We start from the raw sequence: 230,686 nt of genomic DNA on the forward strand, positions 1-230,686 counted from the left end.
TTAACTTTTTCTCTGATACCCTCTGATTTTCTCCGATCAACTCTGTGTAATAACCAAGAATGATGGCAACCGTATTATTGATTGAAGATGAACTTTCGCTGGGACTCATTGTCCGGGACAGCCTTGAGGTTCGCGGGTTTGCGGTTTTGTATGCCGCTGACGGCGAGGAAGGTTATGCGTTGTTTGTCGCCCATGTCCCCGACGTGGTGGTGGCCGATGTGATGATGCCCAAACTCGACGGTTTTTCACTGGCTGCGCGCATTCGGCAAACCGACCCGTACGTTCCGATCATCTTCCTGACGGCTCGTTCCCAAACCGTCGATGTGGTCCGGGGTTTTGAGTTGGGTGGCAACGATTACCTCAAAAAACCGTTCAGTATCGACGAATTGATTGTCCGCATTCAGGCCCTGCTGTCCCGGAACCAGACCGTTCGCCCGACCACGCCGGATCGCTTGCCAATTGGCCATTACCAGTTCGATTATCCCAAACAAAAGCTGGCGTTCAACGGAAAAGAGACGCCGATGTCACACCGCGAAGCCGAACTACTGAAGCGACTCTACGAACAGCGGAATCAGGTGCTGGAACGCTCTGCCGTGCTGCTGGATTTGTGGGGCGACGACAGTTTTTTCAACGGCCGAAGTCTGGACGTGTTCATTACACGGCTTCGTCGGTATTTGAAAGATGACCCGCAGGTGCAGATTGTGAATGTAAGGGGAGTGGGGTATAAGTTGATTGTGTGAAGATGGATCACTACTGGTATTTTGAAAGTATCAGATATATCCAGTAGCAGTTAATGACCGGTTGGTATTTTATTCGTTCCTTTTTGTACATACCTTGATACAGTTCAGCCTCGGTGACAGCACTAATGGCAAGTCGGTCAAAACCGATATGGTCAAGTTTTTTACGAATTGTAAGGTCCTCGAGGAAATAATCAACGATGATGTTGATATCGCAGAGAATCAGCGCTTTCTTGTCCATGACTTGCGTCGAATCTCCTGAAAATCACGCTTATCATTCTTCCAGAGGCCTGCGTAATCCGAAGGGTTTTCGCCAGTGCTTGCTCCTGATGGAACAATAAATCTGCCAGTTTCCTCAGATACTTCGACAGAGGGAATCGTTTTCAGCAAGTCACTAACGGTTTTATACTGGCTATCCGGTACTATTACCTGTAGGGTACGCATAGTACGTTGAATTTAGATCGTTTGTAAGTAGCGATGTAACGCTTCTATTTTCAAATTATATACTATTTTCCAAATATAGCAAGATTCCTGATTGTTTGAGCAAACCTTGATTATTCGGCAACCGATGGCAATTGCTCCGGTTTGTCGCCATTTTCGCTCAGCCAGTGACTCACATCGGCCTGCGGATTTTCGCGGAGGTGACGGGCCAGGCGGTGGGCGGTTTCGAACGAAAACTGCGGCACTAGATCGACAATCGGGTACTGATACACCATGCCCGGTTTATTGGACTTCACCTTTTTGACTTTCAGCAAAAACGGCAAATACTGCACGCTGCCGAAGAGTTTCTTGTATTCATCGAACTTATTGCGCAGGTTCGGAATGGTGGTCTGGACGGCGCGGGTGCTGAACTGCCAGTAACCCAGCAGCGGAATGTCGCGAATGACAAACCGCAACGTCAAAACCGGCAACCACTTAATCAGCTTCGCTTTGCCGGGATGCAGGTTTTTCTGCAAAAAAGTGACGGTTTCGTCCCGAATTTGTGGGCGTTTTTCGACGGTCGTGACGGCGTATTTTTTCAGTTCGTCGTTCCAGATGTGGAAAGTGTGGTTGTCTCCGTAGCCGAACAGTTTGCCGTCGGCGGTGCGGATTTCGAGTCGCTCATTGCAGACAATTTCTTCCTGATCGGAATAAAACAGGATGGGCAATTCGGTGATGGTTTCGCCGTAGACTTTGTGGACGGCTTCGGCATGATCCCCGCGAATGCGGAAACTGTCGATGCTGCTCGGAACCACCTGACCCGACCGCTCCACTTTCTCGCCCACGGCGATCCGCCCTAATTCCGTTAGCGCCGAGGACGGCGACGGGGTATTGTCCGATTGAATACGCATGTTGTTGTTTACCTTCGATTCGCTGGACAAATATAGGCATTCGGCAAGATCTATCAGCATGTTTAAGAGGGTCGGTGGGGTGGATAGAACCGTCAATCCGACTTCAAAACCTTAACCGTTTGCTCCTGATCCCCCGCCCTGGCGCGCAGCAACAACATCCCCGTTGGCTGGCGGCTTACGTCAAACATCTGCCGTTCGACGGCTTGGGGCTGGGCAATTTGCCGGTTTTCGATCAGTTCTCCCTTCACATTCATCAATTGAAGCTGGATTGGCTGATGGGCAGCTCCGCGAATATCGACCGTGAGCGCGTTTTGCACCGGATTGGGCAGCAGGGTTAACTGGAGAGCAGTCGGAGCGACTTCCTCTGACGAAGCCGCCACCCGGCCTGCCGGACAAATGTAACATTGAGCGTATTTGTACAATTCCATACCAGACGTTCCGTCGGTGGCCCAGAACAAAACCGTCGTGCTGCTCAACGCCATAAAACCGGTGGAAGCCGAATTGCCAGTCGGGTGGATGTCGTCGAGCATCGCAGTGCCAGCGACGGTCCCCGTTGATTTCCACGGCTCCAGGTAGTGAAAAAACAGTCTGTTGTTGACCGAACTCATGCCGGAAAATGTGGTCGAACCAGCCCCCAATACGAGGTCGACTACCTGAACGGTTCCGGCCGGTGTTCCGTCTGATTTCCAGAGTTCGGTGCCTTTGATTCCGTCGTTGGCCGTGAAATACAGGGTGTTGTTGACGCGTGTCATATAGGAAGGAAACGACGCGCCCCCGGCATTGATGTTTTTGACCAAAACCGTACCGCCCGCAGTGCCGTCCGATTTCCAGAGTTCTGTGTCGCCACCAACTGTTGCCCGGAAAAAAAGCGTTGCGTTCACCACTTCCAAATCCTGCGGCTGACCACTGCTGCTACCGGCTGCCAGATTTTTGACCATTACCGTTCCGGCCAGCGTGCCGTCCGATTTCCAAAGTTCCGTCCCGTTCGTGCCATCGTTGGCGGTCATGTACAGCAGCCCGTTCATCACTACCATTTCGAACAGATTGCTCGAACCGGCGGGATGAATGTTCTTGACCAAAACCGTACCGGCGTCCGTTCCGTCCGACTTCCATAGTTCTTCCCCATTGACGCCGTCATCGGCCACAAAATAGGCAGTACTTCCCAGAACCGCCATTTTACGCATATAATTCGGAACCGAATTGCCCGACGGATTGATGTCTTTTACCAAAACCGTACCGCCCGCGGTTCCGTCCGACTTCCACAGTTCCTCGCCGGTTGTTGCGCCGGTTGCCACGAAAAAAAGTGTTCCGTTCACATTCGTAAGGCCGCGCGGATTGGCGTCTCCGCCCGGAAGAATGTCCTTGACCAAAATCGTTCCGGCCGCCGTCCCGTCCGATTTATACAACTCTCGGCCCGAACTGCCGGTGGCGACAAAATAGATCGTACCGTTGACTTCCGTGAGCCAGTCCGGGTTGGACGATCCGGCGGGGTTGATATTTTTTAGTAAAACCGTGCTGGCTTCCGTGCCGGTTGTTTTCCAGAGTTCAGTTCCATTGGCGGCCGTGTTGGCTGCAAAATATACCGTACCATTCATTTCGACGGCGGTAGTTCCATCACCAGATATGTACGAATTGGCGGAACCGGGATTAATGTCTTTTACCCGGGTTACGTAGTACGACGCCGGCAAGGCCGTAAACTGGGCGATGGCCGACAATCCACATCCGCCCAAGCACGCAACCAGTACCCATTTGAAGAGATTGTAGTGTGGTTTCATGCTGATTATCTTTACGCGTTGATACGATAAACGTAATGATTATCAGCGGGTTTTAAAAGATAAATTGAGCTTGTGGCAATTCGGGTGAAGGATGACTCAAAGGGAATGGAGTAAGCGGAGAAACGCCAGAATTTACTGTTTCGTTTTCCGACCTACTACGCCCGTAGCACAGCCGAAAAAATACGATTTGTACGTCACATCAAGTCCTTCGTTCATCAGGTAAGTTGCGAGTTTTTGACAGTTTTCAAATTTTTGACAATAGACACCCAACATACGGTATTCGTCCGCACTATTCAGAAATAATTTGCCAATTAATGGAATGATTTTTTTCAAGTAGAAGAGGTATAAAGCGTGCAGGATCCAGCCTTTGGGGGCTGATATTTCTACAAATGAAAAGGAACCGCCGGGTTTTAAAAGCCGGTTGACTTCACGGGCAAGCGCCCTTGTTTGGAAATCATTAAAGGTTTTCAGACCGAAGGTAGAGATAACAAAATCAGCGGAGTTCGACTCAAAATGGTTATTGAGGACGTCACACTGGACCATTTCGACCGCCCGGTTTCTGACTTTCTCGCGGTGAAGTGCGGCTTTTTGCATCATAACGGGCGAAATGTCAACGGCAATCAGCTTTCCTTCTGCATTCAGTTTGGGAAGAATATGGCCCCAGGCTTCGCCCATTCCGGTCATTAAATCATAACCAACGGAGTTGGGTGCAATCAAAGGCAGATTGTTAAGACAGGCTGCCCGCCAGCGTTCCGTAAACCCGAATGACGAAATATAATTGGCAAGTCCATACGTTTTGGACATTTTATCGAACAGCGATTTGATATATTCCGGATCATAAATAGTTTCGGGATTGTCAGTCATGGATTATCGATATTTGTTACCCAAATCTACGAAAGAATGCCACCCCAACGCATCATTTCCGTCGTTCCTTCCCAAACCGAACTGCTCTTTGATCTGGGGCTTGATCAGGCAATTGTGGGGATTACCAAATTCTGCATTCATCCGGCGGAAAAGGTGAAAGATAAGTTCAAGGTTGGTGGCACAAAAACACTGCATCTTGACCAAATTCACGATCTGAAACCGGACTTTATTCTGGCCAACAAAGAAGAAAATACCCGCGAACAAATCGAAGAATTGCAACGTCATTATCCCGTTCATGTCACGGACGTCAATACCGTCCCGGATGCACTGGCGATGATTCGGGAGGTTAGTGAGCTTGTCGGAAAAGGCCGAAAAGGGGAGGAATTGGCAAAGCAAATCGAAGATACTTTTTACGATTTCAAATCGGTACAATCTTCCGGACCTTCCGTCGCGTATTTCATCTGGCGAAAACCGTATATGGTCGCGGCCAACCAGACCTTTATTCATTCGATGCTGGAACTGGCCGGTTTTCAGAATGCGTTTGGGGGACGAACGCGCTACCCCGAAGTGACCGAAGCCGATCTGATAACCGCCCAACCCGATCTGATTTTTCTTTCGTCGGAACCGTATCCGTTTTCGGATAAACACAGGACAGAATTGCAGGAAATTTGCCCGGCTGCGCGGGTATTGCTGGTCGATGGGGAGGTTTTTAGCTGGTATGGAAGCCGGTTATTGAAATCGGCTGATTATATTCAACAACTGTGGAAGAATCTCGGTCTACTGTAAAACCGCGTTGATATGAGTGTCGTAAAACCGGGCCGATTTCACCGCGCCAGTTCCTTGGAAATAATACCGTAGTCCGACAATCTTGCCAGCATCTTCCTGAAACCGTCCTTCGTAAGCGAGTTTTTCGTTCACAAAGACCTTTGCCAGTTTGTCCTTTACCTCGCAGCGAACGGTTACCCAATCGGAAAAGTCGACGCCAAAAGCGGAGAGATCGGTGGTCTTTCCCGAAATGTGTGTTCCGTTAAATGACAGATTCAATTCACCAACACAACCTTTCCGGGACAACTGTAGAAAGTGCATACCTTTGGAACACAGTATCATAATGCCCACATGCTGGCAAACGGCATCGAAGCGGTTGAACGTACTTTTTACTTCCGTTTCAAATCCGAACGTACTGCCGGACAACTCACCCAGGGGCTGCACATAATGCAGGCTGGTGTTCGGAACGCTTTTCTGAAAAATGATTCCCTGTTCGGTTAGATCGGTTTCGGTCAGCTCAATGGCGCCATTCCGCCGGATTTGTTTGTCCGGGAAATAAACCGGAATCGAATCGCGGTTGATGGTGCCGAGCCAGCCGTCGGTTTTGATGTACAAATCGTGTTCCTTCACAATGGAGTCGTTCAACACAAGCTTGGCGCGGAAATAACCGGGGTAAAAATAAGTGCTGGCGTACTGATGCCCGTCTTTATCGACCCGAAAGCGCAGTTTCGGATTCCAGCTTTGCTGGATAAAAACACTGTCGGCGTTGGAGTCCGTGGCATCGTATTGGAACAAAACCGTGTTCGGAAGTCCTTTGGCCACCGGGCGACTGCTGAAGGTCACTTCGCCAATGTGCAACGGTTTTGCCCGCTTCTGAAATGCCCAGATTCCGGCCAATCCCAGCGCCACGAACACGCCAACGACCCACGGCCAACGGATCGCGTAAGGGCGGGAAACCGGAACGGGAGCGTTTTGAACCGGAAGGGACGGAGCGGTTTCTTCGGCGATAAGAACCGGCTGCTTCCGGAATTCCCGCCAGTTGTCGTAGCCCACAAACTGCGCGAGCGTATTCAGCGTCGTGGTCGTCGGCGCACTGTCGTAGCGAACCTTGCCCCAGATGCGTTTCAGGGTGCTGACGCTGAGCGAAACGCCGGTTTCGTCGAAAATGCGTTCGCTCAGGGCTTCAAAATCCTGGTTCTGCCACTGGCTGCTGTCGCCCCAACGCACTTTTTCTTCGATCAACAGGCGGCACTGCTGTAAATTATCGTCTTCGGTAGTCATTGGCAATCAGCGTGAATCAACTTGAACAGGCTTGAATAAGGGCCGGACTACCAACTTTCGGAAGATTTTTCCACCTTTGTCCGGTTCATTATTCCAACAACCAAAGTTACATAAACCAATATGAAAAAATTGCTCGTTTTCACAACATTGCTGTTGCTCGCCCAGACGACTTTTGCCCAGGACGACAAGTCGAAACGCCCCAGCCCGCCCGCCCAGGCCAAACAAACGGTGGGTGGCAAAACCATCACCATCGACTACAGCCAGCCATCGGTCAAAGGCCGGAGCGTTTGGGACCCGGCGGGCAAAGTGGCCCCGATCGGAAAAGTGTGGCGGACGGGCGCGAACGAAACTACCACCATCGAGTTTTCGGAGGATGTGAAGCTGGAAGGAAAACCGGTTGCCAAAGGGAAGTACGCACTTTTTACAATTCCCGGTGAAAAAGACTGGACGGTTATCATCAACAAGGGCATCAAATGGGGCGCCTTTACTTACAAGGAAGAGGAGGATGTTGTACGCGTGACGGTTCCGGCGAAAAAGGCCAAAAGCTTTCAGGAAAAATTTATGATCGACATTTCCAAGAAGGGGGATGTCTCGATGGTGTGGGCCGACACGAAGGTTGATTTCAACGTGAAATAGTCCCGCCGACCGAACCGGTAAACAACAAGCATAAGGTGTTGATTGACCGTTTTCTTTTCTTCCCCAATTTTTAATTGAAGCGTATGAGGAGTGGTTATTCAGCCCCGGTTAAAACCGTGGTTCGGATAACCATTGCCTGAATCTTTCGCCGTGCCCGGTTCCAGTCGGGTGTTAAACAACATAAGCAATGAACATGCAACATTTTGCCAATCAATTTGCCTGCGTTACGCTATGCCTGCTGGTCAGCACCCTCACGTATGGCCAGAATACCGTGGATCTGGTCGGGCTGGCGCATCAAAACCGCTACACCCTTGAAAACCGTTCGTTGACGGTTCTGGCGGAGGGAGCGAATCCCGGAGTCCGGCTGGAAGAGAAGCAAAATTCAAAGGAAGGGGTTGCGTGGCTACCCGCCATTTCGTTCCGTGAAGGAACGATTGAGCTGGACATTCGCGGCAAAGATGTGCTCCAGCGCAGTTTTGTCGGAATCGCGTTTCACGGTTCCGGCGAGCGTAATTACGATGCGATCTATTTTCGACCGTTCAATTTTCGGGCCGCTGACCCCGTTCGTCACAGCCACGCCGTTCAGTATATCGCCCTTCCGACGTATGACTGGCCGGTTTTGCGCAAAGACTTCCCGGATCAATACGAACAGCCTATCGAACCGGCTCCCGATCCGAATGCCTGGTTTCATGCCCGGATTGTGGTGGACAAGGAAACTGTCAGCGTTTTTGTGAACGAGAACGCCAAACCAAGCCTGGTCGTCAAGAAGTTGAATGACCGCCGGGATGGGAAAATCGGATTATGGGTGGGAGCCGGTTCCGGGGGTGATTTTGCGAATCTGAAAATTACGCCCCGAACTCCCTGAAGGGGTGAAGAATTTCGTCAGCCGTTGTATCTTCGTAGACATGACTACTGAGGATACCCTTTCTTCCGGTTCTTTCAATCTGATCCTGTATGCTGCCCGGCAGCGGGGCGCTGATTCGTCGGCTTTGTGCCAGGCCGTTGGTATTGATCCGGCGGTTTTGCAAAACCCCGACGGGCGGGTACCGATTCGGGCCGTGCAGGCACTTTGGCAGGAAGCCGTTCAGGCGACCGGCGAACCGGATTTGCCACTGCAGGTGGGCGAGTTGATCAATCCGTTGTCGATGGGTGTGGTGTCGTACGTCATGATGCACTGCCCGACTTTGGGCAAGGCGATCGAGAAACTGTGTCAGTATCAGGATATTGCCTGTGAGGGGGTGCTGACCGCCGGGCGACTGATCGGCGAACGATTTCATCTCACGCTGACATTGACGAGTAAAGCCATTCAATATCCTGACTACACCTTTGGCTCCGAAATTTCCGTTTACCAGTCGGCTTTTCGGGCCATGACGGGGCAAAAGGTGGTGGCCGAAGAAATCCGGTTTGCCTTTCCGGCGCCCCAAAACCGGCAGGACTACGAACGGGTTTTTGCGCCGGCGAAAGTCGAATTTGATGCCGCCGAAACCGCCCTGGTGCTGGATGCTGCCTGGCTGGAAACCCCGATTTTGAACGCCAATCCCAGCCTGTTTGGCTTATTTGAGCAACATGCCGACGAATTGTTAGGAAAACTACGGACAAAACCCGATGTTTCTCCGGCGCTTTCGGTTCGGGTTAAACAGGAAATCTTCGCGCTGTTGAAGGGCGAAGAACCTGCGTTGTCGGCTGTTGCCGATGGGCTGGCGATGGGCGTTCGAACCCTTCAGTTGCATTTGAAAGAAGAGGGCGCAACCTACCAACAATTGCTGGATGAAGTGCGGCATGACCTGGCCGTTCGGCACCTCCGCGAACCCCATTTCAGCACCACCGACATTGCCTACCTCCTCGGATTTTCGGAACCCAGTGTGTTCTACCGCACTTTCAAGAAATGGACAGGCTCGACGCCCGGTGCGTTCCGGACTGCGGTGCTGCGTCCGACGGCTTAGCGGCAGTTTTGCCAATCGGACCCAGGTGCGTATGCTCGAAACTATCCGGGTATTTCAGGCCGTAGCCCATCATCCGATCCATGGCCGCGTGGCCGAACAGCAGAACACCGGTCAATAGCAACGGCTGGCTGTTCAGCAGCAAACCCAATAGGCCAATGGCGATGGCGAAGGCTTTATGATGAACCAGGTTGTAGGCATAAGCCCCGATTTTTGGGTTGACCAGATACCCCAGCATGCTCAGATCCGGCACCAGAATCAGGGCCGGAAACCACCACCAGGCAAACGGCAACTGGCTGAACAGCACGATGGAGAGAGTAAATTGAGCGAATTCTTCGAGTTTTAAAAGCGTTTTCATGGCAGTCTTTGCGTTTTTGTGTATGACAAAGTTCCACCAAAAAAGCCGGGTTGGGGGTGACCGAATGTGAAAACCGGAGTGACGAAAAACGAATTTTTATCTTGAGCTAGACGCAATCAGACACCAAACTGGGTCAGGTGATGGTCCAGGTGTTTATAAAACATATTGTTCCACTCATTGACGTTCAACTTCCCGAACGAATGGGAGGCTTTCTGGTCGAAATGGGTTTCCCCCAGTTGCTGTGTTTTCCGGATATACGTTTTCAAGCGGTTCTTTTCCGTTTCAAAATCCCGCGTGTCCTTTATTAAAAAAGCCGGGCCGGTTGGCAGGTTGCGTTTGTAGGGGCTTGCCCCCACAATCCGCTTTTTGACAAACGCCCTGATGACCAACTGCATCAGAACGTTGTGCTTTTTGTGGATGTTTTCGTAGATTAATTCGTAGGTTACATTGCAATGGGCCAGCATTTGCGCCACATCCATCTTCCCCCAATGGGGCAGGGTGTCGGGTGTCAGCCGATCAATCCGTTGAATGATTTTTTCGGAAACTTCTTGGGTGAAAATGTTGGGTAAATCCATGATCGTAAGGTTCAGGTACCGTTTGCGGCCACTTTCAACCGGGTCGCCGGGCCGAATTTACGACAATCGTTCAATCGCTTCGCTTAGGGTTTGAACAAAATTGATCTGTCGGCGCTGGTTGCTCTCGTAGATAAAGTCCTTGATACTCTTGCTGGTATACGCCGAAAAGTCGCCAATGATCGCCAGCCGGACGCGGTAATTGGAGAATTTCTGGAGAATTTCGCCGGCAAGACCGGTTTTCAAATCGAAGAAATCCGGCGTAATCGTCTTTTCGTGCAGGATCATGCGATCGAAGTCCTGGTAATACAAATCGACGACGAGTTGCAAACCGTCCTCCGGATTGGTAATCAGCACCTTGTCCGAAATTACTTCGGCCATTCGAATCCCGTTAACCTCGTGTGTTTCAATTTTCATACCAGGCTGTTTCGTTCGTTATGCATTCGCCACCGTTCGTTTAACCCCTTCCGCCGGTTTTGTCGGCTCAAAATGAAAGGCTTTTTCAAACTTACTGCTATCAAAAACGTATTCCCGGTCGTATTGGTACGCCATTTCCGGAAATTCGCGCATGGCCGGAACGAAAAGCCCAACCAGGCGAATCATCCAGATGGGTAGAGCGGAGGATTTCGGTTTCACGTTCATCTCCTTGGCAAACAGGTCAATCCACTGCTGACCGGTCAGGCGGGTGGCGTCGGTAGGCAAGTGCCAGACCTGGTTGTAGGCACTGGCGGTATTGCCGAGCAGGGCGGTGGCTTTTGCCGCATCCGGCGTATAGGTAAAGGTGTGAACCTTGTCGAGCCGGGCAAACCAATTGGCGGCTTTTCCCTTCCGAAAGTTTTTTACGACGGTTTCCACCAGCACGCTTTTGTCGTTGTTGGGGCCGTAGAAATCGGCGGCCCGGGCAATGAGTGCGGTTAAAGTACCCTGTTTCACTTCGTCCATCAGCATGGCGGCAATTTCGGCCCGTACTTTTCCTTTTTTGCTGCTGGGATTGATCGTTGATTCTTCGGTCATGTGGCCGATGGCATTCACATCGTAGAGATAGACGTTGTCGAAGAACACCAGTTTGGCGCCCCATTTCTTACAGGCATCGATCGTGTTGCGCATCAGAGCGGGCCACTTTTCGCGCCAGACTTTGTGGCTGTATTCGAAACCTACGGTGAGGTAAACGACCTCCGAACCTTCCACGGTTTTAAAAACATGATCGCGGTTGGTGAGGTCGGCTGGAAACAGTTCGTCGGTCGGATTTACTTTTTTGGGATTCCGGCTCACCAGCCGAATTCGGTCCGTAAAGGCAGGAAGTTCTTTTGCTAAATCGCTGCCGATGGTACCTCCTGAGCCTAGTATCGTTTGCATTTTCTTTTCTGGTTAAATACAGATCAAAGGTCCGGCAAAAAAGGCAGGGAGAAGATGACGAAAAACGAAAATCCGACTGACTAATTGCGCCGATCGTTTTGTTTACTCGCTGGCTCTGGTTCCGTAAACGACACCCCAAGACGTTTCGTAAAGGTGTAAAGTCAGGCTTGCAACGATACCACAGGCAATCAGCAAAATCCAGCTGGCTTGTTTTGCGGTAAATTTGATTTTCATTGGCTGGTTCGGATCTTCAGCAAATCCGCAATGGACGTAAACGGAACCACATCCTTCGTATAGCCGTAGGCATCGCACAGTGGCTGAATTCGGTTGTTGTCGCCCATGGCCAGATCGACGTCCTCCATCGTAAACTGGCAGGGGTGTTCGTAGCCCGCAGCATGCGAAATTTCCAGGATTTCTTTGGTCAGCGTCTTGATGTAGTTGTAAAACCGCTCGCTTTTCAAGGTCGGGTCGATCCCAGACTGCAGCCATTTGCTTTGCGTGGCAACACCTGACGGACAGCGGTTTGTGTGGCAAATCTGGGCCTGAATGCAGCCGATGGACAGCATCGCTTCCCGGCCCACATTCACGAGGTCGGCTCCCATCGCAAACGCCATGATCGCCGACTCAGGCAGCCCCAATTTGCCGGAAGCAATGAAAGTGATGCGACTGGTTAAGCCGCGTTTCTGAAAAATCTGGTAAACTTTTGAAAACCCGTAGACGAAAGGCAGCGAAACGTGGTCGGCAAAGGAGGGAGGTGCCGCGCCGGTGCCGCCTTCACCACCGTCGATCGTAATAAAATCCGGGCCTTTTCCGGTTTCCAGCATGTAGTCGGCCAGCTCATGCCACTGCTCAAGTTTGCCCACCGCCGACTTGATGCCCACCGGCAGACCGGTTTCGGCCGCCATCGACTCGATGAAAGCCACCATCGTCGGAATGTCGGAAAACGCACTGTGTGAAGCCGGGGAAATGACGTCCTTGCCTATTTCGACATGACGGATTTCGGCAATTTCGGCGCTGATTTTAGCGGCTGGCAACACACCCCCTTTGCCCGGTTTCGCGCCTTGCGACAGTTTCAGTTCCAGCATCCGGACAAACGGATTGGTCTCGACCAACTTCACCAGTTTTTCCATGACAAAATTGCCATTGTTATCCCGGACGCCGAAATAGGACGTGCCGATGTTAACGACCACATCCGCGCCGAATTTGTGATAGGGCGACAATCCGCCCTCGCCGGTATTGTGGTAGCAGCCGAATTTTTTGGCGCCTTTGTTCAGCGATTCGATGGCGGTTGCCGACAACGACCCGAAGCTCATGCCGCTGATGTTGACAATGGAAGGTGGGTGATACGGTTTCCGGCGTTTGTGAAAAAGCCCGATCACTTTGGCCCCCGGAGCCGTGTAGGGGTTGTTGTAATTGGGGTTGTCGGGTGCCAGTTTGAGGGGAAGCAGTGCCGGGTTGATGAAAATATACCCGGCACTGGTAATGTCCTGATCGGTGCCAAACCCCTGAAAATTGTTCTCCTGCTTTGCCGAAGAATAGATCCAGGCCCGTTGCTGCCGGTTAAAGGGCAGTTCTTCACGGTTATTAGCCACGATGTATTGCCGCAGTTCCGGGCCGAAACTTTCCAGAAAATACCGGATGTTGCCGACCACCGGAAAGTTGTGCCGAATCGTGTGTTTTTTCTGAGTAATGTCGTAGAGGGCGACCAGAAACAGGCCGATCAGCAGCCATCCCCACCAGGGAATGCTGCCCAAAAACGCGAGAATAGAATCCAACAGTATCAAGGTTCAGTGAGTGCAGTAAAAGTACGCAAAACCGCTAAGGTCTCCCACGCCATCGCGACTTTTCACCATGCCCCTTCAGACCGATGGGTTATTTCTCGAACTGGACACCAGCCACCCGCGCCATATCGTCCCAGAACGAGGGGTACGATTTGGCTACCACACCCGGTTCTTCAATCACCACTTCCTGACGCATCGATACGGGCGCAAAGGCCATCGCCATGCGGTGATCGTCGTAGGTGTCGAAGGTCGGAATGGCATCGATTACGGCCGTTTTCCGAACTTCATACCGGGTATTTTTTTCTACTTCCACCAGTTCGGCACCGATTTTCCGGAGTTCGGTTTGGAGAGCAAAAATGCGGTCGGTTTCTTTGATTTTCAGGCTTTCCACACCGGTCAGCGTGAGCGGAATGCCTTTGACGGCGCAGCAAACCGCCACGGTCTGGGCCAGATCGGGGCAGTCCGTAAAGTCCCAAGCCAGCGACGGTTGTGCCTGAGTTTTGGTCAAAACAACACCCGTAGCGTTGAACGTACTTTCGACACCGAGGGGGCGCATGATGTCAACAATGGCACTATCGCCCTGCAACGACGCTTCTTTCAGACCCAGTAATTCGATTTCTGAGGATTCGTCTTCAGCCAGTGCCAGCATACTGAACCAGTAACTCGCGCCCGACCAGTCGGATTCAATCGTGTAATCAGCGGGTGTATAGGGCGTTGGCGGCACGGTGATGGTTTTATTTGTCCAGTCGGCAACCGTCTGAACACCAAAGTGTTCCATTTGTCGCAGGGTCATTTCAATGTAGGGGCGGGAACCAATGTCACCGGTCAGTTCGAGCGTCAGGCCATCGGGCAGGGTGGGTGCTACCATCAGCAGGGCCGAAATATACTGGCTGCTCACATCTCCCCGGATCGCCAGACGGCTATTGCCGTTGCCCGAAAATCCTTTCGTCGCAATGGGCGGGAAACCTTCGTTTTTCAGGTAGTCGATGTCGGCACCGAGCGCGCGGAGGGCATCGACCAGAATGCCGATGGGCCGTTCACACATGCGGGGCGTTCCGGTCAGTGTTTTGTGTTGACCCGTTACCGCAAAATAGGCCGTCAGAAACCGCATGGTCGTTCCGGCATCCAGCACGTCGGCCACCGGATCATCCGATTGCAACAGCCGGATCATCGTCTGCGAGTCACGGGCCGCCGAAACGTTGTGTAAAGTGCCCCGAAAATGAGCCAGGGCATTGATAATCAGGGCGCGGTTGCTTTCGCTTTTGGAAGAAGCCAGCGGAATCGTGGCCCGGACGGACCCGGCAGGAGGTGTCAGACGTACAGCGTTCAAATCAGAAGTCGATTGGTTAATATTCCGCAAAACTAGTGCAGAGAATGGATAATGAACAATGAATCCTGAACAATGAGGAATGAATATCGAATATCGAATATTGAATAGCGAATAACGAAAGTGCTCCTGTGCCCAACTTCGTTATTCGTTATTCAACATTCAATGTTCGATATTGTACTTTCCATTAAACTGATTATCAATACGTTTCCAGTACTTTCAGCCGGTGGTTTTTATTGATGCGGTAGCGGGGATAGCTCATTTTGTAGCAAATGGCACCCAGCGCGATCATGACGGCGGGGGCTTTTAAGGCGCGGGAATCGGCCGCCAGTTTCTTTTCGCTTCTGGAAAGATTAATGACATCGGCCATGAAAAAAAGTGTACCGGCAATGGGGAAGAGATAGGTGCCCTGCGTGATGAATGGAATCTGGCGGTTGACGTACACCTTTTCAATCTGATCGATCCGAAAATGGACGGTTTCGGGCAAAAACGTATTCGGATCTTCCAGAATCAGCATCAGGGTCGAGTCCGTAACCCCGTAGACTGGTTCGCGGTATTTTTTGCCCTTATACCGGAACTTGATTTCTTCATTCGGGAAATACCGGTAGCGATGAAAACCGCCGAGTCGCCCCATGACATCCAGCGCCAGGTATTTCTGCCCCGGCCTGATCATCGCCACATACGGCGACTTCTGTTTGATCATCAGCGAGTCAACAGAAAGCGTATCGCTCTGTGCCTGAATGGCGTAAGCAAGAAGCAGAAAAGAGATCGTGAGGTGCAGACGATGGATCATATTCTCTAAACGTTGAATTCGAGAAAAAATACCCATAGTCGTGCCAAATTTGAGCTTTCGCCTGTAAAACCTGTTAGGTCTCCAAGACCTAACAGGTTTCATGGTGAGGTTTCATGGCGATTTTGCGGTTAGTTACTGGGCATTGACAAGCTGTTTCCCTTTGGGGTATTTAATCGTGTATTTAAACAGCAAATCCCGGCTTTCGTTTGGTTTGAGCGACAGATTCCAGGTCAGCCGACCGGTTTCTGTGTTGCGTTCCGCTCCGGCGCTGTCGTCCAGTTCAACTTCAATCCGGTTGTCGGTCGAAACCGGAATCTGGTCGTAAAGCGTCAGATTGACCGGTTCGGATTTGGTATTGCGTGCGGTAATCTTGTAGCTGTATGAATCGCGAACGGACGAACTCAGGCCCTTGCGGCTACTGAAATCCTGCGTTTTTTCTCGTTTCACGATGATTTTCTTATCACGACCCAGTCCCAGCGTCAGCGTGTCACCGGCCTGCTGTAAATTCACCTGTGATTCACCGACATAGGTTCCTTCAAAATACGTCCGGGCGGTTCCGTTTAGCAGATTCAGTTTTTCCCAGCCCGACAGGGTGGCAATCAGAAAGGCGTCCGAATCGACTTTTGGCGTGGCCGTATAGCGATAAGTTGCCGGAACCTCGCCGGTTTGAATGGCAACTACCTGCGGGCGGTTATTGGACAAAATGGTATAGGGCGTGGCGATTTCAAAATTGACACTCGTCGGCTGCTCGCTGACCTGCGTAAAATCGGCGGTGGTGGCCAGGTCGGCGGCTGGGGCAGATTCTTCCCGGGCCGCGCCACCCGCACCCGCATCGGCTTTTCGCATTTGCATTTTGACCTGAGCGGGTGCCATCGCCGGGATGGGTCGGGGTTCGTAAAAGCTGACAAACTGCGTTTCCAACTGCGGTTGTGTGCCGGGCAAGGCTGGGTTGGAGGTCGAAAGCGTCAGCCGGACGTTCTGCCAGTCGAAACCGGTATTCTGGTACACGTTGGCTTTGTACGCCAGCGTCGCCGGGCTTTTCGTGTCGCGAACCCGGATGTCGTAAAACGGCACCCAGCCGGCATTGTCCACCACGTAACTCACGTCCAGATCCACGGTGGTTCGGGCTTTGGCCGACAGCGTCACTTCGATTTCACCAATGGGCCGCTCGCGTTTGACATTCTGCTCTTTGACCTGTCCTTCGAGCCGGTCTACTTTTTCTTTCTGGATTTTCACCAGTTTTTCAAGGGCCAGCAATTTTTTGCCGATGTCGGTCAGCCGCGTGCGGAAAAAATCGGCCATGTCTTCGACATCATCGACCACCGTCCCTTTTTCGGCCCCCACTTTCTGATTGGCCAGCACCATTTTCTTTTCGTTTTCGAGCACTTCTTTTTGCAGATTCAGGCCGTCGAAAGTGTCGCGGGCGATGCGCAGGGAATCTTCCAGGCGTTGCAACGACGCCGGTTTGGTTACTTTGGTCAGAAAATTGGTTCGGAACTGTACGCCCTGGATGGTGGCATCACCTTTGCCGCTGACCTGAATACTTTGCGGATCGGTTTGGGCCGAGGCATTCTCGATGATCAGCCGAGTTGTTCCCGGAATGAGCGTGGCGCGGGCCTGGGCGTTGATCTGGGCACGGTTCAGAAAAACCGTAACGTGCTGAATGGTCGAGCTGACCCGCTGTTCGTCTTCCTGCGCTTTGGCGGTCGAAACCCACAGGCTGATCGTTATGGCAAAGAGGATTATTTTCATGGAGCGATGAGGGGAAAATGGTGAATCGAGAATATAGATACCGTTCGGAGCGGTTTCGTTTAGTCTGTCGGCTATTTTTGCAAAAAAAAGTCGGGCCGATGCGGTTTCGATTTAGCGAATAGTTCGTAAAAACCGCCATACCGGACGCAAATTTCCGGTTGTTACCGCTACTCAAATGATTCCAGTTCACCAACTTAAGGCATTTACCAAACAGGTTTTTCTGAAAATAGGCTTTTCCGACGCCGACGCCGACCTGGCGACCACGGTTTTGGTCCAGGCTGATCTTCGCGGGGTCGATTCGCACGGCGTAGCCCGGCTGGCGGGGTATGTCCGTCTGTATGATCACGGCCGGTTGAATCCGACGCCATCGATTCAGGTCGTTCACGAAACGCCGTCGACGGCGGTGGTGGATGGCGACCGGGGTGTTGGGCTGGTCGTCGGGCCGAAAGCGATGCAGATTGCTATTGAAAAAGCGCGGGTGGCCGGCACGGGCTGGGTGGCCGTCCGGAATTCCAATCACTTCGGCATTGCCGGATATCACGCCATGCTGGCCCTCGAACACGATATGATCGGGATGACCATGACCAATGCCGCTCCGCTCGTAGCCCCCACGTTTTCACTCGATAAATTGCTGGGAACCAATCCGATTGCGGTGGCCGTGCCCGCCCTGACCCAACCGCCTTTCGTTGCCGACTTTGCTTCAACCGCTGTCGCCTACGGAAAGATGGAGATCCTTCAGCGGAAAGGCCAGGAAGCCCCGCTGGGTTGGGCACAGGATGCGCAGGGCCAGGCATCGACGGATTCGAATCCGATCAAAAACGGTGGCGCTTTGTTGCCGCTGGGTTCCGACCGTGAACACGGCAGTCACAAGGGCTACGGGTTGGGAGCCATTGTCGATATTTTTTCCGGCGTGTTGTCGGGCGCCAATTACGGTCCCTGGGTGCCGCCCTTTGCCACTGCCGGTTTCATGGCCGCTCAGGAAGGCGTTGGGGCCGGAACCGGTCACTTTTTCGGTGCCATGCGCATCGACGCGTTCCGACCCGCCGATGAATTCAAGCAGCACATGGACAACTGGATTGGCGCGTTCCGCAACGCCCGCGCCGTGGAAGGTAAGCAGGTGCTCATCCCCGGCGACCCAGAACGGGATTGGGAAGCCGAGCGCGGTGCGAACGGATTACCGCTAATTGAACCGGTGATGCAGAGTTTGCGCGAACTGGCGGAGCGGTTTGGATTGCAATGGGATTAGAACACCTTCCTTACTACCTTTGTAGCCCCAACAATTACTTGTATGTCCCGCACAGTTGTAACGGCAATTCTGATTATTGCATCGGTTTTACTGGCCACCTTTTCATTTTACGGGTGGCAGATTTTCAAAACGCCCAATTTGCAGGTGGGTGAAAACGACAAGGATTTTGAGTTGTTCATCCCACGTGGGGCGACGTTCAAAACCGTCATGGATTCGCTTGATGCCCACGATGTAGTGCACGATAAAATGTCGTTCCGGTTTCTGGCCCGTTTCATGAAATATACCGACAATGTGAAAAATGGCCGATATGTGATCAAAAAGGAGATGAGCAACCAGGACGCGATTCGGAAACTGCGGTCGGGTGCTCAGGATCCGATGAAGCTTACGTTCAATAACATCCGGTTGAAAGACGAACTGATTGCCAAACTGGGCAGCAAATTCGAATTCGGCCCGCAACCCCTGGACTCGCTGCTGAAAGACCCGACGGTGTGTGAACGATACGGTTTCGACACCACGACCATCATGTGCATGTTCCTGCCGAATACCTATGAATTTTTCTGGACCACCAGTGCCACGAATTTTCTGGATCGGATGGGGAAAGAATACAAGAAATTCTGGACGCCGGAGCGCCAGCAAAAGGCAAAGAACATGGGGCTGACCCAAACCCAGGTACAGACACTGGCGTCCATCGTGGAATCGGAAAGCAAAAAGACCGATGAAAAACCGCGCGTAGCCGGTGTATACTGGAATCGTCTGCAAAAAGGGATGCTGCTGGAAGCCGACCCGACCCTGGTTTTTGCCCACCGTGATTTCACCATTCGCCGGGTGCTGAACGTTCACAAGCTCATTGATTCGCCGTACAATACCTACCGGTTTAAAGGCTTGCCGCCAGGGCCGATTAACCTGCCGACGCTCAGTTCGATCGATGCAGTGTTGAATCATGAAAACCACGATTACCTGTATTTTGTCGCGAAAAGTGATTTTTCCGGGTACCATACTTTTGCCAAAACCTACGAAGAGCACATCAACAACGCCCGGATTTACCATGCGGAGTTGAACAAGCGGGGGATTATGAAATAAGAAGAATAAAGAGGTGAGACAAGAGAAAAAAGATTAGAAAAAACCACGAAGTCTCACCTCTCTTGTCTAAGAAAAAATGTTCACCTACGACGTTCCACCCATTCGAGTGCGGTATGCCGACACCGACCAGATGGGGTATGTATATTACGGTAATTACGCCCGGTATTACGAAATCGGTCGGGTGGAGGCCTTGCGGAGTCTGGGATTTCATTACAAGGAAATGGAAGCGTCGGGCGTGATGATGCCCGTGTATGAAAACCGGTCGCGGTATTTGCGCCCGGCGCGATATGACGATCTGCTGACGATCCGCGTGTCGATTCAGGAAATGCCCGGTGTGCGGATTGTTTTTCACTATGATATTTACAACCAGAATGGCGAGCACCTGAACACGGGCGAAACCACACTGGTTTTTATGATGACGGTCACGGGCCGGCTGACCAAATCGCCGGCTGAACTCAACGAAAAACTCAAACCTTTTTTTGAAACGACGGTTTAATTTTCGTCCAGTAACGAATCTTCATCATGTTGGAAAAATTGATGCGGTATAATTCGGTTCAACGGGTTATTATCTACCTGCAAAAGCACCAGGCCTTTGATTCGCGGCAGAACTGGTTTGATTTTCTCAAATCCTTTATTCCGAAAGTGACCGACAACGACACCAGTGAGCGGGCTGCGTCGGTGGCTTTCAGCCTGATTCTGGCAGTTTTTCCGGCGATCATCTTTCTGTTTACCCTGATTCCGATGATACCGATCCCGAATCTGGAAGGGCAGGTAATGGATTTTTTCTCGCAGGTATTGCCGGCTTCGACATACGAAACCGTTAAAACGACGATTTACGACATCATCAGCCGACCGCGGAGCAACGTTCTGTCGTTTGGTTTTCTGCTCGCCCTCTATGCAGCCACCAACGGGATTCTGTCGCTGATGATGGCCTTTAACTCGTCGCACAAAACCGGTGAACGGCGCGGTTTTTTCAAAACCCGGCTGATTGCCCTGGGGTTAACCATCATGCTGGCCTTAGCCCTGTTTCTGGCCATTGCCGGTCTGGTCGTCGGGGGCGTATTAACGGACTATCTGATGCACATCAGGATTCTGGATAATGTGGTGGTAACTACGCTTCTGAACATCGCCCGGTATCTGGTGGTTTTCGCGGTTTTTGTTGCCGCCATTTCGATGATCTACAAGTTTGCGCCCGACATCGACATGAAGTGGAAATTCGTTAATCCCGGTTGTATCATTGCTTCCGTGCTGGTGGTGCTGACCACTTACGGTTTTTCGTTTTACGTCTCCAATTTCGGCTCCTATAACAAGCTGTACGGTTCCATCGGGACCCTCATCGTGCTGATGATCTGGATCAATCTGGTCTGCCTGCTGCTGATTATTGGCTTTGATCTGAATGTGGCTCTGTATCAACTGGAGGGCGACAAAAACCCGCAGGTAGGGGAGAAAACAATAAATGCTCCCCAAACCGCTTAGAGAGCATTTACAATAACCCTAACCCAAAATAATCAGAAGCCAAGCTCTCGGCAAGCACTCTGACTGTTTCTTGCTGAAAATCAGTATAAAAACCGTGCCAGTTCCGCCGAATACTTAGTATGCGGTTTCGCGAACTTGCATTCTATCCGCTCACCGTTTGCTAAAAAATGTTGCATTTATGGTTTGAATAATCCATACTATTGTTGCATAAAGAGTTACGGTCTCTTTGTCCGGTAATTACCTATCTTCATCATCATTATGACTGAAACCCTTGTCGTGGAATCCCAGGGCCTGCTGGCGGATTACCTGTCGTCGCTCAGGCCGCTGGTATCGGTAATCTGTACCAGTTACAACCACGAACGGTTTATTAGCGAGTCACTTCGATCCGTACTGGACCAGACGTATCCCATGGTTGAACTGATTGTGATCGATAACCACAGCAGCGATCAGTCGGTCGATCGGATTGAAGACCTCCGGCAAAAATATCCCCAAATTCAGTTGATTCGCAATACCGAGAACCTGGGCATTTGCCGGGCGTTCAACCAGGGCCTGAAACTGGCCAAAGGCAAGTATGTCATTGATCTGTCGGCCGATGATGTGATGCACCGCGAACGCATTGCCCGGCAGGTGGCCGGTTTCGAGCGGCTGGCGGGGGATTACGCGGTTATCTTTAGCAATGCCGCCTACATTGATGAAGACGGTCGATTAACGGGCTACCATTATCCCATCGATGCCAGCGGCTTGTCTACCATCAATGTGCCTTCGGGCTGGGTGTTCAAGGAAATACTCGCTTCCTATTTCGTCTCTACGCCAACCATGATGATGCGGAAAGATGTACTGGAAAGTCTGGGTGGTTACGACGAATCGTTGAGTTATGAGGACTTCGATTTCTGGGTGCGAACCGCCCGGAATTATCGCTATTACTACCAGGACGAAGTGTTGACGAGCAAACGAATGGTTCGTCATTCTCTGTCGACTTTGTTTACCGACCGGCAGAATTCCCTGCTGAGTTCTACGCTGAAAGTGTGTTACAAGGCCTTCGATCAATGCCAGACAACGGAAGAATACCAGGCGTTGGCCAAGCGGATTCGCTGGTTTATCCGGCAGTGCTTTTACGCCGAGCAGTTTGAATTGGCGTTCCGGTTTAAAGATCTGCTGGAATTTATTGAAAAGCCCGACTTTCAGACTTCCTTGATTTTGCGCCTTTGTAAATGGCACATTCCGGTCAATACGCTTTACCGGCGGTATGCCGAATGGCAGCAAAACCGCCAGATCGCTAAGGGTGATGTTCGGTTATTGGTTTGACAAGCATTCAGTGGAAGGATGGGTGAAAATGGAGACGAGACGGAAGAGCAAAGAGAATTGGAGGGCCTGGTTTCGATCTTTATTCCTACATCTCTTCTCTTTTGTCTTCTGACCTTGTTATTTGCAACCAAAATGCGCCAGGTTAGTTAAGCCAATAAGCCATTGAACCTATGTCAGCCGAGTTTTTACGGATTCACCCCGATACGCCTGAAGAGCGAAAAATCCGCCATGTTGTTGATGTCCTGCGTAATGGGGGCGTTATCATCTACCCAACCGACACGATTTATGGACTGGGTTGTGACATTCACAATACCCGGGCCATCGAGCGCATCGCCCGGATGAAAGGTATCAAACCGCAGAAAAATGATTTTTCGTTTATCTGTCACGATTTAAGCCACATTGCCGATTATGCCAAAGTCAGCAACCTGGCTTTCAAAATGATGAAACGTTTGCTGCCGGGACCCTACACCTTCATCCTTGATGTGAGCCACCGCGTGCCGAAAATCCTGCACACCAATAAGCGGACGGTGGGGATTCGGATTCCGGACCACAGTATTCCGCGGGCCATCGTGAAGGAACTGGGCAACCCCATCATTACGACAACTATCAAAGACGATGATGACATTGTCCAGTATATCACCGATCCGGAAATCATTTTCGAGCGGTTTCAACACCTGGTTGACCTGGTTATCGACGGGGGGATAGGCGGAAACATTCCCTCGACCATTATCGATGCCACCACCGATGACTTTGAAATTGTCCGCCGGGGGCTGGGAGAAGTCGAGGAGTAACTATTTTTTTAGATTGGGCAGAAAAAAGCACCTGTTACTCATTATTTTCAGATTTACCCTTCCGATTTACAACAGAGTTTCTATTTTTGGTGCATCTATAGATTTTTAATCTGTATTTAATTTTAAAGGGCCTCCGGATTGAAGTTCGCAGGTACATAATAGTTCACATTTATTCATCAAAGCACAGTGGTAAACGGAGGGTGTAAGTCGTGCCGAACGGCATGGAAATTGGTTGCAATAACTTCAATTCTTATTCAATTCAACGCATTAACTGGCTGTTCTGGCAGCAACGGAAGCGGGGACGAAACGAAAAAATCCGACAGCACGGCGGTTCAAACCCCGGCTCCGGTAACGGACTCGGTTCCAGCCCCAACCCCAACCGCGGCAGTAGCGGTTGATACGACAGAAAAAGACCCTTTAAAAGCCGACACCCTGCAATTTGCTGGTACCTTACCCGACACGCTGCTGCCGAAACACCGAATTCTGGCCTTTTACGGCAACCCACATTCCAAGAGAATGGGCATTTTGGGTGAGTTTCCCCGGAAGGAAATGTTGCAGAAACTGGATCGGGAAGCGGAACGCTGGCAAAAAGCCGATCCGTCGAAACCGATTCAGAAGGCACTCCATCTGGTGGCCATTTCTGCCCAGGGAACCCCCCAGAAAGACGGCAAATACCGGTTGCGGATGAGTGACAAAACGATTCGTAAAGTGATTAGCTGGGGTGCCCAGCACGGCGCAATTGTGTTTCTGGACATCCAGGTTGGTCTGGCGGATTTGAAAGGCGAACTGGCTTTTCTCGAAAAATACCTGAAACTGCCCTATGTTCATCTCGGCATCGACCCCGAGTTCTCCATGAAGACAGGTGCCCGTCCGGGAACCAAAATCGGGACCTACGATGCGGCTGACATCAATGATGCCGTGCAGTTTTTAAGCCGGGTGGTGAAGGAAAACAATATCCCGCCGAAGGTGCTGGTGGTTCACCGGTTTACGCAACGCATGGTTACCAACTACAAGAACATCAAGCTCGATCCGCGGGTGTCCATTGTGATCGACATGGATGGCTGGGGGCCACCTTCCCTGAAAATCGATTCGTACCGCGATTATATTGTAAAAGAACCCGTGCAGTACACCGGTTTCAAATTGTTTTACTACAACGACAAGAAAAAGGTCGATCATCGCTCAAATCACAAAACCCCGCACGTCATGGAACCGGCAGAAGTACTGGCGCTCGATCCTAAACCGCTCTACATCCAATATCAATAAATACTATTCCCAGCAAAGCCTGAAAGGCTTACATTCATTAACCCCGGGCATCGCCCGGGGCTTTCCCTGTCCTCCATGATGATCGTTGGGCTGGCGATGCCCGGGGTTAATGAATGCAAGCCTTTCAGGCTTTACTGATCTGCGGGAGGCCATTATTCTGGCAGCCCCGGGCGATGCCCGGAGTTAATGAATGTAAGCCTTTCAGGCTTTGCTGGTCTGCGGGAGGCTATTATTCTGGCAGCCCCGGGCGATGCCCGGGGTTAATGAATGCAAGCCTTTCAGGCTTCTTAGAAGCTCATTTCTTACCACTTCACCTGCGTCTTTACGTACTTGTCGCGTTGGTGCTTCCAGCGTTTGTGCGACCACAGCCAGTCGGAGGGGGCTTTCCGTATTGTGCTTTCCAGGAGGTCGCGGTATCGGTTCAGGATGTCTCCTTCCGGTAAGGCCGGATACGGCGGTTCGGCGATGGGATAGAACGTCATGGCGTAGTAACCCCGCCGGACGCGTTGCATTTCAATGTAGAAAACCGGCAAGCCAAAACTCCGGGCAAGCCGCTCGGTGCCGGGATAAAACGGCGTTTCCTGATTCATGAAGGACGTCCAGTAGCCGTATTCGGGCTGGTCGGGAATCTGATCGGCGACGAGGGCAATCAGCCGAGGGTCGTTCCGCCGAATTACCATCTGGCGGAGCAGGGCTTTCATAGGCACCGGTTTGGCTCCGAAGCTCGAACGAATGTAATGAACCAACCGCTCCGAAGCCGGATTGGCCAGCTTTTTGTAAACGGCATCGGCGGGCATGCCATTCACAACGGATGCGGATGGCGCCCATTCCCAGTTGCATTGGTGCGAAGCCATGATCAAAACCGCCTGTCCCTGGGCCAGTTTGTCCTGTACCAGCTCCTTGTTGGTGAACAGCACCCGTTTTTGTAGCTCGTTGGCTGACAGGCCCGGCAATTTGAACGTCTCCACCAACACATCTGCGAAGTTGCGGTAAAATTTTTTAGCGATCTGCCGGCGTTCCGTATCCGATTTTTCGGGAAATGAGCGTTTTAGATTGGTGTCGATCACTGTCTTACGATAGCGGATAACGTATGCCAGCAAATAGAACAAAACGTCGGAAACCACATACAGGGCGGCAATCGGGACCCGGGAAAGGAAACGAAAAAAAGAGAGTGACATTCGAAAATGGATAATCCGATTCGCAAAACCTTACCTCCAAATTAAAATTTTGCGAAACCGTTTGCTTGTTCAATACGAAATTCATTTATTTGGTGCTATCAACGCGTCGAGTATATTGGAAAAGTACCACGTTGGTCAATTAAGTCAGGGAATTCGGATTGAATTGCACTATCTGCCCAGCCTGACCTATTTCACCGCCCTCTTACCCTTCGATACCGTTTGGCTGGAAGCAGCCGAGCATTATGGAAAGCAAAGTTACAGAAATCGGTGTTATGTCCTGACGGCAAATGGCATCGACCGACTGACGGTTCCGGTACGCAATGGTACGCATAAGCAATCGATTCGTGACGTGCGGATCGATGACCGCCAGGCCTGGACCGATCGTCACTGGCGATGTTTGGTGACGGCTTACAGCAAAGCTCCTTTTTTTGAGTATTATGCTGATGAACTTGAAGCAGTATTTCGCAGAAAATGGGTCTTTCTGTTTGACCTGAATCTCGAACTGCTGACATTGTGTCTGAAATGGCTGCGTTGGCAAAAGACGCTGTCGATGACAAAAGTCTTTGAAAAACAGGTCAGTAGCGAAATTTTAGACGCTCATAGCCAAATTGCCGATTGGAACGATGAACAAAATGGCAGGTTTTACCGCCCGGTTTCGTACCAGCAGAACTTTGGCAATGTATTTGTACCTGACCTTAGCATTCTGGATTTGATTTTCTGCCAGGGAACAGCCGCCACCGACGTCTTAAAGCAGTCTCTCAACTCGTGAACAATACCGAAAAATTTTTCGTTAATACGAAAAGACGCAACTAAGTACGATACAACCCTAAGCGAATGGAAGCTAAATTTTCGAACCGAGTTAAAGAAGTTATCTCGCTCAGCAGAGAGGAAGCCCTGCGTCTGGGTCATGACTACATAGGTACAGAGCATCTGCTGCTGGGTATGATTCGGGAAGGCGAAGGGGTAGCCGTTGGGTTATTGAAAAAATTGGGCATTTCTCTGGATGAACTGCGCGTGACGATCGAGCAGGCAACCAAAGGAACCGCAACCAACAATGTCAAAAATCTGGCCAATATACCACTCACCCGTCAGTCTGAAAAAGTACTCAAGATCACGTACCTGGAAGCAAAAATCTTCAAGAGTCCGCTGATTGGCACCGAGCATCTGCTCCTGTCGATTCTTCGTGATGAGGACAATGTGGCCACCCAGATTTTGAACAAATTTAATGTCAACTACGAGGTAATAAAGGAAATGCTGGAATATCAATCCTCCGGTACACGTCCGCATATGGGCCCCGAAACGGACGACGACGACAACGACCGCGGTATGTTCGGTAGCAGCAGCTCCGGGTCGGGAAAAGATCCGAAAGGGTCTGAAAAGTCGAGAACGCCGGTTTTGGACAACTTCGGACGTGACCTAACCAAACTCGCCGAATTGGGCAAACTTGACCCGATTGTTGGCCGTGAAAAAGAAATTGAACGCGTCGCCCAGATTCTGAGCCGCCGGAAAAAGAACAACCCGATTTTGATTGGTGAGCCCGGCGTTGGTAAAACCGCCATCGCAGAAGGGCTGGCCCTGCGGATCGTTCAGAAAAAAGTATCGCGGGTGCTGTTTGGCAAACGCGTGGTAACCCTGGATCTGGCGTCGTTAGTCGCCGGTACCAAATACCGCGGTCAGTTTGAAGAACGCATGAAAGCGGTCATGAACGAACTGGAAAAATCGCCGGAAGTGATTCTCTTCATCGATGAGCTTCATACCATTGTCGGTGCCGGTGGCGCTTCGGGTTCGCTCGATGCCTCCAACATGTTCAAACCGGCTCTGGCGCGGGGCGACATTCAATGTATTGGTGCCACAACGCTGGACGAATACCGCCAGTACATTGAGAAAGACGGTGCTTTGGCCCGTCGGTTCCAGGTCGTGATGGTCGACGCGACCTCGGTTGAAGAAACCATCGAGATCCTGAACAACATCAAGGACAAGTACGAAGACCACCACCACGTCAACTACACCCAGGAAGCGGTGGAAGCGGCCGTAAAACTGTCGGAGCGGTATATCTCTGACCGGTTCCTGCCCGATAAAGCCATCGACGTTCTGGATGAGGTGGGTGCCCGCGTACACATCTCCAACATCTCGGTTCCTGAAGATATTCTGCGGCTGGAAGACAGCATCGAGAACATCAAGAAGGAGAAAAACCAGGTGGTGAAAAGCCAGAAATACGAAGAAGCCGCCCAGCTTCGCGATAAGGAAAAACGCCTGATCGATCAACTGGACCGCGCCAAACTGGCCTGGGAAGAAGAAACCAAAAAGAAACGGTATACGGTTTCGGAAGAAAACGTAGCCGAGGTTGTCGCCATGATGACCGGTATTCCGACCAGCCGCGTAGCCACCAACGAAGGTGCCAAGTTGCTGAACATGGCCGAACAATTGACCGGTCGCGTGATTGGTCAGGACAAGGCGGTTCAGAAACTGGTGAAAGCCATTCAGCGGACGCGGGTCGGTTTGAAAGATCCGAAGAAACCCATCGGTTCGTTCATCTTCCTTGGCCCAACCGGGGTTGGTAAAACGGAACTGGCGAAAGTGCTGGCTTCCTACCTCTTCGACAAAGACGATGCACTGGTGCGGATCGACATGTCGGAATACATGGAGAAATTTAGCGTAAGCCGGCTGGTCGGCGCTCCTCCGGGCTATGTGGGTTACGAAGAAGGCGGTCAGTTGACGGAAAAAATCCGTCGTAAACCGTACTCCGTGGTTCTGCTGGATGAGATCGAAAAAGCCCACCCGGATGTGTTTAACATTCTGTTGCAGGTGCTCGACGATGGTATTTTGACGGATGGTTTGGGTCGCCGGGTTGATTTCCGGAACACCATCATCATCATGACGTCGAACATCGGGGTTCGTGACCTGAAAGATTTCGGTTCCGGAATCGGTTTTGCCACCCGTGGTAAGTCCGAAAACCAGGACGAGATCATGAAGAGTACGATTCAAAATGCCCTGCGGAAGGCGTTCTCGCCGGAATTCCTGAACCGTCTGGACGATGTGATCGTGTTTAACTCGCTGCAACGCGAAGACATTCACAAGATCATCGACCTGATGCTGGGCAAACTGCTTGGTCGCGTTACAAGCCTGGGCTACAAAGTCGAACTGACGGAAAAAGCGAAAGACTTCCTGTCGGAGAAAGGTTACGATCCCCAGTACGGTGCGCGTCCGTTAAGCCGGGCAATCCAGAAATTCCTGGAAGATCCCGTCGCGGAAGAAATTCTAAAAGGCGATCTGAAGGAAGGCGACGTGATCATGGCCGACTATGAAGAGAACGGTGAAAACCTGACCATCACCGTGAAGAAGCACGAGCAGGTGACCGAATAAGCTGAATTAAGAACAATTAAGATACAATTTCGAATAGGCTGGACACAAGTTCAGCCTATTTTTTTTGATGTTGATGGGAATTGCAGCGGATTGGTTTGGGAATGTTGAACCGGTATTATTATTGCTCTATTCTTTCCGTAACTCAACTTCTTATGAAACTCACGGCTACGCTGTCTTTTTGCCTTTTTTTCGTCCAACTATCGTTTGCCCAAACGGAACCGGGCCGGGCTCTCTGGAGCGGTAATCTGCAAATCAATACCACCCAACTGGCAGGAGAATATCCTAACGGTTACACCCGGCGTAGTCCTCAACTCAATTTTTCCATCAACCACGGCGTTTTTCTGCAAAACAACTGGATGCTGGGGCTGGCTGTCAGTGGCTCCCATTACAAACAGGTGAATGCTAATACCATTCCGCTTAACCAACAGTACACGAGGGGCGGCCTGTCGGCTTTTGTTCGAAAATACTGGGGCGCCAACAACTGGCGAATCTATGCCGGGGGCGGCATCGGCGGCAGTCTTGATCAGTACCGCCAGGAAGTGTATGATGCCTCAACAAGCATCCGGAGCGAAAACCGCACAAATACCTACCAGGTTTCGCCCTTCACCCAGATCGGGGGCGTCTATTTTCTGGATGGCCGCTGGGGAATGGAAGTTTCGACCAACAGCACTATTTTCCCTTTCACGTTTAGTGGATTAACAGCGGGATTGATTTACATGACTGGTCGGACGCGGTCGGAGCGGGACATTCAGGCGGCAACACCTCCAACGGTTGGCTCCCAGGCCCGCGCCGGGCGGTTTACGGTCGGGGCGAGTGTGGTTTTTTCGGGATCAAAAGAAGACGTAAACCTTCGGACTTTTGAATCCCAGAGCCTGATTGCCGCTCCGGCATTCGGTTTTTTTGTCGCCAATAATTTTTTAGTAGGTCTTTCGGTTCCGATCACCTGGAGCAAGAACCAGGGTGCCAACTCCACCAGCGAAACCAGCCTGGGTTTTGCACCGTACGTTCGGGCCTACCTGTCCAACACCCGGCTTCGTCCGTATGTCGGAGCGACGTTCACGTATTCCGCTTACTCCTTTAAGCAGGACCCGTTTCCGAAAGAACAAATTAACCACACCGCCGGGGGAACACTCAATGCCGGGTTAGCTTACCTGATCGGGCAGAATTTCATTGCGGAAGCCAACCTGTTAAACCTCAATGTCAGCAAGCAGACCCAGAACAATGAGTTGAAAAACGGGCTGTGGCTGCAGGGGTTGCAGGTGACCACCTCACCGGCTTTTACGGTTCAGTACGTTTTTTAGAAACCGGCTTCTATAAGGAGTTGCATACGGTTTTACTCACCAGTTGATACAACAGATCAATCGCTTCTTTGGATGTTTCGATACCGTGGCCGGTTTGGCGTAAAATCTGGCTACACTGTAGCGTCAGAATGTGCTCTTCGGCCAGCCGAATGGTTTCGTCGGGCGGGAAGAGCGGGTCGTTTTCGCCCAGAATCAGGTAAATGTCCGTGGTGATTCGATGCAACTCTTCTTTCCTGAGGGGAGCCGGATAGTCGCCCCGAAACCGGTGGTTCACCAGTGCATACAAGAGGTAATCGCTGACAAGTTGTCGATAAGCGGGCGGAACCGTGTGGTTTGGAGGACAGAAAATGGCCTTATCCAGAAACGTGTTCAAATTACCCGGTGTCGGAAACACCATCGGCAGCAGGTTGTAGTAGAGATTTCGGATTGAGGACGAAAAGGACTGAATACCTGCCGGATTGATCAGAATGGCCTTGTTGACCCGTTCCGGCGATTCCAGGCAGAGCCTTAGACAGATCAGTCCGCCGAGTGAAGCGCCCGCCAGGATCGTTGTCTTCAAACCCAGTCCGTCGAGCAGTTCGGTGGCCCACATCCCATAGTCGTTCGATTTCACGCCGGGACTTTGCCCATCGCTCAGGCTGGGCTGTCCATTGACATCAACCAGAAAATACCGGTACGATTCGCGGAAAGGCTGCAACGCATTGTCCAGATCCCAGAACAGGCCGCAGGTCCGGGCACCCGGAAAAAAGACCATCGTCGGTGCGTCCTGCAAATGCGTATTGGCCGCCCAAATCCGGGTGTTGCCGAACGACGTGGAAACCGTAATCCGCTCGTACCTAAACCCGTTCAGGGCTTCCACCTGCTGGTTCCAGTCTTCCAGAAAAAAAGTGGCTTCGGCTGGGTTTTTAAACGTTGATCGGCGGGGTGGTTGCATATTAACTCGGGATAGAATGTGCCTCAATGAACAAAAATAGTGCTCCGTGGCCGAAGAATTTAAAACCAATGAATAACGGGTAGCTATGGGTTGACAACTGGCCAAGTCGGGTGGATACCGGGTAGAAATCAAGTAAAAATTCTGTCAAAGTGATCTTAACTATTTTTAACGAAGCAATTTTACACATATGTCAGTGAATCCCTTTATCTTTTCCGGATAAACCACAGCAACATGAAAAAGTATGTACTGATAGCCAGTTTGTGTTTGATTTCCGCACTCGCGGTAGGACAAACGGAAAAGGGCCAGGGGTTTTGGTCGGGCAATGCGTCACTGACTTACACTTCATTTAAGCAAAATCGGAGCGCATTTGAGAATCAGTACCAAAGCTCTGTCAATACGTTTTCCTTCAATCGGGGGGTGTTTTTTAAGGATAACTGGTTAGCCGGTGGTGGGCTAACGGTTTCACTGAACACCATCAATCAGAAAGTCCCGGAGCCTAATCAACAAAATTCGTACAAATCCACAACGGTTGGAACGGGCCTGTCTGGCTTTATAAGACGGTATTGGGGCAAGGATCAGTGGCGCGTGTTTGCGGGGGGCGGCTTATCGGTTAATTACGGAATCGTTCATTACAACGCTGCTGTTACAAATCGATCGGATGAAAATTCCTTTTTCATTCAGCCATACGCGCAGGTAGGAGCAGCTTATTACCTCACCGACCGGATTGGGCTGGAGGCTTCAGCCAGTTCAAATTCATTTCCGCTTCATTTTAGCAGCTTTGGACTTGGTCTAGCCATTCTGACTGGTGTGACCAGGAATGGGCCAGATGTATACGAGGCTCCTCAAATGGCAAAGGGGCGTTGGGTATTAGGGGGACAACTCGGATTCTTCACCCAGAGCACCAAGCCTGGCATAGCCTATCCGGAAGGACAACGAACAACGGAGTTTTCGATCGCTCCTTCGGTCGGATGGTTTGTTAAAAAGAATCTTTTACTCGGTGTTTCGATTCCAATTGTTGCCCGATGGCAGGAGGAGAGGTCAGGGTTTTCTTATGGACTCAACCCTTATCTGAAAAAATACATTTCTGATAACCGGCTAAGGCCTTTCGTTGCGGGCGATTTAAGTTACCAAATTTCTGGAAACAAACCGGACGACGGATACGGTTCCGTCCAAAAGGCGGGCCTGGCAGTAGGTGCCGGTTTGGCTTATCTTTTGGGTGATCGGTTTATTGTGGAAGCTACGCTGGGCCGGATTTACTTTGATCGCAGTTTTTACCCGAAAGACCAGAACATTGACCAATGGACGGGTGGAGCATCGGCAACGCTGCAACCGGGCTTTTCCATCAATTACGTTTTTGATTGAAATAAAAAACCGGTCAAGATGCCGGGGCTTGACCGGTTTTTTGCTGCTATTCTCTGGTGATCGTTTATTTCAACGTCTTAGCACACTCCTCCACTTTGTCGGTGTTGATGTAATCGACACCGATTTTGGCCAGTTGTTTCCAGGTATTGGGGTTATCGGGAGCAGCCCAAAACCGGATCGGTTTGTCCTGAGCGTGCGCCCGTTTGATAAACCGTTTTAGTGTTTCCCGGTCTTTTTCCGGCATTTCGCCTTCGCCGTTCCAGCGGGAATAGGTTTGAAAGGTATCGCTGAAAAGGGCGACGTGTTTGATCGTTTCATCGTCGTATAACTCACTGGGCCGTCCGTCGAACAGGATGTAGGCAGGGTAGTCGATCCAGTTGGCGATGGGTGGACGACTGCCGCTGACCACCAGTTGAATGGCCATCGGATTCATGGCCCGGTCGAAGCAAGTGCGGTAAGGCGCCACGGCTTTCTGCAACTCCTCAAGGGCTTTCTCGCCATTGTCCTTCAGATCGACCAGTAACTGAAACGTGTATTTCCGGTCTTTGCTCACCGATCCATTCGCCGACTGGCGGCTTTTATTTTGCCCGAACAAGGTAGCAATGGGCTTTAAATAGAGCGAATCCAGCGTTCGGCCCGGCTGAATTTGGGATTTATCGTGGGCAACCATTAACTTACCGTCAACCAGAAAAACGTCGGCCTCAATGGAACCGGCCTGACTGCGGATTGCGGCCGTTAGCGGCTCCGGTTTTTCGTAATCGTTGTGGGCGTGAACTTTCTGGGCAACACTCCATTGACTCCAACAAACGATCAAACAGATACATATAAACCTTGCCATAATGATGAGAGAATGTTCGGTGAAGGGACAGGGATCCGTTTCGCAACAGAAATTGGATTTTCTTTCCGGTTTGCAGTGGAAAATACATCGCTGTATGCGACTCTTTGCAACGTTTCGGGCAAAAGTAGTCGGATGATCGAATATATACTACTATTTTTGCGGCCAATCTTACAAAGCCTCGTTACTTACATTTTACTCCATGAGTTTACTTCAAGGAAAAGTTGCATTGATAACCGGAGCCTCCCGGGGCATCGGTCGGGCCATTGCCATTCGTTTTGCCCAGGAGGGTGCCGATATCGCATTTACGTACCTCTCCAGCGTTGAAAAAGGGCAGGCGCTGGAAGCCGAACTGGCGGCCTTTGGGGTTAGGGTAAAGGGGTATCGTTCCGATGCTTCGGATTACAAAGCCGCCGAAGAACTGGCAAACCAGATCATCGCCGATTTTGGCACCATTGATGCCGTGGTCAACAATGCCGGTATCACCCGCGACGGCCTGCTGATGCGGATGAGCGAAGAACAATGGGATGTCGTTATCAACGTTAATCTGAAGTCGGTCTTTAACCTGACCAAAGCCGTGATCAAACCGATGATGAAAGCCAAAAAAGGCTCCATCATCAACCTGACTTCCGTGGTCGGAATTCGGGGCAATGCCGGGCAGGCCAATTATGCCGCATCCAAAGCCGGAATTATCGGATTTACCAAGTCGGTCGCGCTGGAACTGGGCTCCCGCAACATTCGTTCGAATGCCATTGCGCCCGGTTTTATCGAAACCGAAATGACCGGCGAAATCAACGAGAAAGCCGTAGAAGAATGGAAGCAGTCGATCCCGCTCCGGCGCGGTGGACAACCGGAAGAAGTCGCTGACTGCGCCGTTTTCCTGGCCTCCGACTTGTCCCGCTACATCACCGGACAGGTGCTGCAGGTGGACGGGGGAATGCTAACCTAAAATTAGTTAAGAGTTATGAGTTAAGAATGAAGAGTTGGTCGCCCAAATGGTTGACTGACATATTATTTAACTCTTAACTTTTAACTCTTAACTCTTAACTGAAAGATGCGCTCCGAACTTTATTTTCAATCGTCTCCCTGGTGGTTGCTGCTGTGTCTGGCGGTGGGGGCGGCCTATGCGTTTGCGTTGTACCAGCGGAATTCCGGATGGAGTCAGCGGATGAATCTCTCGCTGGCCGCGTTTCGGTTTCTGGTGGTCAGCACCGTGTGTTTTCTGCTGCTCAATCCGCTGATTCGCAGTACGCAGACCATCACCGAAAAACCGAAAGTGGTGCTGGCGATTGATAATTCGGAGTCGATGATGGTGGGCGGCAGGCCCCAACTCGACCGCGCCCTTGAAGCCGCCAACCAACTGCGCGAGCGGCTGACAAGCGACGACATCGACGTGTCGGTGCAAACACTGGGCGATAGCCTGGTAACCGGTGACCTGAAAACGATTCCATTCAACCAGCGGACCACCGACTTGTCGAACCTGCTGGGCGGCATTCGAAATGCCTACGAAGGCCGGAACCTGACCGACGTGGTGCTGATTTCGGACGGTATTGCCAACCAGGGGCTTTCGCCAACGTTCGGGCGGTATAACTTTGCCCTGCACACCGTGGGCGTGGGCGACACCATTCCGAAGCGCGATGTTCAACTGAAAGACGCCGTTGCCAATAAAATCGCCTACCTCGGCAACCAGTTCCCGATTCAGGCCGATGTGGTCAGCTACGGTTTTCAGGGACGCAGCGGAACCGTGGTGTTGCGGCAGAACGGCAAAGAACTGAGTCGGCAAACCGTCAACTTCAGCCAGGCCGAAACCTTTCAGCAACTAACTTTTCAGGCATTTTCGAACCAGAAGGGTATGCAGCACTATGTGGTCGAAGTGTTGCCCCAGGACGGTGAATTTACCCCCCGCAACAACCGCCGGGATGTGTATATCGACATCATCGACGGTAAGGAGAAAATTCTGTTGCTGGCCCTGAGTCCACACCCGGACGTGAAAGCGTTGCGCAGTATTATCGAGAAAAATCAGAATTACGAGCTCGACATTCGCATTCTGAACGGCGGAACCGCTGAGATTCCGGACAAGGTCTACGATTTGGTGATTCTTCACCAATTGCCGGATAACCAGAACGCCGGTGCTGCCGTGGTGCAGCGCGTCATGCAGAAAAATACACCCCTGTTATTCATCCTGGGGACTCAGTCGGGCCTGCAATCGTTCAATGGCCTGAATCCGGTGGTTCAGGTGGTGGCGGGTGGTGGCCAGACCGACAAAGTAACCGGAAGGTTTAATCCTGATTTTCGTCAACTGAACCTGGATGCGCAGAAACTGACTCTGCTGGATCGTCTGCCGCCCATGCTGGTTCCGTTCGGCGACTACAAACTGTCGCCGGGGAGCGAGGTGGTGCTGTGGCAACAGGTCGGAAGTGTTCGCACGAGCAAACCGTTGCTGGCCATCAACATCACGACACCACGCAAAGCCGCTGTTTTGGCGGGGGAGGGGTTTTGGGAATGGCGTCTCGAAGAGTTTGCCCTCACCGATAATCAGGCTGTGGTGGACGAGCTGATCCAGAAAGTAATGCAATTGGTTTCGATCAAGGAAGACCGCCGGAAACTGCGGGTGTATCCGATTCGCAACGAATTTCTGGCGGGTGAGAAAGTGACGTTCGAAACCGAGATGTACAACGACATTTACGAAAAACTGTTCGACCGGCCGGTTCGGCTGGAAATCACCAACGAGCGGGCGGTTCCGCGCAGTTTTAATTATACGCCAACGGCCAGCAATTCCCGGTTTGAGGTGAGCAGTTTGCCGGAAGGTGTGTATCGCTTCCGGGCCACGGCCTCACTCAACGGCCGGACGGAAACCGCCAGTGGCGAATTCATCGTGCGCGAACAGCAGTTTGAAGCCATCAACACCACCGCCGACCACATGATGCTTCGGCAGTTGGCACAGCAGACCGGGGGCCGTTTCTACAATGCATCGACGCTGGCATCGCTGGCGGACGATCTGGTAAAAAACAAACCACCCGGACGGCTGAGCAGCAATGAAGAATTGAACGAACTCATCAATTTACGCTGGTTGTTTTTCCTGATTGTCATTCTGATCAGTGCCGAGTGGGGACTGCGCAAATATCATGGAGCGTATTAGAAAGTGTGAAGCAGAAGAGAGCGACGACAGGAGCGGAAGAAGGCGACGACTGTGGATGGCGATTGTTTTTTTTTCACTGCTTCCTGCTGCCGTTGCCCCGTCTTTTGCGCAGGACACGACCAGCCGGGCGGCTGAACCCTGCTACCGCTGCCGGCTCCGGAATTTGCTCATTGCCGAAACCGTCGTCTACGGGAGTACCATTTACGGCCTGAGCCGGGCGTGGTATGACAACCCATTGACTAATTTTCATTTTTTTAACGACAACCGGGAGTGGCTGCAAATCGACAAGGTGGGCCACATGGTGACGGCGTATCAGATAGCCCGGGTTTCGGCGCAGGCGTATCGCTGGGCGGGTTTGTCGGATCGGAAAGCGGCCATTTATGCCGGGATTACCGGTCTGGTCTTCCAAACGCCCATCGAAATCCTGGACGGTTTTTCGCCCGAATACGGTTTTTCGGTGGGGGACATGATTGCCAATATGGCAGGCCCCGCGTTGTATACGGGACAATACCTGACCTGGGGTGAACTGCGGATTCAGCCGAAATTTTCGTTTCACAACACCGCGCTGGCAAAAGTGCGCCCGAACTTGCTGGGCAGTAGCTGGAATGAGCGGTGGCTAAAAGATTATAACGGGCAAACGTATTGGTTATCGATTAATCCGTCGACCTTTGCCCGGCGGGATTCAAAATTGCCCAAATGGCTGAATATTGCCGTAGGGTATGGAATTCAGGATATGGTCGCGGCCGAAACATCGAAGAGCATCGAGCTTGGGTACCGGCCTTACCGGCAGTATTACCTGTCGCTGGACATTGATTTTACCCGGATACCCACCCGAAAAAAAGGCTTAAAGACGTTGTTCTTTTTGTTGAATACGCTGAAAATGCCCGCACCGGCGCTGGAATACAATGGTCGGAACGGTTTTCAGTTTCATGCGTTATACTTTTAGTAGAGTAATTAACTATGAATATTGGTGACAAAGTGCGCATGTTGCGGGCGAAGGAACAGGGGGTCGTTACGCGCTTCCTGCCCGGCAATCAGGTAGAAATTGAAATTGAAGACGGTTTTCGAATTCCGGTTTTGCGGTCGGAGATCGTGGTGGTGTCGGCGCTGGAATCAACGCGGTTTCAGTCCGCTCCCGGTATTGAAGCCCAAAAATCGGCGAAACCCGAAATTATCAGCAGTGCAGGCATTTACCTGGCTTTTGTTCCGCAAAACGGCCCCGGTAACCTGAAAATAGTCGTTGCCTACCTGGTGAACAATACCGACTGGGATTTGCCATTTTCCATCGGTGAAGAACGCGAAAACCGCTATTCGGGTCTCTGTGCGGAAGTACTGAAAGCACGCTCCTTTTTTAAACTGGGCCAGCCGTATGCGCTGGCCACCTTCGAAAACTGGCCGACTTTTTTGGTTCAGGCTCTTTGGCACCGGCGCGGTGCCGTTTCGTTACGCGAACCATTGATCCGACGACTCAAGTGCCGAACGCAGTCGTTTCAGGCCAATAGCGGCCCGATTCCGGTGTTGAACCAGACGGGTCATGTTTTTCAACTCGATGTGGAAGAGGAGGAGGAGGAAAAACCGGTTTCGAAGGAAGCTGCCAAACCGCTGGATGCCACGGCCCTGCGTGAAAGCTTGATGGGCAATACCGGGAAAAAGGAACTGTCAGTCAAAGAACCGGCTAAGTTGGTAAGGCCGTCGTCGATCATCGACCTGCACATTGATAAGCTCCTGCCCAACGGATTCGGGAGCCGAACCAATGCCGAGTTGCTGGAAGTACAGCTTCAGGAGTTCGAGAAAAACCTGGAAAAAGCGATTGCCAGCGGCATGGACGACATTACGTTTATTCACGGGGTTGGCAATGGTGTTCTGCGAAACGAACTCCACCGGCGGCTGGGCAAATACCCCGGCGTAGCTTATTTTGAAGATGCTCAGAAGGAAAAATTTGGCTACGGTGCGACCAAGGTTAAGATTAAATAAAATTATTTTTACTACATTGACCCGATTCCTGAGTCTATTGCTGGTTTTTCTGGCAGTACAGGCTTGCAAACACACCGCTACGACAAATCCGAAGGCGCCGAAAGCCGCCTATTCGGTAACCAAAATGGAGGTACAGAACGACAAGTTTTTATCGACTGTAAATATTCCTGTATCCATTGCGCTGACCGACGTCGAGCGGCAGATCAACAGTCAGGTAAACGGCCTGATTTATGAAGACAACAGCCTGACTGACAACGATGACGATCAGTTTATGACCAAAGTCTGGAAGCGGGAACCCATTCAGGTGACAGCGCAGGACAGCCTCTTTTTCTTTCAGGTTCCGCTGAAAATATGGGCGAAGGCCGGGATGTCCGTGCTGGGCTTCACGAAATACCAGGAAACGGAATTCGAACTGAACCTCAAATTTGCTACCCGGTTTTCCATCGACAAAGACTGGACCGCCAGTACCCAGACCACCGCGCAGGGTTACGACTGGGTGAAAAAACCGGCCTTAAAAATTGCGGGTTTCGACGTTCCGGTAACCAGCATTGTGGGACGGCTCATCGACAAAAATCTGGGCAAGATCACCAAAGCCCTCGATGAACAGATCCACAAGCAAATCGATCTGCGGACACCGGTGCTGACGGCCTGGAACACCATCCGCCAGCCCTACCTGGTTTCCGAAAAATACCGCACCTGGTTGCTGGTAGTACCCAAACGCATTCTGATCACCCCCTTTCGGTTCGAAAAAGGAGCCATCCGGTCGACGATTGGCATTGAAGGCTTTACCTTAACCCAGACCGGAGCCAAACCTGATGTCCGCCCGGCGGTTACTATTCCGGAATTAATCGTCTCAAAAGAAATACCCGATCAGTTTCGCATCGGTTTGCTCAGCGAAGCGACCTACGCCGAAGCGGCCAGGGTGGTCTCGGAAGAATTTGTGGGCCAATCCTACGAATTTCGCGACGGGCGTTACCAGATTGCCATTCGGGGCATCGATTTATACGGACAGAACAACAACCTGATCATCAAGGCCACGCTGGAAGGCAGCATCAACGGTGCTATCTACCTGCGGGGACAGCCTTTTTACGACCAGCAGACCCGAACCATCTCGTTGCGGGACCTGCATTATGACCTGGATACAAAAAATATCCTGTATAAAACGGCGAGTTGGTTATTACAGGGTAGCTTTGCACGCACGTTGGAAAAACAACTGACGATTCCGGTCGGCAACCAGATTGATGAAGCCAGAAAGTCGCTTCAGGCGCGATTAACGAACAATCAAATCACAAAGGGAGTTATTATCAACGGGAAGCTCGAACAAGTATCGCCGGATCAGGTTTACTTGACACAGGAGTCAATGCTGGCGGTCGTATATGCGTCCGGTCGAATCAGTTTGAAGGTCGAAGGATTATAGTTAAACCCGGATTGATGCATCTTTTTTGGCAATAGGCTCGAAAAATTTGCAGTTTTTCGATACCAGGTTTTTAAAGAACCTAAGTATTTATAGATTTGCGGTAATCACGGAATGGCAACCAACGCGAGGTAAATTGTCTTATCGCTCCGGAACGGTTTACCGAACCGGGGAGGAAAGTCCGGACAGCATAGAGTACCATACTTCCTAACGGGAAGGCAGGTGGTGGAAGGCGCTCGCGCTGACGGCCATTTGACAGAAAGTGCCACAGAAAACGAACCGCCGGTGCTGTGTTTAGTTTCTAAACGGAGCGACGGTAAGGGTGAAAAGGTGGGGTAAGAGCCCACCGCCCGGCTGGTGACAGCCGGGGCAGGGTAAACCTTATGGGCTGAAAGATCAAATAGGCATCAGAAGGGGGGCGACTCGTTCCCGTAGTTTCGACCCCGGTCGAAATGATGCTGATGCGGGTAGATCGATGGAGTTTCGGAGTGATCCGGAATCGAGATAAATGATAAGAACCCGAACAGGGTTGTTTCGGCAATCTGATTGGAGACAGAATCCGGCTTATAGATTTACTTCGCGGAAAGTTGCCGACGAATGAAAAGAGTAGTTTTTAAACGGTCCGCCGTAGCGCCGGCTTGCCGAGCGATTGTTCTACGTTAAAGGCTTATGAATTAAACCTGAGTTCTCATGAAGAAAATTTCCATTTTCGCTTCTCTGACGCTTCTGTTACTGACGCAGGCTGTCGGGTATGCCCAAACTGACACCACCACCCGTTCCTCGGCCGGAACATCGAACCGTAATCGATCCTACGAAGGCGACTACAAAATGAATACCTGGTCAGTGACCGTCACACCTGCGCTCACCCGTTTCTTTGGCGACCTGGACAATTACGGTTTTTACAAAGGATTCCCGCAAAAAGGGCCCAACACCAAAACCACCGGTGCGCTTGGCGTATCGATCAACAAACAGCTTAGCCATCTTTTTGGGGCCTCTGCCGATTTTCACATCGGTTCGCTGCGGGGTTCGAAACAGGCACTCTACAATGCTTCGTTCCGTTCAAATTTCCTGCAGGGAACACTGAACGCCAACGTCAACATGAAATCACTCCTGTTTGGAACCCGTAAGCTGAAACGCTGGAAGTGGGATCTGCACGCCGGGGCCGGTTTGATGTGGTTCGACACCCGAGTGTATGACCTGACCACGGGCGAAATGATCCGGTATAGCAACGACCGGCGTGACTACAGTTCGGTCACCCAGGGAAAATGGGAAAGTGACGGTTCCGTTTATACCCGTGAGTTCGTTTTCCCACTGGGGTCGGCCCTGCATTATGAACTGACGTCGCGTCTGGACCTTGGGATCGATGCCACGCTGTATATGGTCAATACCGAGAAACTGGATATGACCGTTGGCGGTGTTGACAACTCGAAAGCCGCGAATGTATACGGCTGGAGACGGGGTGATTCCGGTTTGGACAAGTGGGCTGGGCTGGGCCTGTCGCTGACCTACAAGATTGGTAAAGATGCCGTTCGGGTTGGAAAAGATGGCGTATATGACCCCGCGAAAGGTCGCTACCACCTGCGTTGGGCTGATCCAAAAGATCTGCTGAAAGAGCCTTACAACCCAACCATGAACGACGCTGATTCGATTGCCAAAGCCAACATGCCTAAACCCGTCGATCCTCGTTTGTATACGGACACGGACAATGACGGTGTTGCTGACCTTTTTGACAAAGAACCCGCTACGCCAGCCGGTAGTATCGTTTCCGGTGCCGGTGTTGCCATGAACCTGGACAGCATCATCAGCTCGATCCTGCGCGGCAAATTTGCTCCGGAATGCGAAGCGTTGTTCAGTAATATCGAATTCGATACCGACAAAGCCACGATTCGGCCGGCTTCGCAGGACATCATGAAGAAGGTAGTTGAACTGTTGAACCTGAAAACCAACTGCGGCATCATTCTCGTAGGACACGCCGATTACCGGGCTTCCTACGGTTACAACATTCAACTCTCGAAGCGTCGGGTGGATGCCGCCAAACGCTATCTGACCCGCGCCGGTTTAACAGACCCGAGTCGGGTGACGGTCGAGTATTACGGTGAGTATCGACCGATTGCGCCAAATACGTCCGGGGATAACCTCCAGCGAAACCGTCGGGTCGAAATCAAAATTGTTCCGATGAACATGCTCCGGTCTCCGTACCAGTCCGGGCAACGGTTCGACTCAAGAGAACCGAGATAATAACAGACAACCCTGTATGCAAAACCCCGGCTTTAGTCGGGGTTTTGTTTTTTGTAAGAAATGATAAATGTAAAATGCGTAATGTTGAATGTAAAAGTGGGCTGGCGCTTTCAAAACACTTTTACATTCAGCATTACGCATTTTACATTTATCATTTTGTTTTTCCTCCCTCTATTTCAAGAAAATTAGTACCTTTGCACCCTAATTCTATTGAAGGACGGCCTCACTTTTGTGAACCAACCGTATCCCTCCAAAAACAAACCAATAAAATGGCAGTTAAAATCCGTTTATCGCGTCGGGGACGCAAAAAACTGGCTATCTACGACATCGTTATAGCCGATGCCAGAGCACCACGTGATGGTAGCTTTATTGAAAAAATCGGTTCGTATAACCCGAACACCGATCCATCTACCGTGGTCCTGAAAAGTGATCGAGCCGTAGATTGGCTGATGAAAGGGGCTCAACCGACCGACACCGCCCGTTCAATTTTGTCACACGAAGGCGTTATGTTGAAAAAACACCTGCAAGTCGGTGTACTCAAAGGCGCCATCTCGCAGGAACAGGCCGATTCCAAGTTTGAAGACTGGAAACAAGGTAAAGAAGGCCGGAAACAAGGCAGTGCCGACACCAAATCTCAACTGAAAGCCGATGCCAAGCAGGCTCGTCTGGAAGCTGAGAAAAAGGTAAACGAAGCACGTGCGCTGGCGATCGCCAAGAAAAACGTGGTTGAAGAGCCCGCGGTTGAGGCTCCGGAAGTGGTTGAAGAAGCGGAAGTGGAAGCACCTGTTGCGGAAGCTGCCGTTGAAGCCCCTGCTGCTGAGCCCGTTGCCGAAGCCGCTCCGGTAGAAGCACCTGCTGCTGAGCCCATTGCCGAAGCCCCTGCTGCTGAAGAAGCACCTGTTGCTGAAGCACCAGCCGCTGAAGAAGCCCCTGCTACTGAAGCTCCCGCCGATGCACCGGTTGCTGAAGCACCAGCCGCCGAAGAAAAACCCGCTGATGAGGGTGAAGCAAAAGCTTAGTATTTCGTAAGAAATTTGAGTTGACAACTGATGGAAGTCTGTTTCTTGAAATGGAATTCTGTCAGTTGTTGTTTTATACAGACCTATCCCGAATCATCGGCGGGATGCAAAATGTTAGAAGTCGTGACCAAAGACGATTGTTTTCAATTAGGAAAAATAACGAAAACGCACGGAGTACGGGGCGAACTGGTATTCTTTCTCGATGTCGATATGCCGGAACTCTACGCCGAAATGGATTCGGTTCTGATCGAAGTGAAAGGCGATCTGGTTCCCTATTTCATCGAGTCGATTTCGGTGAACCGCAACCGCGGCATTGTGGCTCTGGAAAGCGTGGAAACGATTGAGGAAGCACAGAAGCTAGTGAACTGTGACTTGTTTTTACCCCTCGACAACCTGGACGAACTGGATGAAGGGCAGTTTTATTTTCACGAAATTGTCGGGTTTCTGGTTCGGGATGAAAAACTGGGCGATCTTGGAACGGTTCGTACCGTATACAATGTAGCCCCCCAGAATTTGATTTCGATGGATTACCAGGGTAAGGAAGTTCTGATTCCGGTGAACGACGAACTGACCCCCTCGGCGGATAAAGTGCACAAAATCCTGCATGTCCGACTGCCGGATGGCCTGGTCGATATTTACCTCGAAGAACCATCCGCCAAAATCGGGAAGAAAACCAACGAAGACGACGAAGAGGAATTGCTTGATGAGGATTGATATTTTAACCTGTCTGCCCCGCTTGCTGGACAGTTTCTTTGCGCATTCCATTTTGCAACGCGCCCAGCAGGGCGGTTTTGTGGAAGTGGCAGTGCACGACCTGCGTGATTATACGCTCGACAAGCACCGGCGGGTCGACGATTATGCGTTTGGGGGCGGAGCCGGAATGGTAATGTCCATCGAACCGATTGCCCGCTGCATTCGTACCCTCCAAAGCGAACGTTCCTACGATGAAGTGATCTATGTAACGCCCGACGGCGAGCGGTTTGAGCAACGAACGGCCAACCGGCTTTCGTTGACCCGGAACCTGATCATTTTGTGTGGCCATTACAAAGGCGTCGATGAGCGCGTTCGGGAACTGTTCATTACCAAGGAAATCAGCGTGGGTGATTATGTGTTGTCCGGGGGCGAACTCCCTGCTGCGGTCATTTCCGACGCCATCATCCGCTTGTTGCCCGGCGTTCTGAACGACGAAACCTCAGCCCTGACGGATTCTTTTCAGGATGATTTGCTGGCTCCTCCCGTTTATACCCGCCCGGCCGAATTCGAAGGGCATACGGTGCCCGACATCCTGCTTTCAGGCCATGAAGCGAAGATCAACGAGTGGCGGTTTGAGAAAGCCCTGGAACGAACCAAACTGCGTCGCCCGGACTTGCTGTCCTGAAACCGGGCCACCCCCCCAACTCATTGAGTCGGTGGGGTGTTTTCCTGTTCTTCCTTTTCCTTCCGACGTTGCTCCCGCCGTTCCTTGCGCAATTGCCGCCGTGATTTGGGCACCGAATCCGTTTGAATGGCGGCACCTTTGGCGGGCTCCTGCTCGGGTGAGACCACTTCCGGTTCGGCCCGGTCGCGTCCTAAAACCCGCCGAAAAAAATCATTGATGCCGTTGGTGGCTTCATCCGTTTCTTCTTCCGGCATCATCAATGAGTCGATTTCGATGGAATCGACCGGCGCCACTTCCTGCCGCAATCCTTCCCGCAGTCGCACACCGTAGAACCCATACGCCGTTGTGTCATAGGGTGTTAATCCCCGCGAAGCCATGATCCGGCCAATCAGCCTGAAATAACCCCGCAAATAGGTTCTGACGGACCCATCCGGGTAAAACCGGCTCAGGGTCGCTTTCGGCGAAGGAACGACGTATGATAAAAGAATGCTTTCACCAATGTCGAGATTAGAGGGACTTTTGGCAAAATAATACCGGGAAGCCTCTCCGATTCCGTAGATGTTTCGACCCCACTCGATGAAGTTGAGGTAAATTTCATACATTCGTTCTTTGCTGATAATGCGCTGGTTTTCAATGAGCCACACGATCAAAATTTCTTCGGCTTTTCGGGAAAGTGTTTTGTTTCGATTCAAAAACGCATTCTTCACAAATTGCATCGAGATAGTACTGGCTCCGCGTTTGAACTTTTTGGTTTTGAAGTTGGTCGCCAGCGACACCCGGAATGCCTTTTCGTTGAAACCGTTGTGGGTGAAGAAGTTGTAATCCTCCGCCGTCAGAATGGCATTGCGCAGGTTGGGCGAAATGGCGTTGAGGGGCGTAAAATCCGGGTTGGCGGGGCCAACGATGAACTTGCGTACCAGCTTGTCTTTTTCGTAGACCTCGTGTTCAAACGGTTTGTTGACCCGACTAAAATCTTCCTTCCCAAATTGCAGAATCTTGAACTGATCCGGCGTGAGGCTGGAGTTGAACTGCACCGAATCGGGGAGGGAACTGTCGAGGTGAAGCACCGCGTCATACTTCAGTTTACCGGCAACTTTCATGCCTTCCAGCGATTCAAACAGGCCCTGCGGAAAGGCATCGAACAGGTCCTGAGCGTCGAGCGGATCGGTATGGATTTGAACGTCGTAGATTTTGACGGGCGAAACCGTGTATTTGATAAACGGTCGGGCTTTGGCTTTTCCGAGGTAAATGGTGGAGGAACTGTCGATGCCGATGTAGTTCTCCCCAAAAAACAGATTGGCGTCCATGGCGGCCCGTTCCACCACCACGTCGCCCAGTGCCACGGCCGGGTGATTGATGCGCAGATTTCGGACGGCTCCAGCGCCTTCAATCTTGAACTCACCGCCGGAACTGGCGACATCGCGGAGTTCGGCCCGCAGCGTATCGGCCTGTAATTTCAACTTGAAGCGTTGTTCCAGATACGGTAATTCGAGCGGTTTTCCATCGGCAAAGAGGGCCACGTTGGCCTCCTGATCTGAGGCCGCTATTGTGCCCATCAGGTGCCAGACCGACTCGTTGCCGTTGATCCGAATGGTCGATGTCAGTTCTTCGTCGTCAATGGTGGCCGTTTCTGTCAGAAAGCTCAGTTGACGGTCGTCGTCGGTCAGCCGGAGTTCCAGATTCTGAATGTCCATATTATCCGGAATCTTGGCCAGCAGGTTATCGACCAGATTTTCGGCCACATCCGCCAGATCGACCCGTCGGCTGCTGGTTTCGGTATCACGGGCCGAAGCCGTCGAATCCTTTTTCTGTGATTTGAGGAGGAAGTCGATGTTGGAGGTGCTGTCCCGCCGAACGATGTGGGCAAGGCCATTTTGCAGGGTGAGTGATGAAACCGCCACCCGACCGAACAACAGGGGCCAAATGCTGACCCCAACCTCCGTTTTGCCAACCCGCAACAGGCTATCGCGCGACTCCGGAACGACAGTAACATTGGAAAAAGCTACGGTTGACAGGCCCGTAAATTGAGCTTTCCCAATGGTAACCGTCAGGTTATAGTCCCGCTTCGCTTTCCGAATGCCTCTGGCGAGCCCTTCTTTCAGCAGCGCTTCCCGTTTGGTGTAGATAATACCGGCTCCAATGGCTCCCAGAACAACAAATCCCAGCAGCACCCAGCCTGAAATAATCAGTATACGTTTTTTATTGACTTGCATTGTAAGCTAGTAAAGTGGTCCGAAAAGGCATTCCGGCACTTTCATGGTGTGGTGCGAAGTTACGGCTATTTATCAAAATCCAGGTGGCAATTCCACCAACCGGTATCGAAGCGGGTGTTAAATTGCTTGTAAAACTGGATGGCGGGCTCGTTCCAGTCGAGCACCTGCCACATCATGCCCGTACAATCCGTTTGGCGGCCTTCTGCAATGGTGGCATCGAACAACGCCTTGCCCAATCCCCGGCCCCGAAAGCTTTCGTTGACAATAATATCTTCCAGATACAACCGCTTGCCTTTCCAGGTCGAATACCGGTAATAATACAACGACATGGCCACAATCTTGTTTTCGATTTCGGCCACCAGCACCCCGAAAAGCGGGTTATCGCCAAAACCGTCTTTCAACATTTGTTCAGGCGTGTTGGTCACTTCGTGGGGTGCTTTTTCGTACAGGGCCAGTTCCTGAACCAGTTCAAACAACTGCGGAACATCGGCGGGGGTACCTTTGCGGATGGTCATTCGTACCAGGTTTATAGTTTATCGTTTACGGTTTTCAGTTTTCAGTTTACGGTTTACGGTTTTGGGTTAAAATGTATGGTTCGCTTCTGGAGCCTGATGCACGAAGTTTAACGCGTCAGCTACCGTAAACTGTAAACCCAAAACCGTAAACTGTTCATCGGTTTTCGAGGTATTTTTCCCATTTCTCCAGCACCGACCGGAAATCATCCGGTAGTTCGGACTCGAACTGGAGCCATTCGCGGGTTCGGGGATGTTCGAAACCAAGCGATTTGGCGTGGAGGGCCTGTCGGGGCATCAGGGCAAAACAGTTCTGAACAAAAAATTTGTAGGAACCGTTGGCATTTCCGCGCAGTATGCGGTCACCGCCATACGTGGCGTCGCTGAAAAGCGGATGGCCCAGGTACTGCATGTGCGCCCGGATCTGGTGGGTTCGCCCGGTTTCGAGTTTGCATTCCACCAACGAAACGTAATGCAGTGCTTTCAGAACTTTGTAGTGCGTTACGGCGCGCTTGCCCTGACTGCCGTCGGGAAAAACCGCCTGCACTTTCCGGTCGCGGAGACTCCGGCCAATGTTCCCGTCAATGGTGCCTTCGCTTTCTTTCAGTTCACCCCAGGCCAGGGCGTTGTAGGTTCGCTCGATGGTGTGCTCAAAAAACTGGCGACCGAGGTGGGTCATGGCGTATTCGGTTTTGGCAATTACCATCAAACCCGAGGTGTCCTTGTCGATCCGGTGTACCAGACCGGGGCGGATGCTGCCGTTGCGCGAGGTGGGCAAGTTCTGGAAATGATACACCAGCGCGTTCACCAGCGTACCGGTCCAGTTGCTATACGCCGGATGCACCACCATGCCGGCCGGTTTGTTCAGCACCAGCACTTCATCGTCTTCGTAAACAATGTTCAGCGGAATGTTTTCCGGCAGAATATCCGTGTCGCGGGGCGGATGGGGTAACGAAACCGTGATGACATCCTGCGGTTTGATTTTATAACTCGCCTTGATGGCATTGCCGTTAACCTTCACCGCTTCCGTATCAATTCCGTTCTGAATTTTGGTTCGGGTCGCGTTCGGCAATCGTTCGGTCAAAAACCGGTCGATTCGCAACAGATTCTGGCCGGGATCGACCACGATGCGGAAATGTTCGTAAAGCTCGTCTTCATCCGGGTCAGCAAGCACCGGTTCCTCATCCTGCTGGGCCATGGTCTCAGGTTGTAACATCTTACAAAAGTACCAAGAATCAGACGTTTTAGCGAACGGTCACTGGTTTTTGTTAAAATATCGCGTGACCTTGTTACTTTTGTGTAGTCGTAAAGAAAACGACGTGTTGCAACCTGATACAAATGAAAACGTATATCCCACCCCGCATGTGGCCTTTACGGGCTACCTGTCTGAAAATTGCCCTGATTCTGCCCTTCGCACTGACGACCCTTTCCAGTTGCGAACCCGATGCCGTCGTCGTCCCGGAAATCGAGTATGGCGGTGTTTTTACCGTGCAGGAAGCTAATCCGAAGGAAAGTTATTTGTTGACACTCCGTAAAAATCCGGAAAAAGCGAAGACATTTACCATCGAAAATCTGGCCAATCTGGTCAAAGAACCGCTTCAGGCGACGGTAGCAAACAACAAACTGGTGATTGTGGACCAGGCTTTTACCAACTATTTAGGCAACAAGTATACCATTTCCGGTGAGGGGGAACTCATCGACGAAACCCTGGTTCTGCGGTATTCCATCAATGGACATAATGGGTATGCCGGATCGGTTTTCGCAAAAAAACAGGGCGACGGGAAATAAACGCACGTGAATGACTTGCCGGCGGTTTCTGAATTTTCCCGACTGCACTTTCTGCCGAACCCATTTCCGGAAGCGGTGCCCGTTCAGCTCTATCTGAAGCGGGATGATGAGTTACATCCGACGGTGTCGGGAAACAAGTGGCGCAAGCTGAAACACAACCTCGTCGAAGCGCGTCGGTTGGGCCACCAAACGCTGTTAACCTACGGCGGGGCCTATTCCAACCACATATACGCCGTTGCGGCCGCCGGTCGCGAATACGGTTTTTCGACCATTGGCGTCATCCGGGGGCAAGACCACCGGGAGCGCGACACCCCAACGCTGGCCTTTGCCCGTTCGCAGGGAATGCAGCTTCATTTCGTCACCCGGCAGCAGTTCCGGAACCTAAGCGATGCGGTTTTTCAACAGGATCTTCGGCAACGTTTCGGCACCTACTACGACCTGCCGGAAGGCGGCACCAACGCGTTGGCCGTGCGGGGAACGGCGGAAATTATCCCGGAAATTTTGCAGCAAATCAATTCTTTACCAGACTGCATCTGTTGCCCGGTCGGTACGGGCGGAACACTGGCGGGTCTGGAACGATCGGCTCCGAATGGCTTAAAGGTGTTGGGCTTTTCGGTCCTAAAGGGCTTCATTCCTGACCTGAACCGGCCCCAAAACGTGCAAACCGACTACCATTTTGGTGGTTACGCCAAAACCACCCCCGAATTACTGACCTTCATTCGTAGCTTTGAACAGAAAACCGGCGTGCGGATCGAGCAGGTGTATACCGGAAAAATGCTGTATGGTATTTACGATCTGGCCCGAAAAAACTACTTTTTACCAGACAGTAAAGTTGTCGCGATTCACACCGGTGGTTTGCAGGGGAGAAGTGAAAAGCTGGATGAATAAAACTGACTTTCCGGCGCGATCGTGTGAAAACGAAGACCAGTAAAATCACCAGCCAGCCCTCTTTTAAAGGAAAATCAATCAACTCAGAATAGACAGATGGAATATCGGAAATTGGGCGAGTCGGACGTAACGGTTTCGGCCATTGCTTTTGGTGCCTGGGCGGTTGGCGGCTGGATGTGGGGCGGGACGGAGCGAAAGGAAGCTGTCGAAGCCATTCAGGCCGCGTATGATCTGGGCGTTACGTCCATCGACACGGCCCCGGTTTACGGCCAGGGAACGAGCGAAGAAATTGTCGGTGAAGCCATCAAAGACATTCCCCGGGATCGGGTGCAGATTCTGACCAAGTTCGGGATGCGGTGGGATCTTGCGAAAGGAACGCTGGCTTTTCATACGAAAAACAACGACGGAACGCCGATCGATGTGTACAAATACGCAGCGAAGGAAAGCATCATCAAAGAATGCGAAGACAGCCTGAAACGACTCGGAACCGATTACATTGACCTGTACCAGATTCACTGGCCGGATGTTACTACTCCGATTGCGGAAACGATGGAAGCCGTGAGCCGGTTGATCGAGCAGGGGAAAATCCGTCAGGCCGGAGTTTCCAACTACAGCGTCGAGCAGATGAAGGAGGCCGAAAAAACGCTGCAACTGGCTTCAAACCAGGTTTCCTACAGCATGGTCAAGCGTGAAATCGAAGCCGAACTGGTGCCGTATTGCCTCGAAAACCGGAAGTCGATTCTGGCCTACAGTCCGCTGGAACGCGGTTTGCTGGCGGGCAAAATCAAACCGGGGCATCAGTTTGCCGAGGGTGATCACCGGGTCAATTACAAGGCTTTCAAAGACGGAAACATCGCACGTGTATGGCCCTTTCTCAATAAAATCATTCCAATGGCCGAACAGAAGCAGGTGAGCCTGAGTCAGTTGGTGATTCGCTGGACGATCGACCAACCCGGCATTACCGTCGCCCTCGTAGGTGCCCGAAATGCCGAACAAGCGGTTCAAAACGCCAAAGGGATCGACGTCCGGCTGACGGCGGAAGAGATGGCTTTTATCAATCAGCAACTGGAAGCGGTCGCCTTGGTTTAATGCGCAACCCTGTCAGGGTCTTCGACCGTACGACGGCCCGGCGCTGACAGGGTTGGGTTACTTCAGGTATTTTCGGTAAAAAGGCCGGTAGCCGAGCAGCAACGCAAACGGCGTCAGAAGCCCAAACACTATTTTTTGAACGGCAAAGGGCGGTTTGGCCAGACGGAATACCTGGTCAAAATGATTCATCATGAGAGCCACCTGCAAAAGGCCCGGCACCCCGTCAGCATTGGTTTTGCCGTCACTCGCCAGCCCGGTGTTTAGCTCCAGCAAATATTCTGTATCCATCGCCGGAATCGTTTTCCAGGCAACGACGGTTTTGTCGTCGGTGGCATTCCACATGGAATGAACGGTATTTTTTCTGATCTGGATTTTGTCGCCGGGCTGGAGAGTCTGTAGGTCGCCACCCAAACGAACGGTTAATGCGCCCTGCAACACTTCAAAATATTCGTCCTGATGCGGATGGTAATGGGCCATGGGCTCTTTGGAGTGAGCTTCATAAGTCGTTATCAGTTCCAGAAGCTGCCCGTTGGTATCGGCCTGTGTCTGCACAAACTGAATGACCTGCCCGGTTTTCGGGTTCCGAATTTCTTTTCCTTTATGTGCCATGGTGTGTATTTGTTGTCAGGCGAAGATAGCAGGGCCTGTGCGCAGATACCAAGACATTGTTAGGAAGCGGTTGAAACATCACCCAAATACTTTATTTCAACTTCGATATCCGCCATTCGATATTCATTATTCGATATTAATTTATTTGTAAAGTTAAAATATTGAATAACGAATATGGAATAACGAATATTGAATAGCGAGTATTGAATAACGAAGTTTGATTTGGAATCAAGTCGGCAAATAAATCGTGAAAGAGGCTCCTTTGTTTAATTCACTTTCGGCGGTGATCAATCCCCGGTGGTTTTCAACAATCTTTTTGCACAATGCCAGACCGATGCCTGTTCCACTGTAGGATTTTCGCCCGTTTAATCGGTGGAAAATGGTGAAAATCTGCTCGGCATACTGCTGTTCAAACCCGATACCATTGTCTTTGAAATTCAGTTTCACGTAAGCCCGGTCGGATTGTAGATTTGGCGTAGCGCGAACCTCTTCCGGCAGAAGAAGGGCCGATGAAACACGGATTTCGGGATTCTTTTCCGAAAACTTGAGTGAATTGCCAATCAAATTGGAAAAAAGCTGATTTAATTGCTGTGGAATTGCGTTTAAGATTGGCAATTCATCCTGAATAATAACTGCTCGTTTTTGCTCAATTAATAACTCAAAATCCGTTTTAACGTTCGCCAAAATCAAATTGAGATCGGTTTTTATAAAGAGTTCATCTGTTCTGGAAAGGCGTGAATACTCCAGCACATCTTTGATCAAAGCCGACATGCGCTGCGCCGAAGAACTGATTTTAGACAGCAGGTTTTTTGACGATTCTTCATCGTGATCGGTGTCAGTTAACAGTTCCGTAAACGTTTGGATCTTCCGCAGCGGTTCTTGTAGATCATGGCTGGCGATGTAGGCAAATTGCTCCAGTTCGTGGTTGGTGCGAACCAGTTCGGCATTCGTATTCCGGAGTTCGAGCGTTCGCTCCGCCACACGTTTTTCCAGTTCCTCGGCGACTTCCTCCAGATTTTTCCGTGCTACCACCTGCTGTGTAATATCGATGGCCGACCCCAGCAACCGGACGGGTTTTTGTTGGGCATCAAAAATCACTTTTCCAATTGCCCGTATCCAGTGAACGGCATGGTCGGGCTGGGCCAGCCGGGCTTCGTAGTGCAAACGACCCGTTCGGAAAGCCTCTTCGTGCGCTCTGGCCCGAATTGGCAGGTCATCCGGGTGGATGGCTCCACTAAATTCAGAATGCTGATGTGGCTGATTTGGGGCCAATCCGAAAATTTCCACGAGCCGGTCCGAATACTTAAAAACGCCATGCTCGATGTCCCAGTCATACGTTCCCATTTCGGCGGCTTCAACGGCCAGCCGGGATCGCTGTTCGGCCTCATAAATGGTGATGCGGGCTTCCACTTTCTCCGTCACATCGTTAACGGTAACCATGATACCGGAAACCGTTTGGTCGGTTCCGAAGAGGGGAGCATATTCAAAATCAAGGTAATATTTGCCCATGCCCTCCGGGGTATTCACATAGGCGAGGGCTTCTTTTTCCGTGTACGATTCACCCGTTTTGTAAACTTTGGCAAGCAGATCGGGAAAGGGCTGATCATGCAATTCCGGAAATATCTCCAGCAATTTTTTCCCCTGAACCTCCGAAAAGGGCCGTTTCCACAGCGTTTTCAGCATGGTCTCGTTGGCAATTTCGATGATCAGGTCGGTTCCTCTGAAAATCGCCATCGCGATCGGCGACTGAATGACCAGATTCCGAAATTGCCGTTCACTTTCCTGCGTAGCGTGTTTGGATTTGACCAGTTCGGTCACCTCATTGGCTACAACGATGATGCCGCTCACCGACTGATCGGCTTCCCGCAGGGGCTGATAAACAAAATTGACATAGACGGTGTCCGTTTTTCCAAACCGGTTGAGGGCGACGGCAAATTCGTTGCCAAAAAAAGGTTCGCCCGTTTCGACAACCCGGTTCAGTAATTCCAGGATGCCCTGATTGCGAATTTCCGGCAAGGCATCCAGTATTGCCTTTCCGAGCGTCTGCTCCGCCGACTTTCCAATCAGATTGAGATAAGCATCATTGGCGGCCTCAAACACAAAATGAGTTCCCTGTAAAACCGCAATGCCCACCGGGGCCTGGTTAATCACATTTCGAATGTGATCTTCGGCCTTCAGGCGGTTCTGCGCAATCCTCAGTTGAGCCTGACGGTCGATTTCGGCTAACTGTTTCGCCTGTTTGAATTCGTTTTCGTGGCGTTCAATGGTATCGATGGCCGTAGCAATCTGTGAGCCGATCTGCTCTACAAAGTGCTGGTAATCCGTATCGAAATTACGATGGGGATTAAGTCCGACCAGCAGAATGCCTATCTGCTGTTCCGAACCGGCTTTTTGAACGGGTAAAATAAAGGCACTGTCGGGTAGTCGGTCTGTCAGGGATCGGACAATCTTGCTGATTTTTTTCGATACCCCCTGAATCCGAACCGGCTGGCCGGTTTCAACTACGGTTTTGAGTTGCCAGAAATGGCCGGTGGCGTCATCGGCGAGCGCAACGGTTTTTTCGAATGGATTTTCTTCCGGTATAATTCCCGAACAATGAATCAATTGGGCTTTCTGCCCATCCGGATCGATCAGATAAAAGGCGGCAAACGGAATGTCTTTGTAGTTTTGGCCCAGAACGTCAATGGCAATATGGCCTGCATCGACTTTTGTCTTTGCGGATAAAACCCGGCTGGTTAGCGCATTCAGCGTCTCCAACCGGCGTTGTTGCAAAACCTTGTTCGTTTCTTCATGGCAGGCGCAGAACAAGCCGCCTACTTCCCCATTTTCGTCGATGATTGGGCTATATGAAAAATTGAAATAGCCCTCTTCGGGAAATTCTTTTCGTTCCAGCAACAGCATCAAGTCCTGGCCGTAGATCGATTGCTGCTGATCAAAAACCAGATTTTTCATCGGAAGCAGGCTTTCTTCCCAGATTTCGGACCAGAGTTCGTTGGCGGGTTTGCCCAGAAAGGCCGGGTGTTTGTGACCCATCAGCGGCACATAGGCATCGTTGTGTAGGTTGATCAAGTCCGGTCCCCACCAGATAAACATGGGGTAGCTGGACCGAAGCACGATGCTGACGGCGGTTTTTAAACTTTGAGGCCACTGTTCGGGTTCGCCCAGGGGCGATTTGGACCAGTCTAAAGCCCGCAGGAGTTGGCCTACTTCACCACCGCCTGCCAAAAAACGGGGTAAATTGGGATTCGGTGTCTGTTTACTTACCAAGTCGATGTTCGAAAATTGCCGGTTGTATGATAAAGTTACTAAATATAAAAATGCACCCGATAACGCCCGCTTACTTCTTCACTTCCCTGAAATCCAGTTGCTGAATCAGGGCCGGGTTTTCGGGCGTAAGGGTAAAGAATACGTCGATATTTCCTTTTTCGCCTTCGATCAGGAAACGTCCCCGCAGTTGGTTTTCAGCAATCAACTCCCCGACGCGAACAACGCTCCCCACTTTGGCGTACAAATCCTGTACCGTTTTTTGGCGGATTTCCAGCGACAGATCCGGGAAGAAATTTTCCGCAAAGAGTTTGCTTTCAGCCGCATTCGTCCAGTCGGGAAGGAGTTGAACCAGCTCGGCTTTTCGTTGCGCCAGGATTTTGGAAACCGGAATCAGGCGGGGTTTTAAGCCTGCCGTCGTAATCAGCGTATCCAGGGCCGCCCAGTTTACCGAACCCATGCCGGCGTAGGTTAGGTTCCCGAAGGCCACCACGCCGATCCCGTATTCCGGCATGATCCACCACTGGCTGCCAAAGCCGGGGAGTCCGCCCGTATGCCCCACATAAACCCGCCCGTCGCAATCGCGGCTCCAGCGCAGGCCGTAGCCGTAGCTGCTCACCATCGGGCAGGCCCGGCCACTGGGGTATTTAAAACCGGCACTGAGGCTGTTGAATGTCCAGGGTTGCTGCATTTCGCGCACCGAACTGCGTTTCACTGGCGGTCCGTCGCCACGGCCGGTTTCAGCAACACTTCGTGCGGGCCAGGCCGACTCATGGAAAGCCATGTATTTGCTGAAATCTTCCACGGATGTGATTAACCCGCCCATCGCGCCGTACGATCCGTCGTGCAACAGCGGTTCTTCGAGCCAGGTGTTATCCTGCCAGCGGTAGCCGTGAGCCAGCAGGGCTGGCGGTATTTTGGTGTATTCCCAAACGGTTTGCGTCATGCCCAGCGGTTTGAAAATTGCTTCGTCGATGTACTGCTGGTACGGTTTTCCGGAAACTTTGGTGATGATGGCACCCAGCATCGCAAACCCCAGGTTGCTGTATTCGTAGGTAACGCCCGGAACGTTCGAAAGCGACAATCCCCCCGCAATCAGTTTGAGCAAATCGGCCGGACTGTCGTCCAGTTGCCGGTCACCCCAGGGATTGTCTTCGGGAAATCCCGCCGAATGCGTCATCAGATTCCGAACCGTAATCAGGGGCGAATCCGAGGTGAGATACGGCAGTTTTTTCAACTCGGGAATGTAGAGGTAAGCCGGATCATCGAGCCGCAGTTTACCTTCGTCCCGCAGTTTTAGAATCGCCATCGTGGTCACACTTTTGCTCATGGATGCAATGCGAAACAGTGATTTCGGCGTAGCGGCTATCTTCTTAGCCACATCGGAATAGCCAAAACCGCCCGCATGAACCAGCTTTCCGTCGACCACAATGCCAAACGCCAGACCCGGAAAATGGTTCTTCTCAGCATGCTGGCGGTATAAACTGTCGATGATCGGAAAAACCGCTGCGATCTTTTCATTCCGCTGGGGATCGGCAAAAACCGGTGCCTGGTAAGTGGTCGAATACGAGGCTGGAAGTCGATCACCGGCAGCGGGTTTGGGCTGGCTCTGAGCGAGCGACGTAACGAGTAAGGCGAGGGGGAAGATGTATTTTTTCATGGCTGTATTCGGTTGCGCTAAAATAGGACGCATTTATGAAAAGAGCTATTTCTGACCAACAAGAACTACCTTTGTCTGGAACGAAGCCCCGGCAGCATCTTGGAACAGAAGATCCTTTTTATTACCCCGCCTTTCACGCAGCTCAACACGCCGTATCCGGCCACGGCTTACCTGAAAGGTTTTCTGAATACGAAAGGATTTCGTTCGCATCAGGCTGATCTGGGGATTGAGGTGATTCTGGATCTGTTTTCGGGAAAAGGTTTGCGAACGTTATTTGCCGAACTGGACGCTTCGGATGCTGAACTCTCTGAAAACAGCTTTCGGATTTTTTCGCTCCGCGACGATTACATCAGCACCATCGACCCGGTGATCCGGTTTTTGCAAAACAAAAATCCGACGCTGGCCCATAGCATTTGCGACCGTTCTTATTTGCCCGAAGCCTCGCGGTTTGCCCAACTCGATGACATGGACTGGGCGTTCGGCACGATGGGCATTCACGACAAAGCGCGGCATCTGGCCACTCTGTACCTCGAAGACCTCGCCGATCTGATCACCGAAGCGGTCGACCCTCACTTTGGATTCAGCCGCTATGCCGAACGACTGGGCCGCTCGGCCACGCACTTCGATGACCTTCATGCGGCATTACAAGCTCCCGAAACCCTGATTTCGGTAACCTTAACGAATCTGCTCGAACAACGGCTGCAACAATGGCAACCCGATGTGGTTTGTCTGACAGTTCCGTTCCCCGGAAACCTGTATGGTGCGTTAAAGTGCGGTCAGTATCTCAAGAAACACCATCCCGATATCGCCGTCATCATGGGGGGCGGTTATGCCAATACGGAACTCCGTTCGCTGAAGGAACCCCGGGTTTTTGATTACGTCGATTACATCTGCCTCGACGACGGCGAAGCACCCTTGCTTTCGCTGCTGGATTTTCTGGCGGGTCAGCGCGACCTAGCCGGTTTGAAGCGGGTGTATGCCCGGACGGATGGCGTCGTGACCTACCACAACCAGAACCGGGAGCGCGATGTAGCGCAGCGCGATACCGGCACGCCCGACTACCGTGACCTGCGGCTGAACGACTATTTATCCGTCATTGAAATCGTCAATCCGATGCACCGGCTCTGGAGCGACGGACGCTGGAACAAGCTGACGCTGGCGCACGGTTGCTACTGGGGGAAATGTTCGTTTTGCGACGTTTCTTTAGACTACATCAAGCGGTATGAACCCCTGACAGCAGCCCTGCTTTGCGACCGCATCGAAGAGATTATCGAACAAACCGGGCAGAACGGTTTTCACTTTGTGGACGAGGCCGCCCCGCCCGCTTTGATGCGTGATCTAGCCCTCGAAATCATTCGCCGGAAGCTAACGGTGGTCTGGTGGACCAATATCCGGTTTGAAAAAAACTTCACCCCCGACCTCTGTCAGTTGCTGAAATTTTCGGGCTGCATTGCGGTGTCGGGCGGTCTGGAAGTAGCGTCGGATCGCTTGCTCGAACGCATGAAAAAAGGGGTCACGGTGGCGCAGGTGGCCCGGGTCGCCGATGGTTTTACGCAGGCAGGCATCATGGTTCATGCGTACCTGATGTACGGTTTTCCGACGCAAACGGCGCAGGAAACCATCGATTCGCTGGAAATGGTGCGGCAATTGTTCGAAATCGGGATTGTGCAGTCGGGGTTCTGGCACCGGTTTGCCATGACGGCCCACAGCCCGGTGGGATTGCATCCGGCGGGTTTCGACGTCCAGCGGATTGGCCCCGACACCGGTTTGTTTGCCGACAACGACCTGGACCATGACGACCCGCTGGGGGCCGATCACAGCCTGTTTTCCGAAGGCTTGCGGAAGTCGCTTTTCAATTACATGCACGGCGTCGCTTTTGAGTTTCCGCTCAAAAAGTGGTTTGATTTCAAAACACCACCGACCAGCATTCCACCCAAGTATATAGAGCAGAGTATTCGTCAATTGCCAGACAGCGATTTTCGGGCGAATGCGATGGTGATCTGGCCGGGGAGTTTGCCGGAGGTGTCAATTCTGGAAGTCAGGAAAGGCAATAAGGTAAGCGAAGTGACCGAGTTGGTTTTCTACACGAAGAAAAGTGAATGGGCGTTGGAAACCAGCGTTTCGGTGGGAGAGTGGCTGGAGGGCGTGATACCCAGGCTGGTGATTGGGAAACATGAACCCTACTCCCTCGACGGCTTGAAAGCGGACTTTGAAGCCGCCGGTTTAGGGAGTTTTGGGATCTTTATGCAGTCGGCAACTTGGCGAAATCTGCGTCAGAATGGACTGCTGATTGTTTGAGATTAATAATCTTTTTTGTTGTCGCGTTTCGCCTGTTTGTCGGCCCGTTTTTCCTTCAACGTTTTCTCCGACGGTTTTTTTGCGCTTCCTTTTGTGGGTGCTTTTTGCTGTGCCATGGTTTTGGGGATTAGAATTTTATAAGTGAAAGACAAAAAAGCGATTGAAAACCGATACGTTTTTAGCCCCGGTTCTTTTGTCTAACGTCTTTTCTCTTTAATCTGGCTTAAGATAGCCTTAAAAAACGAAAAATAAATCGCATTGTGGATTAAAAAGAAGAATTGCCCCGGAAAACCCCGGTTTCGCAACTTGAGCTATCTTTGCAGCCGAATGAAACCGATTTCTGACCATGACCCCACTTCAGCCCAACAATCCGCTTCACGGCAAAACCCTCGAAAACATCCTGACGGAACTGGTGGAACACTATGGCTGGGCGCGGCTGGGGCAACGCATCACCATCCGCTGTTTTACTGACAATCCGAGCATCAAATCCAGCCTGACGTTCCTGCGAAAAACACCTTGGGCGCGGCAGAAAGTGGAAGAGCTGTACCTGACCCTCAAAACCAAGTGACCTGTTTTTTATGAGAAAACCCTACCTGATCTTCCTGCTCTCCACCTTGTTATTTGGCGGCATGGTGTCCGAAAAACCGGCTCCTGACCCCGAGTTTCCGGATGAACTCGTCCATTTTAAACCGTATGAAAACAACCCGGTTTTTGCCGGGACGAAGGCATCCACCTGGGATCATCACATCCGGGAACGGGGCTACATTCTTCGGGAGGGCCAAAACTGGTACCTGTGGTATACGGGTTATAAAGACGGAAAAAACACGACGAAATACCTGGGCCTGGCCACGTCTTCCGACGGGTTTACCTGGAAACGGCACCCGGAAAACCCCATTTATACCGCGGGTTGGGTGGAAGATATGTCGGTCGTAAAATCCGGCAATACGTATTATATGTTTGCGGAAGGGAAGGACGATGTCGCTCACCTCCTGACGTCGACTGACCGCCTTCACTGGGAAGAACGTGGCCCGCTCGATATTCGCGGTGCTGACGGAAAACCGCTCAGTGCCGGACCGTACGGCACCCCGGCCATCTGGAAGGAAGGCGGTGTCTGGTATCTGTTTTATGAACGGAACGATGCTGCGGTTTGGCTGGCTACTTCCAAAGACCTGAAAAGCTGGAAGAACGTACAGGATGAGCCGGTTTTGAAATGCGGGCCGGAGAAATACGATCAGTTTGCGGTGGCAACCAACCAGATTATCAAGTATAAAGGGCTTTACTACATGTACTATCACGCATCCGCTTTCAAAGACTGGCGGGAGTGGACGAATAACGTGGCGGTTTCGAAAGACCTGATTCACTGGAAGAAATACGCTAAAAACCCCATCATGGAAAACAATACGTCGAGCGGATTTCTGGTTCATGACGGTACGAAATACCGGCTTTACACCATGCACCCGGACGTCCGGGTTTTTCTGCCCGCTACCCAACCCTAATCAATTGATTTAACTTTCCCAACCTGATGAAACGCTATTTTCTGCTTATCGCCTTCGTTTATTCATTCTTTCCGGTTTTTTCGCAAACCTCAACAGCTTCTCAACCCAATGCCGCGAAAAAACCGACGTCTGGCAATCCGGTATTTCCGGGCTGGTATGCCGATCCCGAAGGCATTATTCTCGGGAACAAATACTGGATTTACCCGACCTATTCGGCACCATATAACCAGCAGGTTTTCATGGACGCCTTTTCGTCACCCGACCTCGTGAACTGGACGAAGCACAGCCGGATTATCGACACCACGGCCATCAAATGGGCCTGGCGGGCGATGTGGGCACCGGCTATCGTTGAAAAAGGCGGCAAGTATTACCTGTTTTTCGGAGCCAATGACATTCAGAATGATCAGAAAGACGTGGGCGGGATTGGCGTGGCTGTCGCCGACAATCCGGCGGGGCCATTCAAGGATTATCTGGGTAAACCGCTGATCGACAAGATCATCAACGGAGCACAGCCCATCGATCAGTTTGTTTTCAAAGATAAAGACGGTCAATATTACATGATTTATGGCGGCTGGCGGCACTGCAACATCGCTAAACTGAAAGACGATTTCACCGGTTTTGTGCCGTTCGCCGATGGCACGACGTTTAAGGAAATTACGCCCAAAGGTTACGTGGAAGGGCCATTCATGTTCATTCGCAATGGCAAATATTACTTCATGTGGTCGGAAGGTGGCTGGACCGGCCCCAACTATTCCGTCGCCTACGCCATGGCGGATTCACCGTTTGGTCCTTTCGAGCGGATCGATAAAATTCTCAAGCAGGACCCCGGCGTGGCAACCGGCGCTGGGCATCATTCGGTGATTCAGGTGCCGGGAAAAGATCAATGGTACATCGTGTATCACCGCCGACCGCTGACAGAAACCGATGGCAATCACCGCGAAACCTGCATCGACGTGATGGAATTTGATGCGAAGGGATTGATTAAACCGGTGAAAATTACGGTGGAAGGCGTGAAGCCGCAGCCGTTGAAGTAGCAGCGTTCAGTGTTCGTTATTCAGTGTTCAATATTCAGTGTTCAATATTCGGTGTTCATTATTCGTTATTCAATATTCGTTATTCAATATTCAATTTTTAAAAGTTAAGCAATATCGAATATTGAATAACGAACACCGAATGTTGAATAGCAAATAACGAACTCCCGATCATTTACCGACTGCCCGTTTCAAAATACCGCCGACGAAACTTCCCAGAAACGTAAGGAAAATAGAGCCGTAGAGGCAGAAAAGCTCCAGTTCGTGTTTTCCTCCGTTATCGGGGGTTGCCGTAAAAAACGTGTAACCAATCCATAGAAAAGCCGCTTGCAAAACCGCCAGCACCCAACCTTTGCGGGGTTCCAGAAAACCGATGATGGCGGCACTGACAGCCGCCAGAAAATAGGGCCAGTGTACCACATCCGCCCATTTGATCACAAACAGCAACAGCGCACTGTTGGCCAGCACCAACAGGGTGTTGATGATGAGCCGTGTGTTGAAAAACGGTTCGCGGGCGTGTGAAGTATTGGGCGATTGTGACATCTGGGTGGCTATTTTTTTGCGAAATTAGTCACAATTTCCATCCGGTGTACAGACCGGGCCGGCAATGGTTTCGGCTTTGGCCAGTGGATTAACGTCTTTCCATTCACCGTACGACTTGATGAGCGCACCCAGAAACGTCTCGGGTGCCTGCGCACCGGAAACGGCGTATTTCTGGTTAAAGACAAAAAAAGGAACGCCGGTAACGCCAACCTGCCGGGCTTCCCGAATGTCCGCTTTTACTTCGGCCGCAAACTGATCGGATTCCAGCACCTGTTCGACGTCAGGAGCCGTCAGACCGATGTCGGTTCCGAGTTGTAGCAGGGTGTCGTGATCGGCGGTGTTGAGTCCTTCGGTAAAATATGCTTTAAACAGGCGTTCTTCCATGTCGTCGCCTTTGCCCTGGGTTTTGGCGAGCTGCACCACGCGGTGGGCGTCGAAGGAATTGGCTACCACGGCTTTGTCGAAGTCGTAGTGCAGTCCGACTTCGGCGGCCATGTTGGTCACATAATCATTCATTTGTTTGGCATAGCCGAGCGTCCAGCCTTTGGCTTCGGCCAGGTATTCGGTAATGCTTTTGTCCGGGTTGGTCTCCTGAGCCGGGTTAAGCTGAAAGCTTTTCCAGACAACCTCAATCGACTCTTTTTGATCAAACTGCTCCAGAGCGGCTTCAAATTTGCGTTTCCCGATGTAGCAAAACGGACACATCACGTCCGACCAGATTTCAACTTTCATTTTCTTGGGTAGTTATAAAAAAACGAATTTATCTCAAATTCCGGGGAATCGAACGACTCCCGCCAACCATTAGATGTTGTTACATCAATAAGGATTTGGCGAGAAATTTGGTTCAGGAAACCATCCATAATCCAACCATCGCCGGATTAAATTATACGTGAAAGTATACTACGACCTTTTTGTACATTTACGGCCGGATTTACCGGTAGCAAAACCGGTTGACTATAGGCATGAATGAACGGGAGAAATCATTGGAAAGTCTGAAAAAGATGGCTTTCCAGGCCGGCGAACTGAGTGAGGTGGAGTGGGAGGCTTTTGCGGCCTGCTGGCATCCAGTCGATTACCGACGGAAAACCACGCTGACCACCGCCGGTGAAATCGAACGCTACCTGTATTATGTGGTCGAGGGTGTTCAGCGGGCGTATTACGTGGGGGAGGGGAAACGGGATGCCACGCTGATTTTTTCGTATACCGGCTCGATGTCGGGCATTATCGACTCGTTTCAATTGCAAAAACCGTCGCTGTATTACCTCGAAACGCTGACCGCCAGCCGGTTGCTGCGGATTTCATACGCGGATTTCAACCGGGTTCTTGGCACGTATCCGGCACTGGAACGCTGGGGACGCATCGGTACAGCGGCTGCGATGTCGGGCCTGATGGAGCGGTATATCGAGCTGATGACGTTCAGTGCCGAAGAGAAATTTCGGGTGTTGTTGACCCGCAGTCCGCACGTCCTGCAACTGATTCCGCACAAGTACCTGGCGTCATACCTCGGTCTGGACCCCACCACCTTCAGCAAATTACTGGCTTCCGTCAAATTGTAGCCGGGTTGAAAATCTTGGTCTGCACCAATATTTTTCGGTTGAAACCGTCGTAGGTTTGTCTGCATAAACGCCCATAGCCATGTCCGAATGTCGACCTAACGACTTGCTCGATCAGTTAGCCCGTGAAACGCAAACGCTCGTTGAGCTGGTCCTGGCGGAATTTAGTCCGCTGTCAGTTTGTGAGTTAAACCGCCAGCCCGCCCCGGATCGGTGGAGCATTGCGCAGTGCTTGGAGCACCTGAACAGCTACGGGCATTACTACCTGCCGCAGCTCGAAGCCGCCGTTTTGAAAGGCGAAACCGAGTCGATTTGGGCCGCTTCGACGTTTCGCAGCGGCTGGCTGGGTAACTACTTCGCCAATTCGATGCAGCCCAGGGCCGACGGTTCGATTGGGTTAAAAATGAAAGCCGTCAAGGAACACACGCCCGTTTCGAACCTGAATGCGTCGGCGGTTTTAGCGGTTTTTCTGGAACAGCAACACGCCTTGCTGGAACTGCTGGAACGCGCCAAACTGGTGAACATTCAAAAACTCCGCATCCCCATTTCCATTGCCCGATTCATCCGGCTTTCGGTGGGCGACACCTTCCGGTTTCTGATTGCGCACGAGCAGCGGCATGTGTTACAGGCCCGTCGCGTGGCCTCCGAGCTGATTCTTCGTCCGAACGTTTCGGTAGAATCGTAATATTTCCTAAGTTTGGTCATGCTCCTGACCATAACCATCCTCGGCATTCTTGCCCTCATTGCGCTTATCTCGTTTGTCCGCCTGCATACCTTCCTGGCCTTTCTGGCGGTTTCATTGGGCGTCGGTCTGGCCCTGGGCCAAAAACCGCTGGAAATTCTGGATTCGATTCAGAAAGGCATCGGCGGAACGCTCGGTTCCATCACTGCCATCATCGCCCTGGGCGCGATGCTCGGCAAACTGGTTGCCCAAAGCGGGGCCGCCCAGCGTATTGCCGTCAAACTCATGGATCTGGTGGGCACCCGCCACGCCCGCTGGGCTTTTCTGGTAACCGGTTTCATTGTCGGGCTGCCGTTGTTTTATTCCGTCGGATTTCTGCTGCTGGCTCCGCTGGTCATCACGGTTTCGTACCGCTATAAACTCCCCGCGCTCTACATCGGCCTGCCCATGCTGGCGTCATTGTCGGTGACGCAGGGCTACCTGCCGCCCCACCCGGCTCCGCTGGCGATTCTGAAACAGTTCAATGCCGACATGGGACTGACGCTTTTTTACGGCATCATCGTTTCCATTCCGGCCATCCTGATTTCCGGTGCCTTGTTTGGCTCGACCCTGAAACGCTACACGACCCCGGCCAATCCGGCCTTCATTGCGCCCGACCTGAGTGAAGACCAGATGCCTTCGGCCACCACCAGTTTCCTGACGGTTTTGCTGCCAATTTTATTGATTGGTCTCAGCACCTTTCTGAATCCGTTGTTGCCGGAAGGCTCGCTGGTTCAGCAAGTGATTGGTTTTGTGGGCGAACCGGTGGTGAGCATGTTCCTGTCGGTGCTGGTGGCGACTTATACGCTGGGGCTTCGGCGGGGAAAAACCATGCCGGAAGTGACCGGGCTGTTTGGCGAAGCGGTCAAGGATGTGGCCATGCTTTTCCTGATTTTTGGCGGGGCCGGGGCCTTGAAACAGGTGTTGACCGACGGTGGGGTGAGCCAGTCCATTGCCGAAATGATGGAAGATTCGACCCTGCATCCGTTTGTTCTGGCCTGGGGCATGGCCGCCCTGATCCGGGTTTGCACCGGCTCGTCGACGGTTTCGGGCATTACGACGGCCGGTTTTGTCGCGCCCATGCTGGCGGCTACGGGCGTGGAGCCTAACCTAATGGTGCTGAGCATCGGGGCTGGTAGCATGATGTTTTCCCACGTCAACGACACCGGTTTCTGGCTGTTTCGCGAATATTTCCAGTTGTCAATGGCCGATACGCTCAAAACCTGGTCGGTAATGGAAACGCTGGTGTCGATTACCGGTTTGGCGGGGGTGATGGCTCTGAATCTGATTCTTGGCTAGAAACTTTTGCCGTTCAGACCAGCTTGTCCACGGTAATCGGCAGTTCCCGAACCCGTTTCCCGGTGGCGTGAAAAACCGCATTGGCCACCGCAGCCGCCACGCCAACGATGGCGATTTCGCCCAGGCCTTTCGCGCCGATCGGGTTGACGTGAACATCCGGCTGATCCACGAAAAAGACCTCGATTTGCGGAATATCGGCGTGAACCGGGATGTGGTAGCTGGAAAAATCGCTGGTTACGTAGCGGCCATACCGGTGGTCCATCACGGATTCCTCCATCAACGCCATGCCGATTCCGCCCACGACGCCCCCAATGGACTGGCTGCGGGCGGTTTGGTAGTTGATGATTTTGCCGACATCGGCGCAGGTTACCACCCGTTTGACGCGCACCTCACCGGTGACGGGACTTACCTGAACTTCCACAAAATGACAGCCAAACGAATACATGGAATACTGGTCACGCTCCGGCCCCGATTTCGATTCTTCCGTGACTTCCACCCGGGGCAGCTTGTGATACTTCAGAATGTCCGTGTACAAAACGCTTGACCGGGACTCGGCATTTGGATAAATCCGGCCATTCTTAATCACGATTTCGTCGGGCCAGGCACTGCTCAGGATGGAACCGGGCATAGATGCTCCGAGAATCAGGAGCTTGTTTTTCAGGGCTTTGCAGGCATCGTGAACGGCTGATCCCACGCTGGGAATGGTGGCCGACCCGCTCTGGCCGGGGGCGTCGGGTAAACTGGAATCGCCCAGATCGAAGCGGATTTTTTTGGGACTGACGCCCAGCATCCGGGCCGCAATCTGCGTCATGACCGTACCGGTTCCGGGGCCAATGTCCATCGTCGCGCTCTGGACCACCACCGAACCGTCGGCTTGCATCATCGCTTTGGCTTTGGAAGGATGGCGGTGAAAACCGTAGAGACTGGACGCCATGCCGTAGCCGACCCACATGCCATCGGTTTGCATCGACCGGGGTTCCGGCTTACGGTTTTTCCAGCCAAACTGCTCCGATCCCATGCGATAACACTCTTTCAGCGACTTGGCCGACCACGGCAGGTTTCGTTCGGGGTCGGCATCGGCGTGGTTCCGCAGCCGCAATTCCAGCGGGTCGAGTTGTAGGGCAAAAGCCAGTTCGTCGAGCGCCGATTCCAGGGCAAACATCCCCGTCGCATCGCCGGGGCCACGCATCCAGGTGGGCGTGTTCACATCCAGGTTGAGCAGCCGGTAGCGGGTGGACACATTAAGGCAGGCATACATCGCCCTCGTGGCCAGGATTGTTCGTTCGAGGTGTTCTTCGTAGGCCGAAGTCTGCCCAACGCCTTCGTGCGTAATCGCCGTCAGGATGCCGGTTTTGGTGGCACCCATCGCAATTTTTTGTTCGGTAAAAGGGCGATATCCCACCGAGGTAAACATCAATTCGCGGCCCAGAACCAGTTTGACCGGCCGTTTGACCTGTTTGGCTGCCAGCACAGCCGCAACTGTGTGGGGCCAGACCCGGATGCCCGAACCAAAAGCCCCTCCGATAAATTGGGCGTTCACTTTTACATTGTCACGAGGCAATTTAAACGCCTGCGCCAGATTGCCCTGCGCCGATTTAACCCCCTGATTTTTATCGTAAACCGTCAGCTTGTCGTCGGCTTCCCAAACCGCAATAATGGCGTGGGGTTCCAGCGGCTGGTGATGCTGGGTGGGAATGGTATAAGTAGCTTCCAGTTTGACTTCCGCCGATTGCATCGTGTCGGGATCACCCCGGTCGTAATCCTGAAACGGGGACGTTTTGTTCCGCTGTACGTTAACCGCAATGGCTGCTTTTGACCGGTTGGCGACAAAGTCAGTCTGGTGGGTTTCAGTCTGGTAATCAATCTCTACCAGCGAAGCCGCCTGTTGAGCCTGCTCCAGCGTTTGGGCCACCACCATCGCAACGGGTTGGCCGCTGAAATAGATCAATTCATCATAAAACACCCGAAACGCCGTGCCGATCTGAGCCCGTTCGGCGGGTTGTTTGACGGGTGGGTAAGCGGGTACACCGGGCGAATTCCGGTGGCTGATGACGGCCAGAACACCCGGCGCTGCTTCCGCCGGTTTGGCGTTTATGTTCGTAATGCGGCCTTTGGCGATGGTGCTGGTAATCAGAACCGCGTGGGCAAGGTTGTCGAACGGATATTCGGCTGAATAGGTGGCCGCTCCCGTTACTTTCAATCGGCCATCGACGCGGTTGAGCGAAGGTTCCGGTTCGGCAGGAGGTAGGTGGGCATTTGCCATAGAATGGATCAGGAAAGACCGGCGGCTATTTTTAACGCCTGAACAATGGCGTTCGGTGCGACTTTCAGTTTGTAGGCATTGTGTTCAAACGCCCGCGCGCCCTGCATGGCGACTTCAGCAGCCTGGCGAAAAATCGTTTCAGAAACCGTTTGCCCGGTCAGCAGCTTTTCGGCTTCGAACAACCGCCAGGGTTTGTGCGCTACGCCCCCCATCGCCAGTCGGACGGTTTTGATCCGGTTTTGGTCGATGTCGAGCGCGGCTGCCACCGAGACCAGCGCGAAGACGTAGGAGGCCCGGTCGCGCACCTTGAGATAATGGACGTGTTTCGGAAAAACCGCATCGGGAATCTCCACCGCCGTGATGAGTTCACCGTTTGCCAGGGTAGTATCCTGCTCGGGTCGGTTGTTTGGTAATCGGTGAAAATCGTTCATCGGAATTTGCCGTTCTCCATGGGGACCCTGCACCCAAACCTTTGCTTCCAGTGCCGACAATGCCACACTCAAATCGCTGGGGTGAACGGCGATGCAACTCCTGGGATCGGGTTTTTCGGGAACCCCAAAGATGGCGTGCATCCGGTTGATGCCTCCCAAAGCGCCACAGCCCGAACCGGGAATCCGTTTGTTGCAGGGGAAGGCCCGGTCGTAAAAATAGGGGCAACGGGTTCGCTGGAGCAGATTGCCGCCCACCGTCGCCATGTTGCGCAACTGACCCGACGCCCCGGCATTGAGGGCCTGCACCAGCAGCGGATGGCTGGCCAGAACCCGTTTGTGGCTGGCGACCTCGCTGTTCAGTACCAGTGCTCCAATTCGGAGAAAACCGTCCCGCTTTTCGATCTTTTTCAGCGGTAAGCGGTTGATATCGACCAGTTTTTCGGGAGCCGCAATGTTGTGTTTCATCAGGTCGATGAGGTTGGTACCCCCGGCAATAAACTGCGCTTTCGGATTAGTAGCGACCAGTTCGATGGCTTCCTGAAGGGTTGAAGGGCGGACGTATTCGAAAGGCTTCATGCGTTCTGACCACCGGTTTTAACGTCCAGAATGGCTTTCACAATATTGGGATAAGCTCCGCACCGGCAGAGGTTGCCGCTCATGTATTCCTGAATGTCGGCTTCGGAATTGGCGCGCCCCTCGCGAACGCAACTCACCGCCGACATCAGTTGGCCGGGGGTGCAATAGCCACATTGAAAACCGTCATGTTTGATGAACGCTTCCTGCATCGGATGCAAACGGTCGCCTTTTGCCAGCCCTTCAATGGTGGTTATTTTCCGCCCGTTCTGCATGACTGCAAAGCTCAGGCAGGCCAGCACCCGCTGTCCGTCGACATGAACGGTACAGGCTCCGCACTGGCCGAAATCGCACCCTTTTTTGGTGCCGGTCAGTCCGAGTTGTTCGCGCAATAAGTCGAGCAGAGTGGTTCGCGGATCAGTGGAAAGCCGCTGTTTTTTGCCGTTGACCGAGAGGGTGAAGCTCACTTTTTCGGCATTTCCGACGGGAGCTTCATCCGAATCCGGTTCGGCGGTTTTCAGGAACGGGAAGGGAGAAAGGGTCAGGCCAGCCACCGCCAGCGACTGTTTCAAAAACAACCGACGGTCACTCTGCTCAAAAAAGGTACCATCGTCCGGTGGGGTCGGGTCGTCTGGTTTATCGTCCGTCATCAAAAACTAAGGTTAAAGGTCGTCAGGGTAAAGTTAGTTTATAGTGGTCAGATTTATATTTTCTGAGACGACTGACGTAATTAAATTCAAATAACAAAACTAAATAAAAAAAATATACCATTTTGTTTTTTGTTTAATCGATTAAACATACATTTGAAGCGCCTGACTGCTCCTCATGAACAAGAAGAAAGTTTCCCTGAAAGACATTGCTGAGAAAGCGCAGGTTTCAACCGCACTGGTTTCGTATGTTCTGAATGGAAAAGAAAAAGAAAGCCGGGTCGGGCACGAGATCGCCGTTAAAATCAAACAGATTGCCAAGGAGCTGAATTACCAGCCGAATTACCTGGCGAAAAGTTTGCGGAGTGGAAAAACCCAGACGATTGGGTTGATTATTGCCGACATATCGAACCCGTTTTTTGCCAATATCGCCCGCATTGTGGAAGATGAAGCGAAAAAAAACGGATATACGGTTATCATCGGCAGTTCGGATGAAAAAGCGGAGAAGTCCTGGGATCTGATCACGGTTTTTCTGAACCGACAGGTGGACGGTTTTATCATCGTCTCGTCGGAAAATTCGGAAGAGCAGATTGAGTACCTGATTGAAAAGAACGTTGCTTTCGTCTTGTTGGACCGGCACTTCCCCGACATTCCTACCCATTTTGTTTCGCTGAACAGTTACAAAGCCGCCTTCGATGCGGGCGTTCATTTGATTCAGGGCGGGTATAAAAATATTGGGCTCATTGCCTATAAATCACAACTCTTTCACATGCAGGAGCGAATCCGGGGCTACCGGGAGTCGCTGGCAGAAAATGGAATTTCGTTTCAGCCGGGCTGGCTGAAAGAAGTAGGGTTCGATACGATCGACGAGGAAATCAAAATCGGCATCGACGAGATGCTGGCGTCGGCGTTTCCGGTGGATGCCCTGATTTTTGCGACCTACCGGCTGGCCATCACCGGTTTGAAATACATTAACGCGCTGGGATTGAAGGTCCCGGATGATCTGGCCATCGTCAGTTTTGGTCAGGCCGAAGTGTTTGATCTGTACTATTGCCCGATTACTTACGTCTTGCAACCCATGGAGGAGTTGGGAAAAACCGCCGTTGAAATTTTGATTCATCAATTGAAAGAACCTCATGATGAAAAAAGACAGATTCTGATGGAGGCCCAACTGATGGCGCGGGATTCGTCCCGACCCAAAGCAGCCATTTCCTGAAAATTCATCATTTTGGTGATCTGCTTAATCGTTTAAACAATACCCCAAATCCCCTGAAGGAGACTTGGACGATAAATAATCCGAGTGCATAAAGTCCCCTTTAGGCCGGGCCGACGCTTCGGGATTTAGGGGCCAATAGTACACTATTCCTTACCCTTAATTTTTTCCGTTTTTGTATGCAACGAAGACATTTTCTGAAATCTGCGGTGCTGGGTTCCGGAGCCATTCTGACTGGAATTCCCTTGTTGAGTGAAGCGGCCATTCCCAAACTGAAGATTACCAAAATCCGGTATTATGCGGCCCCCGGCTACAACAAACCGCTGTTTAATCAGGCGCGGGGCATTGTCGAGATCGAAACCGACGGCGGTATTGTTGGCATCGGTGAAGGCGGTTCGAAAGACATGATCGAGCAGTGTGCGCAGATGATGATTGGCGAAAATCCGTTCCGCATCGAACACATCTGGCAGAACCTGTACCGGGGCATGTTTTACCCGCCGGGCCGCGAAAAACTGCACGCCCAGGGGGCGCTCGACATGGCGCTTTGGGATCTCAAAGGCAAGGCGCTCGGTGTGCCGGTGTATGAACTGCTCGGCGGTGCGACCCGCGATTACGTCGAATGCTACGCCACCGGTTTCCGGGCGTCCAAAGCGACAACGGAAGAAGGTCGCGCGCAGGATTGCATCAAGGCCGGTTTGCGGGCTTACCGGATCGGGCCGACGGGCGGAAACGGCACCGAACCGTTCGATTTTTACGATAACGCGAAGAAAACCATCGACTTCTGCAAACGCATCGACGCGGCCGTTGGCGGGGGCGGCAAGTGGGCCGTCGATCTGCACACCCGGTTCGACACCACCGAAGGCATCAAAATCTGCAAGGCGCTGGAATCGCTGGAACCGTATTTTGTGGAGGACATCGTCCGGTCGGAAAACCCGGATGTCTACAAAACCGTGCGAGCGATGACCAACGTGCCCATTGCCGTGGGCGAACAGTTTGGCGACCGCTGGGACAGCAACACCTTTATCGAGCAGCACCTGATCGACTATACCCGGTTTACGGTTCCGAATACCGGCGGTATTTCCGAATTCAAAAAACTGGCGTCGATGTGTGAAACCCATTACGTGGGCATGATTCCGCATTTTACCGGCCCGTTATCCACGGCCACCCTGGTTCACGTCCTGGGCTCGAGCAGTCCGACGCGCTGCCTGATGGAACTGGGTGGGGGCGAACCCGAACGGCCGCCCTACTTTAACGAAGACTACGTGAATTTTAAAAACGGCAAATTATACCTCAATCCTGAACCGGGGCTGGGCGTCAAATTTGACCCGAAAAAAGCGACGTTTGTCCTGGAAGTTACCGCCAACACGAAGTTCCCGCACCCGATCCTGAAAGCCCCGGATGGTTCCATCCATAACTGGTAGAAGCAGGAGTTAAGAGTGATGAGTTAAGAGTGATGAGTTAAGAGTTAAGAGTTAAAAAGAACGCGTCAGCTTAACTCTTAACTCTTAACTCTTAACTCTTAACTCATCACTCTTAACTCCTGCTTCATCACTCATTTCCTACACCCTTATCTCTTCCTGAACATGAAAAAACCTGTAAAAATCCTGGTATTTCTGCTGGTTCTGGGCCAAACCCTGGCCTTTGCCCAGAACAACCGCGTGACCGGCAAAGTCATCGGTGCCGACAACAAGGCGCTTCCCGGCGTGAATGTGCTGGTGAGCGGAACCACCGTAGGTACGGTTGCCGATGCCGACGGCAACTACGCCATCAATGCGCCATCCGATGCTTCGCTGGTCTTTTCGTACATCAGCTACATCACCCAAACCGTTGCGGTCAACGGCCGTTCGGTGATCAACGTGCAACTGGTGGAGGATACCAAAAATCTGAACGAAGTGGTCGTAACGGCCCTCGGGATCAAACGGGAAGCGAAAACGCTGGGCTATGCCACGGCCACGGTCAACGCCGACCAGATTTCGACCAACCGCAGTCCGAACCTGATGACCGGTTTGCAGGGAAAAATGGCGGGGGTCAACATCTCGACCATGTCGACCGGGCCGGGCGGCAGTTCCAAAATCCGGATTCGGGGCCAGTCATCGTTCAGCGGACAAAACAACCCGCTGATTGTGATCAACGGCGTTCCGGTCGATAATTCCAACTATGCTCTCGGCGGTAACTTCGGAAACCGCTCGGCCAACAGCTCAGACGGGGGCGACGGTCTTTCGAGCATCAACCCCGACGACATCGAAACGATGACGGTTTTGAAGGGTGCCACGGCAGCCGCCCTGTACGGATCGCGGGCGAAAGATGGTGTGGTGATGATCACAACCAAAAGCCGGGGGGCGGGCAAAGGCTTCGGGGTGGAATACAACACCAATTTTACGACCGACACGCCCCTGGATTTTACGGATTTTCAGTATGAATACGGCCAGGGTGAGGGCGGTATTCGGCCCACAACGCCCAACCCGACTTCGGGCGTCTGGAGTTTCGGCGAAAAATTCCAGCCCGGCATGACGCAGGTGCTGTTCGACGGCGAAGTCTATCCCTACGAACCGGTGCGCAACCGTGTCCGGCAATTCTACAACATCGGAACCAATTTTACGAACACCCTGACGGTTTCCAACAACACCGAAAATGGCGGTTTCAGCCTTTCGTTTGCCAACACAGACAACAAGGCCATTACGCCCAACTCGGATTTCAACCGGAAAACCATCAACCTGGGCTTCTCGCAGAACATCAACAAAAACCTGGTTGCCAGCGGAAACATCAACTATTCCAACGAATACAACCGCAACCCGACGCAGCTCAACACCCAGGACTTTGCTACGCCCACGGTGGTGATGACCCTGGCGAACTCGATGCCGTTTGAAGCCCTCAAAAACAATCAGGTGCTGCCCAATGGCGATGAGTTCGTGTTTTCGCGGTTTCTGGTACGGAACAATCCCTATTATTCGGTGAACTACCACTTCGAGAACATCAAGCGCGACCGGCTTTTTGGCAACGTCGCGCTGAAATACCAGTTTACGAAATGGCTGTATTTGCAGGGACGGCTGGCGCAGGATTTGTACACCCGGAACCAGGATTACAACATTCCGAACGGCTACGCGCCCATTGCCAAAGCACCGGCGGGGTACGTCAACGGGTCGTATACGCAGGATGTGCGCAAGTTTGTGGAACGGAATTATGACTTCATTCTGGGCGGAAACCACACGTTCGGGAACATTGGCGTCGATGTTACTCTCGGTGGAAACCAGCGGTTTGTGCGGATGGACTACAACAGCGTGGCGGTGCAGGATTTTGTGCAGCCCGGTTTGTATACGGTGATGAATGGGCGGGTTAAAAACCCCCTGTACAGTTTGTCGGAACGGAAAATCAATTCGCTGTATGCGGCTGCGACCATCTCCTACAAGGAATATCTGTTCCTGAATGCCACTGCGAGAAATGACTGGTTTTCAACTCTTTCGCCCGAAAATCGCAGCATCCTGTATCCCTCGGTGACCGGTAGTTTCGTGTTTTCGCAGGCCTTTACCAACCTGCCCACCTGGCTGACGTTTGGGAAGATCCGTGCCGCGTATGCGCAGGTGGGTGACGATAACGTAAGCCCGTATTCCAACGCGTTGTTTTATGCCGTCAACAACAACAACTTCCCGACGCCTTCCGGCCAACTGGTTCCGGTGGGGGGGATCAACGCGTCGTCGGTGCCGAACCGCAACCTGCGGCCGTTGCGGGTATCGGAAGCCGAAGGCGGTATTGAGCTGAAATTCTTCAACAACCGATTGGGCCTCGACTTTACGTATTACCGGAAAATAACGGAAGATCAGATTCTGGCGACGCAGGTTTCGGATGCGTCGTCGTATACCAACAAACTGATCAACGTCGGCAAAAGCATGAACAAAGGGATCGAGGTATTGCTGACTGGCACGCCCATCAATACCTCGGCGTTTCGTTGGGATGTCAGCGCCAACTTTGCCTACAACACGTCCGAGGTACTGACGTTGGGGTTGGGCGTGGCCGATACCATGATTACCGTCGGCGGTTCGGGGGGCAGCACGCTCCGGCAGGTGGTGGGCAAACCCATTGGGCAGTTGTTCACATTTAATTACCTCCGCGATGCGCAGGGACGGCAGGTGTTCGACAAAGGGAGCGGGCGGCCATTGCGCAACAACACGCCGGTGAACGTTGGAAATGCGTTGCCGAAGTATTTTGGCGGTTTTACCAATACCTTCAATTACAAAGGTATAACGCTTTCCGCCCTGATCGATTTCAAATTAGGTCACAAAATGATTGGCGGTCAGAACATGAATTACCTGCGCCACGGATTGCACAAAAAGACGCTCGATGGCCGGGCCGAAGGCTACGTGATTGGCAAAGGCGTGAACCCGGACGGCGAAGTGAACACGACGCGCTCCGCCGTTCAGCCGTTCTACGAAACGCCCAATGTGCTCGGGATTTACGAGGATTTTATCTACAACGCCGGGTTCTGGAAACTCCGTCAGCTTACACTGGGCTATGATTTTACGAAGCTGCTGCCGCAGAAATTTTTCATCAAAGGCATTCGCCTGAGTGCGGTCGCCAACAACGTGGCGGTTTTGAAAAAATGGACCGAAAACATGGACCCGGAAATGGTAAACAACGCTTCGGATAATGCGACCGGTCTGGATTTCTGGCCAAGCTTGCCCCCAACCCGCAGCATGGGTTTCAACCTGAACATCAAGTTTTAATCCGTTGAACGATCCTGAAAAGAAACCATGAAAACGAAACTAAAACTCATTCTGGGCTTGCTGATGACGTTCAGTCTGCTCACCGGTTGCGACGATCAATTCGACGAAATCAACACCAACAAAGTCGATCCCACGACGCTGGCGCCGTCGTTCGTGATGAACAAAGCGATCATCGACGCGACTTACCTCGACGGTTTCGGGACGCTGCAAATGCTGTGTTACGAATTCGGCATTGTGCAGCAGATCATCACGCCCTACGGCAGCTCACTGGCTGGGGCGAACTACAACCAGAACAACGTGAGCAACACGCCCCTGGTCTGGCAGAATTTTTACCGGAACGTGCTGAAACAGATTGTCGATGTGGTGGAGAAAACGAAAGAAGATGCCAACCGAACCAATCTGTATCACTCGGCCCGGATCTGGAAGGCGTATGCGTTCATGATTTTGACCGACACCTACGGCGACATTCCGTATTCCGAAGCGGCCAAGGGGTATATCAGCGAAATCACCTCGCCGAAATACGACTCGCAGGAAGTGATTTACAAGGACATCCTGAAGGAACTGGACGAAGCCTCGGCGGCCCTGGATGCGACGAAAGCCATTGAAACCACCGACATTTTATACGGAGGCAACGTGGCTAAATGGAAAAAACTCGGGTATTCGCTGATGTTGCGGGCCGCCATGCGCCTGACCAAAGTAGACCCGACCACCGCCAGAACCTACGTAACCAAAGCCGTGACCGGTGGGGTCATGCAGTCCAACGATGACAACTCGGTGATGCGGCACACGGCTTTGTATAACAACTGGATTGCCAACCACTTACAGGCCCGCGAGAAAACAAATTTTTACCTGACTGCGCCGTTTGTGAATTACCTCAAGACCAACAATGACCCGCGTCTGGGTTCGATTGCGGTCCGGTATGTGGGCGCGAAAGGCGGGCCGGAGCAGGTGGCTTCCCGCGCGTCGACCGACCCGAAATTGCAGATCGGGATGCCGATGGGCTACGACAACGTGACGGTTTCGACCCCGGTGGTTCTGGCGCAATTCGGCGTTGCCAGCCTTTGGGATTTTACGCAGGTCAACCTGAACACGGTGTTGAAACTGGATGCGCCGGAGTTTCACGTCACACACTCGCAAACGCAACTGCTGCTGGCGGAGGCCGCCGTGCGGGGTTGGGTGACGGGGAATGCGGCTGATTTTTACGCCAAAGGCATTCGGGCGAACATGGAACAGATGGCTGCGTACGACGCCACAGCCGCCATCAAGGAAGATGCCATTCAGGCGTATCTGGCGGCTCATCCCTTCGATACGGCCAAGGCGCTGGAGCTAATCAATACGCAATACTGGGTGTCGTCGTTCCTGAACGGCCCCGAATTGTTCGCCAATTTCCGCCGAAGCGGTTTTCCGACTTTATCCAAAAATCCCTATCCGGCTTCTGAAATAACCGAGGACTTCATTCGCCGGATGCCGTACCCCGACAGTGAAACCATCGTCAACCAGCAAAACGTCAATGCCGCCATCGCCCGGCAAGGGCCGAACACCTTGAGTACGCGGGTTTGGTGGGACAAAAAATGAGTTATTTCACGGAGTTAACCAGAGAACATCAGAGTTTATCAGAGTAAAAAGAAAAAAATATACTTTGATAAACTCTGATGTTCTCTGATTAGCTCTGTGTAACAATACGTACTTAACCTGATTTAAAAATGAAGAAATCGAGTATTTCCCGACGCACCGCCATCCAGTCGGTTCTGGGCGTAGCGGGCACCGCGATCACGGCCTTGCCCCAGTCATCCTATGCGTCCAGCCCCGGCCAGTTCCGGGAGTATGGCAAAGTAAAAATCACCAAACTGGAAACCTTTCTGGTGAAACCCCGCTGGATTTTCCTGAAAATACACACCGACGTGGGTGTGGTGGGGTTGGGCGAGCCGCTGCTGGAAGGCCGGGCGTTGACGATCCAAACCGCCATCAAGGAAGTCGAGCCGTACCTGATTGGCAAAGATCCCCGGCACATTATTCACCACTGGCAGGCCATTTACCGGCACGCTTTTTACCGGGGTGGCCCCATTTTGACGAGCGCCCTGAGCGGGATTGACCACGCCTTGTGGGACATCAAAGGCAAGCTGCTGAACGTACCGGTTTATGAACTGTTCGGCGGCCCCACCCGCGACCGCGTGCGAATTTATGGCCGGGCGAGCAATGCCGAGGACATGAAGAAACGGAAAGCGGAAGGCTACACGGTGATCAAAACCGGAATTGCCAAGAAAAATCCGGCCAATATTGTGGAGAATCCCCAGTTTGTGAAGTACGCAATCGATAATTTTGCCTCGCTTCGCGAAGCCGGTGGCCCGGAAATGGACATTGCCATCGACTTTCACGGCGCCATTTCGCCCCAACTGGCCAAAGTGCTGATCAAGGGGCTGGAACCGTATCAGCCGATGTTTATCGAAGAACCGTGTCAGGCGCAGAACGTGGATACGATGGTGGACATCGCGCGCGGAACCCATTTGCCCATTGCGACCGGCGAACGGATTTTTACGAAATGGGGCTTCCGCGAGATTCTGGAAAAGGGAGCCGCCAGCATCATCCAGCCGGACCTTTGCCACGCGGGCGGAATTACGGAAGGTCGGATCATAGCCGGCATGGCCGAAGCCTATTACGTGCCGATTGCCCCGCACAACCCGATGGGCCCCATTTCGTTGGCGGTCGGCTTGCATTTGGCCGCGAGCGTACCCAATTTTCTGGTGCAGGAGCAGGTTTCGCTGGGCGAGGGCTACCTGAAAAAACCGTTTAAACTGGAAAAAGACGGAACGGTATTGATCCCCTCGGGGCCGGGTCTGGGCGTCGAACTCGATGAGGCTCAGCTCAAAGACAAAATCGGCCACGACTGGAAAAACCCGGAAACGTATAATGCACTGGATGGTTCCGTCGTCGATTGGTAATTGATTAGCAGTATACGGTTTTCGGTATCCGGTTTACGGTATGAGGGACTGGTGTGTCAGCTACCGAAAACCGAAAACCGTATACCATAAACTGAAACTTAAACCAGACTGGTTAATGAGTAACTATTTATTATGTTGTGACTGGGGGACTTCTTTTTTTCGATTGCGACTCATTGACCGGTCCGATTATCGACTCATCGAAGAAGTTACTTCGCAGCAGGGTATCGCCGGTATTTACACGAACTGGAAAGCGATTGGGGAGCGGGCCGGCATTGGAAAGGAACAGTTCTTTCGGGATGCGTTGGTAAAACAGATCGATTTACTCGCCAGCAATGCCGGGATTAAACTGGATCAGGTTCCCGTTGCGGTTTCGGGTATGGCTTCTTCCTCCATAGGAATGGACGAGATCCCGTATGCGTCTTTGCCCTTTGCGATGGATGGCAGTCAGGCCAGTTTTCGCCACTTCGATGCGACCGAAGCCTTTCCGCACGAGCTGATTTTGATTTCCGGCGTGAAGAGCCAGGAAGACGTGATGCGGGGTGAAGAAACGCAGTTGATTGGCTTAACCGCCCTCCTCGACCGGGAAGGAAACCGGCCCAACGAAGCCATTTTTATCTTTCCGGGCACCCATTCCAAGCACATGTACGTGCAGGGGGGGCAACTCCTGAATTTTGAAACCTACATGACCGGCGAGGTTTTCAACCTGATGGCTTCCACCAGTATTTTAAAAGACTCCGTGGACGTCAGCGGTTTTAACGACTTTTCGGAGACTCATCTGGCGGCATTCAAAGCGGGTCTTTCGGAGGCCGGTTCGCCACTTTTGAACCGACTGTTTACCGTTAGGACCAATCAGTTGTTTGGAAATTTAACGAAGCAGCAAAATGCGTTTTACCTGAGCGGACTATTGATTGGTGCCGAACTAAAACCGCTTCAGGAGAAGGAGGATTGGCAACTGGTTTTATGCAGTGGAACCAACCTGTTTCCCTTTTATAAACAGGCCATCGAAGACCTGAACTTAGCCGGCCGAACGACCACCATAGCCGCCGAACGGATTGATAAAGCCGCCATCATCGGGCAGGTTATTCTGTTCCAAAATCAGAACCTAAACGTCTAAGCCGTCATCGAATGAGTCAGACTCTTTTCTCGTGGGATTTATTTAAAAAAGCCCCCATCATCGGCATTGTCAGAAATCTGGCGGCTGAGGATGTAATGCAAATTCTGCCGGTTTATCGAAATGCCGGACTTACCACCATTGAAATAACGATGAATACCGCCGGTGCCGAAGACCTGATCCGGTATGCTGTTGCGCAGGAACAAACCGGGCTGAACATTGGTGCCGGAACGGTTTGTACGGAGCCGGAACTGGAACGGGCGCTGGCGGCTGGTGCGCAGTTTATCGTAACGCCCATTCTGAATGAGAACGTGATCCGGACTTGCGTGGCGCGTGATATTCCCATCTTTCCGGGTGCTTTTACGCCTTCCGAAATTTACAAAGCCTGGTCGCTGGGGGCCAGTATGGTCAAGGTTTTCCCCGCGGCCTCCCTCGGTCATTCGTACCTGAAAGAAGTCAAAGGTCCGTTGAATCAGATCAAGCTGGTACCCACCGGCGGGGTGAGTCTCACCAACATGACTGACTTCCTGAAAGCCGGAGCCGACGGACTGGGTATTGGTGGGCAACTCTTTGATAATAAACTGATTCAACAAAAAAACTGGGACGGTTTACAGCAGCATTTCCGGCAGTTTGTCAACCAGCTCACGGCCAGTCAATGAGTTCCACCTAACGTTTCCTACAGACTATTCACCCAAGACCCTAACCCGCGTGTCGACCATTCAAATTAAAAATTACCGCTGGATTGTTGTCGCGCTGGTGTTTTTAGCGACCACCATCAATTACCTCGATCGCCAGATTATTGGCTTGTTAAAACCCATTCTTGAAACGGAATTCAACTGGACGGAAACGGATTATGCCCGGATTGTGATGGCATTTACGGCCGCCTACGCCATTGGCCTGGGGCTTTCGGGCTGGCTGATCGACAAAACCGGCACCAAACTCGGCTACACGATCACCATTGTTTTCTGGAGTGTGGCCGGGATGCTCCACGCCGTGGCCCGCGGAGCCGTGGGGTTCGGTCTGGCGCGGATTGGGCTCGGGCTCGGGGAAGCCGGTAATTTTCCGGCGGCTGTCAAAACCGTGGCTGAGTGGTTTCCTAAAAAAGAACGCGGACTGGCAACCGGTATTTTCAATTCGGGAACCAGCGTCGGCGTCGTACTGGCGTTGGTGCTGGTGCCCTGGATATTAAGTGCGTACGGCTGGCAGGAGGTGTTCTGGATCACCGGCGGTCTGGGCTTTGTCTGGCTGATCTTCTGGTTAATTTTTTACGACATTCCTTCCCGGCAAAAACGCCTGACTCCGGAAGAGTTTTTCCTGATCACAAATGGGCAGGAAAAGGACGAAAACGAAGCCGACAACCAGGTTTCGATCCAGTGGTTCAAGCTGTTTACGCTGCCGCAAACCTGGGCGTTCATCACCGGAAAAGCCCTGATCGATCCGATTTTCTGGTTCTTTTTGTTCTGGTTACCGTCCTATTTTTCAAGTACTTACAACCTGGATTTAAAAAAAATAAGCCCAGAGTTAATGATCATTTATACCGCCACAACCGTGGGCAGCATTGGCGGAGGCTATTTCTCGTCGTGGCTCATTAAAGCTGGCTGGCCGACTTTGAAAGCCCGCAAAACCGCCCTGTTAATTTTTGCCATTCTGGAAGTTTCGATCATTCTGGCACAATTTGCTACCAACGTCTGGATGGTCGTCGCGCTAATCAGTCTGGCGGTGGCGGTGCATCAGGCCTGGGCCACCAACATCTTCACGATGGCTTCCGATCTTTTTCCCAAACAGGCCGTTAGCTCGGTGGTCGGCATTGGCGGAATGGCCGGGGCGGTTGGCGGGATCTTTTTTCCGATGCTGGTGGGGGATTTACTGGATCGCTACAAAGAAGCCGGTAATCTGTCGGCGGGTTATAATGTTCTATTCACGATTTGCGGATTTACGTATTTAATTGTCTGGACGATTATTCATTTCTTAACCAGAAAGTCTAAATTGGTCGAGCTAAATCAATTGACCTGATTTCGAATGACTCCAAATCCCAAACCGCAGAAAATCCTGTTCCTTACCCTTTCATTCCTTCTTCTCGCCGGACTGCTACCCACGCTCAGCGGCTGGGTCAGTCCACCGGCGCCGACAAAGCCCAATGTGGTTCTGTTTTTTATCGACGATCTGGGTTACGGCGATTTGTCGTGCTACGGTGCGTTGGGCTACAAGACGCCAAACCTCGACCGCATGGCGGCAGAGGGAACCCGGTTTACAAGTTTTCTGGCGGCTCAGGCGGTTTGCAGTGCCTCGCGGGCCGCTTTGCTGACGGGCTGTTATCCCAACCGGCTCGGTATTTCCGGGGCTTTCGGACCCAATTCTCCGGTTGGGCTTAATCCTGAAGAAGAAACGATTGCCGAGTTGTTGAAAGAAAAAGGGTACGCGACCGGTATTTTTGGAAAGTGGCATTTGGGGAGCCAGACGAATTTTCTGCCGCAACAACAGGGCTTTGATGAGTATTATGGCGTACCATATTCGCACGATATGTGGCCGCTTCATCCCAATCAGGCGAAAGCCAATTATCCGCCTTTGCATTTGATCGAAGGCAATTCGCCCGGCAAGGAAATCAAGACGCTGGACGATGCGAGCCACCTGACGCCCTCGATTACGGAGCGAGCGGTTGGTTTTATTCGGAAACACAAGAAAGAACCGTTCTTTCTGTACGTACCGCACCCGCTGCCGCACGTACCGCTGGCAGCTTCCAGCCGGTTTCGGGGCAAAAGTGCCATCGGTTTGCTGGGTGATGTGATGATGGAACTGGACTGGTCAGTGGGTCAGATTATGCAGGAACTGAAACAGCAGGGGCTGGACAAAAATACCCTCGTCATTTTTACGAGTGACAACGGACCCTGGCTGAATTACGGCGACCATGCGGGTTCGGCGGGCGGTTTTCGGGAAGGAAAAGGAACGTCGTTCGAGGGCGGTCACCGCGTGCCCTGTATCATTCGCTGGCCGGGCGTGGTTCCGGCGGGGCGGGTTTGCAACAAGCTATTGACAACGATGGAGATTCTGCCGACAGTTGCTAACTTGTGCGGTGCCCGACTACCGAAGAAAGCCATCGACGGCGTCGACATGGTCGCGTTGCTGAAAGGCGACGAAACCGTGACACCCCGCGATCATTTCTTCTATTATTACCGAAAAAACAGCCTGGAAGCCGTTCGGAAAGGGGATTGGAAGTTGGTTTTTGCCCATCCGGGTCGCACCTACGAGGGATTTCCGCCGGGTAAAGACGGACAACCGGGACCCAATACCGAAGACCACGCGTTTCCAGTCGCCCTGTATGACCTCCGGCGCGACCCCGGTGAACGCTATGATGTCCGTGAGCAAAACCCTGAAATTGTGGCGGTTCTGGAAAAATTAGCCAACGAAGCCCGCGCGGATTTGGGAGATGATTTACAGAGACGGGAAGGGAAAAACGTGCGTCCGGCGGGACGGGTAGAGAAATAGGAAGGTAAGTGGCTAACTGTCTTTCCGGTGCGGAATGATCGTCCAGTGTTTAGCGTTCGGCATGTGCTCGGCAGCAATGACTGCTGCTACCTCTTCCAGATTTTCTTCATTCGTGGTAAAATAAAGGCTTTTGGAGTGCGCCTTGTCCTGGGTCGTATGCACTTCAAAATATTCATTGTGCTGCGAAATGTCGTCTTTTTCGACCAGTTGAAAATGTAACATACCTGCTAAATTTAAGATGGGAATGAAATAAAGTAGCCCACTGGACCAGGAGTCTCCAACGGACAGCCTGGATCAGTGGGCTATTTCTTAATTAGTTAGCCGCTTTTGCTGCTTCAATGGCCGCAGCTGCTTCAAGTGCCGCAATGGCCGCTCCGTTCTTCTCGGCATACTCATCGCGTTTGCTCTCGAAGTACGTGAAAATCTCCGTGATGGAATCCAGATTTTCGGCGATTTTTCCGTGCATGGTTCCCAGCGTTTTTTCCAGATTCGCGTCATTCAACCCATTCATGTTGTCGACTTCGATCTTTCCGATTTTCTGAATGAGGGCCGTCTGACTATTTTGAAGATCCTCGAATTCACGAACAATCTTATTCATCAATTCAAACTTCTGTAGCTTATCCATAATTGCAATTTGTGGTAAATACAGAATACTAACCGGATGCCTGCCAAAAAGTTTTACCGACGGGACAATCAAGGCAAAGGGAATGGGGACTTGCCCTGCTTTACCAGACAGCAAAAGGCTGCTTTTTGAACCTTTGAATAATTCTTGGAACCAGAACTCAAAACGGATTTTGCAAGATAAAACCGTTCCAGTCCAACGCGGACTGGTAGAAATATTCCCGCCAGTTGCCGATCAAACCTTCGCGGATTTTGACACTGACCATGCCGTGGGCACTGGAACCGTTGGTGAGTGTAAACTCGCCCGAGCCAACCTGGGTTTGCTCATCGAACGTCAGGTGGTGCCACACCATCTGTACCACTTTCGGTCGACCTTTCCAGCCGCCGAAAAACTCAAAAATCCGATCGCGACCCCGGTAAATCTGTTTATTGGGCGGTTCGGAATAAATGGCATCCAGTGTAAAGCAATCGGCTGCTTTCCGGCCATTGTTCTCGTTGAGACCGGCGGCCACGGTTTGCATGAGCCGAATGAATTCGGCCCGGTTGATGGGTTTCCGGTTGCCCAACTGGGCCTGAGATTCAACGAATAATCCGAATAAGAAAAAGCAGAAAAGTAAGGTTCGCTTCATGAAATGGGGGCGGTGGGTGCTTCCTGTTGGAGCAACGATCAGTCGTTCCGATAGATTGTCAGGTGGAGGGTTTTTGCCCCAAAATTTCTTTGGCAGCCCGAATGCCCTGATAAAAAGCCTCCTCAAAAATCGAAATACCGCTCAGATCCGAGTGGGCAAAATAGAGTTTGTTATTGATGGCCGTGGCGGCTTTCTGGCGGGCATCTCCCCAGATAAAACCGGGTGTGGGCGCTATCATCCCGTGCCCCCAAATCCAGCAATCGATGGATGCAATGTATTCACTAACACCGGGATGCGCCTTTTCCAAATCAGCCACCAGCAGCGTTACCCAGTCTTCATACGGCGTTTGGTACGCTTTTCGCCGGGCCAGATCGGGCGGTTCCTGAACCAGCGGCCAATACACCGTAATCACTTTTTGATCAGCCGATTTCAGGTGCTGGTGCGTGGCCGTGACGTAGCCGACGGAGGGGCTTCCGTAAATCACGTTATCCCAGCAAAGCGGCATGCCCCGGCTCTGCGGCAATCCGCTGACGGTCAAATTGGCCACCAGCCAGGGACTGTATTCGAACCCGGCGATCTCCCGGTTTTTGAGCAGGTTTTTCGTAATGAACTGGGGCGTCGCCAGCAACACCTTTCTAGCCAGAATCGCAGTGGTTTTTTTCTGAACGACATCATAACCGAGAACACGAACGCCTTCATCGGTCCCCTCCACATTAAAAACCAGTCGGTTGGATTGGATGGGCGACTTTGCCTGCTCTTCCAGTTGATTAATTAGGAACGCATTGCCTTCCGGCCAGGTCAGCACCGCATTGGCTTCGGCATTGGCTGCAACGCCTTTTCGGGCCGTAAAATAGTGCAAACCGGCCCAGGCTGAAGTGTTTGCCAGAGTCGTTCCATAATCATCCTTGCAACCGTATTCCAGAAACCAGCGCAAATACGGTGAGGTAAACTGCTGGTCATTCAGATACGTTTCGAACGAAATTGCGTCCCACTGCCGGAAGCGATCATCCGTCGAAGATCCGTCGAGTGGAATGGCAAACGCATCCCGGCCATCCTTGCCTTTGGCTTGTTTCAGTTCGTTTACGAGTTTAAAAAACCGGGCGATCTGTTGTTTGTCGTCGGCCGAAATCCCCACTTCCGGCACCAGCCCTTCCTGCCAGTGCCCGTTGATAAACAGCCGCTCTTCGGGGTCGTGGCAAAGGTAGTAGTCATTGTAGACCGGTATACGACTTGCATCAAAACCGGTAATGACCTGGCTTTCGGCCAGAAAATCAAGCAGTTCGCGATTGCGAAGATCAGGAATCGGTAGATAATGAGCCCCCCACGGATAGGCCGATACGGCATTTTGACCACTGACGGCATTGCCCCCCGGTCGATCCGCCAGTTCCACCAGCAACACCTCCCGCATGCCCTGCTGCCAGAGCCAACGCCGGGCCGACAAACCGGCAACGCCACCGCCCACAATCAGGACGTCCGTTTCCAGCGTCTGCGATGGGGGAGGCAGTTTTTCCGGATTCCGCAGCAAATGGCCGACCGCATGATTTGCTCCGATCATGCCGCCCTTGATGTGTTGGAGAGACGACGGCTGGCAGGCACTCAAACCCGCCGATCCGGCCAGCATAGCAGATAAACCGAGTCCGGCGGCTTGCTCCAGAAACTGTCGGCGGCCCGGCGATTCGGGCGGGTCAGTGGGCGTAGGGCGTCCAGTCATCTTCGAAATAATGCACCAGCACCTGGTTGTTGAGCTTGTTGATTTCGGTCGGAACCTCGGCCATGTCGGGCGGAAAATTCAGCATGTCGTGGATGGTTCGCGCATTGACAAACCGGAGTCCCTTCGGCAACGGCCCGTCACCCCGCCAGTGGTGGTTTCGCAACAGCAGAATAAAACCCCATTCGCCAAACGAGGGCACATAAGCGTGGTAGGGAATGGTCTGAAAACCAGAGGCAGCAATCGTGTTTCGAATGCACCAGAACGACTGCCGGGCAATGTAGGGAGAGGTCGATTGCACCACAGCCAGACCACCCGGTTGAATCAGGCGGTTGAGTTCCTGGTAGAAGGACGTGCTGTAGAGTTTACCAATTGAGTAATTCGATGGATCGGGAAAATCAATGACAATCAGGTCGTAACGGGCGGTGTCCTGCCGGACGAAATTGTAAGCATCGGTATTGATAATCTGTACTTTGGGCGAAAGTAAGGAACGGTTATTCAGTTTAAGGAGTACCTCATTCCGGCGAAAAAGATCCGTCATGCCCGGATCAAGGTCGACGAGTGTAACAGATTGGATGTGCGGGTATTTCAGGATTTCCCGAACCGCCAGACCATCTCCTCCGCCCAACACCAGCACCCGGCTGGCTTTCGGAAGAGTCTGCAAAGCCGGGTGAACGAGCGCTTCGTGGTAGCGGTATTCATCCGCCGAACTGAACTGGAGGTTGCCGTTGAGGAAAAGCCGCAACTCGCGGTTGTTGGCCGTCAGCACGATGCGCTGGTACGACGTGCTTTTGCTGTAAATCACCTTGTCCTGAAACGTCAGATTTTCGGTGTAGGTCATGATTTGTTCGGCATAAACAAAACCGCCGATCAGCAGAAAAGAGGAGAGGAGGATGGCCGTGACCAGCGACCGGCGATACGGTTTGGTTTCGGGAAACTGGTGCAGCAGAAACCAGGCGACGGCGACGTTCATCAATCCAAAAAACAGGGACGTCCGGATGAGGCCGAGGTAGGGAACGAGGACGAGCGGGAAGATCAGCGAAGCGAGCAAGGCTCCGATGTAGTCGAAGGTAAAAACTCTGGAAACCAGGTCTTTAAACGTAAGCTGGTTTTCCAGGATTCGCATTAGCAACGGAATTTCCAGCCCCACCAGAATCCCGGTCAAACTCACCAGCGAATACAGAACCAGCCGGAACGAAGCCGCGTATTCGAACAACACAAAGAGCAGCGGAGCGCTGCCACCGCCCACGATGCCGACCAGAATTTCGATGCGAATGAACCACTTTAACAGATTGCCGTCGAGGTATTTGGATAGCCACGAACCAATGCCCATCGAAAACAGATAAACGCCGATGATGGTCGAAAACTGCGTTACCGAATCGCCCAGAAGGTAACTCGCCAGCGTTCCGGCCACCAATTCGTAGATGAGTCCGCAGGTCGCAATCACAAAAACCGACAGCAGCAGCAGCAGATGTTGGTGTCGATTTTCCGGGTTACTCATGGATGGCGGAACTGATGATAATCGCCACCGCAATCATGAAAGCGGCTGCCAGAATGGAAAGCGCGACGTTTTCTTCATCGACAATCTTTTTCCAGAGGTTTTCGGGGGCAATTTTCTCGATAATGACGAAACTGATAACCAGAATCAGGATACCGACCAACGAATAGACGACGGAGGGAACGATGTACTTCAGCGTAGACAAGTCCATGAGAAACAGGGTTTATTTGTGGTAAAAATAACTGCGTCGGCCCGAATGCCGCCCGCCCGAACCGTTTTTGTAGTTGTCGAGTTTGTCGACACTTTCCAGATCGTCGCCCAGCAAGCGGCTGCCCGACATCCCGGCCCAGGCGAATCCGGCCAGGAGCAAACCACCCGCCAGCACCAGGAATTTTATTTTTGCGAGGTTTTTCATGAGTGGCTTATATGATGTGTTGAACGATAGTGAGTGATAGTTGAGCTGGTTAGTTTTGCCCCTCAATCCCCTAAAGGGGACTTTTAGCATCCGGAGGCCTCTGTGTCCAAGTCCCCTTTAGGGGATTGAGGGGTAAAACTAACCCGTCGGTCCAAAATCACTCTCGGCCCAGCGTTTCTGTTCGAACAGATTGCGCTGAAAAAACAGGATGATTGGGTAAATCGCCAGCAGGGCCAGCATGATAAACAGGTTGGAATACAGAATCGGATTTTGAATCACTTTAAGCTGGAAAATAACCCGGTTTTTTCCTTCGGACGACGGATAGAGGTTGAGGTGATAGCGCCCGGACGGAATGCGCGACAAAATGGCTTCGTCGTCCTGCGCCCCTTCCTGCCAGCTTTCGCCGTATTCAACACCGTGATAATATTCAACAATGCGCGTAAATTCGTAGGATTGGTTGGTGCTTTCGTTGATCAGACTGACCGGTAATTCAAGCCAGTTGTTGTCGACATTCACCTTTAACTGAATCGCCACAGCCGCCGGGCCGTCGATGTTGAACGAAGGCGTCACGATGGGTTGGGCACGGCTTTGCACCGTTGAATCCGAGTTCCAGGAAAACTCCTGATTAAAAAGGGTTTTCTGCGGTTTCAGAAAGTAAAAAAGCACCTGAACGGCTACGATCAGCAACGCCAGCCGGGTCGTCAACCAGATCGCTGGTTCCCGTTTTTCGACCGCCGGATTGGGCTGGATAGCCCCGACACCAACGGGATTCGGTAAAGCCGCATTGGCCAGTCCGAAGGCTTTCGAAATGTCCTGTGGCGTTTTGTATTCCGCCTTGTAGCACTCGGTTTTCTGGCTGCTGGCCTCCCGGCTGACCAGATAGGGCGGGTGAACATACTCCGAAATGGTCAGTTCCGTATCATCAACAATGTTCCAGTAAAACTCACCAACGGCATTCAGAATGAGGCAGTTGTAGCGGTTATACAGGGCGTATTCGCGGTCCTGATCCGAGACTTTTGCGTTTTGCGTTTCGGTATAAATTTCGTTCACCGGCCGAACAACCATCCAGTGTCCCCTGAATTCGGCCAGCATCTGGTGCGGACCTTCTTTGGTCATCAGGACGTATTCCATCCAGTTTTCTTCGTACTGGATTTCCCGTTTGCGCAGGTAGCCTGTCACCCGAACCCATTTTCCGTCGAGGTACCCTTCGGCCCCGAGCGGCAGGGCGGGCGGGGTGGGCATGGGTGGAAAGGCCATGATGATGCGCTGCGGGCCGGTATCACCATAGTGAAAATAGGTGTAGCACTGGCCGCAGCAGAAATACGAACTCTCGGCCAGGTCATAGCCCGGAACCGGGGCCTGGCAGTGTGGGCAGTTGAATGAGGTGGGGGAAGAGGATGGGTCGGTGGGCATGGTTTCGGACAGCGTCAGCGGATGATTTCCTGTTCGTTTAAAACCGCCGTAGCCCCGAACAGACGCAGGGATTCCTCATAAAACCGTCGGACTTTCGGGCTGTTATCGCGTAGGAAATTGGACAGGAAAACGTCGAACGTCGCCAGCCCGTTTTCAGGCCAGGTATGAATCGACACGTGCGATTCGGTCAGGCAGAGAACCGCCGTAAAACCGCCGTTGGGAAAAGAATAATACACCTCGCCGACTTTAACCAGTTCCAGTTCCTGAATCAGCCGGTCGAAGCCCGCGCGACACCGCTCAACGTCCGTGAGAGCAGACAACGGGGCTTCGAAGGTCGACAGGATGTGCAGGCCGGGGCGGTAGGCATTCATGGCCCGCAAGATAGAATTTTGTTATTTCTTTTTTGAAAAATTTTGCGCTAAAAATACCGCATCGGCTTTCGACCACCCTTGCCGGGCCAGTTGACGTTCGCGCTCGGCGGTGGCTTTGTCACCTTTCAGTTCGGCCACCCGGGCAAGGGCAAAATGAGTGCCCGGATAATACGGATCGTGTTCTGCCAGCACTTTCGTCGCTTCTTCAGCGAAGTCGGTCAATTTGAGTTGGGCGGCCACCTGCGCGATCATTTCCAGTTGGAAAAGGGCTTCAATCCACGGATCGGGGCCGGTTTGGTCACGGGCGCTGGCCTGAAACTTGCGGATGTCGGCCAGTCCTTTTTCCCGGGCTGCGGGGTCGTGCAGGGCAATCAGGGAAGCCAGGAATTTGGGATGGGGATCGAGCCAGGCATTCAGCCAGTCGGTGTGGGCAATGTTTTTGGCTTCTACCAGCTCGGTTTGGGACTGTTTCAGCGACGCCCGCGCCGATTCGATCTGGTTCTTTTTCAAGGCGATCATGCCCAGTAAATAGTGTCCGATCACGCGTTCGCCCGGTGTTTTGCCTTTCGTCATTTCCTCGGCGATGGGCCGGGCTTCCTCGTCCCGGTTTTGCGTAATCAGCAGGGTTGGGTAGCCCATTTTATTGTAAAACGTGCGCTCCAGATTGATCGGTCGTTTGATCTCAAACCGCTCCTTCACCAGTTGTTCCGCTTCCTGAATCCGGCCCTGATACTGGTAGCAAAGCGCCAGCAACGAGATGTTGTGAATGTGGTGCCAGTCGTACATCGGATCGTATTTTTCGCTGGTATACAACCCGCGTTCGATGGCATCCGTCTGTTTCATTTCCGCGATGGCACTATCCACATCCCCGGTTTTCATCAGGTCGTGGGCATACATGTGGAGGGCGTGGGCCAGATTCGGTGCCAGCCGGGCGTAGGCTTTGCCGTGTTTCAACGCTTCGGTATAGTCGCCCATGCCTTCGTAGGCGTGAATCAGATAGTGGTGAGCTGCCGGATGTTCGGGCGCAAACTGGAGGATTTTCTCGTAAATGGCGATGCTGCCCGTCGAGGAACCCTGACCCCGGCCGGTGGCAAATTTTTCGTAGGAGTTACCGGACAATAGCCACAGTTCCGGATCGGTTGGGAAGCGCTTGACGGCTCCGTTAACTTTCGTTCGATACTCATTCAGCAGCTTTTGATTGCTCAGGGAATCGACGGCTTTCAATTGCGCAAACCGCAGATCAATGTGGGCTTTTTCGCGTTCCGAAGCAAATTTCGAAAATGACTTGGCGGTTTCGGCGGCTTTTAAAGCGGCTTTGTTGTCTTCCAGTTGAATATAGAGACGGCTCAGACCCACGTGCGCCATCACAAACGTCGAATCGAATTTCAATGCTTCGTGAAACGACCGGGCCGCTTCGACCAGTGCATACCCGTGCAGATACGCCATACCCTGTTCAAAATACGCCTGTGCCTTCGGGTTTTTGGTCGACGTCGGCGTCGCGAATTGCCCGACATTCGGCCTTAGCGCAACGGATTGTTGCAGCAGCGAATTAGGAATCCCGCCAATGTTCGCCATGCCGCAAATGGGGGCGTAGGGAACTTCGCTAACCGTCAGCGTTTGCGCCGGTTCGGGCAGCTTTTGGGTTTGAGAATATTCCCCAACCAGCAACGCGATCAGCAGGAGCGGGAGATAGGAGTAGGTATAGAGTCGTTTCATGATCGTGTTGGCGGATCGTATGGGCATCCCGTTGATAGGTAAAATGCGGATACCCGTCCGGGGTGTACGTAAAAATAGCAATTTATTAATTGGGATGTTCACCGTTTACGAAAAGGAAAGCAAGATCACACCCAACTTTTGCGCGTCGGAACGGTTTAGTAGAAAACCAGATTTCACCGTATGGAAAAGATGTTTGTAGTTCACGTTGTCGCCGTCGATGAGCGGGGCGTGGAAACCCCGACCACAATACCGATGAAATTCGAGACGTCGCCCGAGGTCTCGTTGATCGAGCAGGATTTGGATGCCCAATACCCCCACCTGAAACACCGGGTTGTTGAAATGGATGAATTAAAAACCCCGGAGCAGGTCGAAGATTGGCAGCATTCGTATCTGGGGCCGGTGCTGGGCTCAGAACATACTCCGCTGGAGGAAGAGAAGGAAACGAAGGAGGGGTAATAAGGGAATTTTAAATGTAAAATGATGAACGTTAAATGTAAAAGGAGTTGGCAATTCAGCACTTCTACATTTAACATTCATCATTTATTATTTGAAATTCCTTTTTTTAACTTCTATTGCAAAAGCTCCCGCCCCTTCGCCAGCGCCCGGTCGAGGCCGGTGGCATCGGTGCCGCCAGCGGTGGCAAAGAACGGCTGACCACCGCCACCCCCGCGGATTTCCTTCGCCAGTTCTTTCACCAGCGTACCGGCGTGGAGGTTTTTGGTTTTGATCAGGTCATCGGGCAGCATCACGGCCAGTTGCGGTTTTCCGTTGACATCAGCGCCCAATACCAGGGCGAGATTTTCCAGTTTGGCTTTCAGGTCATACGCCAGTTGTTTCAGCGCATCCGCTGACGGAACCTCGATGCGTTCCACAATGACGAAATGCCCGTTGGCCGAATAGACTTTCGTCAACAGATCCGCTTTCACTTTCTGGAGCTTCTCGGCTTCCAGCACCTCAATTTTTTTCTGTAACTGATGGCGTTCGTCCATCAGGTTTTGAACGGCTTTCAGCACATCTTTCGGCGCTTTCAGGAGTTCTTTCAACTGGTCCAGTGTTGCTTGCTGCTCGTTCAGAAGGGCTAGGGCCTTTTCGGCGGTCACGGCTTCGATGCGTCGGATACCGGTCGAAACGGAACCTTCGGACGTGAACTTGAAGAGGCCGATTTGCCCCGTTGCCGGTACGTGGGTTCCGCCACAAAGTTCGACCGAATAGTTCGGGTCAAAGGTAATGACGCGCACGAAGTCGCCGTATTTTTCACCGAACAACGCCATGGCCCCCAAGGTCTTAGCTTCGTCGATGGGCACATTGCGCCGTTCGTTCAACGGAATATTCTCCCGAATCTTTTCATTCACAATTCGCTCCACTTCCCCCAGTTCGGCATCCGTCACTTTGGCGAAGTGGGAGAAGTCAAACCGCAAGGCATCCGGCCCGACGTACGAACCTTTCTGCCCGACGTGTTTGCCCAGCACCTGACGCAGGGCGGCATGAAGTAAGTGCGTAGCCGAGTGGTTGTCTTCAATGGCGACGCGACGGTGGGTATCAATTTTGGCGAAAACCGCCGTATGATTATCCAGGATGTCCTCCAGATTTTTGTCGTTGGAAATGTGGATGATCAGGTCGTTTTCTTTTTTCGTATCGGCAATGCGGATCAATACGGCTTCGTCACCCACGCGTAGTTCCAGACTGCCAGTATCGCCAATCTGACCACCGGATTCGGCGTAGAACGGCGTCCGGTCCAGCACGATCTGGTATTGTGTGCCTTGTTTGTTTTGAACCTTCCGGTATTTGGCAATCCGGGCTTCGGCTTCGGTTTGGTCGTAGCCGACGAACGCGACGCCGTCGATGTCCGTGAGTTCCGTCCAGTCGCCGGTTGCTGACGTCGCATCTTTGCGTGAGCGTTCTTTCTGTTGCTGAAGGGATTTCTGAAAACCGGCTTCATCGATGGAAAGCCCTTTTTCACGCGCAATTAAAGCGGTTAGATCGGAGGGGAAACCGAACGTATCGTTGAGTTCAAAAACCGTCTCGCCGTCGATCTCTTTCCCGCCCGACTGTGCCAGATCGGAGGTGATTTTATCGAGTAATTTCAAACCATTTTCCAATGTTCGCAGAAACGAGGCTTCTTCTTCCCGAATCACCGTGGCGACAAAATCACGCTGCGCGTTCAGTTCCGGGAAAACGTCGGCAAACTGCATCGCCAGTGTCGGCACGAGTTTGGTCATAAAGGGTTCGGTGAAACCAAGGTACGAGTAGCCGTAGCGAACGGCCCGGCGCAAAATCCGGCGGATGACGTAGCCCGCCCGCGCGTTCGACGGCACCAGACCGTCGGCAATGGCGAACGAAACCGCCCGGATGTGGTCGGCAATGACACGCATGGCCACGTCCGGGTAATCGCGCTGCGAGCCTTTGTAGGAGATGCCCGACAGTTCTTCGATGACCTTGATGGTGTGCGTAAACACATCGGTGTCGTAGTTCGACAGCTTGCCCTGAATCGCCATGCAAAGCCGCTCGAATCCCATGCCGGTGTCGACGTGCCGCGCGGGCAGGGGGTCCAGCGAACCGTCGGCTTTGCGGTTGAACTGCATGAAAACGAGGTTCCAGATTTCGACCACCTGTGGGTGATCGGCGTTCACCAGTTCCTTACCGGGCTTCAGGTCTACCTCCGACTGGGGCCGCAGATCGACGTGGATTTCGGAGCAGGGACCACAAGGTCCCGTATCGCCCATTTCCCAGAAATTATCTTTTTTGTTACCGAGAATAATCCGGTCCTCACCCACAATCGGTTTCCACAAATCCCAGGCTTCCTGATCAAACGGAACGTTGTCTTTGGTATCACCTTCAAAAACCGACACATAGAGCCGCTCTTTCGGCAGCTTATAGACCTCCGTCAGCAGTTCCCACGCCCAGGTAATGGCTTCTTTCTTGAAATAATCACCAAACGACCAGTTGCCGAGCATCTCGAACATGGTGTGGTGGTAGGTGTCAAAACCGACGTCTTCAAGGTCATTGTGCTTCCCCGAAACCCGCAGACATTTCTGCGTATCGGCGACCCGTTTGGCGGGCGGTGTTCCGTTGCCCAGAAAAAAATCCTTAAATTGAGCCATGCCCGAGTTGTTGAACATCAGCGTCGGGTCGTTTTTGGCCACCAGGGGCGCCGACTGAACAATCAGGTGGTTTTTACTTTGAAAAAAGTCTAAAAAATGCTGGCGAATTTCGGAAGAAGTCATGGTACTTGGTGGTCAGTCATCACCCCTGTGATGGCTACGGATTGAAATGTTTTGCAAATTTACGGAAAACTTGTGTTTCTTCCGGTTTGAACGGAAGTTTGTTCTATGGAGGAGTTAACAAAACGGTATTACGGCATTCGCGAGGTGGCCGACATGCTGGGGGTGAACATATCGAAATTGCGGTTTTACGAAAAAGAGTTTCCTACGCTCAAGCCCCGTAAAAACCGCGCCGGTGACCGGATTTATACCAAAGATGACATCATACATCTCCGGGAAATTCTGGAATTAGTGGAAGAAAAAAAACTGACGCTGGAAGGGGCGAGGCAACACCTCAAAGCCCGCTCATCGCGTCAGAATGAAATTAAACAGATGATCGGCCGTTTGCAGGAAATCCGCAAATTCCTGGTCGAAACCCAGAGTCAACTGGAGGGATAATTTTCGGTATTCGGTATTCGGTTTTCAGTTTACGGTGGCTACCGCCTGCTTAAAAACGCGGCAGTCAGCGTGCGTCAACCACCGTAAACCGTAAACTGAAAACCGTAAACCGTTCTTTACATCCTCTTCGAACGGTATTGGTAGTAATCCCAGGTTTTTCGGATGCCGGCGTAGACGCCGTTGCTGCGGGGGAATAGACCGCCCTGGTCGGAAGCGGCAGAAACGGTCACGAGCAGACCACTCTGGTTCAGCGGAACGCCCACCTGAAGGAGGGATGAAAACTGTTCGACGGTGTTGGGGAACGGAACGTCGTAGGTACCAAAGTTTTCGCTGTACGATAGCTTCATCTGAAACGTACAGTTGCGCCCAAACCCGCCCTGCAAACCAGTGTGGAAAGCCCGAACCCGGTTGTTACTGAAAAAACCGTATTGCGGCAGATCCGGGCGGGCCGTGGTCATCGGCGTGATGAAAGGCGTTCCAATGCCCTGCCCGAAATACGACCAGCCGCTGCGATACTGGCTGTGATTGAAGTAGTTATCGCGTCCGCGCAGTTTGTCGGCGGCTTCAAAAACGCTGCCACCCTGGCTTTTGGTATACAGAAGTTCCACGACGGCACCCGTGATGCGGAAGCCCGAGGTCGCCGGTTTCAAACTCCGAAAGCGAATGCCGTTGAGCCCGTCTTCCAGGTTCGTGCGGTAAAACAGCGAACCGTCTTCGTAAACGCTCTGGCGATACAGTAGAATCGACATTTTTTTGGTGCTGAACTCCAGTCCGACGTCAATGCTGCCCAAGTGGTTGCCGATGCGGTTTTCCCGGTCGAAGCGGCTGTAATACGTCGTATCGACACCGGGATTGTAGCCCAGGCTACTCCCCGTTACCATGTACGAATACGCCTGAAAGTTAGACGGAAAACGGCCTTCCTTGATCAACCCATCCGAAAGTTCGCTGGTGGTGCCGCCCCACTCGGCCTGGTGATTGAAACCCGCGTAGAGTTTGACGGGCCACTTTGCCTTGCCGATCCGGGCATACAGGGCTTTCTGGTGCAGAAAGGCCCGGCTGACGAAATTTTTTTGCTCGAACCAGCCGTGGGCGAAAAAGCCCCGGACCGACAGAATGCCGGCCGTCAGGGGAATGGGGGTATACTGCGACAGGCCAATCTGGATTTTCGGTAAAGGCAACGCATTGCCCGACCAACTGAAAGACCCCGAACTCAGGGTCGAATCCACCAGACCGACCACCTCCCGACGCCGTCCGGCCACCAGTTCGAAGGCCCCCGCGCGAAGTTTGCCGTAGAGCTCCGGGATGATCAGGGTGGTTTTTGAACCCGCCCCCGTATTGCCCACCAGTTCGACACCGTAGCCAAAGCCAAAAAAATCTCGTTTCTTTATTGGCGTGTTGTCATCGATGGGGTAAAATCGGGAATCCCAGCGAAGGCCGGTTCGCACGCTGGCATACGGCAAATCCGTCGGCACGGTTCCGTATTGATTGGAGCGTAACCAGAAGGGCGTCTGTTTTGAACTGCCGTAAAAACCGCCCACTTCCGCGAAAAGCTGAATGGGTTTTCGTTCGATCCGGGTCTGGCAAAATCCCAGGATCGGACAGAAAAGCAATAAAAGTAGTCTCATTTTGCCCTAACTGGTATGAAGGTTCCGCCCAGGTAGTACATCACATAAAAACCAATGCCGGCAAAACCCAGGGTAATTGAACTTTCGCGGGTTAGTTTATAAGCCATATAGGCGCTTCCGAGGGCCAAAGATCCGCTGATCAGAATCAACAGGAACTGCAAACACCAGGAAAGAAAGGAGCGTTTTTCAATGTTCATTTTGGGTGCCATGTGCGGTCAAGAAATTTAAGTTGTGTGTTGTGCTGTGAATTGAACTCTGATTGTACGGCATAAAGCCACAATGATTCGCCGGAAATCATCGATTCCGGCGGATATTCAGGGTGGTCAGAAAAAAGTACGGTGGGGTGACGAAAGACGGAAAATGAAAAGTACGCTAATGGAGAGGTGGGTAGTCCAAAAAGCTGCTTCTGCCGAAGCGGGCGGATAGACGGTTTGCAACGTGGCCTTCAGCAAACAGAATGGCAACTACTGGTTTCATGCGATTGGGTAAGTTTTCATTCTTTAACTTTTGGTAACTCAAAAGGTTTAAAGAATCTTACCATTTTGAGTAATTTAAAATCAATCTATTTGTAAAGTATTGTGAAATTATTTCTGCTGGTCCCGGCCTGTGTCTTATAAAAAAGGCAAAAAGCGGCAACTTTAGCGGCTTACCTGTGTGAATTTTAGATGATTATCTGTAAGAATAATGACAATACGGGATTTCTTTAATTCGCAGCCTTGAGTAGTAATAACTGAGTTGGGTCGACGATAATAATATATACGTTTTCAAAAAAACGGTTTTTTAGGCTATACGTTCGGAAGGACGGTTCTCGTAATTATCCTACTTTGCGTCCGTCAGGGTCTTCAGAAAGGCCAGCAGTGCCGATTGTTCGGAGTCCGTCAGATCAAGTTTGTCGGCCGGTAAGGTTTGGTGTGTGAGCTGGATTCCTAGTCCCTGGCCCCCGCCCTGGTTGTAGAATTGCAGTACTTCCTCCAACGTTTGGTACGCACCGTTGTGCATATACGGGCTGGTTTGGGCGATATTCCGCACCGTTGGCGTTTTGAAGGCATACTTCAGCGGGTCAAGCCGGAAGAGGGCGTAACGACCCAGATCCGGATCGATCTGCCGGCGATTGGGTTGCACCGGAACCCCGATGACCTCCGACTCGGTTTGGGTGAAAACCGGCGGAACCGTTCCATTGAAGAGTGGCAGAAAGTGGCAGGTTCCACATTTGGCTTTGCCCATAAAAAGATTGAAACCGAGCCGTTCTTCGGCCGACAAAAGCGGTTTTCCAGTTCCGGGAGGTTGCTCCCGCATGGCTCGGTCGAACCGGGAATTGAGACGAACCAGGGACCGTTCATAGGCTGCCAGGGCATTCTGGATGTGAATCGGCTCGATCGAATCCCGCAAGGTCGGGAATGCCCTTTTAAACCACGCCCGGTACCGGCTGTTTTGCTGCAACGTCCGGGCCGCATATTCCAGAGAACCGTGCATTTCTTCCACATTGTGAATGACCTCGGACGACTGATTTTCGAGCGTCTGGGCGCGTAGATCGTAGAACTGGGCATTTTGTAAAGCTGCATTCAACAAGGTGGGCGTGTTGCGCCGGACAAACCCGCGACCCGACAAGCTGGCATTTTTGGGCAAACCATCGGTGAAGGCTTTATCGGGCTGGTGGCAACTGGCGCACGACCGTTTCCCGCCCGACGGATCATCGCTGGCCGATAAAATCGGGTCAGAAAATAGTTTTTTGCCCAGGAGTACCTTGGCCGGAGTGGTGCGCATAGCGACCGTAGGGGCGTAGAAATCCGGATTGAAAGCGTTGGGGTCGAACAGCGTTTTGGCGTCTGTCCGCAACACCCGAAGTTCGTTGAACGGTTGAATGTTCCGTTGTTTCTGAAACGCCAGCATTTGCGTGGAAAGCGGATTGGCAAAAGCGGTGATGAACTGAAACCGGTCGAACGTATTGAAGTCCGAAGCGCGGTTCAGGTGCGATTCGGAATCGTCCAGTAGCTGAACAAGTTGCCGAAAACCGGGCGTATTCGTGCTGTAAAAGTACCCATACGTTCTCAAACTCCTGAGCGACGCAGCGGCTTCGGGCAGGGCCGTCTGGCAGCGTGGGGTGTCGAAACCGCTGATTCCGAGCGTGATGATCCGGAAAATCTGGAGCCGCAGGGCATCGAAAACGTGGGCGTCCGTTAAATCGGTATCCTTTTCAAAATCCGAATACCGCAGCAGTTCGCGCCGGAGTTTTTTGGTTTCACGAATCAGATCCGACCGCCGGTTGGAATCAAATTCCGGGAAAACCAATTCTTCGATCACCTGTAAACCGCCGGGTTCCGAAATCCGGTTGTCTTCGGCTTCAATTTCGGGCAGGGGCGGACCGTTGACCAGCCGGGTGGTAGCCGGAAAATAATACTCCGCAAACGGCTCCAGATTCTTGTAGGCCCGGCGGCAGGCCAGAAAGGCGCTTTTCAACGAATCGGGAGAGGAACTGTTCTCGGCCAGCGGCAAAAACCGGGTTTCAATCAGGTCACGGAATTCCGCCAGATCGCGGGAAAACTGCTGTTTTACACGTTCCGTTGCCGCAACTGGTTTCTCAGTCGGTGAGTCCAGGTAATTGAGGAGAAAGACACCTGTGAAAGTTGCGAGCAGGAAAAGCCCCCACCCCCCTAAAGGGGGCTTGAAAATAGTTGAGTTCAAGTCCCCTTTAGGGGGGTGGGGGGGCTTATTTCGGAACACCGCGCACAATGACAATCTGACCGCCTTCGCCCATATTCCCAATCGCATTGTCGTAAATATTGACGTCTTTGGTGATCGCGCTGCCATCCGCGTTGATGAATTTGGTATCGCGCCAGGTGTGTGGTTGCAGGTTGATCAGGAAGGTATTCGGGACGCCCACTACGTCCGAAATGTCGGTCATCGCGCCGTATTCCCAAGTGCTAATGCCCTGATGACCAATGATGTTGTATTTGCGCTGGAAGTCGCCATCGTTTCGGCGGTGATTCATTTCCAGGAACGGTTTGAGCTGTTTGGTGGTGATGCTGTACTGCCAGATGCGTCCGTCGTGGTCGGGCGTCGAAATCGGTGCGTCGCCATCCTCCCCGATGTACACAAAATTCTCGGTGACGCAGATGTTGTCCGGATTGATCAGGCTCTTGCCCGGATTGGAATACCCTTCGGCTACAAACGACAACTGGCCTTTCAGCGGGTTGCTGGCATCCAGTTCCAGTCGGTAGATGCGGCCCCACTGCACCCGGTCGCTGGCATGTGAGCCGGTGACGGCAAAATACAGTTCACGCCCGTTGGCCGCGCTGCCTTTCCGGTAGTCGATGTCTTCGACCCGGGCAAACTGAATGGCATTTTTTTCCAGTTGCTGGGCGGCAATCTGCACTCCCGTGGCGGTTTTTGCGTTGTCGATTTCCACAAATTCGACCTCATACCGCTGGTCGGCCTGCATGGTTTTTTCGATGGGGTCCTGGTTGGTCCGGCGGAGGGTGTAAAGTTTTCCGTTTTGGAGGTCGCCGGGCGTCGTGGAAACGTACATCGTCACCTGCCCATTGCCTTCATCTTCCGTCATCAACACGACGGTTTTGTTGGGATACGAGCCTTTCGGCAGGGGAAGCGCATTTTCGAACGACGCTTTTCCCAGCGCCGGGAGCGTTCGGTTGCTGTTCTTTTTATCAGCCGTGCCCAACGGGTCGATGGCGTGAACCCGACCTTCCGCGTCGCTCTCGCCAGCGGTTAGGAAGAGCGGACCAAAACCGTGTTCGGCCGGGGTGGCCAGTGTGGCGGAACACAGGCGCCAGATTCCGCCTTCGGCATCGACAAGGTATTCGCCTTTGACCGGTTTGAAGGTTTTGTCCAGATAAACTCTGGAAACCGACCGGATCATCTCGTGGTTCGTGATCAGCACATAGCCGTCGCCCGCCGGATTTTTCAATAAGCCAGCCCCATCGGGTTGGCCGGCAAAAATGAAATCGCGTGATTGTTCCAGTTGATCGGAACTGCTGATGAGTGGCAGAATTTCCAGGCTTTCAAAACCGGGCAGGGCCTTTACCAGCGGTGGCGTGGTCGAATAGGCTTTCAGTTCCACCTCCGTCTTGGTGGCCGGGTTGGTTCCGGTTTTTCCTTCTTTCTGACAACCCGACCATACAAGCGCTGAAAGGAGGATGGCGATCTGGATGGAAGCGTGAAACCGGCTGAACGTTGACATGGAATGGGGCTATTTAGCAAATATACTTAATTTTTATTTTGCCCCGTACCGTTACTCCGGGCTTCCGATTCCGTCTTGATAAAAAGCCTGAATGAGCAGCCTGTGAATCAACCTGAACTATTCTACCAATCGGCACTGACGTCCGTACCCGGTGTGGGCGACGTATTGATTCGTCAACTGATGAGTTATTGCGGCTCGGCCTCCGAGGTTTTTCGGTCGCCCCTGTCGAAATTGAGGAAAACCCCCGGTGTGGGCGAGGTGATTGCCCGCGCTATTTTGCACCCGGACGTGTTGCGGGAAGCAGAACAGACGCAGCAGCGGTGCGAAAAGTTGGGGATTCAGCAGTTGTTTTATACCGACAAGATGTATCCGGCCCGTTTGAAAGCCCTCTACGATTCTCCGGCAATGCTGTATTTTCAGGGTACCGCCGACCTGAATTCCACCCGCACCCTAGGCATTGTCGGAACACGTCAGGCCACCGATTATGGACGGCGTATCACGGAGGAACTGATTATGGCGGTGCAGCCCTACCAGCCCATGGTGATTAGTGGTCTGGCCTACGGCATCGACATTGCGGCCCACCGGGCCAGTTTGGTCAATGGCTTGCCGACGGTGGGTGTTATGGCCAGCGGTATTGATATCGTCTATCCGTATGTTCACAAGAAAACCGCGCAGGAGATGGTGCTGCTGGGCGGTTTGCTCACCGAAAACCGCCCAGGCGTCAAGCCTGATGCTCGCTTGTTTCCGGCCCGAAACCGCATCATTGCGGGCCTGAGTGATGCCATCATTATTGTGGAAGCGGCCACCAAAGGCGGGGCTTTGATCACGGCGGAATACGCCAACAACTACCACCGGGAGGTTTTTGCCGTACCTGGCCATCTGAATCAGACGTTTTCGCAGGGCTGCAACAAGCTGATTCGAGAAAACAAAGCGCAGATTTATACCAAACCGGAGGATGTGATTGAAGCCCTGAACTGGGATCAGCCGGTGAGCAAAACCGCTCCGACCGACAAATCCGCCCTGGCCCTGGAATTTACGGAAGAAGAAAGTCAGATTCTGGCGCTCTTTCGTCAAAAGCCCGAGTGGCACATCGATGAGCTGAGTTGGCGAACGCAGATTCACATTGGAAAACTCGCATCACTGCTGCTGAACCTGGAGTTTAGAGGAATGGTCAGGACGCTGCCGGGGAAGAAGTACCAATTAAATTAGAGAATTAAGGAATGAAAAATGTAAAATGATGAATGCTAAATGTAAAAGGGGTTTCCAATCCGAAACTTTTACATTCAACATTCATCATTTTACATTTTTCATTCCAACTTAAAACCCTAAACCAATGGCAAAACCGCGTACCGTGGTCGGGAATGTTCCCAGGTTGGTGAGCGCGCCGTTGTTCAGATTGATTGAATACAGATTGGTAGAGCTGCCCGCCGTCAACAGCGCATAGGCTTTGTCGCTGCGTCCGCCAATGTCGAATCCGTTGGTTGCCGTGATGTCGATGCCCAGCGGGCTTCCACCCACCAGCGTACCGTCATTGGGCGGGATCTGGCGGTACAAGCGGTTGGTAAAGTCGTCGAGGTCATACAAAACCGTTGTCGTTGCACCCTGAACGTTGTTCGAATAGGCAGCCGCCCGAACCGAAGGGCGATCAACCGCCGTAGGACCATAATTGAGCGGTTTGTCGACACTAACGTTCCCATTTGTCGGATCAATCCGCAGGTTCTGACCCGAGTTGCTGATGACCCGAATCCGGTCAACCGTTGGGTTGAAATCAAAACCGTAGTCACTGCCCGTCAACATTGGTGTGAACGCGCCGGAACCCACCACGGTAAGCTGGGCGTTGTTGGTGCCGGCCGGATACGAAATGGTGTAAATGCGGCTGGAATTTCCCAAAGCGTAGAGCTGGCCCGTTGCCGGACGCATGTCGATACCACGAATCGTTTCGCCCGGTTGTAGTCCGGTAATGTTACGCTGAACCGGCCGGATGTCGAACGGATCGAAAATCAGCAGGTCGTTGCCACTCACGGCGTAAGCGACGGCATCCGTCGGAATGGCCAGCCCGATGTAGGTTCTGGAACCCAGATCGCCCAGCTTCTGGATGGCACCCGTGGTAAGGTTTACGTTGCCCAACTCGGCTTTACCGCCCACCCAGTAGGCCAGCAGGGCATGGCTGTTGTCAGACGAAATGTCAAAACCGGCACTGCCCGTGATGTCTTTTCCTAGGGGGCCGACGTTGACGAGCGTTCCGTTGTTGGGCGGAATCTGGGAATAGAGACGATCCGAAACCGGATCGATGTCATACAAAACGGTGCTGCTCGAAACGCCCTTGCTGTTGGTGTACGCCACCGCCGAAATCGCCGGACTCATTCCACCGTTGATGTTTCCGTCCTGCCCACCGGTCTGGAGCAAGCCCGTATTGGGATTGAGCCGAAGGTTTTGGCCGGTACTGGTCACCAGCCGGATGAGGTCGACGGTCGGGTTGAAGTCAAAAGCGACCGAAGCCCCGTCGGCGATGGCGGGGGAGAAAGGGTCCACACTTACCGAACGTGCTACCCCCGTTTCCTGATTGATGACGTAAACGCGGCTGGTACTACCCAGCCCATAGAGCTGCCCTGTTGCCGGGCGGAAGTCGATGGCCAGGATTTTTTCGTTTTCTTTCAAACCTGTGATCTCGGTATCCGACAGGTTCGCCATCGGGTTCGAAACGGTCTTCTTGTTCAACCGGTTGTTGTCCGTTAAAACAAAAAAAGAAAGCTCCGTCGCGCTTTCACGGGCACTGTTGTGTTTCGTAGCATCGGGGCTCAGGGCGTTCTCGGGTGATGTACACGCGTTCAGGCCCACCATCAGGCCGAGTACCCACGCGCCTGCCGGTAGGCGAAATCCCCTTTTTTTAGTCGTACTCATGTTTCAAATCGTTTTAGAAAGGTTGAATAGAATGATAGGATATTGACAGTCATACGAATGAAGACGGGCATTTAGATTTCCAATCCGTAAGAATGTTAGGATATGGCCGCGGCAGGAGAAGGTGAGTCACTGATAATGAGTAGATTATCAGGACAGTGGTAGAGAAAGATAATACTACGGGAAAGTTGAAAACGGCGATTACCAGCTCTTTTTAACAGACATATACATACCCGTTTGAGTCGGATATAACGCGCCCTGATCCAAGGCAAATGAGGCTGAGAGGAAGGTGTTGGAAAGCCGGGGAAGGGGAACCCGAGCCGCCAACAAGGCTGAAAACTGCTCGAAACGGGGAGAATACGGCAGATTGTAGGTGCCGTAGTTGCGGCTGAACGACGCCCGCGCATTGAGTTGAACCCGGTATAGAATTCCTTCCAGACCGAGATACCAGACATTGACCCGGTTATTGGGGAAGAAGCCGCCCCCGGTGTATTGTTGCACGCGGGCGGTGTAGTCGGCTCGCGGGGCAATGAAGGGCGTGCCGATGGTTCGCCCAAAATACGACCAGCCTTCCCGGTACTGACCGTGATTAAAATAATTGTCAGCCCCCTGATACTGAGCCGTCTGGTCGAAAACCGATCCACTCTGACTAGTCATCGGCAGCCATTCCACCACGGCGGCATTCCACCGGAACCGGGGGTTTGGGGTGGCGGTTTTGTTCCGAAAACGGAGGCCCCACAACCCGTCGGGAAAGTTGAGGTAGACGATTCCGCTGACGTCTTCGTAAAAATGCTGGTAGTAGAACAAGGTGCTTAACCGGGAGGTCGTCCATTCCAGGGCGTAGTCGATGGAACCCAGGTGATTGCCGACCCGGTTTTCGCCGTCGAAGGCGGTTTGCTGGCTGGTGGTGAGTTCTTTGGGATAAAGCCCAAAAATGAGTCCCGTATAATCCCGGAATGAGGAAGGCAACTTGCCATTGACCGCAAACGAAGTGCCTTTCAGGTAATCGGCGTGGCCGCCCCACTGCACCTGGTGATTCATGCCCACGTAAAATTTTACTTTCCAGTGCGGTTTTCCAAAACGGCCGTAGAGGTATTTCTGGTGCAGATACGCGTCTTTGATGTAGGGCGCATTGAACCAGCCGTGGGCATAGCCCAGCCGGAAAGCCACCAGTTTTTTCAGAAAACCGATCGGCACGAAGTCGGGCGTGTGGAACTGCACCTTCGGAATGGGCAGCGCATTGGCCGACCAGGCCACAAAACCGGACGTCAGCGTGGTGTCGCCGAGGCCGTATTGCTCGCGCCGACGGCCCGCCCAGAGTTCAAATTTTCCCAGCCGAACTTTGGCGTATAATTCCGGGAGAATAAACTGACTGCTTTTGCCCACATTGACAGCCGCATAGCCACCGACGCTCCAATCGAACCGGTGGTGGTTGGTGTAAGCCGTGTCGGTGCGGTATTCACGACTTATCTGTCCTCGCAACGTCCCGAACGGGCCTTGAAGGGGTACGATGCCGTATTGGTTGGTGCGGAGCCAGAATGGCGTTTGGCGGGTTGCTGCGCCCATGCCACCGAGTTCGAGGTGGGCCTGAACCGGGTTGGATGGCCGGGATTCCTGCGCCAGGGCCGAAGTGGTCAGCAGCCAGCCGAATGCCAAACAAAAGAGCCGTTTCATCGGCGGATCAGGCTAACGGTTCCATTCCGCCGGATTTTGTCGCCAGGCCGCGAGGGAGTCCATGGCGTCGGCCGAAATGTAGTTCAGATCCCGGGCTTCGCCCACCAGCGTTTCGTAGTCGCTCAGGCAAACCAGTTTGACGTCTTTGTCTGCAAAATTTTGACTGGCTACCGGAAAACCGTAGGTAAAAATGGCCGCCATGCCCAGTACCTTGGCTCCGGATTGCCGCAACACATCCACCACTTTGAGCGAACTGCCACCGGTCGAAATCAGGTCTTCAATCACCACAATGCGCTGGCCGTCTTCCAGCCGCCCCTCAATCTGGTTGCCCATACCGTGTTTTTTGGGTTCCGGCCGAACGTATAGAAAGGGCAGGTTCAGCGCATCGGCAACCAGCGCTCCCTGCGCAATACCGGCCGTAGCAACGCCCGCAATGGCTTGAACATCAGGGAATTCTTTCAGAATCGTTTCGGCTAACGCCGTACGAATATACGTCCGGGCTTCCGGGTACGACAGCGTGATTCGGTTGTCACAGTAAATCGGTGATTTCCAGCCTGAACTCCACGTAAAAGGCTCCTCCGGCCGGAGTCGAACCGCCTTCACTTCCAGTAGCAATCGGGCAACTTTTGCTGCAATCATGTAAAAAAAGGGGAATGTAAAATGTAAAATGATAAATGTCGAATGTAAAAGTGTTTCAAGAGCGCTTAGCTACTTTTACATTCGACATTTATCATTTTACATTTATAATTAATTTTTTAACTACTCTTCAATTCGCTTCGTCACCAGAATCTTATCGATTCGGCTTTTGTCCATGTCGATGATTTCAAACTGGTATTCCTGCCAGGAAAAAGTCTCACCGGTTTTTGGGATGTCCTTGATAATTTGTAATGCAAAACCGCCCAGCGTATCAAAACCGGTCATTTCGCGCCGGTTTTGGATGTTGATGTTAAAATAATCCAGAAAATCGTCGAACGGAATCTGGGCGTCGACGAGGTAACTGCCGTCGCCCCGCTCTACAATCTCAAATTCAAATTCGTTGGTGTCCGAAATGTCGCCCACGAGCGCGTCCACGATGTCGTTGAGCGTCACCATGCCCAAAACACCGCCGTATTCATCGACGATGATGCCGACATACTGCCGACGTTCCCGAAACCGCTCCAGCACCTGGTAGGCCATGTTGCTTTCGGGAATATACAGAATATCACGTTTCAGTTCTTCAAGCCGGGTGAGCTGATCATCGAGGTCTTTGCCCAAAAAATCCTTGCTGTGAATGAGTCCGATCATTTCATCGACGCCCCCCTGGCAGAGCGGGTAATGCGAATGGCGGTGTTCGATGATGTACTGGCGGTTTTCTTCAACCGTCGCTTCCAGATCCAGGAACACCATTTCCTGCCGGTTGGTCATCAGGGAGGTGATTCGGCGGTCGCCGAGTTGAAAAACGTTCTGGACAATTTCCTGCTCGATCTCCTCGATGACCCCGCCCGAGGTGCCTTCCTGAATCAGACTTTTGATTTCTTCTTCCGTTACGGCACTGGCATTGGGTTTGATATTCAGGATTTTAATGATCAGATCACTGGAAAATCCGAGCAGGCTGATGAAGGGAGACGTAATCCGGGACAGCATGTTCATCGGCCCGGCCATAAATTTGGCAATGCCTTCGGGGTTCGACAATCCGATTCGTTTGGGAACCAATTCGCCCAGCACCAGCGACAGATACGTAATCAGGATAACCGTCAGCGTGACGGCAATGCTGTTGGCGTACGGTTGCAGGAGCGGAAACTGGGACACGAAGCCCGAAATCTGGTCGGTCAGGCTGTCACCACTGAAAATACCGGTCAGGATTCCGATGAGGGTGATCCCGATTTGAACGGTAGCCAGAAACCGGTTGGGCGATTCGGCGAGTTTCAGAGCCTCTTCGGCCCGGCGGTCGCCGTTTCGGGCGTCGGTTTCGAGTCGGGCTTTGCGGGAGGAAACCAGTGCAATCTCCGATAAAGAGAAAACACCGTTCAGAATGACTAAAAAAAGAATGATTGCAAGTTCCACACGGGGGAAAGTTGGCGTTCTGCAAAAATAGTGGATTTAGTTTCTCTTCAAAGATGAATGGTTTATCTAAATTTGTTTTGTAATTCACGCTATTCGGTACGTCGACGGTTCGACGGGCTCATTCACCCAGCAGTTCAACTACCTCATGACCATTTTTATTGACGACCGACCCATTCATTTAAAGGGTTCGAAGAAGGCAGCCAAATTGCAGGACGCTGCGCTGGATAATCACGTGGAGTACGACCGGATCATCGACGCCCGTCTCGACGGCCTGAAGCTGGGCATGTTGAAAGGGCATCTCCTGGTGCTCAATGCGACGCCCGTTACCATCGAAAAACTGGTCAACTTGCTCAACAACTACGAAATGGGCGACCTGAGCTCCATTACGCTGGTAGCCGCTGAAAAAAAGGCCGTTGAGGAGAAGTTTAAAAGTATGTTCAAGATTGTCCGGGCCGCCGGAGGAGTGGTGTTTAAGGAGGATAAAATGCTGCTGATTTTCCGTCGCGGCAAGTGGGATCTGCCCAAAGGGAAACTCGACGGGGATGAACAGTCGCGGGTGGCGGCCCTGCGGGAAGTGGAAGAAGAAACCGGGGTTGTGGCTACCCTCGAAAACCGCATCTGTACGACCTGGCACACCTACACGCTGAACGGGAACCGCATCCTGAAAAAGACCAAATGGTATCACATGACCTGCGTCGACGATGCCAAGATGGCGCCCCAAACCGAGGAGGACATCGATCGACTCGAATGGATGGATGCCAAACAAACGGCCCTGGCCCTCACCAACTCCTTCAGCTCCATCCGGTATGTGATCGAGGAGGTGAACGGGAAGGTTTTGAAATAGTTAATAATTAAGAGTTAAGAGTGATGAGTTAAGAGTTGGCTGACGCACTTGTTTCAGCTTGCGTCAATCAACTCTTAACTCATCACTCTTAACTCTTAACTACTTCAGTTTGTACGGCAGAAATTCGTCGATGTTTTTGGAATAGCGGTGCAATTCCCGGATGATGCTTGAACTGATGGGAGCGAGGGGCGGGGATGTGATGAGAAAGACGGTTTCGACGTCTTCGTACACGTACCGGTTGACCTGCGAAATGCTGTTTTCGTATTCAAAATCCGTCGTATTGCGCAGTCCCCGCAGCAAAAACCGGGCGCCCAGGTCGCGGGCGACGTTGGCAGTCAGGTCGTCATACGACACGACTTTTACCGCCGGATAGGCCGCAAAGGTTTGCTCGATCAGGCCGACCATCACGTCTAGTGGAAAATACCGCTGTTTGCTGGCGTTTCGGCCAATGCCGATGAAAATTTCATCAAACAGTTTGAGTCCCCGTAAAACTATGTCTTCATGTCCCTTCGTAAACGGGTCGAAGGAGCCGGGAAAGAGCGCGATTCGTTTCATAAAGGTTTGAGCAACCGGGTGGTGGCTGGCTGGATGGTTAATAGAAGGTCAGTCGGTTGCCCAATCTCACTCGATCAGGGTGTTTCCGTACAAACTGAAATACCGGTGTTCCGGTAACTCATCGAACGCTGGTGTCAACTGCAAGCCGGGCGGTGTTGAACCAAATCGGATGCTGGGCAGAAATTGTTCGAGGGCCGTATAAATTTCGGCAAAAGGTGTGATTTCACCGAACAAAACCACTTGCAATTCTTTCGGTTCGGTTTTCAATTCATTGATGACATACAGGATGTAATACACCAGATCGGTGGCATTTTTGTAGGCAAACCGGTTGCAGAACCTGAATTCTCCGCCTTTCCGATAAATAACCGTAACCGATTCATCTTCAAAGTTTAACGATAGTTTTTGATCCGAATTCAGCACCGAATCCGTCAGCGACGTTGCCTGGATCAGCGTGCTCGACTGGTGAACGAGCGTAATCTGTTGCAGGGGATAGGTGGCCGACAGCCAATCGGTCAGGGCATTGTCAATGCTGAAAACCGCCTGAAAATCTTCTTTTTTGTGGGCATATGCCAAGGCGTGTTCGGTGCTGGAGAGCGGATTACCGCGCATCAACTGGAGGTATTGGGCTGCGTATTCTTTACGGAACAGACCCGATGGCACCAGCGTAAACGAAGGGGAATTGACCGACACCTGAATGCTTTTCCAGTAGGACGACTGCAGGATCGGATGGTTTTGGTAAATGGTTCGTAACGAGGGCAGCAGCGGATTTTCGGTCAGCAGGGTCGGAAAGGTGTAGTCTTCCAGCCAGATGCACCGGCGCGGATGGGGTTCGACCACACAAAACCGGAACCGTTCCTTGCCCATTTCCAGGCAAAGCTGATACGAGTCGGTCGTTGACACATCAAAAGAATCTTCCCGAATGGCGACGGTTGGGGTCACAGTAGCAATGGTCTCGATACGCACAAAAAAGTGAATGGGTTAACAGGTACAGTGGGAAGTTATATGTTTTCCAATTTTGGGAACATATGGTGAGCTAAATGTACAAAAATACCCGACAGACCACCGCTATTGTTTCAAATAACCTTTTAAGTGGAAAACCTCCTCCATAGACTGGCACAGGCGGAACATGCGGTGTACCTCATTTTCGGGGTACTTTTTGATTTCCTCGAACGTCATCAGCCGCACTTCGGTAATAATCTGGCTTTCAGCGTCCATTTCCGGGTCGAACCCCTGGCGAAGGTGGCCGCCCACAATGCGGACCTCGAAAAACAGTTCCATCGCGTGCAGGGGCGTTTGCATGAATTCGTTGACGAACTGGAGTTCGCCCACTTCAATGTCCAGCCCGGTTTCTTCCTGAAATTCCCGAACCAGGGCTTCGTAGGCGGTTTCGCCATATTGGGGGCCACCGCCCGGCGGACACCAGAAGGTATCCGTGGGGCCAATGCCCCGGTGACGGACCATCAATAGTTTTCCGTCGATGAGGCACAAACCGCATACCCGCAGCCGCAGGCGATTGCCGTAGAGCCGCTTTACTTCTTCGCGTGCAATATCCAAGTTGATTTCTGATCGTTTCAGCCCGCAAATATAGGGAGAATTAAGAGTTAAGAGTTAAGAATTAAGAGTCGGCTGACGCCTGTTTAACTCTTCACTCATAATTCTTAACTCTTAATTCTTTTAGTAGGGGCTTCCAGAAATGTAGCTTTCCAGGGAGTGGATGCGGGCTTTCTGATCGTGGATGATGGCTGAAACGACGTCATTAATGGAAATAATGCCGATGAGTTGGCCTTCATCGACGACGGGGAGGTGGCGAATGTGTTTATCAGACATGATCAGCATGGCATCTTCCAGGCGTTGATCAGAGCTGATGGTGATCAGGTTGGCGGTCATGACCTCTTTGATCAGGGTATCTTTCGACGCCCGGCCTTTCAAAATCCCTTTGCGGGCATAGTCGCGTTCTGAAAAGATTCCCGACAGATTTCCTGCGTCGATCACCAGAACAGCCCCGATATTTTTGGTAGCCATAGCTTCCAAAGCTTCATAAACCGTCGTGTCGGACGTGACGGAATAGATGGTGTTGATCGTTTTGCCTTGCAAAACCTGACGGATTTTCATGATTTAAGGAAGTTTGGTAAATGGGTTGGGATCAAAATAAAAAAAAGGTATGATAAAAGCAATGCCGTGTTGTATTTTGGGGCTTATATGCCTTATAATTCTTGGAATTATCAAAACTTGCTTGGTGATTCAAGGGTGACAGTCGATTTGTTTTTAAAAAGAAGTACGTCTAAGTTTGAAAAAAAACGCCTATGCTTTCCTTTCCATCGCGTCTGTGCAGACTGATCAGCGGGTTGTTCTTCCTCGTAAGCCTGAGTCTGTCGTGCCAGCGGCCTCCGGTCAAAGCCGAGCAGGAAGACCTCAATCCGCTGGTGGGTTCCTGGGAAAAAGTGAACCCCTCGAAGTGCAGCCAGATGTACCCGGATGTGATCGAGTTCAGCGCGAACGGAGTATACCAAACGCAGTCGGAAGTAACGTCCGTGGCGATGGCCTGGGATGCCGGTACGTATGCCGTGGACCGGCAAATAGTAAAGATTGCCAATGCCCTGGAAGTTTCGAAGCCCTACCGGTTTGTAATCAAGAACGAAATCGTTACGTTTGAGGATGAGCAGGGATGTCGGTTTCCCTACCGGCGAATGTAAAATCGGTTGAAAAAAACCGGCTGTTATTCCGTATATTCGTACAATGAATGATACTCTCACGCCCGCAGAATTGCTGGCGAAACGCTTCCCTTTCAAGCCTACTCCCGGGCAGCAACACTTTTTTGAACAGATGAATCCGTTCATGATTCGGACGGAACATGAAAATTACCGGGATTGCTTTTTGCTCAAAGGCTATGCCGGTACCGGTAAAACCACCCTCATCAGTACGCTGATCAAAGTATTGCCCAAGTTTGGGTTCAAATCCGTTCTGCTGGCGCCCACGGGCCGGGCGGCCAAGGTCATGGCGAATTACTCGAAGCGCATGGCCCAGACCATTCACCGGAAAATTTACCGACAGGTGGCCGACTCCAGTTCGGGAAATCTGGTGTTTCAGCGACAGAAAAATTACCACGAAGACACGGTTTTTATCGTCGATGAGGCTTCCATGATCAGCGATGATTCAGAGATCGGCATGAACGGTTTGCTGGCCGACCTGGTCGACTTTGTGTTTGAAAACCCCGGAAACCGCCTGATGCTGGTGGGAGATGTGGCGCAGCTTCCGCCCGTTGGCAAGGAACTCAGCCCGGCGCTCGACAAAGGCTATCTGGAGCGACATTTCGATATGGTGGTGGTGGAGCAGGAGTTGATGGAGGTCATGCGGCAGGACGAACATTCGGGTATTCTGTTGAATGCCACCAACTTGCGGGATGTCCTGAACGACCCGAATCCGAAGATTCATCTGAACGTCCGGAAGTTTCGGGACATCTATAAAATGACCGGCGAAAAGCTGGAAGACGGGATTCGGTATTGCTACGACAAATACGGCCGCGAAAATACCATCATCATCACGCGTTCCAACAAGATGGCCGTGCAGTATAACCAGTACATCCGCCGGGCCATCAATCAGTGTGAAGAAGAACTCGACGCGGGCGATATGCTGATGATTGTCAAGAACAATTATACGGTTTTAGAAGACGATTCACCGGCGGGTTTTCTGGCCAACGGCGATTTTGTGGAGGTGATGAAAATCCGCAAACGGGAAGAACAGCACGGTCTTAAATTCGCCACCGTCACCCTGCGGCTGGTCGATCTGGAGGAGCAACCCGAGTTTGAAACCAAGATTATTCTCGATACGCTGTATTCCCCGCAGCCGTCGCTGGGGCGGGAGGAAAACAAGCAGTTGTACGAGAGCGTCCAGCAGGATTATTTTTACATCAAATCGAAAAAGGAACGTTCCGAAGCCATCCGTCGCGATCCGTATCTGAGCGCGTTGCAGGTGAAGTTTGCCTACGCGCTGACCTGTCACAAGGCACAGGGTGGGCAGTGGCCGGCGGTTTTTGTCGATCAGGGCTATTTGCCTGACGGACAGGTGAACCAGGATTTTGTGCGGTGGCTCTACACGGCCATTACCCGGGCCACCGACGAAGCGTTTCTGATGAATTTTATGCCGCAATTTTTTGGAAACACCCCCCATGAACCTGACTGAGTTTACCCAAACCCTGAAGAACGCCCAACCGCCGTTTGGTCTGCACCCGGTTGCCGAAGCCCTCTGGTATGACGCCAAAGGCAATTGGGAACAGGCCCACAACATTGCCCAAAGCCGGGAAGGAACCCGCGACTACGACCGTTTGCACGCCTATCTGCACCGCAAGGAAGGCGACGAGTGGAACGCCGGTTACTGGTATCGCCGGGCGGGCGCAACGGTTTTTGCCGGCTCGCTGGACGACGAGTGGAATGCGTTGATTCAAACTTTTCTGGCGAAATAAGCGATGAAACGCATACGCTGGGTGATCGTTTTGCTGCTGGCCGTTCAGACGGTTTGGGCGCAGGACTGGAAAGCCGGGGTTTCCCGGGTGGTAATTACACCCAAAACTTCGCAGTGGATGGCCGGTTATGCAGCCCGTACCCGTCCCGCCGAAGGGAAACTTCATGATCTGTGGGCCAAAGCGCTGGCGCTGGAAGATGAAAAAGGAAACCGGGTGGTGCTGGTGACCACCGATCTGCTGGGCTTTCCGAAAAAACTCTCGGACCAAATCCGGGAGCGGCTAAACCGCCAGTTCAATCTGTCGAAAGCACAGATCCTTCTGAACAGTTCGCACACCCATTCCGGGCCGGTTTTGGCCGATGCCTTGTACGACATTTACCCGCTCAATGCCGGCGAATTGGCAAAGATCGACCGATATACCCGCCAACTGGAAGACCAGATTGTGACGCTGGTCGGGCAAGCCCTGAAAGACCTTGAACCAGCGGAACTGTTCGCCCAGAACGGCGTAACGCGTTTTCAGGTGAACCGGCGCAACAACAAGGAAGGCTCGCTGCGGGAGCAGACAGAACTGAAAGGCCCGAATGACCACGCGGTTCCGGTGATCAAGGTGCTCGACAAGGCCGGGAAACTCAAAGCCATTGCCTTCGGCTACGCCTGTCACCCCACCGTGCTGGATCAATACCAGTGGTCGGGCGATTACGTCGGGTTTGCCCAACTGGAGCTGGAAAAAGCACATCCGGGTGCGATAGCGCTGTTTTTTCAGGGAGCCGCCGGGGATCAGAACCCGATGCCCCGCCGGACCGTGCCGCTGGCCCGGCAACACGGTCGGGAACTGGCCGTGGCCGTGGATCGCGTACTCGAAGAACCCATGCGGAAATTGACGGCCCAGGTTCGTACCGCCTACTCCGAAATTGACCTTCCACTGGCCGCTCCGCCTTCGGAAGCCGAATTGACGAAAACCAGCCAGGAAGGGGAGAGTTACATGAAACGCTGGGCAACCCGGATGCTGGCCGAAAGAAAGCAGGGCAAGCCGGTATTGACCCACTATCCGTACCCCTTGCAGGTGTGGCAGTTGGGCGACCAGCCTCTGCTGGCGTTTGGGGGTGAGCTCGTCATCGAATACGCCATTGCGTGTAAAAAGCGGTTTGGTCCCGACCTCTTCGTGCTGGGGTATTCCAACGATGTGATGGGCTACATTCCGTCCGATACGGTTTTGAAAGAAGGCGGATACGAAGGGGCTTCTTCGCAGATGGTCTACGGTTTGCCGGGCCTTTGGGCTACTTCCGTTCCGGATCTGATTTGGCAGGAAATCAACCGCCTGGCCGGGTTGGCTGGTGTGTCATCAACCAAATAAGTTTATTAAAACGATCGTAGGCTAACCATGAATACAGCGGGATAATTGTTATCTTTATAAGCAAGTCCTGAACCCCGCTCCCCATGTCCGGCAAACAAACGTATCTTACCTGGATCGTCGTTGACGATGAGGAGTATGGCACCTTCTTCACAAGGGCGTTTTCCGAGAAACAACTCGAAAGCCGACTGGATTTCTTCCTCAGCGATCGGTTGCTGGTGGAAAAACTGGAGGATGAAAGTGGGGAACTACCTGACTTGATCTTGCTGGAATTTCAATCTTCGAAACCGGTTGGGATCGAAACCCTGTCGGCGATCAGAAACCACCCGCGGGGGAAGCACATTCCGGTGCTAATGGTGAGTGACTCTGCTTCACCCGCTACCATCAGCCTTTGTTACCAGCTAGGTGTTAATGCTTACGTAATGAAGCCCGGCCGATTTGACGATCTGGCCTACTTTGTCAACTCAATCTGCCGCTACTGGCTGGAAATGTCCGATCAGCTCACCCGAACCTGATTCGGTTTATCCGCAAGAAGGAAATTATTTTCATAGCGTTTTCCGGCCTTTTCGGTTCGAAATGCCCGTCGGCTGTGATGGTGTTGCGTGTAAGGAATAGCGTTAGCACGGTTGTGAGGCTGATTTTAGGTAAAATTTATTCGAAATAAGCACAGTCTGCAGGAAAAATAAACTTTGTAAAGTACTCGGATAATTTTAGTAGTTTATTGAAATTTAAGCAATTAGCTTAAGTTTACAGAACATTCGTCCAGCAATTAGGTTGTCTTGAGTAGAGGACCAATCCATACTGGTTTTGAAAGCAGCCAGGTGGCCGTCAGGAGTCCAATAAAGTGTAGGTATTTTTTTTAACTGTGCGGCTGACTACTTTTCCCCCTGGTTTGGCTTACTGAGAACAGAACATGGCGGATTCCCAGAATGATAAGCCGAAAAAATCCCTCCCGCCCGAAAAGCAGCCGAAGGACCAGTCTGATTTATTGCAGGGAATCCTGATCAATATTCCAACAGGTCTTTACGTCTATGATCCGGTTTTCAACGACGAGGGCCAGCCCTCGGATTTTCGGCTGGTGTTGTTGAACCCGTTGGCGGCCCAACTGGTGGATCGTCCGTCGGATGCCCTGATCAATGAGTCGATGAAACTCCTGTTGCCAAGTCTGGTTACCATTGATTTGTGTGCTTTGTCTATTCTGGTTTTCCAAACCCGGCAAACCTACCAGTTCGAAACCGAATTCTGCCACCGCAACGGTCTGGTGGGCTGGTATAAAATCAGCATTTCCCGGTATGACCACCGGATTATTGTAACGACAATTGATATTACCGCCCTGAAAGAGGTGCAGGTCAGGTTGCAAAAGGTGACCGAAACCATGCAAACGATGCTGGATGGCTCACCGATTGCAATTTCGCAACTGAAAGCCGTTCGCGACCGGAGAGGGAATCTCATCGACTTCGTTTACGAAGGGGCCAACGAAAAATACGCTTTGCTGCTCAAACGTTCGGTCAGTGACCTGGTTGGAAAACGGTTTTTGGGTTTATTCCCGGAAGCCCGCGAGATGATTTTTGCGGATTATGGACAAGTGATTGAAACCGGCGAACCCCGTCGCACCGAGCGATACTACGCGGGTGAGCCCTTGAGTGGCTGGTTCGATATATCCATCATCAAAAATGACGATGGCGTGGTGGCTTCATATCTGGACATCAACGACCGCAAAGAAGCGGAAAGGCAGTTGGCGGTGACGATGCAAAACCTTCAGGAAGCTAAAAATCAGACGGATATAGATTTGATCCGCTTGCAGATCGCCGAGGAAGAAGTCAACCGGGTGCTGCGGCACGAACGGGAAATAAACACCCACCAGTCGCAGTTCATTACTTTTGTTTCGCATCAGTTCCGCAATCCGATGACGGGTATTTTGCTGGCCGCCGAAGCGCTGGCTAAATTCGGTGAACGGTCGATGGGTACGGTATTGGCCGAGAAAGTGGCGCATTATGCCCACCAGACCCGCCAGGAGATTCAGCGACTCGACAAGCTGCTGACGAAAGTATTGTTTCAGGATCGGATGCAGTTATTGCAGATTGCGCTCCGAATCGAAGATGTAGAATTGGTGGCTTTTTGCAAGAATTTGATTACGCAACAACTCGAACAGCATACGGATTACCAGCGGATTCAGTTTCAATGCGGTCAGGAAACGGTCTGGGCAAAAGGCGATTTGGTCATTCTGGAGCAGGTGCTGGAAAACCTGATGAGCAATGCATTAAAGTATTCCATCGGTTCCGAAAAACCGGTAGAAGTGGAGATCGATACGCTGGATCATGAAATTCACATCTCGGTCAGGGATTTCGGAATCGGGATTCCGGGCGAAGAACTGGAACACATTGGCAAGACCTTCTTCCGGGCGTCGAACACCTCTTTCATCTCGGGCATCGGGCTGGGGCTATCGTTATCCCGCCAGTTTATCAAGCAGCATGGAGGACGACTCGATGTCGAGAGCAAACTCAATCAGTATACGCTTTGCACCATTGTGTTGCCCTGCTGAGCGCCTGAGCAGTTTACGGAAAATACTTGTCTGATAATTGATTCTTTCGTCGATACATCCGGGATCTGGCACATTTATTGTCTTAATCCCTCCTGTGAACAATCGATTTTATTATCAGACTTTTAGACTTTTGATAATAGACATTTTTCCAACGCTTCTTTTGGAGTTCAGCTTATTTTCATATGAATAATAAGTCTGTTAACTTTCATCGGCACTCCGCAAACATATGCTGATGTATGCTCAAAAAAAGTAAAATTTTTCTTTTCGGCGAAATCTTGCCGTACTAAATTTGCACGATTCGAAATCAAATCCGGGCGCTGAAGCAGGCAGTTTCCCACGCTTTCGAGCAAAAATCCTGCTGTTACTGTGAAGTAGAACGTGGCGTCCTGGGAGTAGTTAGTCACCCTACCATTTCGATTTACCTGTAGCCCCCAACAGTCGCAGACTGTCGGATCGAAACCTTTTTGCCCTTTAATTTTTAAAACGGGATTTATCCCGATCGGATAACTATGGATTTTAATAAATCAATATAGTAGCATTTTTTAATTTATTAGCGCAACGTATGAAAAACCGTAACGATCTATTGGCTTGCCTTGTCCTCCTTTTGGGATTGAGTTTTAGTACCGCCCGGGGCAGTGGGGGAGTCACTCACGCCATCAAATTGCCATCGAACGCCCTGGTTTCCGAGCCAGCGCCCGTCAATCGGCAACGCTATTTGGGCGTCACCATTTTTAACTTCGAAAATGACCCCCGGGTCGACGATGAGCGCATCGAACATTCGGCCGCAGCGGGCTGTAATGCCGTTGAAATTACCATCAACTGGGACCGGGTTTACCCCACCCGTCAGAGCGTGGCCAACTGGAAAGTGGTCGATTCCCACGTCCAAACCGCCTTGCGGCTGGGTCTGAAGATAGCCCTGCGAATTCATGTCGGTCGTGAAATTAAGATGCTGGGCGATTTTTGGGAGACCAACGAGACCATGCAGGCGGCTGACGGGTCACGGAGTACGGGCAGTGGCATCACGCAGTTTAGCTACGCCCACCAGCCCACCATTGAACTGGCGAAGGATTTCGTGAAGGAAACCACCCGGCGGTATCTCTATTTACAACAGCAAAACAAGCTGCTGTTTTTCTCCGTTGTGGCTTCACCCGCCCTGGAATCCGAATATTCGCCGGTGCTCGACAAGGCCGATGGCGATAAGGTGGTCATTGCCTTCGATTACAGCAATCCCATGAAAACCGCCTTCCGGCAGTGGTTGCAGGAAAAATTTACACTATCGGATCTGAACAAACGCTGGAACACCGGTTTTGGCGACTGGAATGCCGTCGTACCACCGGGCAACACGACCAGCGATCCGCGGGGCATCTTTAGCGCCAATCGCCGGGGGTTGGATTGGTACGTCTTTCGGCACCGCCTGCTCGAACGGTTTTTGAACGACATTACGAACACGATCAAGGGCGTCGATGGGTCGATCCGGGTGGTCAATCAGCACGGGGCCGTCTGGGACCGGCTGAGTGGTCTGCGGGGCACATACGCTTTCAAGAGCCTGAACGAGAACGCGGATGGGCTGAAATTCAACGACGGCCCCACCTACAATCACCGGTTTTCTATGGATATTGTGCGCAGCAATTTAAAACCAGGTGCGTTTATGATCAATGCGGTCGACGGAATGTTCTGGCAAACGGTTTCGATCGGAACGTACTATGATCAGGTGAAGGAATGTTTTGATCACGGGGCTTCCATGCTGACACTGGCCAATTTCGGGGGAAAAGACGCCCGCGCTACCCTCACACAGTTGGTTGATCGGGTGGTGGATGCCGGTTTGCTGAATCAGCCCGTGACGCAGGTGCAAACCGGCGGCAGCATCAGCTACAAACTGTCGGAAATCCTCCGGGACACTTATACGCCCATCACCAATCGCTGGACGGATCAATATAATAAGTCCGGGAAAAAACCGGTGCAGGTTACACTCATCGAAGATTTGCTGGATGAGATGGATGAACCAACCCAACCCGACGTGAACAAGGCACCTCAGGTGATAACGACGTATTCGGACCGCGATGCCACCGTTGGCAAATCGTTTAGCCTGGCTGTTTCGGAAAGCCATTTCAGAGACCCGGACGGAACCATCGCCAAGGTCGAGGTGAGTGGTTTGTCGGCCGGTCTGAGTTACAATGCCTCTACGAACCTCATTGCCGGTACGCCAACGTCGGTGACAACCCTGAGCGTGACGGTGAAAGCAACCGACAATGACGGCGCCACCGGATCGGATGTCTTTCTGATTCGGGTGAATTCGGCCACGGAACCCGCCCCAGCTCCAGAACCGGAGCCGGAAGGACCGTTAACGGGAAGTTTCGACGGTTACCTGGATAAAGTAGAGTGTGGTACGATGCGTGGCTGGGCCTGGGATCGGAACAAGCCCGACGAGTCGGTGACGATTGAATTTTCGGCCGACGGCCAGGTGATCGGAACGGCGGAAGCGGATATTTACAGAACGGATCTATACGATGCGGGAAAGGGGAATGGGAAACACGCCTACAGCTTTCCGACGCCGGCGAGTCTGAAAGACGGTAAACCCCGCCAGATTAGTGCCAAAGTACGGAACAGCACCTTTACCTTGAAGTATGCGCCCAAATCGTTGACCTGCCCCTCGCCGGCAAGAACCTTGGTGGCGTCGGCAGAACGGGGTTTGTCGGTGACGGTGTTGGGAAACCCCGTTGGTGAGCAAACGAGTGTGGAAGTCCGGGGTGTGGAAGGGAAACCGGTTCGATTTCAACTCAGTGACGTCCGCGGGCGAATCATCAGCGAGCGGGCGGTAGAAACCGCCGGAGTTGTTGAAAAACAGCAATTCAATCTGGGCCGCGAACTGACGGGGCTGCTGCTCTTACGGGTGGTATCGGGTCAGCAGGCGGTAACCGTAAAATTACTGAAACCCTAAAAACGCTTATTTCTAAAAAAACAGCCCAAATAACGCATTTGGGCTGTTTTTTTGCCTGATAAAGCCGTATTTATTAAAAAAAAGGTAAAATAGAGTAGTAATTATCCGACATTTCCAATATTTCTGGCGATTGGGTAGCCACGTTTCGTCACACATTCTGTACTTTTGCAGGGCTGATTCGCGAGATCAGCCACTGTTCATTCTTCATCGACTTCTGATTGATCGACCGGCCTGCCTGACTTGAGGACGGTTTTTTTGTGCCTTTTCACGTTGCAATTACCATTTCTTATTTGATAGTATGACTCATTTAGCACAGCAACTGGAGATTCTGTTTCCGGCAGAAGACCAGATTCCGGAGGAATTTCGGATCGAAGAATTGCATCAGCGGGACTACCTCGTGGATGGCGAAATCCGGCAGTGGGACGGCCCGACGCAGGAAGTGGTGTCGCCCATTTTTGTTCAGACGCCTGCCGGACTGGTTCGGAAAGTGATCGGCAGTTACCCCTTGCCGGTGGATGACAACGAAGCACTGGATGCGCTGGATGCCGCCGTTCGGGCTTTCGACAGCGGACGGGGTGTCTGGCCGACGATGTCGGTAACCGATCGGATCGAGTGCATGGAACGCTTTGTCGGGAAGATGATGGAGCAGAAAAAAGCCGTCGTCAACCTGTTGATGTGGGAAATCGGCAAAACCCTCGCCGACTCGATCAAGGAGTTCGACCGCACCGTGCAGTATATCTACGACACCATCGATGCCTTCAAAGACGTCGATCGGGCCGGTTCGCGTTTCCGGATCGAGGAAGGCATCATCGGCCAGATTCGTCGCTCGCCCCTGGGCGTCGTTTTGTGCATGGGGCCGTTCAATTACCCGCTCAACGAAACTTACACCACGCTGATCCCGGCCATTTTGATGGGCAATACGGTTTTGTTCAAACCCCCGAAACACGGTACGCTGCTGCATCATCCGCTGCTCGACGCGTTCCGGACGTCGTTTCCGAAGGGAGTGGTCAACACGGTCTATGGCCGGGGAGCGACGGTGGTACCGACACTGATGAAGTCGGGGAAAATCAACGTGCTGGCGCTCATTGGATCAAGCCGGGTGGCCGACAGTCTCAAAAAGATGCACCCCAAGAGCAACCGGCTGCGGGCGGTTTTGAGTCTGGATGCCAAAAATGCCGCCATCATTCTGCCCGATGCCGACATTGAGCTGACCGTGAAAGAGTGTATGCTGGGTGCGATGTCGTTTAATGGGCAGCGGTGTACGGCCCTGAAAATCCTGTGGGTACACCGGTCGGTAGCCGATGTTTTTCTGCAACGCATGGGCGAGGAATTGAACAAGCTGAAACCCGGAATGCCGTGGAGCCAGGGAGCGCAGGTAACACCCCTGCCGGAACCCGGAAAACCGGCGTATCTGGATGCGTGTCTGCGGGATGCCGAAGCGAAGGGCGCCCGGATTATGAATGAAGGGGGCGGCACAACCGTGGAATCTTTTGTCTTTCCGGCCCTGGTGTATCCCGTAAAAGACGGTATGAAACTCTACCGCGAAGAGCAGTTCGGGCCGGTGGTTCCGGTGGTTCCCTTTGACGATATTGATGAGCCGATTGCCTACATCATCGATGCGGATCACGGCCAGCAGGTCAGCATTTTCGGGAGCGAAAGCGAACCACTCGCGCGTTTGATCGATCCGCTGGTCAACCAGGTCAGCCGGGTGAATATCAACGCGCAATGCCAGCGTGGACCGGATACGTTTCCGTTTACGGGCCGGAAAGATTCGGCAGAAGGCACCCTGTCGGTGGAGGATGCGCTGCGGTCGTTTTCCATCCGCACCGTGGTCGCCACGAAAGATACGGCGCAGAACAAGGCCATTCTAAACGACATTGTCGAGCAGCACCAATCCGAATTCCTATCAACGAAATTTATATTTTAATTCATTGGCACAACCGGGTCTGCCGTGCCTTTTATCCAACATCGTTTTTGTGTTTAAGGCTGATTGGAAAAAGGTACGGCAGTATCGCCGGATTGTATTATAGAATGATTGCATTAATCGAAATTTAATACGATATCTTCCTCATTTTCGAACGGTTTTGTGAACTCATTGGTAGAAATCTTGTTACATCCAATAAATTTTGGGTTGTACGTTGCATTCATCTACCCGTATGGCACTTGAACTCGTTCCGATCGATCGCATCAGCAAACAGGATAAAGCTCTTTTTCAACAAAACTATTTCAAAAAACACCAGCCCGCTATCATCCGGGATTTTTGCCACGACTGGCCGGCGTATAGTAACTGGTCATTTGAGAAACTCAAACAACGGGCCGGTCATCTAACGGTCGATTTGTACAATAACAAGCCGGCAGATCCAGATAAAAGCACGATGTTTGTCGATGAGCGCATGAATTTTGGCGATTATCTGGACAAAATTTCTTCGAATCAGCCCGTCCAGTTACGCATTTTTCTCTTCAACATATTTAAGCATATTCCTTCCCTCAAAAAAGACATTCTGAAACCGGATCTGGTAGACGGTTTTGCGATGAGTCTGCCGTTCATGTTTTACGGTGGTGCCGGGTCGGTGGTGCATATGCACTATGATATTGACCTGTCGCACGTTTTCCTGACGCAGTTTGTGGGGCGGAAGCGGGTGGTATTGTTTGCTCCCGAATACACGCCCCTGCTGTATCGGCTCCCGTTTTCGGTCATTTCCTACATGAACGTCAACAACCCGGATTACCAGAAATACCCCGGCTTGCAGCACGTCAAGGGCTATGAATGCATCCTTGATTATGGCGAAACGCTCTTTATACCAGCCGGTTACTGGCATTATATCGAGTACATCGACGGCGGGTATGCACTGTCGCTCCGGGTGCTGAATGAATCCTGGCTGAAACGGATTCAGGGTGCCTGGAATCTGCTCGGGGAAATGCGGATTGACAATTTCATGAAGAAATACTTTACACAATCGTGGTTTCAGTATAAGAACCGGAAAGCGTTTGAAAATGCCAATGAAGCGATGAAAAATTTCCCGCGTCTGGAAAAAGCGGAAGTGTAAGCCACTGGAACGGACAATCGTCTGTTTTGAGACCTATCCATCGGAGACTACCCGAAAAATTGATGTGAAATTCTGACAAATATGCATTTTTCGACGCGATTGTCTACCTTAACCGATGAGGCTAAAATTTATAACCTCTACAGGCAGGTGGCCAAAATTCCCGGTGGAATAGCCAGGGAAGAAGACGAAATTACACCCGTTTATGTTTCGAATAACTTACAGAAATCGCTTCAGAACGGACTTTCTCTCGTGATCGAAAATCCGGAAAATCCCGCAGAACTAGTGGCTGAAATGCATGGGTATCAACTGGAACCCCGCGTTTTTAAACACATCCTGTCGGAATTAACGATTGTTGTTCACCCCGGTTTTCAGAACCGGGGACTGGGGAAACGACTATTTTTAGATTTCCTAAAACAGGTCGAAGAAAACCGCCCCAACATCTTACGAGTTGAACTGATTGCCCGTGAAAGCAATACCAGAGCCATTGGCTTTTATCAAAAAATAGGCTTTGTGGTTGAAGGACGATTAGAGAAACGGATTGATACGAAAACCGGCTCATTTGAAGCCGACATTCCGATGGCTTGGTTTAACCGAAATTTTGTAAAATGAGTACAATCATTACCCCCGAAGACCCCGAATGGCTGATAAAACTGGTTCAGGAACGGTATGCTTTTTGTCATCCGGATCTAACCCAGGCCGAACGCATTCATCACTATGAACAGGACAAAAGGCTTTCTTCCAAAGACACGTACTTTTCGCAATGGGAAGAATGGGATTTTGAATGGGCAACTTTTAAAGACATTCTGGACAACGAGCAGTTTGAACGGTATGAAGCAAATTTAAAAACACGGATTCGGAGTTACGAAGAAAGCCTGGTGGAAGAAGACAACGGCAAATTGGGCGAAATTGCGTATAATCAATCATTACTAACTAATTACGAAAAGATTTTGCCTGATTTTTTTAATCCCCGGTCTCCGTTAAAATTGACAGGGCTGATTCAGGAAGAAACCAAGATTGCTTTTTTAAAAACGGAGTACAGGCGGTATTTAAATGAGATGAAAGTCAAGTTATTGGTCGATCATTTTCGATTTACCCGAACGTTTATGCCCAATCAGTTAAAGATAACGTTATTGCAGCATCAATTCGATTATCTGTGGCCGGACTATTTTTCTTTTAAACACCGAATGGACGAGCCTACCAAAGCCACGGCGAATTACCTGAAAGGAAAGCTTTACTATATTAATGACAAAATCTATAAATTTGTTCAGGATAAGTTTGATGAGCTGAAGTCTTTAAACCAGGAAAATTACAACAAATACATCGGTGAACGACCCGCTGGCGGTTTTCATATTACCTATGGGCCATCAACGCCCGAAGACCGGCGGGAACACCTGTTAATGAGTTTGTTGCTTCTTGACGAGAACAAATACGGATGGCGCGAGTAAACTTCTGAATTCAGGCAGCCGCTCCGTCATTCCTGAAAACGGAACGTCCGGCGGTTTTTTCTTGCCGTTCAAAAAAACGAACTCGTGCGGGTTCGTTTTTTTTGTGTAGAATTGAACGTGTAAAACAGCAGCACCGAAAAAAACGATGGCCTGGCGGTTGTCGAAGACAAGCATATGGGACTATTTGACTTCATTCGCAATGAATTTATCGAGGTGATCGACTGGGTCGATAACTCGAACGATACGGTAATCTGGAAATTTCCGGACAATGGCAACAACATCAAATATGGCGCTCAACTGACCGTACGCGAGTCGCAGGTGGCGGTTTTCATCAACGAAGGCCGGATTGCGGATGTCTATCAGCCGGGTCGCTATGAACTGACCACGCAGAACATGCCGATCATGACCACCTTGCGGTCGTGGAAAATGGGATTCGAGTCGCCGTTCAAAGTGGATATTTACTTCGTCTCGACCAAGCAGTTTACGAACCTCAAATGGGGGACGCAAAACCCGTTCATCGTCCGCGATCCCGAACTGAAACAGGTGCGGGTTCGGGCGTTCGGGGTTTTTGCCCTGCGGGTGGTCGATGCCGGGAAGTTTATCAAGGAATACGCCGGAACGACGCCCGTGGTCCGGATTGGTGATGTGGAGGACCAACTCCGCTCGGCCATTATCACCAACTTCACGGACACAATTGGCGAAGCCGGTATTTCGGTCTACGATTTATCCCGGAATTACAAGGAAATCGGCGATAAACTGCTGCCGTTGCTCCAATCGGATTTTACGGGTTACGGCCTGGAGCTGACCAAATTTTACGTCGAAAATACGAGCCTGCCGCCCGAAGTCGAAGCGTTCCTCGACAAAACCACGCAGATGAATATGGTGGGTGATATGGCTCGTTTTCAGCAGTTTCAGGCGGGTGTTGCGCTGGAAGATGCCGCCGAAAGCGGTGGTGCCGGTGGCACTGCCGTGTTGCTGGGTGGTTTGGGCAATTTCATGCAGAACACCAGCGCGGCCAACGCTCCGCAGGCTCCCAAAGAAGACAAAACCGAGGTCATGAATCTGCTCAAGCAACTGGGCGAACTGAAAGCCGCCGGGATTCTGACCGAAGAGGAATTCAACGCCAAAAAAGCCGAATTACTAGCCCGATTATAGCCCCAAACCGGTAGGAACGCGGGTAGTCTGCGTTCCCGTCCCACCATGCAACCATCAGAACTTTCAGACCTGGTCCGTGCCCCCTGCAAGGCCTGCGGAGCGCAGTTGAAATTTTCGGCCGAGAAACAGAAACTGAGCTGCGATTATTGCGGCAATACCGAAGAGATTCCGTTTACAAAAAGCAACCTGCACGAGAACCCGCTGGCTTTTCGGGTAGAAGACCGGCAGTTACCCAACGCGCCCACCGAGGAAAAACGGTTGTTTACCTGCCAGAATTGCGGTGCCAAAACGACCGTAAATTACGACGCGCCCACGATTACCTGTGCCTTTTGCAATTCCAAAAACGTGAACCCGGATGCGCAGAAAACCCGGCTGATCGAACCCGCCGGTTTGCTGCCGTTCCGGATTTCGAAAGAGCAGGCGTTGCAGCGGTTCAAGAGCTGGGTAGGGGATAGCTGGCTGGCGCCGTCGGATCTGGCGGCCGGTGCGATGCTGGATAACCTGCACGGTATCTACATTCCGTTCTGGACCTTCGACGCCCAGGCACATTCGACCTACACCGGAGAAGCCGGGTTTTATTACTACGTTCCGGTGCAGGTGCGCGATGCCAACGGCAAGACGGTGACCCAGCAACAGCAGCGCGTCCGGTGGGAATACCGCAGTGGGTCGCACCAGGCGTTTTACGACGACATGCTCGAAATGGCGTCCCGAAAATTGTCGGAGCAGGAAAGCCAGGTGCAGGAAGCCAGCCGCTACGACTTGAAGGAAATTGTCGATTATGATCCGCGGATCTTGCTGGGCTGGGAAGCAGAAGTCTACAGCATTGATTTACAGGAAAGCGCCCGCAAAGCCGAGGAACAGATTCGGAGTCGCGAAGAAAATGCCTGTGCCTCGCAAATGGGCGGGGATACGCAGCGCAACCTGAATGTCGATACGACCTTAACCAACCAGACGTTCAAGCACATTTTGTTACCGCTCTGGATTTGTATGTATCTCTACAACGGCAAGCCCTACCGGTTCCTGGTCAATGGTCAAACCGGCCAAATTGCGGGTGAACGACCCAAATCGGCCTGGAAAATTGCGCTGGTGGTACTTGCTTTTCTTTTGTTGGTACTATTCTTTTATTGGCTGGGAAAACGCTAAAAACGCCTGGAGATTTTTCGCACATATGATAAAATCTTATCACAAGGTTGTTCCCGTAATTCCTTAATTTTACACCTTCGGCTAAGACGGTTTTCGTTTATTATTTGCGTAAATCCTTGTTGATCAACATATTGCACGTACTGAAAAAGGTCATTGTCCATTGCTTGAGTCTATCCATCTTGTAAAATCTTTCGGGGACGTAACCGCCGTTCGGGGCGTTTCATTGATCATAAAACCGGGTGAGGTGGTGGGGTTGATCGGGGCGAGTGGCTCGGGGAAAAGTACGATGCTCAATCTGATGGCGGGTTTACTCGATGCAACGGAAGGGGCCGTACAATTGAATAATGAACGGATTAAAGGGCCATCAGAACAGTTGGTTCCGGGGCATCCGCATATCAAATTGGTGCATCAGGAATACCAGTTGATGCCCCATGTTTCCGTTCGCGAAAATATCGCCTACGCCTTACGGTTTTACGAAAAACGCTACCAGGATTTCCGGGTCGAGCAGTTGATAAACCTGTGTCGGCTCGAAGCGGTGCAACACCGGCTCCCGCGCCAGGTGTCGGGGGGTGAAAAACAGCGGACGGCCATTGCCCGTGCCATTGCCGAAAAACCGGCCGCGTTGCTGCTCGACGAACCGTTCAGTCACCTCGATTTGCCCAACCGTGAACTGATTCGGAGTATGTTGCTGGATCTGGTTCGGAACGAGAAAACCGCCTGCCTGTTTGTCACCCACGACTCCACCGATGCCCTGTCCATTTCGCACCGCATCGGAATTTTACAGGATGGCCAACTGATTCAGATGGGTGCGCCGATGGATGTCTACCGCCGTCCGTATAACGCCTATGCCGCGCAAATGACCGGCCCGGCCAACCTGATTCGAGCCAAACACCTGCCGCTGATGGGCATCATTCATGCCTACCAGCCCAACGCTCTGGCGTGTGTTCGGCCGGAAAACATCCGGTTGAGCGACCGCGGCCGCTTCGGCGGAACCGTCCGAAATGTGTTTTTCAAAGGCGCTTACCTGGAAGTGGAGGTCGAAATGAACCGGTTTGTCAACCTGACGTTTATCGCAGCCTCCCACGAAAAAATCAAAGTAGGTCAGTTGATCGGGCTGGAAATGTCGCCCGAGTCGGTTCACTGGATGCGCGGTTCGTCGGTCTAGTCGTCCGATTTTTTCTGGTTCGAAATCACCGTCTGCGGATTGCCCCGGTGGGAGACATCCGCTCCACCCCGCGTGTTTTTCTCCAGTCGTTTCGTTACGGTCACCGAGGCATCACTTGCTCCCGACGCCCGGATAATCGCTTCATCGGCCGTTAAGTCGTAAGCCTGCAAATCCGACGCCCCCGAAATGTCAACATCGAGTTGCTTCACGCGGCCCCGAAGTTTGGTGTCGGAAGCCCCGGAGGCTTTCAGCCGGATGCGGTTGGCTGAAATGTCTTTCATCGTCAGATCGGCGGCTCCCGACAGTGTAATGTCCAGCTCTTCACTGTCGAACGCATCATTCACGTCGCCGTCGGAGGCACCGGAAAGGGTAATGCCGCGCAGGGCGGGCATCGTGACCAGCAAGCGGGGTGATTTGCGGCTTTTGCCCGGCATCCAGTTGCCAGCCGGCCGGTTAAACCGGGCGACCAGCACGCCGTTTTCGCTTTTGACCGAAAGGTATTCGGTTTCGCCGGGCGACAGATCGGCCACAATGTCAAAAGCGCCTTTCCGGATTTCGACATCGATGGCGTTGGCCACGTCGATGCGGTCGAACGACTTGATACTGAACTGTTTCGTTACCGATTGCGCTTCTGAAAAACCGGCCATCAGTGTCGAAAACAAGAGCGATAAATAAAAACGATGGGTTTGCATGGTGGTTGGCGAAAGATAAAATTCCTGCGATGAAGATGCCGTCCTGAACCGGAACGTTGCACCGATTCCTATTTTCTTTTCTGCCACGGCACGGCCCCGCCCAGTTGGATGTGGTTCATTAACAGGCGGGTCAGCTCATTGGCTTTCGCTTTTTCCTGCTTCGATAGATCGGTGGTTTCTTTCGGATCGTCTTTCAGGTTATACAATTCAAAGGGTAAAAACGGACTGGGTTGCAGCAATTTCCAGTCGCCCAGCCGAACAGCCTGGGTCGTCAGTCCCTTGAAGGCGTCGTTGCCTTCCCGGCGAATGTAAAAAAGCGGCCGCTGGCGGAGTAGGTCGAGCTTCTGTGCATCCGGTTGATTCGTCAGGAAGACCGGCACCAGCGATTTCCCATCGACCGGCATAGTGGCTTGTTGACCCGCCAGTTCCAGAAACGTGGGCATCCAGTCGCTGAGTTGCCCCCGCTCGTCCGACATCCGGCCCGGCTGGATGTGACCCGTCCAGGCAACGCCCGCCGGAATCCGAATCCCGCCTTCGTACATCGTTCCCTTGAAAGCGCGGTAGGGGCCGTTGTTGGCTTTGGCGGGACCCCAGCCACCGTTGTCGCTCGTGAAAACGATCAACGTATTTTCCAACTGTCGGTTGGCTTTCAGCGTTGCCAGAAGCCGACCGATGTTGACGTCCAGGTGTTCGATTAATGCCACCAGTTTGGCCCGGGTCGGGTCGATGGTGGGTTCCCGCTTTTTCACCCGGTCGAGCCAGTCGGCGGGTGGTTGCAACGGGTTATGAGGAGCGTTGTAAGCGAGGTATAGAAAGAACGGTTTTGGGTTGTTTTTCCGGCTGTTCACATAGCGGATTGCTCCTTCCGTAAACACCTCCGTTGCGTGACCGGGCGGATCTATGACCTGACGATTGTGGCGCATGAAGTTGTGACCATTGCGTCGTTTGGTGTAATAATCATCCATCATATCGCCCAGAAAACCGTAAAATTCCTGGAAACCGCGCTCGTTGGGGGCATTCTCGGGTTCCAGTCCCAAATGCCATTTTCCAACCAAAGCCGTGTGGTAGCCCGCTTTTTGCAGGTAGTTGGGGAGCAGCGGACCCGGAGCCAGGTAGCCCCAGCTATCGGCCAAGTCGTCGCGAATGACGCCCGGAACACCCACCGCTTCCGGCCAACGCCCCGACAGCAGAGCCGCCCGGCTGGGGGAACAAACGGGGCTGTTGGCGTAAAAATTCGTAAAGCGCAATCCAGACTGCAACAGGCTGTCGATGTGGGGTGTTTTCAGGTCGGTAGCTCCGTAGGAAGAAAGGTCGCCCCAGCCGAGATCGTCGGCGAAGATGAAGACGATGTTGGGCTTTGGAGCCGCCAAAGGGGGCGTATGACTGATAAAAAAAGTGCCTATGACGGCGAAAATCAGGCCGGTAAGCAGAAACGAAAACGGACGATACTTCATAAAGGCTGCGGAAAGCCGTGGGAATAGATGAACCTTCGCCCGCAAATTCCGTAACTTTGCACCATGAATCAAGTACTGAATCAACAAACTGACACCCTGGAGCGGCTTCCCGTTATGGAATCGTTCTACACGTTGCAGGGAGAGGGGGCGCACACCGGAAAAGCCGCCTACTTCATCCGGCTCGGCGGCTGCGACGTCGGGTGTCACTGGTGCGATGTGAAAGAATCCTGGGATGTGAACGCCCACCCCAGCTATACGATCGATGAACTCGTTGACGGGGCTTCGCAATTCCCCGGGCGCATGGCCGTGATTACGGGCGGAGAACCGCTGATGCACGACCTGAGCGGTTTGACGCTGGCGCTTCAGAATGCCGGTTTTCAGACCAACATTGAAACCTCGGGCGTTTATCCTGTCACCGGACGTTGGGACTGGATCTGTTTTTCGCCCAAGAAATTCAAGGAGCCTAATCCGGATATTTTCCAAAAGGCGAATGAATTGAAAGCCATTATTTACAACAAAAGCGATTTTGCGTTTGCGGAGTCCTTTGTAACATCGCTGCAACCGCATTGCAAATTGTTTTTACAACCGGAGTGGAGTCGTTCAAATGAAATGCTACCTCTGATCGTTGAGTATGTAAAACAGCATCCGCAATGGCAGGTTTCGTTGCAAACACACAAATTCATGGACATTCCGTAAGGGAACCGAAGCGGATAAAAGGAAGAAAGGAGCGACGGCCGAACCGCCTGTTTTTCCTTGTATTCCTTTTTTCGTTTCCTCCCTTTCTTTTTCCTTCCTACGCCCAGAACAAGAAGGCCGTCGAATTATATAAAAAGGCCGTCGACGCCTTGTCGAACCGGAAAATGACTGAGTCGCTGGATTTGTTTCACCAGGCGGTGGAACGCGATACCGGCTACACCGATGCGTATCTGAAACTGGGGCAGGTGTACGAATTCATGCGCCAGCCCGACCAGGCATTTCAGGTCTACCAACGGGCCATCGGACAGCAGCCCGACAAACCTACGACGGGGCTGGCGTATCAGTTTGTAAGTGCGTATCTGCTCAAGAAAGGCAATTACCGGGTCGCCATCCCGCACATCGAACGGTATCAGAAGCTGTTTCCGCCCCAGTCGCTGCAATGGAAAAGGATCGACCGGATGCTGCAAACCGCCCACTTTGGCGAACAGGCGATTCAGAATCCGCTGCCCGTCAAACCGCAGCCGTTGTCGCCAACGGTTCAGGCGTTTCCGTCACAGTATTTTCCGGTGTTGACCGCCGATGAGCAGACGCTGGTTTACACGGTTTTGAAGCCCGAAGGGGATGAGGACCTGATGGTTTCGACGCAAAAGGGCGAGACCTGGAGTCCGCCCGAATCCATTTCGCCCCTCATCAATTCCATCAACAACGAAGGGACGCCCACGCTGTCGGCCGATGGCCGCACACTCGTGTTTACGGTTTGTCAGGGCCGCGCAGGCTACGGAAGTTGTGACCTGTACATTAGTCATAAAACCGGGAATGCCTGGTCGGAACCGCAGAACATCGGGCCGGTGGTCAACACCCGCGCCTGGGAATCGCAACCCGCCTTGTCAGCGGATGGCCGGCGTCTGTATTTTGTTTCGGATCGGAAAGGGGGCGTGGGTCGGCGCGATATCTGGTGCAGCGATCTGGGCGACGACGGGGAATGGAAACCGCCTTATAATCTGAAAAGCATCAACACGCCCTTTGACGAAGCATCGCCGTTTATTCACGCCAACGGTTTGAGCCTGTTTTTCGCTTCGGAAGGACACCTGGGCCTGGGTGGTTACGATCTGTTTGTGGCCGACAGTACGGCTTCGGGCTGGTCGAATCCGCAAAACCTGGGTTATCCGATCAATACTTCCGACGATCAGGCAGCTTTGTTTGTCTCGGCCAACGGTGCTCACGCCTATTATTCGCAGGAACAGGCTGCCAGCGACGGCAAGCAACGTTCCAAACTCTACGTTTTCGATCTGCCCGAAGCCCTGCGTCAGAAAGTCCGCCCGGTCAGTTACCTGAAAGGGCTGGTGGCGGATGCCCGCACCAAAAAACCGCTGAATGCCACGATCGAACTCATTGACCTGTCGACCAATCAACTGATTACCCGCGTTCAGTCCGATCCGCAAACCGGGCAATACACCGCCATTCTGCCGACTGGTGGCGAGTACGCCCTGTATGTCATCGGGCCGGGGTATCTGTTCAAAAGTTTGTCGTTCGATTTTACCCGGAAACGGGAAGGCGAGGGGTTGACGATGAGCGTGCCGCTGGAACCGATCAAACCGTCGGAGGGCGGGGCTCCGGCCAGAGAGACGCTGAACAACCTGTTCTTCGAAACCGGGCGGTATGATCTGGCCGACAAATCGCGGACGGAACTCGACCGGCTTGTGAAGTTTCTGGAAGTCAATCCAACGGTCAATATCGAAGTTTCCGGGCATACGGACAATCAGGGCGGTACGGCCAATAATCTGGAACTATCTAAAAAACGGGCGCAATCGGTGGTGAACTATCTGGCCAAAGCCGGTGTCGCCCCAAACCGGATTAAATCGGCCGGATACGGTGAAACAAAGCCCGTTGCTCCCAACACGACCGACGAAAACCGGAAGCTAAACCGGCGGATCGAATGGCGAATTTTGTAAATTTTAAGGAAGCGTGGATGGTGAAGCTGGAGCAGGGAAGGGCAAAAGGGCCGCAAAAGAGAAGGATTTTGTCTTATTTTTTCATTATTCAGGGCTCAGGGTTCATTCTCCTTTAACTTGGTTTCGCCGGGAATTTTTTGCACCTTTGCGCTTGTTTTTTCAGTGTCTGGCTCCGTATTTAAGCAAAAGCCGACCAGATTAAACATTCTATTCTTTGTCAGACGATGACCACCGAACACGTCAATTGCCTTATTATTGGTTCCGGCCCGGCCGGATATACAGCCGCCATCTATGCTTCCCGCGCGGGCATGAAACCCGTTTTATACCAGGGAATGCAACCGGGCGGACAACTCACCATCACCAACGAAGTTGATAATTTTCCGGGTTATCCCCACGGTGTCAACGGCCCCCAACTGATGACGGACCTCGAAGAACAGGCCCGCCGGTTTGGAACCGACATCCGGTATGGTGTTGTCACCGCCGTTGATTTCTCCGGCACCATTCACAAGGCTACGGTGGACGACCAGCAGGAAATCAGTGCCAATGTCGTGATTATTTCAACCGGAGCCTCGGCCAAATGGCTCGGTTTGCCGTCGGAAATGCGCCTGAACGGCCTGGGCGTTTCGGCCTGCGCGGTTTGTGACGGCTTCTTTTTCCGGGGCAAAGACGTTGCCATTGTGGGCGCGGGTGATACGGCGGCTGAAGAAGCGAGTTACCTGGCCAATTTGTGCCGGAAAGTATACATGATCGTTCGTCGGGACGAAATGCGGGCGTCGAAATTCATGCAAAACCGCGTGAAATCGCTTCCCAATATTGAAATTTTGTGGAATAGCGAAACGGAAGAGGTGCTGGGTGAGGAGGAAGTAACCGGTGCGCTGATCAAAAATGCGGTGACGGGTGAAAAACGGGTGATCGATGTTTCCGGCTTTTTCGTCGCCATTGGTCACGTACCCAACACAGCCATTTTCAAACCGTTCGTTGATATGGATGAAACCGGGTACATCCTGACGGAAAAAGGCAGCACCCGGACCAACGTGCCGGGCGTATTTGCCTGTGGTGATGCCCAGGACAATACGTATCGTCAGGCAGTGACGGCCGCCGGAACGGGCTGTATGGCCGCCCTGGATGCCGAGCGGTATCTGGCCATGAAAGAAGTTGAAATGCACGCGGAAGCGTAAACGATATACAATTAGTAACCACCAAAAGAGAGTTAAAAGTTAAGAGTTAAGAGTTAAGAGTTGGCTAAAGCATTCTTAACTCTTAACTCTTAACTCTTAACTTTTTTTTCAAACTTTATCCCCAAGGATGAGAAAACTGGCAGTCTGGTGGCTGTTCGCCAGCGTTTGCTGTTTGGCAAGCGTAACGACCGTAGAGGCACAGGAACGTGGAAAATTCAAGAAAAACCTGAGCATCAAGCCAAAGAAAACAGAGAAAGAAAATCCCAACTTCCCCACGCAATCGCCGGTTCAGGTGCCGGATGAGGAATTTGAACAGGAACCTTCCAACCTGCGGTTTAATAATCAGTTTGAACCCAAAAAAGAGGTGAATCCCGTAGTGGCCGAGGACACTTCTACCATTGACGAAGGTGAACCGGCCGTGGTCGAATACATCGACTCGGTTCAGGTGGGAGACGACTGGGTGAAAATTGCGGATTATTATGCCATTTGGGATCCTCACAACGTCGATCCATATGGCATCGACCCCCTCCAGTTTGACGAAGTAATTGATCTGAAATTATACGATCCGGGCGAGAACCGGTATTGGTCGGCCCCCACCGTCGACGGAAAAGTGACCTCCATGTTTGGTCCGCGCTGGGGTCGGTGGCACAAGGGAATGGATCTCGATCTGGAAACCGGCGACCCGGTTTATGCCGCTTTCGACGGGATTGTGCGGGTGGCAGGCTGGGACGGTGGCGGCTTTGGCCGGTACATTCTGTTGAGGCATTACAACGGTCTGGAAACCGTGTACGGTCACTTGTCCAAGGCACTGGTTGAATCCGGCCAACTCATCAAGGCGGGCGATCAGATTGGCCTGGGTGGCAGCACCGGCCGCAGTTCCGGTTCTCACCTCCACTTCGAAACCCGGTATGAGGGCAACCCCTTCAGCCCCACGTTCGTTTATGACTTCCCAACTAACTCCCTGATTTCCGACCATTTCATTTTAACCGCATCGGTCTGGGATTATTTACGCGGGAAAAGTAGTGTCAACTTGTCCGGGTTCAAGCCGCGTTACAAGCGCACGGTTCTCCACCGTGTTCGATCGGGCGAAACCCTCACCAGCATTGCCCGGCGGTATGGATTGACGGCTTCGACGCTGGCCCGGAAAAACCACCTTTCAACCCGTTCACGGATTCGGCCGGGACAAAAACTGAGAGTCCACTAACGAATGAAACTGGATTTACTTGTCATTGCCGTACATCCCGACGATGCTGAATTAGGGTGCGCTGGCACCATTCTTTCCCTCGTTGCACAGGGTAAAAAAGTCGGGATTGTAGACCTCACCCGCGGAGAACTCGGGACGCGGGGAACGCCCGAAATCCGTTTGCAGGAAGCCGACGCGGCTGCCCGGATTCTGGGGCTGTCGGCACGCGAAAACATGGGTTTTCGGGACGGTTTTTTTCGCAACGATGAAGAACACCAGAAGGCGCTGATGGTGGCGATCCGGCGTTACCAACCCGACATTGTGATCACGAATGCCATTTATGACCGGCACCCCGACCACGGCCGGGCGTCGGAACTGGTGGTGGATGCGTGCTTTTATTCGGGGCTCCGGCAAATCAAAACCGTCGATCATCTTGGTGCTGACGCGACAGGGCTGGAGCAGGAAGCCTGGCGTCCGAAACTGGTGTATCACCTGATTCAGGATCGCTACATCAAACCGGATTTCATCGTCGATATTACCGATTTCTACGAGAAAAAACAGGAGTCGTTGCTGGCCTACAAGAGTCAGTTCTACGATCCGAAGAGCAACGAACCCATGAGTTACATTGCCAGCCAGGAATTCATGGAATTTCTGCGCGCCCGCGCCGAAGAGTTCGGCCACGTCATCGGCGTCAAATACGGCGAAGGGTTCACGGTAGACCGGACGATTGGGGTCAAGAATCTGTTTGATTTGGCTTAAAAAGCATTCTCTTTTTGTCCCATCGTTCATCTTCTACGTGATGAAAGAATTATTTCCGTTTTATTCGATCGGGCATTTCATCAACCAGCCGACCAATCCGACTGATTTTGAAATCATGCGTTTTGAAGAAATGGCGGAACCGAACGTAGACGATTTCCATAAACATACTTTTTATGAGGTACTATGGGTCGAAAAGGGCAGCAGTAAACAGACAATAGATTATAAAGAATACGAAATAAAACCCAATAGTTTATTTTTTATTTCACCCAACCAAGTTCATTATTTTGAAGAATGGCAACCGTTGGTTGGTGGCACAGTGATGTTCACGGAAGACTTTTTTCTACTCAATCATACCGATAAAGATAAACTTTTTGAGCTGAGTTTTCTGGATAATTTTTATTCCAATCCTTGCCTTCATTTAAACCGCGAAGACTTTTCTGAAATACAACAAATTATCAATTTAATTGCCAAAGAACACAACCGTCAAGGCAAAAGTCAGACGATTACCCAATCGCTGTTGCATATTTTGCTGGAACAGGTTCAACGTTGTGTTGACACCAAAACCAAGGCACCTGTTTCCAAAAAATACCTGATTCTTTTAAAGCATTTTAAAAATTTGCTGGAAACTCATTTTAGTGAAAATCAAACCACGGCATTTTACGCCGATCAGCTTCATATTACCCAGCATCACTTAAATGTTGTTGTAAAAACCGTAACCGGTAAAACCGCCAGTGAAATGATCAGGGCGAGAAGTGTGCTTGAAGCGAAACGGCTTCTGACTTTTTCTGACTTTACTGTTTCTGAAATTGCGGCCAAGTTGCGGTATTTTGACAGTTCCTACTTCTCCAAAGTATTCAAGTCCGAAGCGAACACCACGCCCCTGGGTTTCAAAAACGAAATGTCCGAAAAATACCGGATAAGGTAGTTTTCGTGCTATCGATTCGGGGATAGAAGTTGCACTTTTGCATCATAATTAACTACTAAACAATTAATTATGATTGAGCAACAAATTTCAGCAGCGTTGGATGAACTCATTGTCCTGATGGCCGAAGGCAAACCCCTCGAAGCATTTGAGAAGTTTTACCATCCCGATTTGGAAAAAACAGATTTGGATGGGATTACCCACACGGGTAAGGCAACCAGCGAAAAAGTGGGACGTGAACTACTATCAAAAGTTGAAGCCGTACGGGATTTTACCGCTGTAGGTAAAATCATAAAAGGGAACCGAAGTTTTTTGGTTTGGTCACTGGATTTCGACCACAAGGACAATGGCCCGGTAATGGTGGTTGAAGTGGCCATTCAGGATTGGCAGGATGGGAAAATAATAAAAGAGCGATATGTAGCTTAACCCAGAATCTTACAATCTATTTTAAGTGCTGCATCGTTCCGGTGTTAGCACTTTTTTATAACCTCCGGTAATTCAATTACCCCTTTTTTATCTACACATTTTATGATACAAAAAATTTGGTTTATAACTGGTATTTCCAGTGGTCTGGGTCACGCAATGGCCGAGGCCGTAATCGAAAATGGCGATTTTGTTATTGGCACCTTCCGCCATCAACTACAGGCCGATCGTTTCAACGATCGACATCAAACAAAAGCAATTGGTCTTACAATGGATCTTACGAAACCGGATGAAATTACAAATGCTTTTAAATATATAACGGAGCAATTTGACAGAGTTGACGTGCTGGTAAATAATGCCGGTTTTGGAATGGCAGGAGCAATCGAAGAAACGAGCATTGTTGAAACAAGAGCACTATTTGAGACTAATTTTTTTGGTACGTTGCTGCTAACCCAGACTTTTTTACCACGCTTCAGACAACAAAAAAGCGGACATATCATACAAATTTCATCGCACAGCGGTTTTAAAGCGTTTCCCGGTTTTGGGATTTACAACGCCAGTAAATTTGCGCTGGAAGGATTTAGTGAAGCATTGGCCCAGGAAATCGCTCCGTTAGGAATTAAACTGACGCTTGTCGAACCCGGACCTTTCAGAACCAATTTTGCAGGAAGTTCATTTCAGCAGGCCGACAGATTTATTGAAGACTATCAGGCAACCGCGGGCGCATTCAGAGAACGAATTAAACTGGTGGATGGCAAACAGGAAGGTGACCCGCGAAAAGCCGCAAAAGCCATCATCGACCTAGCTAATCTTGACCAACCGCCCTTGCGATTACCGCTGGGAAAAATTGCCATCGTTTCCTTAACAGCCAAGCTAAACAGTGTTCAGGAAGACCTGGATAATTTTAAGGAAATTGCCGAGAGCGTCACATTTTAGATACGAAGCCATCAGGTCAGATGAATGAATAATGAGCATTAGCTGTATTATTCATTCATTTTTTTACGGCGCCAGCCGCTCAATTACCCAATTTTCTTCTTCTTTTCGGTACAATACCCGGTCGTGCAGACGGCTGGGCCGGCCTTGCCAAAACTCGATGCGATCGGGAACCAGGAGGTAGCCGCCCCAATGCGGGGGACGCGGAATGGACTGGTTTTCGAATTGTTGCTCCAGTTCCCGCTGGCGGTTTTCAAGCACCTCACGACCTTCAATGGCGGAACTCTGGTGTGAAACCCAGGCCCCGATCTGGCTGCCCCGGGGGCGGCTCTGAAAATAAACGTCCGAATCTTCCGGGGATACTTTCTGAATCGCGCCTTCGATCCGGATTTGGCGTTCGAGTTCGGCGTAAAAAAAGGTCAGTGAGGCAAAGGGGATTGTGGCCAACTCAAATCCTTTGCGGCTTTGGTAATTCGTGAAGAAAGAAAAGCCGTTTTCGTCGAAGCCCTTCAGCAGCACAATTCGTCCGGAAGGCCGGCCTTTTGGACCAACCGTGGCCAAATGCATGGCATTGGGTTCCGGAACACCCGCATTCAGAGCTTCCGTGAACCAGCGTTGAAATTGATCGAACGGATTTTTGGTAACATCTGACGGGTCCAACCCGTTTAGGGTATACTCTTTGCGTAGGTCAGCCAGGGGAGATAGCATGGGTGTTTGGGATTCGATCCGTTGATGCGGTCTGTAAAGAAATAATAATCCGCTTTTTTTCGTATTTTTGCAAAAGTAACGATTCCTAAAGATCGTATGGCGAGCGAAGAGCAAGAAATAACTGAACGCAAGGAACAGAATCCGGACGCATCTCACGAGATACAACCGGAGACTGGGCCGACTGATGCGGTAGAATCAAACGAGGAACCGACTGACAAAGTGGAACTGGAATCGAATCAAAAACCGGCTGACAAAGTAGAATCGGCTCCCGAACCTGCCAACACGGTGGAGACGGAACTCAATCAGGAAACAACCGATTTGGGAGAGCCCGAGCCGGAAGGAGCGGAAACGCCGAAAGCTTTGGCAACGGAGCCGACGGTTGCTGACGAATCCGGACAGGAGGTGGTTTCTGCTGAAAAGGCACCGGTTGCAGAGCCGGAGGCTGTGGAAGCAACCACTCCGGAAACTTCGACGGTGGCAGAAATGCACGCTGAACCCACTGAATCGGCCGAACTGGAACTGGAGGAGGTAACTCCGGCTGCCGATTACAGCCAGCTTTCCCGGGCGGACATGGTCGCATTGCTCGAAAAAAATCTGGCTTCCTTGAAGACGGATGCGGTTTCGGCATCGGACTATCGTCGGGCAGATGACGTCTTGAAAGAATTACGTCCGTTGTTTGATCAATCGAAAGCGTCGGACCGGGCCGAAGCCCTGCAGCGTTATGTGCAGGAAACCGGCTCAGAAGAGGGATTCGAGTTTAAACCGGATGAACTGGTGAGTCGGTTCGATAGTCTGTTTAAGCAGATTAAAGACCAGAAAAATCAGTATTTCCAGCAACTCGAAAAGGCCAAGGATAACAATTTTAACCTCAAAACGGAGCTGCTGCGCCGGTTGCGGGAGTTGGTGGAAGCCGACGAAAACAACGCCGGTGATCCAAAGACAAGCTGGAACGGTTTCAAGCACATTCAGGACGAGTGGAAAGCGGCCGGGAATGTGTCGTCGCCCCATAATGCGACGCTGTGGGCCACCTACCATGCCCTCGTTGACCGGTATTACAGCAACCGTAATATTTATTTTGAATTAAAGGAACTCGATCGGAAAAAGAACCAGACCCAGAAGGCGGAGCTTTGTGAAAAAGTGGAAGCGATGGTTCAGGCGAACGAAGGCAGTCCGGTAACCAAAGCGGTTATTGACGAAGCCAACGCGCTTTTCGAAGAATATAAACACGTCGGACCGGCTCCGAAAGCGGAGCAGGAAGTGTTGTGGCAACGCTTCAAAAAAGCACTCGATACGCTCTACGACCGCCGTCGCGGGCAGAACGAAGAGATTCGGAAAGAAGGCGCACAGTTGTACGAAGAGAAATCCAAACTTTACGAAGAACTGATTCCGTTTACATCGTTCACTTCGAACAGCATCAATGACTGGAACGAAAAAACCCGCGAAGTGATGACGATCCAGGATCGTTGGAACAACATTCGGGGGCCTATGCCGCGCGACGAAGGTAAAGAACTGAGCAAGAAATTCTGGGCTGCACTCAAGCAGTTTTTCCACCACAAAGGTGAGTTTTTCAAACAACTCGAAAACAAGCGGGAGCAAAACCTGAAAGCCAAAACCCAGTTGTGCGAAGAAGTAGAAGGCATTCTGGAGTCGGGCGAAGAGTCGGCCGAAACCACCCAGAAAGTCATTGAATTGCAACGTCAGTGGAAAAACATCGGTCAGGTTCCGGAGAAATTCAAAGACACGATTTTTGAACGCTTCAAAGCCGCCTGCGACGGTTTCTTCAACAAGAAACGCTCCCGGAACCAGGAGGTTGAGAAAGAGTTTGAAGAAAATCTGGCGAAGAAAATAGCGCTTTGCGAGCGGATCGAAACCGTGGCAAACAGCGGTAATGCGGATTTGGCGCAGTTGAACGACTTCAAAAAAGAGTGGTCGCAAATCGGGTATGTACCGAAGAAAGACATGCAGTCGATTCAGAAGCGGTACATCAACGCGGTCAACTTGTTTGTGGGGGCCAACGGAAAAATTTCGCCAAGAGAGAAAGAGCGGCTGACGCTTGAGAATGAAGCGGAGATGATCCGTGAAACCGGTTCGTCGCGGGATTTGTACAAAAAAGAAGGTGATATTCGCCGGAAAATGACGACGCTGGAAAACGATATTGCGGTGTATAACAACAACATCGAATTCTTCAGCCGTTCGAAAGGTGCGGATAAGCTGCGGGCCGACATCGACAAAAAGATTCAGGTAGCCCAGAAGCAACTGGATGATCTGAAGCACCAGTTGAAAGTGATTCGGGAAGCCCAGTAAACCAAAAAATACGGTTTCGGCTTGAAAAATAAAGGAATCTTTCTTTGATCGAAAAGGTAAATTTGCTATTTTTGCACCAGATTTAAAGAAAGCCATCCAGCACCCCGGTTTTCGGTTGACTGCCTGCGTGGTAGAACGCTCAAATCGAATTGCCTCCATAGCTCAGCTGGTAGAGCAACTGACTTGTAATCAGTAGGTCGTTGGTTCGATCCCGACTGGGGGCTCTTCAAAATCAAGAGGTTATGACGAAAGTCGTAACCTCTTTTTTGTTTTTACCCTAGGCTGGATCAGTTACCCAGGATCATAAAAAAAGACACGACTCATGGCGGTCGTGTCTTTGCTATTTCTATTCCTAAACCCTTAAAAAAAAGTTGATGAAGTTGTACTAATTATTCGTCGATGAAGTGTAATCTTAACCAGGTTGGAATACATACGGTCTTGTCTTAAAAGTCGATTTCTTCTTCTTCGCGCTTCAACAGGTCATTGACATCGTCCAGTGGCAAACCAAACGCATCGGCAACGCCTTTGTAAACGATTTTGCCGTTAACGACATTCAGCCCACGTTTCAGTTCTTCATTGTCGCGACACGCTTTTTGCCAGCCTTTGTTGGCCAATTGCAGGGCATAAGTGAGCGTGGCATTGGTCAGGGCCACGGTTGAAGTATAAGGAACCGCACCCGGCATGTTGGCAACACAATAATGAACCACATTGTCGATGACGTATGTCGGATTTTCGTGCGTGGTTGGCGTACAGGTTTCGATACAACCACCCTGATCGACGGCTACATCGACCAGAACCGTTCCGGGACGCATCAGTTTCAGCATCTCGCGAGTGATGAGGTGGGGGGCTTTCGCACCCGGAATCAATACCGCGCCAATAATCAGATCGGAATGCTTGACGGCTTCCCGAATGCTGTATTCGTTCGACATGAGCGTATCGACGTTCTCAGGCATGATGTCCGACAAATACCGCAGACGCGGCAGGCTGATGTCCATGATGGTGACGTGTGCGCCCAGACCAGCCGCCATTTTGGCCGCCTGTGTTCCCACGATTCCGCCACCCAGAATCAGCACATGGGCCGGTTTTACCCCCGGAACACCGCCCAGCAGGATACCCCGGCCTTTTTGCGGTTTTTCCAGATATTTGGCACCTTCCTGAACCGCCATCCGTCCGGCGACTTCCGACATCGGAATCAGCAACGGCAGACTGCGATCGGTTTTTTCCACGGTTTCATAAGCCAGACAAACGGCTTTGCGTTCAATCATGGCATGCGTCAGTTCTTCCGACGATGCAAAGTGGAAATAGGTAAACAGCAGTTGATCTTCTTTAATCAGGTTATATTCCGACGCAATCGGTTCTTTCACCTTCATAATCATCTCGGAAATGCCGTAAACATCCTCGATGGTAGGCAGCATCACGGCCCCGGCGTCAATGTATTCTTCGTCCTCAAAACCACTTTCCACCCCCGCATTGACCTGCACATAAACGGTGTGGCCAAATCGACGAAACTCAGCAACACCCGCGGGGGTCAGCGCCACCCGGTTTTCATTGTTTTTTATTTCTTTTGGAACACCGATTACCATCGTATTCTGCGGTTGTGGTTGGTATTGATTGGATGCACAAAGGTATGAATTGCCAAACAGATTTCTGATTCTATAACTCTTTTTGGGAAATACTGTTTACTTTTCGTAGTATAGAAGGAAATAATTTGGTGACGAGCCTGTCGAACAGCTTTGTAAAGAAAAAATTCCGTCATGACGCAGGTAGACAAGATTGACCGGCAGATATTGTCCCTTTTACAGGACAATGCACAACTCACGATTCAGGAGATCGGCCAGCGGATCAACCTCTCAAAATCGCCCGTTCACGAACGCATTAAACGGCTTGAACGTGAAGGAATTATTGAGAAATATGTGACGCTGCTGAACAAGAAAAAGCTGGGTCACCTGCTGGTGGTTTTTTGTCACGTCACGCTCGACAAGCAAACCCGCGACACCTTCGTGGAGTTTAATCTGGCCATTGCCCAACTCCCGGAAATCATGGAATGCAACCTGGTGTCGGGAACGTTTGATTACCTCCTGAAAGTGGTAGTTCATGACATGGAGACCTACAACCGGTTTTACCAGGAAAGGCTTTCGGTAATTCCCGGGATTCTGAACATCAGCAGCTTTTTCGTGATGTCGGAAGTGAAAAATACGACGGTGATTCCGGTTTGACTATTTTTCGACCGCGATAACCTCCCCGTGCGTCTGCCGAATCACTGCCCGCAACAGCGGTTTGAACGCACCGAAAACCAAAACCGCAGCTTCCGACAGCCACCGATCACCGAAAAGCCGCTGTACGGTTCGGCCTACCCACAGCCGCCGGGCAAACCGGGCCGACCATTCCGATTGATACCGTTGTTCCAGTTCGTTGCGCGAGAATTGCCCGTTTAAATACCTCGATGAGAGTTCACTAACCAGTTTGCCACTGTGGATGGCTAATGCCATGCCGTTGCCGCAGAGGGGCGTAATCAGCCCCGCCGAGTCACCCGCCATCAGGATGTGCTGCTCGACGGCGCGTTTGGGGGCAAACGAGAATTCGTTGATGACTTCCGGTTTTTCGTATAAAAATTCGGCATTTTCATAAATGCGTTTCAAATGGGGATTCTGAAACAAAACGGCCCGCTCCATCGCCGGAATGTTGCCGAAAGGGCGGAGATTCTCGCGCGTCGTCAGGTAGCAAAGGCAAAACTTCCCGTCTTCGATGGCCGACAAACCGCAATACCCGTCCTGGAAATTATGCAGCGCAATGGTATCAAGTGGAAAGTCGGTCCGGATATGATACTTCACGCCGAGGTACGGCGACGGTTTTTGCATGAACGGCCGCTGCAATTGCCGGTCGATTTTGGATCGTTTGCCATACGCACCAATCACCAACCGGCTGGATAAGACCTGTCCATCGTTTATTTCAACTGTAAACTGATTGGAGGCAAAGGTGACATTTTCAACCTGTTTGCCCAGTAAAAACCGGATGCCAGCCGTCTGACCCAGCGTAAACAGGGAATGGTCCAGGACGTAGCGACTCACACCAAAACCGCCCGAATCCAGCGTTGTTTCCAGCCATTGGCCCGAAGGAGAGCTGAACTGAAACCGGTCAATGTGAGTGGCCCCCAGACCCTTCAAATCAACGCCCAGCGACTCGATATAAGGCCGAACTTCATTGGAGACGTATTCGCCACAGACTTTGTGAAAAGGGTACGTTTTTCGCTCGACAATCGCAACCTGATAGCCCGCCCGGGCCAGTTCCAGCCCGCTGACCAATCCAGCCAGCCCTCCTCCGATAATGATGACATCCATGCCTCAGGCTGGTTCGTATGCAATGGGTTGTTGAATGGAAATGGTAAAGATAGCGAATCGAAGTGGCCAATAATCGGAATCAGGCAAGGAACAGCAGGGTGATTAATCCCTCTTTCCCGTTTTAAATCCCGTTTTTGGCCGGGTTAATAAAACAGAATAAAAAAGAAAACCCGGATGGGTTAAATCCGGGTTTATACAATTTAGTAAGAAGCTATAGGAAGAAAGCAACGCATACAACTTATTGCGCTTCAACGTCGCCGTAGGTAATTTTCGGAATGGCTTTATCGATCATATAACGACCCACGCCTTCTTCACCAATGACATCGAATAATTCGACCGCCCGACGTGCTACGTATTCTTCTTCGATTTGTTCTTTCACGAACCACTGCATGAATTGATCAGTCGCGAAATCGTTCAACTGACGGGCTTGGCCCACAATGCGGTTGATCGAGTTGCTAACCGCAATTTCCTGTTGCAGAGCCAGTTCGAACACATCGCGGAAACCGTCGAATTCTTGCGGAACGTTGGTTACTTCGGGAGAAATGGCGTGACCACCCATATCAGAAACATAGTTGAAAAGCTTCAGCATATGATTCCGTTCTTCGTTGGATTGCTTATAAAAATAACCGGCGCTAAAGTCAAAACCGTTGCGATCACACCAGGCAGCCATCGACAAATAAATGGCCGAAGAGTGTGCTTCCATTTTTATCTGTTCGTTGAGAATCCGCTCAATTTCTTCTTTCAGCGACGTTCTCATTCTCACTAAATCTTTCATTGTTGTATCAGTTTTTGGTTCTTGACCAGATGGATGGATTTGCCTTTTCTGTTACAAGAATACTGATTTCAACCGGAAAAAGTTTTGAGTCTACAAAATTTGGAAACAGTCTAATTGCAGTGATTGAGCACTTTAAGAAGGAAAGCGACGTAATACGGAATGAATGTCCGGGAAACCAATCTGGTGATGGTCGGTCAATAGACCAGCGAGCTGTAAATGCGTTCGTTCAGAAGGGTGTTGAGGTCGAGGACGAAACGGGTGCCGGCCAGCAGGTCGCGGAGGGCAATGAGGTCACAGAGACTCAGAACAAAAAGATGGCCGGTGCGGGGCGCATCGATGATTTCGACGTCGTAGGCATCGTCGGTATTGAAGATCATCGTGTGAATATCCACCGAATCAACCCGCTTCTTGAATGTCAAAAAATCGGAAATCCGGAGCGAAACGCGCGCTTCACCGAACTGAATGATGATCCGATTGGTTGTATCGCATTGGTAGGTTGCGCCTTTGGCGCTTGCAAATAGTTCAGTCAATGGAAGGGTATTCGACACGGATGATACAAAAGAAATCGTTGAAAACCAGATTGCGATGCGTTTGACTCCGTAAAAGTACAATTGGATTGCAGACGTGTCAAGTTTATTTGAAACAATTCTAAATAAATTTGTTTTCATATTTCATAAAATAGTAACCATTGGACCGATAGCCTACCTTTGTTCCACATCTTGATGAATCCGCATGAATCGTAATATTTCCGACGGCTTAAATTTTTTCTCGAAAGTAACCCCCAAACGTGCCTGGAACGCACTGAAAGTATTGTCGAGTTATTACGAATCGAAGTGGACCGGCAAAGCGGTTCACCGGGGTTCGCCGATTGCCATTTCGTTTGAACCCACCACCTCGTGTAACCTCCGCTGCCCCGAGTGTCCGAGCGGTTTGCGGTCGTTTACAAGGCCGACGGGTATGTTACCGGCTGATCTTTTCAAGCAAACCATTGACGAAATTGCCGATACGCTGTTGTATCTGACGTTCTATTTTCAGGGCGAACCGTACCTGCATCCTGATTTCCTGAAACTGGTGGGCTATGCATCGCAGAAAGGAATTTATACCGGGACTTCGACCAATGCCCATTACCTGACGGATGCCAACGCCAAAAAAACCGTCGAATCCGGCCTGGATAGGCTGATCATTTCGATCGATGGTACTACGCAGGAAACGTACCAGCAATACCGGGTGGGCGGGAAGTTGCACAAGGTGATCGAAGGCACGAAGAACATCATCAAGTGGAAGAAAGAACTGAAGTCGAAGACACCCCACGTGATTTTCCAGTTTCTGGTTGTCAAGCCCAATGAACACCAGATTGGGGAAGTGTACCAACTGGCAAAAGAACTGGGGGTGGACGAAGTGGGTCTAAAAACCGCCCAGATTTATGACTTCGAACACGGCTCCGATCTGATGCCGACCATCGATAAATATTCCCGGTACGAAAAGACGAACGATGGTACCTATGCCATCAAAAACGCGCTGGACGGACATTGCTGGAAAATGTGGCACTCCTGCGTCATTACCTGGGACGGTCTGGTGGTGCCCTGCTGTTTCGACAAAGACGCCCATTACCGGCTGGGTGACCTGAAGGAACAGACGTTTACGCAATTGTGGAGCAGCGAACCGTACCGGCAATTCCGGCAGACGCTCATCCAGTCGCGCTCCGGCATTGAAATGTGTAAGAATTGCACGGAAGGGACGCAGGTGTGGGCTTGATCACAATTAAATAATACGACCGGAAACCGGAATGGGTAAGGGGCTAGACAGTCAGACGGTTAGCGTCTGGATTGATCCGGTTTGTCTGCCCGTCATTTTTTCATCCGTGAAACATTTTCAAAAAATCCGTGAAACGTTCCTTGCTTTAGAATAACCATCTATAGATATTTGGGTCTGTAACGAACAAACCCATGGGTAAAGTTATTGCTATTGCCAACCAAAAGGGGGGCGTCGGAAAAACCACCACCACGATCAATCTGGCAGCCAGTCTGGCGGCTCTCGAGTTTCGAACCCTGATTGTCGATGCCGACCCACAGGCCAATTCCACGTCGGGTCTTGGTTATAATCCGAAAGAAATTGAGAACAGCATTTACGAGTGCATGATTGAAGATATTCGCACCCGGGATGCCATCATCCAAACCGATTTTCCGAATCTTGACTTGCTGCCGTCGCACATCGATTTAGTCGGGGCCGAAATTGAGATGATCAATCTCAAAAACCGGGAGGAGAAAATGAAGGAGGCTTTGTATGATGTGAAAGATGAGTATGATTTTGTCATCATCGACTGCTCGCCATCCCTGGGTCTGATTACCATCAACAGCCTGACAGCCGCCGACTCCGTGATTATTCCGGTTCAGTGCGAATATTTTGCCCTGGAAGGACTCGGTAAATTGCTGAATACCATCAAGATCATTCAATCGCGGCTCAACACGTCGCTGGCCATCGAAGGCATTCTGCTCACCATGTACGATCTGCGGGTTCGCCTGTCCAATCAGGTGGTTGGCGAAGTCACGGCCCACTTCCAGCAAATGGTGTTCAACACCATCATCCCGCGCAACATTCGGCTGAGTGAATCACCCAGCTTCGGATTACCGGTTCTGGCGCAGGATGCCGACAGCAAAGGAGCCATCAGTTATCTGAATCTCGCCCGCGAAATTCTGATTAAAAATGGCCGGTTGCCGCAGGATCAGACCGTATAATATCCAACCCGAATTTAGCAGCCATGGATAATACGAACGCAAAAAGTAATCCGAAGAAAATGATAGGTCTGGGTCGTGGGTTAGGAGCCTTATTGCATGACAGTGACCAGGTAAATCGTCCCAGCAAACCGTCGCCGTATGAGTCGATCTCAACGATGACGGAAATCAGCGTCAACCACGTTGAAACCAATCCCTTTCAGCCCCGAACCCGGTTCGATGAAGAGGCTTTGATGGAGTTGGCGGAGTCGATCCGGGTCCAGGGAATTATCCAGCCCATCACGGTTCGGCAACTGGGCCGCGACCAGTATCAGTTGATTGCCGGTGAACGGCGGTTGCAGGCATCCCGCCTGATTGGGCTGACGCACGTACCGGCCTACGTTCGGCAGGCCAACGACCAGCAGATGCTGGAAATGGCCCTGATCGAAAACATTCAGCGTGAAAACCTGAATTCAATTGAAATTGCCCTGAGCTACCAACGTCTCATCACGGAATGTAATCTGAAACAGGAAGAACTGGGCGCCCGGGTTGGGAAAAACCGGACGACGGTGAACAACTACATCCGTTTGCTGAAATTACCGCCGGTGATACAGGCGGCTTTGCGCGATACGAAGATTCAGATGGGACACGCCCGGGCCATTATCAACGTCGACAATCCGGATATTCAGATTAAACTTTTCAACCGGCTGATTGAGGAAGACTGGTCGGTTCGCCGGGTGGAGGAAGCCGTGCGCGGCCTTTCAACAACCCCTGAAAACGAACCCGAACGCCGGTCAACACCCTACAAGCAGGAGATTCGGGGGTTGCAGTTCAAACTCTCGTCCATGTTTGGAACGAAAGTGTCTATCAAGGCCGATGACAAGCACAAGGGTGAGATCAAAATTCCGTTTACTTCCCAGGACGAAATGAACCGGATTCTGGAAGTGCTGAATTACAAGGCATAAAAAAAGTTAATTTCCTGAAATCCGGTGGCGGGTCGGATGCGTACTACGTTAGTATACGGACAATCTGCACTGAAAACACTTGGAAGATGGAAACAGGATACCCGGTACGGTTACGAATGGAGTGGAAAAAATACGTTTGGGTGGGCATGCTGATCCTGCTGGGTACAGCGGCACGCGGGCAAACGCCCGCTGGTGCAGTTCCGAACGTACAGACGCAGCCGGTTTTGGTGGATTCCGTTCGCGGACTGGCCACGGCTGATACGATTTCGCTGACGCCGAAGCAGAATGCCAAAATCAGAAAGATTGTACCAAGAACCGCCACGATTCGCTCGGCCATCTTGCCGGGACTCGGCCAGATTCACAACGGCCACTGGTGGAAAGTACCGATCATTTACGCCGGGTTTGGAACCATGCTGTATTTTTCCCAGTACTACAGTGGTGAATACCGAATGTATCGCGATTACGGCATTAAGGCCAATTATTCGCCCGGTCAGGAAACTGAGGTGCCGGGCTATTCACGGAAAATAACCGTGGCCGAACTGGAACGGGCGGCTCGCTCCGTTGCGCGGTACCGGGATTATAACTACTTGGGGATCGGTCTGTTATGGGGTGTGAATGTCATTGAAGCCAACGTGACGGCCCATTTGAAAACATTCGATATTTCGGAAGACCTGACGATGAAAGTGAAACCCGGTTTGCTGATGCCCGTCATTGGCATAATGCCGGTTCCGGGAATCCGGGTTGCTTTCCAGTTTAAAAATTGAAGCCAGAACGATTACCTGAATGAAGATTTTATTACTCGGATACGGCAAAATGGGTAAAACCATCGAGCAGATTGCGCTGAACCGGGGGCACGAAATTGCGGGTCGGATTGATGTGAATAACCGCGCCGATCTGGATGCTTTAGGGAAGGACGACGTCGATGTCGCCATTGAATTCAGTTCGCCGGAAGCCGCGCTGGATAACGTGCGGGATTGTTTGAAACGCGGTTGGCCGGTGGTTTGCGGCACAACCGGCTGGTTGGAATACCGGACGGAAATTGAAGAACTATGCCGACAGCAACACGGGGCGTTTTTTTACGCATCGAACTATAGCATTGGCGTTAACCTGTTTTTCCGGCTCAACAAAATGCTGGCCCGGTTTATGAAGGGCTATCCGTCATACCACGTTTCGATGACCGAAGTGCATCATACCGAGAAAAAGGATGCACCGAGTGGAACGGCCATTACGCTGGCGGAAGGCATCATTGAACAGATCCCGACCAAAAAACGCTGGGTCAATGATGCTGACAGTCAACCGGATGCGGTAGTTATTGAATCCTTACGGGAAGGCACGGTTCCGGGAACCCACGTGGTTCGGTATGACTCGGATGTGGACACCATCGAAATCAAACACGTTGCCTACAGCCGGCAGGGCTTTGCGCTCGGCGCCCTCACCGCCGGGGAATGGCTGGTGGGGAAAGAAGGCGTTTTTGGAATGGAAGATCTGTTGGGAGAAAGTAGTAATGTTTAATAATAAATGTTGAATGATGAATGTAAAAGTTGGAGAATCCAATAACTTTTACATTCATCATTTACTATTTGAAATTCATTTATCATGTCTGTCGTTAAAAACCAGGAAACCGCCACCCGGCGCACTGTCAAGAATAAATCGCCGTTCCGTGAGTGGATTGATTCCATTGTCTTTGCGGTGGTTGCGGCTACGCTGATTCGCTGGCTATTCATGGAAGCATTCACGATTCCGACGCCTTCGATGGAAAAAAGTCTGCTGGTCGGCGATTTTTTGTTTGTCAGTAAACTCCATTATGGAACCCGCACCCCGAAAACCCCTTTGCAGGTTCCGTTGACGCACCAGAAAATCTGGGGGACCGACATACCGTCGTACCTCGACTGGATTCAACTGCCCCAATACCGTCTGCCTGGTTTCTCATCCGTCAAGCAGGGCGACGTTGTGGTATTTAACTACCCGCCCGAAGATTATCCGACCGATCTCAAAACCAATTACATCAAACGCTGCATCGGCGTTGCAGGTGATGTGCTGGAGGTGCGCGACCGCAATGTTTTCGTCAATGGTCAGGCGTTTCCCGATCCGGTAAAATCCGAAACGGAATATTTTCTAAAGACCGGTTCGGTGATCAGTGCCAAAGTGTTCAAGCGGTACGATATTACTGATTTTGAGCAAAGTACGGAAACGTTTAACGATACGATTGCCGCGAACGATGCCTCCGGCTACCGGATTCATACCACCCCGGAAACCGCAGCTCTGTTGAAGCAACAGGATTTTGTGCAAGGCATCGAAGCCCTGAGTTCGCCAAAAGGATCGGTCAACCCCTTCCAGCCGGTGTATCCGCAGTCGTCCCTGTTTCCCTGGAATGTCGATAATTACGGCCCGATTACGATCCCGAAAGAAGGCGCGACGATCCAACTGGACGAAAAAAATATTGCCTTGTACGGCCCGGTAATTCAAAAATACGAGGGTAACGAGAAGGTTGAGCTAGCCGAAAATTCCATCAAAATCGACGGCAAAGCCATCACGTCCTATACCTTCAAGCAGGACTACTACTTTATGATGGGCGATAACCGCCACAACTCCGCCGACTCACGGTATTGGGGCTTTGTGCCGGCCGATCACATTGTGGGTAAAGCGGTTTTCATCTGGATGTCGATCGACCCCAATCCGGAAAGCGTTCTGAATAAAATCCGCTGGAACCGCCTGTTCCGCATTATTGACTAACTAAAGCGGTACCATGGAATAATAAATGTAAAATGATGAATGTTAAATGTAAAAGTGCTGGATTGGAAACTACTTTTATATTTAACATTCATCATTTTACATTTATTATTCCTTCAACTTGAACAGTCGATTACCACTCAATTTCCTCGATTCCTTTGCTTTTTAAGTAGTCATTGGCCTGGCTGAAATGCCGGGTGCCAAACCAGCCGCCATAATTGGCTGCCATTGGCGAGGGATGTTTGGCTTTCAGAACCAGGTGTTTGCTACCGTCGATAATGGCCCCTTTCTTCTGGGCATAGGCACCCCAAAGCATAAAAACCAGGTTTTCTTTTTCGTCGGAAAGGTGCTGGATAGCGGCATCGGTAAACGTTTCCCAACCTTTGTTCTGATGAGAACCGGCCTGATTGGCCCGTACCGTCAGCGTGGCATTGAGCAGCAAAACCCCCTGAACCGCCCAGCGTTCCAGATTGCCGGATTTCGGAATCTCCGTACCCAGATCGTCTTTGATTTCTTTAAAAATATTGACGAGTGAGGGTGGTTTGGTGATACCATCATTGACCGAAAATGATAATCCGTTGGCCTGCCCTTCGCCGTGATACGGGTCCTGCCCTAAAATAACGACCTTGGTCTGATCAAACGGACATTTATCGAAAGCGTTGAAAATCAGTTTGCCCGGCGGATAGCAACGGTGCGTAGTGTATTCCAGGCGGACGAATTCGGCCAACTGGGGGAAATACGGTTTTTCAAATTCAGCTTGCAGCCGCTGCTGCCAGGAGGGTTCAATGACAACCTTCATATAAATGGTGTTTGAGATTCGGGTCAATTCGATCCGGTAAAAGATGGATACGCTCGGAACGTTTTTTTCGTTAGGCTGACAAAAGTAGGCGAAACCGAAAATAATCGATGCGCTTATTGGAATTATAAACTCTTAAATTTAATTTTCGTTTTAAGGGTATTTACCAACACGTAACTAAAATGATATCGGCAGTTACCGACGGCGTCAAGGTCAGTGTGATGACCGAATACCAACCGGAATATTCCAGTCCGTCACAGGCGCATTATGTCTTTACGTACCGAATTACCATCGAAAACGAAGGGCCATCGACCGTGCAATTATTGCGACGTCATTGGATTATTTACGATGCCCACGGCATGGCGCGGGAAGTGGAAGGCGAGGGTGTGGTTGGCCAGCAACCCATTCTGGAGCCGGGTGAAACGCACGAGTATGTTTCAGGCTGCAATCTGCGGTCGAGCCTTGGCAAAATGGGAGGAACCTATCTGATGGAACGGATTATTGACGGAAAGCAGTTTCGGGTCAATATTCCTGAATTTACAATGGTGGTTCCGTATCGTTTGAATTAATTATAGTCTGTTTTAAATCCGTGATAGCGGTTTTTGTTTCTTGATTCGTGCTTATCTGAAATTTCTCCTGAAGGCCGGCGATGCGCATTCCCTGCATTCGCCGTTTGTATTTGATCTATATTCCAGTCTCATTCGTCGCGACAACCCTGATGAGCCGCAATTTGCACCCATCCGGGCGTTGCAACAGCAGTTGTTGAAGGATACCGCTAAAATTCAGATCACGGATTTTGGGGCGGGTTCCCGCATCAATGCGTCGCGCGAACGGGCCATTCGGGATATTGCTAAAAATTCGCAGAAACCGGCGCGTTTCGGGCGGTTGATGTACCGGCTGATTCAACGGTTCCATTCGCAGACGATTGTCGATCTGGGCACCTCACTCGGCATCACAACACTGTATGAGGCCGTGGCGGCTCCCGGGGCGCAAATTCTGACTTTCGAAGGGTGTCCGCAAACCGCTGCCGTGGCCCGACGTAATTTTCAGCAGTTGAACCAACCGGCTATTGAAATCATAACCGGTAACATCGACACGACCCTGCCGGAACGGTTGAAGACGGTTTCTGCCATCGACTTCGCTTTTTTTGATGCCAACCACCGGTATGAACCGACTGTTCGGTATTTTGAAACCTGTCTTGCGAAGGCACATAACGATTCCTGTTTTATTTTTGACGATATTCACTGGTCGGATGAGATGGAGCAGGCCTGGGAGACGATCAAGGCGCACCCGGCGGTGACCATTTCCATCGATCTTTTTTACGTCGGCTTAGTCTTTTTCCGAAGCCAGCAGCCCAAACAGGATTTTGTTCTGAAGTTTTAACTGACTTATGCAACACCATTTCCATCCCTTTAAACTGAGTTTGCTCGGCGCTGTTGGTCTCAGCCTGCTGATTGCCTCCTGCGAAAAATCGGGTGACAAATCTGCCGATGACCCCGATCCGGCACCGGTGGTGACGAGTTTTGACCAACTGCAACGACGGATTTTGACGCCCACCTGTGCGGTTTCCGGCTGTCATTCGTCCGAAACCGACCCGACATTTGCGCAGCACAAACTGGTGCTGGCGGCCGACGTCGCCTACAAAAATCTGGTTGGCGTTGCGTCGACCAATGCAACGGCCAAAGCCAACGGATTACTGCGCGTAAAACCGTTCGCGGCCCTGGAGAGTCTGCTCTACCATAAAATCAATGCGGCTGCGAGTCACCACAGCGGGGCCAATTACGGAAACCCGATGCCACTAGGCAAAGAATTGTTGACGGTGGGTCAGATCGAGTTTGTGCGTCGCTGGATCGAAGCCGGGGCACCCCGTGAAGGAAGTGTCGTCGATTCCACTTTGCTGGATGACAAGACGCCCAGTACGCCGGCTGCAGAAGCTTTTGAAGGATTAAAGGTACCAGCGGCTACTGAGGGATTCCAGCTCAAACTGGACCCGTTTACCATCATTCCGAATTTTGAGCGGGAGTTGTTTATGCGGAAGTCGATTGGCAATACGCAGGATGTCTACGTAAACCGGTTCGAGGTGAAGATGCGGAACAACAGCCACCATTTTGTGATGTACAATTTCCGGAATAACCAGAACCTTCCGGCCCTGAATCAGATTCGGGATCTTCGAAATTCGGACAATTCGTACAACCTGCTGACGGCACTTTCGATGCAGAATCACGTCTATTTCATCGGTATTCAGGCACCTTATATCGACTATGCTTTTCCGGAGGGAACAGCCCTGTTAATACCGGCCAACACGACGATGGATTTTAATTCACACTATGTTAATAAATCCAACACTTCCATCACCGGCGAGGTGTTTGTAAACTTATATACGACCGATAAAGCCAAGGTGAAAAACGTGGTGAAGACCATGGATTTTACCAATAATGATTTGTCCATTCCGGCTAATAAACGCGTTACACTTTCCAAAACATTTTTGATGACCAAGCCGGTCAAAGTGCTGGTTTTGACTTCACATACGCATAAACTGGCGGAAAAATTTGTGATTAAGATCAAGGGAGGAGCGCGGGACGGCGAAGTGATTTATACGTCCACGAACTGGGAACACCCTGAAATTAAAACCTTTACTACCCCCATTTTATTGGCAAAAGGAGAAGGACTTATTTCAGAAATTACCTACAATAATACCACCGCCAAAGACGTCAGCTTCGGGCTAACCAGCGAGGATGAAATGGGGATTATTTTCGGGTATTATCTGGAAGATTAGTTTATTTGAGAATAAAGAAGGTAGAATAGAGAAGAAAGATTACTACTCTTCATATTCTTTCTTCTCTATTCTATCTTCTTTTCTCGACTACAAAAAAAGCCGCTCTGAATCCAGAGCGGCTTTTTTTGTAGTCATAATCTGACAACTTAGCGTGCGACTTCAATCTGAACGCGTTTGCCTTTGATCGTATTGCCTTCCATGACATCCACCACCCGATTGGCTACATCGCGGGGAACGTCAACGTAGGTATGTTTGTCAAAAATGTCGATGTGACCGATGCTGCTGCCCGGAATGTTGGCTTCGCCGGCGATGGCACCAACGATGTCGCCCGGACGGATGAAATCGCGACGACCGACGCTGACAAACAACCGGGTCATGTTCGCTTCCTGCTCGCGGGGTGCGCGGCTATCATCGCGTTCAAATTTGCGACCTTCTTCCCGGCCGCCGAAACGGGGGGTACGTTCCCGGTCACCAAAACGGCTTTCACCGCGGGTGCCGCGTTCACTGAACCGGCCGGGTCCTTCGCTGCGGCCACCACGATCACCAAAACGGGAACCGCTTTCTCCGCGACTCCGATCACCGAAGCGTCCGGTGCTTTCGCCCCGTCCACCGCGATCACCAAAGCGTGATCCGCCTTCTTTCCGTTCCCGACGGTCATCGTCATGGCCCAGATTCTGGTCAGAAAACTCGTTTTTCTCGATCCCCATTCCGCGTTTCACCAGAGCCGAAACGATTTGTTCGGTGGTAAAACCGGAGTGATGCAGGGCCGTCAGCAGATCGTCATATAGATTCAGATCGGTGCTGCTTTCGATGCTTTGTTTTACCTGCTCGATAAAACGGGCCTTGCGCAGTCCAACTATGTCTTCAAAGGACGGAATAACCCCTTTTTCAATCCGAACTTTGGTATAGTTCTGGATTTCGCGCAGCCGGTATTTTTCGTCTTTCCCCACCAGTGAGAAGGCTTTACCCGACTTCCCGGCACGGCCGGTCCGGCCAATCCGGTGTACGTAATATTCTTCGTCGAGGGGAATGTCGTAGTTAATAACGGCGTCCACGTTGTCAACGTCGATACCACGGGCGGCTACGTCGGTGGCGACCAGAATGTTGGTAACACCCGACCGGAATTTCGACATCACGTTGTTCCGTTGCGCCTGACGCAGATCACCATGCAAGCCTTCTGCTTGATAACCACGTACTTGCAGGTCTTCAACGATTTCATCGACGCGTTTCTTCTGATTACAGAAAACCAGCAGCAGGTTCAGGTTGTGCATGTCGATCAGACGGCACATCACTTCCACTTTGGCTTTCGGTTTCACTTCAAAGAAAACCTGCTCAATGTTCTGGGCGGTGAGTTCGTTCCGAACCACTTTTACCAGAACGGGATCTTTCTGGAAACGCTGGGTGATCGTCATGATCGGTTTCGACATCGTGGCCGAAAACAGAATCGTCTGACGTTCTTCCGGCATGTCTTCCAGAATGCTTTCGATGTCGTCACGGAAACCCATGTCGAGCATTTCGTCGGCTTCATCCAGAATCATCATCCGGACGTTGTCCAGCTTCAGCGTCCGGCGCTCCATGTGATCCATGACGCGACCCGGCGTACCGATTACGATGTGAACACCGGTTTTGAGCGACTTGATCTGGCGATCGATCGAATCGCCACCGTAGATGGCTTCGATGCGGATTCCTCTTTTAAATTTCGATAATTTACGGATCTCTTCCGAAACCTGAACGGCCAGTTCGCGGGTCGGACACAGAATCAGCACCTGCGGATGGCGTTCGGCCACATCAATCATATTGATAGCTGGAATACCAAAGGCTGCGGTTTTCCCGGTTCCCGTCTGGGCCTGACCAATTACGTCGCGACCGGCCAGAATGGGAGGGATGGCTTCGGCCTGAATGGGAGAGGGATGTACGAATCCCATTTCAGTAACCGCTTGTAAAATTTCATCTGAAAGGTTCAGATCGGCAAATGTCCGCTGTGGAATTCCAGGCGTAACAATAATTTCCTGTTCAATGATTTCAGGAGTCATAACTTGTAAGAGTTTTTAATAATGAAACTAATACAAGCGTTTATCGGCAGAAGTGCTCGTGCTGCACGGCCATGCAGGTCCGATTGCGAAAAATCGGCGTACGATACGTGAAAATTTGAGATACAAACGTGAAGGAACCCCCGAAAATGCCCAGCTTAGCCCAAAGTGAAACTTGATTCACCAATGCAATTGCCCCAACAGATGCGCCCAACGAATGTTAAACCCCTAACCGGTTGACATCCGTGCAGCTCTGTGGTAATAGAAAAAATCCCATGAAGAGTATCTTTTACAGAGATCGGACGGATGTCCGCTTGAAAACTGTTGCAAAAGTAAGGTATATTTTCGATAAATACAAGCCTGCTCTGTACTTAATTGTATTATTTTACGAAACTACTCTTGGAAAACCGCCCTTATCGCTTCTGCTTTCAGCAAACACTCTTCATATTCCTGCTGAGGGTCAGCGTCGTAGGTGATGGCACTTCCGACAGAAAATGAAACCGTGCCGGTGTCGGCGTTGTAGAAAATACTCCGAATCATGACGTTAAAGTCAAAGTCGCCGTCTGGTGTGATGAAACCGGCGGCTCCCGAATACAACCCCCGCCGACTCGCTTCGTATTGATCGATCAGTTCCATCGCCCGAACTTTGGGCGCGCCCGTCATGCTGCCCATCGGAAAGGCGTTGCGGATGGCTTCGGTAAAGGGCAAGTCGTTTAGGATGGTGGCCGAGACCGTCGAAATCATCTGAAACAACTGCTGAAACGGGTAAATACCAAACAATTCGTCCACCTGTACGCTGCCGGTTTCTGCACTTCGGGCCAAGTCGTTGCGGACCAGATCGACAATCATCAGGTTTTCAGCCTGCTCTTTTTCGCTACTGCGGAGTTGCTGCCGGAGCAGCGCATCTTGATCGGGGGTCGTTCCGCGCCGGGTGGTACCTTTGATGGGTTGGGAAATGAGCCGGTTGCCTTCTTTCTTCAAAAAGCGCTCGGGCGATGCGCCAATGACGTACTGATTTCGGATTCGCTGGAAATGCGAAAAAGGCATCGGCGAGCGTTTCGTCAAGTCGGAATACACCGTCTGCGGATCAATTTCGGTGTTTTCAATGAAAAACTCGATGCAGTAATTCAGTTCGTAAACCGTGCCGTCGATAATGTCCTGTTGAATCTGGCGAACAGTTTGGCGGTATTCGTCCGGCGAAACCCGGCTTTTTACCGGATTACTCCATTTGTTTTTCGGCGTGTCGGCTGACGTGGTTGTAGAATCGGCCAGAATCGCGGCAATCACCGCATCCGGGTTTCCCCACGAGCGAACGGTCAGGTGATCGTTGTCAAAATCGATGAGGTGGAGGGGCTGGAAGAAATAGATTTCTGGAAATCCGAGCGTGTTTTCATGCCGGCTGACCAGTGGCTCGATCCGGTTTTTTAGATCATAGCCAAAATAACCAATCAAAAAATCCGGATGTTGCTGGTGGTGCTGAAACAGCGTTTGGAACGGATTGGTGTCGGGCAGGAACGCAACCGGTCGATACACCCCGGCAGCCAACTGATTCGGAAAGCCCTGGTAGGGAAGGTCTACATTCGAAAGCGATGCCTGATTGTTGTTGAACAGCACAACATGATCATACTGGCTCAGAGCCCAGGCCAGCGCTTTTTTGGGCCAGAAGTCAACGGGCTTTTGGCCCGTTGACTCAAGCGGTATGGTACGTTCCTGACGAATGGTTCCGGCAGTGGGTGGCATTAGTTACTTTCCAGATGCACATCGATGGCAATGTCTTTGCTTTCGGCATTTTTCCCGATCCGGAATTTTACCTCGTCGTCAACCTGCAATTCGTTAAAATCGATGTCATTCAAACTCGTGTAGTGAAAGAACAGGTTATTGGGCGGGTAATTGATAAAACCGTACCCGTTTTTGAGGCTGCGAATGGTGCTGATTTTAAATTCGGAGGGGTCGGAATCATCGTCCTCGCTGTCGGAATAACTATCAAAACCATTGCCTGCCGGTACAGGGGCCGCGTTCCCGATCAGTACCCGGGCTGATTGTTTGACGAACAGATTCTGAATCAGCGGATCGTTTTTCCGAAGCCGCGTATCGATCATTTCGTGCATGGCGACGGGATACGAAACCTCGGCCAGCAAATCCTGCGAGGTTCGGGTCACCATTTTCTCGCCCTCGTCGTTGTAATACTCAAAATCCCAGCTCAGCACCATCAGGCGCGTTCCGAGCGTGTTGAGCTTCCGGATCAGCGGTACATAGTCGCCGTCGGCCGTGATGAGCACCACTACGTCAAATTTTTTGGAAATCGTCAGTTCGAACGTTTCGAGGGCGAGCCAGACATCGATGCCTTTTTCCTGCCGTGAGCCCTGAAAAGTTTTAACCGGCAGATAGTGTGTAACGACCCCCTCAGACATCAGAATGTCATCGAATAACCGATCATAGAAGAGTTGATTTCCGCGTTGGCTGGCTTCGTGGGCGTTCAGACGACCCCGGAAATAGTGTGCATCGACGATTTGACACAGGCGAAAATCCGTCTCCTCTTCTTGGGCAACCTGCGCCCGTATAAACTCATGTAAACCCGATATGCTGATACGGCTCCGTCTTTCGTGGGAGTAATTGTAATAATTGCTTACGTGAAGAAAATAGTTGCCATCATAAATTACTGCAATACGGGTTAGTTTGGAGGATTTTTCTGGGTGCATTTTTTTTACGGAATGGAAAAAATAAACGATATAAAACTACGATCTGAATAATAAAGGCAGGACCTGGCTTGCAAGTATCGTGCATTCTATTTTTGTACTAACCTGTAAGTGTGTTAGTTACGTATCTATTTTTAATATTTATCTAAAGATAAAATAGGTAGGGGAGTCTATTTGGGTACAATAGTAGTAAAAAAAAGCAGAAATGCCGTTCCAGTTGATGCATTCGCTACCTTTGCATACCACTAAAAAGCCTTATGAAGAAAGTTCTGTTCATTGACCGGGATGGTACCATCATCTTCGAACCTCAGCCCGACCAGCAGGTAGATTCGCTGGAAAAACTGGAATACATTCCGAAAGTGCTTTCCAATCTGCGCAAAATTGCCGAAGAAACCGACTTCGAACTGGTGATGGTTACCAACCAGGACGGTTTAGGAACGGCGGTTTTTCCGGAGGATACGTTCTGGCCTGCCCACTACAAAATGATGAAAACCCTGGAAGGGGAAAATATCCATTTCAAAGCCGTTCATATTGACAAGACGTACCCCCACGAAGGCGCATCGACCCGCAAACCCGGAATCGGTATGTTGACGGAATACCTGACGGAGGCCTATAACCTGCCGGAAAGCTACGTGATCGGTGACCGGCTGACGGATATTCAAATGGCGGTCAATCTGGGTGCCAAAGCCATTCTGATTGCTCCGCAGGACCCCACGGAAGGCATGACCGACGACATGCAGAAGGCCCTGGCGCTGTCGACCGACAACTGGGATCTGATTTATGAACTGCTGAAGTTACCGGCCCGGACGGCCGTTGTGGACCGCCATACCAACGAAACCCAAATCCACGTTGAACTGAATCTGGACGGGCGCGGTCGGGCTACGATCGAAACCGGTATTGGCTTCTTCGATCATATGCTCGACCAGGTGGCCCGTCACTCCGGTTCCGATCTGGTCATTCGGGTGAAAGGGGACCTCCATATTGACGAACACCATACGATTGAAGACACCGCTCTGGCGTTGGGCGAAGCGTATCGCAAAGCCCTGGGTGACAAACGGGGCATTAGCCGGTACGGTTTTTTGCTGCCGATGGATGAAGCCCTGGCCCAGGTGGGAATCGATTTCTCGGGACGCCCGTGGTTGGTGTGGGACGCTGATTTCAAAAGGGAGAAAATTGGCGAAATGCCAACGGAAATGTTCTTTCATTTCTTCAAGTCGTTTTCCGACGCGGCCCTCTGCAATCTGAACATCAAAGTGGAAGGGGAGAATGAGCACCACAAAATCGAATCGATCTTTAAAGCTTTTGCCAAATCGATCAAGATGGCCGTCAAACGCGATCTGAAAGAACTGGATACCCTACCGAGTACCAAGGGGGTACTGTAACCGGGCGGGAACGATTATTTGTAATAAAGTGATGGATTAATCGCTTTGCGTGTGCGCTTCCCGTTCAGTTTTTACTATTTTTGCGTCAACAATTCATAAACCGGTACTACTATGTTCATGACTATCGTAACCATCGTTTTTTATATTGTTTTATTAACTGCGGCATTCATTGCGGGTCGCTGGCTGGAAAACAAAGAACGGAAGTACTAAGACTCAGTTCGCAACCGTTTGTTGCAGGCTTTACCCGTCTCGGAACCCGCTGGCAGCATCATTCATATTTCATTGTTAAAAAGGGCCTGTTTAGGCCCTTTTTTATTGACCAGAACTATAGATTTGCGGTTTTTCAAGAATTGGGGTAGGTGAAAAAAAGCGAAAAAAATCAAAAAGGTTCCAACCATGGTTCCTGGAATGGGGTCATTCAGACAAACGATAACAACAAATGACACCATTTAAAAGTTTGTATGGATTCCTGCTGATCGGCTTGCTGGCAGCCGGTTGCGAGAAAGAGAATAAAGTAACGCCAACACCTGCCGAAGACGCTCAGGCCGTAACGGTGAAAGTGAACCAGTTGGCCCGGGTTAAACAGGATGTAACCCTGAATGTCGACAGCATTTCCGACAGCCGATGCCCTTACAATGCCAATTGTGTGTGGTTCGGGAACGCGCAGGTGAAGTTTACACTGAAAAGCGAAACGCAGTCTCAATCGGGCGAATTGTGCATCGGGCAGTGCGGAACCCAGTTGAAAAACCGCGATGTGATGACGGTTCAGTTGGGGACCGAAAACTATGAAGTAACGTTGTCGGACGTTCAGCCTTTTCCGGGAACCAAACCGGACGGCACCCCCAAAGAGGCCGTGATTACGGTAAATCTGAGAAAATAACCTGATAGGATCGAGTAGTTAGACGGTGACCGGTATGATTTTATGAATCGTACCGGTCTTTTTTTGGCTATCTTTTACCACAGCGGCCTCATAAAATTCCCTGGTCGGCAAAGCTCAAATACGACTGATCCGTAAAAATCAGATGATCGAGGATGGGAATATCGAGCAATCGCCCGGCGTCTTTCAGTTTTTTAGTTAGGTCCCGATCCGCCTGGGAGGCTGCCAGATTGCCGGAGGGGTGATTGTGAACCAAAATCAGGGCGCTGGCCAGTTGTTCGAGCGCGTGTTTGAAAATCAGCTTGGGGTCAGCCACCGTGCCCGAAACCCCGCCGGAACTGATCTGAACGGGCCGGATCACTTCGTTCGCGCGATTCAGCAGCAAAATCCAGAATTCTTCGTGTTGCTTGTCCAGCAGATGCGGTTTTATCTCTTCGTAGGCATCACGGGAACTGGTGATGCGCAACCGCAGCGGACGGTCCTGTTCTTTGCGCCGTCGGCCCAGTTCGAGTGCCGCAACGATGCTGATGGCTTTGGCTTCGCCAATGCCTTTGAACTTCGACAAATCCTTGACACTCAGCCGGGCCAGATCGTTGAGGTTATGGCCCACACTTTGCAGGATTACCTTCGCTACGTCGACGGCGGACAGATCGCGGGTGCCGGAACCGATGAGGATGGCAATAAGTTCGGCGTCGGAGAGCGCGGCCCGGCCTTTGAACATCAGTTTTTCGCGGGGGCGGTCTTCTTCCGCCCAGCTCCGGATTTTGCGGGAATTTTCGTAAGTCATGGTTCGGTGGGTGTGGAGGGGCAAAAAAAAACCTTACCTGAACGAAATCAGATAAGGTTTTTCTAACGTTTTTGTGCGTATTGACATACCGCCCGGGCGGTTTTCCAATACGAAATTAATTAAGCAGCAACAGCCAGTCCGTTGACGAGTTTCGCCAGTTTCGACTTGTTGTTAGACGCTTTGTTTTTGTGAATAATATTCCGCTTTGCCAGTTTGTCCAGCAGCGATGACACCGTTTTATACAATTCAGTTGCAGCCACCTTGTCGGTTGTTAGCCGCAAACGCTTGATCAGTGAACGGGTCGTTTTGTGTTGGAAACGGTTCAACAAACGTTTCTTTTCGTTTGCCCGGACCCGCTTCAATGCCGACTTATGATTTGCCATTGCTTATTAGTACAGTATACAGTTTCTCAGAAATATCCGCAAAAGTAGGGATTTACGAGAAACTATGCAAATTAATGTTGAATCACCGGAGTGATTCCGGCGGGTTACTGGCGTATATCTGAATTGATGGTGAATACCTTATCCCAACTTCCCTGATTATTTTTTACGAACTCCTGTTGCTTTTGGTTCTTGTTGAACGTCTCAATGTCAGCTTCGCTCTGGAAAGTGAGGTAGTGCATCACATCATACTCGGAAGAACTGCCGCTAACCCCGTTTAAAGTCTTCCCGGAGGTGTAAGAAATGATCTGAGGAATTTCATGCTTTAAAGCGGCAAACTCACGCATATGTTGCTCAATCGCTTCATTTTTAGTGCCTTCTTTGAATTTAAAGCAGACAATTTGCTGTTTTTGGGCTTTTCTGGCAGGTGAGTAGGCACCGTAGATAACAAGGCCAAAAACTCCGAAGAAGAAAAGAATTAGGCTGTAGCCAATGGATTTGCGTTTCATGATGATTGTGAAATTGATGTTATTCCAAATATTATTCTGAACAACACACTCTTTTATAAATAAAGTAGAAACTTTTCTTGTTAAAGTGCTATGTTTGAACAAAGGTATCGTATAAATATTTCGAATCAAGTATTTCTGTTGTTTTTTTTCGCAATGGTGGCCCATTCACGGCCGTTTGCAAAACCGCAATGGGGGTTTTACGCCCACAAGCGCATCAACCGGCTGGCGGTGTTTACCTTACCGCCGGAGATGCTGGCCTTTTATAAGAAGCACATCGACTACCTGACCGAGAACGCGGTCAACCCCGACAAAAGGCGGTATGCTGTTGCCGGAGAAGCACCCCGGCATTTCATCGACCTGGACGCTTATCCCGATACGACGAAGACCACCTTGCCGCGTTCCTGGAAGCAGGCTACGGAGCGCTATGGAGAAGATACCCTGGCCCTGCACGGAATTGTGCCGTGGCATATCCAATTGGCCAAATTTCAATTGACCGAAGCATTCAAGGCCCGCGACGCGAAACGCATCCTGAAAATTTCGGCCGACCTGGGCCATTACATTGCCGATGCGAATGTGCCACTGCATACCACCCGCAACTACAATGGCCAACTGTCGGGACAGCAGGGTATTCACGGTTTCTGGGAATCGAGACTACCGGAATTGTTCAGCACGGAATATGACTTTTTTACCGGTTCGGCCACCTATGTGACCTCACCCCAGAAAGCGGCCTGGCGGGCGGCTTTCGACGCCCATGCCGCGCTGGACTCGGTCTTGCGGTTTGAAAAAGAACTCACCGACCAGGTAGGCGAAACCCGGAAATACGGTTTTGAAGAGCGCAATGGCCAAACCGTGAAGGTTTATACCGACGATTTTTCCCGAAAATACCACGAACGTCTGCGCGGCCAGGTAGAGCGGCAGATGCGGGCGTCGGTTAAAATGGTCGGTGATTTCTGGTATACCTGCTGGGTGGATGCCGGACAACCCGATCTGGAAAAACTGGCAAAGGATGCCGCAACGGCTGTTGACGGAAAAGAGGAGACCGAAGAAAAACAGAGCTGGTGGAAACGCCTGTTCAATGTCCGACCGGAAGAGTAAGCCTGATTCGGGGTCGATGCTGACGAAAGTCCGGAGGGACGTAATGCCAATGGGCCGTGAATTTTGTAGTTTCGCCCATTCAACGAGTCAAAAAAAATGAATTTACCCAAAATATACCTGCGTCCCGGGCGTGAGGAAGCCATCCGTCGGTTTCATCCCTGGGTGTTTTCCGGAGCCGTGGTTAGGACCGAAGGCGAACCCCAGGACGGTGACGTGGTGGAAGTGCTGGACAAAAAAGGGACTTATCTGGCGACTGGCCATTTTCACAACGGCAGCATTCTGGTCCGCATTTTCTCTTTTCAGCCCGTTATTCCAGATGTTGCGTACTGGACCACGAAACTGACTGCCATTCGAAGCATCCGAACGGCCATTTTGCCGCCGGATACCAATTGTTACCGGCTGGTTCACGGCGAGGGTGACGGTTGTACGGGTCTGATCATTGACATCTACAACGGAGTTGCGGTTTTGCAGGCCCACTCCATCGGGATGCACCGCGAACGGAACCTGATTACGGAAGCACTGAAAAATGTGTTTGGAGAGCAACTCCTGGCCGTATATGACAAAAGTGCCGAAACGTTGCCCGACGACTATGCGGCCACCATCCAGAATGCCTACCGCTTTGGCCGGGCGGACGTGCCGCATGAGGTAATGGAAAACGGCCACCGGTTTCTGGTCGATTGGATCACCGGGCAAAAAACCGGTTTTTTCCTCGATCAGCGCGACAACCGGAAATTGCTGGCGCATTATTCCGCCGGGAAAAAGGTGTTGAACGCCTTCTGTTATTCGGGCGGTTTTTCCGTCTATGCGCTAAAGGCCGGGGCAACCCTGGTGCATTCCGTGGATGCTTCCCAGAAAGCCATCGACCTGACTAACCGCAACGTGGCCCTGAATTTTGGTGAAACCGAGGTGGCAAACCGGCACGAAGCGTATGCGGATGACGTGATGAAATACCTCCACGCCCACGACGATCAGTACGATGTGGTCGTGTTGGACCCGCCTGCCTACGCCAAGAGTTTGTCGGCGCGGCATCGGGCCGTCCAGGGCTACAAGCGGCTGAATACCGAGGGGTTGCGCCGGGTGGCAAAGGGTGGGATTCTTTTCACGTTTTCGTGTTCGCAGGTCATCGACCGGGAGTTATTCTACAATACCGTGGTGGCGGCTGCCATCGAGGCCGGGCGGCAGGTGCGCGTTTTGCACCATTTGAGCCAACCCGCCGACCATCCGGTCAATTTATTTCACCCGGAAGGCGGTTATTTGAAAGGATTGGTTTTGTGGGTTGAGTAATAAACCCAGATTATTTATAAACTTGCAGGCATGAAGATAAGTGTCCTATCCATCGCCCTGGCAGGTTGGGTTTCGCTGGCAACCGACTCCAGAGAGATTCAGTTTAGCCGCTATTTTGTGGCGGCCGAAAGCTACGAAACCGTGGGTGTCGTCGACATCAACAAGGATGGTCGCCCGGATTTGGTTTCGGGTGATTTCTGGTATGAAAACTCCGCTGATCCTAAGGCGCTTTTTCGCAAACGGTATTTGATTGGCAACCAGAAACGGTTCGATCAATATTATGATGACTTTTCGACCATTCCGCTGGACGTCAATGGTGATGGAAATGCCGACATTGTAACCGGCGGCTGGTTTGGTGAGAACCTGAAATGGCTCGAAAACCCCGGTATTGGTAAAAAGGATTTGTGGGCAGTTCACGACATCGGCAAAGTTGGCAATGTGGAAACCACCCGCGCCTGGGATGTCGACGGCGATGGCGTCATCGAAATCGTTCCCAACAATCCGAAGCATCCGCTGAAATATTTCAAACTGGAAAAAGGAGGCACGTTCAGGCAGGTCGACGTGGCCCCGACGCAGGATCACGGCCTGGGTCTGGGCGATGTGAACGGCGACGGTCGCAGCGATTTTATCGTGAGTAAAGGCTGGCTCGAAGCCCCCGCCGACCGAGAGAAAGGCCCCTGGACGCTCCATCCTGAATTTGATCTGGGCAAACAGGCCAGCGTTCCAATTCTGGTGGTCGATGTCAACGGTGACAAACGCAACGATCTGATTGTGGGGCAGGCACACGGCTACGGGTTGCACTGGTATGAACAAACCCTGGAAGGCGGCAAACGCGATTGGAAAAAGCACAGCATCGACGAAAAAGCATCGCAATACCACGTTCTGGAGTGGGCCGACCTTGACGGTGATAAAAAACCGGAACTCATTACCGGCAAACGCTACCGCGCTCATAACGACGGGGATGCCGGTGCTTACGATGACGTGGGACTTTATTACTTCACCTGGAACGGCAAGGAATTTATAAAGCATACCATTGCCTACGGGCAGCCGGGCAAAGGCAAGGGAACCGGTATATACTTCGCTCTCGCCGACCTGCGCGGTACCGGACGTTTAGACATTGTGGTTGCCGGCAAAGACGGTTTGGAGATTTTTTTCAACGAAAAGTAGGAGGGCTCTTTCAACCGGTTTGGGCTGAATTCTTTGAGGGCAGGATTTGCCGGTCAGGCGAAGAAACCGAGTAGAATTGAACAAAAAACCGCTTGTTTGCTTACTACGGTAGTAGAGCATCGTATTTCAACCGCGATAAAAATGATGAGTATAGCGATTACAACGGCGTCGTTTACCAGAAAAAGCTGGCTTCTGACCAGTTGTCTGGCGCTGGGCATTCTGACCGGCCATGCCCAGAAAGGAACCGAGCTTCAGTTCAAAAAAAGCGTACTGACCACCGATTTCATTGCCGAGGGTGCCACCATCGGAGATGTCAACAAAGATGGGAAAAAAGATGTCATGGCCGGAGCTTACTGGTTTGAAGCCCCCAACTGGACGCCCCACGAGCTGGCCAAACCGGAAAAATTCTCGTACAGCACGGGCTACAGTAACTCCTTTCTGAACTTCGCGCTGGACGTTAACAAAGACGGCTGGGTGGACATGATTCGGATCGATTTCCCCGGTAAATCGGCGGTTTGGCACGAAAATCCGAAAAACCAGCCCGGTTTCTGGAAGGTTCATCCCATCCACTCCTCGGTGGGCAACGAGTCGCCCCTGTTTGTGGACGTTGATGGCAATGGCCGGGCCGACATCATTTGCAACGACCCGACGGCCAAGGAAATCATCTGGTTGCGGTCACCCGACAACAATTTTACGGATGAATGGGAGCGGTTTGTGATCAGCAAGGGCGAAAATACGCCCGGAACGCACATGTATACCCACGGGTTGGGCTTCGGCGACGTCAATGGCGACAAAAAAATGGACGTCGTGATCCATACCGGCTGGTGGGAAGGACAGACCGATCCGAAGCGTTCCAACTGGACGTTCCATCCCGCTAAACTGGGTGAAGAGTGCGCGCAGATGTACATCACGGACGTGAACGGCGATGGTTTGAACGATGTCATCAGTTCATCGGCTCATAAATACGGCATCTGGTGGCACGAACAGGGGAAAGATGGAGAAGGAAATCCCACCTGGACGACGCATGAAATTCACAAGACCATCTCCCAGACGCACAACCTGGCGCTGGTCGATATGAATGGTGACAAAAAGCCCGATCTGGTAACCGGGAAACGGTATTATGCCCACAATAAAACGGACAATGATCCGGGACGGGAAGAACCGGCGGTTTTATACTGGTTTGAGTTCAAACCCGGTAAAAACCCCTCCTGGATTCCACACGAGATCGACAACAACTCCGGCGCAGGTCTACACGTTGTCGTGGAAGATATGAACGGTGACCGATTGCCGGACATCGCCGTGGGTAATAAAAAAGGCGTTCACGTTTTCGAGCAACTTAAAAAGAAATAGCCCATCATAAAAACCCGGTCCGGAATCCTGTATAGCTTTGTCGCTGGTCGGGATTCCGGACCGGGTTTTTAATGCCTGCTTTACTTGATTTCGCCCGGAATTACTGTGACGCTCTGGCGGAAGTTTTCCCGCAAAACCGCCATCGGAATGCGTTGACCGATGGTTTCTTCCGTCAAAAGTTTGTGAAGATCATCGACGGAAGTAACGGCCTGCCGGTTGAATTCAACAATAATGTCGCCCTGCTGCAATTCGCTGTTGTACGAAACGCCGTCCGCTTCGGTGCTCACGACAATCACCCCGGTTTTGGCATTCAGGTGGTTGTATTGTTTAATGCGTTCGGTCAGGTTGATGAGTTGACCAGAAATTCCAAGGTACCCGCGACGAACCCGCCCGTGCATGATCAGTTTTCCGGCTACCAGGGCAGCCAGATTGGACGAAACCGCAAAACAGATTCCCTGCGCGGGCAGAATCACGGCGGTGTTGACGCCGATAACATCCCCCTGCGAATTGACCAGCGGACCGCCCGAGTTGCCCGGATTCAGGGCCGCGTCGGTCTGAATCACGTCATCGATCAGCCGACCGGATTCCGACCGGAGCGTCCGACCCAGCGCGCTGACAACGCCCGCCGTAACCGAATACTGAAAACCGTATGGATTGCCGACCGCAATGGCAATTTGCCCCACCTGCACCTGTTTGGAATCGGCGAAGCGAATGGCCTTGAGTCCCTCGCCGTAAATTTTGATAACCGCAATGTCGGTGGCCGGGTCGCGGCCAATGAGGGTGGCTTCAAAATCCCGGCCATCGGGCAGGGCAACTTCAATTTTGGTCGCGCCAGCTACCACGTGGTTGTTGGTAATGACGTAACCATCTGACGATATAAGGAAACCTGAACCCGTTCCACCATCCGCCTGGCCACGCCCCCGGACGGGTTGTGGCCCTTCTTTGGCCCGACCGCTTACTTTGATCTGAACCACCGACTGACTGACTTTTTTTGCTACATTTACTACTGTGTTGGAGTAGGCATCGAGCAGCGGAGCATCCTGTTCGGTGATGCCTCCGGGGATCGAGGCTGATCCGGTATCTGATATGCGTTTTAATTGCATGGCTGGATTAATTTAGTTGTAAATGCAACTTTCAAACCCTGTACCAATTCCGGGTAAACACGGCTGTGCGTCAAATTGGCAGTCTGCCCGGTTTTGTCTCATATCTCATTTCTAACATCTTTCATGTCCGCCATGACTTTTGAAGAATACCTGAGTAGCAAGAAGATTGACGAAAAGCAATTCAAACAGCAGGAGCCCGCGCGGTATGCCACCTGGAAATCGGAGTTTGATCAACAGCATCCGGAAAGCTTTACTACCCAGAAAAAGTTTCTCATCAATACGGTTCGGCGCAAGTATTTGGTACGTTAAATAAGGAAAACCGTCCTGCAACGGTTGATTGGAGAAAAATCACTACTTTTAACCTCGTAAAAACCACCCTTTTTGTCTGTTTATGCAGCATTACGATTTTGCAATTGTTGGAGCCGGATATGCCGGTAGTGTGTTGGCCGAACGCCTGGCCAGCCAATCCGGAAAGAAAGTTCTGGTTCTCGACAAGCGCCCCCACATCGGCGGAAACGCCTACGATTATTACAACGAAGACGGTATTTTAATCCACCTCTACGGCCCGCATATTTTCCACACCAATTCGCCGGAAGTGTTTGGTTATCTGTCTAATTTCACGGAATGGCGTCCGTATGAACACCGGGTACTGGCATCGGTCGAGGGCCAGTTGCTACCCATTCCGATCAACCTGGATACCGTCAATAAACTCTACGGCAAGAACTTTACGTCCGAAGAACTCGGTGAATACTTCAAAACCGTCGGTGAGCCCGTCGAGGATATCAAAACGTCGGAGGATGTGGTGGTGAGTCAGGTAGGACGCGATCTGTACGAGAAGTTTTTCAAGTATTACACCAAAAAGCAATGGGGGGTTTACCCCTCCGAACTCGATAAATCCGTGACGTCCCGGATTCCGACCCGGACCAATCAGGACGACCGGTATTTCTCGGATCAATTTCAGTCGATGCCACTACACGGTTTTACGAAGATGTTCGAAAAAATGGTCGATCATCCGAATATTACGCTGATGCTGGCGACGGACTTTAAAGACGTTAAAGACAGTTTGTCATACGATCAGTTGATTTATACCGGCCCGGTCGACGAATATTTCGACCATTGTTTCGGTAAACTCCCGTATCGCTCCCTCCAATTTGAGCACAAAACCCTCAATGAAGAGTGGCACCAGCCGGTGGCCGTGGTCAACTACCCGAACGACAATGCCTATACCCGCATCACGGAATACAAGCATTTGACGGGCCAGGAACACCCGACCAAAACCAGCATCACCTTCGAGTACCCCCAATCGGAGGGCGATCCGTATTACCCGGTGCCGATGCCGGAAAATGCCGAACTTTATCGGAAATATAAGCAACTGGCTGATCAACAGCAGAATGTGTATTTCGTGGGGCGTTTGGGAACGTACCGCTATTACAACATGGATCAGGTCGTTGCGCAGGCGTTGACCCTGTATAAGAAACTGGTAGGAGCCGATTCGCTGGCAGAAGTTGCCGCAGGTAAAGCACCTACGAAATAAAAGAAATACAACCCCAATCGGAAACCATTTCCGGTTTTGCAGGCTTCCTGTGGGAGCGGCAAAGCTGGAAGTGGTTTTTTTATTTTTATTTGAAAATGTTAGTCCGATAACAATTACTTCTGAATAGAAACAGCGTCTAAAGTAAACCGGTGGGTTTATTTTTCACGATGCTGTATGAGGATACATTTTCTGATCACGTTTAGTCTCTTTTTTAAGGCATCCTCTGTTTTTAGCCAGGATTCTTCGCGTATTGAAAACGGTATCAGAAAACCGCCCATCCGACTGTTTGCCGAGCTGGGCGCATCCGGTAGTTCTGCACACCGAACGCCCTTTTGGTTTCACACCAACCAATCCGGAATTGTTCCGAACACGGCACCGTTCCTGACAGCACGCGCCGGCATCCAGGCCGAGTATACCGGTAAAAACCCTAAGACAGCCTGGGGGTATGGTTTTGAAGGAGTTGGTATTGTCGCGGCAAAATCGGCCTTGCTGGTTCCCGAAGCGTATGTCAAAGGGAAATGGAGAGCTTTTGAACTCCTCATCGGACGGCGTCGGGAAACCATTGGGCTGGCGGATTCTACGGTCGTCGGTTCGGGCTCATACAGTTGGTCGGGGAATGCCCTGCCGATGCCTAAAATCCAGCTTTCGCTGGCAGACTATACACCCATCGGTTTTACCAAAGGTCTGATCGCATTCCGGGGATTGTATGCCCACGGCTGGTTTGACAACAAGGGACCTGTGACGCATTCATATCTCCATCAAAAGGCCCTTTACGGTCGAATTGGAAAACCGAACTGGCCGGTCCGGTTCTATGGCGGGCTGAATCATCAGGTGCAATGGGCTGGTCGAAGTACGGTTATTACCGGGGACGATGTGATCAAAAACGGGCGATTCCCCACCGGTTTTACCAATTATCTGAATGCCATTACCGGCCTTTCGCTGGCTGCCCAAGGCGATGCTGTCGATACCACCGAATACAGTAAAAACGACCGGGGGAACCGGGTGGGAAACCACCTCGGCACCGTCGACGTGGGTCTGGAAATCATCCGGAAATCATTTACGCTGCTGTTTTATCGCCAGAGCATCTACGAAGACGGATCGCTTTATTATTTGACCAACCTGGCCGACGGTCTAAACGGATTGCGCTTTCGGAATGAAAAACCGCCAACCAAAAACTGGCAAATTCAGACGGCCGTTGTCGAGTTTTTGTTTACCAAAAGCCAGGGGGGCTCTGTATTCAGTACAGAAAATAAAAAACGGGGTTCTGATAATTATTTCAATCACGGTCAATACATCGACGGCTGGTCTTATGGTGGACGGACCATTGGAACGCCTTTTATTACTCCCGCTTTAGATGCCAAGCCGGACCTGCCGCGTTCCTATAAAGAACAACTCCTTTTCTTTACGAACAACAACCGCGTGCGGGTGATACACCTGGGGGTGGTGGGTAGCTTCCGGTCGACTTATATTTTTCAGTTAAAAGGGTCGCTGAGTGATAATTATGGAACGTACACCCAGCCATTTCCTGTAAGAGCCCGTCAGTTTTCGTCGCTGATTTCCGTCAGCTTTCCGGTCACCTGGCTGGAAGGTACTCAGGCCACTGTTTTGATGGCCAGTGACCTGGGGAAGCTTTACACCAACAGCACGGGTATTTACGTCTGCCTGCGGAAAAGCTGGCAGGCTCATTCGCTAAAACACCGCCAGCCATTAGCCCCGGAGTAGCTGATGCAGGTCGATTTGATCTAAATAAGGCTCAAAAGGATGCTGGCTTCTTGATTTCCGCCGATTCTGGCTACGGAGCGAGAAAACATGCTGTAGTTCATGGTTGCCTTCGTAATACGGACTCTTACTAAAATACGCTTCAACGAAAAAATCGCCGACGGCATACAAACGAACCGTAAACGGAGGAGAGGAGCGATTCATCAGGTGATGACCGTAACGCCAAAGTAAATCTGCTTTCTTGGGTAGCGGGAGCTGGTTATATTCAATTCGAGTTAACATAAGTTGCAGTTGATGATTTGATTCGTCGTATTTACGATGCAGTTTACGTCCCCGGATTTATAATTGTATGCAAAAGCACCCAATAAAATAGCCAAAGTTAGCTAGCGGTTTTTTAAGTATTCGTATTTTTTAGTTCGTTGATTGGTAGTTAATTAAAATAAAATATGAGTAACATTTGATTATTCCACGGAAGCGTCTTTTCCGTTCTCCCGTCGCTTGACGCGATTCAGGTCGATCAGATACTGCTGGAGCTTTTCTTCCAGTTCGGCGGAGGCAATGTTGGGGTACAGTTCGCCGTCGATGGCCAGAGAAATACGACCGGTCTCTTCGGAGATGGCGATGGCTGCGGCATCCGTCACTTCACTAATACCGAGGGCAGCCCGGTGGCGGAACCCCGTTGTTGTCGGGATTTCGTCATTTTCAGAAATGGGCAAAATACATCGCGCGGCCCGAATCCGGTCTTCGGAAATGACGACGGCTCCGTCGCGCAGCGGGCTGTACTGTCCGGCGATGGAAAGCAGCAGTCGCTTCGAAACCAACGCATCCAGCCCGTCGCCGGTTTGAATGAATTTGTCCAGATCGTCATTTTTGGCAATGACGATCAACCCGCCGGTAAATTCCGACGACATGGATTTGCAGGCATCGATGATCGGTTTCAGGGGCGTCGTGGGTTCGGTCACCGAAGGCTGGCGAAACCACCGCATCACAAACCGGCTGTTGGCAATGTTGGTCGATTTGCCAATGATGAGCAAAAACCGCCGGATTTCCTGCTGAAAAATGATAATCAAAGCCAGCGCCCCAACGCTGATGAAATACCCCAAAATGGTGGTCAACAACTCCAGCCCAATGGCTTTCGCCACCAGATAGAGCAAATAGACGAGCAGATAACCCAGAAAAATCCGGCTTGCTATGGTGCCTTTGACCAGAAAATAAATCTGGTAGAGCAGGAAGGCCAGCAACAGAACGTCCAGCACATCAAACCATTCGATATCGAGAAAACCAATTTTCATACTTAATTGTCTAAATGTTCAGGTGCGTACAGGTTGTCATTGCTAGTAAGCTGGCTGACAGCTTGTAACCAGTGTAATGGCTTCCATTGCTTCCCGTACGTCATGGACCCGTAAAATGTCGGCACCTTTGGTCAGGGCCAGCGTATTCAAAACCGTTGTTCCGTTCAACGCATCCTCGGGCTGAATGTTCAATGTGCGCCAGATGGTCGATTTGCGCGACAGTCCAGCCAGCACCGGCGCGTCGAACGTCTGAAACGCTTCCAACTGGTTCAGAAGCTGGAAATTCTGCTGCGGTGTTTTGGCGAATCCAAAACCGGGATCGATCAGCACGTCTTTCTGCCCCAGGGCCCGCAACGTCGCCAGTTGTTGCTGCAACTCAAACAGAACATCCGGCACCAGATCGTTGTAAAACGTGTATCGGGTCATCGTCTGCGGGGTTCCGCGCATGTGCATCAGGACGTACGGAACGCCCAACCCGGCGACGGTTTCGAACATCTGCAAATCCAGGGTGCCCCCCGAAACATCGTTGATCAGTACCGCACCCGCTTCAACCGCCTGCCGTGCGACCGAGGAGCGAAAGGTATCCACCGAAATCCACACATCCGGAATGTGACGGACCAGGGCTTCGATAATGGGTAAAACCCGGTTTATTTCTTCTTCTTCGCTAATATCTGCCGCACCCGGGCGGGTCGAATAACCGCCAATATCGAGCAGGGAAGCCCCTTCGGAACGCATGATGCCTGCCCGCTCAACCGCCTGATCGACAGAGAGAATGCGGCTACCGGCGTAGAACGAATCGGCGTTGATGTTCAGGATTCCCATGACGATGGGTGTGGTCAGGTCCAGAACATTTCCCCGGAGATTGAGCGTTTTTTTCTTAACTTTCGGCATGAAATTAGTGGGTAGTCATCGGTTGCCTTTCTTCAGTCATCTGTAGAAAACGAGTGGCTCCTGGAGACTGATAACTGAAGATTCCAACGTATGTTGCAAACCGAAGCTCAATATCGGCAAGTCATTCAACTCTGCAAAGAGGTTTTCCAGAAAAAGAATAAAGACTACGGTACGGCCTGGCGCATTCTTCGACTGCCCTCCATCACGGACCAGATTTACATCAAAGCGCAACGGATTCGGACTTTACAGGAACTCCAGACGCAGCGCGTCGCGGAAGGGGTGATCCCGGAATTTATGGGCATCATCAACTACTGCGTCATGGCTCTGATTCAACTGGAGCTGGCCGACAGCGACCAGATGGAGGTTCCGGTGGACGAACTCATGGCATTATATGACCGGCAGGTGAGTAATGTCATGGCGTTGTTGTTTGCCAAAAACCACGATTACGGCGAAGCCTGGCGGGAAATGCGGGTCAGCTCGATGACCGATATTATCCTGATGAAACTGCTTCGCACGAAACAAATTGAAGACAACCAGGGACAAACCCTTATTTCGGAAGGTGTCGACGCGAACTACATGGACATGATTAATTATGCCGTGTTCTGTTTGATAAAATTAGATGTAGTAGAAAACTCTGTACCTCGATGAACACCAGTAAAGTCCGGACCACACCCATTCGAAAAACCGCGCTCTGGCAGCGTATTCTGGCCCAAACCGCCCGTTTCATTGTGGGAGCCATCTTTATTTTTTCGGGATTGATCAAGATCAACGACCCGGTTGGCACCCAGATTAAATTCACCGAATATTTCGAAGTTTTTGCGCTCGACGTGCCGTCGCTGGCGGGCTTTTTTCACGGTCTGATTCCTTTCACGCTTATTCTGTCGGTCATATTCTGTGCCGCCGAAGTGGTGCTGGGGGTAGCCCTGCTGCTGTCCTACCGGATTAAGCTGACCTCCTGGGTGCTGCTGGCCCTGATTGTGTTTTTTACGTTTCTGACTTTTTATTCAGCCTATTTCAATAAAGTAACCGATTGCGGATGCTTTGGTGATGCCATTAAGCTAAAACCGTGGACCTCGTTCAGCAAAGACATTTTCCTCCTGGTGCTGATTCTGGTCATTATCTGGCAACGGAAGGTATTCCGCAACACGCCCACCGGTTTTCTGGTCGGGATGGCCACCGTGGTTTCAATCGGGATTGGCGTTTTTGCCATTCAACATTTACCTCCGCTCGATTTACTACCCTATGCCGTCGGAAAAAGCATTCCGACCCAGATGCAACCCTCGGAACCGTTGCGGTTTTCGTATAAAATGGAGAAAGACGGGAAGGAAGTGGAACTGGAAAAATACCCCACCGACACGACGTACAAATTCAAGGAAATGGTTTTGCTGAACGAATCGGCCAAGCCCAAAATCACTGATTACCGGGTCTGGAACGACGAAGGTGACTTTACACAGGCCACCTTTGAAGGCACTAAACTCATGCTGATTATCCGGGAACTGGACGATCTGAGCATTGGCGACATGCCTGCCATCCGGAAATTAATGAAAGGTGTTGAGGAAAAAAACGTGATGCCGATGATTCTGACGTCGGTAAGTGATAAGGAAATCAACGATTTCCGGCACGAATACCAGCTTTCCGTCCCGGTTTATAAAGCCGATGCGACGGTTTTGAAAACCATCGTTCGCTCCAACCCCGGGTTGTGGCTGATCAGTGGCGGGGTAGTAAAAGGCAAGTGGCACCATTCCGATACGCCAACGCCCGGGGAAGCCCTGGCGCTGTTGACTAAAAACTAAGTGATTGCCCGGCAGGGCGTTTTCAATGAAAAATATCTTTTTGGTCGGAATGCCGTCGTCGGGAAAAAGCACCCTCGGAAAACGGCTGGCCCGGCATTTAGCCTACCGGTTCGTCGATACGGATAAACTGGTTGTTCGGGAAGAAAAAGGACGGAGTATCAACGCCATTTTCCGCAGCGACGGAGAATCCTATTTTCGGGAAGTCGAAAGCCGGGTTTTGCACACGATTCAGCCCAACAGCCGGCTGGTCGTGGCAACGGGGGGCGGAATGCCCTGTTTTCACGAGAATATGGCTTTTATCAAAGCGAATGGATTCAGTATTTTTCTGGATGTTCCGCCGGAACACCTGCTCGACCGCATGTTACGGCACGCTCAGGACGACCGTCCGCTTTTCAGCCGACAGGACCCTACCTTACTCGAAAATTTGCGTCAGAAATATAACGACCGCCGGATTTATTATACCCAGGCAGATTTAATTGTTCCCGGAGAAATCGCTGTAGAAGAACTAAGTAACCAGATTGAAGGGTATTTATAAACTTAACAGGCAACGGGCGGTTCAATAATCTTTTCCGGTTCCAGGAACCATTTAAAACCGTCAATGTGTATTCTATACAGTTTGCACTGCCCCAGTGCGGTTTTAAATGGTAAAATGCGCCGTATATTGATATGATCGTAGCGAAAAAGTACCTGATTGCCTGCCTGCTTTGTTTTGGGACTTATCTTTCGTATTCGCAACCATCCACTGATTCTACATTACAACAGGCTACGCTGGAAAGCTGTATTCAGTATGCCCTGCAGCATCAGCCGGTTATCAAGCAATCTGAACTGGATCAGTTGATCGCCGAGCGAACAATTCGCAGTGCGTTGTCAAGCTGGTTGCCGCAGATTTCAGGGAATTACAGCCTGCAGCGGTATCTCAAATTGCCCGTTTCACTTTTCCCTAATTTCAGTAATCCAACCTCTCCCGAACGGGTTCCCGTCACCGTGGGCGTTGCCAATCTCTCGAACATCCAGTTTTCTCTCAGCCAGAATCTCTTTAACCGGGATGTGTTGCTGGCCAGCCGCACCGCCGATACCTACCGTGATCAGGCCCGCCAGAATCTGATCAATAACAAGATCGATGTAACCGTCAACGTCAGCAAAGCCTTTTACGATCTGATCCTGACCCAAAAGCAGGTGGATATTCTGGACGGTGACATTGTTCGGCTGGAGCGGAGTTTGCAGGACGCCACGAATCAGTACAAGAGCGGTTTGGTAGATCGGACGGACTACAAACGGGCGGCCATTGCGCTGAACAATTCACGGGCGCAGCGCAAACAGGCGCAGGAACAAATCGGCGGGAAAGCCCAGCTTTTGAAGCAGTTGATGGGTTATCCGCCCAACGGCGATTTAAAAGTGACTTACGATACGCTGCAACTCGCCAATGAAGTCTACATCGACACAACTCAACTGATCAAACCCGAAAGCCGGATTGAGTTTCAATTGCTGCGGACCCAGCAGGAGTTGCTGAAAGCCAACGTATTGTATAACCGTTGGGCGTATCTGCCGTCGGTTTCGGCCTCGGCCAACTACAATTTCGTGTTTCAGAACAGCGAGTTTGCCCAGTTGTACAGCCGAAATTTCCCGAATTCACTCATCGGACTGACCATCGCCCTGCCGATTTTCCAGGGTGGTCGACGGGTGCAGGAATCCCGGATTGCCGAATTGCAGCTTCAGCGTTCCCAGTGGGATCTGACCAATCTCTCAAACACCGTCACCACGGAATATCGACAGGCGATGGCGAATTACAAAGGTAATCTGGCCAATTACCGGGCGTTGCAGGAAAACCTCGATCTGGCCAACGACGTCTACCGGGTGATTCAGTTGCAATACCGTTCGGGCGTTCGGGCCTATCTGGATGTGATCATCGCCCAAAACGATCTTCGAACCACCCAACTGACATATTTCAATGCTTTGTATCAGGTATTGGTCAGTAAACTGGATGTTCAGCGGGCGTTGGGCACGGTGCCGAATTAGTAATCAGAAAATATGAAACGCAGTCTTTATCTATCATTACGAATGAACCGTCGCTTACTCAAGCTTTCCATGCCCGTTGTTTTGCTGGTTTTTTTGACGGCCTGCGGGGGCGATAAAAAACAAGCCCAGCAGGGGCCACCTCCACCAACAGCGGTTGCCGTGGCCGTCGCCAGTCAGGGAACCGCCACCTATTACGACGAGTATCCGGCAACGGTAACGCCCCTGAATCAGGTGGAAATCTACCCGCAGATTACGGGGTACATTACCGGAGTTTTCTTTACGGAAGGGCAGGTCGTTACGCGGGGGCAAAAACTCTATGAAATCGATAAACAGCAATACCAGGCGAATTACGATGAAGCCGTTGCCAACGTCAATGTGGCACTGGCCAACCTGAACCGGGCGCAGAAAGATGCGGACCGCTACAACACGCTGGCCAAAGAAGACGCTATTGCCCGGCAGGTGGTCGACAATGCCGAAGCCGCCCTTGAATCGGCTAAAATGCAGGTGGCAGCCGCCCGGGCCAATGTCTCTCGGGTTGCTACCAACCTGAATTATTCGACCATCAAAGCGCCCCTGACCGGAACCATCGGTATTTCGCAGGTGAAACTGGGAGCCGCCGTTTCGCCGGGACAAACCCTGCTGAACACCATTTCGTCCGATGATCCGATTGCCGTCGATATTTCGGTCGATGAAACCGAGATTGCCCGCTTCGTGCGTTTTCAAAACCGGAAGATTACCGACTCGACCTTTGTTTTTGTCTTGCCCGATGGAACCCCTTATCAGGCTTCGGGGAAAATCGGGATCATCGACCGGGCCATCGATCCGCAGACCGGAACCCTGAAAGTGCGCTTGTTTTTTCCCAACAAACAGAAACTGCTGAAATCGGGCATGAACGGCAATATCCGTGTTTTGAACAGTGAATCGGGCCAGCGGCTGCTGATTCCGTACAAAGCCGTGACGGAGCAGATGAGCGAGTATTTTGTGTATGTGGTCGGCGACAGCAGCAAGGTCTCCCAACGAAAAGTTTCGCTGGGCAACCGCATTGGAGCCAACATCGTTGTCAAAGATGGAATTCGTGCAGGTGATAAAATTGTGACAGAAGGAATTCAGAAACTGCGGGAAGGGGCGGTTGTCAAAGTTGTAGGCGATTCCACAGCGGTTGCGCAGGCACCCACGGCACCCTCTTCAACAACCGGTCAAACCCGTTAATCAGCTTTAAAACATGTTTGCCAATACGTTCATCAACCGGCCCGTAATGGCCATCGTTATTTCCATTGTCATTGTTTTGCTGGGAATCCTGGCGATACTGAATCTGCCGATCGGACAGTATCCGGATATTACGCCCCCGGTGGTGCAGGTGACCGGAACCTACACTGGTGCCGATGCCCAGACAGTGGAGCAAACCGTGGCGACACCCATCGAAACACAGGTCAACGGGACGCCCAACATGCTGTATCTGCAAAGCAACAGCACCAGTGACGGCCGGATGACGATGAACGTAACGTTCGACGTCGGAACGGATGTGAATATTGCCGCGCTCGACGTCCAAAACCGGGTCGGCATTGCCCAGCCGCAATTGCCTTCGGAAGTAACGCGTCTCGGTTTGACGGTTCGCAAGCGAAATCCGAGTTTGTTCATGCTGGTCGCGATTTATTCGCCCAACAAAACCCACGGTGTTTCTTTTCTGGATAACTACGCCAATATTTTCATCCGGGATGCGCTGCTGCGGGTGGAAGGGGTCGGTGATATTTTCTCCCGTGCGGATGACTTCAGTATGCGGATCTGGTTACAGCCGGATAAAATCGCACAGTTGGGCATGACGCCCGCCGATGTGGTGGCGGCCTTGCAGGAACAAAACCTTCAGGTTGCAGCCGGGTCGATCGGCGCACCGCCACAGCAATCTTCCCAAGCGTTCGAGTACACGGTTTTTACGAACAGCCGATTGAGCAAGGAAGAGGATTTTCGGAACATCGTCGTGCGCAGCAAGCCCGAAACCGGGTCTATCGTGTACCTGAAAGACGTGGCCCGCGTGCAGTTAGGAAAGTTCAGTTACGTCAGCAATTCCTTCGTCGATGGCAACCGGGCGTCCTATCTTTTGCTGTATCAATTACCGGGTAGCAATGCCCTTTCTACGGCAGAGGGTGTGTATGCGGCCATGGAGGAATTGAAAAAATCGTTTCCGAAAGACGTCGATTATGTGGTGCCTTTCGAGTCGGTTTCCGTGGTTCAGGTTTCCGTCGATGAGGTAGTCGAAACCCTGTTGGAAGCATTGGCTTTGGTAATCATCGTCGTGTTCCTGTTTCTTCAGAACTGGCGGGCAACCCTGATTCCGGTTCTGGCAATTCCGGTTTCGATTCTGGGTACGTTTGCCTTCTTCATTCCGCTCGGTTTTACGATCAACACCCTAACCATGTTTGGTTTTGTGTTGGCCATCGGGATTGTCGTCGATGATGCCATCGTGGTGGTGGAAGCGGTGCAGCATTACATCGATCATGAGCGAATCTCCGCAAAAGAAGCGACCCGAAAAGCCATGCGCGATATTTCCGGTCCCGTCGTCGCCATCGCCCTGATTCTGGCGGCTGTTTTTGTGCCGGTGGGATTCATTCCCGGTATTGTTGGACGGCTTTACCAGCAATTTGCCATTACCATTGCGGTTTCGGTTCTGCTTTCGGCCTTTGTGGCCCTTTCGCTGACGCCGGCCCTGTGCGCCCTGATGTTGAAACCGACCGAGATAACGGAGAAGTCGAAAGGATTGAACTGGCTCTTCTTCCGGTTTAACAACTGGTTTGAGCGGACGAGCAGTTCGTACAGCAGTGGTGTAAACCGGTTGATCAAAGCCACGCCCCTGGTGCTGGTCGTGCTGGCCTGCCTGTTTGTCGGAACCGGCTTTTTGTTCAAAAACAAACCGACCGGTTTTATTCCTACCGAAGACGAAGGTCGGGTCATCATTACCTACGAAATTCCGGAAGCCGCTTCCACATCCCGTAGTCTTGAAGTGCTCAACAAGATTATGGAAACGCTGAAAACGCAACCGTATATCGACCATTTTGCCGCCCTGGGCGGTTTGAACGCCGTTACCTTCGCCAGCAAGTCGAACAGTGGTACGGTGTTTACGAAACTGAAACCGTGGGATGAACGACAGGACAAATCGGTGCAAATCGACTCGGTTGTTGCCAAGTTGCAGCGGGCGTTTGCGCCCATCAAGGAAGCGAGTGTGGTGGTGATTCAGCCGCCAGCCATTCCCGGTTTAGGGCAAACCGCCGGGTTTACCTTCGAAATCGAGCAGCGTGAGAGTACCGACGATGTGCGGGCGTTTGATAAAGTGGTGCAGACGTTCGTTGCCGAAGCCAACAAGCGGCCGGAAATTGCGCGGGCTTTTACCTACTTTACGTCCAAAACACCCGCTTTCCGGGTCGATGTGGATCGGGAAAAATGCAAGAAGCTGGGTATCAACGTCAATGAGGTGTATACCACCATGCAGACCTATCTGGGGAGTATTTACGTCAATGACTTCATCGTTTACGGTCGGAAATTCCGGGTCGTGGCACAGGCCGACACGGCCTACCGGGCTGATATTCAACAACTAAACAGGTATTTCGTTCGTAATCGCTCCGGGGCTATGGTACCCCTCAGCACGGTTATCAAAACGCAGGTGATTGAAAATGCGCCCCTGATTTCCCACTACAACCTGTTCCGTTCGGTTGAAATTAATGGCAGCCCCAAACCGGGATACAGTAGTGGTCAGGCGATCGATGCGCTGCGTGAGGTGGCCGATAAAGTACTTCCGGCGGGCTATGGCTACGACTTTTCCGGGTTGAGTCGGGAAGAAATCAGCTCCGGGTCCAGCACGGTTTATATCTTTGGATTGTCCATCCTCTTTGTATTTTTATTCCTGGCCGCACTCTACGAAAGTTGGTCGGTTCCTTTTGCCGTTCTGTTGTCGGTTCCGGTTGGTGCCTTTGGTGCTATCCTAACCTTGACGCTGATTCCGTACCTGAGTAACAACGTGTATGCGCAAATCGGATTGATTACCCTGATTGGTCTGGCGGCTAAGAATGCCATTCTGATTGTGGAATTTGCGAAGGAGCGCGTCGATAAAGGGGTGGATTTGCTGGAGGCAACGCTTGAAGCGGTCAAGTTGCGGCTTCGCCCGATTATCATGACTTCGCTAGCTTTTATTCTGGGCGTGTTGCCGTTGGTTTTTGCCAGCGGGGCAGGTGCCGTGGCGCGGAAAACCATCGGCTGGACGGTTTTTGGTGGAATGCTAGCGGCAACATCACTTGCAATCTTCTTCGTGCCGGTTTTGTTTGTGACGATTACCCGGTTTGCGTACGGCAAGAAAAAACTGGAAGAACTGAAAGAAATGGCTAAAAAACCGGAACTGCAACTTCAGGAAAATGACGGCGTGTCTCTGTAAGCTATTGAAAGGCGAACTGATCCCGACGGAATGTTTGACGAAGCTGAATAAGGGCCAGGCGAGTCCAGGTTTTAACAGTTCCCAGGGGTAAGTTGAGGTGTTCAGACACTTCCTGCTGGGTGTATCCCTGAAAGTAGACCAGTTCGATAATTTGCCAGTGTTTTGGTTCCAGCGTGGTGTTCACAGCGTCACTGAATCCGATATAGCCAACGTTATTCAGTGTCGCGCTCATACCCGGCAAATAACCATCCAGTGGAATTTCAATCTGCGGGGCTTTTTTGTTAGCCCGGAGATAATCTAACGCGGTGTTTCGGGTAACATTGAGCAACCAGGTGAAGAGCCGCCCTTTTGCCGGATCATGCCGGTGTATATTTTTCCACACTTTGACGAAGGTATCCTGCAACAAATCTTCGGCTTCCGTTTCGTTCTTGACAATTTTGGTAATCACACCGAGCAGCGTTGCGGCATAGCGGTCATACAGTTCACTGAAAGCAATCCGACTGTGAGATTTAAGGCCCTCAATCAGATCTGTTTCAGAAGTGGTAGTAAAAGGCTTTTTCAAAAGGTACAAAAGAATAGTAATGTGATCGATTACTTGGATTTGTAGCCAGTTGTTTATTCCTATTCTCTGCACCAGCTACTCAGTAAGGCTAATTATACTACTTAACTCCAGCAGGCTAAAATTGTTCCGGATGTGATTAATTGGGCTGTTAAAAAAGTGTTACCAACGGGAAATACCTAAAAAATGGAGATGACTACAAACGAAAAAAGCTTCCCGACAGCAGGAAGCTTTTTCCATGATTACATTTCTGTTTTTAAAAAAACACGCCGGCCGTCAGGGTAATTGTCGTCAGCTTCGAGTCAATCTGGGCCGATGCAAAATCCGATGTGTTGGGCAGTGTATATGGGGTATAGGCCGATTTAAAGGTATTGTAGGTGGCACTACCGTCCAAAAAGAAGCGATCGGTGCGGAAACCAAGCCCACCGGATACCAGCAACCGGCTGCGATCGATGTTATTTAATTGCACTTTATACGGATCAGGCAGGTAGGCAACCCCACCCCGGATACGGAGCAAGCCCGCCCGGATTTCGGCACCAGCCCGTAAATTCACCACATTCTGATAGGTATTCTGAACCTCTCTTCGAACATCGTTTTTAAAGGCATTGTTGTCCTGCGCATCGTACACATTGGTGGTGACGCGCATTCCGGAATAGCCTACATAATCAGCAGATGCCGTGATGAACCCAATTTTTCCCGAACCTAGAAAGTACGTCAATCCACCGGATGCGCGGAAGGGTGTGGTTAAAGAGTAATCAAAATTATTGGGTACGACAAAAACCTCATTTCGTTCCAGGGGAAGGTTTGGGTCCCGGGCAACGGCCCTGAGCGTTTGCTCAAACGATTCTTTGACGCTGGTAAAAGTTGGTGTGGTCAATGCGGCCCCCAGTTGCAGGTTGCGATCCGGTTTGTAAATCAAACCCAATGAGAAATTGATGCCATTCCCCGTAACGCTGAAATTATCAATCTGGCTGTAATTATCCAGTACGGCACCGCCGACAACGGTTTCCCGGTATACATTTTCGAAATCGTACCGCAGGCGGCTGAGTCCCAGGGAAGCACCGATGTACAGCTTATCGTCCAAGTTCCCGGCGTATCCAATCGTCCACTGCGAATTAGCCCCTGTTGAGGTGAACGTGTTTAGTTGCTGGGTTGGCGCAGTGGCATCGTAGCGGAAATAGGGTGGGCCGGATTGATTCGGGTTGGTAGAAGAAGGCGTCCCGTTGATCAAAAAAAGCTGATAGGCAGCCGCTGAGGCAAAGTTGGCTTCGTTGGTATTTTGGTTGTATTGATTGTTGATCTGGTCACCGGTCAGGTTTCGGTTATTGGCATCGACAATGTACGAATCGACAATAGAACTGCGGTTGTTACGCGCCTGAAATTCAAAACTATTGCTCAAGCTCACCTGACGGTTGTAGGTAATTCCCAGCGCAGTCCGGCGCCAGCGCCGGTTTTCATTTTGTTTGTTACCGGCCAATACCACCCCGAATTGGCTGATATTTGGCGTCGTTTTGGTATTGGTGGTTTGCGTGCCGATGTAGGTCGACTGGGCATTCAGAATGTTGAATGAAGGGCTAAACGTGATTTCGGAACGGTTATAGAAACCCAGACCAGCCGGATTGCCGAAGGTCGAACTGGCATCACCACCAATGCTGACGTGATTGCCTCCCAAACCTCGCATCCGGGCGGTTCCGGTTTGCGTTACTTCTGAATACCGAAACGCGTCACCGGCGTAAATATCAGCCTGGCTCCAGGCTGTGCCTGCGTACAGGAGCAAGCCCACGATGCAGATGCTATTTTTCATAAAGGTTGTGTGCTAAAAGTGAAAACAGGTTCCGGACTTGTATGTAAATCTATTTGTAACTATAGATGCATTCTGGAGCCGTTTGGTTTAAAAACAACGGTAAAAAATACCTATAGGTTACGATTTCGTCACGATTATACAACGAAAAAGCCCGTCGATTGTAACATCGACGGGCTTTTTATTTTCTATAGCCACGGCTAACCGTGTTGAAAGAGCTCGAAATTACCGGGGACCCCGTGATCCGCCACCACCTGAGTAGCCACCACCGCCACCGCTTGATCCGCCCCGGCTGCCACCACCACCACTGGGAGCGCTGTAGCTGGGTTGTGAAGGCGGGCTGTAACTCCGTTGTGTCGGTGCTTCATAGGACCGGGTCGGAGCAGACTGATAGCTCCGGGTTGGTGCCTGATAGCTTCGGCTTTGCTGGGGCGCACTGTACCGTGATCCGCTGTTTACCGAAGACGAAGGGGAAGGCGTATAGCTGCCCCGGCTGTTGGAACGTGGTGCTGCGTAGTAGTCCGAGTTGCTCGGAGCACTGTAGCTCGGCGTGGCAGCATTGTTGGCACTGGCCCGGCCACTGGTGCTGGATCCTCCGTAGTAATAATCACTGCCCCGACTGTTGGCACGACCGGCACCGTAGGTACCATTGTTGGTAGAACCTGACGTGTTCGGACGGCTGTAGTAGGTGTTGTTGTTCGCTGCGTTCAACTCACCGGACCGACGACCGCCGTTGTTATTGTTGTAACTCCGGGGGGTGTTGACGAAATCTCCGTTGTAGCGATCGCGGCTCGATCCTCCACGGGCTCCGTACGTAGCATTGCGGCTGGCTCCAATGTTATTGTAATTGTTTACGACAAGCACATTACGTCCGTATCCACCAAAACCGTATGGACTGTAGAAGTTGTTGTAGCCATAGCCGAACGGGGAGTAAAACGAATCATAGAAACCACCACCGTAGCCAAAAGGACTATAAGCATACCCACCACCAAAGCCGAATGGGCTATAGCCAAATGGACTATAGAACGGGCTGTAAAACCGGTTGAAACCCCAGGGTGACATCATTCCCATGCCAATGCCCAGGCTCAAACCACCGTAAAAAGGACTGTTCCAGCCCCAGCGATTCCAGCCTGAATTCATCATGGCCATGTTGTAGCCGTTGGAGAATCCGTCGGTATAGGCGTTATCGGTATTCCAGCCTGGATCGGGTGAAATGCCCCGGGTTACCTTGCGGGCCGAAACTTCGCTATAGTACTCATCGTCAGAATACTGAGCGGCAGTCTGCTCGTTATAGTACTCCGGGTCGGAGTTTAACGTACCGTTGTTAAACCGTTGGGTCGATTGACGACTTGCCAGTCGTTTCTCTTTTTGGGGCGATGATATGACGGCCGCATCGGAGGAAGACCCGTATAGGTCATCAAATTCGCCCGCGTTCTGGGCGGTTTGTTTCGTGGAGCTACAGCCCCAGAAGCCAACCACGGCCAGTAAACTCAGGTATTTGAAGGTATGAAGCACTTTCATGGTGTTGTTTTGATAAAAGGTTTTAGGGACCGATTATATTGCTAAAACGCAGAACCTGGCAAATTGATTACAAATAAGCTGTTTGATTACAAATATAGGAGAAAAACCTATCTTTGCAAGCTTCTCATAACATTAGACCCACATTTGTACCGTAGGGTTTAACCGTGATCAAAAAATATTTTAGTTACCCATGGCAAAAGCAATTCCTTCGCGTTCCGAGAATTATTCCGAGTGGTATAACGAGTTAATTAAAAGAGCGGACCTGGCCGAAAATTCGGCGGTTCGTGGCTGTATGGTGATCAAACCGTACGGTTTTTCGATTTGGGAAAAAATGCAGCGGGCTTTGGACGATATGTTTAAGGAAACCGGCCACAGCAATGCCTATTTCCCGTTGTTTATTCCAAAATCGTTTCTGAGTAAAGAAGCCTCTCACGTAGAAGGTTTCGCGAAAGAATGTGCCGTGGTGACCCACTACCGACTGAAAAATGCGGAAGATGGCTCCGGGGTCATCGTGGATCCGGAAGCCAAACTGGAAGAGGAACTGATCGTGCGTCCTACGTCGGAAACCGTCATCTGGAGTTCGTATAAAAACTGGATTCAGTCATACCGGGACCTGCCGCTGCTGATCAACCAGTGGGCCAATGTCGTTCGCTGGGAAATGCGAACCCGGATTTTTCTGCGGACGTCCGAATTTCTCTGGCAGGAGGGGCACACCGCCCATTCGACGGCCAAGGAAGCGATGGAAGAAACAACCCAAATGCTGAACGTCTACGCCACGTTTGCGGAAGAATGGATGGCGATGCCGGTGATCCGGGGGACCAAAACCGCCAACGAACGGTTTGCCGGGGCCGACGATACGCTTTGTATCGAGGCCATGATGCAGGACGGTAAGGCCCTGCAGGCGGGAACATCCCACTTTCTGGGGCAGAATTTTGCCAAAGCTTTCGATGTGAAATTTCTGACCAAAGACAACCAGCAGGATTACGTCTGGGGAACTTCCTGGGGCGTCAGCACCCGGTTGATGGGCGCCCTGATTATGGCGCATTCCGACGACGATGGCCTGGTATTGCCACCCAAGCTGGCCCCGATTCAGGTGGTGATTATTCCCATTTTCCGCAATGACGAGCAATTGACGCAGTTATCGGAAAAAATTAACCCGCTGATCAAGGAACTGAAGAAGGCCGGCATTTCGGTGAAATACGATACCAGTGATGCCAACAAACCGGGCTGGAAATTCGCCGAATACGAACTACGGGGGGTGCCCGTTCGGCTGGCGATGGGGATGCGGGACTTTGAAAATAATACCGTTGAAATTGCCCGGCGGGATCTGAAAACGAAAGAAACCATTTCGGCCGACGGCCTGGTGGCGCACATCCAGAATCTGCTGGAAGAGATTCAGGTAAACATATACAACAAAGCCGCGCAGTTCCGGCAGGAGCATACGTTCCGGGTCGATACGTATGAGGCATTTAAAGAACAAATCGAAAAAGGCGGTTTTCTGATGGCCCATTGGGACGGCACCTCCGAGACTGAAGAAGCCATCAAGGAAGAAACCAAAGCTACCATCCGCTGTATTCCGCTGGATGCTGAGCTGGAAGAAGGAACCTGTATTTACAGTGGAAAACCGTCGAAGCAACGGGTAGTCTTTGCAAGGGCTTATTGAGAATAATGATGGATGATGAATGATGGGTTGTTGACGGATTTCTGGCATCATTCATCGCTCATCATTCATCAACCCCGAAGAACATTGGCTCAAATAATCGGCAAATTGTGCCTGACTTTCGGCGGGTTTGGGTAGTTTTGCCGCTACACAATTCAACTCGTATTATGGCAGAAGCAAAGGCTGGGGATACGGTGCAAGTGCACTATACCGGCAGAAAAAACGATGGTACCGTGTTTGATTCCTCCAGTGGCCGGTCGCCATTGCAGTTTCAGGTAGGAAGCGGCATGGTCATCCGGGGTTTCGACGAAGGCGTAAAAGGAATGGAGATAGGGCAGGCAAAAACCGTTCGGATTCCGGTGGAAGATGCCTACGGTCCGTCGAGCGAAGATATGATTTTCGAATTTGACCGCTCGTTGATACCGGACGATATTGAGCTGGAAATTGGATTAACCCTCAACATGCATCAGGACGGTAACCCGCAGGCGGTTCCGGTGGTGGTTCGGAATGTGACGGCCACGTCGGTAACGCTGGACGCCAACCATCCGCTGGCAGGCGAAGAACTGATCTTCGACATCGAACTGGTGGGAATCAATCCTTCCAAGTTGATCCTGTAAGAAGGAGTTGCTAAGGGAATATTAAATGTAAAATGAGTAATGATGAATGTAAAAGTGAACAGCGCCCGGCTACTTTTACATTCATCATTACTCATTTTACATTTAATATTCCCTTTTAATTTAATTAATCCGGATCAGATCAATCTTGAAAATCAGAATGGAGTTGGCCGGAATGCCGCCCTGCGCGCGTGAACCATAGGCCAGACTTGGGGGCAAATACAGCGTAATACTGCCACCCGGTGCTATCAGCGGAATGCCTTCCTGCCAGCCCAGAATAAGCTGATACAGGCCAAAACTGATGTTTTTATTGCTGTCAAAAACTTTGCCGTTGGTCAGCGAGCCCTCATAATTCACGGTCACATTGGAGCGAACGGTTGGTTTTTCGCCCGAACCCGGAGCCTGAATGGTGTAATAAAATCCGCGGTCATCGGCCGTGGCGGAGATGCCACTGGCCTCAATAAATTCTTTTAAGGTCGCTACTTCGGCCTCTGGTGCTTTCGCCATAAGAATGTCTGGTTAATCAGAAATCGTTTACGGCTGCAAGATAACCGTTATAAATTTACCCAGGCCGAAACTTTGATTCCAAAGGTCGAAATATTGGGATTGTTCCGGTAGGTCAGGCGGTGAATCGCATCGACGCGGAACACCTTAAAGATATTGTCGATGCCGTAACCGACTTCTACATACGGCGCCCGGCTCAGTGACTGGAAGCCCAAAACCGGTTCGCCCAACTGGTTGGTGGCTGGAATAAGTGCCGTATTGGCCTGGCTGACTCCGCCCATCAGGATGTTTCCGGTAGCCAGAAACCGCCATTTTAGCCGCCGAATCGCCGGAATCCGGTTGAAAAACAAGCCTTCAAAATTATGCTCGGCCATCACGCCCACATACCGATCGGTGACAAATTCAAAGAAATTCATCAGGTTATACGAGTTCTCGACCCGGAAAAATGTCTCGTTGCCCAGCGGCATATACAGCAGCGGATACGGAATTGTGGACGGAATGTAACCGGCATTGAGCTGGTAACGGGTTCGGCCCAGAACGCCCAGCCGGAACGAATGGCGCACATTCAGGCTAAACCGGTGGTAAGAAAAATCGCCGTGCAGAACGTCCTGCATACCCAACTGGTAGCGAAACGTGAACACCGGATTGTTGCTGCCTTCTACACTGAACCGGTCGTTGTCACTTTGAATCATCAGCGAACCGGGAGCAAACCGGGTTTCGAACAGCAACTCGGTGGTGCGGTATTGACTGGCAGTGATCGTTTCCCGATCGTTGGTGTTGTAGGCAAACGGAAAGAGCGGCTCGAAAGACCGGTTTCGTAAACTGATCGTTTGCGTTATTCCCTTGCCCAGTTCACTTCGGAGGTAGGTATTGTGAAACTCCTGCATGTAGGGACGGCGCAGCGTTCCGAAACGGGTATAAGCCGCAAAAATCGTGTTGCCGCCCAGGTTTTCCGACGATGTTCCCAGTCGTTCGATGTCGTAGCTTTTCTGGATACCGACAATCGTATACGGTTTTTTACTGACCACGTAGTCGATGTTCATGCCGTATTTAAATTGCTGGTCGCGCGTTCCGTAGGCCAGATAACCGCCCAGAATCCACCGGCGGCTAAACCCCGAATTCGTTCGCAAGCCCAGTCGCAGGCGATGCCCTTCGACGTTGTTAAAGGCGTAGCTGTTCAGCAGTGGGCCGGCGTCGAGGTGCAGGGATCCGAGTGGGTAGTAACCAACGGCCGTCAGATTTACGACTTCCCCCAGAAATTTCATGAAAGGCACGTTCCGGACGGAATCGACAATGGTAAAAGCCCGCAGTTCGTTCGGATCCAGTCCTTCGGGGCGAATCGTTTGCCAGAATGCCGGGGATCTTTCGCTGTAGTTTTCGGCCAGTTCCAGGGGCGGTTCGTAAAATTTCGACTCCTTGGGCACATTGACTTTTACATTCCGGGCTGCTACGTACATCCGGACCAAAGCACCCGGCGCATTGGGCGTCGGCTCGTCGGTATCGATCAGCAGTTGCGTTAAAACCGGCAAACGAACCGAAGACGTCTGCGTGCTGTCGCCCACATCCTCCCATTCCTGTTCGATCCGGATTTCATCGACAAAATTGATGTTGGCGCGCTGGTCGATTTTGGCGTCGATCTGGGTGAGACCCATGCGGGTGGTATCGATCCAGGCCGTGCCGGAAAAAGCCAGATCGGTAGGCCGTTTGGGTTCAAAGTCGACCTGATAGCAGACAAGTCCGCCTACGGTAACCGTATCAATCAGCCGGAATTTATAAATGGTTTGCCAGGCCTGTCCTAGCGGGGAGGGCAGGTCTTTTCGCAGCAGGCTGATGTAATTCTGGTAAAAATTGTATTGTTGAAACGACGAGCCAGTCAATTGCGCCGAAACCCCGCCGTCGCTGATGCCCACACCCGAAGCGCGGCTTTTCAAAATCCGTTCTTTCACTTTGCGGGGGTTCGCCCGCTGGTAGTATTCCGAAAACGTCTCCGAAACAAAAACCGGAACTGCCGGTTTTCCCTGGCTGTCGTATATGGCCGGGAGTTTGGAGAGCAATCGGCCAACCGGGCCTCCTTTGCGGCCATTTTTGCGCTCGTTGGCAAAATTGTTGACGTAGGCTTCCACCTTGGAATAACTTTCATACTGGAAAGCCGTCAGTTGGTCGGGGTCGAACTGGTCGCGCCGTCGGATTGCTTCCCTGATGATGCGGTAGGCCGGATCCCCGCCTTTGGCGTATATTTTTACTTCCTGAAGTTTGGTGGCGGAGGAGGTCAGAACGGCGTCGATGGTCTGGGTAGCCACCGGAATGATGCGGTAAGCCCGGTTCTGGTAACCCAGACTGGAGAAAAGGAGAGAATCGCCGGTTTGGGTGGAGTTCAGTGAAAACTTGCCATTTTCATCCGATGTTGTTCCAACGGTTTTGCCTTTAATGGCTATATTGGCGAACGGAATGCCTTCTCCGGTACCAGCGTCAGTGACGCGACCACTGATCTTGTAGGCTGTTTGTGCAAGAACAGGAAAAAAGAGTGTATTCAGAATAATGAAAACAATACTGAACCGCTCCCGTATAACGTGCTTCATTCGGAAAGGCAAGTGGTATGAATAATACCGGTTTAACACAAATCTAGTCAACAGAGTTTACCAAGTAAATTGATTTTATTTCATTTGAAGACGAATCGCCGAAATGTATAGATGAATCACCAGAATAATCCTATAAATTGTCCGCCGTAGGTTCGTTTACCAGTATCACTTAGACTTTATATCCCATTTTTTGTCACAATCTACGACCACTTTTTCCGTTAAACTCAGAAACTTGATTATGCCTACTGATCGATCGTCAGTTACCCGTACGCGGGAATACGCTGAAACGTTGCTGCACGAAATGCCGGCTGCGTTGGTTTACCACAACCTGACACACACCCGCGAGGTGGTTGAAGCCGCCGAACTGATTGGCAAAGAGAGTGAGCTGAGCCCGGAAGAATTGGAAAACGTGCTGATTTCCGCCTGGTTACATGATCTGGGGTATGCCAAAGCCTGTCAGGAACACGAAACGATCGGTGCCGAAATGGTCAAGCCGTTTTTGGAATCACTTTCCCTGGCGCCAGAGCGGGTTCAGGTGGTTGTCGACAATATTCTGGCTACCCGGATGCCCCAGAATCCGAAGTCAAAAATGGCTGAAGTGCTCTGCGATGCCGACCTGTTTCATCTGAGTTCCGACCGTTTTTTTGAACGGAGTGAGATGCTGCGGCAGGAAGTGAAAAGTATCTACGGGAAAGTAGGCAAACGGAAGTGGATGCAGGGCTCCATTGTTCTCATGGAAAAACACCATTATTTTACCGATTACGGGAAACAGGTTTTAACTCCGCTGAAAGAAAAAAATCTCAAAAAAGCCCGGCGCAAACTGGCTGAACTGGAAGCCGAAGAAAACGAGAAAGACGGGAAACCCTCGGATAAACACAAATCGGAAGAGGAGACCGATAAGGTTAAAAAACCGGGACGCGGCATCGAAACCATGTTCCGCGTGACATCTCAGAACCACTTCCAGCTCAGCGCCATGGCCGACAATAAGGCCAATATCATGATTTCGGTCAACACGATTATTGTTTCGCTGATCATCAGTATTCTGATCCGGAAACTGGAAGAATGGCCGCAGTTGGTCGTTCCCACCATCATGCTGACCGCCAGTTGCCTGGTAGCGACCATTTTTGCCATTCTGGCCACCCGTCCCACCATCACCAGTGGGCGGTTTTCCAAAGAGGATATTCACCAGAAACAGGCGAATCTGCTGTTTTTTGGTAACTTTCACAAAATGGATCTGGCCGATTACGAGTGGGGAATGCGGGAAATGATGAACGACAGCGACTTTCTCTACAGCAGCATGACCCGGGATATTTATTTTCTGGGAAAAGTACTGGGTAAAAAATACCGCCTGCTCCGAATTTCCTACACCACTTTTATGTTCGGGTTTGCAGCCTCCGTACTGGCGTTTGGCCTGGCGGCCTATTATTTCCCAGTCAAGTAAACTGAAACCTGTTTGAATGAAAAAATCGCAATTTGCCCTTATCGTCCTGCTCTGTTTTTTGGGAGCATGTACGACCAAAAAAAGCAAGGAAGATGCCGAAAATCAAGCCGTTAACGAAGAGACTACTTCCGAAAAACAGCCGTTGGCCTATGACCTGAAAAAGCCCGCCCGTCGCTTTACACTTCCTCCCGATCTGGAAGAAATCTCCGGACTGTCGTATTACAAAGACAACCAACTGCTGTGTGTGCAGGACGAAAAGGCGGTTGCTTACCTTTTCGATCTGAAAAAAGAAGCCGTGACCGACTCTTCGGTTTTTGGGGACTACGGCGATTTTGAAGGCATCGAATGGGCCAAAGGTGAGATTTATACCCTGAAAAGCAACGGTGATCTGTACCATTTTAAACCGTTTTCGAAGGAAATCGCCCGCACACCCACGGATTTGCCGTCTAAAACGGAGGTGGAAGGCCTGGCGTATGATGCCGAAACCGAACGGCTATTGATTGCGGTGAAAGAAAACCCCAAGAAGAACGAGAAGGCGGTTTATACGTACGACATCAAAACGAAGGTGGTTTATAAAGGCTTGACCATCAAGGATGACCTGCTGACCCAGGCTGGCGTGCCGTTCAACAAATTCAAACCGTCGGGTTTGGCTGTTCATCCAAAAACCGGCGACCTGTATTTCCTGACTTCGGTTGGAAAAATGATCGTTGTGCTCAATCGGAAAGGGAAGATCGTTGCCACCGAAGCCCTCGACCCGAAACTGTACCGCCAGCCCGAAGGCATTTGCTTTGCGCCCGATGGAACGCTTTACATCGCCAGCGAAGGGGACGGAAAACCCGGTTATATTCTCGAGTTTGCGAACCAGCCGTAATTTCGATTTGTAATAGGCGTATGAAGATACTCTACACGGCCTTTTTTTTGCTCGTATGCCTTCCCCTCCGGATTGTCGCCCAGTCGAAACCCTACACGGTTTTTCTGTTGGGCGACGCGGGCGAACCCCAGCCGGAAGGGGATGTGGTTTTGAAAACCGTTCGAAGCCAGTTGCAGACCAGCGGTGCCAACAGCAGCCTGATTTACCTCGGCGACAACATTTATCCCCGGGGCTTGCCCGATTCTTCTCATGCCGACCGCGCCGATGCCGAACGCCGGATGCGGGATCAACTCGCCATTCTGTCGGGTTTTAAAGGACGTGCTTTCGTCATTCCGGGCAACCACGACTGGCAGCAGGGTAAGCGGGAAGGCTGGGACCGGGTGCGGAACCAGGCCGCCTTCGTAACCGCCGAACTGGGTCGTGAAGACGTGTTTTTTCCGAAAGACGGCTGTCCGGGGCCGGTCGAAGTGGCTTTGAATGACGAGATTACCCTGGTTTTGATCGATACCCAATGGTGGCTTCATCCCTGGGACAAACCGGGTGAAGAATCGGATTGCGAAGCGAAAGATCTGCCTTCTTTTCTGCTGTTGCTGGACGATGTGCTGGCCCGAAATCAGAACAAAAAAGTGGTGCTGGCCGGCCATCACCCAATGTATAGCCACGGCGAACACGGCGGGTATTTTACACTCAAAGACCATCTTTTTCCGTTGACGGACCTCAATCCTTCCCTCTACATTCCCTTGCCGGTTTTGGGATCGATCTACCCGATTTATCGCTCGTTGATTGGTAATATTCAGGATATTCAGCATCCGAAGTACAAATTGATGCGAAATGGCATGGTTTCGCTGCTGAAAAAATACCGGAATGTCGTGTATGTCAACGGGCATGACCACAACGAGCAGTTGATTCTCCGCGATTCAATCTATTACGTCACCAGCGGCAGCGGTTCCAAATCCGTACCGGTTAAAAAGGGACGGCACAGTTTATTTGCTTCATCTGCGAAAGGATTCGCCCGACTCGATTTTGAAGAAAATGGAAAGACGCGGGTTCGGTTTTTTGCCCCCGACGGCGGATCGGAAACTGGTAAACTCTTGTTCGAAACGGCCTTTACCTTGACCGTAAAGCCCCTGCCAACGCCCGAGTCTACGACGGCACCCACGGAGCAGAATGTCATTGCCAGTGGCCAATATGCCGCATCGCCCTTGCACCGGATGCTATTGGGCGAAAACTACCGCGATGTCTGGCAGAGTCCGGTTTCGGTTCCGGTGCTGAATCTGCGGCAGGAAGCGGGCGGGCTCAAACCCTTGCAGCGCGGGGGCGGCATGCAGACGTTCTCGCTGCGGATGTCTGGGCAGGACGGCAAGGAATACGTGCTGCGATCCGTTGAAAAGTACGCCGAAAATGCCATTCCGAAAGCGTTACGCAGCGGTTTTGTCAATGACCTGGTGCAGGATCAGATTTCGGCTTCACACCCGTTTGCGGCCCTGGTGGTGCCACCGCTGGCCGATGCCGTGGGTGTTTTTCATACGAATCCCAAACTGGTCATTGTTCCCGACGACTCGCTGCTGGGGCCGTATCGCCGGACGTTCGCCCGGTCGCTGGCGTTGTTTGAAGAACGGGTCGATGGCAATTATGCCAACAGCTCGCAGTTTGGCGGGACCAAAAAAATACTCAGCACCACCAAGTTACTCGATAAACTGGCGGACGACAACGACAACCAGGTCGACCAGCGGGCGGTTTTGAAGGCGCGACTCTTCGACATCTGGCTGGGCGATTGGGATCGTCACGATGACCAGTGGCGCTGGGCGAGTTTCAAAACCGATAAGGGATTGAAATTCAAACCCATTCCGCGCGACCGCGATCAGGCTTTTTTCGTGAACATGGGCATCATTCCGAAGGTGGTTAGCCGAAAGTGGGCCATGCCGAAGTTCCAGGGATTTAGCAGCACCATCCGGGATGTTCCCGGTCTGGCGTTCAACGCCCGGTATTTCGACCGTAGTTTCCTGACCGAACCGTCGCTGGAAGAATGGCTGCAAACCGCTGACAGTTTATCCCGGCAACTCACGGATGCCGTCATCGATACGGCATTGAAGCAATTGCCCAAAGCCGCGTACGAGGAAACAGCAGCCACCATCAAAGCCAAACTGCAAAGCCGCCGGACCGATCTGGCGCGTTATGCGGGTGAACTCTACCGCTTTCTGGCCAAAACCGTCGAGGTTACCGGCAGCGATAAAAAAGAACGGTTTGAGGTGGAGCGGCAGCCGAATGGACAGATGACGGTGGTGGTATCCAAACTGAAAAAAGCAGGAGAAACCGGTGAACAACTCTACCGGCGGGTTTTCAAGGCGGACGAAACCCGCGAGGTGCGGTTGTTTGGCCTGGGGGGCGACGATGAGTTTATCGTAAAAGGTAAAACCAACGACGGAATTTTGCTGCGAATCATTGGCGGAAAGGGCCGCGATCAGGTGACGGACAACTCCTCGGCGTCGGGGCTTCGGCGGGAAACGGTGGTGTACGATTCGAAAAAAACGGTGGTGGACCCCGGCTCCGAAACGCGGGTGCGGCTGTCGGGAAAATCGAAAATCAATGCCTACGACCGGAAATCGTTCAAGTACGACGTTTTGTTTCCGCAGGTTTCGGTGCAGTACAACCCCGACGATGGCCTTTTTCTGGGGGGCGGTTTTTTATATACCAGACACGGTTTTCGGAAAGAGCCGTTTGCCCAGCAACACCGGTTTGTGGTCAACCATGCGTTTGCCACCGAAGCCTATAATTTCAACTATGACGGAACGTTCACGGATGTGATTGGCAAGGCCGACCTGCGACTTGACGCCGATTTACAGGCGCCCAATTACGTTTATAACTTTTTCGGACTGGGCAACAACACGGTTTTTGATAAAGAGAAAGGCATTAAATACTACCGAACGCGGTTTGAAAACATGGCGGTCAGCGCCTTATTGCAACACAAAGTAGGCAGCTTGGACGTGTATTATGGCCCGGCCGTGGAAAGTATCGAGGTGGAGGAAAATGAAAAGCGGTTTATCAATCAGTTTGCCAATACCCTGCCCGACGGTCAGAATCTGTTCAGTCGCCGGTGGTATGCCGGTTTAAAAGCCGGTTTTCTGATCGACAACCGCGATAGCAAAATCCTGCCAACCCGCGGAACCTACTGGAAAACGGAACTACGCCTGTACGAAGGCATTTCAACCCACTCCCAAGGGCTCACGCGGCTTCAGTCGGATCTGGCATTTTATGCCAGTCTGCGGCTACCAACCACGCTGACCATCGCTTCGCGTGTGGGGGGCGGGGTGAATTTTTCGGACTACGAATTTTTTCAGGCCAACACGCTCGGCGGTCTGTCGAACCTGCGCGGTTTTCGGCGAACGCGTTTTGCAGGGGGCAGCACACTCTACAACAACACGGAACTGCGGCTGAAAGTGGCCACGATCCGAACGTACCTGTTCCCGGCTTATCTGGGCGTGCTGGCCTTCAACGACGTGGGCCGGGTGTGGGTGAAGGGTGAGAACTCGAACATGTGGCACCACGGCTACGGCGGGGGCTTCTGGCTGTCGCCGTATAAGCAGACCGTTATCTCGTTTCTGTATGCCCTTTCGGAAGAAGAAAGACTCCCGATGCTGCGGGTCGGTTTCCTGTTCTGAGGTCAGGACAGTTTATACAATTCAACGCCATCTTCCATGCCTTTGACATCGACGACCCCCAGCAGTTCGGTCAGGGCCGGGTATTCGGACAATTCGTTGATCACATCCTGCGACACCAGCATGTTGGTGCCGTATACTTTGTTGAGTTGCTCGATGCGGGCGGCCAGAATGACCACGTTGCCGGTAATGGAGAATTGTTGCCGGGTTTCGGTGCCAATGTTGCCGATTACGGCATCGCCCACATGAACGCCAATGCCGACGCTGGTGGGAATGATGAGGTCTGCAAAGACGGCTTTTTTAATTTCATCGATGATTTCCAGACCGGCTTTGACCGCGTTTTCGGCGGGATTGTCCAGCGGAATTGGAGCGCCAAACGTAATCATGCAGCCGTCGCCCAGAAACTGGTTGACAATGCCGCCGTGGCGGTTGACCACGTCGACAATAATTCTGAAGAACGAATTCTGGTAGGCGACGACCTCATCGGCGGTGTGCTTATCGGCGTATTTGGTAAAATTTCGAATGTCCAGAAACAGCACGCTGACCTTCATGTGCTGGCTTTTGAGCATACCCTTTTCCTTGATGATCAGGTCCGCAATTTCGGGGGAAACCTGTTGGCCGAAGAAGGTAATCAATTGATTATGCGTTTCGTTGCCTTCGATGGAGGTTTTGATACTTTTCTGGATTTGCCGGGAAACAAAACCGGCACACGCCCCGCACAACACCAGAATGCCCGCTTTAACCCCGTAGGCAAACGCTACGGACATATACAGATCCAGTGAGTCGGCCACCAGCGACGGCTGCTCCAGCAGATACACACTCAGCAGCAGATACTCGAAACCCGCCACCAGACCGGTATAAAATGAAATCCAGAAATTGAGCCGGAGGGTGGAAAGAATAATGAAAAAGTAATACAGTGTGGCAAAGGGAGACAGCATAACCAGAATCGGGTGGTCGAACTTGTCCGAAATCAGGTACATCAACAGCGATATGGAGGTCACTTCAAACGTCGCGTTCAGGAATTTGGTGAATTGCGGCATGTGAATGCCTTTTTGCAGCCATCGGCGGAACAGATTCCAGATACTCAGTTCATACAGGCCCATGAAGAGCATAAAGCTGAAGACCACCCGCAGGACGTCCATCTTGGCCTGGTGTGGAAAGGCCGACTCGGGAATGAACGAGTGAAAAAACGAGGCAATCAGCACGCCAACACCGAAAACACTGGCCAGCAAACCCGCCCGTTGTTTTTCGCGTCGCAGGTTTTCCTGCGCAAAAGCCAGGTGAAAATACGGACTGATTTCGGGCTTCTCTTTTTTGTGGTAAACAAAGGTCATAGCGTCACGGTACTGGATTGGTTAACATGACAATGCTGCCCGCAATTTAATTCCAGGAAAATACGGTTCCCAGTCCAACCCTACGAAGCGACAAACGAGGGGAGTGAACCGCCAAAGTAGTTTCGTGAGCGGACAAAATTAGCGAAATACCCTTGCAACGCTTTCAGAAATTTGTACGTACGGTCAAATAATGATTCTCAACCGTACATGTGCATGACACCATCTCGCTTTCTTCTTCTTCTCGCTTTGGTTGGTACCGGTTTTTCCTGCCAGCAAAAAGCCATCGACATCGATCCGGGTTCGACCAATACGGACTGGACCACCGAATCGCACAGCAACGAGGTTGATCCGAATTATGCCGTCGTTTTTCCGCAGGAACAGGTCAATACGCTGGAAATAACCATGACTGCGGCCGACTGGACCGCGATCCGGGCGGACATGAAAACCAAGTTTGGCAGCGATTTTGGCAGCAGTGGCACAACTGGCGGAGGCATGGGAGGGGCAGGCGGTTTTGGCTCCGATGACCCCGATTATGTCGCCCTGCCGGTCAAATTTAACGGAAAAGTCTGGAACAAGGTTGGTTTTCGGCTTAAAGGAAACTCCAGTTTATCGTCGACCTGGCGATCCGGCATCTACAAACTCCCGTTCCGGTTGCACTTCGATAAATTTGAAGACGACTTCCCTGACATCAAAAATCAGCGGTTCTACGGTTTTAAGGAACTGTCGATGTCGCCGGCCTACAGTGATAATTCACTGATTCGGGAGAAAGTGGTGGCTGATATTTTTCGCAGTGCCGGTGTTCCGGCGGCCCAAACGGCTTTTTACAAAGTGTACATCGATTTCGGCGAAGGCCAGAAATACTGTGGGGTCTATACGATGGTCGAAGTGATTGATGATACGATGGTGAAGGACCAGTTTGGTGAAGATGACGGCAACATCTATAAACCGGAATCGACCTTTCAGCAGTTTACGCAGAGTCAGTTTGAAAAGAAGAACAACGAAACGGCGGCCGACTGGTCCGATGCCCAGGCTTTCGTGACCGCCCTCAATGCCACCACCCGCACCACCAATGCCGCTGAATGGCGGGCCAACCTCGAGAAAACGTTCAATGTCGATCACTATTTGAAGTTTCTAGCGGTCAACAACACCATCGTCAACTGGGATACCTATGGCGCGATGGCGCACAATTATTACCTCTACAACGCCCCGGCTGGCAAACTGACCTGGATTCCGTGGGATCACAACATGTCGATGACCAGCACTACGGGCGGGGGCGGCAACCCGGGCAATGGCGGGGGCGGGGGTATGCGGGCGGTTTCGATTTCCATGTCCGAAGTGACGAGCAACTGGCCGCTGCTCCGCTACGTGGCCAACGATCCGGTTTATTACGCCCGCTACAAAGAGCACGCCAAAACGTTTCTGGAAACCGTGTTTACAACCGCCAACATGAACGCGCTTTTTGAGAAAAATACCACCCTCATTTCGCCATTTGTCATCGGCCCGCAGGCTACCGAGACCGGCAAATACTCGAACCTGAGCAGTTCGGCCAACTTTACCAGTGCGCTGGGTGTCCTGAAAGCCCACGTGGTCACCCGCAACCAGGAAGTCAGTACGTTTTTAAAATAACCGTGTCCATGCGAACCCTTTTTCATGTCGATGTCCGGGAAATCGAAGCCCAGGCGAGTTCGTTTGCACCCATTGCGCTGGCCGACATGGAGGGCGTCCGGCTGATGAACCGCACGGACACCAAATTCATGCTGCCCCTGCACCAGTTGCCCCACTTGCTGACGGCGTTGCAGCCCCATTATGCCTGGCTGGAGATTGATGGCAACCGGCTTTGCACCTACGAAACGCTGTATTTCGACACCGATGAGTTGCGGTTTTACCATGACCATCGCACCCGGCGGCTCAACCGCTACAAAATCCGGCAACGGCATTATGTGCAGTCGAACCTCACGTTCACGGAAGTCAAGCTGAAAAACAACAAGGGACGGACCATCAAAACCCGCATTCCGAACGCCAGCCGCCCCGGCATGGGTTTCGACGAAGCGAGTGCGGCTTTTCTGATGCAAAATACCGGGTATGAAACCGCCCATCTGAGGCCGGTTTTGTGGGTGAATTATACCCGTCTGACGCTCGTCAGTCAGACGACGGCTGAGCGCCTGACGATTGATCTGGATGTCCGCTTTCGGAATGGAACGCAGCAGCGCGGCTATCCGCAGGTCGTGATTGCCGAACTGAAACAGGATGCGCTGAAAGCGTCGGAATTTCTGAAACTGATGAAGCAATACCGGCTGCGGGAAGGCTCGCTGAGCAAATACTGCCTCGGCCTGATCAGTCTTGACCACACCCTGAAGCAAAATCTTTTCAAACCGAAACTAAAACAATTACACAAACTCCTTGCCGATGACGCTCCTGTTGCAACACCTCTCTACGCCTGACACCCCGGGATTCGCCAACCTGCCGGATGGCGTTTTCACCCGATTGGGCCTCGATCTGTTTACGGTGGTTGTGCTGATCCGGCTGGTCTATTACCGCATTTACCGGAAAACTGATCTGTTCCTGACTTTTTTTACATTCAACCTCATCATTTTCCTGATCACGTTTCTACTGAATCAGGTCCAGATGTCGATCGGGGCGGCTTTTGGGCTGTTTGCGGTTTTTTCGATGCTCCGCTACCGAACCGAAGGGCTTTCGGCCAAAGACATGACGTACCTGTTCGTGGTGATTGCCGTCGGTCTGATTTCGGCGGTCAGCCAGGGAAGCGGGTACCAACTGGCGGTTATCAACGGCTTGATCCTGCTTTGTGTGCAACTGCTGGAGGGGAACTGGCTTTTCCGGCGCGAATTCAGCAAAACCGTCTTCTACGACCGGGTGGATCTGATCGTGCCGGGTCGGCGACCGGATCTGTTGCTGGACCTAGAAAACCGGACGGGGCTGGATATCCATCGGGTTGACATTCAGGGTATTGACTTTCTAAAAGATTCCGCTCAAATCACCATCTATTATTACCAGGACGATGCAAAACACGAATCCGTTCAAAAAGCAGCCGCTTCGCTTTTCCGCTAACCAGCTTCAGGCCGGACTGGTCGTCTGGTTGGTCGTGTTGCCCGTAATCGGCTGGTCACAAAGCACCGGTTTGGGGCTCTGGTCGGGGGTGAGTCTGGAGAAAAAGTTCACGAAGAAGTTTGCCCTGCAAGTTAACACGCAGCTTCGTTTCAGTGAAAATGTATCGGTAACCCGGGCGTTCCTGGGCGAAGCGGGACTGTCCTACAAGCTCAACAAATCCTGGGAAATCAGCGGTTTTTACCGCTACACGGGCCGCCGGAAGTGGAACAAGGAAACCGACGCCTACTACTACCGTCCTTACCACCGGTTTTACGGACAGATTACGTACGATCATAAAATCTGGAGAAACCTGAAACTGGATTACCGGCTTCGGTACCAGAACCAGTTTAAAGACGATGTTGAAGGGCTGGTGGCGGCCGGGAGTTATTTGCGGAATAAAGTCGAATTGTCGTATAAAAATCTTTCCCGACTGACTCCTTTTATCTCCGCTGATTTATTTTATCTGGTCGGCGTTGAATTTGATCAAATCCGCTATAAAGCGGGTGTAAGTGCCGATTTAACCAAAACGCAGAGTCTGGATGTAACGGTTTTCAAAGATGCTGCATTGAGCGGATCGGAAGAAAGCAGCGGGGCGGTAATTGGCGTAACGTACAAGGTTAAATTCGGATATAAAAGAAAAAAGTAGAGATGGAATAATTTTAGTTCTTTCGCTTTCGCCCTAAATCCCCTAAAGGGGACTTTATGCACACTTCGGTGTCCAAGTCTCCTTTAGGGGATTTAGGGCGAAAGCGAAAGTATCCAATTCACAATTCGTCATCACCGGCTTTTTTTAATTTCCCCTCATGGTATGCGTGTTTGGCATCAGCCGCATCCTGGTTATAGACATTTTCAACCAGTTTAAAGGTGGCCGGATCGGATTCTTTTATTTCTTTCCCATCGAAATAAACGTGCTCATTGTCTTTTGCATAACCGGATTCCAGGACGGTGAAGGTGGCCCGGTCACTGTTTTTTAGCGGTTTATCCTGGTAAAACACGGTTTTTTGATCCCGGGCATAGAAGTCGTTCAGCAGCTCAAAAGATGCCACGTCGGCTCCGGAAATTAGCTTATTCTGATAAAATACCTGCGTTGTATCTGCAACATAATCAAGGTGGTTCGGTTCAACCAGCCGGGCGGTGAGCGGGTCGGCACCGTTTAGTGGTTGATTTTTGTAGTAAACCCGGTTTTTATCTTTGGAATACGCAAGATCCAAAACCGCAAACGTTTGGGGGTCTGCTCCGGGAATAACCTGAGCTACCGGCAAGTTGCGGACCTTCGGATCGGCGTAATTGATCCAGCAATAAAAAACCTGGTTTCGGTCTTTGGCAAAGCCATGTCCAACGACTTCAAACGAAGGTCCGTCACTGTTCGGAATCATGGTAAGGGCGTAATAACCGGTTATTTTATCCTTGCAGAAGCTGTAGTCAAGGGGCTGGAGAGAAGCAATGTCGTTTACCGGGAACAGCACACCATCCGAATACCCATGTAATTTATCTTTGGCATATCCGTTCGATAACAGTTCGAAAGAAGCCGCATCGGCTTTCGGTAATCGTTTGATGCTATTTTTCCGGGAGGTGAAATACGTTTGGCCATCCAGGAAATTATCGCAGTAATAAACCGTGGATTTATCTTTGGCATAATGTTCGTCCAGTGCTTCAAAACTGGCTCCGTGGGCTTCGATGTAGCTTCCCCGGTAATAAGCTGCCACGGCATCCCGGGCAAAAACGGAGTTCAATTCCTCAAACGAATCGAGGTCTTCCAGGTTGACCTTGTTGCCTTTGTAGTAGACGGCCCCATTCTTCGTTTCATAGCCGGATTTTTTGCAGGAGAGCAGGAAACTGAAGCCCAGAACCGACAGGATCAAATAGACGAATTTCATGTTTGGTGTGCGTATTGGAAAGCACTTCAAAGGTAAAGAAGCCTTCAGCGATCACCTATTTGAAATGAATAGCCGGTGGGATTGAGCGCATAACTCGCGGTTTTCAGCAGTATTCCAGAGAAATGGATGACGCTATCGAATCTCTATATTTTCCATTTGGGGTTTTGGATGCACGATGTATACATCCAGAACGGCCAGGGGGCGGGCCAGGTATTCGCGAATCAGGGTACGAAACGAATAACCGCCGGGAATGTCCTGGGCGGCAAAGGCAATGGCGTCAATGTCCTGGTGGTTGCCAATGTAGAGGGCGCGGGCGTTGTGAAAATTCTGGGAGATGATCGTGATCTTGTCCTGATTGAACACCTGCTTGCAGCGTACCACCGAGTCGAAGGTGCGGTAGCCTGCGTAATCGAGGGTCATGTCGGCCTCCGGGATGCCCATCCGCAGCAGGGCTTTTTTCATGTCGGAGGGCTCGTTGTAATATTCCGAGTCGTTGTTACCGCTCAGAATGATGTGTTTGATTTTACCCACTTTCCAGAGTCGGGCGGTGGCTTCCATCCGGTAGCGGAAAAACAGATTCTCATTCCCGCTTTTTACGGATTTGCTGGTTCCCAGCACCAGACCGACTTCATTGGAAGGCAGGGAATCCATGTCGAAATAGACCTGACTCCGGGTGCTGTAGACAACCCAGAAATTACAAAGGAGCACGATGGTCACGCCTAGAAACGCCAGGGTAATGCAACCCTTGACGAGACGTTTCATCCGCGACACCCGAACCCGGGGTCTGACTCCTTTGTAATTGCCGGATTCCCGGTCAGTCGTGTACGACATTGGATTCATATCATGAAAACAAGCCTAATTGTTTGGCGGATGGCTCGGTTCCGTTGTCTTCCGTTTCGGGTGTTTCGTCCATCGGTTCGTCTGTTTCCGCTTCCACGACGATTAAGTTAGGTGTTATCGCGTTATTTTCCGCTATGTCCCGCTCATTATTGCGCCTTGGAGGGAGTAATTTCACTTCTTTCACTTTGGCAAATGGCAATTTCGCCCCCAAAGCCTTCCAACCCCGTACGTCGATGAAGCCTTCAGGCTCCAGCACCATTTTTTCGAGTGGCCCCTTGTCTTTCAACTGGTGAGCGATTTCGAAACGCGGAAACCGGTCGGCCGTAACCGCCATCAGCTTCGAGCCTTTTGTATCGCCAATGAAGCTGAATTTCTTGTCCTGTGTCGTGGTTTCAACCTTAAACCGCTTCACGTAATGCGATTTCTGGTTGACTTCGTAATAGATGGCCGACAGAATTCGCTCGCTATCGAACTTTTCAAGAACCGCAATTTCGGACGGTTCGTAGCGGTTGGTCAGGTTGTAGTTGGTCAGTTCATACTGCCCATCTTTATAGACCACCAAAATGCTCATACCGTTGTCGAAATTTCCTAAATATTTTCCGCGCTCGTCGCGGTTCAACCGGCCGAGGTGTTCGTCATACCAGATGTCGACGCCCCCGAGGGTGGAAACCCCACCCGATTTCAGGCTCACCTTCCGCACCGGATATTTGGTCAGGATATTGCCCTGCGCCGAGCGGTTTTTGATGCCAACTTCCGCAAAATTGTAGTCGAACTGCTTGATTTTGGCCGTACTCTGCGCCGTTAGGTTAATCGTCACCACCTCGGCCTCACCGTTGTCGTTGGCCGTAAACCACAGCACTTTCGACTTCGGATTGCCCATCGTCAGATCGTATTCCCGGTCGCGGGTCACGGCGGTGACACTGAACCGTTTGGCCATCGTAATCCCCGATTTTCCGTCAAGGTAAAGCAGGTTATAAACCTTGCGCTCGTCGTTCTTTTTAAAAACCGCGCAATAAATGATGTCCTTGCCCACGAAGGTTTTGTCCTGAATTTTGGTCACCAGACATTTGCCGTCGCGCCGGAAAACGATGATGTCGTCGATATCGGAACAATCGGAAACAAACTCATCCTTTTTCAAACCGGAACCGACAAAACCGCCTTCGCGGTCGACGTACAGTTTGGCATTGGCAGCCGCCACGACGTTGGCCGAAATGGTGTTGAAAGCCCGGATTTCGGTTTTCCGCTCGCGGCCTTTGCCGTATTTTTTCAGCAGATCCCGGTAGTAATTGATGGCGTAGCGGGTCAGGTTGGCCAGGTTGTCGTCAACTTCGGCCAGTTCTTGTTCCAGTCTCCGCATCAATTCCTCGGCTTTGAAACCGTCGTATTTCGAAATCCGCTTGATCCGGATTTCGGTCAGACGCAACAGGTCGTCCTGCGTAATTTCGCGGTAAAATTGCTTCTTGAACGGTTTCAGCCCTTTGTCTATGGTTTCCAGTACGGCCTCGAACGTTTCGCACTCTTCGATTTTGCGGTAAATCCGGTTTTCGATGAAAATCTTTTCGAGGGAGCTGTACAGTAGTTTTTCCAGCAATTCCGCCCGCCGGATTTGCAGCTCCCGTTCCAGCAGATCGACGGTCTGGTGCGTGTTGACCCGCAGAATGTCGGTCACCGTCACAAAGTGCGGTTTGTCCTTGATGATGACGCAGGCATTGGGCGACGCCGACACCTCACATTCGGTGAAGGCATAGAGCGCGTCGATGGTAATATCGGGAGAAACGCCGGGGGCCAGGTGAACGTGAATTTCAACATCCTTCGATGTCAAGTCTTCCACTTTCTTGATCTTGATTTTCCCGTCGTCGTTGGCTTTAATGATCGAATCCTTGATCGACGTTGTCGTGGTGCCGAACGGTATTTCGCGGATGATCAGCGTTTTCTTGTCAAATTCCTCAATTTTCGCCCGGATGCGGGCTTTTCCACCACGGCCCCCGTCGTTGTAATTGCTGACGTCGATGTAACCGCCGGTCAAAAAATCAGGGTATAAAGTGACCGGTTTGTCTTTCAGAATATTGATCGACGCTTCAACCAGTTCAATGAAGTTGTGGGGCAGAATTTTGGTCGAAAGACCCACGGCAATCCCTTCCACACCCATCGCCAGCAGCAGCGGGAATTTAACGGGCAGGGTCACCGGTTCTTTTTTCCGGCCGTCATAGGACAATTGCCATTCAGTGGTCTGCGGATTAAAAATGACGTCGTTGCCGAACTTCGATAGCCGGACTTCAATGTAGCGTGGGGCCGCAGCGCCGTCGCCGGTTCGAATATCGCCCCAGTTGCCCTGCGTGTCGAACACCAGATTTTTCTGGCCGATGGTGGTCAGCGCATCACCGATTGAGGCATCGCCGTGGGGGTGATACTGCATGGTTTGGCCGATGACGTTGGCCACTTTATTGAAGCGCCCATCGTCCATTTCTTTCAGGGCGTGCAGAATCCGGCGTTGTACCGGTTTCAGACCGTCTTCAACGGCCGGAACCGCCCGTTCCAGAATAACGTAGGATGCGTACTCTAAAAACCAGTTTTCGTAAAGGCCCGACACCACGGTTTGCTGGTGGAGGGTGTTTTCATTTTGATCTTCCGGTAAATCAGTTGGGTCCAGAATTTCGCTCATTCGAATGGATACGGATAAAAATCAATGGTAAATGCTATCGTTTTGATTGGGTCGGCGGGTAGAATGGCTCCGTCGATAGCTTCATAAAGATACAATAGTTTTCAAGAAAACCGGCCAGATTGAAGCAAAATGCGGGATTTAGGCCGTTTTCGAGACGTGTCTTTACGTCGCCGGGCAAAAAAGAACAAAAGAGATGCCGGTATTGCAGTCAGGCCTAAAAAGGTACTGTTTCCGGTTTTGCAAAGGTTTCAGTCGTATTCATTTGGCGATCCAGGGTATATGATACTTGTATCACAAATATAATAATTTTCAAATAGAATCCCAGCTCGGATTTTACTATTTTACTTCGGAACGGAATGAATGACCGTTAGCAATTCGCTGATCATCATGGCGGTTGCGCCCCACACTTTGAAACCCTGAATCTGGTAGAAAGGAGCGTCGATGAGGGTGCCTTTGATTTCAATTCCGTTTTCGCCGATGATGCTTTCGTCCATCAGTTCGTCTAACGATACCTCGACAACGTGTTCGACTTCGCGCGGGTCGGGGTAGAAATCCGGTCGGTAGGGAAGGATGCCCACCACGGGCTGGACGTAGAAATTACTGGGTGGAATGTAGATCTCGGTCAGCTTGCCCAGTACCTTCACATCCGTCACCCGAATGCCGACTTCTTCCTGAGCTTCCCGCAGGGCCGTACGAATCAGACTTTCGTCGGTGCGTTCCATACGGCCTCCGGGAAAGGCCATTTGCCCGGCATGGACACCATCGTACTGGGGGCGCAGAATCAGGGGTAAAAAAATCGAATTTTGATAGGGATAAAAGACAATCAGGACGGCACTCCGGCGGGTGCGTTCGTTCGGTTGCATTGCCATTCGCAAGCGCGACCGGGCTGCCATTTTCAGGTGGGCATCCGGGCCGGGCAGGGGTTCGGCCAGTCGTTCCCGCAGGGCGCTGGCAAAGCTATGAAACGAAGGATCAACCATAGCGTTTAATCAATTGTTCAGCACATTTTTCACCGTCCATGGCCGCCGACACAATACCGCCCGCGTACCCGGCACCTTCACTACACGGAAACAGCCGCCGGATCTGCACGTGTTCGAGCGTGTCGGGCTGCCGCGGAATCCGAACGGGCGACGACGTCCGGCTTTCCACCCCAATGAGCTGGGCTTCGTTCGTTACATAGCCACGCATCGACAGGCCAAACTGTTTCAAACCGGCTTTCAGAGGAGCGGCAATGGCTTCCGGCAACACCGTACTCATATCGGCCGGTTTCAGGCCGGGTTGGTAAGATGTGGGCAACAGGCTGGCCGAAACCCGCCCGTTGACGAAATCCGAAACCCGCTGGGCCGGTGCGGTTTGATCGCCCCCGGCCAACTGACAGGCGCGTTGTTCGAGTTCTTTCTGGTATTGCAAACCGGCTAGCGGGCCGTAGTCCCGGTATTTTTTCAAATCATTTTCGTGGATGGCCACCACCAGACCCGAATTCGCGAATTTCGAATCCCGGCGCGAGGGCGACATGCCATTGACCACCAGTTCGCCCGGCGCGGTGGCGGCTGGCACAATGAAGCCACCCGGACACATACAGAACGAAAAAACACCCCGCTCGATGCCTTTGTGACGTGTTTGCGTCACCAGACTGTAGGAAGCCGCCGGCAGGTAATCCCCCCGATTCGGGCGGTGGTACTGTACCTGGTCAATGAACGACTGCTGGTGCTCGATCCGGACGCCCATTGCAAACGGTTTGCTTTCGATGGTGATGCCTTTCTGCTGCAAGAGCGTAAACACGTCCCGCGCCGAGTGGCCGGTGGCCAGAATGACCCCCAATCCGGCTACTTCTTCACCCCGGTGAGTAACAACGCCCTTGATTTCGTTTTGTTCAACCAGCAAATCGGCCATGCGGGTATCAAACCGGATTTCGCCCCCCGCATCGAGAATGCTGTGCCGAAGCGCCATCACCACATCGGGCAGTTTGTTGGTACCAATGTGCGGATGGGCATCGACCAGAATCTGTTCCGTGGCTCCGTGGGCGACCAGAATTTCGAGAATCCGGCGAACATCGCCCCGTTTTTTGGATCGGGTATACAGTTTGCCGTCGGAATAGGTTCCGGCACCGCCTTCGCCAAAGCAATAATTGGATTCGGGATTGACAATGTGGTCTTTATTAATGGCAGCCAGGTCGCGCCGACGGGTCCGGACATCGCTGCCGCGTTCCAGCACCACCGGTTTGATCCCGAGTTCGACCAGCCGCAGTGCCGCAAAAAGCCCCGCCGGACCGGCCCCAACCACCACCACCTGCCGGGCGTTGCTGACGTTCGGATACGTGCGTTGGTAGGCAATCAGGGGGTGCGGTTTTTCGCCAACGTACACTTCGGCGTCGATATGAACTTTAATCTGCCGGGATCGGGCGTCGATGGACTGGCGCAGTTTCCGAACAACAGGACGTTCGGGTTCCGTTCCGGTCAGCAGATCCGACGGAATCAATAAACGGTTATAGACTTCCCGCTCGAAAGCCGCATCATCCAGGGCAATATCGGGTTCGAGGGTTAACGAAAGCGAATGAATCATACATGAAAATTCCTGCTTTATCAACAACACCACCGTGTTCAGGGTTCGCAGGTATTTCTTATATTATTTAGGTATTTTTTGGTAAAATTAGTCAAATAAGCGAATGTAACCCGGTCAGCGGTCGAAGATCATGACCGCGGTGGCTTTTATGATCCAAAATGCCGCATTGAAAAAACCAGCCACCTAAGTAATGAATTGATAAAAACCGCACTACTTTTACCAACCTTTCAGGCGCATTGGATCAGTCAAAAGCGCTATGAGTATTTGAAAAACAAGTAACCCGGTTTGCCACCGCGGTCAGGGTCTTCGACCGATTCGTCGGCCCGGCGCTGAACGGGTGGGCATGACGACAATCTCTTATCGATGAAAAAAATTCTTTATTTAGGATTACTCAGTGCGTTAAGCGTCAACGCGCAGAAGACCGCGCCCCCCGCTCCCTACGGTGCCTTGCCGACTCCCCAGCAGGTCCAGTGGCAGAAAATGGAATATTACATGTTCATCCATTTTGGTCCGAACACGTTTACCAACAAGGAGTGGGGTCACGGCGACGAAGATCCGAAAGTCTTCAATCCGTCGCGTCTGGATGCCCGCCAATGGGCCAAAACCGCCAAAGCGGCTGGCATGAAAGCGATCATCATCACGGCCAAACACCACGACGGTTTTTGCCTGTGGCCGAGTAAATTCAGCAAACACACGGTTCGCGAGAGTGCCTGGAAAAACGGACAAGGCGATGTTCTGCGCGAGTTGTCCGCTACCTGCAAAGAATACGGGTTGAAATTTGGCGTCTACCTCTCGCCCTGGGACCGCAACCACCCCGCCTATGGCACACCGGAGTATAACCAGATTTTTGCCAACACGCTCGAGGAGGTACTGAGCAGCTACGGCGACGTGTTTGAACAATGGTTCGATGGGGCCAATGGCGAGGGTCCGAATGGAAAACGACACGAATACGACTGGGATCTGTTCCGGGGCGTGGTGTTCAAACACCAGCCGAAAGCCATCATTTTCAGTGACATAGGTCCGGGTTGCCGGTGGATGGGGAACGAATCCGGCATCGCCGGTGAAACCAACTGGTCGACGCTGAACACCGACGGTTTTGGCATGGGCAGTGCCGCGCCCTCCACGCAGGTGTTGAATACCGGCAATGAAAACGGGAAATACTGGATTCCGGCGGAAGTCGACGTGTCGATTCGGCCGGGCTGGTTTTACAGCCCCGATACCGACGACCGGGTGAAAACCCTGACGCACCTGATGAAAATTTATTACTCGTCGGTGGGCCGTAATGGCAATTTGCTGCTGAATGTGCCGGTTTCGCGCGAAGGTCTGATTCATCCCAACGATTCGACGCGGCTGATGGAATTCCGCAAAACCGTCGATGCTTCTTTCAAAACGAACCTGGCCCTGGGCAGAACCGTAACGGCTTCGACAGTCCGGGGAAAAGATAAACAGTTTGCGGCCGGTAATTTGCTGGATGGCAACTACGACACCTACTGGACGACGGATGACGCCGTTCGGCAGGCTTCATTTGTGGTTGACCTGGGAAAACCGACCGAAATCAACCGCGTGGTGTTGCAGGAATACATTCCGCTCGGGCAACGCGTCAAGTCGTTCAAAGTGGAAGCCTGGAATGGCAACCGGTTCGAAACCATCGATCAGCAAACGACCATTGGCTACAAACGGATTCTGGTTTTCCCGACGCTGAAAACCGCCAAAGTGCGGGTCACGATTCTCGACGCCAACGCTTGCCCGGTGCTGTCGTCGGTCGGTATTTACAAAGCACCGGAGCTGTTGTCGAACCCCGAAATTGCCCGGAGCAAACAGGGAATGGTGACGATCTCCTCGGAAGTTGCCGATCCGGTCATTCGGTACACCACGGACGGAACAGAGCCAACGCTGGCATCAGCGCGGTATTCGGCACCGTTCAACTACGCCAAAGGCGGTACGATCAAGGCAAAAGCGTTTATCAAAAATGGCGCGGAAGCGTCGGAAACCATCCCGGTTTCGTTCGACCTGGCACCTGCCAACTGGTCGGTCGTCGGTGATGAAAGCAGCCGGAATTCGGCCAGCCGGGCCATTGATTCGAACCCCGGCACTGTCTGGCAAACCGCCCGGCAGGAGGGCAGCCGAAAACATCCGCACGAGCTGGTTGTCAATCTGGGCGAAAGCCTGACGCTGAAAGGGTTTACCTACACGCCCCGGCAGGATGGCCAGTCGGGCGGGACGATCTACCAGTATAGTTTTTACGTGAGTGAAAACGGAACCGACTGGAAACCGGTGTTGGAAAACCGCTCGTTTGCCAACATTAAAAACAATCCGGTAAAACAGGAAGTGGCTTTTCCGGCTGCTCAGACTGCAAAATTCTTCAAACTGGTGGCGCTTTCGTCGGTGAATGAAAACGAACACTGGGCGTCGGCGGCTGAGGTTGGGGTCATCATCAAGTAAGGTGACGGCATCTAAAATGTAAAACCTGTTTGGTCCCCCCTAAACCTGTCAGGTCTTGAAGACCTGACAGGTTTAGGGGGGACCAAACAGGTTTATGAGTCAAGACACACTATGGCAGCAATTCACAACACCACCGGTTTTGAAGCACCGGATTTCTACGGGATCGACGAACTGCTGACGGCCGACCAGAGGCTCGTCCGGTCGGCCATGCGGGATTTTGTGAATCGGGAAATCAGTCCGATCATCGAAGACTGCGCCCAGCGGGCGGTTTTTCCAGCCGACATGCCCCGAAAGTTTGGCGAAATCGGTGCGTTTGGACCCACCATTCCGGCGGAATACGGCGGGGGCGGGCTCGATGCCATTTCGTACGGTCTGATGATGCAGGAAATCGAGCGGGGTGATTCGGGCATGCGCTCCTGTGTTTCGGTGCAAAGCTCACTGGTGATGTGGCCGATTCATGCGTTTGGCTCCGAAGAGCAAAAGCGGAAGTATTTGCCGAAACTGGCGACGGGCGAATGGCTGGGCTGTTTTGGCCTGACCGAACCCGACCACGGTTCGAACCCCGCCGGCATGCAAACTGCCTTCACGGAACACAGCGACCATTATTTGCTCAACGGTTCCAAATTATGGATCACCAATTCGCCGGTGGCTGATCTGGCCGTGGTCTGGGCGAAAAACGAACAGGGGCGTGTTCGGGGTTTGCTGGTCGAACGCGGAATGGAAGGCTTTTCGACGCCCGAAATCCACCACAAATGGTCGTTGCGGGCCAGTGCGACGGGTGAACTGGTGTTTCAGGATGTGAAAGTACCGAAGGAAAACCTGCTGCCCGACAGCGACGGTATGAAAAGTCCGCTGCGCTGCCTCGATCAGGCGCGTTACGGAATTGCCTGGGGCGTCGTGGGCGCGGCTATGGATTGTTACGACTCCGCCCGGCGGTATGCGCTGGAACGGCAGCAGTTCGGAAAACCCATTGCGGCTTTTCAACTGGTGCAGAAAAAACTGGCCGAAATGCTCACCGAAATCACGAAGGCGCAGTTGATCTGCTGGCGGTTGGGCGTGTTGAAAAACGAAGGGAAAGCGACTACGGCGCAGATTTCGATGGCCAAGCGGAACAACGTCGAAATGGCCCTGAACGTGGTTCGGGAAGCCCGGCAGATTCACGGAGCCATGGGCATTTCGGGCGAATACCCCATTATGCGCCACCTCATGAACCTGGAATCCGTGGTTACTTACGAAGGCACGCACGACATTCACCTCCTGATTCTGGGCAACGAAATCACGGGAATAGCGGCTTTTAAGTGAAGACTTATGAGTGAAGAATTAAGAGTTATGAGTTATGAGTTGGCTGACGCATTCTACTTTTAACTCATAACTCTTAATTCTTCACTATTTCAACTCCTCCAGTGCCTTTTTCATCGCATCGACCTGGCGTTTTTTCTGCAATCCGGTGGGAGCGGCCACGCGTTCGCGGCAGTCGAAAATCCCGCAGCGTTCACAGGCTTCGTTGACGATACGCTGGGAGATGTTGGGGGATAAGGGATTCAAAAACCGCATTTTACTTTTGAGCGTGTCGGTCATTTTAAAACACATCGACACACTCATGTTCTGTTGCTGGTGCGGCTGGTAGGGCTGGGCGACCGACACAATCAGGAAGGTATTTCCCGTATCGGCGTAGGTCGAAAGCTGGGCCTGGCACAACGCCCCTACGTGGTTTTTGTTTTTTTGCAGAAACGCCAGTTCCTGCAGAATGGTCAGGGCCACCCAACGGCGGCAGTAATGCTCATCGACCATGCTTTTTGGACCCTGCTGGCGCGTCAGGTGCATTTCCTTCGTCAGATGGAAATTGGTTTGCCCGGCGGTATTGTTAAACCGGTAAAAAAACAACTGATCGATGCCGAAGTATTTGGGAAGCAGGTTGCTAAGCCGATAGAAAAACCGCTCGGGCGTGGCGTTGAAGGACTGAATCAGGTTGAGAAAGGCATCGTTGCTCCAATTGGTCTGGTCGAAAATGGCCTGCAAGCGCGTGATCAGATCCGTCCGGCGAATCAGAATCGTTCCGGCAAAATAAGATGCTTTGTAGTTGTTGAGAATCTGCTCGAACGACTCCACTTCCACGTATGAATACGTATAGGGACGGATTTTCAGGTTGAGGTACTGAAATCCCACTTCGCGGGCCAAAATGAACGTTTTTTGCTCAGCCGATAAATGGCTGTTGAGGTAGAGTGTGCCGGATTCCGGGCGGAAAACGGAGCGCAGGGCCGCCAGTTCCGGGTGGCTCTCGCGGCTGAAGTCAACCAGTTTATAATTATACCGGGTTCGTAGCAGGCTGCTTAACAGGCTCTCATCGACCAGCGAATGGCTCGACGCAAACTCCGTCAAAAACCGGTCGCCATCCTGCTCGATGTCTTCAAAATAATTATCGTGCATTTCCTGGTACGACCGCAGCACCGCCATGTAAAGCCGTTCGACACTGACGTGGTAACTCCGCCCGATGTTCATCACTGTCGAAATCATGGCACTGACTTTGGCGGGGGCTTCTGCCAGCAATTCCAGCAGATCGGAGGGGTCGATGCCCAGGAGTTCGAGCGGGATTTCGGTTAGAAACCGGGAGCGCAGCAGTTCGGAAATGGGTTCGAGTTTCTTGCTGAGTTTGAGGGATACCAGCGTGTCATAGTCCACGTCCATTGCCTTGGCAAGGGCCGCAATTTTATCCGTTTTGGGGTATTTTCGGCCTTTTTCGATTTCGGTCAGATACGAAACCGAAAGCCCGGAAATCTGGCCCAGTTCACTGATCGATAACCCTTTATCCAACCGAATCTGTTTTAATTTCAGTCCAAAAAGCAGGCGGATATGGTCGGTATAGACAGCCACTGAGTAGGGGAGGTTAAGGTTCTGATGGAAGTAAAAATACCGCTAAAAACGACGGTAAACAAAAAAGTCCACCCGGTTCGATTTATACCGGGTGGACTTTCTGAAAAATGAATCGGGATTATCGTCTCATTCCTTTATATGAACGGGTCCATTTGGCTACAGTGCCATTTTGGTTCAGGGTCGTGACCGATGTGACGGTGACGAGCCGGCCTTCAAACAGGCCCGAACCCAGGAATTCGGCATCATATTGTTTGTTGCCCAGCGTCATCTGGTCGCGGGTTCGGTTAACCGTAAACTTGGTTCCGTCCAGTTTAACGACATCGTTGGCGATGCTGAAACCCGGGAATTCGGTGGTCATTTTCAATTCATTTGACGCATCTCCTTTGCTGAAGGTCAGGACGCCCTTGCCGCTGTCTTCATTAAAATCGATGGATCCGATGATGGTTTTTGACGAATAATCAATGTCGTAGGTTCCGTAGTATTGTTCTCTTGGATCGACATTATCCGCTTCAGAATCGCTTTTTTTACAAGAAGATATACCCACTACGAGGATGAAAAAAACGACGATGAGTCTCATTGTGCCCTTTAGGTTTTTCAACGGTTGAAAAATAGATAGATAATAGGTCATTTCGCTATAGAACGAAATCGATTGCACATCTAATATATTTCACCGCAAATGATACGCCAGAAATGGGAATATTCAATGAAAATTAATCGTGTTCCAGGTATCCGCCAAAGACGACGCGGAGGATTTAATACTGCGCCAGCGCTATTGTGGGCAGCTCCATTCGTATTTGTTGATATGAACGCGCATCCGGGGATCGGTATCAGGATAGTTAAACATCAGAATGTCGTACTTGAGATTTCCCTGGTCGTCGTAAATATACTTTAAATCGAATTCGATTTTTGTGCTGGTGTCGAGTGAAATGATATCAGTGCGAAGATTTTTGTCTTTTTTACCGTAGAAAAAAAATGGATTTGGGATCGGATTGGGTTTGGTCAGATCGAATTCATACCGCTCGGCATCGGTGCCAACGTTGTTTCCATTCACAATGTTGTAGTTGGTGGAGCCCTGCCGGATAACATATCCTTCGGCATCGTAGGTTACGTTGGGGTCGATTACCAGGCCCAGACTATTCAGGGGCACTATTTTGGTAAAGGAAGGGGGGACCGGATAATGCCCGTAATCATCGGTTTGGGTTATCTGGAGTTCCGTAGGTGAAAGGTACTCGTAGGCGGTGGTGATGGTAGCGGTCGGTCTCCGGTAGCGAATGACGGCCTTTGAAAGCCTTCCCTGCGAATCATACTCAAAGGCCGCATTGCTTTCTTCACCACCCGATCGTAAATCTTCGGATTTACCATTTACGGCATATTGCTGACCATTGAGATCCAGAATATCAGCTACTATAAAATAACTTCCGGAAATGCCGGTTACTTGCTGCCCCAGGGTGACGGTTTCTCCGGGCGGTATCAGGTAAGTATCCAGCCGATTTAACGTATAACTAACCCGGCACGGGTTCGACTCTTCGGGATTCAGGTGATCCTGAACGGTGCAGGATCCAAGCAGGATGAGAAAACAAGCGGGGAGCAGGAAACGGTATAAGGAGTGCATAGGACAAAAAGATTAAGTAAGGGATAGATATAGATTTTTACAGATAGACATGTTTTTATTCGTAATCGTTGGAATGTGTTATAAATAAAATTAAAAATGATAATAATTGTATTAATTGGTTGTTAATCCGCTTATGTGGCCCCGAAAAGCAAACCGCCTTCTTGATTGGAATAAGAAACGTTCTTATTCCAATCAAGAAGGCGGTTTGGCAATAAACAGATGACCTTATTCCAGCGTCGCGTCTACACTGATGGCCGTATTGAATAACTTCGAAATCGGGCAGTTCTTTTCGGCATGCTCGACGAGTTCGTCAAATTTATCTTTCTCAAGACCCGGAACACTGGCCTTCACGGTCAGCTTCGAGCTGCTGATGCTGCTGCTGGCGGTGTCGAGCGAAACAACGGCTTTGGCGTCGATGAACGTGGCCGTAAAACCGGCTCCCTGAATGTTAAAGGCGAGTTGCATTGCAAAACAGCCGGCGTGGGCCGCAGCCGCCAGTTCTTCGGGATTGGTCCCTATGCCATCGGCAAAACGGGTGTTGAAAGAATATTGGGTTCCGTCCAGAACGGTGCTGGCGGTGCTGACGGTACCTTTACCATCTTTGCCTGAACCTTCCCAATGGGCGGTGGCATTGCGTTTGATTTCCATAAAGTGGATGTTTGTGTTTAAGCCGGAAAAGTAAGAAATGTTGCGGACAGCCCGGCAACTTACTTAGGATTTGGTCTAAAAATAATACTGACTTCACAAGGCAAAGTGGAATTGTGGCGAATGCTTCGTTTTTCAAACATCCTGAATAGCCCGAATGGCAGGGCAAAACCGTATTACATCCTGGCGGGTTCACCCACGACAAACCAATTGCTATGCAAATCCTAAAAAATCTGTTTCAGGTAGGCGGTGACCTGAACGGCATCACCTACGACCAGCCGGGGGCGCTGTGGAACGATGCCAATTCGTACGTTTTAAAGACGGAACAGGGGTTGATTCTGTTCGATTGTGGCTGCGGGGATACGATGGAGCAGATTTTTGCCAACATGCGGTATTGGGATCTTTCGCCGGACGACATTCGGTACTGCATTCTGACGCACGCCCATTTCGACCATGCCGGTGGAGGCCACCTTCTGAAGGAGCGAGGTGTTCACTTCATCGCCCTGGGCGAAACGGCGGATGCCGTTGGTTCCGGCGACGAACGCTGCTGTGGGTATCTCTATCACAAAACATTCCGGCCGTTTGCGGTGGATCGACGGGTGGCAGACGGTGAGAAACTATTGCTACTGGGCGTAGAAATCGACGTGATGCACCTGCCCGGCCACAGCCGGGGTTGTACGGCCTACCTGTTCAACTGGGAGCAGAAGCGGGTCGTCGTCAGTGGCGACGTGATCGGGACGCTGTTGAGCGGAGATTTTGGCTGGAGTGGCTCCATTGATTTCGACAAAAAGAGCTACACGGAGTCGCTGCGCCGGTTTGCCAAAGTGGACACCGATCTGATGCTGCCCGGTCACGGCATGATCTATTTTCACAAACCCCGCCGACGGGTCGAAGAAGCGCTGAATTCGGCCCTGATGCAGTGGCGGTAAGGCCGGAATTGAATGCCAAACCGCGCGCATATCCGCCCTCAAGCCGATGCTTTCTTCGACAAATGCACAATGCACTTGCCTTCGGTGTTGATATGAAAATTCGTATTCAAATACAGTTCATTGACTTTTCCGTTTTTCTCCAGAAATTCTTCCACCGCACACCAAACCTCCTCGTCCATAGAAACCTCCTCGACCAACAGGGTTCCGTGGGGTAGAATTCTTCGTTCAGGATCAAGATTCGTAATGATTGCCATCGTGTACCGAAGTGAAAAGGTAAAAACCGGGTGTTAGGTTAAGCGATCCAGAACCTCCTGCAAGATCCGGGCAAATTCTTTGTCGTTGGGCGACGTAAACAAATTGAAATGGTCGCCGGGAACTTCGTGAATGGTAATCCCATTCAAAGCGAACGGTTTCCAGCCCAGGTATTCAAAATCATCTACATAATAGCTGTGTTTTTTAGCCCGAAACAAGGTTACCGTAATCTCCTGGGGTTCCAGCCGGTACTTTCGGGACGCGATTTCGTTGGCTTCATTTACTTTATAGTAGTTGCCATGGAACACTTTCAGATGGTCTTCGTTGTAGCGAATTTTTCGATAAAACCGGTTTGCTTTTTTCTGTACAGATTTGGTTACATTGACTACGGTTTCGCGCGGGTTTTCTTTCAATAACGTCAGCACATATAGCCGCTCTTTGATCGCGGTGAGGGTGTTTTGCCAGGCTCTTGCGGGCCAGGGGTCGAAAAAATTGGACTGGTAGGCATACGTATCGAACATCGCGAGCATTTTCACTTCTTTCCCCATTTTGCGGAGTTGTTTGCTCATTTCATACGCGATGATCCCCCCAAACGAATACCCGGCTAAAGCATACGGGCCTTCGGGGTTTTGAGCCCTGATGGCATCGATATAATAGGCCGCAATCTCTTCAATACTCTCTAGTGGCTTATCTTCGCTGTTAATTCCCTTGGCCTGCAAGCCATAAACCGGTTGATCGGGGTCCATGCTTAAGGCCAGGGTGTTGAACAGCAGCACGTGAAGGCCCGCGCCGTGGACGATATACAGCGGAATTTTGGTTCCGTGTGGTTTGATCGGCACCAGCGAATCCCAGGTGACCGACCGGCCATTCATGTGCAGAATCGACGCCAGTTTTTCGATTGTCGAATATTCGAAGAGGGTTGCCAGCGGCAGGTTTTTACCGGTTTTTTTCTCCAGAAGGCTCATCACCTGTACCGCCGTCAGCGAATGGCCGCCCAGTTCGAAAAAGTTATCGAACACACTGATGTTTTCAATTTTCAAACACTCGGTCCAGATTTCGGCCACCAGTTTTTCAACATCCGTTCGCGGGCTCATAAAACCGGTTTCATTATCCCGTTCGCTCAGCGAGGGCGCAGGCAGTAACTTCCGGTCAATTTTGCCGTTGGCGGTGATCGGGAATTTCGAGAGGGCCACAAAGGCGCGGGGAACCATGTAGTCGGGAAGCTGTTGCCGGACCTGCTGTTTCCACTGCTGAACCAGTTCCTTCGGGAGGGCCTGGTTAATTTCCGGGGATTCGGAGACGACATAAGCCACCAACTGCTGGTCGCCGGGCCGGTCTTCCCGGGCAATGACCACCACTTCTTTTATTTCCGGGATCTGATGGATGGTATTCTCAATTTCGCCGAGCTCGATGCGGTGTCCCCTGATTTTCACCTGATGATCGATGCGGCCCAGGCAGAGGATTTCGCCGTTTTCCAGTAACCGCCCCAGATCGCCGGTGCGGTACATCCGCCCTCCCGGTGTCCCCACAAACGGATCGGCTACAAACCGCTCCCGGGTCAACTCGGGGCGGTTCAGATACCCCCGCGCCACGCCCGCGCCCCCAATCCACAGTTCCCCTATTTCGCCGTCGGCAACCGGCTGTTGCTGTTCATCCAGGATGTAAACCCAGGTGTTGTGGATGGGACGGCCAATCGTAATCGGCTCGCCCTTCCGGATGTGTTTCAGGGTGCCCCAGACCGTGGTTTCTGTAGGTCCGTATACGTTCCAGAGCTCATCGGTTTTTTCGATGAGCTTATCGGCCAGGTCCGGTGCCAGCGGTTCGCCCCCACACAGCACTTTCAGCGGCAGGGGTTTGTCCCAGCCCGAATCGAGCACCATCCGCCAGGTCGCGGGGGTGGCCTGCATGATGGTGACGGTCTGGGTTTCGATCAGTTCGCGCAAGGCCCGGCCATCGCGGGCGGTGGCCTGATCGGCCAGCCGGATGGAGGCTCCCACGATCAGGGGCAAAAACAGTTCAAGGCCAGCAATGTCGAAGGAAATGGTGGTGATCGCCAGGACGGTATCATTCGGCGTAATGCCGGGCTGCTGGATCATGCTCCAGAGGAAATTCACCAGGTTGTGGTGTTCGATGAGCACACCCTTGGGTTTGCCCGTAGAGCCGGAGGTGTAGAGAACGTAGGCCAGGTCATTCCCTTCCACAATTTGTTCAGGCTCCTCCTTCGAGTGGTTTTTTGACTCCCGTAACGCGGTTTCCAGGTGAATTTCCGGTGTGTCCGTATTCAGGTAGTGGTGGTATTTTTCAGAGGTAATTAGCGTTTTGGCCGACGCGTCTTCCAGCATAAACTGCAGACGATCCGCGGGGTAGTCGGGGTCCAGCGGCAGATAGGCGGCACCAGCTTTCAGAACCGCCAGCAGAATCATGACCATTTCCGGCGACCGATCCAGCATGATGCCAACGATGTCTCCGCGCTGAACGCCTTCTTGGGTCAGGTAGCGGGCGAGCTGGTTGGCCGTTTCGTTCAACAGCCGGTAGCTTATTTTTTGCCGGTTAAAGACGAGCGCTGTTTTATCCGGCTGCTGTCGGGCGGTTTGGGCAATCAGGGTCTGTGTCGGTGTATGATAGGGGTAATCGGTTTTGGTATAGTTTAATGGAACCCAATTTTTTTTCAGCGGTTTCTCTGCTTTGAAATCGATGTCGCGAATGGCAATGGAAGCATCGGCCACCACGGTTTCCAGAATCCGAACCAATCCGCTCATCATCTGATCGATGGTCTCCGCCTTGTATAACCCGGTGTTATACGTCCAATTTAGCATAAGTGCCTGATCGTCGCCACTGACATCCAGAAACAGCTCGAAATTTTCGTACTTTTTGGGTTGGTAAACGACCCGGTGGGAGAGTCCGACAAAGCTAAAATCGCCGTCTTTTCGATTAAAATTAAAGATGATCGGCACCAGCGGCACCCTGGAAATATCTCTGGGAACGTTCAGCTTTCTCAATAGACTGCCAAACGTCAGGCGCTGGTGCTCATGCGCATCGAGAACCGATTTTTTACACTGTTTTAAAAAGTCAGAAAAACCGAGGCCCGTTTCGATCTGGCTGCGCAAGGGCAATAAATTGACACAATGCCCCGCCAATTGCTGATAATCGGTGATGGATTGGCCGGCCGTCGGCAAACCGATGATCACATCGTCCTGCCCGGTCAGCCGGTGGATCAATACCTCGAAAGCCGCCAGCAGGGTGGTGGCAAAGCTGCACCCGGCCTTTGCGGCCACTTTCCGGACGGCGGTCACCAGAGCCGGTTCGAGGGTATAATCCAGGCGGTGGCAATCGAAGGTGCGGGAGGCTGGTCTGGGGAAATCGGTGGGCAGATCAAAAACCGGAATCTTCTTTTTGTACAGGTTCAACCAGAACGCTTCCGTCCGGAGGTAGTCATCACTGCTCAGATACTGAAACTGCCGCGTGGCATATTCCGCAAACGAAGGCGCTTCGGGTAGATCGGGAAGGGTGCCGTTGACAAAACTCGAATAAAATACACTCAAGTCGTTCAGAATGACGCCCATCGACCAGCCATCGCTGATGATGTGGTGCGTGGTCAGCACCAGTTCATGCACCTGATCCGACACCTTGAACAGACCCACTTTCAGTAAGGGACCCTGCAACAGGTCAAATACGTGCATCGTGTCCTGTTCCAGATAGTCCGCGAGCAAACGGTCTTTTTGGGCGGCCGGGTTGTGGGAAAGATCCTGGTAGAAAATTTCAATCTGCAGTTCTTTGTAGACGTAGATGTGTTCACCGTTGGGGCTGACGACGGAACGTAAAGCGTCGTGTCGGTCAACCACCGCCTGAACCGCCTGGGTCATGGCATGGCGATCCAATGCCCCTTCCAATCGCAGCGTGTTCGTTAGATTATAAGACCGGTTGGCATTATCTCCACCCAACAGACAGGCGATCCAAATTTCGGTTTGCGGCCCGGTAGACGGTGCTATTTGCGCAATTTCGGGACCCGCAAAAGGGTCAAAATCAACCGCTATCGTTTTAGGCATCGTAAAGTTTGCTACCATTCTGGTTAGAGTATGATCTGTAAATAGCTCCCGGGTTTCTCGGGATCTGAGATGAACCACGCCGGATTTCCATCCCGGTCTTTGCCCAGCCGGGCCCCCGGAACGGGCGGTTCTGTAAACGCATAGTCCGGGAAAGACCGCTCGGATCGTGGCATTTTCAAGACGGTTTTCGGCCGTTCAACGACGGCCTCCGGGGTTTTGACGGAACTGGTTTTTCCTGCCCCGTTCAGACCCGGCAGAACGGCTTGGGAAGCCAGGGACGGCAGGTTCTGCAGGGTATTCTGGAGGTATTCAATTTTTTCGGTCAAGATCTGCAACTGCCGGGCCATCTGATCCATGGCCGGATCACGGTTTACAACGGCCGTTCCTGTCTGGGCGAGTGCCGGAGCCGGTTGGGACTCAGGAGCGGGTGTCTGAGGCTCATAAGCGCCAGCCGGCAAGTCCCGGTCGAGGTAGGCCACCAGGGCATCCAGTGTGCCGTATTCCTCATTCAGTTGGCGGAAGGTAATGGGCAACCCAAACTCTTTTTTCAGGGTGGAGGATACCTGCGTCAGCAGCAACGAATCCAGTCCCATTTCATAAAAGCTCAGTTCCGGTCGCATCTGGTCCACCGCAATGCCGGATGCATTTTTCAGCTTTTCCCGCACGATTTGGATAAGAATCTCTTTGCGGCTGTTGGTTTGGGGCCGGGCGACCTCAGGCCGGTTGGCCGTCACTTGCGATTGCTCCCCCGACCCCACTGATGAACTGATCGCGGACGCAGCGGGTTTTGGTGGATCGACCCAATACCGTTTTCGATCGAAAGCATACGTGGGCAGGTCTGCTTTTGCCCGGTTTTGATGGCGGTAGAAAGCATGCCAGTCGGGTTCCAGCCCTTGGAGCCACACCTGACCCAGCCCATTCAGCAATGCCTGATAATCGGTTGACACGCCTTTTCGGTCGAGGCTGGTGGCCAGCGCGGCCGGTTTGGACCCCGCCTGCTGGCGGGCCAGGGTGGTCAGGCCGCTACCGGGCCCAACTTCCAGCAGCACCGGTCGGTTCAATTCAAAAACAGAGTCCAGGGCATCGGCGAAGCGCACGGGCAGGCGCAGGTGGGTGGCCCAGTAGGCCGGGTCCGTCGCCTGCGCATCCGTCAGCCAGGTGCCGCTTACCGTCGAGATAACCGGTTTTCGCGGATGCTGTAAACGAACCTGCTGAACGGTTTTTTCAAAGACAGGTACGACCGAATCCATCATGTTTGAATGAAAAGCGTGACTCGTTGCCAGCACCCGATTCGGTATTTCTTTTTGATCCAGAAGTCTGGCAAAGCAGGCAATTTCTTCATCCTCACCGGCAACCACACACAGGGAATGGCTGTTGAAAGCCGCCACGGATAAGGTTTCGGGCATCAGGGCGGTCATCTGCTCCGCGCCGGCCCGCACCGAGAGCATGCTGCCTGTAGGAAGTTCGCTCACCAACCGGCCGCGAACCGCAATCAGCCGGATGGCATCTTCCAGCGAAAAAATACCGGCCAGATGCGCACCGACAAATTCACCAATGCTATGGCCACAAAATACGGTGGGCTCGATGCCCCAACTCAGCCAGACCCTCGCCAGGGCATATTCGGTGACAAAAATAGCCGGCTGCGTAAACCGCGTATTTTTGAGTCGTTCTTCCGTTTCCCGGTTGGTTTCGTCGGGAAACAGAACCTGGCGGATATCGACTTCCAGGTGTTCCCGGAGCAGGTCGGCACAGTGGTCTACGGCCTGTTTGTAAACCGGCTCGTTCTCATACAGGTCGCGGCCCATGTTGAGGTATTGCGCGCCCTGGCCCGGAAAAAGAAAGACCACATCGCCCGGTGGTTCCTGTAGCGTTTTCTGGCTCGATGCCGGGATATTTTCATTTCTTAATTGCCCGATCAGTGCCTCCGTCGACGTAGCGGTTACAAATCGCCGGTGGTTGAAATCCGCCCGGGCCGTTTGCAGGGTAAACGCCACATCCGCCAGATTCAAGGTCCGGTTTTGCGTCAGGTGTACTGCCAGTAGCTGGCCATACGCTTCCCGGCTGGCCGTCGATTTGGCCGACCAGGTGATCAATTGAACCGGGCGTTGCGGTTCTGCCGGATCGGTAAGGGGCATTACTCCCTCACCGACGAACTCCTCCAGTACGATATGAACATTCGTTCCACCCACCCCGAAAGAGCTGACGCCCGCCCGGCGGGGCTGGTCAGGATTTGAAACCGACGCTGGCCAGGCACCAAACGCAGTATTCACAAAAAACGGGCTGTTGGCGAAATCAATGGACGGATTCGGCGTCGAGAAATGGAGCGTGGCCGGAATTTGTTTGTGATGCAGCGCCAGGGCCGTTTTAATAAATCCGGCTACCCCGGCGGCAGCGTCCAGGTGCCCCATGTTGCTTTTGATGGAACCGATGGCGCAATATTGGGTGGGAACCTGATTCCCGAAAGCCATTTTTAACCCTTCAATTTCGATGGGATCACCAATTGGTGTGGCCGTTCCGTGGGCTTCAACGTAGCTGATGGTCGCCGGATCGATGCGGGCATCGTCGATCGCCATTCGGATGGCCCCCGCCTGTCCTTCGGCACTGGGGGCCGTAAAGCTCCCCTTGCCGCTTCCATCGTTGTTGACACCGGTTCCTTTGATGATGGCATAGATGGTGTCCCCATCCTGTTGGGCGGCTTCGGCATTTTTCAACAACACTACCCCCGCGCCATCGCTGAAAACCGTTCCCTGTGCATCCGAATCGAACGAGCGGCAATGCCCGTCGCGGCTATAAATGGAACCCTCTTCGTAGAGATGACCACTCATCAACGGAGCCCGAATACTGGACCCGCCTGCCAAGGCAACATCACACTGGCCGTTGCGAAGGCTGTCGACGGCCTGCGCGATCGCCAGCAGGGAGGTTGAACAGGCGGAATGAACGCTGACCGCCGGCCCCGTTAAATTCAGTTGGTAGGCCGTCCGGGTGGCGATGTAATCTTTTTCATTCGCGGTCATCACCTGATAGCTGCCGACCTGATTCATCAGGAATGGATTAGTCAGCACATGGTTGTAGTAATAGGTATTGTTGCCACAGCCCGCATAAACCCCAATCAATCCATCATATTTTTGGGGTAAATAACCGCCATGCTCCAGGGCTTCCCAGGCAATTTCAAGGAAAATCCGTTGCTGGGGGTCCATGAGTTCTACCAGTTTCGGATTCAGGCCAAAAAAGCGGGGGTCGAACTGACTGGCACCTGAAACGACGCCCCGGGCTTTCACGTAGTTTTCGTCCTGTGTCAGTTCGGCGGGCAACGATTGGTCCAGTTCTTCGTCGGTAAAAAAGGAGATGGTTTCCCGGCCTTCCTTCAAAACTGTCCACAACTCTTCAATCGTATTGGCACCGGGAAAACGCCCGGCCATGCCGATAACGGCGATGTCGCCCGTACTGCCCGACCGGTTTACGGTCTTTCGTTTGGGGGCGGAATTTCCTTTTTTACCTTCCAGAAAGCCGGCCAGCCCGGCTACCGTCGGGTATTGATAAATGGTTGTTACGGGCAATTCATAGGCATATTTTTCTTTCAGGCTGAGCATCATTCGCAGCGCCAAAAACGAGTTGCCACCCAATTCGAAAAAGTTATCCTGAATGCTGACGTGGTTTACCTTCAGAAGTTCTTTCCAAAGGTCTACCAGGTTGTTTTCCACTTTCGTGCCCGGCGAGATGAACTCCCTCGTTAGCAACTCGGAGGCATCGGGGTTGGGCAAAGCTTTGCGGTCGACCTTGCCGTTGCTGGTTAACGGGATTTCAGTCAGTTCCATCAACAATTGCGGAACCATGTAATCCGGCAGTTTGGACTGCAAAAACTGGATCGCGGCCTGTTTATTAAATTCTCCTTCGGGAATAAGGTATCCGATCAGGCGTTTGTCTCCGCCCGGCCCTTCCTTGGCGTCGACGACACACTGTTTGACGCCGGGAAACTGATGCAGGACGTTGTCAATCTCGCCGAGCTCAATCCGATAGCCTCTGATTTTTACCTGATGATCGATGCGGCCCAGGCAGAGGATTTCGCCGTTTTCCAGAAACCGCCCCAGATCCCCCGTGCGGTACATCCGCCCTCCCGGTGTTTGGGCAAACGGATCGGCCACAAACCGTTCCTGGGTCAACTCGGGGCGGTTCAGGTAGCCCCGTGCGACGCCAGCCCCTCCAATCCACAATTCCCCGACTTCGCCTTCCGCTACCGGTTGTTGCTGTTCATCCAGGATGTAGACCAGGACGTTGTGGATGGGGTGGCCCACGGTGATCGTTTCGCCCAGCCGGATGTGTTTCACGGTGGCCCAAACCGTTGTTTCCGTAGGTCCGTACAGGTTCCATATTTCAGCCGCTTTGCCGGTGAGCTTTTCCACCAAGTCCTGCGCCATGGGTTCGCCCCCGCAGAGCACTTTCAGGGGCAGCGATTTTTTCCAGCCTGAATCGAGCATCATCCGCCACGTGAACGGGGTGGCCTGCATGATGGTGATGTTGTGGTTCTCAATCAGGTTCAGTAAAGCGCGGCCATCACGGGAGGTGGTCAGATCGGTCAGCCGGACGGAGGCTCCCACGATCAGGGGCAGAAACAGATCGAGGCCGGCGATGTCGAAGGAAATGGTGGTGACCGCCAGAATGGTATCGCTGGGCGTGATGCCGGGCTTATCGATCATGCTCCAGAGGAAGTTCACCAGGTTGTGGTGCTCGATAAGCACGCCTTTGGGTTTGCCGGTGGAGCCTGAGGTGTAGAGGACGTAGGCCAGATCCTGGGGCGTGAACGCATTTGAAGGAGGTTGGGTAGACTCCCGGGCAATCATCTCCCAGTCCCGATCGATAAACACCGGTTCCAATTTTTCCCGGCCCTTCAGTAGAAAACTGGAGGGGGCATCCGTAACTGCCAGACAACTATCACTATCGGAAAGCATGTAAGCAACCCGGTCCTGCGGGTATTCCGGATCGATAGGTACATAGGCCCCGCCTGCCTTCAGAATCCCCAGAATGCCCACCAGCAACTCTAGCGAGCGATTCAGGCAGATGGGGACAAGGGTTCCGGCCTTTATGTTCTTTTTTTTGAGATAATTGGCCAGTTGACTGGATTTATCATCCAGTTGTTGATACGTTATTTGTTGGTCATTAAAAGTCATGGCTACCTTATCCGGTGTTCTTTTGACCTGCTCACGGAATAAGGTTACGACGGTTTTATTTTCAGGAAATGGAATCATAAAATCAGGGATTGGCAAAGCCGATTTGTCAATTTCTCCCGTGCTGGTTCTGGGGAAATCTTTCAGCCAGATATAATGGGAAGGAATCATATAATCCGGTAAATGCTGTGCCAAAGCCGACCGAATGGCGGAAGTTTCCGGCTCCGTTTCTGTGGCAATCAGGTAAGCAACTAACGTTGTCTGAACTAGTTGATTCTTCCGTTTTAGTACGATTGCCTGCCGGATGCCGGCCTGTTGCTGTAAAACAATCTCGATGGTATCAGTATCATATCGTTCCATTCAATATTGATTTTAAAACGTTCAGGAATTTACAGTATTCATCCCGGATGAAGGTGAAATCGTACTTATTTAGTATGGCGAAAAAGGCAATAACGTTAACGGATATAACTCCAGATAAACTTTTTAATCGTAAAAGAGTAGTACGGGAATGAGATGCACATACAAACCATTGGGTTTGTTGTGACATGCGATGTGTGTGTAATAAAAAAAGACTCTTGCTCAAGTAAGATGGTACGATGGTGGCAATCTTAAGCAGATCGCATGGTTTCATCTATTAAAAAACGATGACATTGCAAATTAAATAGTAATTAAAATAATTCGCACGATTACTTGTAAATTATTTTCAACAAATTAAGTATTTATCCTCATAACAATCGCTGTCTGCTGCTGCAAATTCTAAATAAATACCAGACACAGGATCAGGGCGGAATGCGCTAAAAAGACCACTCCAACACGGAATTAGCCCTTCTCGTTTGGTTTAATCCTACAAAATCTGGTAGAAGTCTTAATAAGCACCGTCGTACGATGAATGGATACGAAAAAGAAAGGTGTCAAGTGACTTTCAGCTATAACATCTGATAAGGTGAGCACCTGGAAGTCGAACTTTTTTGCTTATGGGCAAGAGAAGGGGAGAAGAAGGCAGAGGACTTTCAAAACTAGCAAACGGCGATTTGATTTTCTGCCAGGCAAACTGGGGCGGGTAGTTTCAAGCCGCTTGAAACTGGCAGAAAATTCCTGTCCTGTATGGTATAATCGTAAACTTAGCGTTGAGAATGACGTTATTTTCGGGATTAAAAATAACGTCGTTCTCAACGCTGAAAAATACGTCTAAAATAACGTCAAATTGTATTTCTTTTTTTCGCGTTCGATCTTTTCCTGAATGGCTTCAATCACCCAGTCGTGAACGGAGATCGTAATTTTCCGGCTGCGGCTCCGGGGGCGTTTGTCTCGGAGTTGTTTGATGGTCTCCATTTCGGAGGCTGTCATTATGAGTTTAATACTCTTCATCTCCTCCGGGTCGTCCTGACCCATGCGGTTTTTTGCGGTTGGACTGCCCCCCTGGCTGATGAATTGCTGGATCTTTTTCTCGGATACCTTTCGGATGGGTTGTTCCGGTTTTGGCGGCTCCGGGGCTTTTGAAATGGCC

At 51.6% G+C, this 230,686-nt stretch carries 195 protein-coding genes, 1 tRNA gene and 1 other RNA gene (1 of these 197 cut by a window edge); 110 read left to right on the forward strand and 87 right to left on the reverse strand.

Annotated elements, in window-relative coordinates; all coding sequences use genetic code 11:
* Positions 1-62 precede the first annotated feature (62 nt).
* Positions 63-740 carry a response regulator transcription factor gene (locus ACS5NO_RS11575; protein ID WP_439415296.1) on the forward strand — a complete coding sequence of 226 codons (678 nt, stop codon included), beginning with the start codon at positions 63-65 and terminating at the stop codon, positions 738-740.
* A gap of 10 nt (positions 741-750) precedes the next feature.
* Here the strand turns inward: ACS5NO_RS11575 and ACS5NO_RS11580 are convergent, their stop codons facing one another.
* The 4 genes from ACS5NO_RS11580 to ACS5NO_RS11595 all read right to left on the reverse strand — a co-directional run bounded on the left by ACS5NO_RS11580 (position 751) and on the right by ACS5NO_RS11595 (position 4,707).
* A complete protein-coding gene (locus tag ACS5NO_RS11580; protein WP_439415297.1) occupies positions 751-978 on the reverse strand; it encodes a PIN domain-containing protein in 228 nt (75 codons plus the stop codon).
* Positions 979-1,291: 313 nt separating this feature from the next.
* Entirely contained in the window at positions 1,292-2,128 is an 837-nt protein-coding gene (locus ACS5NO_RS11585; RefSeq protein ID WP_439415298.1) for a recombination directionality factor, read from the reverse strand.
* 32 nt (positions 2,129-2,160) lie between these two features.
* Positions 2,161-3,843, reverse strand: coding sequence for an ELWxxDGT repeat protein (locus ACS5NO_RS11590; protein ID WP_439415299.1), 1,683 nt, complete (start codon positions 3,841-3,843; stop codon positions 2,161-2,163).
* 132 nt (positions 3,844-3,975) lie between these two features.
* On the reverse strand, positions 3,976-4,707 hold the full coding sequence (locus ACS5NO_RS11595) for a class I SAM-dependent methyltransferase (protein ID WP_439415300.1): 732 nt from the start codon (positions 4,705-4,707) through the stop codon (positions 3,976-3,978).
* A gap of 36 nt (positions 4,708-4,743) precedes the next feature.
* On the opposite strand from ACS5NO_RS11595, the gene ACS5NO_RS11600 reads away from it, so the two are divergent.
* The gene (locus ACS5NO_RS11600; RefSeq protein WP_439415301.1) at positions 4,744-5,493 is read left to right on the forward strand and encodes an ABC transporter substrate-binding protein; all 750 of its coding nucleotides are present in this window, start codon (positions 4,744-4,746) and stop codon (positions 5,491-5,493) included.
* On the opposite strand, the gene ACS5NO_RS11605 is transcribed toward ACS5NO_RS11600, so the two are convergent.
* Complete coding sequence (locus ACS5NO_RS11605) at positions 5,485-6,753, reverse strand: hypothetical protein (RefSeq protein WP_439415302.1); 1,269 nt, start codon at positions 6,751-6,753, stop codon at positions 5,485-5,487. The genes ACS5NO_RS11600 and ACS5NO_RS11605 overlap by 9 nt on opposite strands.
* A gap of 120 nt (positions 6,754-6,873) precedes the next feature.
* Between ACS5NO_RS11605 and ACS5NO_RS11610 the strand changes: the two genes are divergently transcribed.
* From ACS5NO_RS11610 to ACS5NO_RS11620, 3 genes are all read left to right on the forward strand, one after another.
* Positions 6,874-7,389, forward strand: a complete 516-nt coding sequence (locus tag ACS5NO_RS11610) for a DUF2911 domain-containing protein (protein WP_439415303.1) — start codon at positions 6,874-6,876, stop codon at positions 7,387-7,389.
* A 187-nt stretch (positions 7,390-7,576) separates the two neighbouring features.
* A complete protein-coding gene (locus ACS5NO_RS11615; RefSeq protein WP_439415304.1) occupies positions 7,577-8,254 on the forward strand; it encodes a hypothetical protein in 678 nt (225 codons plus the stop codon).
* A 40-nt stretch (positions 8,255-8,294) separates the two neighbouring features.
* The gene (locus ACS5NO_RS11620; protein WP_439415305.1) at positions 8,295-9,332 is read left to right on the forward strand and encodes an AraC family transcriptional regulator; all 1,038 of its coding nucleotides are present in this window, start codon (positions 8,295-8,297) and stop codon (positions 9,330-9,332) included.
* Here the strand turns inward: ACS5NO_RS11620 and ACS5NO_RS11625 are convergent.
* The 8 genes from ACS5NO_RS11625 to ACS5NO_RS11660 all read right to left on the reverse strand — a co-directional run bounded on the left by ACS5NO_RS11625 (position 9,268) and on the right by ACS5NO_RS11660 (position 17,268).
* Positions 9,268-9,687: a DUF4260 domain-containing protein gene (locus tag ACS5NO_RS11625; RefSeq protein WP_439415306.1), complete on the reverse strand. Its 420-nt coding sequence runs from the start codon at positions 9,685-9,687 to the stop codon at positions 9,268-9,270. The two genes, ACS5NO_RS11620 and ACS5NO_RS11625, sit on opposite strands and share 65 nt — an antisense overlap.
* 116 nt (positions 9,688-9,803) lie before the next feature.
* Entirely contained in the window at positions 9,804-10,262 is a 459-nt protein-coding gene (locus ACS5NO_RS11630) for a DUF1569 domain-containing protein (protein WP_439415307.1), read from the reverse strand.
* 57 nt (positions 10,263-10,319) lie between these two features.
* The gene (locus ACS5NO_RS11635) at positions 10,320-10,676 is read right to left on the reverse strand and encodes a DUF4180 domain-containing protein (protein WP_439415308.1); all 357 of its coding nucleotides are present in this window, start codon (positions 10,674-10,676) and stop codon (positions 10,320-10,322) included.
* 18 nt (positions 10,677-10,694) lie between these two features.
* Entirely contained in the window at positions 10,695-11,615 is a 921-nt protein-coding gene (locus ACS5NO_RS11640; protein ID WP_439415309.1) for an NAD-dependent epimerase/dehydratase family protein, read from the reverse strand.
* Between the two features lie 230 nt (positions 11,616-11,845).
* Positions 11,846-13,390: an FMN-binding glutamate synthase family protein gene (locus ACS5NO_RS11645; RefSeq protein ID WP_439415310.1), complete on the reverse strand. Its 1,545-nt coding sequence runs from the start codon at positions 13,388-13,390 to the stop codon at positions 11,846-11,848.
* Positions 13,391-13,487: 97 nt separating this feature from the next.
* Positions 13,488-14,726: a 3-phosphoshikimate 1-carboxyvinyltransferase gene (locus ACS5NO_RS11650; protein WP_439415311.1), complete on the reverse strand. Its 1,239-nt coding sequence runs from the start codon at positions 14,724-14,726 to the stop codon at positions 13,488-13,490.
* A 196-nt stretch (positions 14,727-14,922) separates the two neighbouring features.
* Positions 14,923-15,516, reverse strand: a complete 594-nt coding sequence (locus ACS5NO_RS11655; RefSeq protein WP_439415312.1) for a hypothetical protein — start codon at positions 15,514-15,516, stop codon at positions 14,923-14,925.
* A gap of 132 nt (positions 15,517-15,648) precedes the next feature.
* The gene (locus ACS5NO_RS11660) at positions 15,649-17,268 is read right to left on the reverse strand and encodes a DUF4139 domain-containing protein (RefSeq protein WP_439415313.1); all 1,620 of its coding nucleotides are present in this window, start codon (positions 17,266-17,268) and stop codon (positions 15,649-15,651) included.
* A gap of 175 nt (positions 17,269-17,443) precedes the next feature.
* Between ACS5NO_RS11660 and ACS5NO_RS11665 the strand changes: the two genes are divergently transcribed.
* From ACS5NO_RS11665 to ACS5NO_RS11695, 7 genes are all read left to right on the forward strand, one after another.
* Positions 17,444-18,514: an Ldh family oxidoreductase gene (locus ACS5NO_RS11665; protein ID WP_439415314.1), complete on the forward strand. Its 1,071-nt coding sequence runs from the start codon at positions 17,444-17,446 to the stop codon at positions 18,512-18,514.
* 42 nt (positions 18,515-18,556) lie between these two features.
* Positions 18,557-19,594, forward strand: a complete 1,038-nt coding sequence (mltG, locus tag ACS5NO_RS11670) for an endolytic transglycosylase MltG (protein WP_439415315.1) — start codon at positions 18,557-18,559, stop codon at positions 19,592-19,594.
* A gap of 76 nt (positions 19,595-19,670) precedes the next feature.
* The gene (locus tag ACS5NO_RS11675) at positions 19,671-20,090 is read left to right on the forward strand and encodes an acyl-CoA thioesterase (RefSeq protein WP_150875074.1); all 420 of its coding nucleotides are present in this window, start codon (positions 19,671-19,673) and stop codon (positions 20,088-20,090) included.
* Positions 20,091-20,116: 26 nt separating this feature from the next.
* The gene (locus ACS5NO_RS11680; protein WP_439415316.1) at positions 20,117-21,070 is read left to right on the forward strand and encodes a YihY/virulence factor BrkB family protein; all 954 of its coding nucleotides are present in this window, start codon (positions 20,117-20,119) and stop codon (positions 21,068-21,070) included.
* A gap of 258 nt (positions 21,071-21,328) precedes the next feature.
* Positions 21,329-22,375 carry a glycosyltransferase family 2 protein gene (locus ACS5NO_RS11685; protein ID WP_439415317.1) on the forward strand — a complete coding sequence of 349 codons (1,047 nt, stop codon included), beginning with the start codon at positions 21,329-21,331 and terminating at the stop codon, positions 22,373-22,375.
* Between the two features lie 170 nt (positions 22,376-22,545).
* Positions 22,546-23,166, forward strand: coding sequence for an L-threonylcarbamoyladenylate synthase (locus tag ACS5NO_RS11690; RefSeq protein ID WP_439415318.1), 621 nt, complete (start codon positions 22,546-22,548; stop codon positions 23,164-23,166).
* 228 nt (positions 23,167-23,394) lie between these two features.
* Complete coding sequence (locus ACS5NO_RS11695; RefSeq protein WP_439415319.1) at positions 23,395-24,429, forward strand: hypothetical protein; 1,035 nt, start codon at positions 23,395-23,397, stop codon at positions 24,427-24,429.
* A 302-nt stretch (positions 24,430-24,731) separates the two neighbouring features.
* Here ACS5NO_RS11695 and ACS5NO_RS11700 read toward each other — a convergent pair whose 3' ends face one another.
* Positions 24,732-25,607 (reverse strand): lysophospholipid acyltransferase family protein, encoded by an 876-nt coding sequence (locus ACS5NO_RS11700; RefSeq protein ID WP_439415320.1) that lies wholly within the window; start codon positions 25,605-25,607, stop codon positions 24,732-24,734.
* Between the two features lie 115 nt (positions 25,608-25,722).
* Between ACS5NO_RS11700 and ACS5NO_RS11705 the strand changes: the two genes are divergently transcribed.
* From ACS5NO_RS11705 to ACS5NO_RS11715, 3 genes are all read left to right on the forward strand, one after another.
* The gene (locus ACS5NO_RS11705; RefSeq protein ID WP_439415321.1) at positions 25,723-26,376 is read left to right on the forward strand and encodes a WbqC family protein; all 654 of its coding nucleotides are present in this window, start codon (positions 25,723-25,725) and stop codon (positions 26,374-26,376) included.
* A gap of 65 nt (positions 26,377-26,441) precedes the next feature.
* Positions 26,442-28,970 (forward strand): ATP-dependent Clp protease ATP-binding subunit, encoded by a 2,529-nt coding sequence (locus tag ACS5NO_RS11710; protein WP_114404827.1) that lies wholly within the window; start codon positions 26,442-26,444, stop codon positions 28,968-28,970.
* Positions 28,971-29,122: 152 nt separating this feature from the next.
* The gene (locus ACS5NO_RS11715) at positions 29,123-30,271 is read left to right on the forward strand and encodes a hypothetical protein (protein WP_439415322.1); all 1,149 of its coding nucleotides are present in this window, start codon (positions 29,123-29,125) and stop codon (positions 30,269-30,271) included.
* Positions 30,272-30,281: 10 nt separating this feature from the next.
* On the opposite strand, the gene ACS5NO_RS11720 is transcribed toward ACS5NO_RS11715, so the two are convergent.
* Positions 30,282-31,205, reverse strand: a complete 924-nt coding sequence (locus ACS5NO_RS11720) for an alpha/beta fold hydrolase (protein WP_439415323.1) — start codon at positions 31,203-31,205, stop codon at positions 30,282-30,284.
* Between the two features lie 231 nt (positions 31,206-31,436).
* Between ACS5NO_RS11720 and ACS5NO_RS11725 the strand changes: the two genes are divergently transcribed.
* The gene (locus ACS5NO_RS11725; RefSeq protein WP_439415324.1) at positions 31,437-32,567 is read left to right on the forward strand and encodes a hypothetical protein; all 1,131 of its coding nucleotides are present in this window, start codon (positions 31,437-31,439) and stop codon (positions 32,565-32,567) included.
* A 64-nt stretch (positions 32,568-32,631) separates the two neighbouring features.
* Here the strand turns inward: ACS5NO_RS11725 and ACS5NO_RS11730 are convergent, their stop codons facing one another.
* Complete coding sequence (locus ACS5NO_RS11730; protein ID WP_439415325.1) at positions 32,632-33,405, reverse strand: phosphatidylinositol-specific phospholipase C/glycerophosphodiester phosphodiesterase family protein; 774 nt, start codon at positions 33,403-33,405, stop codon at positions 32,632-32,634.
* Positions 33,406-33,604: 199 nt separating this feature from the next.
* Here ACS5NO_RS11730 and fabG point away from each other — a divergent pair, with 199 nt between their 5' ends.
* From fabG to trmD, 10 genes are all read left to right on the forward strand, one after another.
* Positions 33,605-34,351 carry a 3-oxoacyl-[acyl-carrier-protein] reductase gene (gene fabG, locus ACS5NO_RS11735; protein WP_114404832.1) on the forward strand — a complete coding sequence of 249 codons (747 nt, stop codon included), beginning with the start codon at positions 33,605-33,607 and terminating at the stop codon, positions 34,349-34,351.
* A gap of 105 nt (positions 34,352-34,456) precedes the next feature.
* Complete coding sequence (locus ACS5NO_RS11740; RefSeq protein ID WP_439415326.1) at positions 34,457-36,541, forward strand: vWA domain-containing protein; 2,085 nt, start codon at positions 34,457-34,459, stop codon at positions 36,539-36,541.
* A 55-nt stretch (positions 36,542-36,596) separates the two neighbouring features.
* Entirely contained in the window at positions 36,597-37,487 is an 891-nt protein-coding gene (locus ACS5NO_RS11745; RefSeq protein WP_439415327.1) for a DUF2279 domain-containing protein, read from the forward strand.
* 14 nt (positions 37,488-37,501) lie between these two features.
* The gene (locus ACS5NO_RS11750) at positions 37,502-38,515 is read left to right on the forward strand and encodes a Smr/MutS family protein (protein ID WP_439415328.1); all 1,014 of its coding nucleotides are present in this window, start codon (positions 37,502-37,504) and stop codon (positions 38,513-38,515) included.
* A gap of 16 nt (positions 38,516-38,531) precedes the next feature.
* Positions 38,532-39,932, forward strand: a complete 1,401-nt coding sequence (locus ACS5NO_RS11755) for a DUF4403 family protein (protein WP_439415329.1) — start codon at positions 38,532-38,534, stop codon at positions 39,930-39,932.
* 125 nt (positions 39,933-40,057) lie between these two features.
* Positions 40,058-40,512: RNase P RNA component class A (rnpB, locus tag ACS5NO_RS11760), an RNA gene on the forward strand.
* Between the two features lie 107 nt (positions 40,513-40,619).
* On the forward strand, positions 40,620-42,167 hold the full coding sequence (locus tag ACS5NO_RS11765) for an OmpA family protein (RefSeq protein ID WP_439415330.1): 1,548 nt from the start codon (positions 40,620-40,622) through the stop codon (positions 42,165-42,167).
* A 74-nt stretch (positions 42,168-42,241) separates the two neighbouring features.
* Positions 42,242-43,186 carry a 30S ribosomal protein S16 gene (locus tag ACS5NO_RS11770; protein WP_439415331.1) on the forward strand — a complete coding sequence of 315 codons (945 nt, stop codon included), beginning with the start codon at positions 42,242-42,244 and terminating at the stop codon, positions 43,184-43,186.
* A 111-nt stretch (positions 43,187-43,297) separates the two neighbouring features.
* Positions 43,298-43,900 carry a ribosome maturation factor RimM gene (rimM, locus tag ACS5NO_RS11775; protein WP_225309368.1) on the forward strand — a complete coding sequence of 201 codons (603 nt, stop codon included), beginning with the start codon at positions 43,298-43,300 and terminating at the stop codon, positions 43,898-43,900.
* Positions 43,890-44,564 (forward strand): tRNA (guanosine(37)-N1)-methyltransferase TrmD, encoded by a 675-nt coding sequence (trmD, locus tag ACS5NO_RS11780; RefSeq protein ID WP_439415332.1) that lies wholly within the window; start codon positions 43,890-43,892, stop codon positions 44,562-44,564. Before rimM ends, trmD begins: the two co-directional genes overlap by 11 nt.
* Positions 44,565-44,584: 20 nt before the next feature.
* Here trmD and ACS5NO_RS11785 read toward each other — a convergent pair whose 3' ends face one another.
* The 3 genes from ACS5NO_RS11785 to ACS5NO_RS11795 form a co-directional block, all read right to left on the reverse strand.
* Complete coding sequence (locus tag ACS5NO_RS11785) at positions 44,585-46,777, reverse strand: transglycosylase domain-containing protein (RefSeq protein WP_439415333.1); 2,193 nt, start codon at positions 46,775-46,777, stop codon at positions 44,585-44,587.
* 65 nt (positions 46,778-46,842) lie between these two features.
* Positions 46,843-47,292: a GNAT family N-acetyltransferase gene (locus tag ACS5NO_RS11790; protein WP_421830608.1), complete on the reverse strand. Its 450-nt coding sequence runs from the start codon at positions 47,290-47,292 to the stop codon at positions 46,843-46,845.
* Between the two features lie 154 nt (positions 47,293-47,446).
* On the reverse strand, positions 47,447-48,505 hold the full coding sequence (locus tag ACS5NO_RS11795; protein ID WP_439415334.1) for an RluA family pseudouridine synthase: 1,059 nt from the start codon (positions 48,503-48,505) through the stop codon (positions 47,447-47,449).
* Between the two features lie 122 nt (positions 48,506-48,627).
* Here ACS5NO_RS11795 and ACS5NO_RS11800 point away from each other — a divergent pair, with 122 nt between their 5' ends.
* From ACS5NO_RS11800 to ACS5NO_RS11810, 3 genes are all read left to right on the forward strand, one after another.
* Positions 48,628-49,077 carry a hypothetical protein gene (locus ACS5NO_RS11800; RefSeq protein ID WP_439415335.1) on the forward strand — a complete coding sequence of 150 codons (450 nt, stop codon included), beginning with the start codon at positions 48,628-48,630 and terminating at the stop codon, positions 49,075-49,077.
* Between the two features lie 6 nt (positions 49,078-49,083).
* The gene (locus ACS5NO_RS11805; RefSeq protein ID WP_439415336.1) at positions 49,084-49,965 is read left to right on the forward strand and encodes a 1-aminocyclopropane-1-carboxylate deaminase/D-cysteine desulfhydrase; all 882 of its coding nucleotides are present in this window, start codon (positions 49,084-49,086) and stop codon (positions 49,963-49,965) included.
* A 96-nt stretch (positions 49,966-50,061) separates the two neighbouring features.
* Complete coding sequence (locus tag ACS5NO_RS11810) at positions 50,062-51,054, forward strand: aldo/keto reductase (protein WP_439415337.1); 993 nt, start codon at positions 50,062-50,064, stop codon at positions 51,052-51,054.
* Positions 51,055-51,111: 57 nt separating this feature from the next.
* On the opposite strand, the gene ACS5NO_RS11815 is transcribed toward ACS5NO_RS11810, so the two are convergent.
* From ACS5NO_RS11815 to ACS5NO_RS11825, 3 genes are all read right to left on the reverse strand, one after another.
* The gene (locus ACS5NO_RS11815; protein ID WP_439415338.1) at positions 51,112-51,663 is read right to left on the reverse strand and encodes a cupin domain-containing protein; all 552 of its coding nucleotides are present in this window, start codon (positions 51,661-51,663) and stop codon (positions 51,112-51,114) included.
* Positions 51,664-51,891: 228 nt separating this feature from the next.
* A complete protein-coding gene (locus ACS5NO_RS11820) occupies positions 51,892-54,930 on the reverse strand; it encodes a PAS domain-containing protein (RefSeq protein WP_439415339.1) in 3,039 nt (1,012 codons plus the stop codon).
* 70 nt (positions 54,931-55,000) lie between these two features.
* Positions 55,001-56,587: a serine hydrolase domain-containing protein gene (locus ACS5NO_RS11825; RefSeq protein WP_439415340.1), complete on the reverse strand. Its 1,587-nt coding sequence runs from the start codon at positions 56,585-56,587 to the stop codon at positions 55,001-55,003.
* Between the two features lie 99 nt (positions 56,588-56,686).
* Between ACS5NO_RS11825 and ACS5NO_RS11830 the strand changes: the two genes are divergently transcribed.
* The 4 genes from ACS5NO_RS11830 (at position 56,687) to ACS5NO_RS11845 (ending at position 61,415) form a co-directional block, all read left to right on the forward strand.
* Positions 56,687-58,885 carry a B12-binding domain-containing radical SAM protein gene (locus tag ACS5NO_RS11830; protein ID WP_439415341.1) on the forward strand — a complete coding sequence of 733 codons (2,199 nt, stop codon included), beginning with the start codon at positions 56,687-56,689 and terminating at the stop codon, positions 58,883-58,885.
* Positions 58,886-59,231: 346 nt separating this feature from the next.
* Entirely contained in the window at positions 59,232-59,453 is a 222-nt protein-coding gene (locus ACS5NO_RS11835) for a VF530 family protein (protein ID WP_114404849.1), read from the forward strand.
* A 10-nt stretch (positions 59,454-59,463) separates the two neighbouring features.
* On the forward strand, positions 59,464-60,381 hold the full coding sequence (locus tag ACS5NO_RS11840) for a glycoside hydrolase family protein (RefSeq protein ID WP_439415342.1): 918 nt from the start codon (positions 59,464-59,466) through the stop codon (positions 60,379-60,381).
* A gap of 26 nt (positions 60,382-60,407) precedes the next feature.
* Positions 60,408-61,415 (forward strand): glycoside hydrolase family 43 protein, encoded by a 1,008-nt coding sequence (locus tag ACS5NO_RS11845; RefSeq protein ID WP_439415343.1) that lies wholly within the window; start codon positions 60,408-60,410, stop codon positions 61,413-61,415.
* A 168-nt stretch (positions 61,416-61,583) separates the two neighbouring features.
* Here the strand turns inward: ACS5NO_RS11845 and ACS5NO_RS11850 are convergent, their stop codons facing one another.
* Together ACS5NO_RS11850 and ACS5NO_RS11855 are read right to left on the reverse strand one after the other, a co-directional pair.
* Entirely contained in the window at positions 61,584-61,955 is a 372-nt protein-coding gene (locus ACS5NO_RS11850; RefSeq protein ID WP_439415344.1) for a hypothetical protein, read from the reverse strand.
* Between the two features lie 24 nt (positions 61,956-61,979).
* Positions 61,980-62,687 carry a DsbA family oxidoreductase gene (locus ACS5NO_RS11855; protein ID WP_439415345.1) on the reverse strand — a complete coding sequence of 236 codons (708 nt, stop codon included), beginning with the start codon at positions 62,685-62,687 and terminating at the stop codon, positions 61,980-61,982.
* 230 nt (positions 62,688-62,917) lie between these two features.
* On the opposite strand from ACS5NO_RS11855, the gene ACS5NO_RS11860 reads away from it, so the two are divergent.
* From ACS5NO_RS11860 to ACS5NO_RS11870, 3 genes are all read left to right on the forward strand, one after another.
* The gene (locus tag ACS5NO_RS11860; protein WP_150875043.1) at positions 62,918-63,511 is read left to right on the forward strand and encodes a Crp/Fnr family transcriptional regulator; all 594 of its coding nucleotides are present in this window, start codon (positions 62,918-62,920) and stop codon (positions 63,509-63,511) included.
* 79 nt (positions 63,512-63,590) lie between these two features.
* Positions 63,591-64,193 carry a DinB family protein gene (locus ACS5NO_RS11865; protein WP_439415346.1) on the forward strand — a complete coding sequence of 201 codons (603 nt, stop codon included), beginning with the start codon at positions 63,591-63,593 and terminating at the stop codon, positions 64,191-64,193.
* An 18-nt stretch (positions 64,194-64,211) separates the two neighbouring features.
* Positions 64,212-65,528, forward strand: a complete 1,317-nt coding sequence (locus ACS5NO_RS11870; protein WP_439415347.1) for a gluconate:H+ symporter — start codon at positions 64,212-64,214, stop codon at positions 65,526-65,528.
* Between the two features lie 13 nt (positions 65,529-65,541).
* Here the strand turns inward: ACS5NO_RS11870 and ACS5NO_RS11875 are convergent, their stop codons facing one another.
* From ACS5NO_RS11875 to ACS5NO_RS11885, 3 genes are read right to left on the reverse strand one after another with little or no spacing between them, the layout of a single operon-like run.
* On the reverse strand, positions 65,542-67,791 hold the full coding sequence (locus ACS5NO_RS11875) for a xanthine dehydrogenase family protein molybdopterin-binding subunit (protein ID WP_439415348.1): 2,250 nt from the start codon (positions 67,789-67,791) through the stop codon (positions 65,542-65,544).
* Positions 67,792-67,799: 8 nt separating this feature from the next.
* A complete protein-coding gene (locus tag ACS5NO_RS11880) occupies positions 67,800-68,798 on the reverse strand; it encodes an FAD binding domain-containing protein (RefSeq protein ID WP_439415349.1) in 999 nt (332 codons plus the stop codon).
* The gene (locus ACS5NO_RS11885; protein ID WP_439415350.1) at positions 68,795-69,445 is read right to left on the reverse strand and encodes a (2Fe-2S)-binding protein; all 651 of its coding nucleotides are present in this window, start codon (positions 69,443-69,445) and stop codon (positions 68,795-68,797) included. The genes ACS5NO_RS11880 and ACS5NO_RS11885 overlap by 4 nt, the downstream gene beginning before the upstream one ends.
* Before the next feature lie 175 nt (positions 69,446-69,620).
* On the opposite strand from ACS5NO_RS11885, the gene ACS5NO_RS11890 reads away from it, so the two are divergent.
* The 9 genes from ACS5NO_RS11890 (at position 69,621) to ACS5NO_RS11930 (ending at position 82,906) form a co-directional block, all read left to right on the forward strand.
* On the forward strand, positions 69,621-70,658 hold the full coding sequence (locus ACS5NO_RS11890) for a LacI family DNA-binding transcriptional regulator (protein WP_439415351.1): 1,038 nt from the start codon (positions 69,621-69,623) through the stop codon (positions 70,656-70,658).
* Positions 70,659-70,834: 176 nt separating this feature from the next.
* The gene (locus ACS5NO_RS11895) at positions 70,835-72,076 is read left to right on the forward strand and encodes a mandelate racemase/muconate lactonizing enzyme family protein (protein ID WP_439415352.1); all 1,242 of its coding nucleotides are present in this window, start codon (positions 70,835-70,837) and stop codon (positions 72,074-72,076) included.
* Positions 72,077-72,238: 162 nt separating this feature from the next.
* Positions 72,239-75,373 carry a SusC/RagA family TonB-linked outer membrane protein gene (locus ACS5NO_RS11900; RefSeq protein WP_439415353.1) on the forward strand — a complete coding sequence of 1,045 codons (3,135 nt, stop codon included), beginning with the start codon at positions 72,239-72,241 and terminating at the stop codon, positions 75,371-75,373.
* 27 nt (positions 75,374-75,400) lie between these two features.
* Positions 75,401-76,948: a SusD/RagB family nutrient-binding outer membrane lipoprotein gene (locus ACS5NO_RS11905; RefSeq protein WP_439415354.1), complete on the forward strand. Its 1,548-nt coding sequence runs from the start codon at positions 75,401-75,403 to the stop codon at positions 76,946-76,948.
* Positions 76,949-77,076: 128 nt separating this feature from the next.
* On the forward strand, positions 77,077-78,312 hold the full coding sequence (dgoD, locus tag ACS5NO_RS11910) for a galactonate dehydratase (protein WP_439415355.1): 1,236 nt from the start codon (positions 77,077-77,079) through the stop codon (positions 78,310-78,312).
* Between the two features lie 115 nt (positions 78,313-78,427).
* Positions 78,428-79,426 (forward strand): 2-dehydro-3-deoxygalactonokinase, encoded by a 999-nt coding sequence (locus tag ACS5NO_RS11915; protein WP_439415356.1) that lies wholly within the window; start codon positions 78,428-78,430, stop codon positions 79,424-79,426.
* Between the two features lie 11 nt (positions 79,427-79,437).
* On the forward strand, positions 79,438-80,082 hold the full coding sequence (locus ACS5NO_RS11920; RefSeq protein WP_439415357.1) for a bifunctional 4-hydroxy-2-oxoglutarate aldolase/2-dehydro-3-deoxy-phosphogluconate aldolase: 645 nt from the start codon (positions 79,438-79,440) through the stop codon (positions 80,080-80,082).
* A gap of 49 nt (positions 80,083-80,131) precedes the next feature.
* A complete protein-coding gene (locus tag ACS5NO_RS11925; protein WP_439415358.1) occupies positions 80,132-81,436 on the forward strand; it encodes an MFS transporter in 1,305 nt (434 codons plus the stop codon).
* 6 nt (positions 81,437-81,442) lie between these two features.
* A complete protein-coding gene (locus ACS5NO_RS11930; RefSeq protein WP_439415359.1) occupies positions 81,443-82,906 on the forward strand; it encodes a sulfatase family protein in 1,464 nt (487 codons plus the stop codon).
* A gap of 12 nt (positions 82,907-82,918) precedes the next feature.
* Here ACS5NO_RS11930 and ACS5NO_RS11935 read toward each other — a convergent pair whose 3' ends face one another.
* The 10 genes from ACS5NO_RS11935 to ACS5NO_RS11980 all read right to left on the reverse strand — a co-directional run bounded on the left by ACS5NO_RS11935 (position 82,919) and on the right by ACS5NO_RS11980 (position 91,277).
* Entirely contained in the window at positions 82,919-83,128 is a 210-nt protein-coding gene (locus ACS5NO_RS11935) for a hypothetical protein (protein ID WP_439415360.1), read from the reverse strand.
* Between the two features lie 91 nt (positions 83,129-83,219).
* Complete coding sequence (locus tag ACS5NO_RS11940; RefSeq protein ID WP_439415361.1) at positions 83,220-83,531, reverse strand: hypothetical protein; 312 nt, start codon at positions 83,529-83,531, stop codon at positions 83,220-83,222.
* A gap of 157 nt (positions 83,532-83,688) precedes the next feature.
* Entirely contained in the window at positions 83,689-84,156 is a 468-nt protein-coding gene (locus ACS5NO_RS11945) for a nuclear transport factor 2 family protein (protein WP_150875025.1), read from the reverse strand.
* Between the two features lie 58 nt (positions 84,157-84,214).
* Entirely contained in the window at positions 84,215-85,867 is a 1,653-nt protein-coding gene (locus ACS5NO_RS11950; protein WP_439415362.1) for an NAD(P)-binding protein, read from the reverse strand.
* Complete coding sequence (locus ACS5NO_RS11955) at positions 85,842-87,365, reverse strand: polyamine aminopropyltransferase (RefSeq protein WP_439415363.1); 1,524 nt, start codon at positions 87,363-87,365, stop codon at positions 85,842-85,844. Before ACS5NO_RS11955 ends, ACS5NO_RS11950 begins: the two co-directional genes overlap by 26 nt.
* Entirely contained in the window at positions 87,358-87,573 is a 216-nt protein-coding gene (locus tag ACS5NO_RS11960; protein WP_138990337.1) for a DUF350 domain-containing protein, read from the reverse strand. The genes ACS5NO_RS11955 and ACS5NO_RS11960 overlap by 8 nt, the downstream gene beginning before the upstream one ends.
* A gap of 12 nt (positions 87,574-87,585) precedes the next feature.
* Positions 87,586-87,777 carry a hypothetical protein gene (locus ACS5NO_RS11965; protein WP_421830639.1) on the reverse strand — a complete coding sequence of 64 codons (192 nt, stop codon included), beginning with the start codon at positions 87,775-87,777 and terminating at the stop codon, positions 87,586-87,588.
* Between the two features lie 138 nt (positions 87,778-87,915).
* Positions 87,916-89,190, reverse strand: a complete 1,275-nt coding sequence (locus ACS5NO_RS11970) for a DUF4178 domain-containing protein (RefSeq protein ID WP_439415364.1) — start codon at positions 89,188-89,190, stop codon at positions 87,916-87,918.
* 14 nt (positions 89,191-89,204) lie between these two features.
* Positions 89,205-89,561 carry an S-adenosylmethionine decarboxylase family protein gene (locus ACS5NO_RS11975; protein ID WP_439415365.1) on the reverse strand — a complete coding sequence of 119 codons (357 nt, stop codon included), beginning with the start codon at positions 89,559-89,561 and terminating at the stop codon, positions 89,205-89,207.
* 21 nt (positions 89,562-89,582) lie between these two features.
* Positions 89,583-91,277: a tetratricopeptide repeat protein gene (locus ACS5NO_RS11980; RefSeq protein WP_439415366.1), complete on the reverse strand. Its 1,695-nt coding sequence runs from the start codon at positions 91,275-91,277 to the stop codon at positions 89,583-89,585.
* A 180-nt stretch (positions 91,278-91,457) separates the two neighbouring features.
* Between ACS5NO_RS11980 and ACS5NO_RS11985 the strand changes: the two genes are divergently transcribed.
* Entirely contained in the window at positions 91,458-91,733 is a 276-nt protein-coding gene (locus ACS5NO_RS11985) for a hypothetical protein (RefSeq protein WP_439415367.1), read from the forward strand.
* A 113-nt stretch (positions 91,734-91,846) separates the two neighbouring features.
* Here ACS5NO_RS11985 and alaS read toward each other — a convergent pair whose 3' ends face one another.
* Complete coding sequence (alaS, locus tag ACS5NO_RS11990; RefSeq protein ID WP_439415368.1) at positions 91,847-94,501, reverse strand: alanine--tRNA ligase; 2,655 nt, start codon at positions 94,499-94,501, stop codon at positions 91,847-91,849.
* A 105-nt stretch (positions 94,502-94,606) separates the two neighbouring features.
* Here alaS and ACS5NO_RS11995 point away from each other — a divergent pair, with 105 nt between their 5' ends.
* Entirely contained in the window at positions 94,607-94,936 is a 330-nt protein-coding gene (locus ACS5NO_RS11995; protein ID WP_150875016.1) for a MerR family transcriptional regulator, read from the forward strand.
* Between the two features lie 116 nt (positions 94,937-95,052).
* On the opposite strand, the gene ACS5NO_RS12000 is transcribed toward ACS5NO_RS11995, so the two are convergent.
* The 4 genes from ACS5NO_RS12000 to ACS5NO_RS12015 all read right to left on the reverse strand — a co-directional run bounded on the left by ACS5NO_RS12000 (position 95,053) and on the right by ACS5NO_RS12015 (position 100,756).
* Positions 95,053-96,561 (reverse strand): capsule assembly Wzi family protein, encoded by a 1,509-nt coding sequence (locus ACS5NO_RS12000; RefSeq protein WP_439415369.1) that lies wholly within the window; start codon positions 96,559-96,561, stop codon positions 95,053-95,055.
* Complete coding sequence (locus tag ACS5NO_RS12005) at positions 96,558-96,758, reverse strand: hypothetical protein (RefSeq protein ID WP_439415370.1); 201 nt, start codon at positions 96,756-96,758, stop codon at positions 96,558-96,560. Before ACS5NO_RS12005 ends, ACS5NO_RS12000 begins: the two co-directional genes overlap by 4 nt.
* A gap of 622 nt (positions 96,759-97,380) precedes the next feature.
* Positions 97,381-99,243, reverse strand: coding sequence for a cytochrome-c peroxidase (locus ACS5NO_RS12010; protein WP_439415371.1), 1,863 nt, complete (start codon positions 99,241-99,243; stop codon positions 97,381-97,383).
* A 25-nt stretch (positions 99,244-99,268) separates the two neighbouring features.
* Positions 99,269-100,756, reverse strand: a complete 1,488-nt coding sequence (locus tag ACS5NO_RS12015; RefSeq protein WP_439415372.1) for a PhoX family protein — start codon at positions 100,754-100,756, stop codon at positions 99,269-99,271.
* 102 nt (positions 100,757-100,858) lie between these two features.
* Here ACS5NO_RS12015 and dprA point away from each other — a divergent pair, with 102 nt between their 5' ends.
* The gene (gene dprA, locus ACS5NO_RS12020) at positions 100,859-101,965 is read left to right on the forward strand and encodes a DNA-processing protein DprA (protein WP_500684145.1); all 1,107 of its coding nucleotides are present in this window, start codon (positions 100,859-100,861) and stop codon (positions 101,963-101,965) included.
* Between the two features lie 108 nt (positions 101,966-102,073).
* Here dprA and ACS5NO_RS12025 read toward each other — a convergent pair whose 3' ends face one another.
* The 4 genes from ACS5NO_RS12025 to ACS5NO_RS12040 all read right to left on the reverse strand — a co-directional run bounded on the left by ACS5NO_RS12025 (position 102,074) and on the right by ACS5NO_RS12040 (position 107,371).
* Positions 102,074-103,657 (reverse strand): DUF4394 domain-containing protein, encoded by a 1,584-nt coding sequence (locus ACS5NO_RS12025; RefSeq protein WP_439415373.1) that lies wholly within the window; start codon positions 103,655-103,657, stop codon positions 102,074-102,076.
* Positions 103,658-103,855: 198 nt separating this feature from the next.
* A complete protein-coding gene (locus ACS5NO_RS12030; protein ID WP_439415374.1) occupies positions 103,856-105,328 on the reverse strand; it encodes a capsule assembly Wzi family protein in 1,473 nt (490 codons plus the stop codon).
* A 12-nt stretch (positions 105,329-105,340) separates the two neighbouring features.
* Complete coding sequence (pyrE, locus tag ACS5NO_RS12035) at positions 105,341-105,967, reverse strand: orotate phosphoribosyltransferase (protein ID WP_439415375.1); 627 nt, start codon at positions 105,965-105,967, stop codon at positions 105,341-105,343.
* Positions 105,968-106,087: 120 nt separating this feature from the next.
* On the reverse strand, positions 106,088-107,371 hold the full coding sequence (locus ACS5NO_RS12040; protein ID WP_439415376.1) for a hemolysin family protein: 1,284 nt from the start codon (positions 107,369-107,371) through the stop codon (positions 106,088-106,090).
* A 145-nt stretch (positions 107,372-107,516) separates the two neighbouring features.
* On the opposite strand from ACS5NO_RS12040, the gene ACS5NO_RS12045 reads away from it, so the two are divergent.
* Positions 107,517-108,215: an NUDIX hydrolase gene (locus tag ACS5NO_RS12045; RefSeq protein ID WP_439415377.1), complete on the forward strand. Its 699-nt coding sequence runs from the start codon at positions 107,517-107,519 to the stop codon at positions 108,213-108,215.
* Positions 108,216-108,314: 99 nt separating this feature from the next.
* Here the strand turns inward: ACS5NO_RS12045 and coaD are convergent, their stop codons facing one another.
* The 4 genes from coaD to ACS5NO_RS12065 form a co-directional block, all read right to left on the reverse strand.
* Positions 108,315-108,770 (reverse strand): pantetheine-phosphate adenylyltransferase, encoded by a 456-nt coding sequence (gene coaD / locus ACS5NO_RS12050; protein WP_439415378.1) that lies wholly within the window; start codon positions 108,768-108,770, stop codon positions 108,315-108,317.
* 66 nt (positions 108,771-108,836) lie between these two features.
* Positions 108,837-109,733, reverse strand: a complete 897-nt coding sequence (locus ACS5NO_RS12055; RefSeq protein ID WP_439415379.1) for a DUF3822 family protein — start codon at positions 109,731-109,733, stop codon at positions 108,837-108,839.
* A gap of 102 nt (positions 109,734-109,835) precedes the next feature.
* Positions 109,836-110,324 carry an NUDIX domain-containing protein gene (locus tag ACS5NO_RS12060; protein ID WP_439415380.1) on the reverse strand — a complete coding sequence of 163 codons (489 nt, stop codon included), beginning with the start codon at positions 110,322-110,324 and terminating at the stop codon, positions 109,836-109,838.
* A gap of 120 nt (positions 110,325-110,444) precedes the next feature.
* A complete protein-coding gene (locus ACS5NO_RS12065) occupies positions 110,445-110,882 on the reverse strand; it encodes a CBS domain-containing protein (RefSeq protein WP_138990319.1) in 438 nt (145 codons plus the stop codon).
* 191 nt (positions 110,883-111,073) lie between these two features.
* Here ACS5NO_RS12065 and ACS5NO_RS12070 point away from each other — a divergent pair, with 191 nt between their 5' ends.
* The 14 genes from ACS5NO_RS12070 to ACS5NO_RS12135 all read left to right on the forward strand — a co-directional run bounded on the left by ACS5NO_RS12070 (position 111,074) and on the right by ACS5NO_RS12135 (position 128,014).
* Complete coding sequence (locus ACS5NO_RS12070; RefSeq protein WP_439415381.1) at positions 111,074-111,463, forward strand: hypothetical protein; 390 nt, start codon at positions 111,074-111,076, stop codon at positions 111,461-111,463.
* Between the two features lie 43 nt (positions 111,464-111,506).
* A complete protein-coding gene (locus ACS5NO_RS12075) occupies positions 111,507-112,949 on the forward strand; it encodes an ATP-dependent DNA helicase (protein ID WP_439415382.1) in 1,443 nt (480 codons plus the stop codon).
* Positions 112,936-113,229, forward strand: a complete 294-nt coding sequence (locus ACS5NO_RS12080; protein ID WP_439415383.1) for a hypothetical protein — start codon at positions 112,936-112,938, stop codon at positions 113,227-113,229. Before ACS5NO_RS12075 ends, ACS5NO_RS12080 begins: the two co-directional genes overlap by 14 nt.
* A gap of 3 nt (positions 113,230-113,232) precedes the next feature.
* The gene (locus tag ACS5NO_RS12085; protein WP_439415384.1) at positions 113,233-114,582 is read left to right on the forward strand and encodes a neutral/alkaline non-lysosomal ceramidase N-terminal domain-containing protein; all 1,350 of its coding nucleotides are present in this window, start codon (positions 113,233-113,235) and stop codon (positions 114,580-114,582) included.
* Between the two features lie 83 nt (positions 114,583-114,665).
* The gene (locus ACS5NO_RS12090; protein WP_439415385.1) at positions 114,666-115,094 is read left to right on the forward strand and encodes a response regulator; all 429 of its coding nucleotides are present in this window, start codon (positions 114,666-114,668) and stop codon (positions 115,092-115,094) included.
* A gap of 398 nt (positions 115,095-115,492) precedes the next feature.
* Positions 115,493-117,121, forward strand: a complete 1,629-nt coding sequence (locus tag ACS5NO_RS12095; protein ID WP_439415386.1) for a sensor histidine kinase — start codon at positions 115,493-115,495, stop codon at positions 117,119-117,121.
* Positions 117,122-117,683: 562 nt separating this feature from the next.
* Entirely contained in the window at positions 117,684-120,059 is a 2,376-nt protein-coding gene (locus ACS5NO_RS12100) for a putative Ig domain-containing protein (protein WP_439415387.1), read from the forward strand.
* A 298-nt stretch (positions 120,060-120,357) separates the two neighbouring features.
* Positions 120,358-121,986 carry an NADP-dependent glyceraldehyde-3-phosphate dehydrogenase gene (locus ACS5NO_RS12105; RefSeq protein ID WP_439415388.1) on the forward strand — a complete coding sequence of 543 codons (1,629 nt, stop codon included), beginning with the start codon at positions 120,358-120,360 and terminating at the stop codon, positions 121,984-121,986.
* 229 nt (positions 121,987-122,215) lie between these two features.
* Positions 122,216-123,106 carry a cupin-like domain-containing protein gene (locus tag ACS5NO_RS12110; protein WP_439415389.1) on the forward strand — a complete coding sequence of 297 codons (891 nt, stop codon included), beginning with the start codon at positions 122,216-122,218 and terminating at the stop codon, positions 123,104-123,106.
* 81 nt (positions 123,107-123,187) lie between these two features.
* Positions 123,188-123,715, forward strand: coding sequence for a GNAT family N-acetyltransferase (locus ACS5NO_RS12115; protein ID WP_439415390.1), 528 nt, complete (start codon positions 123,188-123,190; stop codon positions 123,713-123,715).
* On the forward strand, positions 123,712-124,551 hold the full coding sequence (locus ACS5NO_RS12120) for a hypothetical protein (protein ID WP_439415391.1): 840 nt from the start codon (positions 123,712-123,714) through the stop codon (positions 124,549-124,551). Before ACS5NO_RS12115 ends, ACS5NO_RS12120 begins: the two co-directional genes overlap by 4 nt.
* A 174-nt stretch (positions 124,552-124,725) precedes the next feature.
* Positions 124,726-125,706, forward strand: coding sequence for an SPFH domain-containing protein (locus tag ACS5NO_RS12125; protein WP_439415392.1), 981 nt, complete (start codon positions 124,726-124,728; stop codon positions 125,704-125,706).
* Positions 125,707-125,751: 45 nt separating this feature from the next.
* Positions 125,752-126,849, forward strand: a complete 1,098-nt coding sequence (locus tag ACS5NO_RS12130; RefSeq protein ID WP_439415393.1) for a TFIIB-type zinc ribbon-containing protein — start codon at positions 125,752-125,754, stop codon at positions 126,847-126,849.
* 160 nt (positions 126,850-127,009) lie between these two features.
* Positions 127,010-128,014 (forward strand): ABC transporter ATP-binding protein, encoded by a 1,005-nt coding sequence (locus ACS5NO_RS12135; RefSeq protein ID WP_439415394.1) that lies wholly within the window; start codon positions 127,010-127,012, stop codon positions 128,012-128,014.
* Here ACS5NO_RS12135 and ACS5NO_RS12140 read toward each other — a convergent pair.
* Together ACS5NO_RS12140 and ACS5NO_RS12145 are read right to left on the reverse strand one after the other, a co-directional pair.
* Positions 128,011-128,706, reverse strand: coding sequence for a head GIN domain-containing protein (locus ACS5NO_RS12140; RefSeq protein ID WP_150874991.1), 696 nt, complete (start codon positions 128,704-128,706; stop codon positions 128,011-128,013). The two genes, ACS5NO_RS12135 and ACS5NO_RS12140, sit on opposite strands and share 4 nt — an antisense overlap.
* Positions 128,707-128,774: 68 nt before the next feature.
* On the reverse strand, positions 128,775-130,160 hold the full coding sequence (locus tag ACS5NO_RS12145) for a sulfatase-like hydrolase/transferase (RefSeq protein ID WP_439415395.1): 1,386 nt from the start codon (positions 130,158-130,160) through the stop codon (positions 128,775-128,777).
* Positions 130,161-130,223: 63 nt separating this feature from the next.
* Between ACS5NO_RS12145 and ACS5NO_RS12150 the strand changes: the two genes are divergently transcribed.
* The 8 genes from ACS5NO_RS12150 (at position 130,224) to ACS5NO_RS12185 (ending at position 138,209) form a co-directional block, all read left to right on the forward strand.
* Entirely contained in the window at positions 130,224-130,856 is a 633-nt protein-coding gene (locus ACS5NO_RS12150) for a 7-carboxy-7-deazaguanine synthase QueE (RefSeq protein ID WP_439415396.1), read from the forward strand.
* A gap of 164 nt (positions 130,857-131,020) precedes the next feature.
* Positions 131,021-132,808 (forward strand): OmpA family protein, encoded by a 1,788-nt coding sequence (locus ACS5NO_RS12155; protein WP_439415397.1) that lies wholly within the window; start codon positions 131,021-131,023, stop codon positions 132,806-132,808.
* A gap of 224 nt (positions 132,809-133,032) precedes the next feature.
* Positions 133,033-133,986 carry a thioredoxin-disulfide reductase gene (gene trxB, locus ACS5NO_RS12160; RefSeq protein WP_114404912.1) on the forward strand — a complete coding sequence of 318 codons (954 nt, stop codon included), beginning with the start codon at positions 133,033-133,035 and terminating at the stop codon, positions 133,984-133,986.
* Between the two features lie 127 nt (positions 133,987-134,113).
* Positions 134,114-135,190: a peptidoglycan DD-metalloendopeptidase family protein gene (locus ACS5NO_RS12165; RefSeq protein WP_439415398.1), complete on the forward strand. Its 1,077-nt coding sequence runs from the start codon at positions 134,114-134,116 to the stop codon at positions 135,188-135,190.
* A 3-nt stretch (positions 135,191-135,193) separates the two neighbouring features.
* Positions 135,194-135,928, forward strand: coding sequence for a bacillithiol biosynthesis deacetylase BshB1 (gene bshB1 / locus ACS5NO_RS12170; RefSeq protein ID WP_439415399.1), 735 nt, complete (start codon positions 135,194-135,196; stop codon positions 135,926-135,928).
* Between the two features lie 40 nt (positions 135,929-135,968).
* The gene (locus ACS5NO_RS12175; RefSeq protein WP_439415400.1) at positions 135,969-136,853 is read left to right on the forward strand and encodes an AraC family transcriptional regulator; all 885 of its coding nucleotides are present in this window, start codon (positions 135,969-135,971) and stop codon (positions 136,851-136,853) included.
* 69 nt (positions 136,854-136,922) lie between these two features.
* Positions 136,923-137,276: a SnoaL-like domain-containing protein gene (locus tag ACS5NO_RS12180; protein ID WP_439415401.1), complete on the forward strand. Its 354-nt coding sequence runs from the start codon at positions 136,923-136,925 to the stop codon at positions 137,274-137,276.
* A gap of 102 nt (positions 137,277-137,378) precedes the next feature.
* Entirely contained in the window at positions 137,379-138,209 is an 831-nt protein-coding gene (locus ACS5NO_RS12185; RefSeq protein ID WP_439415402.1) for an oxidoreductase, read from the forward strand.
* A gap of 63 nt (positions 138,210-138,272) precedes the next feature.
* On the opposite strand, the gene pdxH is transcribed toward ACS5NO_RS12185, so the two are convergent.
* Positions 138,273-138,914: a pyridoxamine 5'-phosphate oxidase gene (pdxH, locus tag ACS5NO_RS12190; protein WP_439415403.1), complete on the reverse strand. Its 642-nt coding sequence runs from the start codon at positions 138,912-138,914 to the stop codon at positions 138,273-138,275.
* A 96-nt stretch (positions 138,915-139,010) separates the two neighbouring features.
* On the opposite strand from pdxH, the gene ACS5NO_RS12195 reads away from it, so the two are divergent.
* Together ACS5NO_RS12195 and ACS5NO_RS12200 are read left to right on the forward strand one after the other, a co-directional pair.
* A complete protein-coding gene (locus ACS5NO_RS12195) occupies positions 139,011-141,218 on the forward strand; it encodes a DUF349 domain-containing protein (protein WP_439415404.1) in 2,208 nt (735 codons plus the stop codon).
* 151 nt (positions 141,219-141,369) lie between these two features.
* Positions 141,370-141,442: transfer RNA gene (locus ACS5NO_RS12200), tRNA-Thr, on the forward strand.
* A gap of 219 nt (positions 141,443-141,661) precedes the next feature.
* Here the strand turns inward: ACS5NO_RS12200 and ald are convergent.
* A complete protein-coding gene (gene ald / locus ACS5NO_RS12205) occupies positions 141,662-142,801 on the reverse strand; it encodes an alanine dehydrogenase (RefSeq protein WP_439415405.1) in 1,140 nt (379 codons plus the stop codon).
* 171 nt (positions 142,802-142,972) lie between these two features.
* Between ald and ACS5NO_RS12210 the strand changes: the two genes are divergently transcribed.
* Positions 142,973-143,434, forward strand: a complete 462-nt coding sequence (locus tag ACS5NO_RS12210; protein WP_439415406.1) for an Lrp/AsnC family transcriptional regulator — start codon at positions 142,973-142,975, stop codon at positions 143,432-143,434.
* On the opposite strand, the gene ACS5NO_RS12215 is transcribed toward ACS5NO_RS12210, so the two are convergent.
* From ACS5NO_RS12215 to ACS5NO_RS12225, 3 genes are all read right to left on the reverse strand, one after another.
* A complete protein-coding gene (locus tag ACS5NO_RS12215; RefSeq protein WP_439415407.1) occupies positions 143,435-144,556 on the reverse strand; it encodes an NAD(P)/FAD-dependent oxidoreductase in 1,122 nt (373 codons plus the stop codon).
* A gap of 238 nt (positions 144,557-144,794) precedes the next feature.
* On the reverse strand, positions 144,795-145,331 hold the full coding sequence (locus ACS5NO_RS12220) for a ferritin (RefSeq protein ID WP_150874975.1): 537 nt from the start codon (positions 145,329-145,331) through the stop codon (positions 144,795-144,797).
* A gap of 194 nt (positions 145,332-145,525) precedes the next feature.
* Positions 145,526-145,861, reverse strand: a complete 336-nt coding sequence (locus ACS5NO_RS12225) for a hypothetical protein (RefSeq protein WP_439415408.1) — start codon at positions 145,859-145,861, stop codon at positions 145,526-145,528.
* A gap of 202 nt (positions 145,862-146,063) precedes the next feature.
* Between ACS5NO_RS12225 and ACS5NO_RS12230 the strand changes: the two genes are divergently transcribed.
* The 6 genes from ACS5NO_RS12230 to lepB all read left to right on the forward strand — a co-directional run bounded on the left by ACS5NO_RS12230 (position 146,064) and on the right by lepB (position 151,740).
* The gene (locus ACS5NO_RS12230) at positions 146,064-147,086 is read left to right on the forward strand and encodes an SPASM domain-containing protein (protein WP_138994166.1); all 1,023 of its coding nucleotides are present in this window, start codon (positions 146,064-146,066) and stop codon (positions 147,084-147,086) included.
* Between the two features lie 191 nt (positions 147,087-147,277).
* Complete coding sequence (locus tag ACS5NO_RS12235) at positions 147,278-148,066, forward strand: ParA family protein (RefSeq protein ID WP_114409618.1); 789 nt, start codon at positions 147,278-147,280, stop codon at positions 148,064-148,066.
* 23 nt (positions 148,067-148,089) lie between these two features.
* Positions 148,090-149,007, forward strand: coding sequence for a ParB/RepB/Spo0J family partition protein (locus ACS5NO_RS12240; RefSeq protein WP_439415409.1), 918 nt, complete (start codon positions 148,090-148,092; stop codon positions 149,005-149,007).
* A gap of 86 nt (positions 149,008-149,093) precedes the next feature.
* Complete coding sequence (locus ACS5NO_RS12245; protein WP_439415410.1) at positions 149,094-149,771, forward strand: DUF5683 domain-containing protein; 678 nt, start codon at positions 149,094-149,096, stop codon at positions 149,769-149,771.
* A gap of 19 nt (positions 149,772-149,790) precedes the next feature.
* Positions 149,791-150,519: a 4-hydroxy-tetrahydrodipicolinate reductase gene (gene dapB, locus ACS5NO_RS12250; RefSeq protein WP_439415411.1), complete on the forward strand. Its 729-nt coding sequence runs from the start codon at positions 149,791-149,793 to the stop codon at positions 150,517-150,519.
* Between the two features lie 84 nt (positions 150,520-150,603).
* Positions 150,604-151,740 (forward strand): signal peptidase I, encoded by a 1,137-nt coding sequence (gene lepB, locus ACS5NO_RS12255; protein ID WP_439415412.1) that lies wholly within the window; start codon positions 150,604-150,606, stop codon positions 151,738-151,740.
* 130 nt (positions 151,741-151,870) lie between these two features.
* Here lepB and ung read toward each other — a convergent pair whose 3' ends face one another.
* On the reverse strand, positions 151,871-152,536 hold the full coding sequence (gene ung / locus ACS5NO_RS12260) for a uracil-DNA glycosylase (protein WP_439415413.1): 666 nt from the start codon (positions 152,534-152,536) through the stop codon (positions 151,871-151,873).
* Between the two features lie 179 nt (positions 152,537-152,715).
* On the opposite strand from ung, the gene apaG reads away from it, so the two are divergent.
* Genes apaG through ACS5NO_RS12275 form a run of 3 tightly spaced genes read left to right on the forward strand, consistent with a single transcriptional unit; the run spans position 152,716 to position 155,309 of the window.
* Entirely contained in the window at positions 152,716-153,102 is a 387-nt protein-coding gene (apaG, locus tag ACS5NO_RS12265; protein WP_114409612.1) for a Co2+/Mg2+ efflux facilitator ApaG/CorD, read from the forward strand.
* 40 nt (positions 153,103-153,142) lie between these two features.
* A complete protein-coding gene (locus ACS5NO_RS12270; protein ID WP_439415414.1) occupies positions 153,143-153,916 on the forward strand; it encodes an O-methyltransferase in 774 nt (257 codons plus the stop codon).
* Positions 153,917-153,923: 7 nt separating this feature from the next.
* Positions 153,924-155,309, forward strand: coding sequence for a monooxygenase (locus tag ACS5NO_RS12275; RefSeq protein WP_439415415.1), 1,386 nt, complete (start codon positions 153,924-153,926; stop codon positions 155,307-155,309).
* Between the two features lie 146 nt (positions 155,310-155,455).
* On the opposite strand, the gene ACS5NO_RS12280 is transcribed toward ACS5NO_RS12275, so the two are convergent.
* The 3 genes from ACS5NO_RS12280 to ACS5NO_RS12290 form a co-directional block, all read right to left on the reverse strand.
* On the reverse strand, positions 155,456-157,342 hold the full coding sequence (locus tag ACS5NO_RS12280; RefSeq protein WP_439415416.1) for a DEAD/DEAH box helicase: 1,887 nt from the start codon (positions 157,340-157,342) through the stop codon (positions 155,456-155,458).
* A 390-nt stretch (positions 157,343-157,732) separates the two neighbouring features.
* On the reverse strand, positions 157,733-159,079 hold the full coding sequence (locus tag ACS5NO_RS12285; protein WP_439415417.1) for an anthranilate synthase component I family protein: 1,347 nt from the start codon (positions 159,077-159,079) through the stop codon (positions 157,733-157,735).
* Positions 159,079-160,038: an NYN domain-containing protein gene (locus tag ACS5NO_RS12290; protein ID WP_439415418.1), complete on the reverse strand. Its 960-nt coding sequence runs from the start codon at positions 160,036-160,038 to the stop codon at positions 159,079-159,081. Before ACS5NO_RS12290 ends, ACS5NO_RS12285 begins: the two co-directional genes overlap by 1 nt.
* Positions 160,039-160,292: 254 nt before the next feature.
* Between ACS5NO_RS12290 and hisB the strand changes: the two genes are divergently transcribed.
* Both hisB and ACS5NO_RS12300 read left to right on the forward strand, forming a co-directional pair.
* On the forward strand, positions 160,293-161,417 hold the full coding sequence (hisB, locus tag ACS5NO_RS12295) for a bifunctional histidinol-phosphatase/imidazoleglycerol-phosphate dehydratase HisB (protein WP_439415419.1): 1,125 nt from the start codon (positions 160,293-160,295) through the stop codon (positions 161,415-161,417).
* Positions 161,418-161,856: 439 nt separating this feature from the next.
* Entirely contained in the window at positions 161,857-162,297 is a 441-nt protein-coding gene (locus tag ACS5NO_RS12300) for a hypothetical protein (RefSeq protein WP_439415420.1), read from the forward strand.
* A gap of 88 nt (positions 162,298-162,385) precedes the next feature.
* On the opposite strand, the gene radC is transcribed toward ACS5NO_RS12300, so the two are convergent.
* From radC to ACS5NO_RS12315, 3 genes are all read right to left on the reverse strand, one after another.
* A complete protein-coding gene (gene radC, locus ACS5NO_RS12305; RefSeq protein WP_439415421.1) occupies positions 162,386-163,081 on the reverse strand; it encodes a RadC family protein in 696 nt (231 codons plus the stop codon).
* Positions 163,082-163,200: 119 nt separating this feature from the next.
* Positions 163,201-163,464, reverse strand: coding sequence for a 30S ribosomal protein S20 (gene rpsT, locus ACS5NO_RS12310; RefSeq protein WP_114409604.1), 264 nt, complete (start codon positions 163,462-163,464; stop codon positions 163,201-163,203).
* Between the two features lie 104 nt (positions 163,465-163,568).
* A complete protein-coding gene (locus tag ACS5NO_RS12315) occupies positions 163,569-163,970 on the reverse strand; it encodes a Dabb family protein (RefSeq protein ID WP_439415422.1) in 402 nt (133 codons plus the stop codon).
* 153 nt (positions 163,971-164,123) lie between these two features.
* Here ACS5NO_RS12315 and ACS5NO_RS12320 point away from each other — a divergent pair, with 153 nt between their 5' ends.
* The 4 genes from ACS5NO_RS12320 to ACS5NO_RS12335 all read left to right on the forward strand — a co-directional run bounded on the left by ACS5NO_RS12320 (position 164,124) and on the right by ACS5NO_RS12335 (position 168,866).
* Positions 164,124-165,065, forward strand: a complete 942-nt coding sequence (locus tag ACS5NO_RS12320) for a zinc dependent phospholipase C family protein (RefSeq protein ID WP_439415423.1) — start codon at positions 164,124-164,126, stop codon at positions 165,063-165,065.
* 96 nt (positions 165,066-165,161) lie between these two features.
* Complete coding sequence (locus tag ACS5NO_RS12325; protein WP_439415424.1) at positions 165,162-166,349, forward strand: class I SAM-dependent rRNA methyltransferase; 1,188 nt, start codon at positions 165,162-165,164, stop codon at positions 166,347-166,349.
* Between the two features lie 30 nt (positions 166,350-166,379).
* The gene (locus tag ACS5NO_RS12330) at positions 166,380-167,516 is read left to right on the forward strand and encodes an FG-GAP repeat domain-containing protein (RefSeq protein ID WP_439415425.1); all 1,137 of its coding nucleotides are present in this window, start codon (positions 166,380-166,382) and stop codon (positions 167,514-167,516) included.
* Between the two features lie 144 nt (positions 167,517-167,660).
* A complete protein-coding gene (locus tag ACS5NO_RS12335) occupies positions 167,661-168,866 on the forward strand; it encodes an FG-GAP repeat domain-containing protein (protein ID WP_439415426.1) in 1,206 nt (401 codons plus the stop codon).
* 80 nt (positions 168,867-168,946) lie between these two features.
* Here the strand turns inward: ACS5NO_RS12335 and ACS5NO_RS12340 are convergent, their stop codons facing one another.
* Positions 168,947-169,969 (reverse strand): S1C family serine protease, encoded by a 1,023-nt coding sequence (locus ACS5NO_RS12340; protein WP_439415427.1) that lies wholly within the window; start codon positions 169,967-169,969, stop codon positions 168,947-168,949.
* A gap of 132 nt (positions 169,970-170,101) precedes the next feature.
* Here ACS5NO_RS12340 and ACS5NO_RS12345 point away from each other — a divergent pair, with 132 nt between their 5' ends.
* The 3 genes from ACS5NO_RS12345 (at position 170,102) to ACS5NO_RS12355 (ending at position 173,225) form a co-directional block, all read left to right on the forward strand.
* Entirely contained in the window at positions 170,102-170,278 is a 177-nt protein-coding gene (locus ACS5NO_RS12345) for a hypothetical protein (RefSeq protein WP_439415428.1), read from the forward strand.
* Between the two features lie 82 nt (positions 170,279-170,360).
* A complete protein-coding gene (gene glf, locus ACS5NO_RS12350; RefSeq protein WP_439415429.1) occupies positions 170,361-171,503 on the forward strand; it encodes a UDP-galactopyranose mutase in 1,143 nt (380 codons plus the stop codon).
* A gap of 174 nt (positions 171,504-171,677) precedes the next feature.
* Positions 171,678-173,225 (forward strand): capsule assembly Wzi family protein, encoded by a 1,548-nt coding sequence (locus tag ACS5NO_RS12355; RefSeq protein WP_439415430.1) that lies wholly within the window; start codon positions 171,678-171,680, stop codon positions 173,223-173,225.
* Here ACS5NO_RS12355 and ACS5NO_RS12360 read toward each other — a convergent pair.
* The 3 genes from ACS5NO_RS12360 to folP form a co-directional block, all read right to left on the reverse strand.
* Positions 173,211-173,426, reverse strand: a complete 216-nt coding sequence (locus tag ACS5NO_RS12360; protein WP_439415431.1) for a hypothetical protein — start codon at positions 173,424-173,426, stop codon at positions 173,211-173,213. The genes ACS5NO_RS12355 and ACS5NO_RS12360 overlap by 15 nt on opposite strands.
* A 257-nt stretch (positions 173,427-173,683) precedes the next feature.
* Positions 173,684-174,514, reverse strand: a complete 831-nt coding sequence (gene cdaA, locus ACS5NO_RS12365; RefSeq protein WP_138994144.1) for a diadenylate cyclase CdaA — start codon at positions 174,512-174,514, stop codon at positions 173,684-173,686.
* 42 nt (positions 174,515-174,556) lie between these two features.
* On the reverse strand, positions 174,557-175,405 hold the full coding sequence (folP, locus tag ACS5NO_RS12370) for a dihydropteroate synthase (RefSeq protein WP_439415432.1): 849 nt from the start codon (positions 175,403-175,405) through the stop codon (positions 174,557-174,559).
* A gap of 90 nt (positions 175,406-175,495) precedes the next feature.
* On the opposite strand from folP, the gene ACS5NO_RS12375 reads away from it, so the two are divergent.
* From ACS5NO_RS12375 to ACS5NO_RS12400, 6 genes are all read left to right on the forward strand, one after another.
* Positions 175,496-176,053, forward strand: a complete 558-nt coding sequence (locus ACS5NO_RS12375) for a DUF1599 domain-containing protein (RefSeq protein WP_439415433.1) — start codon at positions 175,496-175,498, stop codon at positions 176,051-176,053.
* The gene (locus ACS5NO_RS12380) at positions 176,050-177,198 is read left to right on the forward strand and encodes a BT_3928 family protein (RefSeq protein ID WP_439415434.1); all 1,149 of its coding nucleotides are present in this window, start codon (positions 176,050-176,052) and stop codon (positions 177,196-177,198) included. The genes ACS5NO_RS12375 and ACS5NO_RS12380 overlap by 4 nt, the downstream gene beginning before the upstream one ends.
* 25 nt (positions 177,199-177,223) lie before the next feature.
* Entirely contained in the window at positions 177,224-177,733 is a 510-nt protein-coding gene (locus ACS5NO_RS12385; RefSeq protein ID WP_439415435.1) for a shikimate kinase, read from the forward strand.
* 131 nt (positions 177,734-177,864) lie between these two features.
* On the forward strand, positions 177,865-179,214 hold the full coding sequence (locus ACS5NO_RS12390; protein WP_439415436.1) for a TolC family protein: 1,350 nt from the start codon (positions 177,865-177,867) through the stop codon (positions 179,212-179,214).
* A gap of 42 nt (positions 179,215-179,256) precedes the next feature.
* Complete coding sequence (locus tag ACS5NO_RS12395) at positions 179,257-180,423, forward strand: efflux RND transporter periplasmic adaptor subunit (RefSeq protein ID WP_439415437.1); 1,167 nt, start codon at positions 179,257-179,259, stop codon at positions 180,421-180,423.
* A 13-nt stretch (positions 180,424-180,436) separates the two neighbouring features.
* Entirely contained in the window at positions 180,437-183,631 is a 3,195-nt protein-coding gene (locus ACS5NO_RS12400) for an efflux RND transporter permease subunit (RefSeq protein WP_439415438.1), read from the forward strand.
* Between the two features lies 1 nt (position 183,632).
* On the opposite strand, the gene ACS5NO_RS12405 is transcribed toward ACS5NO_RS12400, so the two are convergent.
* The 3 genes from ACS5NO_RS12405 to ACS5NO_RS12415 all read right to left on the reverse strand — a co-directional run bounded on the left by ACS5NO_RS12405 (position 183,633) and on the right by ACS5NO_RS12415 (position 187,512).
* Positions 183,633-184,265, reverse strand: coding sequence for an RNA polymerase sigma factor (locus tag ACS5NO_RS12405; protein ID WP_439415439.1), 633 nt, complete (start codon positions 184,263-184,265; stop codon positions 183,633-183,635).
* 181 nt (positions 184,266-184,446) lie between these two features.
* Positions 184,447-185,994: a hypothetical protein gene (locus tag ACS5NO_RS12410; RefSeq protein WP_439415440.1), complete on the reverse strand. Its 1,548-nt coding sequence runs from the start codon at positions 185,992-185,994 to the stop codon at positions 184,447-184,449.
* A 222-nt stretch (positions 185,995-186,216) separates the two neighbouring features.
* Positions 186,217-187,512 carry a pilus assembly protein gene (locus tag ACS5NO_RS12415; protein ID WP_439415441.1) on the reverse strand — a complete coding sequence of 432 codons (1,296 nt, stop codon included), beginning with the start codon at positions 187,510-187,512 and terminating at the stop codon, positions 186,217-186,219.
* Between the two features lie 190 nt (positions 187,513-187,702).
* On the opposite strand from ACS5NO_RS12415, the gene proS reads away from it, so the two are divergent.
* Both proS and ACS5NO_RS12425 read left to right on the forward strand, forming a co-directional pair.
* Positions 187,703-189,175: a proline--tRNA ligase gene (gene proS / locus ACS5NO_RS12420; protein WP_439415442.1), complete on the forward strand. Its 1,473-nt coding sequence runs from the start codon at positions 187,703-187,705 to the stop codon at positions 189,173-189,175.
* Between the two features lie 164 nt (positions 189,176-189,339).
* Positions 189,340-189,789 carry an FKBP-type peptidyl-prolyl cis-trans isomerase gene (locus ACS5NO_RS12425; RefSeq protein ID WP_114409587.1) on the forward strand — a complete coding sequence of 150 codons (450 nt, stop codon included), beginning with the start codon at positions 189,340-189,342 and terminating at the stop codon, positions 189,787-189,789.
* A 120-nt stretch (positions 189,790-189,909) separates the two neighbouring features.
* Here the strand turns inward: ACS5NO_RS12425 and ACS5NO_RS12430 are convergent, their stop codons facing one another.
* Positions 189,910-190,293 carry an FKBP-type peptidyl-prolyl cis-trans isomerase gene (locus ACS5NO_RS12430; RefSeq protein WP_114409586.1) on the reverse strand — a complete coding sequence of 128 codons (384 nt, stop codon included), beginning with the start codon at positions 190,291-190,293 and terminating at the stop codon, positions 189,910-189,912.
* Between the two features lie 47 nt (positions 190,294-190,340).
* Positions 190,341-192,869 carry a DUF5686 and carboxypeptidase-like regulatory domain-containing protein gene (locus ACS5NO_RS12435; RefSeq protein WP_439415443.1) on the reverse strand — a complete coding sequence of 843 codons (2,529 nt, stop codon included), beginning with the start codon at positions 192,867-192,869 and terminating at the stop codon, positions 190,341-190,343.
* Positions 192,870-193,107: 238 nt separating this feature from the next.
* On the opposite strand from ACS5NO_RS12435, the gene ACS5NO_RS12440 reads away from it, so the two are divergent.
* The 3 genes from ACS5NO_RS12440 to ACS5NO_RS12450 are packed head-to-tail and all read left to right on the forward strand — an operon-like array spanning position 193,108 to position 198,840.
* Entirely contained in the window at positions 193,108-194,310 is a 1,203-nt protein-coding gene (locus tag ACS5NO_RS12440; RefSeq protein WP_439415444.1) for a Pycsar system effector family protein, read from the forward strand.
* A 16-nt stretch (positions 194,311-194,326) separates the two neighbouring features.
* Positions 194,327-195,181 (forward strand): SdiA-regulated domain-containing protein, encoded by an 855-nt coding sequence (locus tag ACS5NO_RS12445; protein ID WP_439415445.1) that lies wholly within the window; start codon positions 194,327-194,329, stop codon positions 195,179-195,181.
* A 20-nt stretch (positions 195,182-195,201) separates the two neighbouring features.
* Complete coding sequence (locus ACS5NO_RS12450) at positions 195,202-198,840, forward strand: BamA/TamA family outer membrane protein (RefSeq protein ID WP_439415446.1); 3,639 nt, start codon at positions 195,202-195,204, stop codon at positions 198,838-198,840.
* Positions 198,841-198,842: 2 nt separating this feature from the next.
* Here the strand turns inward: ACS5NO_RS12450 and ACS5NO_RS12455 are convergent, their stop codons facing one another.
* Positions 198,843-200,171, reverse strand: a complete 1,329-nt coding sequence (locus ACS5NO_RS12455; protein WP_439415447.1) for an adenylate/guanylate cyclase domain-containing protein — start codon at positions 200,169-200,171, stop codon at positions 198,843-198,845.
* Positions 200,172-200,384: 213 nt separating this feature from the next.
* Between ACS5NO_RS12455 and ACS5NO_RS12460 the strand changes: the two genes are divergently transcribed.
* From ACS5NO_RS12460 to ACS5NO_RS12475, 4 genes are read left to right on the forward strand one after another with little or no spacing between them, the layout of a single operon-like run.
* Positions 200,385-201,797, forward strand: coding sequence for a CotH kinase family protein (locus ACS5NO_RS12460; RefSeq protein WP_439415448.1), 1,413 nt, complete (start codon positions 200,385-200,387; stop codon positions 201,795-201,797).
* Between the two features lie 8 nt (positions 201,798-201,805).
* Positions 201,806-202,612, forward strand: a complete 807-nt coding sequence (locus ACS5NO_RS12465; RefSeq protein WP_439415449.1) for a polyphosphate polymerase domain-containing protein — start codon at positions 201,806-201,808, stop codon at positions 202,610-202,612.
* Positions 202,578-203,240, forward strand: a complete 663-nt coding sequence (locus tag ACS5NO_RS12470; RefSeq protein WP_439415450.1) for a DUF4956 domain-containing protein — start codon at positions 202,578-202,580, stop codon at positions 203,238-203,240. The genes ACS5NO_RS12465 and ACS5NO_RS12470 overlap by 35 nt, the downstream gene beginning before the upstream one ends.
* The gene (locus ACS5NO_RS12475; RefSeq protein WP_439415451.1) at positions 203,191-203,925 is read left to right on the forward strand and encodes a DUF2490 domain-containing protein; all 735 of its coding nucleotides are present in this window, start codon (positions 203,191-203,193) and stop codon (positions 203,923-203,925) included. Before ACS5NO_RS12470 ends, ACS5NO_RS12475 begins: the two co-directional genes overlap by 50 nt.
* A 118-nt stretch (positions 203,926-204,043) precedes the next feature.
* On the opposite strand, the gene ACS5NO_RS12480 is transcribed toward ACS5NO_RS12475, so the two are convergent.
* From ACS5NO_RS12480 to ACS5NO_RS12500, 5 genes are all read right to left on the reverse strand, one after another.
* Positions 204,044-205,156, reverse strand: coding sequence for a DKNYY domain-containing protein (locus ACS5NO_RS12480; RefSeq protein WP_439415452.1), 1,113 nt, complete (start codon positions 205,154-205,156; stop codon positions 204,044-204,046).
* Between the two features lie 132 nt (positions 205,157-205,288).
* A complete protein-coding gene (locus ACS5NO_RS12485) occupies positions 205,289-205,996 on the reverse strand; it encodes a SanA/YdcF family protein (RefSeq protein ID WP_439415453.1) in 708 nt (235 codons plus the stop codon).
* Position 205,997: 1 nt separating this feature from the next.
* Positions 205,998-208,658, reverse strand: coding sequence for a DNA gyrase/topoisomerase IV subunit A (locus tag ACS5NO_RS12490; RefSeq protein ID WP_439415454.1), 2,661 nt, complete (start codon positions 208,656-208,658; stop codon positions 205,998-206,000).
* 341 nt (positions 208,659-208,999) lie between these two features.
* Positions 209,000-209,638 (reverse strand): NUDIX hydrolase, encoded by a 639-nt coding sequence (locus tag ACS5NO_RS12495; protein ID WP_114409576.1) that lies wholly within the window; start codon positions 209,636-209,638, stop codon positions 209,000-209,002.
* A complete protein-coding gene (locus tag ACS5NO_RS12500) occupies positions 209,631-211,220 on the reverse strand; it encodes an NAD(P)/FAD-dependent oxidoreductase (RefSeq protein ID WP_439415455.1) in 1,590 nt (529 codons plus the stop codon). Before ACS5NO_RS12500 ends, ACS5NO_RS12495 begins: the two co-directional genes overlap by 8 nt.
* A gap of 363 nt (positions 211,221-211,583) precedes the next feature.
* Between ACS5NO_RS12500 and ACS5NO_RS12505 the strand changes: the two genes are divergently transcribed.
* On the forward strand, positions 211,584-213,662 hold the full coding sequence (locus tag ACS5NO_RS12505; protein WP_439415456.1) for a discoidin domain-containing protein: 2,079 nt from the start codon (positions 211,584-211,586) through the stop codon (positions 213,660-213,662).
* 111 nt (positions 213,663-213,773) lie between these two features.
* The gene (locus ACS5NO_RS12510; protein WP_439415457.1) at positions 213,774-214,964 is read left to right on the forward strand and encodes an acyl-CoA dehydrogenase family protein; all 1,191 of its coding nucleotides are present in this window, start codon (positions 213,774-213,776) and stop codon (positions 214,962-214,964) included.
* Between the two features lie 84 nt (positions 214,965-215,048).
* Here the strand turns inward: ACS5NO_RS12510 and ACS5NO_RS12515 are convergent, their stop codons facing one another.
* The 4 genes from ACS5NO_RS12515 to ACS5NO_RS12530 all read right to left on the reverse strand — a co-directional run bounded on the left by ACS5NO_RS12515 (position 215,049) and on the right by ACS5NO_RS12530 (position 218,793).
* Positions 215,049-216,533 carry a helix-turn-helix domain-containing protein gene (locus ACS5NO_RS12515; RefSeq protein ID WP_439415458.1) on the reverse strand — a complete coding sequence of 495 codons (1,485 nt, stop codon included), beginning with the start codon at positions 216,531-216,533 and terminating at the stop codon, positions 215,049-215,051.
* 118 nt (positions 216,534-216,651) lie between these two features.
* Positions 216,652-217,110: a hypothetical protein gene (locus ACS5NO_RS12520; RefSeq protein ID WP_138994118.1), complete on the reverse strand. Its 459-nt coding sequence runs from the start codon at positions 217,108-217,110 to the stop codon at positions 216,652-216,654.
* Positions 217,111-217,302: 192 nt separating this feature from the next.
* The gene (locus tag ACS5NO_RS12525) at positions 217,303-218,145 is read right to left on the reverse strand and encodes a hypothetical protein (RefSeq protein ID WP_439415459.1); all 843 of its coding nucleotides are present in this window, start codon (positions 218,143-218,145) and stop codon (positions 217,303-217,305) included.
* Between the two features lie 225 nt (positions 218,146-218,370).
* Positions 218,371-218,793, reverse strand: a complete 423-nt coding sequence (locus ACS5NO_RS12530) for an OsmC family peroxiredoxin (RefSeq protein WP_439415460.1) — start codon at positions 218,791-218,793, stop codon at positions 218,371-218,373.
* Positions 218,794-219,005: 212 nt separating this feature from the next.
* Between ACS5NO_RS12530 and ACS5NO_RS12535 the strand changes: the two genes are divergently transcribed.
* Complete coding sequence (locus ACS5NO_RS12535) at positions 219,006-219,719, forward strand: MBL fold metallo-hydrolase (protein ID WP_439415461.1); 714 nt, start codon at positions 219,006-219,008, stop codon at positions 219,717-219,719.
* A 38-nt stretch (positions 219,720-219,757) separates the two neighbouring features.
* Here ACS5NO_RS12535 and ACS5NO_RS12540 read toward each other — a convergent pair whose 3' ends face one another.
* The 4 genes from ACS5NO_RS12540 to ACS5NO_RS12555 form a co-directional block, all read right to left on the reverse strand.
* On the reverse strand, positions 219,758-219,973 hold the full coding sequence (locus tag ACS5NO_RS12540) for a hypothetical protein (RefSeq protein ID WP_114409567.1): 216 nt from the start codon (positions 219,971-219,973) through the stop codon (positions 219,758-219,760).
* 33 nt (positions 219,974-220,006) lie between these two features.
* Complete coding sequence (locus ACS5NO_RS12545) at positions 220,007-224,035, reverse strand: non-ribosomal peptide synthetase (RefSeq protein ID WP_439415462.1); 4,029 nt, start codon at positions 224,033-224,035, stop codon at positions 220,007-220,009.
* 5 nt (positions 224,036-224,040) lie between these two features.
* Positions 224,041-229,539: an amino acid adenylation domain-containing protein gene (locus tag ACS5NO_RS12550; protein ID WP_439415463.1), complete on the reverse strand. Its 5,499-nt coding sequence runs from the start codon at positions 229,537-229,539 to the stop codon at positions 224,041-224,043.
* A gap of 828 nt (positions 229,540-230,367) precedes the next feature.
* On the reverse strand, positions 230,368-230,686 hold the 3' portion of the coding sequence (locus tag ACS5NO_RS12555; RefSeq protein ID WP_439415464.1) for a hypothetical protein. The gene runs 2 nt beyond the window's last position; the window shows 319 of its 321 coding nt (coding positions 3-321); its start codon straddles the right edge of the window (only 1 of its three bases is visible, at position 230,686); the stop codon is at positions 230,368-230,370.

The organism is Larkinella fluvii, from assembly GCF_051857545.1.
Classification (GTDB): domain Bacteria; phylum Bacteroidota; class Bacteroidia; order Cytophagales; family Spirosomataceae; genus Larkinella.

What these genes read in the sequence shown, in the direction of transcription:
- ACS5NO_RS11575 (WP_439415296.1), top strand. Translation starts at nt 63, where the DNA reads ATGGCAACCGTATTATTGATTGAAGATGAACTTTCGCTGGGACTCATT.
- ACS5NO_RS11580 (WP_439415297.1), bottom strand. Translation starts at nt 978, where the DNA reads ATGGACAAGAAAGCGCTGATTCTCTGCGATATCAACATCATCGTTGAT.
- ACS5NO_RS11585 (WP_439415298.1), bottom strand. Translation starts at nt 2,128, where the DNA reads ATGCTGATAGATCTTGCCGAATGCCTATATTTGTCCAGCGAATCGAAG.
- ACS5NO_RS11590 (WP_439415299.1), bottom strand. Translation starts at nt 3,843, where the DNA reads ATGAAACCACACTACAATCTCTTCAAATGGGTACTGGTTGCGTGCTTG.
- ACS5NO_RS11595 (WP_439415300.1), bottom strand. Translation starts at nt 4,707, where the DNA reads ATGACTGACAATCCCGAAACTATTTATGATCCGGAATATATCAAATCG.
- ACS5NO_RS11600 (WP_439415301.1), top strand. Translation starts at nt 4,744, where the DNA reads ATGCCACCCCAACGCATCATTTCCGTCGTTCCTTCCCAAACCGAACTG.
- ACS5NO_RS11605 (WP_439415302.1), bottom strand. Translation starts at nt 6,753, where the DNA reads ATGACTACCGAAGACGATAATTTACAGCAGTGCCGCCTGTTGATCGAA.
- ACS5NO_RS11610 (WP_439415303.1), top strand. Translation starts at nt 6,874, where the DNA reads ATGAAAAAATTGCTCGTTTTCACAACATTGCTGTTGCTCGCCCAGACG.
- ACS5NO_RS11615 (WP_439415304.1), top strand. Translation starts at nt 7,577, where the DNA reads ATGAACATGCAACATTTTGCCAATCAATTTGCCTGCGTTACGCTATGC.
- ACS5NO_RS11620 (WP_439415305.1), top strand. Translation starts at nt 8,295, where the DNA reads ATGACTACTGAGGATACCCTTTCTTCCGGTTCTTTCAATCTGATCCTG.
- ACS5NO_RS11625 (WP_439415306.1), bottom strand. Translation starts at nt 9,687, where the DNA reads ATGAAAACGCTTTTAAAACTCGAAGAATTCGCTCAATTTACTCTCTCC.
- ACS5NO_RS11630 (WP_439415307.1), bottom strand. Translation starts at nt 10,262, where the DNA reads ATGGATTTACCCAACATTTTCACCCAAGAAGTTTCCGAAAAAATCATT.
- ACS5NO_RS11635 (WP_439415308.1), bottom strand. Translation starts at nt 10,676, where the DNA reads ATGAAAATTGAAACACACGAGGTTAACGGGATTCGAATGGCCGAAGTA.
- ACS5NO_RS11640 (WP_439415309.1), bottom strand. Translation starts at nt 11,615, where the DNA reads ATGCAAACGATACTAGGCTCAGGAGGTACCATCGGCAGCGATTTAGCA.
- ACS5NO_RS11655 (WP_439415312.1), bottom strand. Translation starts at nt 15,516, where the DNA reads ATGATCCATCGTCTGCACCTCACGATCTCTTTTCTGCTTCTTGCTTAC.
- ACS5NO_RS11660 (WP_439415313.1), bottom strand. Translation starts at nt 17,268, where the DNA reads ATGAAAATAATCCTCTTTGCCATAACGATCAGCCTGTGGGTTTCGACC.
- ACS5NO_RS11665 (WP_439415314.1), top strand. Translation starts at nt 17,444, where the DNA reads ATGATTCCAGTTCACCAACTTAAGGCATTTACCAAACAGGTTTTTCTG.
- mltG (WP_439415315.1), top strand. Translation starts at nt 18,557, where the DNA reads ATGTCCCGCACAGTTGTAACGGCAATTCTGATTATTGCATCGGTTTTA.
- ACS5NO_RS11675 (WP_150875074.1), top strand. Translation starts at nt 19,671, where the DNA reads ATGTTCACCTACGACGTTCCACCCATTCGAGTGCGGTATGCCGACACC.
- ACS5NO_RS11680 (WP_439415316.1), top strand. Translation starts at nt 20,117, where the DNA reads ATGTTGGAAAAATTGATGCGGTATAATTCGGTTCAACGGGTTATTATC.
- ACS5NO_RS11685 (WP_439415317.1), top strand. Translation starts at nt 21,329, where the DNA reads ATGACTGAAACCCTTGTCGTGGAATCCCAGGGCCTGCTGGCGGATTAC.
- ACS5NO_RS11690 (WP_439415318.1), top strand. Translation starts at nt 22,546, where the DNA reads ATGTCAGCCGAGTTTTTACGGATTCACCCCGATACGCCTGAAGAGCGA.
- ACS5NO_RS11700 (WP_439415320.1), bottom strand. Translation starts at nt 25,607, where the DNA reads ATGTCACTCTCTTTTTTTCGTTTCCTTTCCCGGGTCCCGATTGCCGCC.
- ACS5NO_RS11710 (WP_114404827.1), top strand. Translation starts at nt 26,442, where the DNA reads ATGGAAGCTAAATTTTCGAACCGAGTTAAAGAAGTTATCTCGCTCAGC.
- ACS5NO_RS11715 (WP_439415322.1), top strand. Translation starts at nt 29,123, where the DNA reads ATGAAACTCACGGCTACGCTGTCTTTTTGCCTTTTTTTCGTCCAACTA.
- ACS5NO_RS11720 (WP_439415323.1), bottom strand. Translation starts at nt 31,205, where the DNA reads ATGCAACCACCCCGCCGATCAACGTTTAAAAACCCAGCCGAAGCCACT.
- ACS5NO_RS11725 (WP_439415324.1), top strand. Translation starts at nt 31,437, where the DNA reads ATGAAAAAGTATGTACTGATAGCCAGTTTGTGTTTGATTTCCGCACTC.
- ACS5NO_RS11730 (WP_439415325.1), bottom strand. Translation starts at nt 33,405, where the DNA reads ATGGCAAGGTTTATATGTATCTGTTTGATCGTTTGTTGGAGTCAATGG.
- fabG (WP_114404832.1), top strand. Translation starts at nt 33,605, where the DNA reads ATGAGTTTACTTCAAGGAAAAGTTGCATTGATAACCGGAGCCTCCCGG.
- ACS5NO_RS11740 (WP_439415326.1), top strand. Translation starts at nt 34,457, where the DNA reads ATGCGCTCCGAACTTTATTTTCAATCGTCTCCCTGGTGGTTGCTGCTG.
- ACS5NO_RS11745 (WP_439415327.1), top strand. Translation starts at nt 36,597, where the DNA reads ATGGCGATTGTTTTTTTTTCACTGCTTCCTGCTGCCGTTGCCCCGTCT.
- ACS5NO_RS11750 (WP_439415328.1), top strand. Translation starts at nt 37,502, where the DNA reads ATGAATATTGGTGACAAAGTGCGCATGTTGCGGGCGAAGGAACAGGGG.
- ACS5NO_RS11765 (WP_439415330.1), top strand. Translation starts at nt 40,620, where the DNA reads ATGAAGAAAATTTCCATTTTCGCTTCTCTGACGCTTCTGTTACTGACG.
- ACS5NO_RS11770 (WP_439415331.1), top strand. Translation starts at nt 42,242, where the DNA reads ATGCGTAATGTTGAATGTAAAAGTGGGCTGGCGCTTTCAAAACACTTT.
- rimM (WP_225309368.1), top strand. Translation starts at nt 43,298, where the DNA reads ATGTTAGAAGTCGTGACCAAAGACGATTGTTTTCAATTAGGAAAAATA.
- trmD (WP_439415332.1), top strand. Translation starts at nt 43,890, where the DNA reads ATGAGGATTGATATTTTAACCTGTCTGCCCCGCTTGCTGGACAGTTTC.
- ACS5NO_RS11785 (WP_439415333.1), bottom strand. Translation starts at nt 46,777, where the DNA reads ATGCAAGTCAATAAAAAACGTATACTGATTATTTCAGGCTGGGTGCTG.
- ACS5NO_RS11790 (WP_421830608.1), bottom strand. Translation starts at nt 47,292, where the DNA reads ATGACCATCCGCAAAGGTACCCCCGCCGATGTTCCGCAGTTGTTTGAA.
- ACS5NO_RS11795 (WP_439415334.1), bottom strand. Translation starts at nt 48,505, where the DNA reads ATGTTACAACCTGAGACCATGGCCCAGCAGGATGAGGAACCGGTGCTT.
- ACS5NO_RS11800 (WP_439415335.1), top strand. Translation starts at nt 48,628, where the DNA reads ATGAAAACGTATATCCCACCCCGCATGTGGCCTTTACGGGCTACCTGT.
- ACS5NO_RS11810 (WP_439415337.1), top strand. Translation starts at nt 50,062, where the DNA reads ATGGAATATCGGAAATTGGGCGAGTCGGACGTAACGGTTTCGGCCATT.
- ACS5NO_RS11815 (WP_439415338.1), bottom strand. Translation starts at nt 51,663, where the DNA reads ATGGCACATAAAGGAAAAGAAATTCGGAACCCGAAAACCGGGCAGGTC.
- ACS5NO_RS11825 (WP_439415340.1), bottom strand. Translation starts at nt 56,587, where the DNA reads ATGAAAAAATACATCTTCCCCCTCGCCTTACTCGTTACGTCGCTCGCT.
- ACS5NO_RS11835 (WP_114404849.1), top strand. Translation starts at nt 59,232, where the DNA reads ATGACCCCACTTCAGCCCAACAATCCGCTTCACGGCAAAACCCTCGAA.
- ACS5NO_RS11840 (WP_439415342.1), top strand. Translation starts at nt 59,464, where the DNA reads ATGAGAAAACCCTACCTGATCTTCCTGCTCTCCACCTTGTTATTTGGC.
- ACS5NO_RS11845 (WP_439415343.1), top strand. Translation starts at nt 60,408, where the DNA reads ATGAAACGCTATTTTCTGCTTATCGCCTTCGTTTATTCATTCTTTCCG.
- ACS5NO_RS11850 (WP_439415344.1), bottom strand. Translation starts at nt 61,955, where the DNA reads ATGTCACAATCGCCCAATACTTCACACGCCCGCGAACCGTTTTTCAAC.
- ACS5NO_RS11855 (WP_439415345.1), bottom strand. Translation starts at nt 62,687, where the DNA reads ATGAAAGTTGAAATCTGGTCGGACGTGATGTGTCCGTTTTGCTACATC.
- ACS5NO_RS11860 (WP_150875043.1), top strand. Translation starts at nt 62,918, where the DNA reads ATGAATGAACGGGAGAAATCATTGGAAAGTCTGAAAAAGATGGCTTTC.
- ACS5NO_RS11865 (WP_439415346.1), top strand. Translation starts at nt 63,591, where the DNA reads ATGTCCGAATGTCGACCTAACGACTTGCTCGATCAGTTAGCCCGTGAA.
- ACS5NO_RS11870 (WP_439415347.1), top strand. Translation starts at nt 64,212, where the DNA reads ATGCTCCTGACCATAACCATCCTCGGCATTCTTGCCCTCATTGCGCTT.
- ACS5NO_RS11875 (WP_439415348.1), bottom strand. Translation starts at nt 67,791, where the DNA reads ATGGCAAATGCCCACCTACCTCCTGCCGAACCGGAACCTTCGCTCAAC.
- ACS5NO_RS11880 (WP_439415349.1), bottom strand. Translation starts at nt 68,798, where the DNA reads ATGAAGCCTTTCGAATACGTCCGCCCTTCAACCCTTCAGGAAGCCATC.
- ACS5NO_RS11885 (WP_439415350.1), bottom strand. Translation starts at nt 69,445, where the DNA reads ATGACGGACGATAAACCAGACGACCCGACCCCACCGGACGATGGTACC.
- ACS5NO_RS11890 (WP_439415351.1), top strand. Translation starts at nt 69,621, where the DNA reads ATGAACAAGAAGAAAGTTTCCCTGAAAGACATTGCTGAGAAAGCGCAG.
- ACS5NO_RS11895 (WP_439415352.1), top strand. Translation starts at nt 70,835, where the DNA reads ATGCAACGAAGACATTTTCTGAAATCTGCGGTGCTGGGTTCCGGAGCC.
- ACS5NO_RS11900 (WP_439415353.1), top strand. Translation starts at nt 72,239, where the DNA reads ATGAAAAAACCTGTAAAAATCCTGGTATTTCTGCTGGTTCTGGGCCAA.
- ACS5NO_RS11905 (WP_439415354.1), top strand. Translation starts at nt 75,401, where the DNA reads ATGAAAACGAAACTAAAACTCATTCTGGGCTTGCTGATGACGTTCAGT.
- dgoD (WP_439415355.1), top strand. Translation starts at nt 77,077, where the DNA reads ATGAAGAAATCGAGTATTTCCCGACGCACCGCCATCCAGTCGGTTCTG.
- ACS5NO_RS11915 (WP_439415356.1), top strand. Translation starts at nt 78,428, where the DNA reads ATGAGTAACTATTTATTATGTTGTGACTGGGGGACTTCTTTTTTTCGA.
- ACS5NO_RS11920 (WP_439415357.1), top strand. Translation starts at nt 79,438, where the DNA reads ATGAGTCAGACTCTTTTCTCGTGGGATTTATTTAAAAAAGCCCCCATC.
- ACS5NO_RS11930 (WP_439415359.1), top strand. Translation starts at nt 81,443, where the DNA reads ATGACTCCAAATCCCAAACCGCAGAAAATCCTGTTCCTTACCCTTTCA.
- ACS5NO_RS11935 (WP_439415360.1), bottom strand. Translation starts at nt 83,128, where the DNA reads ATGTTACATTTTCAACTGGTCGAAAAAGACGACATTTCGCAGCACAAT.
- ACS5NO_RS11940 (WP_439415361.1), bottom strand. Translation starts at nt 83,531, where the DNA reads ATGGATAAGCTACAGAAGTTTGAATTGATGAATAAGATTGTTCGTGAA.
- ACS5NO_RS11945 (WP_150875025.1), bottom strand. Translation starts at nt 84,156, where the DNA reads ATGAAGCGAACCTTACTTTTCTGCTTTTTCTTATTCGGATTATTCGTT.
- ACS5NO_RS11950 (WP_439415362.1), bottom strand. Translation starts at nt 85,867, where the DNA reads ATGACTGGACGCCCTACGCCCACTGACCCGCCCGAATCGCCGGGCCGC.
- ACS5NO_RS11955 (WP_439415363.1), bottom strand. Translation starts at nt 87,365, where the DNA reads ATGAGTAACCCGGAAAATCGACACCAACATCTGCTGCTGCTGCTGTCG.
- ACS5NO_RS11960 (WP_138990337.1), bottom strand. Translation starts at nt 87,573, where the DNA reads ATGGACTTGTCTACGCTGAAGTACATCGTTCCCTCCGTCGTCTATTCG.
- ACS5NO_RS11965 (WP_421830639.1), bottom strand. Translation starts at nt 87,777, where the DNA reads ATGAAAAACCTCGCAAAAATAAAATTCCTGGTGCTGGCGGGTGGTTTG.
- ACS5NO_RS11970 (WP_439415364.1), bottom strand. Translation starts at nt 89,190, where the DNA reads ATGCCCACCGACCCATCCTCTTCCCCCACCTCATTCAACTGCCCACAC.
- ACS5NO_RS11975 (WP_439415365.1), bottom strand. Translation starts at nt 89,561, where the DNA reads ATGAATGCCTACCGCCCCGGCCTGCACATCCTGTCGACCTTCGAAGCC.
- ACS5NO_RS11980 (WP_439415366.1), bottom strand. Translation starts at nt 91,277, where the DNA reads ATGAAACGACTCTATACCTACTCCTATCTCCCGCTCCTGCTGATCGCG.
- ACS5NO_RS11985 (WP_439415367.1), top strand. Translation starts at nt 91,458, where the DNA reads ATGGAAAAGATGTTTGTAGTTCACGTTGTCGCCGTCGATGAGCGGGGC.
- alaS (WP_439415368.1), bottom strand. Translation starts at nt 94,501, where the DNA reads ATGACTTCTTCCGAAATTCGCCAGCATTTTTTAGACTTTTTTCAAAGT.
- ACS5NO_RS11995 (WP_150875016.1), top strand. Translation starts at nt 94,607, where the DNA reads ATGGAGGAGTTAACAAAACGGTATTACGGCATTCGCGAGGTGGCCGAC.
- ACS5NO_RS12000 (WP_439415369.1), bottom strand. Translation starts at nt 96,561, where the DNA reads ATGAGACTACTTTTATTGCTTTTCTGTCCGATCCTGGGATTTTGCCAG.
- ACS5NO_RS12005 (WP_439415370.1), bottom strand. Translation starts at nt 96,758, where the DNA reads ATGAACATTGAAAAACGCTCCTTTCTTTCCTGGTGTTTGCAGTTCCTG.
- ACS5NO_RS12015 (WP_439415372.1), bottom strand. Translation starts at nt 100,756, where the DNA reads ATGTCAACGTTCAGCCGGTTTCACGCTTCCATCCAGATCGCCATCCTC.
- ACS5NO_RS12025 (WP_439415373.1), bottom strand. Translation starts at nt 103,657, where the DNA reads ATGAGTACGACTAAAAAAAGGGGATTTCGCCTACCGGCAGGCGCGTGG.
- ACS5NO_RS12030 (WP_439415374.1), bottom strand. Translation starts at nt 105,328, where the DNA reads ATGAAACGGCTCTTTTGTTTGGCATTCGGCTGGCTGCTGACCACTTCG.
- pyrE (WP_439415375.1), bottom strand. Translation starts at nt 105,967, where the DNA reads ATGATTGCAGCAAAAGTTGCCCGATTGCTACTGGAAGTGAAGGCGGTT.
- ACS5NO_RS12045 (WP_439415377.1), top strand. Translation starts at nt 107,517, where the DNA reads ATGACCATTTTTATTGACGACCGACCCATTCATTTAAAGGGTTCGAAG.
- coaD (WP_439415378.1), bottom strand. Translation starts at nt 108,770, where the DNA reads ATGAAACGAATCGCGCTCTTTCCCGGCTCCTTCGACCCGTTTACGAAG.
- ACS5NO_RS12065 (WP_138990319.1), bottom strand. Translation starts at nt 110,882, where the DNA reads ATGAAAATCCGTCAGGTTTTGCAAGGCAAAACGATCAACACCATCTAT.
- ACS5NO_RS12070 (WP_439415381.1), top strand. Translation starts at nt 111,074, where the DNA reads ATGCTTTCCTTTCCATCGCGTCTGTGCAGACTGATCAGCGGGTTGTTC.
- ACS5NO_RS12075 (WP_439415382.1), top strand. Translation starts at nt 111,507, where the DNA reads ATGAATGATACTCTCACGCCCGCAGAATTGCTGGCGAAACGCTTCCCT.
- ACS5NO_RS12080 (WP_439415383.1), top strand. Translation starts at nt 112,936, where the DNA reads ATGAACCTGACTGAGTTTACCCAAACCCTGAAGAACGCCCAACCGCCG.
- ACS5NO_RS12085 (WP_439415384.1), top strand. Translation starts at nt 113,233, where the DNA reads ATGAAACGCATACGCTGGGTGATCGTTTTGCTGCTGGCCGTTCAGACG.
- ACS5NO_RS12090 (WP_439415385.1), top strand. Translation starts at nt 114,666, where the DNA reads ATGTCCGGCAAACAAACGTATCTTACCTGGATCGTCGTTGACGATGAG.
- ACS5NO_RS12095 (WP_439415386.1), top strand. Translation starts at nt 115,493, where the DNA reads ATGGCGGATTCCCAGAATGATAAGCCGAAAAAATCCCTCCCGCCCGAA.
- ACS5NO_RS12100 (WP_439415387.1), top strand. Translation starts at nt 117,684, where the DNA reads ATGAAAAACCGTAACGATCTATTGGCTTGCCTTGTCCTCCTTTTGGGA.
- ACS5NO_RS12105 (WP_439415388.1), top strand. Translation starts at nt 120,358, where the DNA reads ATGACTCATTTAGCACAGCAACTGGAGATTCTGTTTCCGGCAGAAGAC.
- ACS5NO_RS12110 (WP_439415389.1), top strand. Translation starts at nt 122,216, where the DNA reads ATGGCACTTGAACTCGTTCCGATCGATCGCATCAGCAAACAGGATAAA.
- ACS5NO_RS12115 (WP_439415390.1), top strand. Translation starts at nt 123,188, where the DNA reads ATGCATTTTTCGACGCGATTGTCTACCTTAACCGATGAGGCTAAAATT.
- ACS5NO_RS12120 (WP_439415391.1), top strand. Translation starts at nt 123,712, where the DNA reads ATGAGTACAATCATTACCCCCGAAGACCCCGAATGGCTGATAAAACTG.
- ACS5NO_RS12125 (WP_439415392.1), top strand. Translation starts at nt 124,726, where the DNA reads ATGGGACTATTTGACTTCATTCGCAATGAATTTATCGAGGTGATCGAC.
- ACS5NO_RS12130 (WP_439415393.1), top strand. Translation starts at nt 125,752, where the DNA reads ATGCAACCATCAGAACTTTCAGACCTGGTCCGTGCCCCCTGCAAGGCC.
- ACS5NO_RS12140 (WP_150874991.1), bottom strand. Translation starts at nt 128,706, where the DNA reads ATGCAAACCCATCGTTTTTATTTATCGCTCTTGTTTTCGACACTGATG.
- ACS5NO_RS12145 (WP_439415395.1), bottom strand. Translation starts at nt 130,160, where the DNA reads ATGAAGTATCGTCCGTTTTCGTTTCTGCTTACCGGCCTGATTTTCGCC.
- ACS5NO_RS12150 (WP_439415396.1), top strand. Translation starts at nt 130,224, where the DNA reads ATGAATCAAGTACTGAATCAACAAACTGACACCCTGGAGCGGCTTCCC.
- ACS5NO_RS12155 (WP_439415397.1), top strand. Translation starts at nt 131,021, where the DNA reads ATGACTGAGTCGCTGGATTTGTTTCACCAGGCGGTGGAACGCGATACC.
- trxB (WP_114404912.1), top strand. Translation starts at nt 133,033, where the DNA reads ATGACCACCGAACACGTCAATTGCCTTATTATTGGTTCCGGCCCGGCC.
- ACS5NO_RS12165 (WP_439415398.1), top strand. Translation starts at nt 134,114, where the DNA reads ATGAGAAAACTGGCAGTCTGGTGGCTGTTCGCCAGCGTTTGCTGTTTG.
- bshB1 (WP_439415399.1), top strand. Translation starts at nt 135,194, where the DNA reads ATGAAACTGGATTTACTTGTCATTGCCGTACATCCCGACGATGCTGAA.
- ACS5NO_RS12175 (WP_439415400.1), top strand. Translation starts at nt 135,969, where the DNA reads ATGAAAGAATTATTTCCGTTTTATTCGATCGGGCATTTCATCAACCAG.
- ACS5NO_RS12180 (WP_439415401.1), top strand. Translation starts at nt 136,923, where the DNA reads ATGATTGAGCAACAAATTTCAGCAGCGTTGGATGAACTCATTGTCCTG.
- ACS5NO_RS12185 (WP_439415402.1), top strand. Translation starts at nt 137,379, where the DNA reads ATGATACAAAAAATTTGGTTTATAACTGGTATTTCCAGTGGTCTGGGT.
- pdxH (WP_439415403.1), bottom strand. Translation starts at nt 138,914, where the DNA reads ATGCTATCTCCCCTGGCTGACCTACGCAAAGAGTATACCCTAAACGGG.
- ACS5NO_RS12195 (WP_439415404.1), top strand. Translation starts at nt 139,011, where the DNA reads ATGGCGAGCGAAGAGCAAGAAATAACTGAACGCAAGGAACAGAATCCG.
- ald (WP_439415405.1), bottom strand. Translation starts at nt 142,801, where the DNA reads ATGGTAATCGGTGTTCCAAAAGAAATAAAAAACAATGAAAACCGGGTG.
- ACS5NO_RS12210 (WP_439415406.1), top strand. Translation starts at nt 142,973, where the DNA reads ATGACGCAGGTAGACAAGATTGACCGGCAGATATTGTCCCTTTTACAG.
- ACS5NO_RS12215 (WP_439415407.1), bottom strand. Translation starts at nt 144,556, where the DNA reads ATGGATGTCATCATTATCGGAGGAGGGCTGGCTGGATTGGTCAGCGGG.
- ACS5NO_RS12220 (WP_150874975.1), bottom strand. Translation starts at nt 145,331, where the DNA reads ATGAAAGATTTAGTGAGAATGAGAACGTCGCTGAAAGAAGAAATTGAG.
- ACS5NO_RS12230 (WP_138994166.1), top strand. Translation starts at nt 146,064, where the DNA reads ATGAATCGTAATATTTCCGACGGCTTAAATTTTTTCTCGAAAGTAACC.
- ACS5NO_RS12235 (WP_114409618.1), top strand. Translation starts at nt 147,278, where the DNA reads ATGGGTAAAGTTATTGCTATTGCCAACCAAAAGGGGGGCGTCGGAAAA.
- ACS5NO_RS12240 (WP_439415409.1), top strand. Translation starts at nt 148,090, where the DNA reads ATGGATAATACGAACGCAAAAAGTAATCCGAAGAAAATGATAGGTCTG.
- ACS5NO_RS12245 (WP_439415410.1), top strand. Translation starts at nt 149,094, where the DNA reads ATGGAAACAGGATACCCGGTACGGTTACGAATGGAGTGGAAAAAATAC.
- dapB (WP_439415411.1), top strand. Translation starts at nt 149,791, where the DNA reads ATGAAGATTTTATTACTCGGATACGGCAAAATGGGTAAAACCATCGAG.
- lepB (WP_439415412.1), top strand. Translation starts at nt 150,604, where the DNA reads ATGTCTGTCGTTAAAAACCAGGAAACCGCCACCCGGCGCACTGTCAAG.
- ung (WP_439415413.1), bottom strand. Translation starts at nt 152,536, where the DNA reads ATGAAGGTTGTCATTGAACCCTCCTGGCAGCAGCGGCTGCAAGCTGAA.
- apaG (WP_114409612.1), top strand. Translation starts at nt 152,716, where the DNA reads ATGATATCGGCAGTTACCGACGGCGTCAAGGTCAGTGTGATGACCGAA.
- ACS5NO_RS12275 (WP_439415415.1), top strand. Translation starts at nt 153,924, where the DNA reads ATGCAACACCATTTCCATCCCTTTAAACTGAGTTTGCTCGGCGCTGTT.
- ACS5NO_RS12280 (WP_439415416.1), bottom strand. Translation starts at nt 157,342, where the DNA reads ATGACTCCTGAAATCATTGAACAGGAAATTATTGTTACGCCTGGAATT.
- ACS5NO_RS12285 (WP_439415417.1), bottom strand. Translation starts at nt 159,079, where the DNA reads ATGCCACCCACTGCCGGAACCATTCGTCAGGAACGTACCATACCGCTT.
- ACS5NO_RS12290 (WP_439415418.1), bottom strand. Translation starts at nt 160,038, where the DNA reads ATGCACCCAGAAAAATCCTCCAAACTAACCCGTATTGCAGTAATTTAT.
- hisB (WP_439415419.1), top strand. Translation starts at nt 160,293, where the DNA reads ATGAAGAAAGTTCTGTTCATTGACCGGGATGGTACCATCATCTTCGAA.
- ACS5NO_RS12300 (WP_439415420.1), top strand. Translation starts at nt 161,857, where the DNA reads ATGACACCATTTAAAAGTTTGTATGGATTCCTGCTGATCGGCTTGCTG.
- radC (WP_439415421.1), bottom strand. Translation starts at nt 163,081, where the DNA reads ATGACTTACGAAAATTCCCGCAAAATCCGGAGCTGGGCGGAAGAAGAC.
- rpsT (WP_114409604.1), bottom strand. Translation starts at nt 163,464, where the DNA reads ATGGCAAATCATAAGTCGGCATTGAAGCGGGTCCGGGCAAACGAAAAG.
- ACS5NO_RS12315 (WP_439415422.1), bottom strand. Translation starts at nt 163,970, where the DNA reads ATGAAACGCAAATCCATTGGCTACAGCCTAATTCTTTTCTTCTTCGGA.
- ACS5NO_RS12320 (WP_439415423.1), top strand. Translation starts at nt 164,124, where the DNA reads ATGGTGGCCCATTCACGGCCGTTTGCAAAACCGCAATGGGGGTTTTAC.
- ACS5NO_RS12325 (WP_439415424.1), top strand. Translation starts at nt 165,162, where the DNA reads ATGAATTTACCCAAAATATACCTGCGTCCCGGGCGTGAGGAAGCCATC.
- ACS5NO_RS12330 (WP_439415425.1), top strand. Translation starts at nt 166,380, where the DNA reads ATGAAGATAAGTGTCCTATCCATCGCCCTGGCAGGTTGGGTTTCGCTG.
- ACS5NO_RS12335 (WP_439415426.1), top strand. Translation starts at nt 167,661, where the DNA reads ATGAGTATAGCGATTACAACGGCGTCGTTTACCAGAAAAAGCTGGCTT.
- ACS5NO_RS12340 (WP_439415427.1), bottom strand. Translation starts at nt 169,969, where the DNA reads ATGCAATTAAAACGCATATCAGATACCGGATCAGCCTCGATCCCCGGA.
- ACS5NO_RS12345 (WP_439415428.1), top strand. Translation starts at nt 170,102, where the DNA reads ATGACTTTTGAAGAATACCTGAGTAGCAAGAAGATTGACGAAAAGCAA.
- glf (WP_439415429.1), top strand. Translation starts at nt 170,361, where the DNA reads ATGCAGCATTACGATTTTGCAATTGTTGGAGCCGGATATGCCGGTAGT.
- ACS5NO_RS12355 (WP_439415430.1), top strand. Translation starts at nt 171,678, where the DNA reads ATGAGGATACATTTTCTGATCACGTTTAGTCTCTTTTTTAAGGCATCC.
- ACS5NO_RS12360 (WP_439415431.1), bottom strand. Translation starts at nt 173,426, where the DNA reads ATGAATCGCTCCTCTCCTCCGTTTACGGTTCGTTTGTATGCCGTCGGC.
- cdaA (WP_138994144.1), bottom strand. Translation starts at nt 174,514, where the DNA reads ATGAAAATTGGTTTTCTCGATATCGAATGGTTTGATGTGCTGGACGTT.
- folP (WP_439415432.1), bottom strand. Translation starts at nt 175,405, where the DNA reads ATGCCGAAAGTTAAGAAAAAAACGCTCAATCTCCGGGGAAATGTTCTG.
- ACS5NO_RS12375 (WP_439415433.1), top strand. Translation starts at nt 175,496, where the DNA reads ATGTTGCAAACCGAAGCTCAATATCGGCAAGTCATTCAACTCTGCAAA.
- ACS5NO_RS12380 (WP_439415434.1), top strand. Translation starts at nt 176,050, where the DNA reads ATGAACACCAGTAAAGTCCGGACCACACCCATTCGAAAAACCGCGCTC.
- ACS5NO_RS12385 (WP_439415435.1), top strand. Translation starts at nt 177,224, where the DNA reads ATGAAAAATATCTTTTTGGTCGGAATGCCGTCGTCGGGAAAAAGCACC.
- ACS5NO_RS12390 (WP_439415436.1), top strand. Translation starts at nt 177,865, where the DNA reads ATGATCGTAGCGAAAAAGTACCTGATTGCCTGCCTGCTTTGTTTTGGG.
- ACS5NO_RS12395 (WP_439415437.1), top strand. Translation starts at nt 179,257, where the DNA reads ATGAACCGTCGCTTACTCAAGCTTTCCATGCCCGTTGTTTTGCTGGTT.
- ACS5NO_RS12400 (WP_439415438.1), top strand. Translation starts at nt 180,437, where the DNA reads ATGTTTGCCAATACGTTCATCAACCGGCCCGTAATGGCCATCGTTATT.
- ACS5NO_RS12410 (WP_439415440.1), bottom strand. Translation starts at nt 185,994, where the DNA reads ATGAAAAATAGCATCTGCATCGTGGGCTTGCTCCTGTACGCAGGCACA.
- ACS5NO_RS12415 (WP_439415441.1), bottom strand. Translation starts at nt 187,512, where the DNA reads ATGAAAGTGCTTCATACCTTCAAATACCTGAGTTTACTGGCCGTGGTT.
- proS (WP_439415442.1), top strand. Translation starts at nt 187,703, where the DNA reads ATGGCAAAAGCAATTCCTTCGCGTTCCGAGAATTATTCCGAGTGGTAT.
- ACS5NO_RS12425 (WP_114409587.1), top strand. Translation starts at nt 189,340, where the DNA reads ATGGCAGAAGCAAAGGCTGGGGATACGGTGCAAGTGCACTATACCGGC.
- ACS5NO_RS12430 (WP_114409586.1), bottom strand. Translation starts at nt 190,293, where the DNA reads ATGGCGAAAGCACCAGAGGCCGAAGTAGCGACCTTAAAAGAATTTATT.
- ACS5NO_RS12435 (WP_439415443.1), bottom strand. Translation starts at nt 192,869, where the DNA reads ATGAAGCACGTTATACGGGAGCGGTTCAGTATTGTTTTCATTATTCTG.
- ACS5NO_RS12440 (WP_439415444.1), top strand. Translation starts at nt 193,108, where the DNA reads ATGCCTACTGATCGATCGTCAGTTACCCGTACGCGGGAATACGCTGAA.
- ACS5NO_RS12445 (WP_439415445.1), top strand. Translation starts at nt 194,327, where the DNA reads ATGAAAAAATCGCAATTTGCCCTTATCGTCCTGCTCTGTTTTTTGGGA.
- ACS5NO_RS12450 (WP_439415446.1), top strand. Translation starts at nt 195,202, where the DNA reads ATGAAGATACTCTACACGGCCTTTTTTTTGCTCGTATGCCTTCCCCTC.
- ACS5NO_RS12455 (WP_439415447.1), bottom strand. Translation starts at nt 200,171, where the DNA reads ATGACCTTTGTTTACCACAAAAAAGAGAAGCCCGAAATCAGTCCGTAT.
- ACS5NO_RS12460 (WP_439415448.1), top strand. Translation starts at nt 200,385, where the DNA reads ATGACACCATCTCGCTTTCTTCTTCTTCTCGCTTTGGTTGGTACCGGT.
- ACS5NO_RS12465 (WP_439415449.1), top strand. Translation starts at nt 201,806, where the DNA reads ATGCGAACCCTTTTTCATGTCGATGTCCGGGAAATCGAAGCCCAGGCG.
- ACS5NO_RS12470 (WP_439415450.1), top strand. Translation starts at nt 202,578, where the DNA reads ATGACGCTCCTGTTGCAACACCTCTCTACGCCTGACACCCCGGGATTC.
- ACS5NO_RS12475 (WP_439415451.1), top strand. Translation starts at nt 203,191, where the DNA reads ATGCAAAACACGAATCCGTTCAAAAAGCAGCCGCTTCGCTTTTCCGCT.
- ACS5NO_RS12480 (WP_439415452.1), bottom strand. Translation starts at nt 205,156, where the DNA reads ATGAAATTCGTCTATTTGATCCTGTCGGTTCTGGGCTTCAGTTTCCTG.
- ACS5NO_RS12485 (WP_439415453.1), bottom strand. Translation starts at nt 205,996, where the DNA reads ATGAATCCAATGTCGTACACGACTGACCGGGAATCCGGCAATTACAAA.
- ACS5NO_RS12490 (WP_439415454.1), bottom strand. Translation starts at nt 208,658, where the DNA reads ATGAGCGAAATTCTGGACCCAACTGATTTACCGGAAGATCAAAATGAA.
- ACS5NO_RS12495 (WP_114409576.1), bottom strand. Translation starts at nt 209,638, where the DNA reads ATGGTTGATCCTTCGTTTCATAGCTTTGCCAGCGCCCTGCGGGAACGA.
- ACS5NO_RS12500 (WP_439415455.1), bottom strand. Translation starts at nt 211,220, where the DNA reads ATGATTCATTCGCTTTCGTTAACCCTCGAACCCGATATTGCCCTGGAT.
- ACS5NO_RS12505 (WP_439415456.1), top strand. Translation starts at nt 211,584, where the DNA reads ATGAAAAAAATTCTTTATTTAGGATTACTCAGTGCGTTAAGCGTCAAC.
- ACS5NO_RS12510 (WP_439415457.1), top strand. Translation starts at nt 213,774, where the DNA reads ATGGCAGCAATTCACAACACCACCGGTTTTGAAGCACCGGATTTCTAC.
- ACS5NO_RS12520 (WP_138994118.1), bottom strand. Translation starts at nt 217,110, where the DNA reads ATGAGACTCATCGTCGTTTTTTTCATCCTCGTAGTGGGTATATCTTCT.
- ACS5NO_RS12525 (WP_439415459.1), bottom strand. Translation starts at nt 218,145, where the DNA reads ATGCACTCCTTATACCGTTTCCTGCTCCCCGCTTGTTTTCTCATCCTG.
- ACS5NO_RS12530 (WP_439415460.1), bottom strand. Translation starts at nt 218,793, where the DNA reads ATGGAAATCAAACGCAATGCCACCGCCCATTGGGAAGGTTCAGGCAAA.
- ACS5NO_RS12535 (WP_439415461.1), top strand. Translation starts at nt 219,006, where the DNA reads ATGCAAATCCTAAAAAATCTGTTTCAGGTAGGCGGTGACCTGAACGGC.
- ACS5NO_RS12540 (WP_114409567.1), bottom strand. Translation starts at nt 219,973, where the DNA reads ATGGCAATCATTACGAATCTTGATCCTGAACGAAGAATTCTACCCCAC.
- ACS5NO_RS12545 (WP_439415462.1), bottom strand. Translation starts at nt 224,035, where the DNA reads ATGGTAGCAAACTTTACGATGCCTAAAACGATAGCGGTTGATTTTGAC.
- ACS5NO_RS12550 (WP_439415463.1), bottom strand. Translation starts at nt 229,539, where the DNA reads ATGGAACGATATGATACTGATACCATCGAGATTGTTTTACAGCAACAG.